Source organism: Streptomyces sp. NPDC001443 (assembly GCF_053597355.1).
Genome location: NZ_JBSFIA010000014.1, coordinates 1 through 177,849, shown reverse-complemented (window position 1 = coordinate 177,849; position 177,849 = coordinate 1). Strand labels below are relative to the sequence as shown.

Genomic DNA, 177,849 nt, shown 5'->3' with positions numbered 1-177,849 from the left:
ACGATCGCCACCGCCGACTGGGTCATCGACCTCGGACCGGGCGGCGGCGACGCGGGCGGGCGGGTGGTCGCGACGGGCCCGCCGGCCAAGGTGGCGAGGGCCCGCCGCAGTGCCACCGCGCCCTATCTCACGGCCCGGCTCGCGCGCTCCTGACGACAGCGCGAGGGCCTGACACCGGTCAGCCGCGTTCGGGGCGCGGGTCCGTCTCGCCGCGTCCGCGGGAGTGGCGGATATCGCTCGCGAGGCGCCCCGTCTGAGCCCCTTCCGCCGGGTCAGCCGGGCACGGGGTGGTGCGCCCGGGCGAACTGTTCCACGACGGCGGCGCAGAATGCGGGCAGGTCGGCCGGGCTGCGGCTGGTGACCAGCTGCCCGTCGACGACCACCTCCTGGTCGACGACCTCCGCTCCGGCGTTTCTCAGGTCGGTGCGGATGCTGGGCCAGGACGTCAGGCGGCGGCCGCGCACGGTGTCGGCTTCCGCCAGGGTCCACGGGCCGTGGCAGATCGATGCGACCGGTTTCCCGCTGGCCATGAAGTCCCTGACGAACTGCACCGCGTCGCGGTCCATGCGCAGCTGGTCGGGATTCATGGTGCCGCCGGGCAGGAGCAAAGCGTGGTAGTCGTCGACGGAAGCGTCGGCGACCAGGCGGTCCACGGGGAAGGTTCCGGCCGCGTCGAGGTCGAACTGGCGGGCCTGGATCTCGCCCGAGTGGAGCGAGACGATCTCGGTCTTCGCCCCTGCGCCCTGCAGCGCACCGCGCGGCTGGTCGAGTTCCACGCGCTCGACGCCGTCGGTGGCCAGAATTCCCACCCGCATCCCCTGGAGTTCCCGTGTCATGTTACCGCTCCGTTCACGAGTTGTTGGTTGCAGGAGGCGAGCGGTCGGGACACCCCGCAGGGCCTGTCCGCATCCCTTTTTTCGGACCGGCGACTGCAAGGCCCGGCCGAAGGCGTCTCGAGCGCATGTCTGCGCGCGGTCGGTGAAAGCTGCCTTCCGAGTGATGACGACCTGCGTCCAGCCGTCGTCGCGGGCGTCGAAGGGCTGGCAGCTTTCATGACGTGCACTTCGGGTCAGAGCATCGCGGGACGAGACGGATCCTCGCAAACGGCCTTCCGGGTCAGGGGCCGTCACGTGGAGGCAAGGGGTGTGAATTTCCTGGCCAGGCGACCAGCCGCGCTGAAACCGCGATACGCGAATCCCGGAGCACCTACGGCGCGCCCCGAGCCCTGGTGAAGGTTTCCGGTCTCCACCTTCCGCCCCGTCAGGCGTGTCGGTTCAGTCCGCCGACATGCACCGGGGCGCGACTGCTACAGCAGCTGGTCGAACACCGCGGTCACGCCCTCCCAATGACTGGTCTGCGGGTTCTTGAGATCCGGATACATGATTTTGAACGTCTCGGCAAGGGCGACGCTGAGACCGCCGATAATCTCGGGGTAGCGCTCTTCGGCCTCCTGGGTGGGCGTCCTGTCGAGGGCAGGGTGCGCGGCGAGCTGTTCCAGGATCGGCTTCAGCTCGACCTCCTCGTCGAGCCGCCGGAACCGGTGGATGCTCTCCTGGAGGCCCTTGGTGATCGGTAGGTCCCACGGTTCGACGGTATCCCTGCCGTTGGCCTTGGCCGACGCCTGGCCGACGACCAGGAGGTCGTAGAGCTTGGCGTCGACGAACTCGCCGTACCGCTTCAGGTCGTTCTTGTCCACGTCGAGGCTTGCGGCGGCGCGAAAGAACCTCTCAAACTTCGACACACCCATCACGGTCATGCCTCTCGCCTCCTCACCGGGAACGGACGGCGTCGTTCCCTCCCGCCCGCGCCTCCATCGGCTGTTACCCGGTCGAGATTCGCAGAGCCGCCTGCTGAGCGCCTCCGCATCCCAGGCCGAAAAAGGCCACCCCCTCTTCCCCTGGCAGAGCAGCATGAAGTGCGCGGGCACCCCTTGGCCAGCCGTACGGCCGTGCGGCCGTCCGTCCACAGGAGGCTGCACGGCGTTGCAACGCCTCGAACGAGAATTGCTGACAGGACGACACGACCAGCTCGGGGAAGCGGGACTGTATCGGGGCACCCCGCCGAGATGGGGACAGGGCCCGGGTCCGGTGCGGGGGTCGGGCTGAGCAGGGCGCGCCATCCCGTCAACGCCCTCAGAGCATCTCCAGGGGCGTGGGCCCGTTGGGCGGCGGGAACGCCTCGTCGAGAGCGTCGAGCGCACCGGCAGGAAGGCGGAGGTCCACCGCGCCGCGGTTCTCCCGAACGTGGTCGGGTGATCCGGAACGCGGGATCGCGGCCACCCCCTGTTCCAGCACCCAGGCGAGTGCCACCTGGGCCGGCGTGGCTCCGAGGGTCCGAGCCACGGCACCCAAAGCGTCGCCCTTCAGTAGCCGCCCCTGCTCGATCGGGGAGTAGGCCATGACCGTCATCCCGGCTTCGCGGCACCAGGGGAGCAGATCCCACTCGATGCCGCGCCGGGAGAGGTTGTACAGCACCTGGTCGACGGCCGCGGCGTCGCCATGGGGGAGGGTGGTCAGTTCGGCCATGTCGGCGACGTCCAGATTGCTCACGCCCCAGTAACGGATCTTCTCCGCCCCCATCAGTTCGGTGAATCCCGCAAGGGTCTCCTCCAGTGGCCACCGTCCCCGCCAGTGCAGCAGGTAGAGGTCCAGCCGTTCCGTACGGAGCCGCCGCAGGCTGCCCTCGCAGGCGGCGACGGTGCCTTTCCGGTCGGCGTGGCCGGGCAGCACCTTACTGACGAGGAAGACCTCCTCCCGGCGTCCCCGGAGGGCCTCCCCCACGAGCTCCTCGGCTGCGCCGTCGCCGTACATCTCCGCCGTGTCGACGACGGTCATGCCCAGGTCCACGCCCAACCGCAGCGCGGCGATCTCCCTTTCACGCCGGGCCGGGTCCTCGCCCAGGTACCAGGTGCCCTGCCCGAGCGCGGCGATCTCCTCACCGGAGGGGAGCGCAATCGTTCTGGGCGATTCCGCAGACATCTCGGGCCTCCCGTCCGCCGCGGACCCGTGTCACGCACACCCGCACCGAGTGCCCAGGTCCGCGCCTCCCAGACAATCGGTGCCTGATACGTCGCAGGGAGGTCAGGAGGGGCGAGCGGATTGCGCCGAGAGCTCGCCGGGACCGGGTGCGTGATCCCGCAACGCGACGACCACCGACACAACGGCGCCGCAGGAGAGGACCGCCGCGAAGCCGATCATCGCGCTCTGCACGGCGAAGTGCCGCAGGGCGATGCTGAACAGGACGGAGGGCAGGCCCATTCCCAGGTACGCGACGACGAAGAACACGGCGAGGACCCCCGCGCGTGAGGCGGGCTCGGCCACTGAACCGGCACGTTCGACGCCTCCCTTGAACAGCAGCCCGGAGCCGGCTCCGGACAGGGACACGGCGACCAGGTAGAGCCAGAGCGCCGGGTGGTAGAGGGCGACGGCGCACAGGACCAGGCCGACCGGAAAGACCACTGCCCCCACGGTCAGGAGCCGGGGCAGTGGGAGGCGGCCCAGCACCAGTTGGGCGGCCGCCGCGGAACCGAACATGAGGAAGGCCGCCAGGCCGACCACGAGGTGCGAGTCGGCGTGCAGGGTGCCGTGGAGCACGCTCGCCCCGAGGGAGGAGATCAGGCCGAGGATCGCGAAGGCGAAGGCGCCCAGCGCGCCGGCCGCGCCGAACGCCCGCCGGCCGCCGGGGCGCAGCACGAACCTGCTCGGTGGTTGAGCCGCCGGCAATTCCAGGTCCACGGTCTCCGGGGTGCACAGCACCAGCGCCAGGCACACTGCCATCGCGAGCGTGAAGATCGCCTGGGCGGTGATCAGGGGCATGGGAAGCCACTCGGCGGCGGCTCCGGCGACCAGGGGCCCTGAGGCCAGGCCTCCGAGGTTCGCGGCGGTGGCCACGATGCCGGGCAGCACCGAACCCGTCCGGTCCGCACGGACCTCGTGGTGAAGGTCGTGCAGGTACGTCGTCGCGGTCGAGGCCATCAGCCCCAGTCCGACACCGTTCAGGATCCTGCCCGCGATCAGCCCCGGCAGGTCCTGCCACACGATCAGTACGACCGACGCGACGATGCCGACCAGCAGCGCCGGGACGATGATGCGCCGCCGGCCGAGCCGGTCCGACAGGTGTCCCAGCCCCAGGAAGGCGGCCGCGGCGCCCACGACCATCGAGGCGTACGCCACCGTGACCGTGGTCGCGCCGAAGTGGTCCCGGGCCTCGTACAGCGGCCACAGCGGGGTCGGCGCGGTGCCGAAGGCCATCAGTATGGTGAAGGCCACCGCCACGAACCAGAAGCCGGTCGTGTGCGAGGCACGGCGCCGGGCGGGGGCGCGGGGCGGCAGGTCGGCGGGAGCGGGTGCTGGGATCCGGTGGGTCGGGTCGTCGGGAGCGTCGGCTGTGGGACGGTTCAGCGGCGTCGGAACGGCAGGCAGGGGTACCCCTCCTCGGGCGAAAGCGGATGGCGGTCTCCATCCTCCTCACCAGCCAGAATCAGTGCCAACGAATGTTTTTGCTGGGCTCCAGCAATGCGAGTGATACTTCCCGTGTGGAGCTGCGTCAGCTGGAGCACTTCATCGCGGTCGCCGAGGAGCTGAGTTTCACGCGTGCCGCCCGTCGGCTGCACGTGGTGCAGTCAGGGGTGTCCGCCGCGATCCGCTCACTCGAGCGCGAGCTCGGCTGCGCGCTGTTCGAGCGCACGTCGCAGCAGGTCCGGCTCACCGGGGCGGGCGCCGCGCTGCTGCCGGAGGCCCGGGCCACCCTGAACGCCGCCCAGGCCGCCCAGGACGCCGTGCGCACCGCACAGGACACGCTGCGCGGCACGGTGGACGTGGGCGCCATGGCCTCGGTCGAGGTGGTGGACCTGCCGGCGCTCCTCGGGCAGCTGCACGCGCGGCATCCGGCGATCGACGTCCGGCTGCGGCTGGCGACGGCCGGCTCGGCGGGACTGGCACACGCGCTGCTCAGCGGGGACCTTGACGTGGCCTTCCTCTCGCTGCCCGAACGCAGGCCCGCCGGGATCGACGCACGGGAGCTGGCCACCGTGCCGCTCGTCCTGGTGGTGAGCGCCGCCCATCCACTCGCGCAGCGGAGCAAGGTGGTGCTTGCGGACCTCGCGGGGGATCCCTTCGTGGACTTCCCGCCGGGCTACGGCAACCGCGAGGTGGTCGACCGGGCGTTCGCGGCGGCGGGCGTCGCACGCCGGGTGGCACTGGAAGTGCCCGACATCGACATGGGGGCGGCACTGGTCCGGCACGGTCTGGGCATCGCCTTCCTGCCCGCGTTCGCCGTTGCCCGCACCCCCGGCCTGCACGTCCTGGACGTCCACGACACCACGCTCCGCTGGAGCATGTATCTCGGCACGTCGTCGACCCGGCGGCCCAGCTCGGCTCTGCGGGCGCTGCTCGACCTGGTCGACCTCCACGTCATCGCCCTGTGACGTCCGGCCCCCTGCGTTCGCCTCGCTCCGGCCGCGACATCTGCTGCAGCGTCCGCTGACGCTGACGCTGCCGTGGTCCGCAGGCGGTGTCGGACACCTTCTCGACCCCTTCGAGGCCGGTGCCGAAGGTCCTGCCGATCATGGCGACGGCGGTGATGAACGCAGCGCTGTAGCAGTGCAGCCCGCCCAACTGCTACTGACACCGCTCGCGCAGAAGTTCCAGTGAGGCATCAGCCGGGTCCGCCCAGCACGATCTTCCACACTCGGGTCGCCACCTGGAGGTTCAGCCGGTCCTCGACGTTCGCGAGGTCGTGGCCGCTGATGTCGCGGATGCGCTGGAGGCGATAGCGCAGCGTGCTGCGGTGGATCGCGAGGAAGTCGGCGGTCTCGTTGTAGTTGCCGCCGCAGTCGAAGTACCGGGCCAGGGTCTCCACCATGGCCGCGTGGTGCCGGGAGTCGTAGTCGATGAGCTGTCCGAGCCACTCGTGGACGAACGTCTCCAGTTCCCGGTAATCGTTGCCGGGTCCCAGGATGCGGTAGAGGCCGAGCTCGTCGAAGAACGTCGCGCCGTAGCGCTCGCGGGAGTGGCGGCGCACGTCCAGGGCGCGCTGCGCCTCCTGGTAGTGGTGGGGGATGTCGTCCACGGAGTCGCAAGGGGCGCTCACCCCGATCGTCCCGGACCGTGTTCCGGTCTCCCGGGCGAGCGCCTCGTACAACGCGCGGGCGTGCGGCCTGTCGCCAGTGATGAGGACGACGTGGTCAAAGCGGCGGGTCAGCAGCGAGCGCATGCCCACCGCGACGGCCGCCCGACTCACGGTCTGCGCGAAGGAATCGTCTGCGGTCCGGTTCGACCACTGCACCACGACGATGTAGTGGCTGCCGTGCAGGTCGTGTCCGGCTGCCTCGGACCGGGCGTAGGCGCTCGGTCCGTCCGTCCCTGCCAGGAGGTCGTCGGCCAGCTCGCGGTGCAGCCTCAGCTCCACTTCGGCCAGATTGCGCAGGTGCGTCAGCTCCAGGGCGAGCGACGCGGCAGCGTGTTCCAGCGCGAGTACGGTGTGCTCGTCGGCCTCGTCCCGGGTATCGACCAGGGCCAGCACGCCCAGGATCTCGCCGTGCGTGCGGATCAGGGTGATCAGCCGGTCCCTTATCCGCACCGGCCCGGCCTCTTTGGCGACGGCGTGCAGCATTTCGTCCTGGCGCACCGGGTCGGGTTCGGGATAGGGGACGGGGCGGCTGGGGCCGGTCCAGGACCTCAGCCGACCGAAGCGGTCCTCGACCAGCGCGGGAAGTCCGGTGAGCCCGTGCAGTGCGCGTGTGACAGCTTCCTCGCCGCCGCCCGAGGCAGCGACGCTGGTGGTGAGAGCGTGAAGGGCTCGCTCGTAGTCCAGCTCAGCCACCACAGAGATCAGCTGCCGCTGGAGGGCTGTGCGTTCCTCCCTCAGTCGGCGCAGCTCCAGAGCGTCCTCGCGTTGGCGGCGGTGTGCGAAGGCGACTGACAGTGCAGCAGCGGTGTGCCGGACGAGCATGGCGAGCAGGGATCGCTCGGCCTCGGTGGGCTGGGAGCGGGAGGTCACCACGAGGTAGCCGTGGAGTCCCCCAGGTCCGCGTAGCCCCAGGGCTCGGCCCCAGGGCCTGCCGGCTACGGTCACGTTGCCGTCCTGCCCGGCCAGCTCCCGCACCTTCCGGCCCACGGCCGAGGCATGCGTCTGCCCGTTCCTCGGGCTGGGGACCAGGTCGCCGCCCACCTTGAGGTATCCGGCCTCGGCGCTGTATGGCCCCGCGGCGGCTATGTGGTCCATGGCCAGGCGCAGGATCTCGTCTTCGTCCGGAGTGTCGAACAGGGCGCGGGAGAGCGCGACCAGTTCGTGGAGGGCAAGGCCGGCTGGGGTGCGAGCGGGCAGGCAGGGCCCTGCGCGCGCGGCCGTGGGGTGCCGCCCGGCGCTGCCCCGCGGAAGGCTGCCCTTCCGGTCGGAGCAGCGGTGGTGCACGCTGCATGCCCGACTGCCGACCATGGGATCACTCCGTCCTTCGGAGGCGATCGGCTTTCGCGTACCCGCTCCCGGGCCGGCTTACCCGAGAAGTGTGGGTTCTTTCTCTCGTACACGTGGGGCGACCGGACCCGTGCATTCCTGACTCGCCAGGCGCAGGCGTGGAGCCACCCGGTTCGACACCCTGGGTGCTCGAGACCCTCCGTGCGCGACGGGGGGGAAACCGGCGGAGGTCCCACCTCTGCCTGAACGAACGTGATCCGGAGAGTCGGCGCAGGCGCCGGACCGGGAGGAGTTCCTCATGGCGAAGGCAGTGGGCATCGACCTGGGCACCACCAACTCGGTGATCGCCGTGTGGGAGGGCGGCGAGCCGTCCGTCGTGCCCAACAGCGAGGGCAACCGCACGACACCGTCCGTGGTGGCCTTCACCGACACCGGGGAACGCCTGGTGGGCCAGCTGGCCCGGCGCCAGGCGATCCTCAACCCCAAGGGCACCATCTACTCGGCCAAGCGGTTCATCGGCCGACACTTCGACGAGATCTCCGACGAGGCCAGGGCGGTGGCGTACGACGTCGTCGAGGGCGACGGCGGGGCGGCCCGCTTCAAGGTGCGCGACAAGCTGTACGCGCCCGAGGAGATCAGCGCACAGGTGCTGCGCAAACTCGCCGACGACGCGTCCAAGCAGCTGGGAGAGCGGGTCACGGAGGCGGTCATCACGGTGCCCGCCTACTTCAACGACGCTCAGCGCACCGCCACCAAGGACGCCGGACGGATCGCCGGACTGGAGGTACTGCGGATCATCAACGAGCCGACGGCGGCCGCCCTCGCGTACGGCATGGACAAGAAGGAGCACGAGACCGTCCTCGTCTTCGACCTGGGCGGCGGCACCTTCGACGTGAGCATCCTCGACGTCGGCGACGGCGTGGTGGAGGTGCGCTCCACCGCCGGTGACAGCCACCTGGGCGGCGACGACTTCGACCGGCGTCTGGTGGACTACCTCGCGGACGACTTCCAGAAGGAGAACGGCATCGACCTGCGCAAGGACCCGCAGGCGCTGCAACGACTGTTCGAGGCGGCGGAGAAGGCCAAGACCGAGCTCAGTTCGGTGACGCAGACGCAGGTCAGCCTGCCGTTCATCACCGCCGACGCCTCGGGCCCCAAGCACCTCACCGACTCGATCATGCGGTCCACCTTCGAGCAGATCACCGGCGACCTGGTGGAGCGTTGCCTGGGACCGGTGCAGCAGGCGATGGCCGACGCGAAGGTCGGCGAGAACGACATCGACGAGGTCATCCTCGTCGGCGGTTCCACCCGCATCCCCGCTGTCCAGACCCTGGTCCGCCGGCTGACCGGCGGCAAGGAACCCAACATGAGCGTCAACCCCGACGAGGTCGTCGCCCTGGGCGCCGCGATCCAGGCCGGGGTGCTCAAGGGCGAGGTCAAGGACGTCCTGCTGCTCGACGTCACACCCTTGTCGCTGGGCGTGGAGACGCGCGGCGGAGTGATGACGAAGATCATCGAGCGGAACACCACCATCCCGGTGCGCCGCAGCGAGACCTTCTCCACCGCCGAGGACAACCAGCCGGCCGTCGACATCGTCGTCCTCCAGGGCGAGCGCGAGCTGGCCGCCGACAACCGGGTGCTGGGCCGGTTCCAGCTCACCGACATCCGGCCGGCGCCGCGGGGCGAACCACAGATCGAGGTCACCTTCGACATCGACGCCAACGGCATCCTCAACGTCAAGGCCCGTGACCGGGACACCGGCAAGGAACAGGGCATCACCATCAGCGAGAGCTCCAACCTGGACCGCAGCGAGGTCGAACGCATGGTCCAGGAGGCCGAGCACAACCGGGGCCAGGACCAGGCACTCCGTGAGGCCGTCGACGCCCGCAACGAACTCGACGCCGTCGCGTACCAGGTCGAGAAGCACCTCGCCGAACTGGGCGACGCGGCGCCCGCGCACGAGAAGGCACGCGCCGAAATGCTCGTGTCCGACGCCCGGGCGGCGGTCAAGGAAGAGGCGGGCGTGGAGCGCGTGCGGCCTCTGACCTCCGAACTCCAGCAGGTGCTCGCCGGGCTGGCGGCCCATCAGGGCGCCTCCGCCACGGGCGGCGGTCCTGGCCAGGACGCCGCCACCGGCGGTCCCACGAGTGGCGGTGGCGGTGACGATGATGTCATCGACGCCGAGTTCGACAAGGGCTGAGGCGCGCCATGCCCACTCACCCCCAGGAACCCGACCGGGCCGCGTCGGATCCGGACGTACGAGTCCCGGAAGGCGCCGGATCTCCCCCTCGCGGGGATCTGCCCCAACCGGGCCCGCCCCGGCCCGAAGCGGCGAACGGCGAACCGGGACCCGATGCCGCCGGCCCCGCGCCCGCCGAGGACGAGTACACGACCGCGATCCAGGAGCTGGAGGACCGCTGGCGGCGTGCACTCGCCGACCTCGACAACCTTCGCAAGCGTCACGCCAGGGAACTGGAGCGCGAACGGGCGGTCGAGCGGTCCCGCACGGCGGCCGCCTTCCTGCCCGTCCTGGACAACCTCGAACTCGCCCTGACTCACGCCGGCGCCGATCCGGGCGCGATCGTGGAGGGCATCCGGGCCGTACGCGACCAGGCGGTGAACGTCCTCGAACTGCTCGGCTACCCGCGGCATGCGGAGACCGGCGTCGCCTTCGACCCGGCCCGGCACGAGGTCGTCAGTGTCGTCCAGGACCCCGACGCCGCACCGGGCACCGTCGTCGAGGTGCTGCGCCCCGGCTACGGAGACGGCGAACGGCAGCTCAGGCCCGCCGCCGTGACGGTCGCGAAGCGGGAGTGACCGGTCATGGCACGGGACTTCTACGAGGTGCTGGGCGTGTCGCGGAGCGCGAGCCAGGACGAGATCCAGCAGGCATATCGCAAACTCGCCCGCAAGTACCACCCCGACGTCAACAAGGACCCCGGGGCGGAGGAACACTTCAAGGACCTCAACGAGGCGTACAGCGTCCTGTCCGATCCCAAGACCCGAGCCCGCTACGACCGCTTCGGCGAGGACTTCCGCAAGATCCCGGAGGACTTCGACGAACGGGTCGCGGCCGGAGCGGGCGGCGGCTTCCGCGGTCGGACCGCAGGCGGTGGCGGTCCTCGCGTCCGGTACGCCACCGGCTTCGGCGACGGCTTCGGCGCGGAGGGCATCGACATCGAGGACCTGCTCGGCTCCATGTTCGGTGCCGGCGCCGCCCGAGGCGGCGTCCCCGGAGCGGACCAGGAGGCCGAACTGCCGCTCACCGTCGAGGAGGCGTACCGAGGCGGCCGTCGCACCGTCACACTCGCCGGCCCCACGGGGCAGCCGCGGCGGTACGAGGTCGACGTGCCGCCGGGTGTCACCGACGGGCAGCGCATCCGTCTGGCGGGTGAGGGCGGTCAGGGCAGTGGTGACGCCGCCGCGGGCGACCTGTACCTGCGGGTACGTATCCAGCCCCACCCCCGGTTCCGGCTGGACGGCCGTGACGTGCACGTCCAGGTCCCGGTCGCCCCGTGGGAGGCGGCCCTGGGTGCGACGGTGCCGGTGCCCACGCCCGGCGGCGGCACGGCCAAGGTCACGGTGCCCGCGGGCTCGTCCAGCGGCCGACGGCTGCGGCTGCGCGGCGAGGGCATGCCGAACCCGCGGGGCGCGAACGGCGACCTGTACGCCGAACTTCGCGTCATGGTGCCTCCCGCCCTCGGCGACCGGGAGCGCGAACTATTCGAGGAGCTCGCCGCCACTTCCTCGTTCGACCCCAGGAGGACGTGATGAACGACCGACCCGCGGGAGCGGGAGGCACCGGCCGGGCCGGCGTGGGCGCCCGTCCGGTACGAACGGGCGCCGACCTCACCGCCTCGACGGCTGTGCGGTACGCGCTCGTGCCCGTCCCCAGGCTCTCCCTGGCCGCCGTGGCCCTTCGCTCGGGACTCCACCCCGATCTGATCCGCCGGTTCGTCGCCCTCGGCCTGGTCGACGCCGAACGCGACTCCGCGGGGCGACTGGTGTTCGACCCCGCGGCCCCGGCGGTTCTCGCCCGTATCCAGCGGCTGCGCACCGGACTCTGCCTCAACTACGCATCCATCGGCCTGGTGCTCGACCTGCTCGACCGCATCAGCCTGCTCGAAGCCGCCCTGCGCGGCCGCGGCACGAGGAGTGAAACACCCCCATGGACATGAACCGTCTCACCCAGAAGTCCCAGGAAGCCCTCCAGGAGGCCCAGAGCGCGGCCGTCGGCATGGGGCAGACCGAGGTCGACGGGGAACACCTGCTGCTCGCGCTTCTCGATCAGGAGGACGGTCTGATCCCACGGTTGCTGCAACAGGCCGGCACCGATGCGAAGGAGCTGCGCGCGGCCGTACGCGAGGAACTCTCCCGCCGCCCGAAGGTCACCGGTCCCGGCGCGGCACCCGGCCAGGTCTTCGTCACCCAGCGCCTGTCCCGCCTGCTCGATGCCGCCGAGCGGGAGGCCAAACGCCTCAAGGACGAGTACGTGTCCGTGGAGCACCTCCTGCTCGCCCTGACCGAGGAGGGCTCGTCCACCGCCGCCGGACGCCTGCTCAAGGAGCACGGCGTGACCCGGGATTCGTTCCTGAGCGCACTCACCCAGGTCCGCGGCAACCAGCGCGTCACCTCCGCCAACCCCGAAGTGGCCTATGAGGCTCTGGAGAAGTACGGCCGCGACCTGGTCCTCGAGGCTCGGTCCGGGAGGCTGGACCCGGTCATCGGCCGTGATGCGGAGATCCGCCGCGTCACCCAGATCCTCAGCCGCAAGACCAAGAACAACCCCGTCCTCATCGGCGATCCCGGCGTCGGCAAGACCGCCATCGTCGAGGGCCTGGCCCAGCGCATCGTTCGCGGCGACGTCCCCGAGGGCCTGCGCGACAAGACGGTGTTCGCTCTCGACATGGGCTCCCTGGTCGCCGGCGCCAAGTACCGCGGCGAGTTCGAGGAACGCCTCAAGGCCGTGCTGTCCGAGGTGAAGGCCGCCCAGGGGCGCATCCTGCTCTTCGTCGACGAACTCCACACCGTCGTAGGCGCGGGCGCCGCCGAAGGGGCCATGGACGCGGGCAACATGCTCAAGCCGATGCTCGCCCGCGGCGAACTCCACATGATCGGCGCCACCACCCTCGACGAGTACCGCAAGCACATCGAGAAGGACGCCGCCCTCGAACGCCGCTTCCAGCAGGTGCTGGTCGACGAGCCGAGCGTGGAGGACACCATCTCCATCCTGCGCGGACTGCGCGAACGCCTGGAGGTCTTCCACGGCGTGAAGATCCAGGACACCGCGCTGGTCTCCGCGGCCACCCTCAGTCACCGCTACATCACCGATCGGTTCCTGCCCGACAAGGCCATCGACCTCGTCGACGAGGCGTGCGCCCGGCTGCGTACCGAGATCGACTCGATGCCCGCCGAACTCGACGAGATCACCCGCCGCGTCACCCGCCTGGAGATCGAGGAGGCGGCCCTGTCCAAGGAGACCGACGCCGCCAGCAAGAATCGCCTGGAGGAACTGCGCAAGGAACTGGCCGACCTGCGCGGCGAGGCCGACGCCAAACGCGCCCAGTGGGAGGCCGAACGGCAGGCCATCCGCCGCGTGCAGGAGCTGCGCCAGGAACTGGAGCAGGTCCGCCACGAGGCGGAGGAGGCCGAACGCGCCTACGACCTCAACCGCGCCGCCGAACTCCGCTACGGCCGCCTCCAGGACCTGGAGCGCCGGCTGCAGGCCGAGGAGGAGCAACTGGCCACCAAACAAGGGGAGAACCGGCTGCTGCGCGAGGTCGTCACCGAGGAGGAGATCGCCGAGATCGTCGCAGCCTGGACCGGCGTCCCCGTCGCCCGTCTCCAGGAGGGCGAACGTGAGAAGCTGCTGCGCCTCGACGAGATCCTGCGCGAACGCGTCATCGGCCAGGACGAGGCCGTCAAACTCGTCGCCGACGCCATCATCCGCGCCCGCTCCGGCATCCGCGACCCGCGCCGCCCCATCGGCTCGTTCATCTTCCTCGGCCCCACCGGCGTCGGGAAGACCGAGCTGGCCAAGACCCTCGCGGCGGCCCTGTTCGACTCCGAGGAGAACATGGTCCGCCTCGACATGAGCGAGTACCAGGAGCGGCACACCGTCAGCCGGCTCATGGGCGCGCCACCCGGATACGTCGGCTACGAGGAAGGCGGCCAGCTCACCGAGGCCGTACGCCGCAAGCCGTACTCGGTCGTGCTGTTCGACGAGATCGAGAAGGCGCACACCGATGTCTTCAACACCCTGCTGCAGGTCCTCGACGACGGCCGCATCACCGACTCCCAGGGCCGAACCGTCGACTTCCGCAACACCGTGATCATCATGACGTCCAACATCGGCTCCGAGCACCTCCTCGACGGCGCCACCGCCGAGGGGGAGATCAAGCCGGACGCCCGCGCCCTGGTGATGGGCGAGCTGCGCGGGCACTTCCGCCCGGAGTTCCTCAACCGCGTCGACGACATCGTGCTGTTCAAACCGCTCGGCGAGCGGCAGATCGAGCGGATCGTGGAGCTGCAGTTCGACGAACTGCGCCGCCGGCTCGCCGAACGCCGCATCGCTGTCGAACTCACCGAAGCTGCACGCGAGTTGATCGCCCACCAGGGCTACGACCCGGTGTACGGGGCCCGGCCGCTGAGGCGTTACATCTCCCACGAGGTCGAGACGATGGTCGGGCGCGCCCTGCTGCGCGGTGACGTCCAGGACGGCGCGACGGTCCGCGTCGACGCCGAGGCGGGGGAACTGGTGGTCACCTACGACCGGCCCGAGGACGTGAAGGGAGCGCGGGCGGCATGAGCACGATGCAGGCGACGACCGTCAGTTGTCCCAACTGCGGGCGCACCAACCGGGTGCCCGTGGCCGCGGAGGGCCACCCCAAGTGCGGCCACTGCAAGCAGCCCCTACCGTGGATGGTCGACGCGGGCGACGACGACTTCACCGAGGTCGCCGAGCGGGCCGACGTCCCCGTCGTGGTCGACCTGTGGGCCACCTGGTGCGGCCCCTGCCGCATGGTCACCCCCGCACTGGAGAAGGTCGCCACCGATCTCGCCGGCCGCATCAAACTCGTCAAGGTCGACGTCGACAAGAACCCGCGACTGTCGCAGCGTTTCGGGGTCCAGGCCGTACCGACACTGCTGATCCTCGACCGGGGCGAGACGGTCGCCCGGCAGACGGGGGCGGCGCCCGCCCCCGCTCTGCGCCAGTGGGTGGAACAGTCGATCACTGCCCGGAAAGGGTGATCCGGATGACCCTGCACGCAGACCCCCACCTCGCGCTTGTCCGGCCGGTCCAGCCGCTGACCCCGGAAGGGTGTCAGGAGTGTCTGATGCTCGGCTCCCCGTGGGTCCACCTGAGGCTCTGCCTGACCTGCGGGCACGTCGGCTGCTGCGACTCCTCGCCGAACAAGCACGCGCGCAGGCACGCGGCTGCCGACGCTCATCCGATCGTGCAGTCGTACCAGCCCGGCGAGGAATGGCGCTGGTGCTACGTTCACGAGGCGTACGTCTGATGTCCGGCGACCAGTCGCTGCCGCGCGAGGAACCGGTGTCGGAGGAAGCGGACGGGGCCGCCGCCTGGGAGACCCCGGACATCTACGGCGCGTACCCGCGCCTCACGGAGGACCAGATCGCACGTCTGGCGGAGCACGGGCAACGCCGGAACATGGCTGCGAACGACGTGCTGATCCGGGAGGGGGAGCGCTGCGAGACGTTCTTCGTCGTCCTCAGCGGTACCGTCGCCGTCGTCGAGGACTACGGCACTCCCGAGGAGCACGTGCTGCGCGTGCACGGCCCCGGTCGCTTCATCGGCGAACTCGGCCTGCTGTACGAACAAGTGGCCTTCTACACCGCTGTCGCCAGGGAGCCGGGCGAGGTCCTCGTCGTCTCCTTGGACCAGTTGCGCCACCTGGTGTCCCAGGACTCCACCATCGGGGACATCGTGCTGCGCGCCTGTCTGGGCCGTCGCGCGCTGCTCGTCGGACAGGGCGCCGGCTTCCGCATCATCGGCTCGCGCTACTCCCCCGACACCAGACGGCTGCGCGAGTTCGCCGTCCGCAACCGGCTGCCGCACCGCTGGATCGACCTGGAGACCGACGAGGAGGCCGAGGAGCTGCTGCGCCGCTTCGGCGTCGGCCCGGCGGAGACCCCACTCGTCATCTGGCGGGACACCACCCTGCTGCGCAACCCCAGCAACGCGGAACTGGCCCGGCTCATCGGCCTGCCGTCACTACCCGCCGGAAACCGTCACGGCGACGTCCTCATCGTCGGCTCCGGACCCGCCGGCCTCGCTGCCGCGGTGTACGCCGCCTCCGAGGGCCTGAGCACCACGGTGGTGGAGGCGATGGCCACCGGCGGCCAGGCCGGCACGTCGTCCCGCATCGAGAATCTGCTCGGCTTCCCATCCGGCATCTCCGGCGCCGAACTCACCGAACGCGCCGTGCTCCAGGCCGACAAGTTCGGCGCCAGGATCAGCCTTCCGGTGGAGGCGACCGGTCTCCATCCCAAGGACGAGGACCACTACGTGGTGGCCTTCGCCGACGGCAGCGAGATCGCCGCCCGCGCCGTCGTCCTGGCCACGGGTGCCCGCTACCGCCGGCTCCAGGTGCCCGGCATCGAACGCCTGGAGGGAACGAGCGTCCACTACTCGGCGACCCTCTACGAGGCACAGCAGTGCCGCACCGACCCGGTGGCCGTCGTCGGCGGAGGCAACTCGGCGGGCCAGGCGGTGCTGTTCCTCGCCGGGCACGCGCCGAAGGTGCACCTGCTGATCCGAGGACCCAGCCTCGAGGCCAACATGTCCCGCTACCTGGTCGACCAGGTCGAGCGCCATCCGCGGGTGGAGGTCATGCTGCACACCGAGGTCACCGAAGTCATCGGCCAGGAAGTGCTGGAGGAACTCGACGTGGTCGACAACCGCACGGGCGGGCACCGCCGGCTCGCGGTACGGAGCCTGTTCGTCTTCACCGGCGCCGACCCTCACACCGAGTGGCTCGCCGGCCTGATCGCCCTCGACTCCCGCGGCTTCGTCCTCACCGGGCCGGAGGCCCGGGAAGCCTGTGCCTACCCCGAGGTGTGGCACGGCCGCGGGCGCTCGTGCATGACCCTGGAGGCCAGCCTGCCCGGGGTCTTCGCGGTAGGGGACGTCCGCAGCGGCTCGGTGAAGCGGGTGGCCTCCGCGGCCGGTGAGGGCGCGATGGCCATCCACTTCGTGCACCGGCACCTGGGGCACTCGGCCGTACCCGGCACCACGGGCACGTCAGCTGTCGCGGGCCACTCGGACGTCTCCCCACGCCTACGTCACAAGGAGTCCGCATGGCTCGCGTGACGAATGGCGCCCGTCCGGCACCACCGCGGTGGCGGCCTACTGGACTACTCCGTACGGGCGCGAGGGGCCGCCGGAGACCGGCCCCAAGTGGCTGCAAGGCGAGCGCTTGTGATCGGTGACATCACCCGTCTGCAGCCGATCGCGCACCCACATCGCGGCCGTGCCCCGTGGATTGCTCGCCCGCGCCATCCGCACCGTCAACGGCGGAACCACCCGCCCCGAAACCGAACCCATTGCCACCGCGGCCACCCCTCCGACCGCCGAAACCGCCCCGCTCCCACCAGCGCAGCACCAAGAGGACATGAACACAGCCACGGTCAGCAGACTTCACCCCACCGAGTGAAGATCACCAACAGCATCCGGAACTGCGGCCAGAGTCGGCTACTGAGTGTGACTGCGGTTTGGGGAAACGAGTTGGCCGTACGTGGGGAATTTCTACTCGCCGCCGTCAGCTTGATGCCGAGGAAACATTGGTTGATCGCTGGGGGATCTGGGTGCAGAGGTCGAGTAGGGCCGCGCATTGGCCCGACTCGGGTCCAGGGCGGGGAGGCCGACGACGTGGTCTCGTGACACCGGACGAGGCCCACCACGGACGGTGAACCGCCGGCCGTCACTGGTCGTTCTGCACCACGCCCCGGGTGGAGAACGTGACGGCTTCGCCCGGCATGAAGTCCCCCGGCGGGATACCGGGATGACGGCCGTCGGGTGGCGTGGGCCGGTCGGCACGCGGACCGAGCGCCAGCCGGGACACGATGCGGTACCGGTCGCCCCGGTAGATCGAGTGCGCGTACTCCACCGGCCGGTTCCGGGTGTCCGAGGTGAGACGTTCGAAGAGGAGAGCCGGCGACAGTTCCGGCACGTCCGGCAGGTCCGCCTCGCCGCGCGTCACCACGGTGGGCTCGATCGTCTGCACCGCCTCACTGACCTGCACACCGTGGCGTTCCTTCAGGTGCTGGTAGAAATCGCCGTTCTCCAACTCCTCCTGGGTGAGGTCCGGCGCCAGGTCCGCCGGGACGTGGAGTTACTCGACGGCCATGGGAGAACCGTCGACGAGCCGCAGCCGCGCCACGTACCGGATCTCCGCCGCGGGTGAGATGCGCAGCTTGCGCCCCACCCGCGCGCCGGCCCGCTGGGTACTGAATTCGAGGAGCCGGCTGGTCCAGTTGCCCGCGGCCTGCGGAAGGCTGAAGGTCCGCCGGTCCAGGACCAGTTCCTGAGTGATCTTCGCGCCCGCCACGAACATGCCGCGACCGTGCTCGCGCACCAGGAGCCCGGCCACGACGAGTTGATTTACTGCGGCTCGCAACGTGGGCCGGGACACGCCGAATTCGGCGCTCAGGACGCGTCGCACGGTTCCACAGCACCGCTCAGCGGGTCCCCGAGCCGGGTTCCGGGGTGGCTTCGGACAGTTCGGGCTCCAGTCCGTCGCTCACCGGGGTGCGGTCCCACCCGGTCTCGACGCGCCATGCCTCGAAGGCCCAGACGGTGAGGGCGACCACGGCCAGACCCAGGATCCAGCCACCCAGGACATCGCTGAACCAGTGCACGCCGAGCGCGATTCTGGTGAGGCCGACGCCGAGTACGCAGAAGGCGGCGACACACCAGCAGGGAGTCCGGCAGGACCGCGGCACGAGGGGCGCCAGAACCAGCATGAAGACGGCGAAGCACGTGGTCGCCGTCATCGCGTGGCCGGACGGGAAGGAGTAGCCCGGCGCGTGCGCCACCGGGTCGTGCAGGGCGGGTCTGGCCCGCTCCACCACGGACTTGGCCAGCAGCCCGACCAGTCCTCCGGTCACCGTGGTCACCACCGCCCAGGCCGCCAGGCGCCACGCCCGGCGGTACAGGAGCCAGGCGGTCAGCACCGCGACGGCCGTGCGCAGCGTGACGGGATCCCAGACCCGGTCGGACAGCAGACGCAGTCCGGCCGTCCACTCCCGATGGCGCAGCGCGTACTCGTGCAGACGGTGCGCGGCGGCGGTGTCCAGGTGCCACAAGGGCCGCCACTGGCCCTCGACCAGGGTCAGGAGCAGCCCGAAAGCGACCGCGGACACGGCGGCGAGGGCCGCGGAGCCCAGCAACCGCGCGCCGTACCTGCGGTCGGCCTGTCGGCGACGGTCACCGAGACGGCGCAGGGCGGTACGGGTGAGCATTCAGACTCCGGGGTCGGCTTGGACCGGGCCGGGCCGACGGCCGCGCACCGCTTCCAGCTGCGCGGCGAAGGCAAGCCCGAGAAGGAGGGCGATGGAGGTGAGGTAGGCCCACAACAGCAGGGACATGAAGGCGCTCAGGGGACCGTAGACGGTGTCGAAGGAACCGCTGAGGTCCAGGTAGAGGCTCAACAGCCAGGTGAGCGTCATCCACAGCACCAGGTAGACGGCCGCGCCGAAGGCCAGCCAGGTGTAGCCGGGCTGTCTGCGGCGCGGTGAGCGGCGGAAGACCACGCTCGCGGAGATGAGCGCGAGCAGCAGGCCGAAGGGCCAGCGCATGATGTCCCAGGCCGTTCGGGCGTTGCCGTCGAGGTGGTAGACGGTCACCGCGGCCGCAGCGAGGTCGTCACCCGCGACCACGACCACGAATCCGAGGCCGAGCGGGAGCCCCGCACTCACGGCCATCACCAGGCCGCGCAGGTACTTCGGAAGGAACGGGCGGTCGCGTTCGTTGCCGTAGATCCGGTTGGCGCCCCGCTCGATCTGACACATCGCGGTGGTGACGTTGACGAGGGAGAAGACGGCGCCGAACCAGAGGGCGAGGGCGGCACCGTCCCCCGCCGTGCGCCGACTGCGGTCGAGGGCGTCGTCGACGACGTCGACGCTGGGTCCCCGGACGATACGGTGGATCGTCAGTTCGGCCATCCTGCCCACGTCCTCGGTGTGCAGGGTGGTCGACAGGCCGACGACGGCGATGACCAGGGGCACGACAGCCAGTACTGTCTGCAGGGCGAGGGCCCGGGAGTGGCTGAAGCCGTCGGCGTACCGGAAGCGGACGAAGGCGTCCCGCAGCAGGGACCAGCCGCCGTAGCGGCGCAGTGCCGCCCATGCTTCGTCGCCGGTCAGTTCCTCTCCTGCCATGTCCCTCGTCTCCGGGACCTTCGTGGCGGTACCCATTCACTTCTCCCGCTTCGGCAGCAGCATGGTCAGGGCGCCCGGCCTGACCTCGGCGGTCAGGCGCCGGCCGGCGGCCACCGAATCGCCGTCCAGTTCCCGGGGCTGCGGAGCGTCGAAGGCGAACTCCGCTCGCCGGAAGGTGAAGTACTCCACCGGTACGCCGTCCCGTGCGCGCGAACCGGGCACCGCGGTCGACGGTGACCCGCTCGTTCCGCGACGCAGCAGCGCCCGTACGGCGGCAGCCCAACCGCCGAGGCCGCGGGGGTCCAGGATCAGCAGGTTCAGCCGTCCGTCGTCCGGCCGGGCGCCCGGAAGCAGCGGCACACCGCCCTGTACGGTGGCGATGTTGCCGACCAGCACCATGCGGGCCGTACGGCGCAGGGCGGGCGCGCCGTCGAGACGGACGCTCAGCCCCGTACGCGGGGTGCGGAGCACCCGGAGGGCGGCGAGCACATAGGCGGGCCAGCCGAGAAGGGACTTGATCCTGCTGTTCGCGTTGGCCCGCTGCACCATCGCGGCGTCGAGACCGGCGCCGGACATCGCGGTGAAGTGCGTGGAGGCCAGACCGTCGCCCTCGACCCGGCCGAGGTCGATGTGGTGGGGTGTGCCGCGCAGCGCCGCGTCGAGGGCGTCGGCGGGTGTCGGCGGCAGGCCGAGGTTGCGGGCCAGGAGGTTGCCGGTCCCGCAGGGCACCAGGGCGAGCGGTACGCCACTGCCTGCCAGGACGTCGGCGGCAGCCCGGAGGGTGCCGTCGCCGCCGCACACCACCACGAGTGTCGCGCCTTCGCGGACCGCGTCGGCTGTCTGGCCACCTCCCGGGTCATCGGCGGTCGTCTCGACGAACGCCGGTGCGAGGTGGCCGTGGCGCTCCAGCACCTGGCGCAGGGCTTCGCGGTCGGCCTGGTCGGTGACCGTGGGGTTGAAGACCACCACGGTACGGCCGGGGACCGGCTGCCGCCGGCCGGCCACGGGGGCGAGGGCGGGAGGAACGGTCACGAACCCGTCCATGAGCAGTGCGTACCCTGCGACCAGCAGTGACAGACCCCCGTTGACGACACCACCCACGACGTCGGTGGGATGGTGCATGCCTCGGTAGAGACGTGCGACACCCACCAGCAGGGGGAGGACGCAGAGCAGGCAGGCCACGGTCGTCCGCCACGGCCCGCGCAGTCGGGTCAGCGTCAGCACCGCCAGACCGCCGTAGAGGGCGGTGGCCGCGCCGGTGTGACCGGACGTGTAGCTGGACGTGGGCAGAGAGCCGTCGAGGCGGTGCACGTCCGGGCGATGACGGTCCACCGCCACCGTGACGACCAGGAAGACCAGCGACTGGAGGGACACGGCGAGGGCGAGGAACACCGTCTGCCGCCACATCGGCAGACGGGGTATCAGTAGCATCCCCAGGCAGCACATCAGGGTGACGACGATCACTGTCAGGGTGTTGCCCGCCTCCGACGCGACCGACGACAGGCCCGTCAGGGCCGGTGTGCGCATACCTTCGAGAGCCCGGTTCACCCTGTCCTCGGCCGTCAGGGGCCACAGGCGGTGGGCCGGACCGGTGATCAGCAGTCCGATGCCGACCATGAAGGCGGCCTGGCAGGCGGTCAGCGCGGTGATCCAGCAGACGGACCAGCCGATGCCGCGTGGGACGGCACGGCGTCGCGCGCCGGTGGCTCCGGCGCCCCCGCCGTCTCCTCCACCAGGCAGCTCGGCGGGTCTTTCCGGCACAGCGGTCGACATGCGTCCCCCTTTGATCCGTTGCTCGGCGACGGCGTTCACCGGCGTCAGTCCTCGTCCGACTCACCCTCGTATGCCCGCTCGGTTCGGGAGCAGGCAGAGAACGCGTGCTCGGGGATCGGCAGGGGGACGGAGGCACGATCGGCCCGGAGGGATGCCGGGCGTGAGGCGATGAGTGCCGGGCATCCGCTCTCTGGGCGCGTCCGGCGGCCCACAACGACCTGTTCCATCGGATCGTCAGGAGATTCCGCGTGATTCTCGAAGGCCCGTCCGCGCCCGCTGCTCGTGGTACCGACCCTGATGTGGAGGCCCGCAAGCAGCGCCTGCGTCGACGCCTCGAGCGGCTGCTCGGCGTGGCCGCCACCGAAGGCAACGAGCTGGTGCCCTTGCGCAACGGCGACGAGATCTTCCCCGCGATGCTCGGTGCGATCCGCTCGGCCCGGTACACGATCGACTTGATGACGTTCGTCTACTGGCGCGGTGAGATCGCCCGTGACTTCGCCACAGCTCTCGCCCAGCGTGCCCGTGCCGGGGTGCGGGTACGGTTGCTGCTCGACGGATTCGGCGCCAAGCGGATCGAACGGCACCTGCTGGACCTCATGGACGTCGCCGGTGTGCAGGTGGCCTGGTTCCGCAAACCCGTGTGGTTGTCACCGCTCAAACAGAACCATCGCTGCCACCGCAAGGCCCTCGTCGTGGACGAGCACACCGCGTTCACCGGCGGTGTCGGCATCGCGGAGGAATGGTGCGGCGACGCCCGCAACCCCGGAGAGTGGCGGGACACCCATGTCCAGGTACGCGGTCCGGCTGTGGACGGAGTCGCCGCCGCGTTCGCGCAGAACTGGGCCGAGTGCCACGACGAACTCTTCGACGAGCGCGACCGCTTCACCGCGCACCGTCAAGTCGGCTCGTCCGTCGTCCAGGTCGTGCGCGGCTCCGCCAGCATCGGCTGGCAGGACATGCAGACCCTCATCCGGGTCATGCTCACCTCCGCCGAGAAACGTTTCCGTCTCGCCACCGCCTACTTCGCCCCTGACACCTACTTCATCGACCTGCTGTGCCGGACGGCCCGCCGTGGCGTGGACGTGGAAATCCTGCTGCCCGGTCCCCACACCGACCAACGCGCCTGCCAGCTCGCCGGACAGCACCACTACACACGGCTCCTGGAGGCGGGCGTACGTATCCGGCAGTACCAGCCGACCATGATGCACGCCAAGATCATCACCGTGGACTCCGTCGCCGCCCTCATCGGATCCACCAACTTCAACCGCCGTTCCATGGACCACGACGAGGAAGTCATGCTCGCAGTCCTCGACGAGACGTTCACCGCCGCACTCGACCACGACTACGAGGCGGACCTGGAGCGCAGCGTCGACATCGACCTCACCCGCTGGAGACGGCGCGCGGTGCTCCAACGCGCCAAGGAAGCAGCGGTCGCCCCGGTCCGGCGCTTCCTGTGAGCGGACCTGGTCCGGGGGCATGGCCGCCTTCAAGAAGGGCGGCGGTCACCGGTCGTCGGCGCGTGGGGAGCAACGGCAGGGGACGTAGCCGGGCAGGACCCCAGCGGCCGGAACGCCACCGAACCGGTGCGCGTCGCGGTGTGGGCGCAGCACTGGGCCCAGCCGGACGCGGCGCCCCGCACCACGACGACCGTACGGGTCGCGTCCCGGTCCAGGGACCAGGGATCGTGCTGCTTCAGTGCGTCGGTCGTCTCCTGATCGATGAGGATGCCGTCGGCGTCGGCCTCCGCGAACCGTTTGCCGAGCCGCTCGGCCGCCGCGGCGCGGGCCTCGCGGTCCTGGTCGCGGCCGATGTCGTGCATGGACCGGAAGAACCAGATCAGCAGAGCCACCGCCGACAGTACCCGGTCAGGACGAGCACGCCGTGACAGCCGGCCGTCCGCTGTCACGGCGTGGCGCAGGTGCTGCGGGGAATCTCATGCGGGACCTGGTCGCCGAGGCGCCGACCGGCTCCGGGCACGCCCGGTGGGCTGGTCGGCACCTGTCCGGGCGTCGCCGCTGTGCTGTGCACGGCTGTGGTCCGCGACCGGACCGCCGTGCTCCTGCCCGCGACCAGGCTGCCGGTCCCCCTCGTCGGGGCCGTCAGTCGGGGCCGTCACGGGCCCGTTCGCGGGGGCTGTAGCCGGCGCTGCCGGCCGCCCGGGTCGAGCCTCTGGAGGCACTGCGCCCGTGAGATCCGAAGAGGTCCGAGGAGCACCAGCCCCGCAGAACAGGCACCTTTGCATCACCGGGGGTGCGGCCGAGTCGAACCTGTCGGGCCCGGGCGCGTACGGCGACACGGTCCGGGCCGATCGCGAGCCCCGGCCCGACCGGTCTTTGTGAAGTGGGCCGGCACCCCAGGAGCCCCGAACCCGTGAGGTGCGCCCCGACCATGACGACCGACACGTTGGCCCGTCAGCTGCTCCAGTTGATGATGGTCGGGCTCGGCTGCCGGGGGCACCCGTCTCGGTGACATGCGCGGCGGACCCCTTCCGGCTGATGATGTGCCCGTGACGGACGTAGCGCGCCGTGGTGTCGTAAGGGGAGACGACTGCCGAGGAGGGTGGCAGACCGCCGTCGTCGGTGGTGCGCCGACGCAGGCGGCCTGCCGCGTCGCGGTAGCAGTTCTGCACGACGATCTGCCGCAGCGTCTCGGCCTGCGGGCCACGCCGGTTATGCGGTCCGTGCCGGAGGAGGTGTTCCAGCAGGCGGCATGCGTGGACTGCTCGTCGCGCAGTCACTACATGCGGCGCGGACACCCGTTGGTGGGACGATCTGTCCAAGACCGCCCTACGCATGCCCCACCCCCGCTACACTCCCCACCGCCAGGCCGTTGACCAGCAGAAATACAGAATTCCGGCTGGAGTACCAGCCCGTCCAAACGGCTCGCCTCGACGATTCGGCAGTCCCCCACATGCACGTAAAGGGACTTCCTGAGGAGCTGCCTACAACCCACTGCCCTGGCGGACATCTCGGGACCGCTCCACGCCTTGCTGGAAGCGGTCGAAGACCGCTCTGCAGGACTGCGGCAGCGGGCCGCCCGGGTCAGGATGAAATCGGCAGGTTCGCGAGCATGATGGTGTAGAGCGGAGAGTCCGGGAAGGGCTGACGCTCGCCCACCTTACGGAAGCCCCAGTCCTCGTACAGCGCTTGGACGCGGGGATGTTTGCCGTCGACCAGGAGGACGGCGAGGTCCTCGGGCCTCTCCTGCAGGAGGGCTCGGGAGACTGCGTCTGCCACACCTTTCTCGCGTTTCTTGGGATGGACGGCCAGGCGCCGACGGGCAGGCGGTGGCCTCGGACGCCTCGTTCGTGGCGGGCTTGGTCGTATGGTTCCACCGGGAGCTGCCCGCCGAGGTACGCGTGCCGTTCTCGCTGGTGGTCGAGCGGGTGACGGGAGCAGTCCTGTCGCGGGCGTCGCTCTGGCGTCTGCTGACCAGTCGGCTGGGATGGAGCCTGCAGCAGCCGGAACGCCGGGCAGTGGAGCGGGACGAGTCCGAGATCGCCCGCTGGATCGCCCAGCAGGCCCACGGCGAGGACGGCCCGGTGCTGGAGATCCGTGTCGAGGTCGGCCTGTGTCCCGGGCGGGGCACGGCCGGATGAGTAGGGGGCTGCGGCCGCCGGACGCCGCAGTGCGTGGTACCCGTCGGCGGGTCCCCGCGCAGTGGCCGGACACGGCCGTCGGCGGGCGACGGCCGCCAGTGCACGAAGAAACAGCCACGGTCGGCTCCGAATACGCAGGAACCGCCGGCACTGTTCCGCCGTATACGCCTGGCGGACCGCACGGCGCCCGGCCGCGCTCCGTCACCGGGTGTCGCGCGGGCGAGGGGCCTACCGTGGGAAATGGTCCCGGCGTCGGCCCCCGCCGACCCGCCGGCGCCAGTCGTTCACGGGCGGGGGCGGAAGGAGGCACGAGATGTCCGATGCCATACGGGACACCACGGCCCGGCGCGTACGACATTTCGTCGACGCCGGATATCCCGGCGCCGGGCCCGTCGAGGCAGCGGTGGAGGGAGCCGTCTACCGTCTCGGGGACGGAACAGTGGCTCGCGGGCTCGGCGAGGTCAGAGGGTGAGGAGGACCTTGGTGGCGCGGCGCTCGTCCATCGCCCTGCAGCCTTCCGGCGCGCGGTCCAGGGGAGGGTGAGGTGGAAGACCTTGCCGGGGTCGGTCTTGCGGTCCCAGATGAGCTGGATGAGGTCGGGCAGGAAGCGGCGCACCGGGGCAGAACCGCCGAGGGTGTGGATGCCGGCGAGGAACAGCTCGATCCCGGGGACGGTCACGTCGTGGTTCACGCCCATGCAGCCCAGGTGCCCGCCGCCGCGGGTGGCGCCGACGGCCTGCATGAACGACTCCTGGGTGCCGACCGCCTCGATCACCGAGTGAGCGCCGAGCCCGCCGGTGAGTTCCTTGATCCTCGCCACGCCCTCGTCGCCGCCTTCTTCGACGATGTCGGTGGCGCCGTGGCAGCGGGCCAGCCTCTGGCGCTCGGGGTAGCGGGACATGGCCATGATGCGTTGTGCGCCCAGCTGTTTGGCGGCGAGTACGGCCATGAGTCCGACCGCGCCGTTGCCGACGACCGCGACGGTCTTGCCGGGGCCGGCCTCGGCGGCGACGAGCGTGCCGTCGGCGTGGGGGATGCCCCGACGAGGACCGGCTCAAGCTCCGCGCCGGCTGGGCGGCCAGCTCCGATCAGCCCGGCCGACACCGGCACGACGGCACTCGCCGGCCCCGCTGAACGGCGGCGCACTTGCCCGCCGCCTGCATCCCCTGCGCGGGTTAAGGGTGAAGCAAGGGGCGAGACGAAACGAACGAGGGACGGCGGCGGAGAGATCGTGGACAGCACTGCACCGGCCGGTGATCACCGATGACGAAGTGGGCGCCCCGGCACGACGGCGGACGGCCCTCGGGGAGGCCCTGTTCCCACACCTGGACGGCCGAACCGGCGCCGCTGAGTAAGACATGCACGACGTGCGCGGCACGCGAACGTGCGCCGGCCGACCTGCTGCTCTGCCTGACCTGCGGCCATGTGGGCTGCAGCGACAGCTCTCCCGGCGCTCACGCGACGAGGCACTTCGACTCCAGCGGCCACCCGGTGGCCCGCGCCCTGACCCGCGGCCAGGAGTGGGCCTGGTGCTACGAGGACGAGGTGTATCTGGATCCGCTATGGGAACAACCCGTGCCGCATTCCCCCCCCCACGGCCGCCCGAGTCCGTCTGGGACTACCCCCGCCCGCCCGCCGTACGGGAGGACGACCGCGTCGTGCGGGTCGAGTGCGCGGGCCAGGTGGTGGCGGAGACCCGGAAGTCCGTCCGGGTACTGGAGACCAGTCATCCGCCGGTGTTCTACATCCCTGCGGCGGACGTCCGTACGGAGCTGCTGATCCCGGCGCTCTCGGGCCGGACCTGGTGCGAGTGGAAGGGCTCGGCCCGGTACTGGGACGTCGTCGTGGCAGACGACGTACGCGCCGACGCCGCCTGGAGCTATCCCCGTCCCGAACCCGGCTTCACGGCCCTCAAGGACCACTTCGCCTTCTACCCAAGCCGCATGGACCGCTGCACGGTCGCCGGAGAGGACGTCACGGCGCAGGAGGGCGACTTCTACGGCGGCTGGATCACCTCAGAGGTGCGCGGGCCGTTCAAGGGCGGCCCGGGCACCCTGCTGTGGTGAGGCCGAGCCGCCGCTCGGCCTGACCCCTCTCGTCGCGGGCCCTGCGCACACTGGTCAGCCGGTGTGCGGGGCGGTGTACTCGGCGGCCAGTTCGTCCGCCATGCGAGTCACGGAGAACCGCTCGGCGACCAGCTTCCTGCCCGCAGCCGCATAACGGCGCCGGTCGTCGGCGGAAGATGCCTTGGCCGAGGGGTTCGCATGCCGCGTGTCGTTGTCGTAAGTCCCCGTTCATGTCCCAGGCACGACCGCTGTCGGTCCTGGCCGGGGCTCTGCGCCGGCACGGTGCGGACGTGTACTTCGCCTGCGCTCCGGCGTTCGAGCACCTGGCGCGGGAGGCCGGGGTGGGCTTCGAGCCGCTGTCCGTGACACGGAATGCCAACACCGGGGTGGCCGAGGCGACCGAGCAGGATACCCGGGAGGCGGCCCGGCTGGCGGAGCTCCTGGACGCCACCAGGGAGGGTGCCGTGTCGGCGCTGCTGGCCCAGGCCCGCCATCGGCGGGCTGACATGCCGGCCGACCCGGACGGGGTGCTCGACGCGCTGCGCTCGGCCGACCGGCGGCTGCGCCCCGACCGGTACGTCGTGGACCAGCTCAGCTACCCGGTCACCCTGGCCCTGCACTGCCTGGGCGTGCCCTACGCGACCTTCTGCCCCGGACATCCCAGCCATGTGCTCTCCAGTCCCGACGCCTACTTCGGCGTCCCTACGCCTGGCCCGACGCACTGCGGCCCGATCCGGAGCGGCTGCGGGAACTGAGGGCCGCGGCGCGGCAGAACGACGAGGCCTTCACCGCCCTGTTCGCGGCCTTCGCCCGGCGGCACGCGCCCTCCCGGCCGGCTCCGGGCCGGGCCTTCGCCCTCAGCTCGCCGCACGCAGTCGTCTACGCCTACCCGGCGTTCCGCTGGCTGCCGACGCCTCCGCCGGGCCCGGTGCGCCTGTTCGCCGGGCACATGGCCGCAGTCGCGGGCCCCTTCGACGCGGAGTGGGACGCGCGCCTGAAAACGCTGCGTTCGAGCGGCGGGAGGGTCGTCCTCGTCGCGCTCGGTACGTTCCTGTCCGCGCGCGACGACGTCCTGCGCACCGTCGTCACGGGGGCTGCTCGACGGCATGCCGGACGTGTCGGTCGTCGTCGCGGCCGGAGAACGGGGCGCCGCGCTGGCCGATCTCGCGGGCGAACGGGCCGTGGTGGTGCCGTCGGTGCCCCAGCACGCGCTGCTGGAGCAGGTGGACGCGATGATGCACCACGGTGGCGGCAACTCCTTCACCGAATGCCTGCGGGCGGGCGTGCCCGCGGTGGTGCTGCCGTTCTCCAGCGACCAGTTCTCCGTGGCCCGGGACGCGGAGCGCGCCGGTGCCGGTGTGGTGCTCGACCCGAACACGCTGTCGCCGGCCGACGTCCCTGCGGCGTTCAGGACGCTGTGGCGGACCGTGAGCCCGCGTATCCGCGGCGGTACGGCGGCGGGGGCCCGGGTGGGCGGCCGGAGAGCTGCTGGCCGCCATGGGCCGGCGGAAGTCGACGGACTGATCCCGGCGCGGTCGTGCCGGGGTAGGTCAGCCGGGCCGCGTGCCGGGTGCGGGCAGGGGCACCGGCGGGCCGAAGACCACCGGGAGGCCGGGAGCGTACAGAACGCTCACGGGCTCGCCCTGCGGCCTCGACAGCCCGGCCGCCGCGACCAGGTCGTCCTCCCAGCCCAGCAGGGTGCACCTGCGGAAGGACCAGGCGGGGTGTGCGTTGGGCAGGTAGTAGGTACGCCCGAGGAACCGCTCGTGCAGCCCCCAGCGCTGGATGAGGAACTCCTCCAGCGGCGTGGCCGCCACCGGCTCGTCCGCCACGTCCAGCCACACCCGTGCCCCGGCTCGCGCACCCTGGCGCCGACCCGTGCGGTACAGCAGCCGGCTGTCGAACCACTGGCTGTGGATGCGGGACCACCGGTAGGGCAGGCCGAACGCGCCGCACCGTACGCGGAGCCAGCGGGGTCAACGCCTCCGCGGGCCGGGCGCTGCGGGACGAAGGGCCGTACGCGAGACGTCTCCTCGGCATGTCCGCCCTACCGCACCACTTCGAGCGCCGCACCGCTGCCGGGACGCACAAGTCTCGCCCCCTCGGAGAGCGCCCGCACGATCACGTCCACTGCCTCCGGAACGGGCAGTCCCCGCGGCAGCGGCGGCGCTTGGCCCACGACGGCACGCCCGGCGAAGCCCGTGTCCATGTGGGGCAGGTTGATCTCCAGCACGGTCACGCCCTGGCGTCGCTGCTCGCGGCGGACCGCCGTCAGCCAGGTGGCCAGCGCGGCCTTGGCGGCGGCGTAGTCCGCCATCCGGGCCGGTGCCGCCTCGGCGACGATCCCGGTGACGGCCGCGAGGACGCCGCCCTCGGGCAACCGGTCCCCGGCGGCCCGCAGGAACGCCATGGGGGCCAGCGCGTTCACCGCCATCAGGTGTTCGGACACCGCGTCCTCCACCTCCCCGACCGGCCCGAAGGCCGCGACTCCGACGCATACGACGACGCCGTCCAGGCCGCCCAGTTCCGCCGCCGCCCAGTCGACGGTCTTCGCACAGGAGTCGGTGTCCCAGGCGTCGAAGGTGCGGGCGGGAGCGTGCTCGCACGCCGCCGAGACACGGGTGAGGGCCTCGCGGTCACGTCCGGCCAGTGCCGTGCGGGCACCGAGGGCGTGCAGCCGTACGGCGAGCGCCGCCCCGATCTCCCCGGTGGCACCCGGCACCAGAATCCGTGCACCTCGTAGGTCCATGCCCCGCCTCCCGTTCCGTGCCGACGACCTGGCACTACGTGTATTGGTTCGCTGGTCGGCCGTCGGCCGGATGCAGACGCGGGCACACTAGGAACGGCACGTCCGCCCGTCGGCGGCTTACCAGGGTCGACGGCGTCCCCGGTCCGGGTCGGTCTGCCGGTGCGTGACCGTGCCGCGCGGCGGCCGGCGCGTCCGCGAGCTCCCGCAGGTCCTGCGCGCTGCGGCTGGGCGGGGTCGTCGTCCGCGGGTACCCGGGGGTTCCGCGCCGCAGCCACGCTCCGTGCAGTCCCGCTCGCCGTGCACCGTCGATGTCCCACGGATGCACGGCGACCAGCATGGCCTGTTCGGGCGTACGCCGGCCCGCTCGACGGCGTAGCGGTAGGCGGCCGGTGCCGGTTTCCAGCAGCGGGGGCCGCCGACGTCCGACAGGGTCTCGAAGCAGTGCAGCACTGCGGCCCTGTCCAGCAGTTGCTCGGTCTGGGCGGCGCTGCCGTCGGTCATCGCGGTCAGCCGATACCCCGCATCGCTCAACTTCCCCATGTCGTCGGGTGCATCGGGATGGGCGTCCAGCCGGGAGAAGCCGTCCGGAATGTGCCTGGCCGCGGCTTCTTCATCCGCCGGCGGGTTCTCCAGCCGGGACAGCAGTGTTCGCAGTCCGTCGTGGGCCAGGAAGGCGAAGTCGGCGTGGGCGCCGGCGGCCGTCAGGGCGAAACCCTCCCGCAGTACCCCGGTGAACCACGTCGGCAGCAGATGCCCCGGGGCGCCGACGTCCTCGAAGCGACCGCGCAGCGGCGCGAGATCGCTGAGGGTCTCGTTGACGTCGAAGACGAGGACCTGCGGGGCAGGTCGCCGTCGCGGATGCCCAGAGCCCGCAGCAAGGCCTCCAGCGCCTGAGCGCCGCTCATGCATCCGGCAGGGTGGTAGCCGCGCAGGTGCACGAAGAGGGTGCCGCCGCACCAGCCGCGCGTGCGGGCCTGGTGGGCGGCGTGCAGGGCCAGCGCGGTCTTGCCGACCCCCGCCGGCCCCGTCACCACCACCCCCGGCCTCGCGCCATCGGGGTCGAGCACATCAAGCAGCTCGTTGGCACGCGCCTCGCGCCCGACGAGATCCGCCGCCGCCGGCAGCCCGGCCACAGCCTCCGGCGCGGGACCGGCCCCCGCCCATACCGTCGTGTGGGTGGTGCTGTTGTCGATGTACTGGTCCCGCCCGGCCTGTCCGCATGGTCGGGCCGGAAGATACAGGTGCTGAGATCGTGCGCTGCACGACCCTTTGCAAGATCATCCGTTGGTGTAGTGTCTGCGCTTCGAATCGAACAAGCAAGCGGTGCACGGGGAGTGTGTCGTGAGACCGGAGAGGCTTTCATGCGCAGAATCGTGGCTGCACTGGCTGCGTTGTTAAGTTTGGCCATCTGGATCCAGTGGCAGTGGCCCGTACCTGCGAGCGCCAGTACGTTGTCCGATCAGCTGGCCAAGTCCGCGGGCCAGAAGTGGGCTCTGCTGAGCGTGGGGAACAGCAAATACGTCTCCGCCCCCGACACCGGCTCTGGTGGCGACTACGCCAAGCTCTACGCCAATGCCACGTCGACCACCGCCTCCGAGCGGTTCACGTTGCACACCGACGACAAGGGCACGCACATCAGCCTGCGCGCCGAGAGCAACGGCCTGTTCGTTAGCGCGGATGCCAACAACAGCCAGAAGCTCCGCGCCCAGGGCGACCACATCGGCTCCTGGGAAGGCATCACGCTCCAGTACCAGGGAACCGACACGAGCGGCGCCTATTACGCCCTGTACTCGGCGAACGCCGACGCGTACATCGCTGCCGAGCTGGGCACCTACCCCGACCACGAGGTGCTGCGGGCCCGGACTCCGGTCACGACCAAGCTCGGCTCCTGGGAGTACTTTCGGCTGGTGCCCGTCACCGACTCCAGCAGCCACGTGGGCGCGGTGAGCGACGACTACACGCGCTGGGGGACTCCGCCAGCCCCGTCGGCCCCGACCACCACCTCGGCCAAGGTCATGACCTGGAACCTGTGCGGGGACCAGAACTCCAGCTGCGGCAACGACCATTCCACGCCGGACCACATGGCCGACCAGCTCATCGGCCAGCTCAACGACGCCGGCTCCACCTACACCCCGGACGCGTTCCTGTTCGAGGAGTCCTGCGAGAAGTTCGCCAAGCCGATCGAGACGGCGCTGGAGAACCGCACCGGCACCGGCTGGGACGTCGGGTTCGCACCGATCTACTACAACGTCGGTACAGGCGGCGGTGCAACCGTCCTCGCGCAAAAGGAGTGCGCCGACGCCACCGGCTACGGCGACCGGGGCGCCTACGGCGTCGGTGTCGCGGTGCCGGACGAGAACACCTGGTACCGGGCCCACATCCTGAAATCCCCGGCCACGGCCACGGATTCCCAGGACAAGACGTACCCCGTCGAGCAGCGGGCCGCCCTGTGCACGGCCATCACCTCCAAGGCCGTGATGTACTGCACCGCGCACTTCAGCACCGGCGGCGCGAACTACGACGACCCCACGTGGGAGTACCACGGGTACCAGCGGGACGAGCTGACGGCGGACGAGCAGAAGGCCAAGGACAACGGCTACCGCGTGGTGTTCGGCGGCGATCTGAACGTCAACCCGCCGGCCCGGGGCCGGGACGGCTACCAGGTCCTGAACCCCATCTACGACACCCACCGCGAGTGCGCCCAGCTCCAGGACGCAAGCAGCGCCCGTGACGGCCAGAACACCGCCAACAACAACTCGAAGATCGACTACATCTTCGGCGTCGGCCACACGTCCTGCGCGGTCTCCGCCAACACTTGGGGCTCCGACCACCACGCCCTGCGCTCGACCACGCTGCTTCCCTGACCGCCGGACCCCGACAGATTTCTTTCCGCAGGCCGGCGCCCGTCACATGACGGGCGCCGGTTCTGCTGCGATCACTGGCGAGTTGTCCCGTCGCAAATGATCTGGTCCATGGCCAGGTGGCTTTATCGGTGCACTTGGGGTCTGACCCAAGTTGTGTGGGCTGACTACTCGTTGTATCTGTTGATCTTTGCGGCGGTGGTTCGGAAGTCGCCTTGATCTCGTTCCTCGTATGGCTGATGTGCTCGACATTCGGTCGCCGTGAACGAAGATTCGTCTCCGGTGCAAGAGCTGTTGTTCCCGTCGAACACGAACGTCGTGATCACGTCCGCCGAGACGGACGGTGAGGCGATCCGCATCGAAGCGCGGTGCACCGCGAGCAACGCCTGTTGCCCGGCCTGCGGGGATTGGTCTGCTCAGGTCCACGGTTCCTACCTGCGCTTTCCCGCGGACCTGGCCTGTGCCGGACGGCCGTGCGTACTGGCACTGCGGGTCCGCCGGTTCGTCTGCGCGACCCCGGAATGCCCGCGGCGCACGTTCGTCGAGCAGGTGCCGGGACTCACCAGGCGCCACGGCCGGACCACCGAGCGTCCGCGGTCGACGATGAGCAAGGTCGGGCCAGCACTGGCCGGGAGGGCCGGCGCCCGCCTCGCCGCGCACCTGGGCATCACGACCAGCCGCAACACGCTGCTGCGGCGGGTGATGGACCTGCCCGACCCGGCAGCGACGCAGCCCCGCGCCGTCGGCGTGGACCACTTCGCGCTCCGGCGCGGCCACGTCTACGGAACGGTCGTGATCGACGCCGAGACCCACCAGGTCCTCGACCTGCTGCCCGAGCGCGACGCCGCCACCCTCGTCCTATGGCTCGCGGCCCATCCCGGAATCGAGGTCATCTGCCGCGACCGCACCACGCGCACACGCGGTGAACCGGTCGAGATGGCGCCGCCGTCACCAAGCACGCGCCCGGCACTGTCACTGCATGCGGCGGGGGCACACGTTCGCGGGACGGTCCGCCAAGACCGTCCCGCACCCATCACCAGCCCGCTACACTCCCCACACTCAAGCCGTTGACCAGCAGTAATGGAGAAGTCCGGCTGGAGTACTAGGTGTGCGCGGTGCGCGAGCCCGTCACGGCTGGATGGACTTGACCACCGTGAACTCGGTTCATGAGGTCCTCTTGGACCTAACGGTGGTCGGCATCGTGAGTTCCCTGATCGTCGGCATTCTCCGCGTCGCCCGACACCCTCCCTGTGCCGCCGTCCAGCGCGCCGAGCAGCCGCGCCACGGCCTCTCGGCTGGCCGCACCGGCGCCGCCGGCGCTGATGTGGCCGTCCGGTCGGACCAACAGAAAACCGCGCTGGTGGCGGCCACGCCCGGCCGCCATGTGGTGTGCCACCAGCCGCGGCCACCGCGCCGCCAGAGATCGCGCCCAGTCCGCGGCCGCGCCACCGGTGACCAGTACCAGTCGGCCGTCGACAGAATGCGCCATGGCCCAGTGCGGGGCCCGGGCGCCTGCCTGCCGGCCGGGTCCGGGCAGCGCGTATCGCACCCGTCTGCCGGCGAGCAGCGGAACGAACCACCGCCGCAGCACGCCGGCCGATTCCAGCCCCTGCCAGACCAGGTCACGCACCTTCGCCGCCAACGGGGGAAGCGTGAAGACGCGCATCATGGTGTGGGTGGCCCGGACGGTCTGCTCAGCCGCCTGACGGCGTTCCTGCTCGTACGTGTCCAGCACGTCCGGATGGAGCGCGCCGCTCACCACGCCTGCCAACTTCCAGGCCAGGTTACGTACGTCCTGGAGCCCCAAATTCAGGCCTTGACCACCGAGCGGTGCGTGGGTGTGGGCGGCATCTCCGGCCAGGAAACACCGGCCTACCCGCAGCTTCGATGCGATCCGCTCGGCGCTGGTGAACTCGCGCGCCACGTCCAACCGCGCCAAACGCATGCCGCTCGGCCCGCGCTCGTCCAGAAGTCGCTGCACGGTCTCTTCGGTCAACGGTGTGCCCGCCGGGATGGCCGTGTAGATCCGCACCGTCCCGTCCCGCATCGGCGCGAACACCAGGGACCCTTTGGCGGACATGGAATAGTGCACGGCGCCGTGCTCGATGTCCTCGGTCAGCGTGCCTTCGGCGAGCAGGAGCGCCATCGGCACCTGCTCACCGAGGAACTCGACGTCCAGCGCGGCGCGCACGGTGCTGCGCACGCCGTCGGCGGCTATCAGCCAATCCGCCTCGATCACGCCCAAGCCGTCCGGCCCGTCGGCGTGAGCCCGCACGCCGTTCGCGTCCTGCTCGACCCCGGTCACCCGGATGCCACGTTCCACCCTGCCGCCCAGCCCGCGCAGCGCGCGTTCCAGTAGTTCCTCTGTCTGGTGTTGCGGCAGCAGCAAGGGCTGGTCGGCAGTGCCGAGGGAGAGGTCGAACCGACGCCGACCGGCCAGATTGAATCGCATCGCGCGTATCGGCTGGCCGAGTCGGCCGGCCTCGCGCAGCAGGTCCAGATCGTCCAGCACGGCAAGCCCGCTCGGCCACAGTTGCATGGCGCGGGGCCCGGTTGCCGGAGCGGTGGCAGCATCCACCACCCGTACGGAAACGCCGAACCGGCGGAGTTCGGCCGCTGCCGCGAGCCCGACCGGTCCGGCACCGACCACGAGCACAGCGGTCCGGGCGGTCATGCGGACCACCCCAGGTCGCGCGCACCGGTCAGGTCGTCCAGCCAGTCTGACAGCACGGCCGCGGTGTCCGCGGCATGCTTCTCAATCAGGGTGAAGTGGTCGCCGGGCACCTCCCTGACCGCCTGCCCGCCGGGCCAGGGCACTTGCCACGGTGGCACTCGCCATGGCGTATTCCCAGGCAGCGCCGAGGCGGCCCGCACCAGCAGGGTCGGAGCGACGGGGTCGCTGGGCTGCCACTGGCCGATAAGCGGAAGGTAGCCACCCATCGCGGCCACTCGGCGGTCGTCGGCTTCCAGCAGTTCCAGTCCGCGCGCCACACCCGACAGCAGCGCCGGCGGCAACCCGTCCAGGGTGAGCGGGCCCGGCGGGTAGGTGTCCAACAGCACGAGCGCCTCGGCCGGGGTGCCGAGCGCAGCCAGCTTGGCTGCCACCGCGTGCGCGAGCAGGCCGCCCGAGGAGTAGCCAGCCAGTGCGATCGCTCGCCCGTCCGCCCTCGCCGATACCGCCGTGGCCGCTGCGTCGACCAGCGACGCCCACGAGGCGGGCAACCGCCCGGCGCCGGTGAAGCCCGGCAGTTCGAAGGCGCACACCTCACGCTGACCGGTCATCTCCGTGGCCAGCCGCACGAACTGGTGGGCACCTGAGGTTGCCAGCACGGTGGGGAAGCACATGAGCATCGGCTCGGCCGGGCCGACGGCGAGGTCGTACGGCATCGGTATGTCCCGCGCGTCAGCAGCGTCGAAGCGCGGCAGGCGCGCGGCCGCCGCGTCCACCTGCGCACCGAACAGGGCCGCCCGGTTCGGATCGTCGGCCGCGGCCGCGGCCGCGCGACGCAGTTCGCCGGGGCCTGCAGGTCTGCCGTCGTCCGCGCGGTCGGTAGCGAACAGTGCGCTGCGCAGATGTCGGGCGAGTGCGTCCGGGGTGCGCAGGTCGAAGAGTTGGCGCAGGGCCAGCCGTCGGCCGGTGGCCGAGTCCAGTCGATTGCGCAGCGCCACCGCGACGACGGAGTCCATGCCCAGTTCCAGGAATGCGCGGTCCGGGTCGACCGCGTCCGGGTTGTCGTGTCCGAGCAGCGCGGCGACTTCTGCCCGCACCAGGTCCAGCAGCTGCCTGTACTGATCGGCCGGTGCCAGATCGGCGAGGAACCCTACGCCGGTCCGCTCCGTGAGCGTCGACACCGGCGCCGACGCCGACGCCGACGGCTGATGCTCGCGGACCCGGCCGGAGGCGGTGTCCTCGATCCAGAACCGGCGGGACTGGAACGCGTAGGTCGGCAGGTCAACCGGCTCGGACGTGTTCGGCAGTGACGACGACCAGTCCACGCCGATGCCGTGCACGTACGCCTCGGCAGCCGCCGTCGCCATCCGTTCCGGTCCGCCCTCGCCGCGCCGCAGCGTGCCGATGACCACTGCGTCCATCTCAGCAACGTGCGCCAGGTCCTCGATGCCGACAGCCAGCACCGGTTGCCCGCTCACCTCGACGAAGGCCCGGTGCCCACCGTCCAGCGCGGTGCGGACGGCGCGGTCGAACCGCACCGGCTCACGCAGGTTCCGATACCAGTAGTCGGCGTCCAGGTCGGTGCCGAGTCTGCCGCCGGTAACGGTGGAGTAGAACGGTACCGTCGGCGCTTTGGGCGCCAGCCCGGCCAATTCCGCAAGAATGATGTCGCGCACTGGTTCGACTTGTGCCGAGTGACCGGCACCGGGCGCATTCAGGAGGCGGACGCGGACGCCCCTGGCCTTGTACCGGGCCAGCAGTTCCTGGCAGGCGTCGGCAGCACCGGACACCACGGTGGCCTCTGGTCCGTTCACCGCAGCCACGGACAACCGGCCGCCGAATTGCGCTAGTTCCGCCTCGATCTGGCCCACCGGCAGTGCCACGGCGAGCATCGTGCCGGTGGCCTGGAGTCCGGCCAGGGCCCTGCTGCGCACCGCAACCACGCGCGCGCCTTCAGGAAGCGACAGTGCCTCCGCGACGCAGGCCGCGGCCACCTCGCCCTGGGAGTGGCCGATCACCGCAGCAGGGTTGACCCCATAGGATCGCCACATCCGGGCGAGCGACACCATGACCGCCCACAGCACGGGCTGGAGCACCTCGAGCCGCTCCATCGCCTCCTCGTCGCAGAGCGCTTTCGCCAGTTCGGTCTCGACGGGCCAGTCCACATACGGGGCAAGCGCCGCTGCGCACTCCCGCATCGATTCGGCGAACACCGGTGCGCGGGCCAGCAGTTCGGATGCGATGCCGGGCCACTGTGCGCCGTGCCCGGCGAACACGAACACCGGTGCCCCGCGCTCCCTGGCCGCTCCACGCACCAGGTTGGCCGCCGGTCGGCCCTCGGCCAGCGCGGCCATGCCGGCCAGTACGTCCGCGGGGTCGTCACCGAAGACCACCGCGCGGCGGGGCAACGCGGGGCGGGCGGCCAGGGCCGCTCTCACCGCGCCGAGGGACAGGTCCGGCCGCTCGGCGAGGAAGGACGCGAGCCGGCCGGCCTGCGCGGCGAGCGCCGCGTCACCGCGCGCGGAGATGATCAGCGGGACCGGGGCCGTGTGCATGCCACCGGTGGCCGCGACGTCGGTCGCCACCGGCGGGGCCTGTTCGAGAATCACATGCGCGTTGGTCCCGCTCATGCCGAAAGCGGACACTCCGGCGCGGCGCGAACGTCCGGTGTCCGGCCATGGCGTTTCCTGCGTGACCAGCCGGATCGCGCCTGAGGACCAGTCCACGAACGGTGTCGGCTGGTCCACGTGCAGAGTCCTGGGCACGGTCCCGGCACCCATCGCGAGCACCATCTTGATCACCCCTGCCATCCCTGCCGCCGCCAGGGTGTGGCCGATGTTCGACTTGACCGAGCCGAGCAGCAGCGGTTCGGCTCGGTCTCGGCCGTAGGTCGCCAGCAACGCCTGCGCCTCGATCGGGTCGCCGAGACGGGTCCCGGTGCCGTGGGCCTCCACCACATCGACGTCCTTGGGAGACAGCCCGGCGGTGCGCAGGGCGTCGAGTACCACCCGTTGCTGGGACTCTCCGCTGGGCGCGGTGAGGCCGTTGCTGCCACCGTCCTGGTTCACCGCGGTGCTGCGGACCAGGGCGAGCACCTGGTGGCCGTTGGCGCGGGCGTCGGACAACCGCTCCAACAGCACCAGCCCGACGCCTTCGGAGAAACCGGTTCCGTCCGCCGACGCGGCGAAGGCCTTGCACCGTCCGTCCGGCGCACAAGCGCGCAGCTGGCTGAAATCCACGAAGCCTGTCGGGGTGGACAGCACAGTGACGCCTCCGGCGACTGCGAGGGAGCAGGTGCCACCACGCAACGCCGATGCGGCCAGGTCGAGTGCGACGAGCGAGGACGAACATGCCGAGTCGACTGTGATGGCCGGCCCCTCGAAGCCGAAGGTGTAAGCCACCCGGCCTGACACCACACTGGCTGCCGAGCCGGTCAGCCGATACGCCTCGATCTCTCCCGGAGCTTCGGTGAGCAGCACCTGGTAGTCGCTGGTGACGCAGCCGGCGTACACCCCGGTGCGGCTTCCACGCAGCGTGGCCGGGTCGATACCGGCCCGTTCGAACAGCTCCCAGGTCGTCTCCAGGAACAACCGCTGCTGCGGATCCATGGCAAGGGCCTCACGTGGAGAGATGCCGAAGAAGTCCGCGTCGAAGTCGAGCGCGCCGTCCAGAAAGCCGCCTGAGCGGGTGTAGGTGTGTCCCGGGTGGTCCGGTTCCGCGTCGTAGAGGCCGTCCACGTCCCAGCCGCGGTCGGCCGGGAAGTCACCGACTGCGTCGATCCCGGACGAGACGAGTTGCCAGAGCTGTTCCGGCGAACGGACGCCGCCCGGGAAGCGGCAGGCCATGCCGACGATCGCGATCGGTTCGGTGTTCCGCTCCCGTAACTCGTCCAACCGGGACCGGGTCTCATGCAGTTCGGCGGCTACCCGCTTGAGGTAGTCCCGCAACTTCTGTTCGTCAGACATAGCGATCCTCGTTGCCGATACCCAGTTCGTTGTCTATGAAGGCGAAAATGTCCTCGTCGTCCGCGTCCGCCAGTTCGGCGGCCACGGAGGACCGACCGGACAGTTCGGCGGTGAGCTGCCGCAGTAGGTCGGCGATCCGCACCCGTTCGTCGTCGTCGACCGTGAGCGCAGCCGCCCGGATCCGGCCGAGGTCGGTGTCGACCGGTGGCGCCGAGGGCGACGCGAGTTGGTCCGAGAGAAACTCGGCAATGGCCGAGGGATTCGGGTGTTCGAACGCAAGCGTCGCGGGCACGGACAGACCGGTCGTGGCCGCCAGCGAGTTGCGCAAGGTGACGGCAGCGAGCGAGTCCAACCCGAGGTCCCGCAGCGTGGCATCCGGCGCCACCGCGTCCGGCACCGAATGACCGAGGACCAGCGCGACCTCGCTGCGCACCAGATCGAGCAGCAACCGCGCCCGGTCGGCTGCGCCGAGCCCGGCCAACCGATCCACCCACGCTCCCGCCCGGTGCTCGCGGTGATCACCGTCGCTGGTCGGTCCTACCGGTTCGACCAGTTCGGCAAGCAGCCGTGTCGGGCGGGTCGATGTGAGCGCGGGGCCGAACCGAGGCCAGTCCACGTCGGCGACCACGCAGGCCGGCGAACCTGGCTCGACCGCTTCCGCCAGCGCCGCCGACACCACCTCCAGGTCGAGCGCGCGCAGGCCGAGCCGGCCCCGCGGGTCGAGTTCGGTGCCGGTGTGATCCGATGTGTCATCGGCCAACGCCCCGAGCGCCACCACACCGGCCTGCTGGCCGCCATGGCGCCGGCGGTCGGCGAGTGCTTCTGCCCGAGCCCAGCCCATGCTGTGCGCGGCTTGTCCGGCGACACCCCACACCGTGTCCATGGGGATGACGGTGACGAACGCTTCCAGGTCCGTGTCGGCCAGCAGTTCGTGCAACCACACTCCGAGCGCGGCATCGGCAAAGCCGTCGGCGAGTTCGGCCAAACCGGTCTCGGCCAGGCTCGCCACCCGCGGCTGACCGGCGACGCACACCACCGCCCGCACCGGATGACGAGCCAGCAACGCCGAAACCGCTTCCCGTCCGTCCGGTACGGGCACCGCAGTGACGGTGGCACCCAGCTCGGCCAGTGCCGCAACCTGATCGGCGTCGGGTTCGCCGACGAGTATGAGCTGGTCGACACCGGACCGCGCCAGCCAGCGCGCGGCCCTGACACCGGCGGCGGTCGCCGCGCCGGTCACCAGAACCGGCCCGGTCGCCGACCACTCCTGGGTGGCTCGGCCGGGTCCGGCGGCGCGGACCAGTCGCCGGACGAGCCCGCCGGCCGGTCGGACGGCGAGTTCGGTCTCTCCGCCGGCCAGAGCAGCGCCGATCAGTGGACCGAGCCGGCCCAGCTCGTGCCGGCTCGGGTCGGCGGGCAGATCGACCTGGCCCACGATGTCGTGCGGGTGCTCCACCGCGGCCGCCCGGCCCAGTGCCCATAGTTGCGCACCGACCGGGCTCGCCAGGGATTCCGGTCCGGTGGTGACCGCGCCGGCGCTGATCAGCCACACCGGGACACCCCGGCCCATCGACGCCTGCACCAGCGCGAGGGTCGCGGCGACACCGACAGGCAGGAGCGGTTGTCCGGGATGAGGCATGTCGGCCAGACCCAGCAGGGACAGTACCCCGGCGCTCTGCGCCAGTCGCGACCGCAGTTCGTCGGCGTCGACCGTGGCCGGATCGATCTCGACAGTGACCGGCTCGGCGCCGACGGCCGCGAGTCCCGATTCGAGGGCAGCGATCAGCGCGCGGTCCAGCCCCGTCGGCACGATCACCTGCCAGGTCCCGGACAGCCGCCCCGGGTGCGTGGTGACCGGCTGCCACGACACCTGGTAACGGGCCGCATCGAGTCCCACCCGGCCACGGCTGGTCCGGCGCCATGCGGACAATGCGGACGCCACCGGCCGCACTGTCTGCTCCGGCAGACCGAGTCCATCCGCGAGCGACGCCAGGTCGCCGGCGTCGACCGCCGCCCAGAACCGTGCGTCCGCACCGTCCGCACCTGTCCCGGTGGTGCCGGCGGGGTCCTTCACCGGCGCCTCGAGCCAGTACCGCTGGTGCTGAAACGGGTAGCTGGGCAGGTCGGTTCGGCAAGCGCCGGTGCCGCCGAACACCGCGTCCCACGCCACTGGCGCACCCGCGGTCCACAAGGTGCCGAGCGCGTTGAGGCCGGTGCGGATCTCGTCCTTGTCCCGGTGCTGGAACGGCACGGCCGGCACATCGGTGGCAGCGTCGTCCGCCAGCGTTTCACGCACCAGCGCGGTGAGTACCGCGTCCGGGCCGATTTCCAGGAACGCGTTGGCCCCGGCCGCGCGCAGCGCGCACACGCCCTCGTGGAAGCGCACTGCCTCGCGCACCTGCCGTACCCAGTAGCCGGGGTCGCACAGTTCGTCCGCGGTCGCGATGCGTCCGGTCATGTTCGACACCACGGGCAGCACCGGCGGGTGGAACGGCAGCCGTTCGGCGACCGAGCGGAAATCGTCGAGCATCGGCTCCATCAACGGCGAATGGAAAGCGTGACTCACCCGCAATCGCCGTGTCCTGTGGCCGGCCGCGGCCAGTTCTTCGACGACCCGTCGCACGTCGTCACTCGCGCCGGACACCACGACGGAGCGAGGGCCGTTCACCGCGGCCACCTCGACGGTGCCGCCAACGGCCGCGAGCACCTCGTGAACCGTCGCCTCGTCCGCTGCCACGGACACCATCGCGCCGCCGGCGGGCAGCGCCTGCATCAACCGGCCGCGCGCGGCGACCAGGGCCGCTGCGGACGGGAGGTCCAGGACACCCGCGACATGGGCCGCAGCGAGTTCGCCGATGGAGTGGCCGGCGACGAATTCCGGCCGGATACCCCAGGACTCGACCAGCCGGCACGCTGCCACCTCGAACGCGAACAGCGCCGCCTGGGCATAGCCGGTCTGTTCGAGGTCGTCCGCGTCGGTGCCGTACAGGACGGTCCGCAGCGGCCGTTCGAGGTGGGTGTCCAGCAGGTCGATCGCGGCGTCGTACGCCTCGGCGAAAACCGGGAAACGGCCGGCGAGGCGCCGGCCCATGCCGAGCCGCTGGCTGCCTTGGCCGGTGAACAGCACGGCGATACGTGAGTCTCCGCCCCGCCCTTGCGCGACGCCGGGAGCAGGTCGGCCCGTGGCGATCGCGTCGAGGGCAGCGTGCAGTTCGGCCTTGTCGGCGACCACGGCTACGGCCCGCTCAGCGAGCGCCGCGCGCGCCACACCCGAGGTGAACCCGATGTCGGCCACGGATGCCCGTACGGAAGCCATGTCTGCGGCTCGCCCGCGTAACGCGGCCACGGTCGCTGCCGACAGCGGAATCGGAACCACCCCCGCCTCAGGTGCGGAGTGACGGGGCATCTCCTCCGGGGGCTGTTCGAGGATCACGTGTGCGTTCGTCCCGCTGATTCCGAAGGACGACACACCTGCCCGCCGCGGCCGACCGGTCCGCGGCCAGGCCACCGACCCCGACGACACGACCTCCACCCCGCCCGCCGCCCAGTCCACATGCGACGACCACTGCTCGGCGTGCAGCGACCCCGGCACCACCCCGGCACCCAGCGCCGACACCATCTTCATGACCCCCGCCACACCGGCCGCCGCCTGGGTGTGACCGATGTTCGACTTCACCGAGCCCAGCAACAGCGGACTGCCGGCCCGGTCCCGGCCGTAGGTCTCCAGCAGCGCCTGCACCTCGATCGGGTCACCCAACGCCGTGCCCGTACCGTGGCCTTCCACCACATCGACGTCCGACGTGGACAGACCCGCGTCGGCGAGAGCGGCCCGGATCACCCGCTGCTGAGACGGACCGTTCGGCGCGGTCAGACCGTTGCTGGCGCCGTCCTGGTTCACCGCGGTCCCACGCACCACCGCCAGCACCCGGTGACCACGCAGGCGCGCCGTGGACAGCCGCTCCACCACGACCACGCCGACGCCCTCGGCCCAGCCCGTGCCATCCGCGCCCTCGCCATACGCCCGGCACCGACCGTCGGCCGACAGACCACCCTGCCGGCTGAATTCCACGAACGTGAAGGGCGAGGACATCACGGTGACGCCGCCGGCCAGGGCGACCTCGCACTCCCCGCTGCTCACCGAACGCACGGCGAGGTGCAGGGCCACCAACGACGAGGAACACGCGGTGTCCACGGTGATCGCCGGGCCTTCCAGCCCCAGCGTGTACGCAACGCGGCCGGAGGCGACGCTGCCGGTCGTCCCGGTACTGAGGTAGCCCTCGACCTCGGCCGGCACGGACGGCAACCGGCTCCCGTAGTCGTGGTACATCAGACCGGCAAAGACACCGGCCCGCGCACCCCTCAATTCGTTGGCGTCGATGCCGGCATGCTCCAGCGCCTCCCACGAGACCTCCAACAGCAACCGCTGCTGCGGATCCATCGCCACTGCCTCCCGCGGCGACACTCCGAAGAACCCGGCGTCAAAACCAGCCGCATCGTTCAAGAAGCCACCGAAACGGGTCGCCGAGGTGCCCTGCCGACCCTTGTCCGGATCAAACAGCGTCGCCAGGTCCCATCCGCGGTCGGTGGGGAACGGCGAGATCGCGTCCACCCCGTCCTCCGCCAGCCGCCACAGGTCCTCCGCCGAGCGCACCCCACCGGGATAGCGCCCGGCCATGCCGACGATCACCACCGGATCGTCTTCGGCCGGGCCACGAGTCGGCGTCGCGTCGAGCGGTGCGGTACTGCCGGCGGGCTGAAGTTCGGACATCAGCCGGACGGCCAGTTCGTCCGGACTCGGATGGTCGAAGAGAAGGGTGGCCGGCAGCCGCAGGCCGATCGCGGCGGACAATCGGTTGCGCAGTTCCAACGCGGTGAGCGAGTCGAAGCCGATGTCGCTGAAGCTGCGCCGCCCCGACATGGCGGTGGCATCCGGCAGGCCCAGGGTGGCGGCCGCCTCGGTGCAGATCAGGTCGACCAGGAGCGGCAGCCTCTGTGCCTCGGTGGCCAGGGCCAGCCGCCGTACCAGCCCCGAAGCCGAGGGAGCGGTGGGGCGGGTGGCCGGTGCGAGGCCGCGCAGGATGGCCGGGAGGTCCACGGCGGAGCGCAGCGCGCGGCGGTCGAGGCTCACCGGCACCACCTCCGTCCTCGGGCGGCCCAGGGCCGCGTCGAACAGCGCGAGGCCCAGCTCCGGGGTGAGCGGCACCATGCCGGAGCGGGCCAGCCGGGCGCGGTCGGCGGTGCCGAGCGAGGCGGCCATGCCGTCCTTCCACGGCCCCCAGGCCAGCGAGAGCGCGACGCGGCCCTCGGCGCTTCGCCGCCGGGCCAGCGCGTCCAGGAACGCGTTGCCGGCCGCGTAGGCCGCCTGGCCGGCGGTGCCGAGCGTTCCGGCGATCGAGGAGAACAGCACGAAAGCGGCGAGGTCCAGGCCCTCGGTGGCCTCGTGCAGGTTCCAGGCGCCGTCCACCTTGGGTCGCAGCGCGGCCTCGAGCCGTCGCCCGGTGAGCCCGCCCACGACCGCGTCGTCGAGCACGCCCGCGGCGTGCACCACCGCGGTGAGCGGATACTCGGACGGGGTCTCGGCGACCAGTGCCCGCACCTGCGCTGCGTCGGCCACGTCGCAGGCCACCACCCGAACCGTCGCCCCGGCCGCCCGAAGCTCGGCGGCCAGCTCGGCGATTCCCGGGGCTGCGGTGCCCCGCCGTCCGGCGAGCAGCAGAGACCGGATGCCGTGCCGGTGGACGAGGTGACGGGCCAGCAGCGCGCCCAGCGCACCGGTGGCGCCAGTGATCAGCACCGTCCCTTGGGGATCGAGCGTGGTGGGCGACGCGCTGCCGACGGCGCTGAGCCGGGGTACCAGCACGTGTCCCGCGCGCACCGCCAGTTGTGGCTCCTCGGTGCGGAACACCTCGTCGGGCATGGCGACAGGCTCGTCGAGGTCGACCAGTGTGATCCGGCCGGGCTGCTCGGCCTGCGCGGACCGCACCAGTCCCCACACCGCCGCGTGCGCCAGATCGGTGATCCGCGGGTCGCCGCCGGCGGCAACCGCACCCGTGGTGACCAGCACCAGGCGCGCGGCCGCGAACCGTTCGTCGGCCAACCAGCCGGCCACCACCTCGAGCACGGCGGCCGTGACGGCCCTGACACGCTCAGGCTCCGGGCCGCCGCCCTTGCTCGGCGCGCGCAGCACCACGACGTCGCCGGCGACGACCGGTTCGGTGAGGTCGGCGAGCGTGTTCACGTGCCGGATCGACGGTGTGGCCGGCGCGGAACCGGCAGGCAGCGGCACCCAGTCCACAGCGAACAGCGCGTCAGCGGCCGGGTCACGGCCGGCGAAGGCGGCGAACTGCTTCTCCGTGACACCGCGCACGGACAGCGCGCCGATCGACAGGATCGGGCGGTCGTCGTCGTCCACGAGGTCCACCGCGACGGTGTCCGCGCCGACCGGTTCGATCCGCGCCCGCGCCACCACGGCACCGGTCGTGTGGAGTCGCACGTCACGGAACGTGAACGGCAGCTTCACCGCTGAGTCGGCCGGCGTGACAAGGCCGAGCGCGTGCAGCACGCTGTCCAGCACCACGGGATGCAGTCCGTAGCCGGTCGGGTCCAGCCCCTCGGGCCGGACCGAGGCGTACACCGCGCCGCCTCGCCGCCAGGCCGTGCGCAGCCCTCGGAAGGCCGGGCCGTAGCCGAGGCCGCGGTCGGCCAGTTCGTCGTACCAGCCGGCCACGTCAACGGGTTCCCCGTCACCCTGCGGCCACCTCGTCACGTCCACGGTGGGCTCGCCGTCGCTCCAGCGGCTGACCGTGCCGGTGGCGTGTCGGGTCCATGGCTCGGGCTCGTCGCGTTCCGGTCGCGAATGGATCGACAGCGGGCGCCGTCCTGCCTCGTCCGGTGCTCCGACGACCACCTGCACCTGCCTCGCGGCAGCCAGCGGCATGGGCGCCTCGATGGCCAACTCGTCCAGCAGCGGGTGACCGCAGTGGTCGCCGGCGCGCACGGCGAGATCGACCAGTGCCGCGCCGGGCACCAACGCGGTCCCGAACACCGCGTGGTCAGCGAGCCAGGGATGGGTGTCCAAGCCGACTCGCCCGGTCAGCACGAACTCGTCAGCGTCCGCTCGCGCGATCACGCTGGTCAGCAGCGGATGCCCGGTGCCTCCCTGCCCATGCCCGCTCGGATCGGTGGCCGGCCGCACCGCGTCCAGCCAGTAGCGGGTGCGCTGGAAGGCGGAGGTGGGCAGGTCGACCGGGCGTGCTCCGGTACCGTCGAACAGCGCGTCCATCCGGACCTGTACACCGCGCACCCAGAGCCGGGCCAACGCGTGCGCCAGCCCCAGCGGCTCGGCACGGTCCCGACGCACCAGGGGCACGAAGTCCACCTCGACGTCGATCTCGGCATCTTCCATCGCCTCCCGTCCGAGCGTGCTGAGAACGCCGTCCGGACCCAGTTCGAGACACGTGCGCACACCGTCGTCGACCAGGCAGCGCACCGCGTCACCGAACCGGACCGTGGCCCGCACCTGATCCACCCAATAGTCCGGTGTGCACAGTTCGGCGCCGCTCACCGGCCGGCCGGTCACCGTGGACACGATCGGAATGAGGGGTGGGTGGTAGTCCAGGCGCGCGGCGACGGTCCGGAACTCCGCCAGCATCGGCTCCATCAGCGGGGAGTGGAAGGCGTGGCTGACCCGCAGCGGCCGGGTCCTGCGGCCGGCGTCCGCGCATTGCCGGGTCACCGCGAGCACCTCGTCCTCGACACCGGACAGCACCACCCAGCCGGGCCCGTTCACTGCGGCCATGGCGATGCCGGACCGCTCGGCCAGCAACTCGGCGGCCTCCTGCTCGCCGATCTGCACCGCGACCATTGCCCCGCCCTCGGGCAGCGCCGCCATCAGCCGACCTCGGCTGGTCACCAGTTCGGCCGCGTCCCGCAGTGACAGCACCCCTGCGACGTGCGCGGCGGCAACCTCGCCGATCGAGTGGCCGGCCAGGTAGTCGGGCCGCAACCCGAGCGAGGCGACGAGCTGGTACGAACTGACCTCGATGGCGAACAGCGCGGCCTGCGCGTAGTCCGTGCGGTCCAGCAGTGCGGCGTCCGGACTGTCGTGCTCGGCGAACAGCACCGTACGCAGCGGCGGATCCAGGTGCCGGTCGAGTTCGGCGCAGACCTCATCCATCGCGGCAGCGAACACCGGCTGCCGGGCACACAGTTCCCGGCCCATGCCCAGGCGCTGGCTTCCCTGTCCGGTGAACAGGAACGCGAGGCTGCCGTCGGTGACCTGCCCGGTGACCACGGAGGCGGTGGCACGGCCCTCGGCGAGCGCGGTCAAGCCCTCGGTCAGCTCTGCGCTGTCGGCGGCGAGCACTACGGCGCGCAGGTCGGCCGCGGCGCGAGCAGTGAACGTGGACAGCCCGATGTCGGTGGGCTCGGCGGATGCCAGACCGGTCAGCAGCTTCGCGTTCGCGGCGAGGACCGCGTCGTTCCGGCCGGAGACCGCGACCGGCGCCACCTGCGGGACCTTGCGCACCGCTGTGTCGTTGGACTCGGCGGGCGCCGCCTCCACGATGAGGTGCGCGTTGGTGCCGCCGATACCGAACGAGGAGACGGCTGCCCGGCGTGGACGATGCGACTTCGGCCACGGTGTCGCCTCCGTCACCAGTTCCACCGCACCGGCCGTCCAGTCCACGTGCGGCGACGGCTGATCCACGTGCAGAGTGCGCGGCACCGTACCGGCCCTCATGGCCAGGACCATCTTGATCACGGCGCCCACGCCGGACGCGGCCTGGGTGTGTCCGATGTTCGACTTCGCCGATCCGAGCAGCACCGGAGCCGCGTCGCCACGGTGCCGGCCGTAGGTGGCGAGCACCGCCTGTGCCTCGATGGGATCGCCCAGCGGTGTGCCTGTGCCGTGCGCTTCCACAACGTCCACATCGGAGGGACGCAGCCCGGCGGCGGCAAGCGCAGCGTGGATGACTCGCTGCTGGGACGGGCCGTTCGGCGCGGTCAGGCCGTTGCTGGCACCGTCCTGGTTGACCGCGCTGCCGCGCAACACGGCCAGCACAGGATGGCCGTTGCGGCGGGCGGCGGACAGCCGCTCCAGCACCAGCATGCCCGCGCCCTCACCCCAGCAGGTGCCGTCGGCGGCGGCGGCGAACGATTTGCAGCGGCCGTCGACGGCCAGCGCCCGCTGGCGGCTGAACTCCACGAACGGGAACGGGGTGGACAGCACGGTCGCGCCGCCCGCCAGCGCCATCTCGCACTCACCCTGACGTAGCGCCTGCATGGCCAGGTGCAGAGCGACCAACGACGAAGAGCATGCGGTATCCACCGATACGGCGGGGCCCTCCAGTCCGAGCACGTAGGACAGCCGGCCGGAGGCGACGCTGCCGTAGCTGCCGGTCCCGAGGTAGCCCTCCAGCTCCGGAGGTGCGGTAGGCAGACGGGTCGCGTAGTCGTAGTACATGACGCCGGCGAACACGCCGGTGCGGCTGCCGCGCAGCGTGGTCGGGTCGATCCCGGCTCTCTCGACCGCCTCCCACGAGGTCTCCAGGAGCAGCCGTTGCTGCGGGTCCATGGCCAGCGCCTCGCGCGGCGAGATGCCGAAGAACTCCGCGTCGAACCCGAGCGGATCGGTCAGGAACCCACCGTGTCGGGTGTACGAGGTTCCGGGGCGATCCGGGTCCGGGTCGTAGATCGCATCCAGGTCCCAGCCGCGGTCGGCCGGGAACTCCGAAATCGCGTCGACCTCGTGCACGAACAGGTCCCAGAACCGCTCCGGGGTGTCGGCACCTCCCGGGTAGCGGCAGCCCATGCCGATGACGGCGATCGGTTCCCGTGCGGCCTCAGTGAGCCGATTGTTCTCCTTGCGCAGCCGGCCGACCTCCCGCAGGGACTCGCGCAGCGCCTCGACGACCGCGCCCGGTGAGGGGGACTGGCTGCTCATATCGTCGCCTCCTGACTGTTCGTTCCCGGGTCGCGCTCAGACCTGGCCAGCCGCACCAACTCGGCTGCGTCCAGGCTGTCGAGGTCGAGTTCCTCGTCACCCCACACATCGTCGGGCGGGCCGCTCGCAGGCTCGTCGTCCGGTACCGGGGCAGGCGCGTCGCCAGCGAGTGCCCCGCTGATGTGCGCGGCCAGCAAGGCGGGGCTCGGGTAGTCGAAGACAACGGTGGTGGAGAGTGCCAGCCCGGTTTCGGCGATGAGCCGGTTGCGCAGTTCCACCGCGATGAGCGAGTCGAACCCCAGATCGCGGAAGCCGCGCCGCATGTCGACAGCGCCGCCGCCCAGCGCCGTGGCGACTTCGGCACGGAGCAGTGCGGCTACCGCCTGCTCACGCTCCGGCACGGACAGACCTGACAGGCGGTCTACGAAGGTCGCCCGGGCGGTGGCATCGGGAGCAGCCGGGGATACGGCGCTCACGTGAACCAAGCCGCGTAGCAGCGCGGACAGTTCGGTGGGTCGGTCGGCAAGCGCGGCCCTGTCGACCCGCAGCGGCACGACCGCGGCGTCCGGTGCGGACAGTGCGGCGTCGAACAGGGCGAGGCCCTGTTCGTTCGAGATGGCCGCCATGCCGAGGCGAGCGAGCCGCGCCAGGTCGCCGGCGCCGACCGAGCCGGCCATGCCCGCTTCACGCCACGGCGCCCATGCCATCGCCGTGGCCGGCAGCCCGGCCGCGACGCGCTGTTCGGCCAGCGTGTCCAGGAACGCGTTCGCCGCCGCGTAGTTCGCCTGCCCGGCCGCGCCGAACACCGCCGAGGCGGAGGAGAACAGCACGAAATGGTCGAGGTCGAGGTCCGCGGTGAGCGTGTGCAGGTGCCAGGCCGCGTCCACTTTCGGCCGGAGAACCCCGGCGAGCCGCTCCGGTGTGAGTGCCTCGAGTACTCCGTCGTCCAGTACACCCGCCGCGTGTACGACGCCGGTGAGCGGCCGGTTCGCCGGGATGCCGGCCAGCAGGTCCGCGACAGCGTCCCGGTCGGCGACATCGCACGCGGCGAACGCCACTTCGGCCCCGGATGCGGTGAGCGCGGCTCTGAGTGCGTTCGCGTTCGAGGCGGCCGCGCCTCGCCGGCTGGCCAGCAGCAGCCGGCGCACGCCGTGCATGGTGGCCAGGTGCCGCGCGATCAGGTCGCCGAGCGCACCGCTGGCCCCGGTGATCAGTACGGTGCCGTCCGGCCGCCAGGTCGGAGCCGTGCCTTCGCCGGCGGGCCCGAGCCGGGGCACCGCGATCCGTCCGTTCCGGATGGACGACTGCGGTTCGTCTAGTGTGAGCACAGCTGGCAGAGAGGCGAGCGAGACAGGTGTGCCATCCGTTTCGACGAGCAGTATCCGGCCCGGGTTCTCGCGCTGCGCCGATCGAATCAGCCCGCGCACGGCGGAAAGGTCCAATTCCGGCCCGTCCTCGGTCAGCACCACGAGCCGCGCCGTTCCGCGGTCGCGGCTCAACCAGGCCTGGAGTGCCACGAGTGCCCGCCGGGCCGCGACATGGACCCGCGCGGGCATGTCGTCCTCGCCGCCTGTACGCCACGGCAGAACGACCATGTCCGGGAGGTGGTCCGCCGTGTCGAGCGCGGCCAGGTCAGGAAGCCGGGTGACGGCGCGCCCGTGGTGGGACAACGCCTCGGCCAGGCCGGTGAAAGGCTCGCCCACGATCGCGGCCGAGCCGGTGGCACCGGTTCTCGCGTCGATCGGAATCCAGTCGATGCGCAGCGGGCGCCCAGCCGTGCCGGCCAAGCGGTCGGCGGGCACCGTACGCACGGTCATCTCGTCCACGGTCACGACCGGCTTCCCGGCCGGGTCAGTCAGCTCGACCCGGATGGTGTCCTCCCGCAACCGGGTGATCCGGACCGTCGCAACTGTCGCGCCGGGTTCGTGCACCCGAACCCCGGACCAGGAGAACGGCAGGCGGGGTCCTGCCTCGGCGGTGAAGAAACCGAACACGCCGGCGCCATGCAGGGCCGCGTCGAGCAGTACCGGGTGGACGAGGTGACCGGCGGCGTCCTCGGCGATCCCGACGTCGGCCAGAACGGTTTCGCGGGCAGCCGACACCGCGGTCACACGTCGGAAGGCCGGGCCGTAGCTCAGGCCTGTGGCCGCAAGTCCGCTGTACAGCTCGTCCACCGACAGCTCCGCAGCGGCCTCGACCGGGACAGCTGCAACGGGCGGGGGCGGTGTGCAGGCGGGTACGAGGGCGCCGGAGGCATGCCGGGTCCAGGCCGTCGAACCGTCTTCTCGCGAGTGCACCGTGACGGCGCGGCGTCCCGCGGCGTCCTCGGCTCCGACCTCGATCTGGACGAGCATCGGGTCCTGATCGGTGAGGGTCAAGGGAGCGGCCAGCACCAGCTCCGCCAACTCGCCGGCCCCGACCTCGGCGCCTGCCGCGAGCACGAGTTCTACCAGCGCCGCGCCGGGAACCACGACCGCGCCGGCAACGACGTGGTCGGCCAACCACGGAGCGGCGGCCACCGACAGGGCCGTGGTGAACACTTCGGTGTGTCCGGACAGGGAGATCCTCGCGCCCAGCAGCGGATGTGCCGCGACCCGCAAGCCGAGCGAAGCGGGCGCGGTGCCGGGACGGTGGTCGAGCCAGAACCGGCGGTGCTGGAAGGGATACGTCGGCAAGGGCACTCGCCGCCCCTTCGTCAGCACGGCCGTCCAGTCCACCTCGATCCCGGTGACGTGCAGCCCGGCCAGTCCTGTCATCAGTCCGGCCACCTCCGATCGGTTGTGATGCTGGGCAGGCACGCACCCGATCGGCTCGTTCGCGCACGCCTGCTCGACCAGCGCGGTCAGAACCGGTGCGGGCCCCACCTCGAACGTCGCGGTGACCCCATCGGCCACCAGGGCGCGCACGCCGTCGTGGAAACGCACGGGCGCGCTTGCGTGCTGAATCCAGTAGTCAGGCGAGAGCACCAGATCGTCCTCGGCGAACCGCCCGGTCACGTTGGAAACAAGCGCGATCGTGGGCGGCCGGAAGGTGAGGGTTTCCAACACCGCGCGGAACTCGGCGAGCATCGGCTCCATCAGCGGCGAATGGAAGGCATGGCTGACGTTGAGCCAGGTGGTCCTACGTCCGGCGGAACCGAGCGCGTCGGCGGCCGCAGCGACCGCCGCCTGCGTCCCGGAGAGCACCACGGCGTTCGGCGCGTTCACGGCCGCGAGCGCGACGTCGACAGACCCGGCCGGGAGCAATGCGGCGGCGTGCCGCTCATCGGCTTCCACCGCGACCATCGCACCGCCCGAGGGCAGCGCCTGCATCAGCCGGCCGCGGGCGGCGACCAGCGCGCACGCGTCCGCCAAGCTCAGCACCCCGGCGACGTGCGCTGCGGTTACCTCGCCGATGGAGTGGCCGGCCACCACATCCGGTCGAACGCCCCAACTCTCCACCAGCCGATACATACTGACCTCGAACGCGAACAACGCGGCCTGTGTATAGCCGGTCCGGTCGAGCAGGCGCGCGTCGGTGGACTCCTCGGGAGCGAACATCACCTCCCTGACGGGTCGGTAACCGTGCGGCGCGAGCGAACGGTCCAGTTCCCCGCAGATCTCGTCGAGTGTCTTCGCGAACACCGGGTACCGGGCCGCCAGTTCACGGCCCATCCCGGCCCGCTGGCTGCCCTGCCCGGTGAACAGCACGGCGAGTCGCCCGCCCGACCGGAACTGTCCGCGCACCACACCGGGCGCGGACCGTCCCTCGGCTACGGCAGCCAACCCGGCCCGCAGCGTTCCCTCGTCCGCGCCGACCACGACGGCCCGTTCGGTGAACGCCTCCAACCGGGCGAGGGAGTGCGCGACATCAGCTGGGCCGACAGCCGCGAGCGGGGACTGGAACTGCTCGGCTCGCGCGCGCAACGCCTCGGGGTCATGGGCGCTGAGCACCAGCGCCACCGGGCCCTCACCGTCCCCCGGCGGGGATGGCAACTCGGTTGTCGAGTCGGCCTGTTCGAGGATCACGTGTGCGTTCGTCCCGCTGATTCCGAACGACGACACACCGGCCCGCCTCGGCCGACCGCTCTCCGGCCACGCCACCGACCCCGACGACACGACCTCCACTCCGCCCGCCGCCCAGTCCACATGCGACGACCGCTGCTCGGCGTGCAGAGATCCGGGCACCACGCCGGCGTCCAGGGCGAGCACCATCTTCACCAGACCGGCCACGCCAGCCGCGGCCTGGGTGTGACCGATGTTCGACTTCACCGACCCGAGCAGCAGCGGCGCGGCGACCCGGTCGCGGCCGTACGTCTCCGACAGCGCCCGCACCTCGATCGGGTCACCCAACGCGGTACCGGTACCGTGGCCCTCCACCACATCGACATCCGAGGTCGAAAGGCCGGCGTCGGCGAGAGCGGCCCGGATCACCCGCTGCTGCGCCAGACCGTTCGGTGCGGTCAGGCCGTTGCTGGCGCCGTCCTGGTTCACCGCGGTCCCACGCACCACCGCCAGCACCCGGTGCCCCGACTCCCGCGCCCTTGACAACCGCTCCACCACGACCACACCGACGCCCTCGGCCCATCCCGTGCCATCCGCGCCGTCGCCATAGGACCGGCAGCGACCGTCTGCCGACAGACCACCCTGGCGGCTGAACTCCACGAACGTGAAAGGCGAGGACAGCACAGTGGCGCCGCCGGCCAAGGCGACGTCGCACTCCCCGCCGCACACCGAGCGCACGGCAAGATGGAGGGCCACCAAGGACGAAGAACACGCTGTGTCGATGGTGATCGCAGGTCCCTCGAAGCCGAACCGGTAGGCGACTCGGCCGGACGCGACGCTGCCCGCGCCGCCGGTCATCCGATGGCCGCGCACATGCGGCGGCACACCATCGTAGGCAGCCGCGTAGTCGTGATACATCAGGCCGGTGAAGACCCCCGTCCGGCTTCCTCTCATCCCGCCGACATCGAAGCCGGCCCGCTCCAACGCCTCCCACGACACCTCCAGCAGCAACCGCTGCTGCGGATCCATCGCCACCGCCTCCCGCGGCGACACCCCGAAGAACCCGGCGTCGAAACCTGCGACGTCAGCCAGGAAGCCGCCACATTGAGTCCGCGAACCACCGGGGCCATCCGCATCGGACAACGCGGCAAGGTCCCAGCCCCGATCAGCGGGGAACGGCGAGATCACGTCCACCCCGTCCGACACCAGCCGCCACAGGTCCTCCGGCGAGGCAACGCCCCCGGGCAGACGGCAGGCCATCCCCACGATGACCACCGGATCATCACCGGCAGAGTCGTCCGACACCATCGGGGCATTCTCGGGAGCGGGCCCCCCGTCGGTGAGTGCGCGCATGTGGTTGATGACCGCAGCCGGGGTCGGGTGGTCGAACACGAGGCCGGCCGGGACAGACCGGCCGGTGCGACGTACGAGTCGGTTCCGCAATTCGACTGCACCCGCCGAGTCCAGCCCCAGGTCCTGGAACGTGGCACCGACGTCCAAGCCGGTCGCAGACGGCTGGCCGAGCACTCCGGCCACCTCGGCCAGCACCAGGTCCTTGACCGCCGGGCCCGTGAGCGCGGGCAACGCCGTAGCAGTGGACCGCGCGACAACCGGCTCGTCGCCGAGCCAGAACCGGGAGCGCTGGAACGGGTACGCGGGCAGCACTGTCCGTTCACGAGCCCGCACGCCCAGGTCCGCGAAGACCGTCGGCCAGTCGATCGAAACCCCTCGGGTGTGGAGCGCCGTGAGCGCGGCGAGCAGGGTGGCAACCTCCGGACGGCGCGCTCGGCCCGCGCACGCGAAAAGCGACGCATCGTCGCTGACGCATTCCCTGCCCGCGCCGGTCAGCACCGCATCCGGGCCGACCTCCAGGAAGCGGGTGACACCGTGGGCCCGCGCCGTGCGGACCGCGTCGAGGAAGCGCACGGTGCCTCGCACCTGCCGGACCCAGTAATCAGGTTGGCAGATCTCCTCGGCCGCGATCACCTCGCCGGTCACATCCGACACGATCGGCAGCCGTGGCTGCCGATAGGTGAGGGTTTCCGCCACGGCTTGAAACTCGGCGAGCATCGGGTCCAGGTGTGCCGAGTGGAAAGCATGGCTGACCCGCAACCGCTGGACCCGCCGCCCGGCCGACTCCCACCTGCGTGCCAGCGCCAGCACGGCGTCGCGGTCGCCGGACAGCACGACGGCGGTCGGGCCGTTGACCGCGGCGATGGCCACGCCGTCGGGGAGTTGGCCGAGTTCGGCCTCAGCCACCTCCATGGCCACCATCGCGCCGATCGACGGCAGCGCCTGCATCAGCCGACCACGCGCAGCCACCAGCGTCGCGGCGTCCTCCAGCGACAGCACGCCGGCTGTCCGCGCGGCGGCCAACTCACCGATCGAGTGTCCCATCAGGACGTCTGGCCGCACGCCCCACCGGTCCAGCGTCGCAGCGAGCGCCACCTCGTACGCGAAGAGCGCGGGCTGCGCATACTCGGTTCGGTCGAGCACGTCGGCGTCCGTACCGTCGATTACCTCGCGCAGCGGTCGCGGCAGCAGCGGGTCCAGTCGCGCGGCGACAGCGTCGAACGCGTCCGCAAATGCGGGTACCGCGCGGCGCAGTTCAACGCCCATGCCGAGCCGCTGACTGCCCTGACCGGTGAACAGGAGCGCACATTTCCCGTCATCCACCACATCTGCACGGCCCCCACCGGCGGCCAGGTCGTCAAGCCCTGCGCGCAATGCGGTGAGGTCGCCGGCAACGAATCCGGCACGGTGCGCGAAATGGGTGCGGGTGGATGCCAGCGAGTGCGCGACCGCGGCCGGCGACAGACTCGGGTGAGCGTCCACGTGGGTGAGCAATCGGGATGCCTGATCTCGGACGGCCTGCTCGGTACGGCCGGAGAGCAGCACCGGAAACGGCCCGGACTCGGACTCGGACTTCGAAGCGGACTCGCAGTCGGACTCGGGGTCGGGGTCGGTCGTCGACGGGGTCGGCCATTCGGCCAGTACCAGGTGGCAGTTGGTACCTCCCATGCCGAAGGAACTGACGCCGGCCACCAGCGGACGGCCGGTCGACGTCAGGGGCCGAAGTTCCGTGTTCACCGTCAAGCGGGTGGCAGTCAGGTCGATCTTCGGGTTGGGGGTGCGATAGTTCAGGCTCGGGGTGAGCATCCGATGGTGCAGGCACAGCACGACCTTCAGCAGACCGGCGATGCCGGCCGCGCCTTCCAGGTGACCGAGCACCGTCTTGACCGAGCCGACCGGCAACGGCGCAGTCGCAGGCCGCACCGTTCCCAGCACCGCACCGAGCGAGGCGGCTTCAACCGGATCTCCCGTGGGGGTGCCCGTTCCGTGCAGTTCCACGAAACCGACCTCGGCCGCGTCGACACCGGAGTTGGCGTAGGCAGATCGCAGCAACTCAATCTGGGCATCGGCACTGGGTGAGGTGAGCGAGGGACCGCCGCCGTCGTTGTTCACCGCACCGCCGCGGATCACTCCGAGCACTCTGTCGCCGTCCGCCAGGGCCCGCTCCAGCGGTTTGAGCACCACCATGCCGCCGCCTTCGCCGCGCACGTACCCGGCGGCGCGGGCGTCGAAGGTGTAGGCGCGCCCGTCCGGCGACAACGCCCCGAAGCGGTCCGCGATCACGAACCCGTCGTCGGTGATGTTCAGCTGCACGCCGCCGGCCAGTGCGGTGGTCGCGGCACCCGACCACAAGCTCTCACAGGCCAGCAGCACCGACACAAGCGACGACGACTGTCCTGAGTCGACCGTCATGCTCGGTCCGCGGAGACCGAGCACGTAGGAGATCCGGTTGGCGAGGATGCTCCGGTTGAGGCCCGTGAGGGTGGTGGCACCGGCCTCGGCCGCGCCGCGCTGCCGGCACAGCTCCGCGTAGTCGTCTGTCATCGCACCGAGGAACACGCCCGTACGGCTGTGTCGCAAGGTACTCGGCACGATGCCCGCGTGTTCCAGCGCCTCCCAGGCAAGTTCGAGCGCCAGCCGCTGCTGCGGGTCCATGCTCACTGCCTCGCGCGGCGGGATACCGAAGAATTCGGGGTCGAACCGATCCACCTCGGCCAGGAAGCCACCCATGCGGTCGGCGGGCAGACCCCGGCCGGCCGGGGCGGCGCCGATGGCGCTTCGACCGGACCGCAGCAGGTCCCACAGCCCCTCGACCGTAGAAGCACCTGGCAGCCGACAGGCCAGACCGATCACGGCGATCGGTTCAGGCGCCCTGGGGTCGCTTGCCATTGCCATCGTGATCCTTTCTGAGCCCCTCGGGCAACAACGCGGTTCGAGGCACTGGCATCCCGGCACATCAGGTGTGCGGGCACGCCGGCTCGATCGGTGGTAAGGAGTGCGTCGTGCGTGATCACGATGCCGAAACAGCCCAAGGTGAACGCGGCCGGATCAAAGGAAGTGGTCCGGTTGTGATCCTGTCCTGTGCCTCAGCGACGTCATCGCGTCGCGGACGCTGTCCACCGGATCGTCGAACTCATCCCCGCAGGGTCTGTTCGGCGGCTCCGGCACGCCCGACCGGCCATCCCCCGGACTTGACCGCGGTGCTCATCGCCCCGCCCTCCCCCGGCAGCAGCGGGGTCAACGCGTTGCCACCGAGGCGCTCTCGCAACGCGGGATCCGACACACCCAATCCCGCCGACGGAGCCATGCACAGTATCCCGATCTTGCCGACATGCTCGTTCAACTGCAGTCGGCGGCACGCTTCGGCGGCGTCACCGAGCTGGTAGATCTCCGACAGCACTGGTTTGATGCTCCCGTCTGCGATCAGCCGGGTACACTCGACGGCTTCTTGCAGGTTGGCGCCGTGGCTGCCCATCACGGTCTTCAGCTTCATCCACAGGTACCTGTTGTCATAGCTGTGCTGGTAGCCGGAGCTGGAGCCACAGGTGATCACCACACCTCCGCGGCGAACAACGAACACCGACACGCCGAAGGTGGCTCGACCGGTGTGCTCGAACACGATGTCCGGGTCCCGCCCTACCAGTTCGCGGATCTTCGAGCCCAGCCGCTTACCCAGCCTGATCACTGCATCCGGCTCGGCGGCAGAGTCGCCATCAAGGCCTATCTCGGTACGATCTATGACGAAATCGCATCCCAGCTTGCGTACCGCTTCGGCCTTGCGCGCGGAGCTCACCACGCCGATCGGGATTCCGCCGCCGTTCTTCACCATCTGCACCGCGAAGGCTCCCAAGCCGCCCGCGGCACCCCAGATCAGGACGACGTCGCCCTGCTTGAGTCGCGCGCCATGCTTGCCGACCAGCATTCGATACACCGTGGTGGCGCACAGTGTGTTCGAGGCGGACTCCTCCCAAGTGAGGTGCTTCGGCTTGGGTATCAACTGGCTTGCTCGTACAACCGTGTATTCGGCCATGGAACCGAAGTTGGTTTCGAAACCCCAGGCCCGCTGGTTTTCGCCCATCATCCCGTCGTCATGGGTACCGTGCTCCTGGTCGTCCACCTGTGAGGGGTGGATCACGACCTCGTCACCGATCTTCCACCGGCGCACACCGGAACCGACGCGCACAATGACACCGGCACCGTCGGACCCGATGACATGGTGTGGCTGGTCGTGACGGGTGGCCCAACCGCCCTGTCGCCCGAGCTGTTTCAGGAAATTGAATGTCGGCACGGGCGAGAACATCGCCGACCACACGGAGTTGTAGTTGACCGCGCTCGCCATCACAGCGACAAGCACCTCGTCGGGCGCGATCTCGGGCATGGGCACCTGGCCCACCACCAAGGACTTCCGCACATCCTTGTCAGCGGCATCGCCGAACATGGCGACGTCCTGGGCCCTGAGATAAGCCGCCTTGTACGTGGCAGGCAGGACGGCCCGCTCCAACTCTTCGGGGTCGGCGCCACCATGCAGAGCTTCGCTCAGTTCCATTCCATTACGCTTTCTCCTCTTTCCGATCTCCCGGATCCTGCTTGACGACGGAGGCCGCCGCCGGCGAGGAGGACGGCGGGGTACCGGGCCACCGCGCGCAGCCGCAGCTCGCGGGCGGCCGGCCGGGTGGCACGTCCGAGCCCACGCCACTGGTGGCGCCGAGCCCGGCCACCGGGGGCCGACCGGTCGGTTCCGTTGCCATCCGGTGCCTCCCAGGGCGGGCAGTTGGATGCGGTTCGTCGGGACACGGCGGTACCTGTGGCGCATCGGGCCCCAGTGCGTGCCCGCGTCCGGCTCGCCCGATCATGCTGCCGTCCGATCGGGTGCGGGCGGAGAAGCGGTGGAGGCGACCGGGGCCCGGGCGGCGTGGACCTCAGGCTCGATCCGCTGCACCGTCCTCACTCCACGTGATGAGTCATCGAAAAAGAGGTCGTCCCGGACGAGTCACGAAGAACATCAGCTCAGGGACCGTTTTCCGGCTCATTGCTCCGCGTGCGTGCGCCGAGAGCGTCGAACGAGCGTTTCGGTGCATGCCGGAATCCGGTTGGGATACTCGACGTGATTCGGGCTTGAACAGAGGAGGAACACGGACGGCGTCGCCGCTCCCGGCAGGGAAAGTGTTCCCCTGTCCGGGCATCATGCGCGTTCTGGCGCCCTGCTCGACGGAACGCTGGAAAACCTGCGGGCGTCCGCCATCGTGGTCGATGACGATGGCCTCATCGTCGCGGTCAACGGCGCGGCCCAAAGCCTGCTGGGCAGGGAAGCCTCAGAACTCGTCGGTCAGGACTTCCACGACCTGCTGCACCGGGACAGATACGGGCACTCGGTGCCGCGCACGCGCTGCCGGATGAGGAAGGCCATCCTCACGGGGGACACCAGACATGGCGACGCCGAGTGGTTCGCCTGCGGGGACGGCACTCTCGTCCAGTTGTCCTGGCTGTCACGCCCTACTCACCCGGTCCGGGCGGGACAGGTGCGCCGGCGATGCTGTACGAGCCGAAGCCAGGGGACGTGCGCCACACCGACGGCGGGTACTCCGCGCCGCTGACGGAACTGGACCGCCTGTCCCTGCTGGCGGAGACGACCACGCAGCTCACATCCACCCTGGACGCGGACGAGGCGCTGCACCGGCTGGCGGCCCTGACCGTGCCCCGGCTCGCGGACTGGGTCGTGTTCGACCTGCTCACCGAACGTGACGAAGTACGACGCGTTCTCGTGATGGAGCACAAGGACGGCATTCTCATCGAGCGGGACGACCTGCAGGGCCCGATGCCTCCCGTGCCGGCAGAGTCACCGATGCCCCTGTCACGGGCCCTGCGCGGCGCCGCCTCCTCCCTCGCCGGCCCTGCCACCTACCAAGGTCCGCCCGACTCCGGCACAGCGGTCGAGCAGCAGCGCCTGTCCACCGCGACAGGTATGCACTCCGCCGGCATCGCACCCATTCGCGGGCTGCGGGACGTACTCGGCGCCCTGACCCTGGGCCGCGCCCAGCGTCATGACGCCTTCCCCCCTGCCGACCTGCCGCTGTTGGAGGACCTCACCCGCCGGGCGGGCCTGGCGCTGGACAACGCGCGCCTGTACCAGCGCCAGCGCAAAGTCGCCGAGACCATGCAACGCCACCTGCTGCCCCAGCTGCCCGTCCTGCCCGGGCTGGAGATGACCGCGCGCTACGTACCCGCTCCGGACGCCTCGTCCATGGGCGGTGACTGGTACGACGCCTTCGCTCTGGCCGCCCACGCACTGGCCATCGGCGACGTCGTCGGACACGATCTCGACGCCGCAGCCGGCATGGCGCAGGTCCGCAATATGCTGCGCGCCTTCGCCTGGTCCCACCTCGAGGCCGCACCCAGCGCCGTCGTCACACGGCTCGACGATGCCGTGACGCACATAGCCGAGGTACCCATGGCCACCATGATCCTCGCCAGGCTCACCCTCGGGAATGACACACTGTGGCGCCTACGCTGGACGAACGCCGGCCACCCGCCGCCCCTGCTCATCACCCACGACGGTCAGACCCGCTACCTCGACGAGGCTCACGGCATACTCCTCGGAACCGGGGTCACCAGACCTCGCCCCGACGCCGTCACCGTCCTGCCACCCCAGGCCACGCTCCTGCTCTACACCGACGGACTGGTCGAATCCCCGCACCACTCCATCGATCACGGGCTTGACCGGCTGCGCCGACACGCGGCCTCCCTCGCCCACCGCCCCCTCGACTCCTTCTGCGACTTGCTGCTGGACCAGGTCCGCCCCAGCGACAACGATGACGACGTCGCCATGATCGCGCTGCGCACGCTCCCTCCCGCAGGACCCGCCTGACCCGCGCATGAGGCAAATCGAGTGGGCGGAACGGGAGACTGCCGAAGTTCCTGAGCCGGTGGGCTGAGGCTTCGAACGCCTCTCTCCGCCGCGCGAGAACTGCGCGCTGTGCGGGCCCCGCACTGCCCCGCCGGTGAGCGCAGAACGCGGTGTCCGCGTGCCGGTTCACCGCCGCGGAGGACGGGCACCGTGGGCATGTAGGTCGGAGGCGGCCGGGAGGAGCTGTTTGGTGAAGGCGTACGGCAGATGTCTCGAATGCCTGCACCTGGTCCAGGCGGCTTCTCCAATGGCCCGCATGCGTGGCGGGACAGTGATCGCTCGATCGGATGGTTGAGGCGTGTCACAGGGGTGGAGCGGAACGAGTTGCGGACCGTCCCACTCCTCCTTGCCGAAGGAGCACATCATGCGTGTACGCCGATCCATGGCCGTGACCGCCGGTATGGCTGCGGCCTCCCCGAGCCGCCGGCGGTGGCACCGTGCGGCTGTCGCAGCGGCCGCTGTGTGTGCGCCACGCCGAGTGGCATCCTGGGCACCGCGACGTCCGCAGCGGCTGAGGCGCCCGGCGGCACGGGAGAGATCCGCAACGCCGGCTCCGGTCGGCACATCGGCACCTACGCTCAGGTGCTTGCCGCGTTCACCGATGCGGACTGGCCGGCCTCGTCCGACCGGAGCTGGACCTTCACTCCGCGCGAGCACGGCAGGTACTACAGCATCCGGAGCCCCACCAAGGGAACCTGCTGGACCCGCAGCCGGAAACCGGTAGCCGGCGGCGACTGGGACCGGTACGGCCCATGGGTTGTCACCCCGGCGCCGTGCAGCCCGACCGCGACGAACCAGCAGTCCCAACTGTGCTCGGAGCCTTACCCGGCGCCGCACGGGGCGGTCTCCATCCGCCCCCGGGACGACCTCTCCACCGACCTGAGGCAGACCAGCACCCCCTAGGGCCTGTGTCAGGTCGTGATCATTCTCGGGTTCTGGTCCCGTGCGGGGGCGGCGCCTGGTAGGACGCTGAGTGTGACACGTACGCAACTCACCGACGAGCAGTGGGAGTTCATCGAGCCGTACCTGCCGATAGGCGAGTACGGTCCGTACCCCAAGCGGCTGCGGGAGCAGTTCGAGGGAGTGATCTGGCGGTTCCGGTCCAGCGCCCAGTGGCGCGAGATGCCCTCCGAGTTCGGACCGTGGCCGACGGTCTACGGGCGCTTTCGTGTCTGGCGGGACGCCGGGGTCTTCCCCGCTCTTCTGGAAGGCATGATCGCCGAGGCCGCTCGCCGGGGACAGACGGACTTATCCCTGGTCAGCGTGGACTCCACTACTGCCCGCGCCCACCACGACGCAGCCGGGATGCACCTCGGCAAGGACGTCATGGACGCCCTTGAGGAAGCCGCCGCCGAACAGGAGCGGGCCCGGCAAAAAGGGGCGGCCCGCCGGGACAGAACGGGCAGGACGGCGGGGACGGCCCCGAGCAGGGAGAGCGACGGCGTATCAGACGACGGCGCAAATTCCGGCTGAACCAAGCCCTGCTCGGCAGATCCCGTGGCGGACTGACGAGCAAGATTCATCTCGCCGCGGACCGCAGGTGCCGTCCGCTGTCCCTTGTGCTGACCGCAGGACAGGCCGGTGACAGCCCGCAGTTCGTCCCCGTGTTGCAGAAGATTCGGGTCAGTCTGCCCGTGGGCCGGCCTCGGACCCGGCCCGGTGCTGTCGCCGCGGACAAAGCCTACTCGTCCCGCGCCAACCGCTCTTACCTGCGGAAACGCGGCATCAAGGCAGTCATTCCGGAGAAGAAGGACCAGGCCGCCAACCGGAAGAAGAAGGGCCGCCGAGGCGGCCGCCCACGTGCCACGACAGTGATCTTTACAAGGAGCGGAACACGGTCGAGCGGCTCATCAACAAGCTGAAGGCCTGGCGGGGCATCGCCACTCGATACGACAAGTCGCCCGAGAGCTACCTCGCCGGCCTCCACCTCCGTGCCTCAATGATCTGGATCAACGACCTGCTGAAGGCAACTGGATGATCACAACGTCACACAGGCCCTAGTAGGGCTTGGTCATCTTCTATTCGTGAGTGGCATGTCTGTTGGCCTGCGGGCGTCGTTGGGGTGGTGTGACACCTGAGGAGATGGCGGTGGTCCGGGAGGACCTGGAGGCCTTCACGGCGGAGTTGTTCGACGGGTTCTTCCGTTCTGATCAGCGGCGGTGGGGGCAGGTGTATGTGCGTGGCCTGCTGCTGGAGGGGCGGCGCAAGTCGGTGGAGCCGATGGCGGCCCGTCTCGGTGAGGACGGCAACCGGGTGCGCGAAGCAATGCGCTCACTGACGCCCCACCAACAGCAACCGTGCGTGCGCGACCTCGACGACCGTCAGCGCGCCGAGTCGTGGAAGTCGCAGATGCACTCCGGCAGCTCAAGGAGACTGTCCACCCTGAAGGTCGGCAGTTGCCGGGCCTCTTGTGTCCGCCACTGGATCGTTGCCCACGGCCTCCCGGTGAACGAGCGCCGTAGGCATGCCGGTGGCGACGGCCGGCCGCAGATCGTTGTCGACGCGGTCACCCACGCAGAGGATCTCCTGCGAGGCGAAGGGAGTCACCTCGGCGACGCAACGGAAGAACTTGGCATCCGGCTTGCTGACGTCCCAGTCGTCAGAGGTACCGATGAAGTCGACATCGTCCGAGGAGATCCGGAGCAAGATCGTGCCCGCCCGCACCTTCTGGTTCCCGGCAATGCCCAACCACAGTTCTTCGGCGCGCAGTTGGGCCAGAGCAGGCGCACGCTGGCGTAGAGATCCTCTTCGCCGAATATCTCTGGCTGCCCCGCAGCCACGCGCTTCTCGTGCTCCTCGTACAGGTCGAACCCGGGACAAAACTCCTGGAACACCTCGCGGTGGTCGCAGCCTTGGGCGATGACGGCACCGAACATCGCGTGAAAGGTGTGCCGGGGCACGTCCAGCCAGTCGGCCCAGGTGCCGTACTTGCGGGTCTCGTCCACCAGGCACTCACCGACATCGAACACCACCGCGCACATCACGACGGCGGCGTATCCGGCCATCAGCACAGCCTCATCCGGAGCCAGCAGGTCGACGGCTGCGTCGTCGTCCCGGTCGAGGCCTTGTTCGGGAAACCTTCGCTTGCGCGGAGTCGACACTGTGCCGGCCACAGAGGACGCCGGCATCGCAGGGACAGCACCGACGCGGCGTTCATCATGAGTGCCGTCGGGGACGCCGGGACACCTCCGTCCGCGTGGAGCCGACGACTGGGCCGACGAGGCCGACAGCATGGGCGGCGGGACACCTCCGCTCGGGCGGAGGTGTCCCGCGTGCCGCGCAGCCGCTCGAAGTCGCTGCGGTTTTCCTCTCCGCGCAGGCGGAGGTTTCCGTCGAGCGCGTCGTCGACTACGCGCGCCGCCGCGTTCCCCGGGAGATCTGGCGGCAGATCTGGCCGAACGACCCGCAGAAGCGGCTGGACAAGGAGATTCGGCCTCGCACCGACGTGGTCGGCTTTCCCGTCGGCTGCACCGCCGTGATCCGCCTCGTCAAAGCGGTCCTGGCCGAGCCGATCGACGAGTGACCGTGACCCGCCGCCGCGTGGGGCCTCGTCTGGTCGCGAAGGGCGTCTTCCACCCGGTCGAGTCAGAGTCCGTCGACACCACCCTGCCCAGCGAACTGTCCGTACAGCCTCGGAACGAGATCACCGAGTAGCCGTCGGTACACCCCGGCTTCCCTCTTGATCAGGGCTGAGCGGCGACGGCTCGGCGGTGAGGGATGGCGCCCAGCGTCGCGAGTGACTCGGCGGGGGACGACGTGTGGCCGACCAGGTGCGAAAGCAGCAAAAAAGCCCATATCCCATGACGTCGGTCACAGGGCTACGCGAAACAACTGGCGCGCTTAGTAGACGCGACATGGTACACATCTAGGCATTTGCCCGAATTCTCCCAAATGTGGATGGCGCTGAGCATCCCGGAGTTCCGCCCTGCCGCCCGCGCGCCCATCGCCCCGTGGTGTAAGGCTTCTGACGCGGCGACAGCTCTTCCTCCTGCCGCCATGAGCGGGCCGGAGGTCCGCGCACCGCCCCGGCGAGGCCGTGGAGCCTACGAAGCGTCGTAGTGGTGGGACCCGTTGCGCGTCCTGTGGAGCCGTTCTAAGAATGTCGACCCAGAGGACGTCGCTGCAGTTCGGAACCGGTATTCACGCCGAGTCGACCGCGCGCTGTGGTGCTCGGCGTCACCGAGTCAGTAGGAGCCCCCCACATGAATTCGTTCCGCATGTCCCCGCGACTCCTCGCCCTCGCTCTCGGCCTGGGTCTCGCCTCCAGCGCGCTGGGGGCCGCGGTGCCCGCGAGCGCCCAGCCGGCCGCCCTTGCGTCCGCTTCCGCCGATACCTTCGCGGCGGGGTACGACGGCTCGGCACAGGAGGCCGCGGACAACACGGCGTTCTTCGAGGCCGTGCTCAAGTCGGCCGCCCAGAAGGGCGCCACCCAGACCGCCGGGCAGGCGGTGACCCTTCACTACGACGCCTCCCAGGCGCCGAGCTTCCGATCACAGATAGCGAGCGCGGCCGCGATCTGGAACAGCTCCGAGTCCAACGTCAAGCTCGAAGAGGCTTCGAGCGGGGCCGACTTCTCCTACTACGAGGGCAACGACCCGCGCGGGTCCCACGCCTCTACCGACGGGCATGGAAGAGGCCAGATCTTCCTCGACTACACCCAGACCCAGCAGAACGACTCGATCCGCGTCGTCACCCACGAGACCGGGCACGTGTTGGGCCTGCCAGACGACTACAGCGGGCCGTGCAGCGAGCTGATGTCGGGTGGCGGCCCCGGCCCGTCCTGCACCAACCGCTACCCCAATGCCACTGAGCGCGCGCGCGTCGACGAGCTGTGGGCCGGCGCAGGCGCGCAGGCCCCCGGCACGGTGCTTCAGCCCGTCGGCGGCCCGAGCGCTGCACCGTCGGCAGGGACCGCGACGCCGGGCCACGGTCCGTGGCGTCCGCACCGCCACACGCCCTGGAACTGACCGCGCTCCCGTGGGAAACGGCTCGTTGTCGAGGGTGGTTTCCCGCACATGCCCAGGCCGGTCCTCTGAGCATTCCCGCGGGTCGGCCTCAGGCCCGTTGAAGCTGATCGGAAAATCGACGTGCGGGAGGGCAGGCGGCAGCATCCGGTCCGCTGGCGGACCGGATGGCGGTGAGATGGGCCGGTCAGGCTGATGCCGAGCTGAGCGCGACTTGGTGGCCGAGGGACTGGAGCTGGCGGACGAGATCGCGGGTTTTGCGGGCGGGGTCGAGGTGACGGCGGTGCCGGTCGGCACCGAGCTCCCGGACTCGCCGCACTTCACAGCGGTTCTGGAAGCTGTACGCGTGCCTTGCGACGGGCGCAGCTGTCGGCTACTCGCCAGTGACGCCATCGATGGCCTCGCGGAGGAGATCCGCATGGCCGACGTGGCGGGCGTACTCCTCGATCACGTGCTCGAGGATGAACCGCACATCGGTGTCACCGAATTCCGGGTTCGGCACGATGCGCGCGAGGTCAACGGTCACCTTCGCGAATACCTGCCGCGATTCCTCGCATGCCTTGAGGTAGTCCTCGTAGACGTCCCTGGCCGACGTAGCGTCCGACTCGTCGTACCACTCGCCACCGTCAGCGGTGACGTAGGTGCGATAGGGAAAGAAGCAAGGCGTCGCGCCGGCCAACGTCCGCTGGAACCAGGCACGCTCAACTCCCTGCAGATGGCGCATGAGCCCCAGCAGGGTCAACACCGACGACCGCACAGGACGTAGCCGCAGTTGTTCATCCGAGAGCCCCTCGCACTTCCACAGGAAAGTCGCCCGGTGGTAATCGAGATTCGAGGCGATCACCTCCAGCCACGGGCCCGATACTGCGCGCTCAGGCCGGACGATCTTCTGGACCACGATGTCGCTCACGCAGGAGCCTCCTCACCCGTCATCAAGCTCGGTCGAGTTCGTACGTGCCCACGATCCGAGGACTGGGCGGCGCCTCCACCGACACCTCACCAGCACGTCCGCCCGAGAAGACCTCTCTTCGCAGCGGAACTCATCGCTCGATGCGGCCTCGGGATTGCCCCTCCGAGGCTGCGAGTGGCCAGGTATCGCTGCTTCGCGCTGTGCCGGCCGCCCCATGGCGGCCGGGCGCTCCATCCTCACAGACCCCCGTGCGGGGTCTGGCCAGCGGTTCTGCTCAGTGAGCGGCCTGGCCGCCCTCCGGCGGGGGGCCGAGGGTCGGCATGCCGAGGTCGGCCCGGGACGGGGCGGTGTGGCAGGACGTCGTACGGCGTCGGTTCCGTACGACGAGGAAGCCGAGTCCGGCGGTCACGGCCAGGACCGCGAGCGCGGGCATCCAGAGCGCGCCGATCGCGGAGGTGACGCCGACGGAGGCGAGGGCGGCCAGGATCGGGCCCGCGCAGCACACTGCGCAGGCGGCGAGGGCGGCCGCGCCGGCGCCGAGCGTGCCCCAGGGCCGGGACGGACGGGGAGAGGGCGAGGCGGTCATGCGGGTGCTCCGAAGAGGCCGGCCAGCACCCCGGCGGCGGCCTGCGGGGCCCGCACCTCCAGCTGGAGATCGGTCGGGGTCAGGTGGAGGGTGAAGTCGAAGAACGCGCAGCAGCCCTGTTCCGCCGCGGCGAGCGCCGCGAGCTCGCCGGCGAGCTCGGCGCCGGCCGGGAAGGACAGCCGCAGGCCGTCGGGGATCTCCTCGCGGCGGTCGGCCTTGCCGACCAGGGCCCGCCACTGCTCGGTGCGCTCGCCCAGCTCGGCGCCGCCGAGCGTGCAGGCGACCGGGACGTCCCGCCACGGCTCGGCGGCCGGGGTGAGGCGGGTCGGCGACAGCTCCATCGGCACCGGCCCGGCCGCCGGGGTGCTGCCGGTGGTGCAGCCGCAATCCGGGCCGCACGCCCCTGCCGGGGCCGGGCCCGAGAGCGCAGCGTGGACGTGGGCCAGGTGGGCGGAGAACGCGCGCAGCCCGGCGATGCGGCCGTCCGTCTCGGTGATCCGGTCCGCGACCAGGGGCAGCATCCGCGCCCGCACCGACGCGCATACCCCCTCCTTACGGACGTCGAGGAGGTCGCGGATCTCCTCCAAGGCCAGGCCCAGCAGCTTGGCCGAGGCGATGAAGGCCAGGCGCTCCACCGCGTCCTCGCCGTACATCCGGTACCCGGACGAGGTCCGGCCGGCGGGCAGCAGCCCGGCGTCCTCGTAGAAGCGCAGCGTCGTGGCCGGAACACCGGAGCGCTCGGCGAGCTGCGAGATGCGGTAGGTCGTCACACCGCCGACGGTAAACCTTCCACCCGACTCGAAGGTCAAGGGCTGATTCTCAGGGCCGACCCCGCCGGGTGAGGTCTGGGAGTCCCGCGCGGTCGGCCGGCTGCCCCTCCAGGGGCCGGGTCTTCTCCTCGAGCCGGCGGCTACCACGGTCACGCCAGAAGGTGTTGATCATGCGGCTCCCGTCTGGTCCGCCGGCATGAGGGGCCAACGTACAAGCCGCAAGTGGCATCCTTCGGCAACGGGGCCGGGCTTGCTACTGGCCGAGGACGCAGCATTCCGACAAAGACGGTAGCGATTGTCAGGCTTGAAGACGACTCGGCATGTTTTGTTCGCAAGGGCATCGGCTACAAAGACGTTCCTCACCGTTGAGCCTGGTGTGCCGACGACGATGTCGGTGAGCAGTGCCGGAAGGAGATCTTCCTCGTAGGCCGGTACGGAGTGCTTTCGCATCGTGGGGACGAGGTGCTCGTCCCAGGGGGCGTCCTCGTCCTGCAGGTGCAGGGTGTCGGTGTCTTCTGGGGCGGTGGCGAGGTAGTCGGTGGTGCTCATCCGCCACGGGACGGCTGCCGGTGCGGCGTTGAGGAGGGCGCGTACGTGGGCCAGGCCGGCCTGGTCGAAGTCGGCGCGGACGGCGACGTTCCAGCCGGCCTGCGACAGGGCTGCGATCGCGTCGCATGCAGGTGAGCGACGTGGAGAACAGTGCTGCCGGCCGCCGTTCCGGCAGCGCTCACGTCATCAGCGGCGCAATGGGCTTGTCGGGGCCGGTCGTACGCGACCCGGCCGCAGGAATGACCTCCGAGCGGGCCATTCCTGCGATCAGGAGCGTCTGTCAGGGCTGGCCGTCGGCAGTGGGGAGGCCTACTCCGCCCAGGACGGTGAGGTCTGTGCGGTGCGGTGGGGACGACAGCAGCGCGAGGACTTCTGCGGGACTGGGGCCGTCGGCGCGCGACGGAGCGGCGAGGGCGGCCTGCGCACTGGCCTCGTCCTGCCAGACCTCGGTGACGTGCACCGTGTCCGGGTCTGCTGTGTCCTGGCTGATCAGGTAGATCTCGCAGCCGGGGAAGCTGTGCAGCCTGTCCGCGACCCTCAGCAGGACGGCGGCGAGTGCGCCGCCCTTGCCTGGGTGCGCGGTCATGGTCATCAGTCTGCCGATCATGTTCAGACCAAGGTGGTGATGCAGAACGGGTGGCCGGCGGGGTCCAGCAGGACCCTCCATCGGTCGGGCTGGGGCTGGGTCGGGGGCTCGACAGCACCCAGAGCCAGCAGGTGAGCCTGCGCGGACTCCAGGTCGTCGACGCCCAGTTCGATGTGGGCCTGCTTCTCCTGGGAAGGGTCCGGCCAGGTGGGGCGCCTGTAGTCGGCCAGCCGGTTGAACCCCAGTCCGGCCGAGCCCTCCTTGCCGAGCAGGATGAAGTCGTCGCTGGAGTAGGCGACGGGCAGGCCGAGGGCCTCGCCGTAGAAGCGGGCCATTTCGGCGGGGTCCGGGCAGTCGAAGGTGACGGCCGCGTAGCGGATCGCGGGTGCGGACGTGTTTCCGGTACTCATGGGGAAGACGCTATGACGGGACCAGGACAGATTCGGTCCTGGTCATGCGGGACACTTCACGATGTGATCAGCACATCCGCCCGCCTGCTGAGACTGGTCTCACTGCTGTCCGCACGCCCGTCGTGGACCTGCGGCGAACTGGCCGACCACATGGCGGTGACCGAGCGCACGGTGCGGCGGGACGTCGCCCGGCTTCGGGAACTCGGCTACGGAGTCGAGTCCGATCCCGGGCCATGGGGCGGTTACCGCCTCCGCGCCGGATCCCGGGTGCCGCCGCTGGTCCTCGATGACGAAGAGGCGCTCGCCGTGGCCGTCGGGCTGCGCGAGGCCGCGCTCAGCGGCGTTCTCGGCGGCGACCAGGCCGCGCTGTCCGCTCTGCTGAAACTGCGACAGGTTCTGCCAAGCCGGATCGCGGACCGGCTGGGCGAGATGGACGCCGCCTTTGTTCACACCACAAGGCCCGACGCGCCGCAGATCGCGCCCGGCATGCTGCTGGAACTGGCCGGCGCGTGCCGCCGGGCGGAGCGTTGCCGCCTGTCGTACCGAGACCGCGTGGGGAAGGCCACGGTCCGGGATGTCGACCCGTACCGCCTGGTGCACACGGGACGCCGTTGGTACTTCGTCGCACGGGACGTGACACGGGACGAGTGGCGTACCTTCCGCGCCGACAGGGTGGGCCAGATACAGCCGACCGGACGCCCGGTGGAGCTCGTCGACCCACCTGACCCGGCTCTGCTTGTCTCCCGCTCCATCGCGACCGGTGCCTACCCGCTCTACGTGACGATCCGCCTCCCGCTGCCCATGGACCAGGCGCTGCGGCTGATCCCGCAGACGGTCGGTACCCACCGCCCGGAAGGGCCCGACGCCACCGTCGTCGACATCGGCGGCCCCGACGCGGACGGGCTCGCCAGGTACCTCCTCAGCCTGGCCACACCACTGCGGGTCCTGTCACCGGACGACGTACGGCAGGCTCTGCTGCGCCGCACCCGGGAACTGTTCGAGGACAACGTGAACGGTCAGCCCCGGTAGAAGAGACACTGCACCGGGAACGAACACCGTCTGGCCGCCGAGGCAGTCACGGAGCGTCAAGGCGTATCCAGGGCCCCGCGTCGGGTCAGCAGCTCGGCAAGCTGAGCTTCGAGTTCGGCGACACGCTTGTCGAGGAAGCGGTTGTTCTCGCGTGCCCCCTTCAACCGGTCTTCCAGGCTTCGGCGCTCACCGGTGAGTTGCTGGATCTGGCGCTTGAGGGTGGTGTTCTCCGTCATCACGCGCTGGACGGCGTCCTTGGGGAGATCCTGTTCCAAGTCACGGATTCTGCCCAGGAGTTCGCCGATGCGATCACGCTGTGTGCGGACCTCTCCCAGTGCCGTCCTCAGCCCGTCCTCGGCGTTGAGTGCCCGTTCGCGCCATGAGGCCGTGAGGCGGGCGTCGGCGTCCTCGCGGTCTTGCTCACGGCAGGCGACACTTCGAGTGGACGCTTGGGCGATGAGGTCCTTGGCCTGGGAGTTCTGGTAGAGGAACGTGCGGGAAACGCCAGCTTGACGGGCAACGGACGACCTCGCTGTCGATTCCCTACTCAGCGATCATTCGCGATTCCTAATTGGCAGCCGAGTCGTCGTGGGGTGCCGGGCGGCCAATCAGTGGAAGCCACAAGCGGCAGAGCCTTTTGAACCACACCCGGCACCCCTGGGTGGGTGAACCATACGAAGGGTTCGTCACATCCCGCAGAACAACGCAGGGAGACCTTTCCAACCTGATCAGCGAGCCTGCCCCGTACTGCTCGCATCGAGTGGCAGGCCACCTTCAAAAAAAGCGACTGAACAGGCGCCTGACCCACCATCGAGCCAACGCAGCGGCTGCCAGGCAGCGGCTTGCATCGGCTTTCGGAGGTGGTCGATCTCATTCGGTGGGTGCGCCTATCCCCCAAGCCAGGCCATGAAGCGCGTGCGCTCTTCACCGCACCGGCCGCTGCCGGAGATATGGGAGCTGTTCGGGGTGAAGGTGGAGCCATACGGCTCGGAGGTAAGCGTGCAAGCTTCCCGTACGGGCTGCAGAGCGTAGTAGCCGAATGCGGCCAGTCCCACGACCAGCAGGGCAATGAGCAAGGGGCGTCGGGCTATCGGGGAGGGCATGCTGGGATTCCATGATCGTCACATGCACAGGGCGCACTGAGGTCTTGCCAACCTGCCAGGTGAGGCCGGTAATTGGGCTGACAGACAGGTGAATCCCCTGGTAGATGGGTTTTCGACCAAGAAATCCATCTGCACCAGAGGCTTCCTATGCTTCTCTACCCGTCCGGCGTGGACGTGTCCAGTTCTGCCCTGCGTTTCTTGTCCGCCAAGCTCCGCCGGCGCCGCCGGGAGCTCGGTACCCGCTGGCGGCGCCTGAGTGCCGGCCGGCAGGTCCTGCTCACGCTCGCCCATCTCCGCAACGGCCACCCGTATGCCCAGCTCGCGGCCGGGTTCGGCATTGGGATCACGACCGCGTACCGGTACATCACCGAGGCCGTTGAGGTCCTGGCCGCTCTCGCGCCGACCCTTGAAGAGACGGTCCGGACAGCATCCTCGAAGGCGTTCGTGCTGCCGACGGGACCCTACTGCCGATCGACCGAATCGCCGCGGACCGGCCCTACTGCTTGGGGAAGCACAAGAGGCACGGAATGAACGTGCAGGTTCTCGCCGATCCCTTCGGCCGGCTGCTGTGGGCGTCACCAGCGTTGCCCGGCGCCGTCCACGACGTCCGCGCAGCTCGCGAACACGGCATCGTCGACGCCCTCGCCGGGGACGGCATCACGTGCTGGGCCGATAAGGGCTACCGGGGTGCCGGCGGCACGGTCCGTACCCCGTGCTGGGGGCGGTGGGAGACCCTTTCCACTGGTCAGCAGGCGGTGAACCGGTCTCACGCGAAGATCCGTGCCCTCGTCGAGCAAGCCATGGCCACCCTCAAGTCTTGGCGGCTCCTTCGCAAGCTCCGGTGCTCGACCACCCGGATCACCTGCTTCGTCCAGGCCGTCCTTATCCTGCGTTTGGCCAGGTCAGACCGATGATGGAAAAGCCTCACCGAGCCCGCTCCGGCCGTCTCTGCGGTCCCGGGGCGGGTCGTGGCGTACTGCCGTGTCTCGTCAGCCGACCAGAAGGCCGGCTTGGATCGGCAGGTGTCACGGGTGGTGGACGGGGCGAACGGGCTGGGCCTGGCCGTCGCCGAGGTCGTCACCGAGGTCGGCTCGGGGCTGGACGGGCGGCGCCGCAAGCTGCACCGCCTGCTGTCCGACCCGCAGGCGGCTGTGATCGTGGTCGAGCATCGGGACCGGCCGGCCCGGTTCGGCGTCGAGCATCTGGAGGCCGTCCTGTCTGCGTCCGGGCGGCGCCTGGTCGTCCTGGACCCCACGGAGACTGTCGATGATCTGGTGCGCGACGTCACCGAGGTGCTGACCTCGATGTGCGCCCGCCTGTACGGGCGTCGCTCGGCGAAGAGCCGGGCCGCTCGCGCGGTGGCCGTGGCGACCGCCGAGGACGCCGGGTGAAGAAGTTCCGGCCGCAGCCCGGGTTCGTGGTGCAGGCGTTCCGGTTCGCGCTGGACCCCAATGCCGTCCAGGAGCGGTCGCCGCGTTCGCACTGCGGCGCGGCCCGCGCGGCGTACAACTGGGCTGTCGGCTGGGTTGAAGCGTCGTGGTGGCAGCGCCGCGCGGAGGAGTCCTACGGCATCGGTGAGGCCGGGCTGACGCAGTGGCGGCCGTGGTCGCTGCCCTCCCTGCGCAAGGCGTTCAACGCCGCCAAGCGCACCGACCCTCGGTTCGCCGCCTGGTGGGAGGCCAACTCCAAGGAGGCGTACTCCACCGGCCTGGCGAACGCCGCCGCAGCGTTCGACAACTACGCGAAGTCCAAGCGCGGACAGCGCAGAGGCAAGCGAGTCGGTATGCCGCGTTTCAAGTGGAAGCGGAAGGCACGCCTGTCCTGCCGGTTCACCACCGGCACCATCCGCGTCGACACCGACGGCCGGCACGTCACCCTGCCCCGGCTCGGCGCGATCCGCACCCACGAGCCCACCGGCAGCCTCCTGGCCCGGGTGCAGGCCGGGACGGCACGCATCCTGTCCGCGACCGTCCGGCACGAACGCGGACGCTGATTCGTTGTCCTTCCAGACCGAAATGAAGCGCGACCTCGAACGCGCGGCGCGCCCGGACACGGCGGTCGGGATCGATCTCGGGGTGAAGAGCCTCGCGGTGATGGCCGACAGCACGGGCGAGATCCGCACCGTGCCCAACCCGGCCCACTACGACCGGGCGCTCAAGCAGCTGCGCCGCGCCTGCCGCATCGTGTCCCGCCGCCAGGGCCCTGACCGGCGCACCGGCCGGCAGCCGTCGAAGCGCTGGGAGAAGGCCGACGCCGCCCGCAACCGGATCCACCACCGGGTGGCGAACCTGCGCGTCGATGCCCTGCACAAGCTGACCACCGCCGTGGCAGCCGAGTACGGCACGGTCGTGGTCGAGGACCTCAACGTCGCCGGGATGCTCCGCAACCGGCGCCTGGCCCGCCGGATCGCCGATGCCGGATTCGGCGAGATCCGCCGACAGCTCGCCTACAAGACCCGTCAGCGGCATGCGACGCGCCTTCTCGTCGCGGACCGCTGGTATCCCTCCCCCAAGACCTGCTCCGGGTGCGGCGCGGTGAAAGCCAAGCTGCCGCTGCATGTCCGGACCTACGCATGCGAGGCCTGCGGCCTGGTCCTGGACCGGGACGCGGGCGCCGCACGCAACCTCGCCGCGCTCGCGGCAGCCTGCACGACTGGTACCGGAGTGGCCGGAGACCAGGACACCGCCCGGCGGTGTCGAAGCCTCGTGGAGCCGACCGTAAGACCCGCGCCGCCCGCCCCCGCCGCAAGGCCGGGACGGGGCGGGCAGGTAGCGCAACCCTGCCGCCACAGCGGCAGACGGAAACGAGAGACCGTCCTCAAACCGAGCCCCTGACGCTCAGGTGAGGTGACGGACCATCCGGACCGAAATACCCGGAATGCCGAGACCTGACTACGGTCTCGGCAACGGTCCTCACGACTTGTCGGGCGGGGCGGTGCTCTGTCGCTCCACCAGATGCGTGGCCAGCTCGATGCGCTGGGCACCCTTACCGGATCCATCCTGGTTGAACAGCATGCGCGACGCCTCCTCGGCCATCTGGCGAAGTGGCTGGTGCACCGTGGTCAGCGGCGGGCTTGACCACTGCGCGAGCGGCACGTCGTCGTAGCCGACCACCGACAGGTCTTGCGGTACGCGCAGTCCTTTGAGCCGGGCGGCCTCGAGCACGCCGAGCGCCTGGAGATCGCTGCCCGCGAAGATCGCCGTCGGCCGGTCCGGTTCGTCCAGCAGGCTCATCGCGTGCTCGAAGCCGTCCTGCACATGGAAGTCGCCGAACCGTATCAGCCGCGGGTCCACGTCCAAGGCCGCCATCGCCAGGGCGGAGCGATAGCCGTCGAGGCGGGCGCGTGAGCACAGCATGTCCTTGGGTCCGGTGATGATCGCGACCCGCTCGTGGTTCAGTGCCGTGAGATGCCGGGTGGCCGCAAGACCGCCGGCCCAGTTCGCCGAGCCCACCGATGGCACATCGGGGTCGGGGTCGCCTGCGGGGTCGACGACCACGAAGGGAATGGCCGCTGACCTGAGCTGCCGTTTGACGTCCTGCGGAAGCGTGGAGAAGACCAGGACGACGCCCAGCGGCCTTCTTTGCAGCACTCCTTCGAGCCATTCCGGCCCAGGCGTATGCCGCGTGCCGCTCACGGTGAGCACCACCGTCGCACGGTTCTCCCTCGCGACCTGCTCCACCCCCTTGATCAGCTCCATCGCCCAGATGCTGTCCAGCTCGTGGAACACGAGTTCAACAAGCCCGGGCCGAGGTGCCATCCGGGGGCGGCGGCGGTAGCCGTGGACCTCCAGCAGCCGTTCGACCTTGGCCCGGGTCGCACGGGACACGTCGGCACGGCTGTTGAGGACCTTCGAAACTGTCGGAAGCGAGACGCCCGCAAGTTTCGCGACCTCAGCCAGGGTCACCCGGCCGTTCGTCTCCTCGTCATTGCCCATGTGTGCAGGGTATAGGCACCGTCGCCGGTAACGGTTCAGACGCGTGCATGCATGACTGTTGACCGAGTTCTCGGGGCTGACCTAATGTCCCCACCGCAGAGACTTTCGGTAATGAGGCCGAAACTTTCGAAAGGCGAACGATGAAGACACGCGCACGCTTGCCCAGACTGGTCGCCTGCGGTGCGACGCTTGCCCTGGCGTTGCCCCTGTCCGCCTGCGGCGCCGGCAACGGCCAGGCGTCGTCGGACGACGGCAAGATCCATGTTCTGGTCTACGGGGACGCCAGCAACAAGGTTGAGAAGCAGATAGTCAGCACGTTCAACAAGACGTCCAAGGTCAAGGCTGTCCTCGACACCATCCCCGGTGCCGACTACCAGCAGAAGCTCCAGACGATCATCAACACCCCGCAGGCGCCGGACATCTTCTTCAACTGGGGCGGCGGCAGCATCCAGCCGTTCGTCAAGGCCGACCTGCTGCTGCCGCTGGACGACTTCATCAAGAAGAACCCGGATCTGGACAACAAGTTCCTCCCGTCGGTCTTCAACAGCGCCGTGGTCGACGGCAAGCCCTACGGCGTGCCGATGCGCGGCACCCAGCCCGTCCTGCTGTTCAACAACAAGAAGGTCCTCGACCAGGCGGGAATCAAGCCGCCCCAGACCTGGGACGAGCTGCTCGTCGCGGTCAAGAAGCTCAAGGCCGAAGGCGTCACGCCCATCGCCCTGGGCGGCGGTGACAGATGGCCGACCCTCATGTGGTTCGAGTACCTCTACGACCGCGTCGCCGGACCGGGCCTGTTCCAGAAGGCCATCAAGGGCGACAAGTCGGTGTGGGAGAGCGCCGACAGCAAGAAGGCACTGAGCATGCTCAGGGACCTCGTCGACGCCGGCGCCTTCGGGAAGAACTACGACTCGGTGAAGTACACCAACGGCGCCTCACCGGCACTGCTGGCGTCCGGCAAGGCCGGCTTCGAGCTCATGGGCTCGTGGTACTACGCCCAGCAGCAGACGGACGCCAAGGACTTCGCGGCGAAGGACCTCGGCTACACCACGTTCCCGGCCATTTCCGGCGGCAAGGGCGACGCTGCGAACGTCGTCGGGAACACCAACAACTTCTACTCGGTGCTGAAGAAGACCAAGCACCCCGAAGCCGTCGCCGAGTTCCTGAAGCTCATGTACTCGGACGAGTTCGTGAAGGCGCAGCTGGCCATCGGCAACCTGCCGACGACCACGAACACCTCGTCCTTCCTGGACTCCTCGGCCAATCCCGACTACTCGCGCTTCCAGTACGACCTGGTCGCAAAGGCCCCCGCGTTCCAGCTGTCCTGGGACCAGGCGTACCCGCCGTCGGCCGGCACCCCGATCCAGCAGGCCGTGCAGCAGTTCTTCAACGGTCAGATCGACGCGGACGGCTTCATCAAGGCCATGCAAGCACTCCCGAACGAATGATCGGCTCATGACGACACAGATCACGAGCACCCAGCCCGCCGCCAGGTCCCGCAAGGAGGCCCGGCGGCGGCCGGCCGGCTCGTCCGCAGCAAACGTGGGAAGACCCGGCTTCACCTGGGCCCTGCCCGCCACCTTGTTCTTCGCTGTCTTCGCAATCGTTCCCCTGGTCATGGTTGCGGTGCTGTCCTTCATGAGCTGGAACGGGCTCGGATCGCCTCAGTTCGTCGGCACGGACAACTGGTCGCGGCTTCTGGACGACCCTGTGATGCTCAAGAGCATCTGGGTGACCCTGCTCCTGACGGCACTCGGCATCCTCATACAGACGCCGCTCAGCATCGTCCTGGGGGTCTGGGCCGCCGGCTACCAGCGCAATCGGGCCGTGCTGTCCGCCATCTACTTCGTCCCGCTGCTGCTGTCGGCCACCGCCGTGTCCGTCCTGTGGCGAGCGCTGCTCGACCCCAACTTCGGCATCCCCGCCGACGCCACCTGGCTCTTCGGCGACGGCAACCTGTTCGGCGAGCAGACCACGGCCATCGGGGTGCTGGCGTTCGTGAGCACCTGGCAGTTCACTCCCTTCCACACCCTGATCTACCAAGGTGCTGCCCGAGCCGTGCCACAGGTGCTCTACCAGGCCGCAGAGATCGACGGAGCAGGCCGCTACCGGCAGTTCTTCCACATCACGCTGCCGCAACTGCGCAACGCGATGATCACCTCGATGATCCTCATGACGGTCGGCGGTCTGACCACGTTCGAGACGGTCCTCATCCTCACCCAGGGAGGCCCCGGCACCGACACCACCATCAGCGCCTACTACATGTACGAAAAGGCCTTCAAGAGCTTCGATTTCGGTACCGGGTCCGCCATCGCCCTCACCCTGGTCCTCGCGTCGACCGTCATCTCGCTCATCGTCGTCCGCGTATCGGGCTACGACAAGATGCGCAGCTCCATGGAGGGTGTGTCATGAGGCGCCGTCCCAACTACCTGGCCGGCGTCGGCTCCGTCGTCTGGCTGTTCCTGGTCGGCCTGCCCCTGTACGTGATGCTCGCGGCGACCCTGCGCACCCGCGGCGACTACGCGCAGAACGGCCCGGTGTCGGTGCCTGACACCTTCACCTTCGACAACTACCTCAACGCCTTCGACTCAGGCTTCGGCCGATACTTCGTCAACACCATTGTCGTCACGGCAGCCGTGGTGGGCCTGGTGCTGGTACTGGTGCCGCCGCTGTCGTACGCCATCGTCCGCAGCCGCAGCAAAGTGACCTCTCTGGTCTTCCGCCTGTTCCTGCTGGGCCTTGCCATTCCGGCCCAGGCCGTCATCGTCCCGATGTTCTACCTCATCAGCCAAGCAGGGCTGTACGACAACCTGCTCGGCGTCATCCTGCCGACAGCCGCGTTCTGCCTGCCGATGTCGGCGCTGATCCTCAGCGGCGCCATGCGGGACATCTCGCCCGAACTGTTCGAGGCCATGGCCGTGGACGGTGCGACTCCGCGACGCATGTTCTTCCAGTTGGTCGTACCACTGTCCCGTGGGGGCCTGTCCACGATCACCGTGTTCTCCGCGCTCCAGGCATGGAACGGCTTCCTCTTCCCGCTCGTGCTGACCCAGTCCGACTCCACCAAGGTGATCACGCTGGGTCTGTACAACTTCCAGACCGAACACGGCATCGACATCCCCGGCCTCCTCGGAGCCGTGATGCTGTCCATGCTGCCCGTCCTGCTCGTCTACCTGTTCGCCCGTCGCGCCCTGGTCCAGGGCCTGATGGGCGTCGGAGGAAAGTGACCGCCCCGTGGCCGTAGAGACCTCCCCCCAAACCCCGCCCTGGAACGATGCGGCCCGCCCCCTCGCCGCCAGAGTCGCGTCCCTGATCGACGCGATGACTCTGGAGGAGAAGACGGCCCAGCTCTATGGCGTCTGGGTCGGCGCCTCCGCCCACGGTGGCGAAGTGGCTCCCCACCAGCACGACATGGAGGACCCTGTCGACCTCGACGCGCTGATGCCCACCGGACTGGGACAACTGACCCGGCCCTTCGGCACCGTGCCCGTCGACCCCGCGCTCGGGGCCCTTTCCCTTCAGCGCACCCAGGCCCGCATCGTCTCGGCCAACCGCTTCGGCATCCCCGCTCTCGCACACGAGGAATGCCTGGCCGGCTTCGCCGCCTGGGGAGCCACCCCTTACCCCGTCCCGCTGTCCTGGGGTGCCACATTCGATCCTCAGATCGTGCGGCGCATGGCCGAGACCATCGGCCGTGACATGCGCTCGGTCGGCATCCATCAGGGACTCGCGCCAGTCCTCGACGTGGTGCGCGACGCCCGCTGGGGCCGCGTGGAGGAGACGATCGGCGAGGACCCGTACCTCGTGGCCACCATCGGCACAGCGTACGTGCAAGGACTGGAGGCGGCAGGAATCGTCGCCACCCTCAAGCATTTCGTCGGCTACTCCGCCTCCCGCGCAGGACGCAACCTCGCTCCCTCGGCGATCGGACCCCGGGAACGGGCCGACATCCTGCTGCCCCCGTTCGAAATGGCCATACGCGAGGGCGGCGCCCGCTCCGTCATGCACGCCTACAACGACAACGACGGCGTACCCGCCGCCGCTGACAGGCGGCTGCTGACCGAACTGCTCCGGGACACCTGGGGCTTCGACGGCACCGTCGTGGCGGACTACTTCGGCATCGCGTTCCTCAAAACCCTGCACGGTGTCGCAGCAGACTGGGCCGGCGCCGCAAGCACGGCCCTCACAGCGGGCGTCGACGTCGAACTGCCCACCGTCAAGACGTTCGGTGAACCACTCGTCGAGGCGGTCAAGGACGGCCGCATCCCAGAGTCGCTCATCGACGGCGCCCTGAGCCGGGTCCTGCGCCAAAAGGCCCAGCTCGGCATGCTCGACCCGGACTGGAGTCCAGTGCCCGCCGCACTGAGCGGTGCCGACCTCGACGACCCCGACGCACTGCGCGGCAAGGTCGACCTGGATCCTGCCTCGAACCGCGAACTGGCCCGCGAAATAGCCGAGAAGGCGGTGGTCCTCCTCAGCAACGACGGCGTGCTGCCGCTGGCAGCGCCACGCCGCATCGCTCTGATCGGCCCCAACGCGGCAGAGGCCACAGCCGTCCTCGGCTGCTACTCCTTCCCGATGCACGTCGGCGTCCAGCACCCGGACATCCCCCTCGGGATCGACCTGCCCACCCTCCACGACACCCTTGCGGCCGAGTTCCCCGACACGGACATCACCCTCACCCGTGGCACCGGCATCGACGACGGAGACCTCTCCGGGATCGACGAGGCAGTAAACGCTGCCCGGAACGCAGACATCGTCATCGCGGTCCTCGGCGACCGCGCCGGCCTGTTCGGCCGTGGCACCAGCGGCGAAGGATGCGACGCGGAGTCACTCACCCTCCCCGGAGCCCAGCAGCACCTCCTCGACGCACTCCTCGACTCAGGCCGCCCGGTCGTCACCGTGCTGCTCGCAGGGCGGCCGTACGCCCTCGGCCGTGCCGTGGACGAGTCCGCGGCGATCGTGCAGTCCTTCTTCCCGGGAGCCGAAGGCACCCGCGCGATCGCCGGCATACTCAGCGGCCGCACCGATCCCTCGGGACGCCTGCCCGTCAGCGTGCCCCGGAGTCCCGGCGCCCAGCCGACCACCTACCTCGGCGCCCGCCTGGCCCAGGCCAGCGATGTCTCCAATATCGATCCGACCCCCGCGTTCGGCTTCGGCCACGGCCTCAGCTATACGACATTCGCCTGGAGCGATCTCACGGTTCAGACACAGCAGGCCTCAACAGAAGACGAGTTCACCCTCGACTTCACCATCCGCAACACAGGCGAACGGCCCGGCACCGAAGTCGTCCAGCTCTACCTCCACGACCCGGTCGCCTCCGTCGTCCAGCCGGTACAGCGCCTCATCGGCTACAGCCGAGTCCCCCTCGCACCGGGCGAAACCCGTCGCCTTCACATCACCGTTCCCGCCGACATCGCTTCCTTCACCGGCCATGACGGCTACCGCATCGTCGAACCAGGCGACCTGGAGCTCCGCCTGGCGTCATCGAGTACAGCCCCTCGCCTGACGGCGACCGTCACCCTGACCGGCCCAAGCCGCATCGTGGATGAGACACGCCGATTCCACGCCACCTTCGTCCAGAAATCCACCCACGAAGAATGACCTGGACTCGAACCGGATTCCCGCGACACCGTGGTTCCCACGACGCAGGCGGCCCGGATGAGTGAACAGGCTTTGAAGTTCCGCTTTCACCCTGCCAGTAGGACTCCGTCAGGTCTTCCTGTCGGTGCTGACCAAAAGCATGCGGGGACGCGCACGAAGTGAATCGTGTCCGGGTGACGTTGGTGTCATTCGGCGCCGATGTGTTCGCGTCGGTGCGGCGGAAGGAACAGCGGGCCCGGGACTACTGCCGTCTGCGGGCACTGATGCAGGACGACCGCCGCAAGTCGGTCCAGCCGATGGACTTGCGGCTGCCGGACGGCAACGAGCAGAACCTGTAGCAGTTCATGAACCAGCTGGCCTGAGATCCGGTGGACGGGAGAACACCGGCCGGGATGGTTCCCCAGTGCTGTGGAGCCATCCCGCGTGCCACCCTCGCCGGAAAGCACCGTCCTGTCCGGCAGGCACAGAAACGGAGTGGGACGACTGAATCGGTTGCCGGTTGCGTCCTTGGAAGTGGTGTACCGGTTCCCTGAGGCTGATCCACGGGAGTGGACACCGGGTTTCATGCGACGAGCAACAGCGTATGTGATGTGGTCAGTTGCTGTTCGAACTCGGCTGGTGTGAGGTAGCCGAGCGCGGAATGCCGACGGCGCTGGTTGTAGTAGGACAGCCGGCGGAACAGTTCCAGCCGAGTCTGTGCCTTCGAGGTCCAGCGCCTTCCGTGGAGCAATTCGCGTTTGAGACCTTGGAAGAACGACTCGGCGAGGGCGTTGTCATGGCTTGAGCCGACCCGGCCCGTGCTGCGGCGGATGCCGTGCCGGCGGCAGACCTCGGCGAAGGCGGCCGCGCTGTATTGGGCGCCCCTGTCCGTGTGGAAAACGACGCCGCGAACCCGGCCGCTGCGGGCGGCCACGGCCATCTCGATCGCGTCGGTGACCAGCGAGGTGCGCATGTGGTCGGCGATCGACCAGCCCACCACCTTCCTGGAGCAGATGTCGATCACCGTGGCGAGACAGAGCCACGTCGATCCGACGGCTATGTAAGTGATGTCGCCGCGCCACCTGGTATTCGGCGTGTCCGCGGTGAAGTCGCGCATCACCAGGTCCGGCGCGAGCGGCGCGGTCCTGTCCGCGATCGTCGTCCGCTTCTTCTTGCGTAGGTGGCGGCCGACGATGTGGTTGATCCGCATCAGCCGGGTGACGCGCTTGCGGTTGATGATCCTCCGTCCCCTCGCACGCAGTTCAGCATGCACGCGCGGAGTTCCGTACGCTCCCTGGTGTTCGGCATGGATGGCGCGGATCTCGCTCACGGTCCGCTTCTCCTCGGCCCGACGCTCGGCGCGGGCCTGCTCAGCGGCCAGATGCCGGTAGTAGCCGGCGCGGGTCGTCCCGAGCACCCGGCAGATCCGCTGCACGCCGAAGTCGGCGCGGTTGTCGGAGATGAAGTCCCAGCGGCGGGGGCTCACTTCACCTCCCGGGCGAAATAGGCCGCTGCCCGGCGCAGGATCTCGCGTTCCAGCTGCCACTCCTGCTCGGCCTTGAGCAGCCGGGCGTTCTCCGCCCTCAGCCGGGCCAGTTCCTCCCCTGTGTCTCCCCTGCCAGCGCGGTCCTCGGGCGCGGCCTGGGCCTCGTCCTTGCGCACCCAGGTCCGAAGCGACTTCGCGGTGATGCCGAGATCCGCGGCTACCGCCGCGTACGTCCGCTTTCCGGCAGCGGCGCGGTACAACGCGACGGCGTCCCTCCTGAACTCCTCCGGATACGGAGACTTGCGTCCCACCTGGACATCCCTCCCTGGACCATCAAGATCCATTGTCAGGGTGTCCACTCCAAAGGATCAGCCTCAGTCGCCGCCTGCACCGAGACGGTGGTCGCGGCCCCGGCCTGCGTCATGGCCGCCGGAGAGGCGATCGGAGCGGTCGGCGGTCTGGCCGGCGGCGCCGACTGCATGGCGATGGGCTGCGGCGGAGGCGAACCGATAGCCGGGGAGGACGCCGACTCCCCACCCTCGGCGGGCGGTTCGGGCGGCTCCGGCGACGCTCCGAAGGGTTCGGCCGACGCCGCACCACACGCGGCGGGCAGCGGCTCGGGCGACGCGGCGGCCGCCTCCGGCGCGGGCAAGGAATCCAGCACCGACTCCGCAGGCAGCAACGCCGCGGCGCCCAAGAAGGCCGACGCACAGGGCGAGGCGACCGCCTCGAGCAAGTCGGCGGCCGCACCGGACGAGCCCAGCACCGGTAGCTCGGGCACCACGAACAAGGGCTCCGGCGGCGGTTCACGCTGCAGCTTCTCGCCCAGCACACCTGTCCTGATGGCCGGCGGCAAGACCAAGGCCATCGGCAAGATCAAGACCGGCGACCAGGTCGAATCGGCCGACCCGAAGGCGGGCAAGCACAAGGGTGCCCGCACGGTCCAGCGCATCTGGATCAACCACGACAAGGACCTCCTCGACGTCACGGTCCGCGCCGAGGGCGGCCACACGGCCACCCTGCACACCACGGCCAACCACCCGTTCTGGGACGTCACCAGCCACAGCTGGAAGCCGGCGGGCGAACCCCGCCGCGGGGATGCGCTGAACACGGCCGACGACGCTCACGTGTATGTGGTCAGGACGAGGGTCACGCCGGGGACGGCGGACCGCTGGAACCTCACCGTCCGGGACTTGCACACGTACTATGTCGTGGCGGGAAAGACGCCAGTTCTCGTACACAACACGAATTGCGGCGATGGGGCGACCAAGCCCACCTACGTGTGGCGGCCTGGCCGGCATCCCGAAATCGACGACGGTGACCAGGGGCCTCTCGGTGAGGATCAGATCGTACGGTCCGGGGAGGGCATCGAGCCTGGAACCTATATCTTCGTACAGAAGCTGGACGGTTCGGTGCGGGCGATGAACGAGTCGCTGTACGAGGAGGGGGCTTTTGCCCCCGAGAGTGACTGGCCGGGACACACGACACTCGCCGACCACGAACCGGTGCTTTTCGCCGGCGGATTCACCGTGGGGCGGAGGGAAGGGTGTTGGAGATGGCCAACGGTTCAGGCCACTACCAACCCGGCAGTTACGCTCCTACGTACAACGAAGGGGATTACACGCCGCTCCGAGACGTTGCCGCGCTGGCGTTGCAGAGCTTCGGGCTGACCGTCGATGAAGGCACCGTCTGGAGTCCTTGGCCGGTGCGAAACTAGGGTGCGACGATCCGAAAGGCGGCCCCTGGGCGTGGTCGAAGTTCATGGCCAACTCCCAGGAGCCGCCCTCTTCCTGCAGCTGAGTCGACATAAGAACGTAAGGTGACACCGTGGCGAACTATCCCGATTTCGGCGCGCTGCTGACTCGCCTGCTGGAACACCGCGGGGTGGATTTCGCGTGGCTGGCCGACGCATCCGGCATTCCGGAGACCGAACTCCGTTCGGTGGTATCGGGCACGCCGCCGCCGGCTGCGCAGCTGGACGATCTCGCCTCCGCGCTCGGGTTCCATGCGATCGACCTCCATGTGATCGCGGCCATCCCCAGGCCGGAATCCTTCGCCCCCCGGGACCCGGCCGTCGGATCTGCGATCGCAGACCTGATTCACATCACGATGGCGCTGCCGGCAGACCAGAGGACCCGCATCCAGCGGATTGTCGACCAGCTGCCGCAGGAAAGGGAAGAACGCCCATCCGGCTCGCCGTACATGTATGACCAGCAGGAGGCGGGTTTCGGTGCAATGCTCGCCAACCTGCTGTGCGGTAACCGGAACCTCCGCTCCCTGACCGGTGCGGCCAAGACGGTGGCCCTGTTGACCGAAGGACGCGTATACCTGGCCGCCTCCACGATCAGCGGGATCGGACGGGGCCGCGTTCCGCTCACCCCGGACCTGGTGGCGGGCTTCGAGTCCGTTCTCGGTATCCCACCTGGTGACCTCGCCGCCATCGTCGGCGTCGCACTGCCCGAACCATCGCGGCCTGACGATCCACGAGCGGCTGAAATGGCACGACTGCTGTGGAGTTGCCGGAGCCTGAACGCGTCTCAGGTGCAATGCATGCGCGACGAAGCGGAATCGATGCTCATAGTAGTGCCCGACGATGCTTCTGATGAGGACTGGATCAGCGTCCATCACCATCACGAGAAGTGGTGGGGCGCGCCGAGGCGGTGATTGCCGCTCGCTCCGTTGGGCGAATTCCGTTCGGTGTGTTTCATTGTTTTGTGCGACTTCTTGCCAACGTCCCGTCGCGCAGCAGAATCGTTCTCGTGAGCAAGGATGGAAAAGTCTTGCCTCCGACAAAAGTACGATCCATGAGTGCATTCCGCATGTATCTCAGAGGTCGTTTTCTCCCCTTGTCTCATCCCGAAATCTGCTGATTGGCCTGTGGTGCCGGGTCGCGCCAGGAGATGGTGTTCTCGCTAAGAGCTCTTGACGCGATCTTGTTGAGGTGTCCTGGCCGGGCGTGACTGATACGACGATTTGGCCGTTCGGGAGGGTGTGAGCACTCGGCCGTGGATGGTGGATGACAACTTGTGGACCTCACACCGGCCGAAATCCGTCGTCTGCTGGCAACTCAACCCCGCCACCGTCCTGCACGCCGCGACCACGTGCTGAACTGGTCACGATGGCGCCGTCGCCACCAGGCACGTGCCCGACGCAGTCACTACATGCGGCGCGGACACCCGTTGGTGGGACGACCTGTCCAAAGCCGCCCCATGCATGCCCCACTCCCGCTACACTCCCCATCTCCAGGCCGTTGACCAGCAGAAATACAGAAGTCCGGCTGGAGTACTAGAGGGTGTCCCATATGGGGCCTGAGCTATTGGGTGAGGGCCATGTTGTGGAGTCGGGCGATGCCGAGCCACCAGCCTGGCGAACTGTACCTCGGTCAGGCCCGAGAACGGTTCGACCCACTTCGGATCATCTGCTGAGATCACCCCACCCATGCCCAGCCAACGCACCAACCGACCCACGGGTTACGGGACAACTTCTAGCCATGCGCCGAAGAACCGAAGGCGCGGGTTCGGGGCGGACAGCGTGCGAAGGCGTCGAGTCCACCCCGAACGTGCGGCTCGCCGTCTATGCGGCGGGGGTGAGTTCGGCTTGGCCGAACAGCAGCGCGTAGCCGGTGGGGAGCTGGTGGAGGATACGGATGATCAGGTCGGGGCCGGTGTGGGCTGTGACGGCGGCGAAGACGGAGCCGGTGTCCCAGCGGGTGGTGGCCAGGGAGGCGCCGGCGCGGGCGGCGAGGTCCTTGACGAAGGCCCAGCCGGTCAGTGGCTGGGTGTCGGGAATCTGTGCGGTCAGCACGCGTGCGGCCTCCAGGGGCAGGCAGGCGGCCAGGTCTACGCGTTCGTCGCCGGTCAGCTGACGCCCGAGCCCCGCAAGAACCAGGCGGACGGCTTCGTCGGCCCGCTCGCGGGTGGGGTAGGCGCCCTCGTAGCGGACCTTCTCCAGCATCTGCTCGTACGCCGTCGAGTACGGCTGCTGGTGCCCAAGCGGTACGCGCACGTCGGAGATCACTGCGGTGCATGCCTTTCATGGAGTCATGGGGGGTGCCGGGGCGGCACCCGGGTCTTGGTCAGGTGGGCTGGGGGCGGCCGAAGAGGAGGTCGTAGCCGGTGGGGAGCTGGAGCAGGATCTGCCCCGTCAGGTCCTCGCCCGCCGTGTCGGCGACGGTGGACAGCACGGCGCTGACGTCCCAGGTCGCGGTCTGCTCGGTGGCGCCCTCGATCCACGCGGCGGTCGCGCGGACGAATCGCTGCGGGGACAGCGGCTCGGCGCTCTGCAGCGGGTTGAGCAGGATCAGGGCGAAGCCTTCCGGCAGGCGTGCCGCGAGCTGGGCGCGGACCTCCCCGACCAGGTGCGCGCCGAGCAGGGCGAGCACCACGCGGGACGCGCGATCGGCTTCCTTCTCGGTGTCGTACCCGCCGCGCTCGGTCACGCGGTCGAGGAACGCTTCGTGACGCAGAGACATCTCGGCCCACCCATTCCTCTTGGGACGGTCGGGGTGCGGAGGGCGGGGAAGGGGAGACCGGGAGTCCGACCTCCGCACCGGTCCGGCCTGTGTCAGCCGGAGATCTCCTTGTGGGCGGAGCCCACGCCGATGGAGATCTTGCGGGGCTTGGCGCGCTCGGCGATCGGAATGCGCAGGGTGAGCACGCCGGCTTCGTAGTCGGCCTGGATGCGCTCGGTGTCCAGGGTGTCGGCGAGCACGATCTGGCGGGAGAAGACGCCCAGGGGCCGCTCGGACAGCTCCACCTTCACGCCGTCGGCCGTGGCCACCGGCCGCCGCTCGGCCTTGACGGTCAGCATGTTCCGCTCGACGTCGATGTCGATCGCGTCCGCCGTCACGCCGGGGACGTCGAAGGCCACCACGTACTCGTCGCCCTCGCGGTAGGCGTCCATCGGCATCACCGACGGCTTCGACCAGGTGCCCGGGCCCATCATCTGCTGCGCCATCCGGTCCAGCTCACGGAAGGGATCAGTGCGCATCAACATCGTGAAACACCTCCAGCAGGTTCGAGCAGTTGCTGCCAATGCGCTGCACTGACACCGTTGTAACATGTCATCCATTGGATGACAAACAAGATGTCGTCGACCCGATGACCACCTCAGGGAGGTGCCCGTGACCGCAGCCGACCAGCCGCCCACGACCAGTACCGACGCCCACAGCCCGGCGTCCTTCCTCGCCGCCGCGGCAGCCCTCGCCGCCATAGACGGCGCGCTGCGCGATGCCCAGCACGAAACCCCCGACGCCGCCGAACCCGCGCCCGAGCAGGCGCTGGCCTCCCTGATGCTGCTGCGGCAGGTCCGCGAACAGCTCGCCGGCTGGGAGACCGGCCTGATCGAAACCGCCCGCGACGCGGGCGCCAGCTGGGCCGACCTCGCCGGCCCCCTCGGTGTCGCCAGCCGCCAGGCCGCCGAACGCCGATACCTACGCGGTCGCCCCGGCGCCGTCGGCACCACCGGCGAACAGCGCGTGACGGCCACCCGTCAGGCCAGGGCCGCCGAACGCTCCTCCGTCACCTGGGCCCGCGCCAACGCCGCGGACCTGCGCAGCCTCGCCGGACAGATCACCGCGCTCGACCAGCTCGAGCCCGAAGCACGCTCAGCCCAGGCCGCCCTGCATGCCGCCCTCGGCACAGCCGACGCCGCCGCGCTCATCGCCCCCCTGACCGGCATGCGCCCCTACCTCGATGCCCGCCACACCGGCCTCGTCGAATCCCTGGACGCCCTGGAGGACCGGCGCACGGCGACAGCCGCCGACGACGCCTGACTCCCCCGAGCCGCGAGTTGTCGGCCAGGAGCCCGGGCCTCCGTCGGGAAGCCCGACCCGCCACGCGCAGGCCGGGCTCGTCCACGGCATGAACGCCTGCTCCGTCAAGACCAGACCCGGCGGCCCTGAAGATCAGCCGGCCCCGTCGCCAGAGGCTGCTTGCAGCGCCCGCGCTGGTGTGCTCCTACGGACTGATGTCGTCGGTGCCCGGATGACATTCGCCCAGGACGATGGTGGCATCGTCCCGCAGCTGGCCATGGTGGTGGTCGAGGACGGCGTGGATGAGACGGCGCAGGGCTTCGGGGGCCGGTTCGCCCGCGGCTGGCGCCCGGGCCGCCCACTACCTCCCGCCCCACGAACCGAACCTCGTGGCGGGCCCTTCGCAGGCGGCCGGCGTGGCACAAGGCCGCCGTGCGGGACCCGGTCTCGATTTCCTGGCCGGCCTTCGTGGGGCACGCCCGCCCGTGGGTACTCGAAGGCGGAGAAAAGAGCGTTCACGATGACGACTCCCGAGACCCGGCCCAGGCGCACGACCCGCCTCGAACCAGGCGGCGGGATGCCATCAGGCCAGACGCCGCTCGCCGAAGCAGACGCCTTCGGTGTCTCCCACCCCGAGCCACCGAACTGCACAAGGGCTGGGGCCGTCGCTGACCTTCCTGATCATGGTCGTGCCAGCGCTGGTCACGGTAGGGCTGATCAACATGATGGCGGTCCTGGTCGCGTAACGCCCTCACGCCTGAAGCAAGAGTCCGTTCCTTGCGACGGTCGCAACGGACACCGCCCCGATGAACAGGCAGGCAGACCCATGACGAAGAAGCCACGCGGCACCGGAGAGCACGGCTGGGCCTCCGACGTGGACGAGACCCGGCAGCAGGACAACCCCAGCGCCCACCGCTCCTTCCATACCACCGAATACGGCGGCAGCAGGGGACCGGGCCGGACGAGGTCCGAGGAAGAGACCCGGCCCGTGCCCGGCGACACGGTGAAGAGCGACAGCACCCGCGGCGAGGAGCACGCCCGCGGAGCCCAGAAGGGCCACCGCTCCACGGGCAGCAGAGGGCGCTCCCAGCGTCCCAGCGGCACCAAGGACGCCTCTGCGGAGACCGGAATCGATCCCCAGGAATCACGGTCCGGACACCGCCAGGGCTAGTACTGCAACGGTCTCTATCGTGACTGCTGGCCAGACCGCTCGTTGATGTGGTTACGGGTGGGGACCTTGCAGATGTGCGTGTGTGGGCGAGTGAACTGGAAGCGGTGCACGAGCGGTTCGTGCACCGGTTCAACAGGTCGGAGCCGCGGGAGTCGGCGCTGGCCTATATGCGGGGGCTGATTGCTCCGCTGCAGCGCAAGAACGGCTGGACCCTGGCCGAGGAAGCCAGCCATGACGGCCCGGACCGCATCCAGCGGATGCTGAACCGGATCGAGTGGACGCTGACAAGGTCCTCGACGATGTGCGCCGGTATGTGGTCGACCATCTCGGCGACCGGGACGCGGTGCTCATCGTCGACGACACCGGCTTCCTGAAGAAGGGCACCCGCTCGGCTGGGTGACGGCGGACGCCGCATACGGGTTCAGCAAGGGCTGGCGGTTCGAACTGGAACAGGCGAACGACTTCCACGTCATGGCCACAACGAGGCACGACACCGTCGTCACCCGCTGGGCACTCGACCACCCCGTCCACGACCTGTTCCCCGGCCTGCCCCGGCAGAAATGGAAACGCCGCTCCTGCGGCGAGGGAGCCCATGGCCGGCGGGTCTACGACTGGGCACGGGTCGAGGTGCGGCCCTGGCACCGCGAGGACCGCCGGCACCGGGTTCTCGCCCGCCGCAGCGTCAGCCGGCCCGAGGAGATCTCCTACTGCATCGTCTACTGCCCGGCCGACACCACGCTGGACGAGCTGATCCGCATCGCGGGCAGCCGATGGGCGGTCGAGGAGTGCTTCCAGAGCGCGAAGCAGGAATGCGGCCTGGACGACTACCAGGTCCGCCGCTGTCCCGGCCGGCACCGCCACATGACCCTCGCCATGGCCGCCCACGCCTGCCTGACCGTCCCGCGAGCCCGCGCACTCGACACCGACAAAGCTGACCTCGGGCCGACCGCGCCAGGTCCTCCACTCTGTCTGTCCCCGCAGCCCGCACGAACAGGCTGAACTGCTCCTGAACGGGATGGTCCACGACGACTCCAGGACGGGGCTCGCACTGTAGGCCGTCGGCGACGGCCGGGTCCCGTCAGCCGACGGGCTCCTCCGACACCGTGGTGTACCGGTGCCGTGCCCACAGCGGCAGCGCGACCCAGCACGCGAGGTACCAGGCCACTACCGTGCCCACCAGCCAGGGTACGAAGCCGTCGTGCGTGGCCACCCGGAGGATCAGGAACAGGGCGGAGGTGAGCGTGGCGACCAGCAGCGCCAGGCCGAGGAAGATGAGCCGCGCCGCCCAGCGCACCGCCTGCGCCTTGATGCTGCGGCCGGAGATCAGCCGGTGGAAGGGGACGGGCGCGATGAGGGCGCCGGTCGCCGTCGCGCCGAGGACGACCGTCGTGATGTAGATGAACCGGTCCGTGTGCGACAGGTGCCCGAAGGCCGGGGTGAATGCCACGCTCAGCAGGAAACCGAAGAGGATCTGGACGCCGGTCTGCGTGACCCGGATCTCCTGCATCAGTTCGTTCCACCGCCGGTCGGCCCGCTCGGCCTCGGACTCCTCCCGCTGCGCCTCCTTGGCGCCCTCCGCCTGCCTCGCTTCCGCGACCCCGCTGTCCGCCACGACCCCTCCCGGTGTGCTCGTCCGTATGGGCGAGCGGATACCCCGGTTCGCCACCGCCGTGCACCCCGAATTGACTTTTCCTTGACCTCGCGTTGATCAGCGCCATGCATGGGACTGCGTGTTCGCGGCGTGCACCCGATGCCGGAAGGGCGGCGAATCCGTCCGTCCCCGTCCACTTCGACCGCAGGAGCACCGACATGGCGAAGAAGAACTCGCGCAAAGGCGACACGGCGTCCTGGAGCAGTCACGGCCAGAACGTCACAGGCACCGCGAAGAAGAAGATCACCAAGGACGCGGAGGTTGCCGGACGCAAGGCGAGGGCCTCGCCTGAGGAGCCTCAGCACGAGGTGGAAAGGGAGAAGAACGGACGCGACGCGGTCCACAACCCGGGGGAAGGAACGACCTTCCGGCGCCGCACCTCGCAGGTGACAACAAGACTGCCTATGTAACAACTACCATGCTCCGGCTCAGGTAATGTGCCGAAGCGCGATCGTTGTCACCTTCGGGACGGGTGGTCTGACTGTTTGGTTCTTGTGAGGCGATTTGGTTGTCCCCGACGAGGCATAGCGCTTGTCACCAACGGCCGTTCAGCAGCCTTTCTGTCACCCGTTCCGAAGAGGAACTTCGTCATCAGCCTGGAGCGACTGCTGCAAGAACCTCAGAACCACTTCCACGAACACCGTTGGCTGGGCGTGGTGGATCAAATGCCCGGCCGGAATGGTGACGACTCGCCCGTGAGGAACGCGGCGGGCCAACTCGGCGATGCCCTCCTGGGAAACATGGCTTCCCGGACCGCCGGCTACGGCAAGGGTCTCCGCAGCGATGTTGCCGAGGCTCTCCAGCCACTTCGGATCAGGTGCATCGATCTGCCGCCTGACGGCCAACACCATCTCCCAGTCGAACGTCAGCTTCCCGTCCGGCCTGATCGGCCTGGACTGCTCGCGGGGGCGTGGCACCGGGACATCCTCCAGGACGAGCCGGTCCACACGCTGCGGATACTCCCCGGCGAACAGGTAGGCAACGATCCCGCCCATCGAGTGCCCCATCAGATCAATGCGGTCAAGAGCCAGCGCATCCAGAAAGCCGAGCACGTCGTCCCGCATCAGCTGCAGCGAGTAGTCCCCCGGCCAGTCGCTTCGGCCATGACCGCGGAGATCGAGAGCATAGACACGCCAGCTGCGGGCGAAGACCGATGCCACGACGTCCCAGTCCGCAGCACCCTCGCCCAGTGCATGCAGCAGGACGAGCGGCGGAGCTTCCGGCGGGCCCGAGACCTGATAGGCCAGTCGGATTCCACCAACGTCAGCCGAGCGGTGATCAACCATGTCCGAAACCTAACGAGGGACCGCCGTCGCGGACACGGCGTTCGCCAGCGGCCGAACCGACCACCATCAGCATGGTGACAACCAGCCTGCCTTCGTGACAGCTATCGCGCCTCGGCTCGGTAATTGATGCTCGCCGTTCTCGTTTCTGACCCTTTCAGTAATCGACGTCGATGTAGTCGATATCCGTAAATTCGACTTCCAGGCGGTCGGCACGATGGCCGTTGTCCTTGAAGCAGACCTCCTGGAGGCCTTCGGCGATCACCTCGTTCGGTGACTCGGTGCTGCGGCCCTGCTGGGCGTCGAACAGCCGCTTGGCGTAGGAGGCGGGCGGTCGGGCGGTGATGCGGCGGAAGCGGCCGTCGTCGGTGGTGCCGCCGGGAGCGTCGTAGCCGAACCGCGCCCGGGTCTCCACCGTGATCCCGCCCGTGGCCGCGGACCGCTCCTGCCGCTGGGACCGCACCCGCGACTGCCGGCGGGCGCGGACTGCTGCGTCGATCCGGTCGGCCATCGCCCTCGGGGGTGCTTGCGTGCCGACGGTCACGTAATTCCCCACGATCTGCATGATCAGCGTCACGTAATTCCCCAGCCCCGCGATCACGACTTCCCACGGTGGCTGCAGGAACGTGAAGCGACTCCACTGCAGTCCGCTTTGGTCCCACCTTGTGGGCCTCGGACTCGCTGAGGAATACGGCTGGGACCGGGAGCCGTCCCCGTGCTTGCATGAGGTCCATGGTGTCTGCCGACCGTTTGCTCGCCTTCGCGGCGATGTCGTTCCTGTTGATCATGATCCCGGGCCCCAGCGTGTCGTTCGTGATCGGGCGGGCGTTGGCGCAAGGACGTCGCGCCGCGCTGACCACGGTTGCAGGGAACACCGTCGGCGCCTATGTGCTCATCGTGGCCGTGGCGTTCGGGATCGGAGCGGTCGTGGAACGCTCGATTCTCGTCTTCACCGTGTTGAAGCTAGCGGGGGCGGCTTATCTGGTGTTTCTCGGCGTCAAGGCGTGGCGGGAGCGTGGTTCGCTGCAGGCCGCGGTGACGGGAGTCGGGGCTGCCCAGAGCGGCCTGCGGACTTTTGGGGAGGGGTTCGCGGTCGGCGCGACCAACCCGAAGACCATCGTCTTCTTCGCCGCCGTACTGCCGCAGTTCGTCGACCGCGGGCAGGGGCATGTCGCGGGTCAGATGCTGGTGCTCGGCCTGGTCTTCAACATCATCGCCGTTGCCTCCGACACCGCGTGGGGGCTGGTGGCGTCCACTGCGCGGGACTGGTTCGCCCGCTCACCGCAGCGGCTGTCCCTGGTCGGGGGTGCCGGCGGACTGACCATGATCGGTCTCGGTGTCACCGTCGCCGTGACCGGGCGCAAGGACTGAACCCGAGAGGGGCTCGCTCTCCGATCCGGCATTGATGGCATTTGCCCATCTTGGGCTGTTTTTGCATCAGGTGATCCTCTGTGGCGGTTCTTCCTTGTTGGCCATGGGTAGCGCGGAGTCCGGGACTGAGGGACCTGGTCGTCGCGGAGCTGTCTGGGTTCCTCGCCCCGTGGTTCGGCAGGCTGAGCTTGTTCTTTTTCTTCCGGCCCTTGAACGTAGCCTCGTACTGGGTCGCCCACCTGGGGGTTCGACGGACGTGGGGGCGGCCTTCGTCTGATCATGTGCTCCGACCGAGGATGCACGTGACCACGACGAAGGCCGTGAGGGTGAGTCTGCTGCCTGATGCTGTCCGGCGGGACGCGTTCGTGGAAGCGACACGCTTCCGGGGTCGGTTCTACGAGTGTCTGACTGCCCGGCGCGACGAGTTGTTCGAGCTGGTGGACGCGGTGCTGTGCGCGGACGGCGCGGTGAGGTCCCCGGTGGACCTGACGCTGCTGCCCGAACATCGACGTGGGCACGGCGCGATGTACGGCGGCCTGACCCACGGCCGTATCGACATCAATCAACTGCGGACCGTGCCGGCAGGCCTGTCGCTGTCGCGTTTCGAGGGCGGGCGCCTGGTCCTGGCCGTCGATGCGTCGCCGTGGCTCCGCTCGGACGCGCCGTGCTCGGCGGACCGTCTGTTCTGCCATGTCTACGGCCGTGCGAAGACGGCGTCGCAATTCATTCCGGGCTGGCCGTATTCCTTCGTGGCCGTGCTGGAGCCGGGCGCCACTTCCTGGACCGCGAGCCTCGACGTGATTCGGCTCGGCCCCGCGGACGACGCGACCGCGATCACCGCTGCTCAGCTGCGAGGAGTTGTCGAGCGACTCATCGTCGCGGGCCAGTGGCAGGCCGGGGACCCGGACATCGTGATCGTCAGCGATGCCGGCTACGACGTCACCCGCCTGACCTGGGTCCTGCGCGACCTGCCCGTCGAGCTGGTCGGCCGCGTCCGCTCCGACCGCGTCATGCGCCTGCCCAAGCCGCTTCGCGTCCACGACCCGAAGGGCGGGCGGCCGCCCAAGCACGGCCCGGAATTCCGCTTCGCCAAGCCGGAGACCTGGCCCGAGCCCGCGATCACGGACACCAGCAACTACGGCAAGGCTGAAACTCGAGCATGGGACCGGGTCCACCCAAAGCTCACCCACCGCTCCTCATGGCTCGACCACGAGGGCGAACTACCCCTGGTCGAGGGCACGTTGATCCGGCTGAAGGTCGAGCATCTGTCGAAGGACCGGGACGCCCCGCCGGTGTGGTTGTGGTCCTCCGAGACCGGCGCTACCCCGAATGACGTGGACCGCTTCTGGCAGGCGTTCCTCCGCCGCTTCGATCTCGAGCACACCTTCCGCTTCGCGAAGCGGACCCTGGGCTGGACCCCCCCGAAACTCCACACTCCCGAGGCAGCGGACCGCTGGACCTGGATCCTGATCGTTGCCCACACCCAGCTTCGGCCGGCCCGGCCACTCGCCACGGACCTCCGTAGGCCGTGGGAGAAACCCGCCGCCGACCGGCTCACTCCGGCACGGGTCCGCCGGGGGTTCAGGGACATCCCTGCTCACCTCGCCTGCCCGGCCCGTGTTCCCAAACCCCGAGGAGCCGGCGCCGGAAGACCTCCCGGCGCCAAGAACAAGCACCGGGCACCCCGCTACGACGTCGGCAAGACCGCCAAACGCCCCGAGACTCTCAAGGCCGTCGGTAAACCTGGAAGAACTTGGTAGATAAAGAACAAGCTCAGCGCCTGTTCCTGATCCGCCATGACATCACGCGGGCTTCGCTGCCGTTCGCCAGCTCCGTCTAGCAGTCCGATGAGACCCCGGATTTGGGGTCGTGTGGCGTCTGCCGGGTGTGATCAAGATGGTGAAGGAGCAGGGCGAGTGACTGTTGCGGGTCCTGTCCGGCGTGTCGACGACGATGTGCTCGCGGTTCCACGGTTCGTAGTCGCGGTTGAGGACCTGCTGCCAGTCGGGCAGCGGCAGGTCGGGGATGTCTGTCGATCGCGTGGTCACCCGGTGTCGGTGCTCGTCCGGGTCCGAGCAGACGACTTCCACTTCGACAACGGGGACAGCCGCCTGGGTCCCCACGCTTTGCCAGCTGTCGCGGGTGACCGCCAGAGGGTTCACAGATTCCGCGATCACGGTGAGCCCGTGCCGGAGATGTTCACCGGCCAGGGCGTATCCGATGACGTAGCCGGCCGCTCCGACGGGATGTCGTGCCAGGCCGGAGCGGACGATGGCCTGTTCGATGGTGTCGATGCGTAGGTGGACCGCGCCGATGCGCGCGGCCAGCAGCCGCGCCAGGGTGGTCTTGCCTGTGCCGGGCAGTCCGCCGATCACGATGAGCATGTGCTCATCCTGCCGGAGCCGGGCGGGGACGAGACGGGCGGTGCTGTGGGAGAGTTGGTGCCGGTCCGGGATGTGGGCCGGTCCGGGTGGAGTCGCTGACCGTGAACTTGAGAACGATCAGTCCCGGTTGGCCTCGCGGGAGTCGGGCTGTCCGCTCCTGCGGGAGGATCTGCGGGTGATGCGTCTGGTCATCAGCGTGATCGCGGCCCAGACGATCAGAGATTCCGAGTGCTGGATGAGTCGTTCGTGGTCCCGGGCGTGACGGCGGGCGTGCATGATCCACGCGAGCGAGCGTTCGACGACCCAGCGGCGGGGCAGGATGACGAACCCGACGACGTCCCTCGGACGGCCGATGGTCCTCAGCGTCAGGTCCAGGTGCTTCTTCGCCCAGGTCACGAGCTGTCCGGCATAGCCGGAGTCGGCCCAGACAATGGTGATCTCGGGGTGCATCGGCCGCAGCCGGAACAGGAGTTCCTTCACCGCTTCGCGATCGGTCATGTCGGCCGGGGTGACCATCACGAAAAGCGGCAGGCCCTTGGTGTCGACGACCAAGTGCCGCTTGCGCCCGAGGCTGCCATATCGCGTCAAGCGGCTTGGAGAAGTTCCTCAGGGAGCCCTTCGACTCTGCGTTCGGCGTGTTCGAGAGCTTTGAAGAGCCGGCGACAGAGGGCCCGCTCGAGGCAACGCTGTGCGTCGCGCGGACTTTTCCCCTCGGCAATCCTGCGTGCGACGTACTCCTTGGTGCCGGTGTCGCAACGCGTACGCACCAGCGCGATCGGGTGGATGGCCCGGTTGAGCTGCCGATCGCCGCTGCGGTTGAGCCGGTGTCGGTCGGTGAGTCCGGAGGACGCGGGGATCGGCGAGACACCGGCGAAGGAGGCGAAGGCTGCCTCGGAACGGAAGCGACCTGGGTGGGACCAGCTGACAAGCACCTGGACTGCGGTGATCGGCCCGATGCCGACCAGGCCCAGAAGTCCGGGAGCGAGCTGACGCATGAGGCCGAGGTTCTCCGCTTCAAGTTCCTTGGCCTCGGCTTGAAGTACCTGAATGCGTTGGGCTGTCGACCGAAGTGCACGGGTGGTCATGCGATGCTCGACATCGTGGGCTGGGCGGTCTCGAAGTTGAGCACAGCGGACGATCTGAGCGGGGCGCTTGAGCCTGCGCAGCCCGGCGCGGAGGTCGTCCGGCGCGGACACGATCATGGCCTTGAGCTGGTTGATCGCTGCGGTCGAGGCGAGGGCCGCGCCGTTGCGGGCAGCTGGCAGGACCCGCAAGGCCTCTCGCTCGCCCCGCAGCCTGGGCTGGACGAGGTTCTCGGTGGCGAGGGCTTCCTCGGCCGCGCGAATGGCATCGAGCATGTCGGTCTTGCGCCCGCCGTGGATCGCGGGCCGCTTGGGGCGGCAAACCTCGACTACGCGTTCACCCGCCTGGTCGAGGAAAGCGGCCAGGCCGGCGCCGTAGCTGCCGATGCCTTGTTGGCCGTGCTCGCGGCCGTGCACGGACGGCAGGCGTTCACCGAGATCACCTGGCGCCAGGGCTCCCGCGGGCCGATGCGCTCACACTTCCTGGCCGTGCGGGTGCGGCCCGCCGGCGTCAGGGGCCGCCGTCTGGCCCGGGCCGCCGCCCTCGCGAAGGAAGGCCGCTGGGACGGTGTCCTGCCCGAGGTGACCCTGCTGGTCGAATGGCCCGTCGGAGCCGAGGCCCCACCGACTACTGGCTGTCCGGCCTGCCCGCCGGCACCCCGATCGCCGAGCTGGTCCGCCCGGCCAAGATCCGCCGGCGCATCGAACACGACTACCGCGAACTCAAGCACGGCCTCGGCCCGGACCACTTCGAAGGACGCTCCTGGACGGGCTGGCACCACCACGTCACCCTGGTCACCGCCGCCCACGCCTTCCTCACCGAACAGCGACCGGCCCCAAAAGCCGACACGGCGGACTCACCCTCTGCCAGACCCTCGACGCCATCAGTACCTGCTGAACCGCTGGACCGGCACCTGCACCACCTGCCACCAACCCATCCCCGCCAGAGCACGTCCGACACCAAGAGCCAGACACACCCAACGGAGTCCTACCAGGTGGGCTTGCCTCAGCCTTCCCTGGCATCGCCCGACAGCTCGGTGCGTCCCGGGTGGTCGGCACGGTCCGTTCCGAGAAGATGGACGTGACGGCCGCCAGCAGGCTTCCCTACGACACCGTCGTCGACTCCGCTCAACTGCCCGACGTGCTCGACGTGCTCGACGTGCTCGACGACGAGAAGTTCGATGTCATCGTCGCCCCCGTCGGCGGAGTCGTCCGGACCCAGAGCCTGGACCTGCTCGCCCTCTTTCGACGTCGGCGACAGCCCGTTGGGCGCCGATGACACCGCCGACCCTTACCGGCGCGGCATGCTCATCATCGCTCGAGCCACCAGTCGGACGGAAAGGCCCTGGCTACGGGACGCGTTGGCTGGACACCGGCCGCCAGGAACCCTGCCCCTCCTGAACCCGGACGCCCTCTCCTCCGGAGAGACTGGGCCGGCGGCAGAGCCGGTACGGGTACGCGAGATCGGCAGGCAGATCAGCTGCCTTCCTGGCCCAGCACGTAAAGGTGTGGAAGGTTCACCACGATCGCTTCCTGGGTGCTGCGGGCGATGACGACCACGGCCTCCTCGGTGGGATCGGGGTTCTCCTCGCGGTGCGGTACGAAGGGCGGGACGAAGATGTAGTCGCCGGGCGCGGTGCGCAGCCGTACTTCTTCCGGCTCCGGGCCGGAGGCGTCGAGGAAGACGAACTCGGGGTGTCCGCTGACGACGTAGATGGCGGTCTCGGACTCCCCGTGGTGGTGGTCGGATGAGGAGGTGGAGGGTGCTACGTGGGTTTGTCCCATCCACAGCTTCTCCGACCCGACCGTCTTCCCACTGACGGCGGCGAATCGACGCATGCCTCCGGTCTGGGCGGTGTCACCGTCGAGCGCGTCGGCGCGGATGTGGTGAAGCCGCGTGTGCAACGGGGCTGTCCGCTCCCCTGCCACATGCGCGAGATGGGGGTGGAAACCTTCACCTGGAGTTGTCAACGGCTCGCTCATGGACCGGACGCTAGAGCTGTCCGAAAAAGGATGTCAAGAGGTGTCCATTGCGGTTCACCTGCGGCAATGTTCCTGCAATGAAGCAGTGAGAGCGCAGGAACCACTGCCGGCGTCGCACTTGTCGGGCATCATGTGCGCATGCATATTTCCGCGAAGGCGGATTACGCCACACGGGCTCTGCTGGAGCTCGCCTGCGAACCTTCCCGCCCTCTGACCTGCGAGGCGATCGCCTCCTCGCAGCAGATCCCGTTCCGCTTCCTCAAGTCGGTGGTCGGCGAGTTGCGCAAGGCCGGCCTGGTACGCAGCCAACGCGGCTGCGAGGGCGGGTACTGGCTCGGTCGTCCCGCCGACGACATCACCATCCTGGACATCGTGCGCGCCGTGGACGGCGAGTTGATCACCCTGCGGGGCGAATCGCTGACCGCGCTCGACTACCCGTCCCCCGCCGCGGGGCTGCCCGGCGTGTGGCGTCGGATCGAGGCAGACGCCGCCGCCCTGCTGGGCGCCACGACGCTCACCGCGTTGCTCCCCGAAGGCTCGAATGCGCGGGTGGTCCGGAAGGGAGCCGCGTGACAGCTCCGGCATGCCGCAAGCCACTTGAGGTGGTGGAGTACACCGACCCGCTGTGCCCTTGGGCCTGGGGCTCGGAGCCCGTCTTCCGCCGGCTGCGCGCGGCGCTCGAGGGCCGGGTCCACTGGCGTCGCGTCTACTGCATCCTGTTCAACCACGACGACGATCCGGCCCCCGATCCGGACGCGGAGACCCGCTGGTACTCCCGCTACATCGAGGACATCAGCCATCACACGCGCGCGCCGCGGGCGTTCCGGCTCAGCCGGGTGGCGGCGAGCAGCTGGCCGGCTTCCCTCGTCGCCAAGGCGGCCGAAGCGCAGGGGCCGCAGGTGTCCGACCGTGTGCTGCGCCGGTTGCGGGAGACCGTCTTCGTCCTCGGCGAGCCCGCGGACACCCCCTCCCTGGCGCTGTCGGCGGTACGCGGCGTGCCGGGTCTGGACCTGGAGCGCCTGGCGGCCGACGCGGCGTCCGCAGCCGTTCTCCGGTCGGTCCGTTCCGACCATGCCGAGGCCCGTCGCCCCATTGGCCAAGTGCTGTCCGTACGCGGCAAGGACCCTCATCCCGGGGCCGCCAAGGAGACCCCGGACGGCGGACATCGCTATGCCCTGCCCACGGTGCTTCTGCGTTCTGCCGCCGGTGTGCGTGCCGTGCCCGGATGGCGGTCGTACGAGGAGTACGCGGCTGGGATCGAGGAGTTGGCGCCGGGGCTGCTGACGGACCCCGCGGCCCTGGCTCCCGCGGTGGCCCTCGCCCGGTACCGGAGCCTGACCGATCCGGAGCGCAGACTGCTGACGAAGGGCGCGTGGCCCTGTCCCGAGGCGGTACGCGTCGATGCCGCGGGGGGAGCGCTGTGGCTGCATCCCGAGGAGGCGGCGACCCACCCGGCCACCCGGCGGAGCACACCAGCCGCACCCCGATGAGGCCATGACCTGTGGTCAGGGGTTCGTCCCGCCGAATGAGACACCTTTTGGTGTCCATTGACAGCGGCCGACGGCTGACTCCAGGATGAGCACCATGCTTACGACGCACCCCGGAGTGGTGTGCCGCTACGTGGATCTGCGGCGCACCTGCAGCGCCCTCTGTCGCTGACCTACCGCCGTCCACGGTTCACAGGCGCCTGACCCTTCTCTTCGGCACCAGCGCGGCTTGCCGCCGCCGTGCCTTCCGGCGCCTGTCGTCTGACCCGTGTTCCCGGCGTTCTCGCCGTCCTTTTCCTTCACCCTGCCCGGCTCTCGGCTGCGCCCCTCGACGCCGTATGCCCTGAGCGCGGCATGCCCCTGCGGGCGACGGCCTGCCCAGCCCCCTGCTGTGCCCACAGCGCTGCTGTGGCACATCACCTTCGCTTCCGAGCCCGTGGCCCTGGCACGGGCTCGTGCCCTCGTAGAAAGAATCTGAGATGTCCGGACCGCTCACGCCCCGCCGTCCTGGAGTGCGCCCCATCCGACAAGTCCGGCTGCGCGCCGCGGCGTTGGGGGCCGTCCTCTCCGCCGTTCTCGTCCCCTCGCTGAGTGCGTGCGGCGGTAGTTCCGCGGCCGCGGACGGGAGCGCCACGCTGAAGTGGGCCTCCTCCTACTTCCCCACCCACTGGGATCCGGTGGTCGGTGGCAGCGGTGCCCAGTTCCGTGAACTGGCGCTTGTGTACGCCTCGTTGACTCGCACCGACGAGAAGGGCAATGCCGTGCCCGACCTGGCCAAGAGCTGGGAGTACAACGCCGAGGGGGATCAGATCACCTTCCATCTGCGCCCGGGCCTGAAGTTCAGCGACGGTGAACCGGTCGACGGCACCGCGGTGAAGGCCGCGATCGAACGCGCCAAGAAGCAGAAGAACTCGGCGCTCTTCGGCGATCTGACGTCGATCAAGTCGGTGGACGCCAAGGGTCTCGACGCTGTCATCAGCCTCAGCCAGGTCGACTACCAGATACCCCAGTTGCTGGGTGAGCGCGTGCTTCAGATCGCCAGCCCCAGGGCTGCGAAGTCGCCGGCGAAGCTGGACCAGAACCCGGTCGGCGCGGGCCCGTTCACCGTCACGCAGATCGTCCCGGGTACCAAGGCCGTCCTGAAGAAGAACCCCGACTACTGGGACGCGAAGAACATCCACATCGACAACGTCGAGCTGACCTCCGCACCCGACGCCTCCACCGTGGTCTCCGGACTGCAGACCGGCGTCTACAACTTCGCCGACATCAAGCCCAGTCAGGCCGAGGCGGCCAAGAAGGCGGGTCTCGACGTCTTCGTCCAGCCCGGCTTCAACGCCTCCAACATCAGCCTGAACGTCAACAAGGCACCGTTCGACAACGACAAGGTCGTCGACGCGGTCCGCCACGCGATCAACCGCCGGGAGTTCGTCGACAAGCTGACCTTCGGCTACGGCGAGGTGACCGACCAGCCCTTCCCGAAGGGATACGTCGCCTACGATCCCGCGTCGGCCAACACCTACCCCTACGACCCGGCCAAGTCGAAGGAGCTGCTCGCCGACGCCGGCTACAAGCCCGGTGACATCAAGCTGAACCTGGTCGTCCCCGCCGAGGACCCGCAGGCGGAGATCGTCCAGTCGCAGCTGGCGAAGGTCGGCATCAAGGTCACCATCAAGATCGACAAGAACTGGGCGACGCCGTTCTTCGCCAAGGACCTGACGTTCTCGCTGTACGGCACGACGGGCCGCGACTCGGCGCTGCAGACGCTCACCGCGCACTTCGGCCCCAACGGCCCGCTCAACCTCAGCTCCCCCTACGAACCGTCCGGCTTCGAGGCAGCCGCCGCCAAGGTCCGCCGGACACCGCTCGAATCGCCCGACTACGCCAAGGTCCTGCAAGCGGCGACCCGCGCCGGTCTCGAGAGCAAGGCGCTGGTCTTCACCTACTCCCAGCCCAACCTCATCGCCAAGAGCAAGGCCGTCTCCGACCTCCCGAAGAACCCGGCCCACATCGACTGGACCGGCGTGACCATCGCCGGCAACTGACGCCCGACCCATCCATTCAGAGCCCATCATCGGAAGGGGGCATCCCATGACGACGACGCACGTGCAGGCCCCGGCCGCTCCCGTCGAACGTCGCAGGGCCGCCGCGACCAGGGCACAGCACGTCCTGGGCCGGGTCCTGGTCACCGTCGCCCGGTCGGTCGCGATCTTCGTGCCTGTCTTCCTGGTCGCAACGTTCGTGACGTTCGCGCTGCGCTCGCTCAGCGGGCTCAGTCCGGCGCGGATCCAGCTGGGCGAGGAGGCCACGCCCGAGGCGATCGCCAGGGTCGAGGCCCAGTGGGGTCTCGACCGGCCGTTCCTGGTCCAGTACGGCGACTGGATCAACGGCGTGCTGCACGGGCAGCTCGGGGTGAGCTGGACCAACGGCGCCGACATCTCCACGCTCATCGGACTGGGCCTCGGCGTGAGTCTGTCGGTGGCCACCCTCGCCCTGGTCATCGGCGTCGTCACCGGCTTCGCCCTGGGCACCCTCGCGGCGCTGCGCCGCACCACCTGGATCGACCGGGCCGTCACCGGCTTCGTCACGCTGATCTCCGTGATGCCCGCCTTCGTCGTCGGGATCGTTCTGGTGACGGTCTTCGCGGTCGGGCTGGGGCTGTTCCCGTCCGCCGGTTACGTCGAGCCGGACCAGGGAGTCGGGCCGTGGCTCGCCCACGTCACGCTGCCGGCCGTCGCCCTGAGCTTCGACGTCATCGCCGACGTGGCCCGCCAGCTGCGCACCAGCCTCATCGCCGCCTACCGCGAGAACTACGTGACCGGGGCGGTGGTGAGGGGGCTGAGCCCGCGTCGGATCTTCTTCACCCACGTCCTGCGCAACGGCCTGGGCCCGGCCCTGGCGACCCTCGGGCTGAAGTTCCCCGCTCTTGTCGGCGCCTCCGTGGTCACGGAGTGGATCTTCGGGTTGCAGGGGTTCGGCCGGTTCGCCAACGACTCCGCCCAAGCCGGTGACGTCCCGGCGGTCCAGGGCGTGCTGGTCGTGTCGATCGTCCTGGTCGTCCTGTTCAATCTCGTCGTCAACCTGGTACTGGCGCGCGTGACGCCCGCGTCGCAGAGGGGGGTGTGACCCGTGGTGCGCCGTGTCCTTTCCCTGCCGTCCGGCCGTATCGCGCTCACCGTGCTCGCGGTGATCGTCCTCCTCGCGGTGTTCGGTCCGCTGCTCGCCCCGCAGGACCCCCTGGCCACCAGCGACAACATCCTCGGCGCCACCTCGGGCGCCCACTGGCTGGGCACCGACTACCTGGGGCGGGACGTGATGAGCCGGCTCCTCGCCGGCTCCCGCATCAGCGTCCTCGGTTCGCTGGAGGTCGCCCTGACGGCTCTGGTGGCGGGGGTGGTCCCCGGCATCCTGTCGGTGTATCTCGGCCGGACCTTCGAGTGGATCACCCTGCGGCTTGCCGACACCCTCGTCGCCCTGCCCTTCCTGCTGTTCGCCGTCGCCGTCGTCGCCCTGCTCGGCAATGGCATCACCCAGGCGATGCTCGTCACCGGGGCGCTGGTGTCCCCGCTGTTCTACCGGGTCTCACGCGCCGCCACGCTGGCGGTGGCCCGCTCCCAGTACGTCGAGGCCGCACTGATCTCCGGCGCCGGCATCGGCTGGGTCGTACGCCGCCATGTCTGGACCAAGGTGCTGCCGCCCATCGCCGTCGCACTCGCACAGACCATCGGCGTCGGCTTCGTCATCGTCTCGAGCCTGACGTTCCTCGGGATCGGCGTACAGCCACCCGCCCCCACATGGGGCGGTCTGCTCGCCTCCGACCTCGGCTACCTCAGCCAGAGGCCGTGGGCGCCGCTCGCACCCGCTCTTCTGATCGTGATCACTGTGTGGGCCTGCAACGTCCTCGCCGATGCCATCCGCGACGTCTCCGGCGAGGCCGGCCGGGCGCTGCTCAACAGCCGCCGCGCCCGGGCCGACCGGCTCGACCCCGCTCCCGCCGGAGGTGCACGATGAACGCCCTGTCCCAGAAACTGCCCACCGAAAGCCACCGGACCGGACGCCCCGGGCCCGCGGCCCCGGCAACCGCCGCGCCGCATGCCCTGTCCGTGCGCGACGTGCGCATCAGCGACCGGGCCGGCGGACGCGAGATCGTCCACGGCGTGAGCTTCACCCTCGCCCCCGGGAAAGCGGTCGGCATCGTCGGAGAGTCCGGCAGCGGAAAGACCCTCACCTGCCGTGCCGCGCTGGGCATCCTGCCCGCCCACTTCGAGGTCACCGGCGGCTCGATCGAGATCGAGGGCCGCGACATCGGCGACCTCACGCCCGCCCGGTGGACGGATCTGCGCGGCGCCACGATAAGCGCCGTCTTCCAGGACCCGGCCTCCTACCTCAACCCCTCGATCCCCGTCGGCAAGCAGGTCGCCGAGGTCATCCGGATCAAGAAGGGCCTGGGGCGGCGCGCGGCGCGCCGGCAGGCGGTCGAGCTGCTGCGCGCGATGCACCTCAGGGATCCGGAACTGGTCTACTCCCAGTACCCGTTCGAACTCTCCGGCGGAATGCTCCAGCGGGTGCTCATCGCGGCGGCCATCGCCGCCGGCCCGCGCATCCTGATCGCCGACGAGGCCACGACCGCACTCGACGTCACCGTCCAGGCCGAGATCCTCGACCTGCTGGCCGACCTGCGCGAGCGCACCGGCCTCGCCCTCGTCGTGGTCTCCCACGACCTGGCCGTCGTGGCCCAGTTGTGCGACGAGGTCCTCGTCATGCGCCAGGGCGAGGTGGTCGAGCACGGTCCCACCCACGAGGTGCTGCACCACCCGCGGCACGACTACACCCGCCTGCTCATCGCCGAGCACCAGCAGTACGGCCTGGAGAAGTTCCTCGCCCCCCAGGAGGACGCATGAGCAGCGACACCACCACGCCGTCCGCCGGTCCGGTCCTCGAGATCGAGAACCTTCAGGTGCACTACGGGCCGCGCCGCCGACGCCGCCGCGCCCTGCACGACGTCTCACTGAGCGTCGCACCGGGCGAGACCGTGGGCGTCATCGGTGAAACAGGCTCGGGCAAGTCCACCCTCGCGCGGGCCGCGCTCGGCCTGGTGCGGGCCTCCGGCGGATCGATCCGCGTCGACGGCGAGGACGTCACCGCCCACGGCGCACGCCAGTGGCGCGCGCTGCGCCGCGGGGGCGTGATCCAGTACGTCTTCCAGGACCCCCTGCGCAGCCTCGACCCGGACCTCACCATCGAGGCCTCCCTGGCCGAGCCGCTCCTCGTCGCCGGCGCCACCCGCGCGGAGGCGGCCGTGCGCGTGCGGGCGTTCCTGCCCCGCGTCCGGCTCACCGAAGCCCTCCTCGACCGGCTGCCCGGCGAACTCTCCGGCGGACAGCGCCAACGCGTCGCGGTGGCCCGCGCCCTGATCACCGGGCCACGCCTGATCATCCTCGACGAACCGGTCAGCGCCCTGGACTCCGCCAACCGCGTGCAGGTCCTCGAGATCCTCAAGGACCTGCGCGCCGACGGCGTGGCCCTGCTCTTCATCTCCCATGACCTGGGCTCCGTCGCCGGCGTCGCCGACCGCATCGCCGTGCTCTACCGAGGTGAACTCGTCGAAGCCGGCGTGACCCGCGATGTCATCAACGAACCGGGGCACCCCTACACGCGCCTGCTCCTCAGCTCCGCCCCCACCCTGCACACCGCACCGGCCGATCGAGCCGAACGCGCGGCCCTGAGAGCCCTCCTGCACGTCTGAACGCCCGCCCTGACACCCACCTGAACCCACGAAAGACAGGAACAGCCATGTCCCGAACCATCCATCTCGCGCTCCATCCCTACGGCGTCGGCGGCCCGGGCCAGCACGGCCTGTGGAAGGACCCCCGCGTCGCGAAGAACGCCAGCATCGACATCAACTACTACATCCGGCAGGCCCAGGCGGCCGAACACGCCCTGTTCGACGCCCTGTTCATCGTCGACAGCCAGTTCATCAACGCCACCTACCCCGCGCACTACCTCAACCGCCTCGAACCGCTGACGCTGCTGTCCGCGGTCGCCACCCACACCCGGCACATCGGCCTGGTGGGCACCGCGAGCTCGACGTACAACTCGCCCTTCAACCTCGCGCGCCGGTTCGCTTCCCTCGACCACATCAGCGGCGGACGCGCCGGCTGGAACGTCGTCACCAGCTTCGACACCGGCACCTCCCGCAACTTCGGGCTGGACGAGCACCTCGACTACGCCACCCGGTACGGCCGTGCCCTGGAGTTCGTCCAGGTCGCCCGCGGACTGTGGGACTCCTACGAGGACGGCGCCTTCCCCGCCGACGTCGAACGGGGCGTCTTCCTGGACCCCACCAAGTTGCACGAACTCGACCACGTGGGCGAGCACTTCACGGTGGCCGGCCCGCTGAACCTCTCCCGCTCCCCGCAGGGCCAGCCGGTGATCTTCCAGGCCGGGGTGTCCGAGGAGGGCCGCGACCTGGCCGCACAGGTCGCCGAGGGCATCTACGCGCCCGGCGGCACCCTCGAACAGGCGCAGGCGTACTACGCCGACATCAAGAAGCGCACCGCCGCCTACGGCCGCGACCCCGACCACATCAAGATCTTCATTCACGGCGGTCCGGTCGTCGCCGCCACCGACGAGGCCGCCCGTCGCCGGGAGCGGGAGATCTTCGAGGAGGACAACGACTTCGAGCGCAACCTGGCGCTGCTCGGCCGCTCCTTCGGCGCCTACGACTTCAGCGTGCACGACCTGGACGCGCCCTTCCCGGACGTCGCGCACCTGGCCGAGAAGGGCGGCCGAACCGGAGCGGCGACGATCATCGATCGGGCCCGCGCCGAGAACCTGACCCTCCGGCAAGTCGCGGACTCCGTGAACCAGTTCCGCCAGTCGCCGTTCGTCGGGGACCCGCATACCGTCGCCGACACCATCGTGCGGTGGTTCGACGCCGGCACCTTCGACGGCATCAACCTCGCCTTCCGCACCGAGGAGGAACTGAACCTCTTCGTGGACGGCGTCGTCCCCATCCTGCAAAAGCGCGGACTGTTCCGCACCGAGTACACCGCCGACACCCTGCGCGGCAACCTCGGTCTGCCGATCCCCGCCAACCGTCACAGCCGCGACCACGCTCCCGCGACCGGCTGACGGCGCCAATGCACCGCCCCGGAGGCAGCCGCAAGACGGCCTGATGACACGAAAGGCATCCCCGTGACCAGCGACAGACCTCGCCTGAGGCTGGGTTTCCTCACCCATGTCCAGGGCCGGGACGACGACTTCGCCCGTACCTACCGCAAGGCCCAGGACCTGTTCACGGTCGCCGACGAGTTGGGCTTCGACACCGGATGGGTGGCACAGCACCATGTCCCGCTCGCGGGCGGCGGCCTGTCCTCGCCCTGGACCTTCCTCGCCCATGCGGCAGCCCGCACCACACGTATCCGGCTCGGCACCGCGATCAACGTCCTCCCGCTCGAGGACCCGATCCGTCTCGCCGAGGACGTCGCCACCGTCGACACCCTCAGCGGCGGCCGGGTCGAGATCGGCGTGGGCAGCGGCTCCAGCGCCGTGGAGTACGCCGCGTTCGGCCGGGACGCCGCCCGCAAGCGCGAGTTGACCAGCCAATACCTCGACATATTGCGCCAGGCTCTGGCCAACCGCGAGGTGGGTACACCCGGCTTCCGTATCCAGCCCCGGGCCGGCGACTTCAGCGAGCGGATCTGGCAGGGCGTCTTCAGTGCCCAAGGGGCGCAGCACGCGGCCGCGGGCGGCTCCCATCTGCTGCTGAACCGGGCGGCCTACGGCTTCGACGCCCCCACCGATGAGGTGCAACGGCCCTGGGCCGACGCCTACCTCGCGGCCTGGAACCGGCCGAGGCATCCTCGGATCGGCCTGTCACGGTTCGTCTTCCCGGCCAAGGACCGCCGCACGGCACTGCGCCACATCGGCGAGGACGTCCACCGCGCCGCGAGGCGCATGGCCAAGACCGGCGCGTTCCCTGAAGGCCTGGACACCCACGAGGCGCTACGGCACTTCCACGCGTTCTACGGTCACCCCGAGGAGATCGTCGCGGCACTGCGGCAGGAAAAGGTCCTGCCTGTCGCGACAGACCTGATCACCCAGTTCAACCCCGCCGTCCTCGACCACGACACCGCGGTACGCGCCCTCGAACTCATCGCGACCGAAGTGGCGCCCGCCCTCGGCTGGACGCCCGTTCCCACCACCCGACCAGCATCCGCAGGAGTATGACATGACCCACTACAGCGACTACTTCACACCAGAGGGCCTGCGTGTGCGCGGAACGGTCGTCGTGGTCCCCGGCCGCGGAGAGACCCCCGCGACTTACGCCCGCTTCGGCAAGCGGCTCGCCGCGGACGCCTACCACGTGCGGGTGATCGAAGCCCCGGACCTGTCCGGCGCCGACCACGCCGCTCCGCTTGCGGAACTGGCGGCCCGACTGGAGGAAGCCGTCGAGGACACGGCCACGGGCAGCGGTGCCGTACGGCCTGTCGTGGTCGTCGCAGCCGACTCGGGAGCCGCCGCCGTGGCCGCGCTCCTCGGCAGCGCGAGAACACCGGCCACCCGCCGGCCCGACGCCCTGATCCTCGCCGGGCTGCCCGGCCGGGGCGCACGGTCCGAGGGAGGCTGGGAAGACGAACTCGACATCCGCACCTCCTGCCCCACCCACCGGGGCACGCTCGCCGACGACCCGCAGGTGCGGCGCGGCTCCCTCACGCAGGCTCTGCCCGACGCCCTGACGGCCGCCGTGCGGAGCGTGGACACCGACCTGCCGGTCCTGCTCCTGGTGGGTGACGCCGACCCACTCGCCGACCACGAAGCCCTGCAGCACGCCGCGAAGATCCTGCCCCGCGCCCGCCTGTCGGTCGTGCACGGCGCGCACCACGATGTCCTCAACGACCTTCAGCACCGGTCCGTGGCAGCCGAGGTCGTCTCCTTCCTGGAGACCCTCCGCAACGACCTGCAGCCACTGATCACCGTTCATTCCAGTGCCTGGTGACACGTCGTTCGCCGCCCTGCACCACCTCGCCCCTCCAACCGCGCTCTCCGAAAGGTTCGTCCATGGCTGCCGTCCTGTCCGTCTCCGGAAGCCCCTCCCCCACCTCCCGTACGACCCGGCTGCTGCGCCACGTGGATGAGCGGCTGCGGCAGCAGGGACACGAGGTGACCCCACTGGAGGTGCGCACCCTGCCCGCCGACGCGCTGCTCGGAGCGGACGTCCACCACCCGGCCATCACCGCCGTGGCGGACCTGTTCGCGCAGGCGGACGGGGTCGTGATCGGCACACCCGTGTACAAGGCCGCCTACTCGGGCCTGCTGAAGTCGCTTCTGGACCTGCTCCCGCAGTACGCCCTCACCGGCAAGACCGTGCTCCCCCTGGCCACGGGCGGCAGCCAGGCCCATGTCCTTGCCATCGACTACGCCCTGCGGCCGGTCCTCGTCTCCATGGGCGCCTCCCACATCGTGTCGGGCTGGTTCACTCTCGACCGGGACATCGCCCGCGAGGACGGCGTACCGGTACTCGCTCCTGCACCGGCCCAGGCACTGGAGCAGGTGACAGACCACTTCTCCGCCGCCCTCAGCAGGCAGGTCGGCACCCTGGCAACCACCGGCTGACCCGTGACCCCGACCGGTAGTACGACCGCCCGAGACCCTGACAGCACGAGGACGCCGACCGCACGAGGCGCGAACGCGCCATGGAGATGCCGCCGTGCTCGCCACCTGGCTCACGACGCAAGAAGCCGGCGCATCGGCACAACCACCGTGAACAGACGAACGAATACTCCATCCGCCGCCACCTCTCGGCCTCTTCCCAGCCGGACGACGACCGGCTCGGCCCACAACATCCCGACATCGGCCAAGCGCTCCCGGCTGCGAGTCGGTCGGGCGCGTACTGCAGGACGTTCAACGCCACAGCCTTGTCGACGCATTGATCGGCCAGCGAGAGGGCGGAGAGGGCGGCCACGGCGAAGGCCGCGTCGACCGGGAGCGGCATGGCCCGGTGCCGGGCCTGAGCGATGGTGACCGGGGAGAAGCCGATGCCGATCAGGGTCGCGTGTCTGTGGCGGGCGAGCTACAGGCCGGGACCAGCGCGGCTGCCATACGGGCCGAAGCCGAAGCCGGTCTGCCTCGCGAGGCAGGCGATGCCGGGCGCGTGGGTGCGGGGAGCAGTCGAGGGGCGCGCCAAAGAGACTGATGGCCGTGGGACCGTCCCCGCGGGCGCGGGTGGTCCTCCTTCCCACGAACGCCATCTTGACCGTCGAAAGGTGGTGCCCACACCTGTAAAGGGCTACGCGGTAGCACGGATCATCACGGTCAGGGCCGGCGAGGCCGGCGACGGCTGGCTCTGGCCGATGTCTCCGTAGCCCCACGACCTGTAGAGGTCGTGGACCTTGCCGTCGCCGGCGGCCGGGTTGACCATGAGCGTGACGTACGGCTCGTCTCGCACGGCAAGCAGAGCGTCGTGGATGCGACGGGCCGTGCCGGTCTTGCGCCAGGCCGGGCCGACGCCGATCTCTTTGAGGGCCACTGCCGGCCGCTCGGTACACCTCTGCGCCGGCGCGCGGTGATCGAGCAGGCCCAGATCCTCACCACGCACAACCTTGCCCTCATCGCCGGGCCGGTCGGGGTGAGCCCGCAGTCCGGCTGGGCGGCACCGGCCCGCAGCGCATTCGCCACCGCCTGCCGTCTTGCCGCGCGGATCCACGGCAACCCGCACCCGCTGAGGACCATCAAGGACATGGCCTATGCCTGGCGCCAGGCGCTGTTCTGCCTCTCGATGGCCACCCCCGACGAGCAGGGCACGACCCTGGCGCAGTTCGACGACGACGCGGCGCGGTATCCCGACCACGCTCGCACGCGCCTCGCGCCCGTCCTGGCGGGTCTGCGCCTCGTCCACGCGTGCGGCGACCTCTCCCCCGACGGCGGCCCCACAAACAGCAGCGCACGCCGGCTCCTGGGCTGGGCACCCGCCGGCCGCCACTGGCTCCAGGCCGAGCGCGCCTCTCAGTAGGGTCGGGGACTGGCGCGGTGGCTTCTGCTCCGTTTCCAGCCCCCGCCGCTTCAAACCGTGCGTGCGGTTCTCCCGCACACGACTTTCCGACATCGTTCACCGGCTGGTGTGCGCCGACGCCTGGTGCACGTTTCCGATGAGGCGACAGACCCCGAGCCGAGTGATCCATCCGTAAGTGAATCGGGTGGTCCGGTTCCGGCCTCGGAGTCTGTGTTTCCGGCTGGCGAAGACGGCCAGCCGTTCGTGGACGTGGCCGTCGACCGCGTCGGACTTCCGCCCGGAGTTCCCGTTGCGGAAGTACTCCCAGCCTTGAAGTACGGGGTTGAGGTCGGCGACCGCCGCGGACACCGGCCGTTCGCTCTTCGAGCGTGAGATGACCGCGCGGATCTTGTCCCGCAGCACCCGCATCGCTCGGGCCGAGGGCCGGCGTTGCAGGTAGAACCTGCCTCGCCATTTCCACGATTCCATCTTCCGGTGGTGGAAGCCGAGGAAGTCGAAGCCCTGCCCGCCTCGGGTGAGGCAGGTGATGCCGGACTTCTCGGGGTGCAGTCGTATCCCGAGCCGTTCCAGTATCGTCGCCGCCAACTGCTGGGCCTGCTCGGCACGTCGTCTGGTCGGAGACAGGACCACGAAGTCGTCGCAGTACCTCACCAGCACCCCCGGCCGACGGCACTCGTCCTGCCATGCCTCATCGAGGACGTGCAGGGCGATGCTGGCCGGCAGCGGGGAGATCGGTGAGCCCTGCGGAGTTCCCGCCCCGATCGGGGAGGTCATCCCGCCCTCCGGGACTCCCATCCGCAGCCAAGTCCGGATCGGCTTCAGCATCGGCCGGTCCACCACGCGCCGGGCCACCTGGGCCATGAGCGCGTCGTGGTCGATCGTGCCGAAGCAGTCCCACCGACAGTGGTGCGTTCGCGTGCGTCACGGTGCTTCCTGGTCCGCTGTTGCGAAGGCATGCTTTCGCGTGAGTGCGATCACGGTCAGGCTGAGGACTCCGAGTGCTGCCGCGGCGACGGCGTCGGCGGTGGTGTCGACGCGCTGCAGGAGTATGCCGCCGATGATGCCGCCGAGTGCCATGGCCACGTTCCACAAGGTCACAAGGATGGCTTGCGCGGTGTCGGCGATGGCTGGGCTGTGTCGCATCCCGGCATGACCGGCTGCTGTCTGAAGGAGCGTGGGTATACCGCCCCATCCCAGGCCCCACGCGACGGCTGCGACCCAGACGACGGCCTGTGCCGTGGTGGTGGCGAAGGCTGCCGTAGCGGCAGTGAACAGCATCGCGGCGGTCAGAGCGAGCCCACGAAGGTGTCTGTCGATGTGACGGCCGGTGTACCAGATGCTGACCAGGCATGCGGTGCCGAAGGCAAGCAGGATCGCGTCCACTGCGGCGGTGAGGCCGGCGTGCCGCAGGTACGGCGCGATGTACGCGTAGATGATCGTGTGGCCGAGGACGAAGGTCACGACGACGACCATGACGGCAGTGACCCCAGGGACCCGGAGCGTTTGCCGGGTGGTCGGCTTCGGCTCTTCGGCTGTTGTCGTTGGCCGGCTGACGGCGGGAACGCTGAACGTGATCCAGGTGAGGACGACGAGGGTGATCGCCGAGACGGCAGCGAAGGACGTTCGCCACCCGATCTGTTGCCCGAGCAGCGTCCCGGCGGGAACACCCAGCGACAGCGCCAGGGGGATCCCGGTCATCGCGATCGCGATGGCACGTCCTTCCTGACCGGGAGGTGCGATACGCCGTGCGTATCCGGCAAGGATGGCCCACGCGAGTCCGGCGGCGACGCCGGCGAGGAACCGTGAGACGAGCAGGATCGCGTAGCCGGGCGCGGCAGCGGTGAGCGTGTTCGCGACCAGGAAGACGGTCATGGCGCACAGCAGCAACGGCTTGCGCCGAATTCCCGTCGTGGCAGCGGCCAGCGGTATGGCGGTCAGGGCTGTACCGGCGGCGTACACGGTGACGGTCTGGCCCGCCGCACCGGAGCTGACGCCGAGAGAGGAGGACATCTGCGGGAGGACGCCCGCCGGGAGGGTCTCGGTCAGGCTGGTGATGAAGACCGCGGTGCCCAGTGCCAGGAGCGCGGGCCAGGGCAGGACGTCACGTCTTGTCGGAGAGGCTGTTGTGGTCGTCATGCACTGATCGTGGAACCCTCACATAGATGTGATGGTCAAGCTCGGTCCGCGCGACTACTCTCGAGCATGTGCGGATCGGTGAATTATCCCGTCTGACGGGCGTGCCCCGGCGCCTGCTGCGGTATTACGAGGAGCAGGGCCTGATCGTGCCGGATCGGTCGGCGAACGGATACCGTGACTACGATGAGCGATATGCGGACCGCGTGAAGCAGATACGCGGTCTGCTGGCGGCGGGGTTGCCGACCCGGATCATCAAGCAGATCCTGCCCTGCCTGGACAAGCCCAGGTCCATTCACTTCCCGGACGCGACCCCGCAGATGCTGGCGTTGCTGACCTCGGAGCGGGACAAGCTCACCGATCGGATCGAAGTGCTCACCCGTAACCGGGACGCGATGACCGAGTACTTGGCCGAGGTGGAGCTCCATCGCGCCCCGGTTGCGCCCGGTCAACTGGGCAGTGCCTGATCGACCGCGCAGCATCTGAAGCAAGTTCTTCACCCTGCGATCTCCTGGACGATCCTGTCGGCGTCGTCCGGAAGCACCGCGGGGCGCAGCCGAACCCCGCTCAGGCCAAACTGTTCATGCCAGCGCGCGAGTTCCTGGGTGAGGCGGTCCGCGGTTCCGGCGAACACGTGCGTGTCCGGTGCCCAGACGAAGCCGGCTGCTTCGTTCAGGCGGGCCAGCCTGGCCTGCGCGTGCTCGTCCGTGTCGCCCAGGACAACCGCCACGTCCGCGTACACCTCGGTCCTGGTGGCGTCCGGCGTCAGCTTCTCGATTTGCCGAAACGCCGTCAGGAGGGCGGGAATCGGATGCTCCTGCGACGGAGTGACGAAGACCCGGTCCGCGACGGCTGCAGCGAGTCGATACGGCTCCAGGGCGTGGTGCGCGAGCACCGCGACCTTCGGGGTGCTCGGCACCGGTACGGTCAGCGGGCCGGCCGCCGGGTACCTTTCCCTCCCGGTGAGCCGCAACGGCGCGACCATGTCCCGGTGCAGGAACGTGTCCCCGGAGCTCAAGCTCTCGGCGGGAAACGTCCTCCACAGCTCGCGCACTGTTCGCACGTAGTCCTCGGCGTCACGAAAGAGATCCCGGAGCCGGCGCGCGATGCGAGTCGGGATGTACAGGTCCTCGGGCCGTAGCTGAGGCGTCGCCTGTCCACCGACCACCGTGGCATCGCGCGCCTCGGCGGAAACCTGCGGCCGCCACGCCACCCGGCCCGGCCCGATTGCAGCCAAGGACGCCATCTGGGCGGCGACATGGAACGGGTTGGTGTGCGTCACGTTGCGCGAGACCACCACCTCGCTGATGTCTGTCGTTGCCAGCAGGACCGCTGCGGTGACAACAGGGTCGAGCCTGCCGCGCACCCGGTCATGGGCATGGTCGGCGGTACCCAACCGGTCGGTCTGCAGGCTCAGGCCGTCCTCGAGCGTGACGAAGTCGATGCCACCTGACGCGGCCGCGCGCCCCCAGTTCGTCCAGTAGCCGCTCTGGAAAACCTCTTCAGCATCCGTCACCGACGACAACAACCATGAGGCAGGGTGCCAACCCGTGCCCTCCAACGCCAGGCCGAGCCGAAACGAGCCGGGGTTCATCGAGTCTCTTTCCATGACTCGATTGCACAACCATCACACCGATGTGAAGGTCAACCCGTCAACAACCTCCTGACCCGCAACACCTAGTGCTGTGACCGGATAGGTTCACCGGGCTGAGAGCGGACAAGCGGTTTGAACGGGCTGGGCAGCCTGCGCCTTGGGCGTGGGACGATCGCGCCGTGACTATCACCCTCCATGACTTTGATGGTGAGCACTCGCTGACGCTCGCCGCCGGTGACCTGGCCGCCGATGCTGCAGTGGTTGCCGCCGGACACGAACCGAACGGGTACTTCTGGGAAGGTCTTGTGCAGTTCGCCTGGCCGGATCTTGCTGAGCGCCTCGACTTCGACAGCGAGGGCGGCATGTTCTGCGCGATCGGGAGCTTGAGTGACCTCGCGCAGCTCAAGACCGCTCTGGAGCCCGTGATCTCGAGCCCCGGCGCAGTTCACGATCTCGTTGCCCGTGCAGAGACGGCAGGCTTCGAGTTCGACGACTAGTGCTGTGACCAGCAGGTCTGCCGGGTCAGGCTGCAAGCTGGAAAGGTCTGCCGCCCCAGCGGATGTGTTTCTCGCTGCGGATGCGAGCGCGTTCACGTCGTTGAGCGGCGAGGACGTCGGGGTGGCGGGCGTTCTTGTTGCGCCACCGCAGGTAGGCGTGCAGGGCCCGGGTCTGGACGGTGTGGTTGGGGTGGTTCGAGTTGGCGAGGGTGAACTGCCGCAAGGGTCCGAAGTGGGCCTCGATGGGGTTGGCCCAGGACGCGTAGGTCGGGGTGAAGCACAGCTCGACCTTGTTCCGGTCGGCCCAGCGGCGGATCCGCCGGTTCAGATGTGCGGACAGGTTGTCGAGGATCACGTAGATCGGGGCGCCGTCCGGGCGGGCCGCGCGGATCGACCGCAGGGCCGCCCAGGTGTGGTCGATGCCCTTGCGGCGGCGGACGACGCCCCAGAGTTGGTCGTCGCCGACCGAGTAACAGCCGCGGTCAGCTCCTGTGCCTCGTCGACAACGACGTGCCCGAACGTCCGCTCCGGCGGCCCGCCCACCAGGCTTGCCGCCTCGTCCAACAGCGCCACATCGGCATCGGCCCACGGGGCACCAGCAGGGCGCAGCAGTCGGCCGCGTTCGTCATCGGTGAGTGACGGCAGATGCGTGGCCAGGGCGCGGGCGTCCCCCAGCAGGGCCGTTACGACGGTCTCGGGCGTCAGTCGTGGCCAGAGGAGCTCCACCGCACCCTCGGCGTGGGCGTCGCTCATGAGGTTCGTACGCAGAGCCTCCGCATCGAACATCTCGGCCGGATCGGCGGCTGCCGCACCGTCGAAGCCGAGCGTGCGCAGGTCGGCCCGGGCCGCGGCATCGAGGTCGAGGCCGGTGCTGTCGGCGGTCTCGGCGTCGATGTGTGCGAGGGCCTCGGCAGTGCCACGCTCCAGGGTGCTCGTGACCATGCCGATCAGGTGCTCCTTGAACACCTGGCGCGCCCGGTTGTGCGCCAGGGCGCTCGCCTCCGCTGCCTGTCGTGCCGCCGCGACATCCACGCTCGTCAGACGGACCCACTCCTGCCCCACACGTACCGCGAACCGGGCGTCCGCAGGAGCCCGTCGGGAACGCACCAGGCCCTCCAGCGCCTCGGCCATGGCGGAGCTGCCCTTGAGCTGTGCGACATCGGACGGCTCGACATCGGCGGTCACCACTTCGGCCAGCTCCCCGCACGTCGCAGAGCCTTCCACTGTTGTGGGCAGGCGCCGGCAACACCACCGCGACCGGGCCCCGTGCTGCCATGTCACCCAGGACGCGCAGGGGCTCCGATCGCTCCAGCCGGGTGTGCAGGGCGAGGCCCGGGGCCGAGGCGGACGACCGGGGCAGCACAGCAGTGCAGACGGCCTCTTCGGCCGGGCCCGATCCCCGTTCCTGCAGCACCTGTTCCCACTCGGCGCAACCCTGTCCAGGCTGCCCACCGCGCCGCGTTCGGACCCGGATCGCCTGCCGTCACCAGCGCCCGCCGTCCGGCGGAGCGCGGCCACCCTCCTGCCGAGCTTGCCTACGGTATGGGTGAGAATATTCCGTCTGTCCCGGAGGTCTCGTGCTCCGCAAGCATGCGAAGAAGAAAACGCGTCCGGTCGAGGCCATCGAACCACCGAGCACGGCCGAAGCGGTGATCGTCGTCGCCTCGGTGACACTGGTGGTGGCGATCCTGGACGTCGTGTCGCAATCCCCGGTGTGGCTTCTCGGCCTTCTCGTGTTCCTTCCGGGGTCCGCATCGGCGCTGTGCACCGTCCGCCAGACCAAGTTCGTGTTCGCCTGGACCGAACTCGTGGTCATCGTGACCCTGCTGGTCCGGCACAGTGAGGGGCGGCCATTGCTCGACAGGATCCTCATGATCCTGCTCACCCTCGCCCTGGGCGCCGCCTCCGTCTACGCCTGCCACCGCCGCATCAACCGCGAGCAGGAAATGCTGCGGCTGCGCTCCACCGCAGCCGCGATGCAGCGCCACATCCTGCGCCCTTTGCCCATGCTCACCGAAGACGTCCTGGTGAACGGTCTGTACGAGCCCGTACAGGAGGACCGGCTGGTCGGCGGCGACATCTACGACGTCGTCGAATCACCCTGGGGGACCAGGGTGCTCATCGGTGACGTCCAGGGCAAAGGACTCCCCGCGGTCGGCGCCGCGTTCGCCGTCATCGGTACCTTTCGCGCCACGGCCCACCACGAGCCCACCCTCACCGCCCTCGTCGACGCCCTGGACGCCTCCGTCGTGCGGCACAACTCCTACGCGGCGAAGACCGGCGACGACGAACGGTTCGTCACCGCGCTCATCCTCAACATCGATGCGGGCGCGGAGGCACAGGCCGTCAACTGCGGCCACGTCCTGCCGCAGGTGCTGCAGGAGGCCAGCGTGACGACACCGGTCCTCACGTCCGGCGTCCCCCTCGGACTCGCCGACCTCGCCACCGAACCCGCAACCGTCGACTGGTTCGTCTTCCAGCCCGGCGCGACGCTGCTGCTGACCACGGACGGACTCACCGAGACCCGCGCCGACGACGGCGCCTTCTACCCCCTCACCGAGCGCCTGACGGAACGCCTCGCCCAGCACGCGCTGCCCTCCCCCACCGACCTGCCACGCGCTCTCTACGACGACGCACGTGCGTTCGCGGGAGACGACGAGCAGCACGACGACGTGGCGGTACTGACCCTGCGACGGTCACCGAACCGCTGAAAAATCCGGCGGTCGTGGACAGTCTTGCTTCCCACCTGGCACTACTTCATCAGGCGGACCAAATGAAGATGCCTGAGGCGACCGAGCCGAACAAGCTCACGCCCGCCCGGGTCCGCGGGGTGTTCAGGAACCTGCACGCGAAGACCGGTTCCCCGGCCGGCGCACCGAAACCGTCCCGCCCGGCCCAGGCAGGCCGCCAGGCTCGGAGAACCAGCTACCGGCCACCTGTCACGACCTCGGGTGGGTCCTCGCCACCGGCGAGGCATTCAGCCGTTCCGCCCACCATAAAGTCGGCACCAGGCCCCACCGCGGGACCTGAAGCTCCGCCCGCCTGAACCGTCAGAAAGCCGACGAGGTTGCATGGCTCCATGGTGAGACGAAAACGGGAAAAGGAGAGGCGACCCCCCTTCGGCATGCCGGAGAGCATCGTCCTGCTCGCGACGCCGGAAGGCCGGCGCCACAGTGTCCTCACCGTGGAAGGCGGGATGGTCTGCGGACGCCTCGCCGACGTCCCGGTCAACGCTGGCCCAGCCGAGGCACAGGCCGCCGCGGCGGCCATGGTGGTGGGACTCGCACACGACTTCCACGAAGTACGCGTCGACGTGACCTGGGATCGACCCCGGGAACCCGGGTCCTGGACCGCCCAGGTCACCGTTGCCTCGCCCCCGCCGAACGCCTCCGGTTGATCGACAAGCCGACTGGTCATGCTCTATCCGCTCACGCGGTCGGACAGCTTCGAACGAGAACCTGGTTCGGATGACTTGCCCGGGCGGGTGCATGGAGGAAGGGTCGCCGGCGCTGCCAGCAGGAACTGCGCCGCATCCGGAAGTCGTTGCCCACCGCGCCCGCGCTCTTCCGCCCGGGGGCAAAACCACTTGAGGCAGGGGTCGTTCCGGTGGGCGAGACCGTAAGGAGACCGGTCCGTTGTCCCAACCCCTGTGTCGACCCGCGACCATGCAGACATGGATCATCCGACGGGGGGACGCGGCCGGGCGGGAGCACTGGCACGCGGATGCATGGCCGCGGTGCTGGTCGCGGTCGGCGTGGCTTGCGCGCTGGTGGTCTGCGTGCTGTGGCAGTTTCACCGCGCCTTGGACCGCACGCCGCCCGATGTCGGCGCCTTCGCACACTCCGCCGCCACCCGGACCGCCGGCGCGGCCGCGGCACGGACGAGTTCCGCGCGCCTGACGGACCTGACGTCGGCGCTGCCCTGGGCCGTTGCGCTCGGCACATCGGTGGCCGACTCCTGTCAGACGGAGGACCAGAACCCGTTCCTCGGGCCGACGACCTGGGCACCGATCAACTGCGCCCGCAGCAACGTCCTTTACCTCGCGTTCGACGGGGACATCCGCACGCGCCTGCACCAACTCGACACGGTGCTGGCCCAGCAGGAGTGGGTGGGCTCGGGTTCGTCCCCGAAGACGCTGGCCGGGACGGCGACCTGGATGAGCCAGGCCGGCGGTGACCCGTCCTCGGCCGCGTCGCAGCGGGGAAGCACCGAACCCCCGGGTTCGTGGCCGATCTGCCTGTCCACGACGTACGGCCCGGCCACGCAGAAGCACGACGTTCCGCACGGCCGGCTCGGCGTCCGGCTGCGAGTGGCGGTGGCTGAGCTTCCGTGCACGCCCAGCGCGGAGACCGGCGACCTCCAGACAGACGGCAGACCGGAGAAATCCCCGGTCGAGGGAACCGTCTACCTCGCCTGGCACCCCCTGTCGACCGACGCGGTGAGCCGCTCCGCCTACACCGCGCACCGCTACGTGACCGCCCTCTCCCTCGTCGACGACTACGCCGTCCAGTCCACCCCGACGACCTCTCCGCCCTCGCCGCTGACCAGGTAGGACCGCCAGGGCCCGGACGGCGGCGAGCCGCAGAGGCTGCCGTCCCGGACGCAGTTTTCGCGCAGCGGCTGCACGGAGCCCCGGAGCGACGTCCTCGGCCGCACCGGCCCGCAGCAGGACGGTCACCGCGGCTGCGTCGGCGCATGCGAGTACAGCATCCACCAGTCCCATGAAGTCCCCGTTGAGCAAATGCTGTTCGGATCTGCCTGTCAGCCGGCGAGGTACTCGATGTCGACACGCTGACGGGCCCGCATGATGGTGGAGTCCACCGAGATGTCCCGGTCGATCTCGCCCGCGACATCGGCAGTGGCCTGAACCTGTTGCGGCAGACGCTCCCACGTGCCGTCGGCCGACCACAGCCGGTGGCGTTCGCAGGCGGTCTTCCACGGCCCGAAACGCTCGGGAAGATCCCGCCTGTGCACCCCGGTCCGCACCCGGTGCAGAATCCTGTCGCTCACCTGCCCGTGATCCCGCCACCGGCCACAACGCCCATCGCTCACCGGTACGAACAGCCGCAGCCTGCTGAGTGACCGACGGGACGCACGCGTTGTCGGGTCCGGCCCGCGCTCAGGCCGAATCTCGGATGACCAGTCGCGTGGGGGTGACCACGGACGGCAGGGACGGGGGGCCATCTCCCCGGACCGGCGGGTGCGATGTCCGGTGGCACAGAATCCGCGCCATCAGCCGTCCCATCTCCTCGATGTCCTGGTGCACCGTCGTGAGCGGTGGCTCCGTCACCTCGGCGATGGGCATGAGGTCGTCGAAGCCGACGACGGCCACATCCTCCGGCACGGTACGCCCCCGCTCGCGCAGGGTCCGCAGCGCGCCGGAAGCCATCAGGTCCGAGGCGACGAACACCGCGTCCAGATCCGGTGCCTGGTCGAGAAGCAGGGCCATGGCGTCGGCGCCGCCCCGCAACGTGAAGTCGCCCTGGGCAAGCAGTCGGGGCGGGGTGTCCGGCAGGACGTCGCGATAGCCGTCGAGGCGGTCGATCGCGGCCGCCTGGTCGAGCGGCCCGGTGATCGTCGCGATGCGCCGGCGTCCCAGCGACACGAGGTACCGAACGGCTTCCCGGGCACCACCGCGGTTGTCGGCATCGACGTATGTGTAGACGTCGCTGCGGTGTCCGGAACCGAGAAGGGGACGTCCGCCGAAGACAGCCGGCAGCCCCATCTGTTCGACCATGTCCGGCAACGGGTCGTCGGCGAGCAGCGAGAACAGCAGGGCACCGTCGACGTGACCGCCTCCCAGGAAGTCACAGACACGCGGATAGTCGTCCTGCTCCTCGATGAAGAGGAGTACGGGCTGGGCTCCGTGCCGGACGAGTTCCTGTCGTATGCCACGGAGATGGCAGTCGAAGTACGGGTCGACGAAAAGGCGGTTCTGCGGCTCGGTGACCACCACGGCGACGGCGTTGTTGTGGCGGGTGACCAGCTTTCTGGCGGCCTGGTTCGGTACGTAGCCGAGCTCCGCCACCGCGCCCCGTATACGTTCGGCGACCGCCGCCCGTACCTTCGGCTCGCCGTTGATCACCCGGGACACCGTCGACTTCGACACCCCTGCCCTGCGCGCCACGTCCTCGAGTGTGGGGCGTTGCCCGTGCAGCCGTTCAGCCAACTCGGTCTCCGATGCAGCGCAGTTCACCGTCGTCACCGGCCACGTTAGTGGCTGTTGCCGTACCGATCTTGGGATTTGCCGATCGAACGAGGGCAGCGGCAGCCGTTCGGCCCCGGGTCCGGCTCGATCATTGCTCCTGGGCCGGTTCAGGCTGCTTCCGGTCGCCCATGGAAATCGGCAGGTGGACCGGGCCCGGTCGGCGGCTGCAACGTCTCGGCGCGGGTCGCTGGGGGCGACGGGCCCGCACACCCGCCGAGGGGATCCGCGTCCCTCGGCGGGCAGGCGTCGCCTTCGGTGCCGTCAGTCGTCCATGGCCTGGTAGAGCGTGGTCCAGAAGTCGTGCATGAGCCGCACCGGGTCCGGGACGGACGCCCCGACCTGGGTGAGCAGGATGCCGGTGAGCCCGTTGACGGGGTCGGCGTAGGTAGACGTACCGCTTCCGCCGTCCCAGCCGAACTGGCCGACCGGCGCGTAGTCGCCGCGATGGGTGCGCACCGCCATCCCGAAGCCCCAGCCGCCGTGCTGACCCTGGCCGTGGGAGATGTGGACGTTGCTGGTGGCCAACTCGTGGCGTGCGGCCTGCTGTTCGGGGGTGAGGCGGTTGGTGGTCATCAGCTCGACGGCCGCCCTGGACAGGATCCGCTCACCGCCGTGCGAGCCGCCGTTCAAGAGCATCCGGAAGTACGCGTGGTAGTCGTCGGCGGTGGAGTTGAGCCCGCCACCGCCGCCCTGGAACGCCGGAGGCGCGCTGTGGCGTCCGCCTTCGGCCTCGTCCCACACGAGGAACTCGCCGGTCTGCGGGTCGGGAGCGTACAGCGGCGGCAGCCGGTCCATCCGGTCGGCGGGCACATGGAAGCCCGTGTCCTTCATGCCGAGCGGACCGAAGACGCGCTCCTGGAGGAACTTCTCGTACGACTGGCCCGTCACCCGGGCGACGAGGACGCCGAGCAGGTCGCTGGCGATGTGGTACTGCCAGCGCTCACCGGGCTGGTGCATCAGCGGAAGCTCGCCCAGGCGGCGGATCCACTCGTCCGGCGCGGGCATCGGCTCCGGCAGGTTGGGGGTGAGTCCGCGCGCGAAGACCGTGTTCATGATCGGGGTGCCCAGGGACGTCATATCCATGCCGAGCCCGAAGGTCGAGGTCAGCACGTCCCGGACGGTGATCGGCCGCCGCGCCGGCACGGTCTCGTCCAGGGGGCCGTCGAACCGCTTGAGCACCTGGCGGTCGGCGAGTTCCGGCAGCCACTCCTGCACCGGGTCGTCGAGGCGCAGCCTGCACTCGTCGAGCAGGACCATCGCCGCCGAGACCGAGACCGGTTTGGACGTCGAGGCCATCCGGAAGATCGTGTCCCGGCGCATCGGCGCGCCACCGTCGTGGCGCATCGTCCCGAGCTCTTCGACATGTGTCTCCTCGCCCCGGCCGAACAGCGCGACGGCTCCGGGTATGCGCCCGGAATCGACATGCCGGGCCAGCATGTCGCGCACTCTCTGCAGCCCTGTCTTGGAGAAGCCACGGTGCTGGTCGGCGAAGCCCATGGACATGGTGGTGTGCTCCTTTTTGTTGAACGATGGACCGAACGGGTGGACAGCCGTCGGGGCAATACGGTTCTGATGGCGCCCCGCCCTGCGGCGAGAGGGCGGTGTGGTTCGCGCCCCGCCCTGACGTGACGAGCGGTTCGTCAGCAGCCGAGCCGGTCGGCGATGACGGCCAGCACCTTGTTCAGATCGCGTGCCATGCGGGTGTGCAGGCCGAGCTCGGCTATCCCGTCCGCGAACCCGGGATGGTCGGGGAGAATCCGCTGGACGGCATGGGTCACCCGAGTGCCTTCGGGGCAGGCGGTGACGGTGTGCACCCCGGCGTACCAGCTCTGCACCGCCAGGCGGGAACGGGCGCGGTCGACCTGGATCTCCACCGGCTCCACCGGCCCGGCGTACTCGGCACGGTAGGTGTCCGCGCGGGCCCCGGCCACGACCGTCATCGCCCCCTGCCGGGCGGCCGAAGCCCTGGCCAGCACCAGCAGGTTGTCGTCGCCGACCCGCCCCTCGGCGACGGCGAGCAGGAGTGCGCCGACCGCGGTGGCCGGCGCGGCGAGCGTGCCGTGCGCCTCCCATCGGGCGGGCAGCGCGTCCAGTTCGGCAAGCAGAGAAGGCGTGGTGTGCATGGTGAGAAGGCTCACCGCGCCATCCGCTCGGGGACAGCCCGTGGCGCGCCGGCGGGACGGGGGACGCCTCGGCGCCCCCAGGCCGACCTGCGCCGTCACACCGGCTGAGGTCCCGCGATGCGGGTGTCCCGGGACGGGACGGGACACCCGAGCCGGACAGGCCCCCGGGGCCGGGCGGGGACGGTCTCAGGACACCCGTGCCAGGGCGCCTCAGGGCACCCGTGCCAGAGCGGAACGCGCCGTCGCCACCAGATAGGAGACGCCCTGAGCGGTGGCGATCTCCAGCGCCTGCCCGAAGTGCCGTGCCGCGGATTCCCGGTCTCCTGTGGCCAGACATGCCTCCGCGTACGGCAGGAGGCTGTGCACCATCCGATGCGACTCACCGGCCTCTTCGAGCAACGCCAGGGCCCCCGCGTGCACGGCCGTCGCCGCCTCGACGTCACCGAGGTGGCGCAGGGCCACGGCCGCGTCCGTCCGGCTGACGGCCTCCAGGACCGGATGACGGGTCTCCCGGCTGATCGCGACGGCCTGCTCCGCCAGGCCGAGAGCGGTCCGCGCGTCGCCCAGCCCCAGCGCCGACCGGCCCAGCACGTCCAGACACATCCGCACCTTCTGCCGGTCCAGCCCGCGCGCGGTCTCCAGCAGGTCCAGGACCAGCTCGCGGGCCTCCCCGTGCTCCCCGCGCAGCACCAGGGCACGCCCGAGGCGTACGCCGATGTACACACGCACGGCGCTCGCACCGGATGGCACCAGGCCGGTCGCCTCGCGCAAGAGCTCCATGGCGCCTGCGGCGTCGGCGGTGTACAGGCGGACCTGCGCCAGTTGTTCGAGGGCCAGTGCCTCGCCGACGCTGTCGCCCTCGGCGACCATCAGCGCGCGGGCCGCCTCCAGTTCCGGCACCGCCTCGTCCAGCCGGCCCACCCGCAGCAGCGCGGCGCCCAGCAGGTACCGGTGGGAGGCGAGAATCCGGCGCGCGCCGAGCGCTTCGGCGGCGGACCTGCTGACCTCCAGCCCGCGGCACAGCTGCGGCATGCCCCCGCGCCGGCCGAGGGAAATCACGAAGGCGCACTGGGCAAGTCCGACGGCGGGCGCGTCCACGCGCAGTTCCACGGCGAGCGAGAGCGCCGCGGTGATGTTGGCCCACTCGGTGTCCAGCCAGTCGAGGGCTTCGTCGTGGGAGAGGCCGGGAAGAGCCGCGGGCCGCTGCGACACGACGATCGGCACGGGGACGACGACCAGCTCGATCACTTTCGTCGCGGCCAGCATGCCGCTCAGGTAGTAGTCGGCCAGCCGGGCGATCACCGGCCCGGGGTCCGCCGCGGCCTCCTCGGCGCGGGCGGCCTGCCGCAACAGGTCATGCATCCGGTAACGGCCCGCCGTCGGTTCCTGCAGCAGATGGACGTCGACCAGGTCCTCCAGCAGGGAACGGGCGTTGGCCGGCGGGATCCCGGCCAAGGCCGCCGCGCCGTAGGCGTCGATGTCCTCACCCGGCACGAGCCCCAGCAGAGCGAACATCCGCCGCTGAGCGGAGTCGAGCTGCCGCAGGGACATCCCGAACACGTCCGAGACCGCCAGCTCGCCCTCGCGCAGCCGCTCCACCAGAGTGTCGAGGGTCCATGCGGGCCGGTGCCGCAGCCGTGCGGCGGCCACCCTGATGGCCAGCGGCAGGTTCCCGCAGCGGCGCACCACCTCGCCGACATCACCGGGACGCATCCCTCCCGCGGACTCGACGAACAGCTCCGCGGCCTCCCGCGACGGCAGGACGTCCAGCGATATCGGCTCGACGCCGTCCAGCCCCACCATCCGCCGCCGACTGGTGATCAGTACGAAACTCCGGCCCGCACCGGGCAGCAGGTCACGCACGTGAGCGGCGTCGGCAGCGTTGTCCAGCAGCACGAGCACGCGCCGCGCCGCCAGCTCCGACCGCCACAGCGCGGACCGCTCGCCGACCCCGTCGGGAATCCTGCCGGCCGACACCCCGAGCGCGGCCAGCAGCACCCGCAACGCCTCCGCGGGCTCGACCGGCTCCCGGCCCGGAGTGAACCCGTGCAGATCCAGATAGAGCCGGCCCCCGGGAAAGTCGGCGGCCAGGCGATGCGCACCGTGCACGGCCAGCGCGGTCTTGCCCACTCCGCCCATGCCGTCGATCGCGACCATCGTCGAACTCCGCGCGGCGCCCAGGAGCGCGGCCAGCTCCCGCCCGCGGCCGGTGAACGCGGTGATGTCGTGCGGCAGATCGTTGCGCACCGGCGCAGAAGGCGCGCTCTCCGCCGGCGCACGAAACTCGTCCCTGGCCCGCTCCCACACCTCACGCAGCGGTCTCGGGTCCCGCCCGGCCACCTGGCACAGCGCCACCACCGTCGGCCACGGCGGAACGGCCTGCCCGGAGAAGTACCGCGACAGCGAGGAACTGCTCCCCCGGACATCACGGGCCAGTTCTCGCAGACTCCGTCCCGTCAGATCACGCAACTGCCGTAAATGTCCTGCCAATTCATCTCGCACGCCTGCCAGCCCCCTCCAGCCTCACGCGAGTTCCAGCGGTGATCCTAATCGTTGCCCGGTCGGGGTCTTTTCGCTGGTGGCACGTCACTGGACCGGGTGGATCGTTGACCGGGCACGGTCGGTGGGGAGTCGAGGGCACTCCGGTGTGACCCTCCCCGTCACCGCCCGCGCTCGCCGTCGTACGACCCGCCGAGGCGCCATCACCTCGAACACCTCGGCCACACCCTCGCCCGCGAGTTCGGCGTCGAATGGATCCGGGGCGCCCAGGCCATGCTCGACGTCCCGGCGGTGGACGAGAGCCTCCAGACACCGACGCCGCTGCCAGAAGCCGACCGCATGCGGTGGGGGAACGTCCAGGCAGGTGCGTTCGGATCCGTATCCAGCGCCTTCGGCAGCGTCTCGGACGCCTCGCCGAACCACCGCACCAGCGCGCCCCGCTCCCGTGGTGCGGCCGGCGGCCGGAAGCCCCCGTGCCCCTCGGTGACGGCGACGGCCGCCCAGAGATTCGAGCCGCCCCGGCGGTCCGCCGGGATACCGTGATTCCTCAGTCGCCGGCGCCGAGACCGCCTGCGACGATCAGTTCGCGACCGGTGAACTCGCCGGTGAGCATGGGCATGGCGGCAGCGATCGCTTCCTTGGCCTCGGGCAACCGCAGGGATGCGTCGTGGTGCTCCTTCGACTCCCAGACCTCCGTCACCACGATCGTGTCCGGGTCGTCGGCGGCCAGACACACCACGTAACTTCGACAACCGAGCTCCCGGAGACTCGCGGCTCCAGAGAGCAGGATCGCGACCACGTCATCACGTTTGCCGGGCTGGGTCTTCATCGAGCCGATGTAGCCATAGGCCATGTCATGCCGCCTTCGTCGGAGGTGCTGCTGCTGATTGGCCAGGCCCGCGCCCCCCTGGCAGCCGTCCCCCACGGCGGACAGGGCGCCCGTCCCCGGCCCGAAGCCGCGGCCGAGCCGGTGCGAACGAGCTGGGCCCGGCCGTCGCCGAGGTCGACTGGCAGCGGCGCAACACTATCGCGGCACTGCGCTCACTGTTCCGCGTCGCACGGCTGCGCTCAGGCCCTCGACCACCTCGGCAAGGCTACGGCGCGGACGCCCTGCATGGTCGCGGAAGAGTCTGCGGACCGACAGGTCGACGGCCACGGACCGCCCGGCGAGGGCGGTATCCGCTCACCCCGGCGCATTCGGCCTCTCTGCCGAAGGTGTCGAAGACCCGCCGCAGGTACCCCTGTTCGCCGGTGGTGTCGGCGTAGGGTGTCTCGCCGGTGATCGCAGCGCGCACCACCGGCTCGCCCCACAGCGTGAACGGGCCGACGCAGTCGACCACCGCGTCGCAGTCGGCGAACGCCGCGGCACCCCCATAGGGTCTGCCAGGTCCGCGACCCGGACCTCGGCGTCCGCCGCGCCGACCCGCACCGCGGTGGCGCGCAGGCGCTCCCGATCGCAGCCGCCCCGTACCGGTGTGATCTCGCGGCGGCGCAGCTCGGCGACGGCGAGCCCGCCGGTGAACCCGCTCGCGTCGCGTGCGAGCCGGCGCGGACCCGGTCACCGCCTTCTCGGCGTCCGGACGGCGCACCGTACGTACTCGTCGCCCCCTCGGCGCTTCCGGTTCGCAAACGGCGTACGTTTGAAGTACCGAGGGCTTCACGCATTCCGACGCCACGCCGGGTCGTCCTCGGCGACAGACGAATCCGGGCCGCCCCAGCACTCGGCTCGAGACGGGTCGGCATCATGTGCGCCGCGGTCGAAGCACCTCCGCGCAAGCTCCGTGTCTCTGCGCCGGCAGCACGTACCCGTAGCCGCGCGCGCCCCTGTCGAGGGGAGGGGTGATGGCTCTTTCCCGGCTGGACATCCACCGGCGCAACCGCGGGGAGCGGACGCTCGTCACGCTTGCGGGTGACATCGGACCGGCCACGACACCTCTGTTGCGGGCCGCGTTGGAGCGGTGCCTGCTCGACGGCGTCACCGTCATCGACATCGACCTGAGCACGGTCGGCTCCTGCGACGCCAGAGGCCTGGACGTCTTCGTGTCGGCGTCACGGCGCGCCGGCCGAGTACACGCCTCCCTGCTGCTGCACCACCCATGCGCTCAGATCAGCCGACTCCTCGCTGTCACCGGATCTGCTCCGCTGCTTCTCGCGACCCCCGCGAGTCCCGTGCCGCCAGCCCCGTCCGGCGGCCTCACGGCTACCGGGACACGGGTGCCCGAGGACCCCGCTCGCCCGTCGGACCAGCCGGTCCTCAAGGACGGGATCCGTCTTCGCCGACTGACCCGTTGGCAGGCCGAGGACATGCGCGAGGACATCGCGGACCTGGCCGCGGAATCGGTCGCGGGCACCCCGGGCAAGGCGTACCACCGCCGTGGAGACTTCCTGGGCCGCCTGGCGGCCGGTGCCCATCACCGTGGCTTCGCGCTGCTGGTCGCCGAGACGACGGTGCTGGTCGGCTGCGCCTTCGGTTTTCCGGTGGGCCCTGGCAGTTCCGGGTGCCGCGGGTTCGGCGGAACGCTCCAGGAGAGCATCCAACGGCTCACCTCCTGCGCGCGGTTCGTGGTCCTCACCCAGGTCGTGGCCCATCCGCACGCCCAGCACCACGACATCGCCCACCGCTTGCAACGGCGCCTGCTCTCAGACCTGCACTCCTCGCTCGGAGTCGTCCTTCTCCATCCTGCCGACCGCGCGGGACAAGCCGCCTTCTCGTCCTGGGGCTGGCAGAACATGGGAGTGGTCGTCGGGCTGCCCGGTCCTGTCACCCCCTGTGTGTTGATCCTGCGTACGGAGCCGCTGTCCCCGGCAGGCCGGTGATCGGGGAGATGGCCGGGAAGCCGGTACCCGTCCCGGCCGGTGCGCTCGCTCCGTCCGTCGACCGCCGTACGGGGCCAGCCGCGGCCCGTGGCTGTGCTGCGCGCCGTCCCCCGCAGCCGGAAGCAGCCCGGCACGTACCGAGAGCCCTTCGGACGCACGACGACGGCGGCGCCGTTCCCGGCGAGTGGCAGACTTGGGCAGCCTGAAGCAGCCCGGGGCGGATCGCGCGATGAACACCCTGGCCATGCCCGCCTCAGGTACGCCCCCGGTGACGCCCACACCTGCCTGATGCCCCCTTGCCCCCGCCAGGCCTCGGCCGGCGGGTGGGCGAGGAACTAACCGACCCGGGCGACCGTAAGCTCATCCGGATCTTCGGGGCCGTCGCACGCGCAGGACGCGCCTGATCGTCCGGGACGCGGTCGAGAAGTTCACCCGGGCTCCTGAGCCTGTCGCGTCGGTACCGCTGGTATGGGTGGAGCCGCTGCTGTGCCTCGGACAAGTGGGGCGGTCTCCGGCTGGTGGATCCGCTGCCGCCCGAACCTTGGCTCCGACGCCGGCCCGGCCTCTCGGCGCCCGACCCGCACCGCGCTGCGGCCGGCAGCCACCGCCGTCCACCCGGGTGCGGAACACTCCGCGTGAACGTCGCCCCGAGGTGGCACGTCGGGTACGCCGGGCGTTGAGTGGAGATGTACGCGGGGTGCTCCGCACGGCAGGACATCCCCGGCAGGGCAGGAATCCGATCACCGCCAGGAGGCATCGTGCCTGCAGGACGGGACGACAAAAGCGAACGTCAGTACGAGCAAATCAGGGAGAACGCCAAGGAACACGGCGTCTCCGACCAGCTCGCCGAAGAGGTCGCGGCGCGCGCGTCCCACCGCGGCGAGCACTCCCGCAGCAGATCGCAGGGACCCACGAAGGACCAGCTCTACCAGGAGGCCAGGAAGAGGCACATCGACGGCCGCTCCACCATGAACAAGGACGAGCTGCGCGAGGCCCTCGGCCGCTGACCGCCCTTGCACACGTGGCGGCACCCGTGAAGAACGCCTCCTCGGCCGCTGCACCGCCACAGTGCCCCTCCACGCACAAGACCTCGGCCCGCTCGACCTCTGCTCCCGCAAGCCGGGCGCGTTCACCGACGCCAGCGAGTCGACGGGCCGGCTACCGGCGTCGCACGCCGCGGTCGCCTTCTCCGGCGCACGCACCCACGTCCGGATGGAGCAGGCCGTCGCCACTCGGCACATCACCGGTGAAGCGATGGGCATCCTCGTGGGCAGCCGTCACCTCACCGAGGAGGCGTTCGACACGCTGCGCCGCCACTCCCGGCGAAGCAACACCGAGCTGCGTGAGGTCGCCCGCCTGATCCGCGAACACGGCGCTCTTCCCCAACCCGCTGTCAGGGCAGGGGCGGCCGTCCTCAGCACATGGGCAGCACATGGGCCGAGCCGCACCCCGCACCCTTGTCACGTCTTGCCACGAACCGATGACCCTCCGCCCGACCGGCGCACCGACGGCTACGTCACGGCGGTCCGTCGAGAGCACGACCCGGTATTGCACCCCCTCTGTTCTACGATGCGGTTGAGAAGGGCCTCGGCGAGGGGACCGGAGGGCAGATGGCTGATCAGATCCGGAGACCCGAAACGGAGACGGCTCCGGGCGACGCGCGGCCAAGCGTGTTGCGGCTGACCGCGCTGTCGGCTGCCTCCGATACGGACATGGACCGGTTCGCCCGACTGGTGGCACGCCTGCTCGACGTCCCTGCCGCCTTCGTGTCGCTCGCCGAGCAGGACAGGTTGATCCTGCCCGGCGTGACGGGACTGCCCGATCCCTGGCCGGGCAGGCGCGCGTTGCCGCTGTCACCCTCGACGCGCCAGGAGTTGGCGGTCCCCGAGCAACCGCTGGTCGTGACCGATGCCCGCGCCGACGACCGTACGCGCACCGACCCGGCGATCACGGCCCTCGGTGTGATCGCATACGCCGCGATGCCGCTGACCGACGGCGACGGGCTCGTCCTGGGTTCTCTGTGCGCCATCGACCACAAACCCCGCGCCTGGACCGCCCAGGAGCTGGCCGACCTCGAGGATCTTGCAGCGGCCTGCTCGGCCGAACTGCGCCAGCGCATCCTGTCGGCGCAACGCCGATCCGAACAGAAGGTACTGGAGACCGCGTGGGCCGCCGCCGAGCAGGCCCGGCGCGACGCCGAGCGCCTGGAACAGCAGGCCCAGGCCGGCCTCGACCACGCCGAACTGCTGCTGAGGGCGTCCGAGGATCTGGCCCAGACCTCCGGCCTGGAGGACGTACGACGTCGGCTGCGGAACCTGTTCGGCGGCGTCGGCAAGCCCTCCTATGTCGGCCTGCTGGTCGTCGACGAGGACGAACTACGCCGGGTTCCCGACCCGGACCTCGTTCACGCGGTGGAACACGAGCTCGACGTCCAGCCCTTGAACGCGGCGTTCCCCAGCACCCGGGCCATGAGGGAACGACGGACGGTTGTCGTACCCGACCGCGAGGCACTCGTGGCCGACTACGGCCCCGAAGCGGTCAGATACTTCGACCGCATGGGCTTGACCACAGTGTTGTGCGTGCCCCTCTGGGGCAGCCGCATACTTCTGGGCGTGCTCACGATCTGCTGGGCCGAGCGGCACGAGGTGGGCGTCACCGAGCGCGCCACGCTCACCGCCGCGTCCGGCTACATCGCCCAGGCAGTGGAACGCGCCCTGTACCTGGACGAGCGGATCTCCCTGGCCCGGCAGCTCCAGGCCGCCATGCTCACCGATCTCCCCAGCACCGGTCCTGTGGAGATCAGCGCCCTCTACCAGGCGGCCGCCGACGGCCAGATGATCGGCGGAGACTGGTACGACGCCTATTACCTTCCGCCCGCCTCGTCCGGTGAGCCCGAACCACTCATGGTCACGGTGGGTGACATCACGGGTCACGACATGCATGCCGCCACCGTCATGGGGCAGGTACGCAGCATGCTGAGGCAGGCCACGGTCGACCATGTCCCCTACAGTCCTGCCACCTCGCTGACCGCCCTCGACGCGGCCTGCTCCGCGCTGCCCATCGAGGCCGGCGGCACATTGGTCCACGGCCGCCTCGACCTCACCGACGGCGGCCCGGACTGGACTCTGACCTGGTCCAACGCCGGCCATCCGCCGCCGCTGCTGCGCACTCCCGACGGCCAGGTGATCGTCCTGGAGGAGCACGACATCTTTCTCCACCCAGCCCTCGAACCGTCCCACCGCACCGAGCACCGGCGCGCCCTGCCCTCGGGCTCGACGCTGCTGCTGTACACCGACGGGCTCATCGAGCGCCGCGGTCAAGACATCGACGCCGCCATCGGACAACTCGTTGCACTCCTCGCCCGCCACGGTGACCGTCCACCGGCCGAAGTGCTCCACCGAATCGGCAGGACCATGGCGGACCCCGTTCCCGAGGACGACGTCGTGGTGCTGGCCCTGCGCGTTCCCTGACCGGGCTCCGCAGCCATGGGATGCATCTGCCGTGTCCGTCGGCCGACTCGCTGCCCCCTCCTGCCGTGAGCATGGGCAGTCCGGCGACTGCCTCCGATGCCCGCCCCGCCGCTACGGGCCGGGCGCGGAGAGCAACGAAGCGGTGCGACAGGCCGCGCCTGTGGAGTCGTCGCTCCTTCTCCGGTATCGGTGCGGCGGACCCGAGTAGTGCGCGTGCAGTAGGACGGACTGTCAGCACCTGCACGACGACGCGACAGCGCTGGTCCTGGAGTCTTGTGGAAGATTCCCGAGACCAGATGTGGAGATCCTCTGTCATGGCGACCTTTCTCTACCGGTTGGGCCGGACGGCCTTCCGGAAGCGCCGCTGGGTCCTGTTGCTGTGGGTGGCTGTCCTGGCCGTCGTCGGCTTCAAGGGCCTCACCGCCGCTGCCGGCCCCGACGACTCGTCGTCGATGCCGGGAATCGAATCCCAGAAGGCTTTCGACCTGATCGACCAGCGCTTCCCCGGAACCGCGGCCGACGGGGCGAGCGAGCGCATCGTCTTCGTCGCGCCGGACGGACAGAAGGTCACGGCCGCCGGCAACCGCAAGGCCATCGAGAGGACGGTCGCCGAGGCCGCCGACGGCAGCCAGGTCGCCAGCGCGGTGAATCCGTTCCGGGCGAACTCGGTCAGCAAGGACGGCAGCACCGCCTACGCGGCCGTCACCTACAAGGTGACGGCCAAGGACATCTCCGACGGCAGCAAGAACGAGCTCCACAAGGCCCTGGACGAGGCGAAGCAGGCCGGACTCACCGTCGAGACCGGCGGCAACGCCATGGCCGCCCAGACCGAGGCCGGCGGTGTGGGCGAGGCGGCCGGTGTGCTGGTGGCCGCGCTCGTCCTGCTGGTGACCTTCGGATCCATGGCCGCGGCCGGGCTGCCCCTGCTGACCGCCGTCATCGGCGTGGCCACCAGCATGTTCGCCATCCTGGCCCTGAGCAGCGCCTTCGGCCTGTCGTCCTCGACGGGAACCCTGGCCACCATGCTGGGCCTCGCGGTCGGGATCGACTACGCGATGTTCATCGTCTCCCGGTACCGGGAGGAGCGGGGCAAGGGACATGCTCCGCAGGAAGCAGCCGGCCGGGCCACCGGTACGGCCGGCTCCGCCGTCGTCTTCGCCGGGCTCACCGTCGTCGTCGCACTCGCGGGACTCTCGGTCGTCGGCGTCCCGATGCTGACCAAGATGGGGCTCGCGGCCGCCGGAGCGGTCCTGCTGTCCGTGGTCATCGCGCTGACACTGGTTCCCGCGCTGCTCGGGTTCTGGCCGAACGCGGTCCTGCCCCGGCGTCTGCGCCGCCGCAACCGCAAGGGCAGCCACACCGGCGAGAACCACCTTGAGACCGCCTCCGCCGCGGCAGGCGCCACGAAGGAGTCGAGGTGGGCCCGCTTCGTGCTGTGCCGCCCGCTGCCGGTCCTCCTGCTGTCCGTCATCGGTCTCGGAGTGCTCGCCCTGCCGGCGGCCGATCTTCAGCTGGGCATGTCCGGCGACGAGGCCAAGCCCACCTCCACCACCGAACGACGTGCCTACGACGCCCTCGCGACCGGTTTCGGTCCCGGTTTCAACGGCCCGCTGACCATCGTGGTCGATGCTCAGGGCGCCCACGACGCGGCCGAAGCGGTGGACACCATCGCGAAGAAGATCGCTTCGACGGACGGGGTCGTCTCCGTGTCCGAGCCGCACTTCAACGAAGCCGGGGACACCGCGATCATCTCCGCCACGCCGTCCACCTCGCCCACCAGCGAGGAGACGAAGAATCTCGTCCACACCATCCGCAGCGAGCGCGCGGGGCTGGAATCGGCGACGGACGCGACGTTCCAGGTCACCGGGACGACGGCGGCCAACATCGATGTCGCGCAGAAGATGCAGAGCGCGCTGATCCCCTACCTGGCCGTCGTGGTCGGGCTGGCCTTCCTGCTCCTGCTCGTCGTCTTCCGCTCCGTCCTGGTGCCCGTCAAGGCAACCGTCGGGTTCCTCCTGTCCGTCCTGGCCTCACTGGGCGCGGTCGTCGCGGTGTTCCAGTGGGGCTGGGCCGCAGACCTCCTCGGCGTCGAACAGACCGGCCCGATCATGAGCATGATGCCGATCTTCCTCGTCGGCATCGTCTTCGGCCTGGCCATGGACTACCAGGTCTTCCTCGTGTCCCGCATGCGGGAGGCCTACGTCCACGGCCAGACCCCGGGCCGCGCCATGGTCACCGGGTTCGGCCACAGCGCGCGCGTCGTCGTCGCAGCAGCATTGATCATGATGAGCGTGTTCTCCGGCTTCATCACCGCCGGGGAATCGATGATCAAGATGATCGGCTTCGGGCTCGCCATCGCCGTCCTCTTCGACGCCTTCGTCGTCCGCATGGCCTTCGTACCCGCCGTCCTGGCGCTCCTCGGCCACCGGGCCTGGTGGCTGCCCCGATGGCTCGACCGCATGCTCCCGCGTGTCGACATCGAGGGCGAGGCACTCGCCCAAGGCGACACGCCCGCGGCACAGTCCTACGAGAAGCCACGGGAAACCGCCGGAATCTGAGCACACCCAGGTGAGGGCCGCGCGACGACGTCGAGCGGCCCTCATGGAGCTTCACCGGCCTTCACCCGTGGATGCTCCACCATGGATCCGACCGCCACCGCAACCGGAGACCGCGATGCCCAGCGCCGCCCGCCGCTTTGCTCTCAACCACCCGCACGTCGTGGACGCGGCGCTGCTGACCTTCGTGCTCGCCTGCGTGGTCTCCGCGAGCTTCTTCGGCACGTGGGACGCGCGGGAACCCGTCGCCCTGTGGCCGGGGCTGGTCTTGGGCGTCATCGCCACCACCGCCTTGCTGTGGCGGCGGACCCACCCTCGCCCGGTCGTCGTCGTCACGGGCGTCTGCGCCATCGCCGCGGTGGGCGTCGGCTACCTCACCACCATGCTGCTGCTCGCCCCCGTCATGGTGGCGCTGTTCTGGCTCGCGCTCCTCGACGAGCGCCGGACCGCCCACCTCTTCGGCCTCGGCCTGGTCGTGGTCATGGTCCCCATCGCGGTCCTGCAGGCCCCCCGCTACGGCGGCAGCTTCATCATCGTGACCCTGAACCCGGCCCTGGCGCTGCTCCTCCCCGTCGCCTGGGGCTCCGCCCTACGGCTGCGCCGTGCGTTCACCGACTCGCTGCGGGCCCGTGCCGAGCACGCGGAACGCACCCGCGAGGAGGAAGCGCTGCGCCGGGTGGCGGAGGAACGTGTACGTATCGCCCGCGAACTCCACGATGTCGTGGCCCACCACCTCACCCTCGCCAACGCCCAGGCGATCACCGCCGCGCACCTCATCCGCAACGACCCCGAACAGGCGGAGCAACTGCTCACCGGCCTGAGCGGCACGACCGCCACCGCCCTGCGCGAACTGAAGGCGACGGTAGGGCTGCTGCGCCGCCCCGAAGACTCCGACTCGCCACTCCAGCCGGCCCCGAAACTCGAGCAGCTGCCCGCCATGGTGGCGGCCCTCGCGACCACCGGACTCGATGTCACCGTCACGACCGAGGGAGAGCCCAGGCAGCTCTCCCCCGCCGTGGACCTGACCTCCTTCCGGATCATCCAAGAGGCACTCACCAACGTTTCCAAGCACGCGGGCGCCCCTGAAGCACAGGTGACGCTGACCTACACGGACGACATACTGAAGATCGAAATCAGCAACAAGCTGGGACACCCGGTCACGACAGCCTCCACGGCCGCGAATTCCGGGTTCGGACTCATCGGCATGCGTGAACGCGCCCTCTCCACCGGAGGCCGGTTCACCGCGGGCCCCCGCCCCGACGGTGGCTACACCGTCATCGCCGAACTGCCCCTCCACTTCTGATCCGGGAACCCCATGACCATCCGCGTGCTTCTCGCCGACGATCAGGCCCTTCTCAGGGACACCTTCCGCATCCTGATCAACTCCGCCGACGATCTGGAAGTCGTCGGTGAGGCGTCCGACGGCGCGGAAGCCGTCGCTCTTGCCGGAACGCTCCGGCCGGACGTCGTGATCATGGACATCCGCATGCCCGGCACCGACGGCCTGGCCGCCACGACCGCCATTTGTGCCGACCCCGGGCTCTCGGACGTCCGCATCCTCATCCTCACCACATTCGAGACCGACGAGTACGTCGCCCGCGCGCTGCGCGCCGGAGCGAGCGGGTTCCTCGGCAAGGACGTCACCGCCGACGCCCTGCTCGACGCGATCCGTACCGTCGCGGACGGCGACGCACTCCTGTCCCCGGCCGCCACCAAGATGCTCGTGACCCGCTTTCTGGTCACACCCGAGCCGGCCATCGACACGGCGCTGCCGGAGCAGCTCAGCTCCCTCACCGCACGCGAACGAGAAGTGATGATCCTGGCGGCCCACGGCATGTCCAACACGGACATCGCCGACGCCCTCTGCCTCAGCCCACTGACCATCCGTACCCACATCCAACGCGCCATGACCAAACTCCACGCCCGTGACCGAGCCCAACTCGTCGTCACTGCCTACCAGTCGGGGCTCGTGCAGTCCGGGCCTCCCGCCACCCCATGACCCCGTCCCGGGTGCGAACCACTGCTTCGTCGGAGCCGACCTGACGTGCCTGGTCGACCAGGCACGCGTTCCTCTCGGAACACCTGGAAGGCAACGCGCAGAAGGCCACGCCGGTGGGATCCAGGGGCACTCCCCCGGGCACCGGCTCGCGGGGGCGAAGCATCCGCCCGGCCCTGCTGATGATCCGCAGTCCCCGCGGACGCTGCGGATCCCCCGGCAGTTCCGTGTCACGCCCTCCTCTCCAGGGCAACCACGGTCCGGGGCCTCAGACTCATCCCAGTGCGCTCACCCCGTGCAGGGCGATCGTCCCGCCGAGCGCGGTGACGAACACGGCGGAGCACAGGGGCAGAGCCTTGAGGAGAAGTCCGGGCGGGGCATGCCGGAATCGGGTGAGCGTGGTTCCGGCGGTGACCAGCAGCAGCCCCAGTGCGACAAGGACTCCGGCCAGCCCAGCACTGAACGCGACGATCATGGTGAGGCCCAGGGCGGTGCGATTGAGCCCGATGGCCAGCAACAGCACGCTGAGTGCCTCCGGGCAGGGCATGATCCCGCCGGCCACACCGAGTGCTGCGATGCCTTTGAAGGAGGACGGCCACATGGGTTCCGGGTGCGGATGCTGGTGGTCCGAGGCATGCGGATGCGGATGTGGGTGCTGTTGGTTGTGCTGGTGCCCGTGATCGTGTGGGTGCCCGTGATCGTGTGGGTGGTCGTGGCCGTGGGAACCGCGGTATCGCCAGCGACGCAACAGCAGTCGGACTCCGAGGGCGACCACGACCGTCCCGGACATCGCTTCGAGGCAGGGGACGAGCGTCCCGGGCATGACGTACCGGCCCGCCACCAGGACGAACGTGCCGAGCACGATGACGGAGAAGGTGTGGGTGACGGTGATGACGGCCCCGAGTGCGACCGCCTGCCGGGGGTGCTGCGGGAGCCGACCAGGTAGGAGGCGAGCAGCGCTTTGCCGTGCCCCGGCGTGAGCGCATGGAACGCGCCGAGCAGCGCACACGTCGCGATCAGGACGAGCAGTGCCAGGGGCGACGACAGGGGTTTGCGCAGCGCGGCGAGGAGTCTTCCGCCGCCTGGGCCGGTTGCCGACGTTGTCGGTCGTGGCGAGGTCCGGGCCTGGGATTGGGGAGCCTGTGCCGTGGCCGGTGTCCCTGCGCCGTCGCCGGCCGTGAACCCGATGGTGCGGCCGCCGTCCGTCCGCTGCGGGGCGCCGGTGCGCACCGCGTCCTTGGGCGCGACCATGATGCTCGCCTGCACGGTCGTCCGCCCGCCGGGGTCGTAGGCGTCGGTGAAGGTGATGTGCTGTTGCCGCCCGCCGTGGGGCAGTTCGGCCCTCAGACGGACGGTCACAGTGCCGACGGCTGCGGCGAGCAGGTCGTAGGCGGGGTAGGAGTGGTCCGTGACCGTCAGCGGACGGGTGCGCTGTCGACGCGCAGCCGCAGGGTGGAAACGACGCGGTGGATGTGGGCAGCCGTCTCGCGGTCGCTGATCCGATGGTCGTGGTCGCTGTCGACGGTGCGGGCGAATGTCGGGGCCAGCAGAACCCCTGGCGTGAGATCGAGTTCGACGTCCAGGCGGGAGTGGGTGGACGTCAGGTAGATCTGCTGGATGATCTCGTCGCTGGGGTGTGCCTGCGCGGGCGCGGCAGCCAGGCCGGTCCCGGCGACGGCCAGCATCGCTGCCGCCGTCCACCGGGCCGGGCTGTGTCGGAGGAAGGGCACGGACTCAGTCCTGTGCGCCGTAGTCGTTGCCGTTCTCACGGTAGATGGAATGAATGTGCGTGACTCCGCCCGCTTGGCGCCGGAGCCCTGCTGGTGGGCGAACTCGATGGTGAACTTAGGACTCTGGACCCGGTAGTAGATGGGCTGACCGGACACGGTGGAGCCGGACCACGCGAACCAGGTCTGATCGAGGTTCGCCTGCGCGGCCGTGAGCTTCGGAGCGGCCTGTTCGGCGTTGAGCGGGGTGATCCACTTCCACGAGTACGCCAACAGCTCCAGCAACTTCCCTGCCGCCCTCGCTTCAGGGGGCGATCGCGTCCTGGACCGTCGGCCGGATGTCCAGGACTTCGTCCGCACCGATGAGCTCCGGCACCCGCTGAAACCGGTGCACGGGCCTGGCCACACGCAGGCGGGGGCAATTGATGGCGCTATTTGAAAACGGCCATCCCCCACTCGGGGGTGACCCCACACCTGCTCAGTGGGATCTCCCCACCCATCTGACGCCCGACCTGCGGGATCAGCCGACTTCCTACACCTCGCTACGGTGCACCAGGCCGTTCAAAATGAGGGCGAGGCCTGCTTCGAATGCCGACTCGTGATCGATCACCGGCATGTCAATCGGTAGATCCGTGCCGTCGTCGAGGCCGGTGTCCGCCTGCTCTTCCAGGACGCTGCCGACCGTGAAGCGGCTGGCTGCCAGCATGGCCATCTGCGCTTCCCGCTCGGGCACGCCGGAGGTGACGAGGAAGTCCATCTTGCGGCGGATCCGGTCGAGGTCGCCGGTGGGGGTGCTGCCGGCATGGAGCCGTGCGCCGTCCCGGTGCATCAGCAGGGTGCGCCTGAAGCTGCGCGTGTTGTCCGTGAACCAGTCGCGCCAGTCGTCGCCGGGGGCCGGCAGGGGTGCGGTGGCGTGGGGTTCCATCGCCGCCTCCGCCATGGCGGCGAGGAGGTCCTTCTTGGTGCGGAAGTACCAGTAGAGCGACGGCTGCTCCACGTTCAGCCGCTTCGCCAGCTGTCTTGTGCTGACGGCATCCAGCCCGACTTCGTCGAGCAGGCCGAGCGCCTCAGTGATGACGGCTTCGCGGTTCATCTTGGTCACGTTGACAATCTATCGCTGATAGATGACTCTGGAAAGGAATCTTTCACTGATAGATTTTTGGAGAGGCGGGCATGATGGAGGGATCGGGCAAGCAGCCCCTGCGGGTCCTCATCGCCGGTGGTGGGATCGCGGGGCAGGCCCTGGCCTTCTGGCTCAGCCGGGGCGGCCACCGGGTGACCGTTGTCGAGCGCTTTCCGGCCCTGCGGGCCGCCGGGGCCCAGGTCGATCTGCGAGGGCAGGGCATTGAGGCCGTCAAGAGAATGGGGCTTCTCGACGCCGTCCGCGGCAGGCTCGTGGACGAGGCGGGCGTCGCCTTCATCGACGCCCGAGGCAAGGCCAAGGCGACGATCATGGCCAACACCTCGGGGAAGGGCCGACAGACCCTCACGTCCGAGTACGAGATCATGCGCGGCGACCTGGTGCGCATCCTGCACGATGCGACGAGAGATGACACCGCGTACGTCTTCGGCAAGAGCATGGACGGCTTCGAACAGGACGCCCACAAGGTCGTCGCACACTTCTCCGACGGGTCGTCCGGCGAATTCGACCTCCTGGTCGGCGCGGACGGCCAGGGATCGCGCATCCGGCGAGCGCTTCTTCCGGAAGGTCTCGACCCGTACTGGCGGGTGGGCATCCACATGGCCTACTGGTTCGTTCCGCGCATCGCATCCGACAGCACTATCCGCGACACCTACATGATCCCGGGCGGCCGTCAGATCATGCGCCGCAGCCACAACCCGACCGAGACCCAGGCGTACTTCGTCCTACGGGAAGAATCAGAGGAAGCCTCGGCGGTCCACCGGGCGCCCGTCGAGCGCCAGCAGGAGTTCTGGGCGAGCAGATTCCGCGACGCCGGATGGCAGACCGAACGCTTCATCGAGGGCATGAGGACCAGCCCGTTCTTCTACTCCCAGGAGATCGTCCAGGTCCGCACCGACACCTGGTCCGAGGGCCGCGTGGTCCTGGCCGGCGACGCCGCCCACTGCGCCTCCCCCTACAGCGGCATGGGCATCTCCGGCGGCCTCGTCGGCGCCCACGTCCTGGCCGGCGAGATCAACCGCCACCCCGACGACCTGCCGACCGCGCTGGCGAACTACGACCGCATGCTACGGCCCTTCATCGAAGAGATCCAAGGTGAGGTCAACCCGCGCCTGCTGCACCTGGGCATGCCGATGACCCAGCGCGCGATCGATGCCTTCCAGGCCACCACCGCGCTGGCCTGCTTCCTGCACATCCCCGACCTCGTCGCGCGCCTTTCGAAAGAAGACCGCGGAGGCAACTGGCAGCTCCCCGAGAACCCGGCACCGACCAGCATCGTCTGAACGCGACCACGCAGTTCGCACCGAGGGCCGCCACGACCACGCCGACCGGCCGTGCGAACTGCGACAGGACGAACACCCTTGCCTACAAAGCGAGGACGGCGACAGTGGCCGCCGTTGCGAGCAGGCGTCGGGTCAGATGCATACGCGATCAACCCCACTGCCCACCCACCCGGTCACGCTCCCCCGCGCAAGATCACCCGCCAGGGGGTGGCCGGGCTGCTTATCGGCCCGGCCCGCGCGCGGTCCCGCCGACGCGCGAGCAGGACACCGGACCGCCCGATCCCCCGCAGCGCACCCCGGCCTCCGCCCCTGCCCGGCTTCTTCCTTTTTTCGGCTGTGACGGTTGCGGGATGCTCTGTGGGGGATGCCAGACCCTCGACCACACCCGGAAACACGTGATGGCCTGCACAGATCCGGGAAGATCGTCCGGGCTCACGCAAGAGACAGTGCAAGAGACGGCTCAGGATTGCCGCAAGGGTCGGGGCGGCTACCGGGTCAGGCGGCAGGTGCGCCAGCCGAGGCCGTCGCGGGTCAGGGCGCCACGCCGCTCCAGGCTTTGCAGGTGGCAGACCACCCTCGACGCACTGCTCAGCCCCAGCACCGCACCCAGCTCCCCGCACCGACAACGCCTCCCGCGGTCGACGATGGCCCGGCGGATGCGAAGAAGCCCAGCAACTGAGCCTTGGCCCCTGATCAGGACCGGCTTGGAGACGCACGACCTCCAAGACCAAACGCTCGCAGCTACGTTCCGCGAGAAGACGCGCCACAGGATCAAGATCGCAAGTAGTCATCTCCACTTCCTAGCAGCCCAGTTGAGGCCCTCACGACTCCTTTTCACCTAGCCAGATTCAAACAGTTGGTCGATGTCCTTCGGCAGTCAGGGCGATCGCCGGCCACTTCATCGGGCGTGGGGGCGGAGTCCTTGCAGCAGCACCGTGAGGTAGGCGTCGATGAGTTGCCGGGAGGGAGGCTGGGCGCGGGCGATCGCGAGAGCGGTTCGGCCGATCAGGCCGGTCGTGACAGCGGGATCGATGTCGGTGCGGACCGCGCCGTCACGCTGGGCTCCTTCGACCATCTCTTCCATCACGCGGGCGAGGTCGCCGCGCAGGGCGGTGGTCGCGGGCATGTTCAGGCCCCCCAACTGGTCGCTGACGGAGTGGTGTGCGGCCTGGAAGGCGATCAGCTCGGGGAGGAAGAGGTCCAGGGCTTGTCCGGGCGTCGTCTCGGCGAGCAGGTCGCGGGCCCGCTGGACGACCGGGGCGAGCAGGCCGGAAACCGCCGCGTCGAGGAGGGCATCCTTGCCGCCGAACGTGCGTACGACGGTGGCCGCCCCCAGCCCCGCCCTCCTGGCGATGGTCTCCACGGTGAGAGGTGTGCCGGGTTCGGCCAGCAGTGCGGTGGCCGCGTCGAGTGCGAGCCGGCGGTTGCGCAGGGCGTCGGCCCGGCGCGGGGTTCCGGAGGACATTGACAAGTGAAACGCGCCTTCCACATAATTTACTGGAACGCCTATTTCACTTAGTCTAGCGGGAAAGCGGCCGCCCATGAGCGAGCACATCCTGATCTGCGGAGCAGGCATCGCCGGTCTGACCCTGGCCCACTGGCTGGCCAGGCACGGCTTCCAGGCCACGGTGGTCGAGCGGGCTCCGGCCTTACGCACCGGCGGCAACGGGGTGGACGTACGCGGCCAGGCCGTCGAAGTCGCCGAGCGGACGGGGATCATGGCACGGGTCCGCGAGCTGGCCACCGATGTCCGGGGGATGAAGTTCGTCGACTCCTCGGACCGGACCGTCGCCCGCGTCGGCACACACGACCCGGCCTGCGTGGAGATCATGCGAGGCGACCTGGTCCGGCTGCTGGATGAAGCGACCGTCACCGAATACCTGTTCAACGACTCCGTCCAGTGCCTGGAGCAGGACGACGACGGCGTGCTCGTCACCTTCGAACGGGCACCCGCCCGCCGCTTCCACCTGATCGTCGGCGCCGACGGAATGCACTCCACCGTCCGACAGCTCGCCTTCGGGCCGGAGGAACGGTTCGTCCACTTCAAAGATCACTACTTCGCCTTCGCGGACGCCGACGCCTCCCTGGGTGAGGACCGCTGGGTGACGATGTTCAACACTCCGGGCCGCATGACCGGGATCTACCGCTCCGGGAACCACACCCAGGCCAAGGCCTATTTCATGTACCGCTCCGCCCCGCTGAAGTACGACCGTCGAGACGTCACCGAGCACAAGCGCCTGATCAGCGAACGGTTCGCCGGTGACAGGTCATGGCGGACCCGGGAACTTCTCGACTCGGCTCTCGCCGACCCGGAGTTCTACTTCGACGCCCTGGGCCAGGTCAGGATGACATCCTGGTCCAACGGCCGCGTCGCGCTGGTCGGGGACGCCGCCTGGTGCGCCTCCCCCGCCTCGGGCGCCGGCGCGGAACTGGCCCTCGTCGGCGCCTACCGCCTGGCCGGCGAGCTGGCCGCCGCGGACGGCGACCACCGCATCGCCCTCGCCCGCTACCACGCCGTCCACCGCCCGCTGGTCGACCGCAAGCAGCAGATCGGGCCCAACGTCCGCATGATGATCCCCAGGACCGCCGGCGGCCGACTCGTCCGCGACACCTTCGCCCGCCTCCCGCTCATGAACACGCTCGCGGAACTGGACCGCCGCTCGCAGGCGAGGAACACCACCTCGCTGCCGGACTACTCCCGGCCCCTGCAGCCGTAGCCCGCCACCGGCACACATCCTCGGCCCGATGCCGTTTCCTGAACTCGTGCAGCCCAAGGAGGGCCCATGCGAGCACTGCTCAGCACACCGGACACCCCCGCGGGGGTACGACTCGGCCAGGCACCGGACCCGGTGGCACAAAACGGCGACGTACTGGTGGAAGTGGAGCGGTTCACACTGCTTGCCCGCGGCCTCGATCACGCGGCCACACTGCCGCCGGGAAGCATCCCCGGATACGACGCGGTCGGCGTGGTCCGGCGGGCCGCCTCGGATGGCACGGGCCCCGCGTCCGGCACCCGAGTGGCCACACTGGCCACCGGTGACGCCTGGGCACAGATACGGGCCGTCTCCACCCACGAGGTGGCGACCGTACCGGAAGAGGTCGACTCCGGTCAGGCCACCACCCTGCTGGTTCCTGGGGTGAGCGCACTGCGGGCGGTGCGACGCCTCGGTTCCCTGACCGGCCGCCGTCTGCTGGTCACCGGAGCGGCCGGCGCGGTCGGACACTTCGCCGTCCAGCTGGGTCGGCACGCCGGTGCCCACGTGACCGCCGCTGTGCGCGATCCCCGCAGCCTGGACAGACTGCTGGCGCTCGGAGCCGACGAAGTCGTCACCGAACTGGGCATGGTGTCCGCTCCCGTGCACGGTGTGATCGACCCGGTCGGCGGACCCGGACTGTCCCAAGCCGTCGACCTCCTGGCCGAAGACGGCGTCGTCCAGCAGATGGGCGCCAGTTCGGGGCAGCCGACCACGCTCCACCCCTACCAGTTGGCCGGACGACGCCGCGCCATCGAGGGATTTCGGGCGGGCGACCGCTTCGGCCCGGACATGGCCTACCTCCTCGGCCTTCTTGCGAACGGCAAGCTGGTTCCACTCGACGCGGAACACGCCGAGTGGGACGACATCGACGCACTCGCCCGCCGACTCCGCGCCGTCGACGCGCCCCGCCGGATCGCGGCAGCGATCTCATGAACCCGCAACCACGAAGGACGGTCCCGTCCTGCCCGAGGCACCCGCAAGGCCGACCGACAGCCGCATGGCGGCCACGATTGACCCTCTGAGACTGAGCTTGACTCTGTCGGGGATCTTGGAGTTCTCCGGTGCGGCAGCATGGTCGACGGGCATGCTCGGGTGGTTCCGCCGACCGATGCAGCCGTCGAGGTGCCCGTTGTCCCTGCGCCCCCGTTCCATTGAGCACGTTCCGCCTCTGACCGCGCGGGTCGCGCGGGTGAGCAACCCAGCTGGCACGACGGCGATATGGGTGCGGGACCGGCTGGACGGACTGTGGGGCGACGAGGACTTCGCGGACTGGTACCCCAGGGACGGACGTCCGGGGCTCTCGCCCGCTCAGCTGGCCACCGTCTGTGTGCTGCAGTTCCTGCTCGGCCTGTCGGACAGGCAGGCTGCCGAGGCGGTCCGCTGCCGCATCGACTTCAAATACGCGATGGCCATGGAGCTGGACGATCCCGGATTCCACCACAGCACGCTGGCCGACTTCCGCGATCGTCTCGCTGAAGACGGCCGTGCCGACCGCCTCCTCGACCTGGCACTGGCCCGCCTCAAGGAGGCCGGCCTGGTGCGCGAGCGCACCACGCAGCGCACCGACTCCACCCACGTCCTGGCCGCGGTGCGTGACCTGACCCGCCTGGAGCTGATCACCGAGGCGGTTCGCGCCGCACTCGAAGAGGTCGCAGGCATCTCCCCTCATCTGCTCGACGAGCTGGCCGACGAGGCCGGGGGCTGCGCTACGGTCGGCCGGTCCGCCTGGGGAAGAACCCCACCAAGCCCATGACCAGGATCCTTGCCACCGGAAACGACGCCGTCCGGCTCCTGGAACACCTCTACCGGTACGGAGCGGACCGCATGTCCGGTCCTCGTGTTCAGGCTCTGCGGCAGATCATGATGCAGAACTATCACCGTGATGCTGCTGGGCACCTTCACCGGCGCACCGCCGAGAAGGAAGGCGGGGCGGGTCTGCCGCCGTCGTCGAGGGCGATCGTCTCCCCCTACGACACCTCGGCCCGCTATGCACGGCACGGGCACATCATCAGCTGGAAGGGGTTCGCCGCTCATCTGACCGAGACCTGTGCTGCCGACAGCCCCAACGTGATCACGGATGTCGCCACCACCGCGGCCACCACCCACGACAGTCAGGTCCTGTCCGGCATCCACACCCGCCTGGCTCGTCGCGGGCTGCTACCCGCCGAGCACCTGGTCGACGCCGGCTACACCTCCCTGCCCCACCTGGAACAAGCTGCCCGTGAACACCAGGTCACCGTCTCCGGACCGCTGAAAAGCAACCCCACGCACCAGCACCGCCGAGGCGAGGGCTTCGCCCGGGACGACTTCCATATCGACTTCGACCGCCGGCAGGTCATCTGTCCCCAGGGGCAGGTCAGCGCGGGCTGGCACGGCCCCTACCCGACCTCCTCGCCCACCGCGGCCCCGCTGATCGTGGCACGGTTCACCAAGAGCCAGTGCCGTCCCTGCCCGACACGCACGCAGTGCACCAGCACCGCCGACAGCGCCCGCACCGTGGGCTTTCCCCCGCGCGAGCTCCGTGACCTGCAACTCCGCGTCCGCGCCGAACAGCAGACACCCGGGTGTGTCAATTTAACGGCTGATCCTGGTTGTTGAGGTCAGTTGCTGCTCGGGGTCAGGCGGCCCTCGAAGGCGATCTGGAATGCGTTGAGGGGTGCTTTCCAGCGCATGGTCCATCGCCTGCGGCCCTTGCCGGTCGGATCCAGGCTCATCAGGGCCATGTAGATGCACTTGAGGGCGGCGGCCTCGTTGGGGAAGTGGCCGCGGGCGCGAACAGCCCTGCGGATGCGTGCGTTGACGCTCTCGATCGCGTTGGTGCTGCAGATGACCTTGCGGATCTCGACGTCGAAGGAGAGGAAGGGCACGAACTCGGCCCAGGCGTCCGACCACAGCTTCACGATTGCCGGATACTTCCGGCCCCAGGACTCCTGGAACTCCAGGAACCGCTCGGTCGCCGCGTCCTCGCCGGGTGCGGTGTAGACGGGCTTGAGGGCTTTGGCGATCTTGTCCCAGTCCTGCCGGGCGGCGTAACGGAACGAGTTCCGCAGCAGATGCACCACACATGTCTGGACGATCGTGCGGGGCCAGACGGTCTCCACGGCATCCGGAAGCCCCTTGAGCCCGTCGCAGACCAGCATCAGCACGTCGTCCAGGCCGCGGTTCTTCAGCTCGGTGAACACGTGCAGCCAGTACTTCGCGCCCTCACCGCCGTCGCCGGCCCAGATGCCGAGGATGTCGCGGGTGCCGTCCACGGTCACCGCCATCACCACGTAGACGGGACGGTTCGCGACCTGCCCGTCCCTGATCTTGACGTTGATCGCATCGACGAACAAAACGGGGTAAATGCGGTCCAGGGGACGGCTCTGCCATTCCGCCATGCCCTCCATCACCTTGTCGGTGATGGAGGAGATGGTCTGCTTGGACACCTCGGCCCCGTAGACCTCGGCCAGGTGGGCAGCGATCTCGCCGTGCGTGAGGCCCTTCGCGGACAGCGACAGAACCATCTCGTCGACCCCGGTCAGCCGGCGCTGCCGCTTCTTGATGATCTGCGGCTCGAACGTGCCCGAGGTGTCACGCGGGATCTTGACCTCGACCGGCCCGACGTCGGTCAGCACGGTCTTGGCCCGGCCCCCGTTGCGGGAGTTGCCACTGCCCCGCCCGGCCGCGTCATGCTTCTCGTAGCCGAGGTGATCGGTGATCTCACCTTCCAGCGCAGACTCCAGGACCCGCTTGGTCAGCTGCTGCAGCAGCCCGCCCTGCCCGGTCAGCTGCAGCCCCTCCGACCGGGCCCGTTCGACCAGCATCGCGACCAGTTGCTCGTCGGACACGGACGCAGGCAGCCCGGGCTGGGCACTCTCGACAGGGTCCATGGTCTCCAACTTCACGGCGGCATGAGTCACTTGACGTCTCTCCCATGATCGTCGGATCCGCCGTTAGATTTACACTCCCGCCGTTTCCGCCCAGGCGCTGCCGTAGCGACCGGCAGCGCCTGCACGTTGTGGTGATCAGAAGTGGGTGGCACCTGCGGTGCCCGCGTGAGCGTGGCGAAGGCTGATGCTGGCGGGGTTGGGGACTGCCACGGACGTGCCGGTGTCGGTGAGCAGGCCCGAGTGCGGCTCGACGCCGAAGAGGTTGAGGGTGCTGCTCGCCTCGTTCGCGACGAACAGCCAGCGGCCGCCCGGGTGCAGGGTCATGGTCCAGGGGGTGATGCCTGCGCAGGGGACCCGCTGGATCTCGGTGAGCAGGCCGGTGCCGTGGGCGGCCGAGAAGACGACGAGAGCGTTGTCGCCGCGGTTGGAGACGTAGACGTACCGACCGTCGCGGCTGAGGGCGAGTTCTGCGGCGCTCGTGGAGCCGGTGTGAGCCGGTGCGTTCGTGGTCAATAGTTGACGCTCCGTCAAGGTGCCCTGATGCAACTCCCAGTCGAGGACGCGGAGGTCGGCGGTCAGTTCGCTGAGGAGGTAGACCGTCCGGCCGTCAGGGTGGAAGACCAGGCGCCTGGGGCCCGACCCCGGTGTCGTGGCGAAGGAGGCGGGGCCGTCCGGGCCGGCCGACAGTTGGTGTGTCGCCGCGTCGTAGTCGTAGACGAACACCCGGTCCGCGCCGAAGTCCGCGACCAGGGCGAATCTGCGGCTCGGGTCGATGACCACGTGGTGCGGGTGGGGTCCTGTCTGTCGCGGATTGGGGCCGGAGCCGGTGTCCTGCACGCTGGAGGTCACTTCGCCGAGTTCACCGTCCGCGGTGAGCGAGACGGTCACCGCTGTGCCCGCCGCGAAGTCGGCGACCAGCAGGGCGTCGCCGTCCGTGGTGGGCGCGAGGTACGACAGTCCGCCGCTGCCGGTCGGGACGGGCTCCGTCTCTGTCTCCCCGGTCTGCCGCAGTGCTCCGGTGCTGTCGTCGATGGCGAAGGAGCGGATGAATCCGCCCTGCTCGGCGCCGCCGACGTAGAGGACCGGCCGGTGCGGATGCACGGTGACCCAGCTGGAGCTGATCGTCGCGACCGCTCCGAGCGGTGTCATGGTGCCGTCGGCGGCGTCGAACCGCACCGCGTGCACCTGGTTCTGGTTCCAGGTGCCGATGTACAGCAGGTCGCCGTCCGGGCAGGTGGCTGCGGCGGCCGTGCCTGCGGACAGCAGTGGCGCGGCCGTCGCGGTGGACAGGGCGAGAACGGCGCCGAGGACGGTTCTTCGGGAGGGCCCGTGCTCTGCGCGCGGTGGTGGGGCCGGTGATGCGTTCATCGGCGTTGCTTCCTTCTGTTCAGGAGGTCCCGGGTGTCAGCTCTTGGGCTGCGGGCGGCGGCGGGCCGCCAGGCCGAGGCTCTTGAGCGCGTAGGAGTCGAGGGCGGTCAGAACTCCGTTGAGGGCGAGGGTGATGGCGACCAGGACGATCAGGCCGGCGAACTCGGCGGCCGCGTCGAGGTTCTGGGCGGCGGTGAACAGTTCGTGCCCGACCCCTTCGGAGGAAGCGATGAACTCGCCGCCGATGACGCCGAGGATGGCCAGTGGCCCGCCCGTCTTGAGCGCGGCGAAGAACGGTGCGGCCAGGGTGGGGAGGGTGACGTAGCCGAGGACGTGGTGCTTGCGGCCGCCCATCACCTGGACGACCTCGACGAGTTCGCGCTCCCGGAGCCTGAGGCCGAGGTAGATGTTGTAGAAGACGACGAAGGCGACGCCGGTCATGGCGATGGTGATCTTCGACCACTGGCCGATGCCGAAGAACAGCAGGAACAGCGGGGCGAGCGCGATCTTGGGTATGCCGTTGACGGCGGCGACGAGCGGTTCGAGCACCTTGCCCAGGACGGGGAAGGAGCCGAGCACCAGGCCCATCACGGTGCCCGCGAGGACGCCGAGGCCGAACCCGGCCAGCACCTCGACGGTGGTGACCTTGATGTCGGTCCAGCCGCTCGTGGAGCCGAGCATGTCGGTGAGCGCGCGGTAGACGTCGGTGGGCTTGCTGACCGCGTATTCGGGTACGACGGGCCCGCTCATCACCTGCCACAGGACCAGGGCGATGAGGATCACCAGGACGCGCAGCGCGATGATGGAGCCGGTGCTCTCCAGACGGATGCGTGCCGTCCTGCGGGCAGTAGCCGCGGTGTCGGGATCGGGCCGGGTCACGGCCTTGTCGGTGACGGTTGCCATGGTCTGCTCCCTTCCACGGGGGTGACGCCGTGTCACGGCAGGTAGGTGTTGGTCCAGTTGTCGGCGGAGATGGACGCGTCGGGCACCGCGCCGATCCCGTCCTTGACGAAGGCGAGGGTCTTCTTCCACCCCTCGTCGTCCTGCTTGGCGCTGGCGGGCCACTTCACCTGGCTCACGGCGGCGCTCAGCACGTCGTCGGGCGTACCGGGCAGGGTCGTACGCGCGGCGGCGAGGACCTTCGCGTCACCGGAGTCGTGCGAGCTGAGGTATTCCGTTGCCTGCTGCACCGCGGTGGCGAATCCCTTCGTCACCTTCTCATTGGACTTCGCGTAGTTCTGCTTCGCCACCACGACCTGCCCGTATCCGGCCTGTTCGTAGGCCCATTCGGGGACCTTGGTCGGGTCGGCCACCACGACGCCGTCGCCCTGGTGCTGGACCTGGAGCGGGATCGGCTCGGAGGTGATGAACCAGTCGACCTCGCCCTTGGTGAGGGCGGCCTTGTCGGCGGCCGGGCTCGGCAGGGTCACCCACTTCACCTTGCCCGGGTCGACGTCGTGGGCCTTGAGGAAGATGCCGGCCTCGGCCTTGGTGTTGGCGGAGCTGACCCCCGCCGTCGAGCCTGCCAGGGCCTTGGCGACCTGGTCTGCCGGGGTGTCGGCGGTCAGGTTGTGCTCCTTGGCGAACTCGTCGCTGACGACCACGCCGAGCGGGTTGCCGCCACCGTTGGTGGCTACCGAGATCTCGGGGAGCTTCTTGGAGAGGGCGGCGAGGAATCCGGTCGGGCTGGAGTTGAGGAACTGCACCGAGCCGGACTCCAAGGCCGAGGTGCCCGTGGCCGCGGTCAGCGTCACGTACTTGATCTTTATCTTCTGCTCGGTGAAGTAGCCGTTCGCGTCGGCCAGTCGGATGGAGAGGTCGAAGACGTTGCCGCTGATGCCCACCGAGACGGTGGTGGTGCCGTCCGAACTCGTGGTGGCGGAGCCATCGTTGCCGCACGCGGTGAGCAGTGCGGCGCCGAGGATCGCGGCGGTGACCGGGGCGAGGCTGCGGGTGGTGTTACGGCGTCTCATGGGAACTCCTTTGTTCACCTGTTCACCAGGCCTGTTGGGTGCTGAAGAAGCGGATCCAGAAGTCGGTGCGCACGGGGTCGGCGACACGGATGGGCCCGAACCGGGCGCCGAGCTCCATGACGGAGCCGGCGTCGGGGTCGAACACCGGCCAGTGGGGCAGGCCCCTGCCGTTGGGGTCGCCGCTGGCGGCGAAGTTGACCCAGTAGGAGGTGAGGGTCCGGGCGATGTGGTGGTCCGTCTCGGTCCACGACACGGTGCCGCCGGCCGGGTTGCCGAAGACGTAGTCGATCTCGGTGCCGTGCGAGGCCTGGCGCGGTCCGCCGCCCGGCACCTGGGTGCGGTGGGTCCAGAAGTAGGTGTGCAGCCGGCCGGTGGTGTGGCGGGTCCAGTCCGTGCCCCACAGGTAGGTGGACAGGCGGGAGTTGTCACGGGCGGCCCGGCCGGCGGCTGCGGCGGCCTCGTCGTCCGTCGCGGCCGGGTACAGCCGCAGGAACTCCTCGGCCAGCGGCCCGAACTTGCGGCGGGCCGCGGCGGCATGCTGCTCCAGCGTCACGTGGACCGGCGGTGATCCGGGGCGGACGGTGCGTCGCCCGGTGCGTAGCGAGGCGACCAGCGTCTCGGGGACGGCGCCGCTCTCGTCGAGGTTGTTCCCGGTGAGGTAGTCGACGTCGTTCTGGGCGCCCTTGGCGTACGTCTCGTCGTAGCCGGCGGGGATCGCCCAGCCGTCGACGACGGGACGGAAGAGGGGCGGGCCGGCGGGGCCGCCGGTCTCGACGGCGGTGTCGAGGGGATGGTGCCCGTCGACCAGCTTCCTCCAGTGCAGGCTGCGCAGTTCGCGCACGCTTTGGGCGCCGTGCGCCCGGGTGTAGCGCTCTCCTGCCGCCTCGGCAGCCGGGGGCAGGCGGTAGGAGGTGGAGAGGTAGCGCAGTTCGGGATCCCGCGCATAGCGTGCGTGGCTCTGTGCGATCGCCCGGTGGAAAAGCCCCTCGGCGAGCGGGGAGATGGCCAGGAAGTTGACCATGCCCGCCCCGGCGGACTGACCGGCCACGGTGACTTTCGCGGGGTCCCCGCCGAAGCGCGCGATGTTGTCGCGCACCCAGCGCAGGGCGGCGACGCAGTCGAGCAGCCCGTAGTTGCCGGAGGATCCGTGTCCGGACTCCTCGCTCAGTTCCGCGGTGGCGAGGAACCCGAAGGCACCCAGACGGTAGTTGAACGTGACGACGACCAGTCCTTGGCGTGCCAGGTTCTCGCCGTCGTAGCGGGGATGCGCACCCGTGCCCTCGCGGAAGCCGCCGCCGTAGACCCACACCAGGACCGGGCGGAGTTCCGTGGTGGAGGTAGCGCCCGTCCAGATGTTCAGGCTCAGGCAGTCCTCGCTCATGGGGACGTCGACCCCGGTCGCCGCCGCGTCGGCCGGTGCCTGCGGGCACATCGGCCCGAACCGGTCGGCCCGCCGCACGCCCTCCCAGCGCGGCGGGGGCTGCGGTGCCCGCCAGCGCTGGTCACCGACGGGCGGGGCGGCGTAGGGGATGCCGCGGAAGACGGTGACGGAGCGGTCCCGGCACAGTACGCCCTCGATGGGGCCCGCCTCGGTCTGTACGGCCTGGGGCATGAGGTCCTTTCCGCCCCGGCCGTTCGTCAGGCGACGGGCGGCTCCGGGGACTTGTCCAGCAGCAGCGCCCTGCGGGCGGAGCCGACGTGGTGGCGCATCGCCGCGACGGCGGCGTCGGGGTTGCGGGTGAGGATGGCGAGGAAGATGGCCTGGTGCTCCTCCAGCGACCCGGTTCTCGGGTGCTGCGCGGTGAGGTTGCGGTACTGCCGCATCACCATCGGGTAGAGCAGGGTGTCGTAGGCGCGGGCCAGGGTCGTCTGGTGTGCCGCGTGCTTCACCTGCTGGTGGAAGCTCCGGTTGCCCTGCGAGTAGGCCGCCTGGTCCCCACGTGCCTTCGCCTCCTCCATCTCCTGGAGGGTGCGGCGCATGTCCTCGATCTCCTCGGCGGTGGCCCGTTCGGCCGCCTTGCCGGCCAGTGCCGATTCCAGCGTCTCGCGGGCCTCCAGGATGTCCGCGGCCTCCTCCACGGAGAAGCTGCGCGTACGCACCCCGCGGTTGACCTCGCTGGTGACGTAGCCCTCCTGGGTCAGGCGGCCCAGCGCGGAGCGCATGGTGGAGCGCGACACGTCGAACATCCGGGTCAGGTCCGCCTCGGTCAGCCGGGTGCCGGGCGCAATGCTCCCCGACACCAGCAGCGAGCGAAGCCCCTCGTAGGCGTGGCTCTCCCTGGTGCCTGGCGCTCTCGCCTCGGCGGGGGCACTGTCGCTGTCGTGGTCCACCGTGACCGCCTTGTCTGTCTGTGGGGTTGGAGTCCGAGGCGGGAACCTTAACCGACTGCATGGCAGGTCAGCTCCTAGCCGGCCAGGGAGGGGTAGAGGCGCTGCGCGGTCCCGGCGAGGATTTCCTCCTTGACCGGGTCGGGCAGGGGGGCCAGCACCGTGCGCGCCAGGTCGACGAGGCCGGTCAGGGACTGCTCGGCTGCCGGGAGGTTCGAGCCCCAGGCGATGCGGCCGGCGCCGAACGCGTCGATGACCGGGGTGAGGAACTCGATCGCCTCCTCCCCCGCGGCATGCAGGGGTTCGAGGTTGCGGTGGGTGAGCTTCAGGTACAGGTTGGGGTGGGCGGCCAGCTGGGCCACCTCCTTGCCGGCCCGGGCGGGCGAGGAGGCGATGTCGGGGTAGCCGATGTGGTCCAGGAACACCCGTACGCCGGGGAAGCGTTCCAGCACCTCGGCGAGTTGTCGGCTGGCCGGGCCCAGGCGCATCTGGAGGCATACCGTGACGTCGAGTTCGCCCGCCGCCTCCCAGAAGTCGTACGACTCCGGGGCGGCGAACCACTCGCCCTGGGTGGGGACCGTGCTGCCGCTGGTGAACAGGCGCACGCCCGCGAGACCCTGACCGGTGACGGCGGTGGCCAGCCGGGCCGGAGCGTCGGGGGCGAGCGGGTCGAAGGTGCCGACCGCGATGAACCGGTCCGGACGCGCGGCACGGCTGTCGAGGACGTAGGAGTTGTTGTAGCCGTAGGCGGTGGTGGCCTGGACGAGGACGGACCGCTGGATGCCCGCCTGGTCCATCCGCTCGGCCATGTCCTCGGCGGTGACCGGACGGGAGGTGGCCCAGGCGGACGCCTTCCCGCCGATGGGCGACCAGGGGTAGCGGTCCTGGTCGGCGGCGATGACGTGGCAGTGGGTGTCGATGATGTCCACGGTGGATGCTCCTGTCAGGCGTCGGGGTAGTCGCCGGCGGCGAACAGCGCGTGCGAGTCGTCGGGGATGTCTCCGTCCATCAGGCCCTGGTCGTGCGCGTAGCGGACGAGGGCGGCGAGGCTGGGTTCGTTGGCCGCGATGCCGTAGGGGACGGGGTCCTGGCCGGTCTGGGCGGCCTGGCGGGCGAACCTGGGCAGGTCGGCCCAGGCCGGGTCGGCGGTCGTCTGCTGCCGCTTGGCCTCGGCGAACGCGGCGTACAGCGCGGTGGGCAGGCCCGGATCGCGGGCGACGAGGTCGCCGCGCAGCGCGATCAGGGAGTGCAGCGGGTAGACGCCCGAGCGCAGGTAGTGGTCGGACGCGAGCACGTCGGCCTCGGGGAACAGCGGGTAGGGCGTGTCCGCGTCGTCCGCCTGCGGCTCGGCCGTCGCGGTCCAGCCGCTGCGCGGGGCGCCCGCCCGGCCGGTGCCGGCGTTGCCGGTGAACGCGGCGTCGATCTCTCCCGCGCGCAGCAGGTCGCCGAGGGATCGGCCGTCGGTGACGCGTTCCACGTTGGCGGGCACCCAGCCCTCGACGTGGTCGTCGTCGTCGACCACCCAGGTGATCTTGTCGATGTCGACGCCGTACTCCTCGGTGAGGACGCCGCGCGCCCACACGCCGGTGCTGACCGAGTAGGCGCGCACGCCGACCCGGCGGCCCTCCAGGTCGCGCGGGACCCGGATGCCGGAGCGGGCTCCGCACTGGATGTCGCCGTGGTGGAAACGGCGGTTGAGGAAGACCGGGATCGCGGTGAGGGGGACACCGGCCTGGCGGGCCATCAGGTAGGACACCGGCGCCAGTTCGCACACGTCGAACTCGAGGTCGCGGATCATCCGCCGGTAGGCGCCGATCACCGGCCTGACCTTCACCTCCTCGACCCGGTGGCCGGTCACGGCGGCACTGTTGTCGAGCAGCGCCCGCACATGCGGGTAGTCGCCGAGGACGGTGGAGAGCTTCTCCATTTCCTGATTTCCTGCCTTTCGTCTCTCATCGGGGGGCCGCCCCGGCGTGTCAGGCCGCCGGGGCGGGGTCCGTCGTGCGGCTCGGGCGCGGCGGTCAGCCGCCGAGGCGGGACGCCGGGACACCCAGGGCCGCGCAGGTGCGGTCGACGAGCTCGTCGAACTCCACGGCCCGCGGGACGACTTCCTGCTCCAGGGCGTAGGCGGCGGCCCGGGTGAAGGGGGCGCGCAGGCCGTCGAAGCCGGCCGGGTCGATCGCGGCGGTGGGCGCGGCGGCTGCCGCGGCGCGCAGGGCGTCGAAGGCGGCGAGGATCGCAGGCGCGTGCTGGCGGGCCGCGGTGCCGGTGATGCCGAGGACGTGGTTGACGGGGGTGAATCCGGTGCTCGCCGCCCACGTGGCGGCCGCCTCGCGGGCGTCGGCGATCGCGGTGCGGATGCGGTCGTCGGCGGGCAGTTCGTTGCCCATGATCCCGAAGTCGAGGCGTCCGTCGAGGAAGTCGGCCGGGAGTTTGGCGCCCTCGGGTGCGCGGGTGACCCAGGCAGGGTCCTCGTAGCCGTCGACGTGGGCGCCCTCGTAGGTGCGCCAGTCGATCTTGCGCAGGTCGACGCCGTAACTCTCGGTGAGAAAGCCTCGTACCCACACGCCGGTGGTCTGGCTCCAGGCGCGGACGCCGACGCTGCGGCCCTCGATGTCCTGCACCGTCAGCCGTCCGAGGGTGACCAGGGTGTGGTGCTGGTCGCGGCCGAGGGCGGTGACCGGCAGCAGGAGCACGTCGCGGCCCTGGGCGATCGCCTGCAGCAGGGTCACGACGGCGAGTTCGCACAGGTCGGCGCCGGTGCCGTCGACGAAGGCGCGGGAGGCCTTGTGGACCGGTTTGACGCTCAGCCGTTCGAACGGCGTCCCGGTCTCCTCGATCGCCGTCCCGGCCGCCGTGGCCAGGTCGTCGCGGCCCAGTACCACCCTCATCATTTCCTCCTCGGTCCGTTGTGGGGGTGCCGTGCGTGGTGCTGGCGCAGCAGGTCGGTGCCGTAGTCGCCCCCGTTGGGGGTGCGCACGATGGTGTGGATGTGCCGGCGGGTGGGGTGGTCGTTGGCGTACATCACCCCGGCCATGTGCTCGAACTCGACGAGGATGACCGGGCTGTGCAGGCGGTAGTAGAAGACGCCGTCCGGGTCGCCGATCCAGCCGAACCAGGTGTCGCCCTCGTGGGCCAGGACCTCGTCCGTGCGGACCTTGGCGTGAGCGGGGTTGGCGCGGTCGGTGTACAGGGCGATCAGTTCGAGGGCCGTGTGCCGCTGGTCGCCGGTCAGCTCGCTCAGCGCGAGGCCCGCGAAGTCCAGCTCCCAGTTGTCCCGGAAGGCGCCCGCGAACAGCTCGCCGGGCAACTCGTCGGCGATCGTGGCCCGTTGCCGCTGGGGCGCGGACAGTCCCCTGAACAGCTCCTGCCCGGCGGCCTCTTCGGCGCGGAACGCGGTCGTACCGGCGTACTTGCCGCCGTGGGCGATCACCGGCTCGGCACCGAGGAAGGTCGGGGTGAGGACCATGTGGTCCTCGACGAAGGCGCAGTTGACGTTCACGTGGTGGCCGTCGAGCTGCCAGCCGAACGGGCCGTCGCCGAGCGGGTCGCCGTAGACGCTGAACCAGTACAGCCACTCGTTGAGCATGTCGGTCTCGTCGCGGATCTCCCCGATGGTCAGGTTGAGCCGCATCAGGTCGATCACCTGCCGGTAGCCGGCCTCACTGAGGCTGACCCGCAGCACATCGAGGGCCAACTGCCTTTTCTTGGGTTCGAGTTGCTCCAGGAGCAGACCGTGGCGCAGGAAGTAGCGTGCGCCGTTGTTCCAGTGGCGCCAGGTGACGTCCCGCATCGGGAAGCGCGCGTCGTGCAGTTCGTTCGGGGTGAGTGCGCGCAGGTAGGCGGCGGTCGCCTCGCGGATGCGGGTGGTGTCGACACCGGTACCGGTCAGCGGGTAGAGGCCGGGGATCGGTCCGTCGGACGTGACCACCCCGCGCAGCGGTTCGTCGGCCGCCTCACGGCGCCAGTCGACCTTGGCGAGCAGTTCCGGCGTCCAGAGTTCCGGTTCGCGGGTGGGGGCCGAGGGCCGTACCCGCAGCTCGGCGTCGTCCATGCTTTCCATCGCTTCTCCCTCCTTTCTCGTGGTGGTGACTCGCCGGGCCGCTCAAGCGTCGAGGAACGCCGCGTCCTTGTGGAGGCGGGCCAGGTCGACGGGGGTGCGGACGAGTTGCTGTTCCAGGGCGTAGCGGGCGGCGGTCTCCAGGCAGCGGGCGAGCGAGTCGCTCCAGCCGGCGGTGACCGCCCGGCCCTGCGGGGTGGTGAGGTCGCGCTCGCCGGCGGTTTCGTCGATGCCTTGGGCGAGCGCCCGGAACACGGCGGTGACCGCGTCGGGCCGGGTGCGCAGGACGTCGTCGCGGACGACCAGCAGATGGTTCGCGGGCACGGTCCCGTGCCGCTCGACCCACGCCGCGGCCGCTTCCTCCGCGTCCTCGACGACCGGGACCAGAGGCACGTCCTGGACACCGATGGCGCGTGGCCCGAGGACCGCCGCGTCCACGTCCCCGGCGCGCAGCAGGGCGGCGACGCCGCCGCTCGAGGACCGCTCGACGTTGGGCGGGTTCACGTAACTGTCGACGTGGGCGTCCTCGGTGGTGACCCAGGTGACGTCGCAGGCGTCGACGCCGTAGTCCTCGCGCAGGATTCCCCGCACCCACAGGCCGGTGGTCTGGCCGTACGAGCGCACCCCGATGCGGTGGCCTGCGAGACGGCGTACGTCCAGCGGGGGTCCGTCGGGCAGCCGGGTCAGCGAGCGGTGGTGGGTGGCGCCGATCAGCACGGCGGGGAGCAGGGTGATGGGCACGCCCGCGTCGCGGGCCAGCAGGTAGGTGGCGACGGGCATCTCGCAGATGTCGAACTCGAGGGCGCGGACCATTCGCGGGAACGCGGAGTGCAGCGGGGAGGCCGACAGGAAGCGGCACTCGGCGCCCTCGACGGGGATGGTGCCGTCCCTGAGCACGCGGGTGTGCGGGTAGTCGCCGAGCAGGATGTCCAGCGTCCCGCCGTCCGCGGAAGAGGTTTTCACAGAAGGGGTGTTCACGGTCGCGGTCTCCTCGCCCTCGGCCCCGGTCACACGTCCTCGCCGTACCACAGGCGCCGGTAGGGCGGGCTGAGCACCTTGCGCGAGATGCGGACGTCGATGACGGTCGGGCGGGGTTCGCGGACGTACTCGGCGAGAGCTGCGCGCAGTTCGTCGGTGGTGCGGACGGTCGCGCCCGATCCGCCCAGCGCCACGGCGACGGGGCCGAGTTCCGGTGTGGGGATGACGGCGAGTTCGGGGTCGAGGTTCTTCGCCGCCGACTTGTGGTACTCGGCGCCGAGGCCCTCGTCGTTCATGACGACGGCCAGCAGCGGCAGGTCGTAGCGGCAGGCGGTCTCGAACTCCGGCAGGTGCATGAGGAAGCTGGCGTCGCCCTCGACCACGAAGGAGGGCCGGCCGCCGTCCGCGACGATCTTCCCGATGGTCAGCATCGGTGCCTGGCCGATGGCGCCGAACATGCCGTAGTTGGAGACGATCTCGCGGGAGCGCTGGAACAGCATGGTCCCGAAGTCCGTCTGGTGGCCGCTGCCGAGGACCAGGTCGATCTCGCCGGGAAGCTGCTCGTCCAGCACCGTGATCGCCTCGCGAGGGTCGATCAGGCCCGGCTCCCGGACGAAGTCGGCGGGGTCGACCAGCGGAGCGGACAGCCGGCTGCGGACCGCCGCGGTGTGGAAGCCCTCGATGCGCACGGACCGGTTCGCGAGCTCCTCTTCGAGGGCGGCCAGCGCGGTCACGGCGTCGGAGCGGACGTAGACGTCGGCGGCGGCGCCGTTGCCCATGATCAGGTGTTCGGCGGAGTCGATCTGGACGTACTTCGCCTCGGGGAAGAGGTACCCGGCCTCGGTGGTGTAGTGGTTGAGGCTGGCCCCGACCGCGATCACGCAGTCGGCCTCCTGGAGCAGTTCCATGGCCACCCGGTTGCCGAACAGGCCGGAGATGCCGACGTGGTGCTCGGTCCGTTCGCGCAGCCAGTTCTTCGCCTGGAGGGTGGTGGCGATCAGCGCGCCGGTGCGCTCCTGCAGCCGTAGCACGCCCTGGCCGGCGTCCGCCTGACGGGCCCCGCGGCCCACGATGATGACGACCCGCTTGCTCGCCTGCACCACGTCGGCCGCGCGGGTGATCCGCTCGGGGTCGGGCAGTGGCCGCTGCCGGTCGATCAGTCGGGTCGAGGGCACGTACGGCGTGTCGAGCAGGTCGCCGAACTCGTGCGTCTGGATGTCCATCGGGGCGCTGATCATGACCGGGCGGGACTCGGTCCGGGCCAGGTGGAAGGCGCTCTGCACGACCTCCTGCGCCTGGTCGGCGCGGTCGAGGTGGAGGTAGGCGCACTCGATCGCGGCGGCGAAGCGGGCCTGGTCGAGGTATTGGGCTGCGGCCTTGTCGCCCCAGGCGGTCTCGCCGCAGAAGGCGACCAGCGGGGTCCGCGCCCGGGCCGCGACGATCATCGAGGTGGCGAGCTGGGAGACGCCTGGTCCGCTGGTGGTGGTGATGACGCCGGGCTGTCCGGCCGCCCGCGCCCAGCCGTCGGCCATGCCGAGGCCGGAGCCTTCGTGGCGCACCTCGAACAGCCGCACGCCGCGCTCGGCGAGGGCGTTCATCCAGTGCATGTTGGCGTCGCCCATCATGCCGAAGACGTCGCGGGTGCCCTCCTCGAGGAACGCCTCGGCCATGGCCTCGTAGACCTTCATCGGGTCGTCGCCTCCGGGTTCTCGAGGTTGGTGTGGTCGCCGAGGCGGGGGAAGACCCGCAGCGCGTTGCCGGACTCGATGAGCCGGCGGTCCTCGTCGGACAGGCCGGTGACGGAGTCGAGGATGCTCTTGGTGTCGTCGAAGGCGTGTCCGGTCTCGGGGTCGATGCCGCGGACGGCGCCGATCATCTCGGAGGCGAACAGGATGTTCGCCGCGGGGATGACGTCCGTCAGCAGCTGCATTCCGCGCGGGTGGTACACGCAGGTGTCGAAGTAGACGTTGTCCAGGACCAGTTCATCCAGCGGAGGACGGCCCTGGTCCTGCATGACGCCGCGGTAGCGGCCCCAGTGGTAGGGGACGGCGCCGCCGCCGTGCGGGATGATCACCTTCAGGTCGGGGAAGTCCCGGAACAGGTCCGACTGGCACAGCTGCATGAACACGGCGGTGTCGCCGGCCAGGTAGTGGGCGCAGGTGCCCTGGAGGGCGGGGTTGCGTGACATCGCGACGTGCAGCATGGCCGGGACGCCCAGCTCGACCATCTTCTCGTACAGCGGGTAGTACACCTTGTCGGTGACCGGCGGTGCCTGCCAATGGCCGTCGGAGGGGTCCGGGTTGAGCAGCGCGCCGACGAATCCCAGCCGGGTCACGCAGCGTTCCAGTTCGGCGGCGCTGTTGCGGACGGACGCCTCCAGCGCTTCGCCGGGCGACTGGGGCAGCTGGCAGACGCCGACGAAGCGGCCGGGGAACAGGCCGCACACCCGGGCGATCAGGTCGTTGGTGACGTGGGACCAGTCGAGGCTGGTGCGTGCGTCGCCGTAGTGGTGGGCCATCTTGCCGGCGCCGGGCGAGAAGAGGGTGACGTCGGTGCCGCGTTCGTTCTGGAGCTTGAGCTGCCCCTGTTCGATGGCGGCCCGGATGTCGTCGTCGCCGATGTCGAGTTCGTCGGGTGAGATCCGGGCACCGGTGTCTTCGAAGGCGCGGATCTGTTTGTCCCGCCATCGGCCGAGTGCGGGTGGGGCGGTGGTGAAGTGACCGTGACAGTCGATGAGCATGGGGGCTCCTTGCTGGGATGGCGGCAGACAGGGGCGCCGGTCGTGGCGGCGGGCCCAGGCGGTGGGTGCGCGGCCGCGCCGGGCTGGAAGGCCGGCCGGCCCGGGGATCCCGGCGTCGGGCGGCTGCCCGACGTGCCTGGGGAGCGGCGCCCGGGAGACGTTGCGGGCCGGCCGGCGGTCGAAGCGACCGGGGCGGGGCCGGGGGTCAGGCGCGGCCGGTGAGGGAACGGGCCAGGTCCAGGCCGGGGTAGGTGCGCACGGGGGCGGTCATCAGGAAGCGGTAGCCGTCGTCGAGGACCTGCTTGACGTTGTCGGCGGTGACGTGCGGGTGGCCCACCGGGACTCCCCGCGCGTTGCAGGTGTCGAGGACGCGCCGCTTGCAGGTGAGCATGCGGGGGTGGTCGTACTGGCGTGGGATGCCGAGCTCCTGGCTCATGTCGCCCTCGCCGACGATGACGAGCCCGATCCCCGGTACCTCGTCGAGGATGCGCGGCAGGTTCTCGATGCCCTGCTGGTCCTCGATCATGAGGGCCACGAGGACCTCTCCGTCCGGGTCCAGCGGCCAGACGTCGCTGCGCTTGTAGTACTCCTGGTTGGAGATGCCCCAGAAGCGGGCGGCTGCGCTCGGGCTGTCGCCGCGCAGTCCGGCCGGCTCGTGGCGGGGCTCTCCCGGCAGGGACGGGTACCGGCAGGCGGCGACTGCGTTGCGGGCCTCCTCCACGGTGGAGATGTGCGGCCACACGATGCCGAACGCGCCGAGGTCGAGGGCCTGCTTGGCGTGCCACTGACCCTTTTCGGTCCCGTTGACGGGGATCCGCACGATCGGGGTGATCGCGGGACCTGGTTCGTCGCGGGTGCGGATCTGACGCCGGTCGAGGAGGTACTGGAAGCTGTCGCGCAGTGCGACGGCGTCCCACGGTTTGTGTTCCGTCTCGAAGACGAGCGCGTCGTAGGAGGTGGTGGCGAAGTCGAGCGCCGCGGCGGGCTCGGCGGGAGAGAAGGAGGCGAAGACGTGCCGGCCCTCGGCGAGATAGGCGATGACCTGGTTGAGTCGGGCTGTCACGGACGGACTCCTCGGGAGGGGTCGGATGCGGGCTTGCCTGCGGATCCGGTGCCGGCCGGCGGGCGGGAGCGGCCGCGGCCGAAAAGGCGGGCGAGCCGGTCGCGGATGCGCCGCCACGGTCCGGGGCGCTCCGTGTGGGCGGCGGTAACGGTGTGGGAGGCGTCTTCGGCGGGCCCGGGTGCGGCGCTGTCGGGGAGCGCGCAGCGTTCGACGAGGGCTGCCGAGAACTCGCGGGTCATCTTGGAGACCACGACGCCTGCGCCCGACTCGATGAGCGGGGCGAGTTTGCCGGAGAGGTTCATCTCGCCGGTCATCGCCACCTGGGTGCCGCCGGTGGAGGGGTCTTCGGTCACCTGGAAGACGGCGCCCCCGTTGAACCGGGTGGCGCCCTGGCCGTCCCTGCCGCGTGCGGTCAGGCGGCCTTCGCGCTCGTCCTGGTCCAGTTCCAGCATGATGCGGGCGGCGAACTTGACCCGGATGCCGCCGAATCGGACGACGAGGACACCGTCGAAGGAACCGTCGTCGTGGGACTCGCCCAGCTCCGCGCCGCCGATGCAGGACACGACGGCCGAGGGGTCGGAGATGATCTCCCAGACCCGTGCCGGCGGGCTCGGCACGTCGATCTTCTCAGCGATGGATATCAAGGGTGCGGACCTCTCTGCACGCTAGGCGGCGTCGGTCGCCTTCGCGTCTGACGTGAACAGGCTCCACAGGTCGTTGTAGAGCTCCGAGAACTCGGGCGACTCGATGAGGGAGCCGATGGTGCGGGGCCGTCCGAAGGGGACGGGAAGGATGCGTCGGACGGTGCCTGGCCCCTCCGACATCACGACGACCTCGTCAGCGAGGTAGAGGGCCTCGTTGAGGTCATGGGTGACGAAGACGAGGGTGCCCTTCTGCTCCTGCCACAGGTTGAGCAGTTCCTGCTGGAGCTTGAGCCGGGTGATGGCGTCGAGGGGGCCGAAGGGCTCGTCCATCAGCACGATGGAGGGGTCGTAGATCAGTGCCCGGGCGATCGCGCAGCGCTTGCGCATGCCGCCGGACAGCTCGCGGGGGTAGTGGTTCTCGAATCCGCCCAGCCCCACGACGTCGATCCAGTGCGCGATGCGCTCCTCGCGCTCTGCCCTGGGAACCTTGCGGAACTTCAGGGCCAGGCCGATGTTGGCCTTCACGCTCAGCCAGGGCAGCAGGTCGGTCTGCTGTGTCACATACGCCGCCTCGGAGTTGACGGCCCTGACCTCCTCGCCTGCGAAGTGGACCCGGCCCTTGGTCGGGGAGAGCAGGCCGGCGGCCAGATTGAGAAGGGTGCTCTTCCCGCAGCCGCTGGGACCGATCACGGCGACGCACTTGCCGCGTTCGATCTGGAACGACACGTCCGTGATGGCGGGTCGGTGACTGCCCGGGAACTCCAGGGTCACGTTCTCGAAGCGGAGTGCTTCGGGGTGCGGGGCGCGCTGTTTGGTCGACATCTTCGTCTCCTCGGCCCGTCCCCTTCGAAAGGGGGCGGCCTGGCCCGTCGGTCGTGCGGTGGATGGATGGCCGGCGCGGTCGGCCCCGGCGGCTCTTCGGCAGGGAGCCTGCGTGCGCGGTCGGCTGAAACCGGCTGTCGGCAGGCTCAGTTGAGCACGTCCTGCATATGGATTGTCCGACAAGAACTGCAGGGAACGTAACGCGCTGGATCCACTCCGGCAAGGTGTCTGCAAGAAAAACCTGGATCGCAGACTCAGGTCAACCACCGCTGAACTTTGGACTGTTGGACAATCCGACGCGCGGTCGGATGGTCAACTCTGCAGATGAGGGCCAGGATCACGGATACGGAAGGGCGGCTTCGGCGCCCTGGTACCGCTGCCGGTTACGGAGCAGCGGGAAGACCACGCGCTCGCCACCGTCTCGGCCCGGCCGCCGTGACGCGGACCATCTGCAGCGACACCGTCCGCAGGGCTTCGACTCTTCGGACTCCGCAGGATCGTCAACGCGGCAAGGAGTCCGACCACAGCCCGTTGCCGATCCGGGGTGAGCCCTCCATGCGGTCCGCACGTCGGCCGCCTCCACCGACCGGGCGAGCACCTGCGCCCGCTGTCAGTGCCCCGTGCGAGCCTCAGCCTCGGCCAAACGCTCGCGCAGCCGGCGCGCCTGCTGGATGGGAAACGACACCGGTCGAGGGCTTCGCGGATCGTCACGAAATTTGAAGGCACCTGCTGTTCAGTCGAGTCGGGTCGGCGGGCAGCGACAGGGCTGTCACAAGGTTCCAAGATCGCTTGACCTTGCCCCAGAGGGATGGTCAACAGTGTCTTCGTAGATCACATGAGCGGGCGGTTTGTACTCGTCAACCAGGCAGAACGAAGAGGGGAGTTCGTGTGACCGCGACCTGCGTCATTCTCGACATCGGCGGCGTGCTGGAGATCACGCCGAAGACGGGATGGGGGCAACGATGGGAAGAGCAGCTGGAGCTGCCGGTGGGCACTGTGAATCAGCGGATGCGCGACGTGTGGCGGGCTGGAAGCGTCGGGAGCATCAGCGAACGAGACGTGCACGAACAGGTGGCAACCCGCCTGGATCTCGACGCGCCCCAGGTCGAAGCCTTCATGGCTGATCTCTGGACGGAATACCTGGGGACGCCGAACGAGGAACTCATCGCCTATGTACGAGGGCTGCGGGGGAGCTGCAGGCTGGGCATCCTGAGTAACAGCTTCGTCGGTGCCCGGGAACGGGAGACGGCGCTGTATCACTTCGACGAACTGGTCGAGCAGATCGTCTACTCGCACGAGATTGGCATCGGCAAGCCCGACCTGCGAGCCTACGAGGCCGCATGCGCCAGCTTGGACGTGCGTCCAGGGAACTGTCTCTTCATCGACGATGTCGCAGTCAACATTGAAGCCGCCCAAGCGGCGGGCATGCAGGGGCATCTGTTTGAGGACAACGCCCGGACCATCACGCGCATCGCAGCTCATCTGGACGCCGGGCTCCTGGTTCCAGAGCGTGTCCCGCTCGGATGACGTTGGCCTGACCGGCACTCAGCCGTTGTCGACCAGGCATTGGAGCGGTTGATCAGCCCGCTTCTGTGTGTTCGGCCCGGGCTCGGGTGCTGGCCAGGCGGTGGGAGTCGGTGCCGGACTCGATGATCGTGCCGTTGAAAGCGAGCTGGTCAACGATGGCGCGGCATGGCCAGGGCCTTTCATCTGAAACACCTCAATGCTCCCGTGGCAAGCACCCCAGCGCCGTCAACTCGGGTTCTGGCTCACTTTCCGTGGATCACCACGGAAAGTGACGTTCGTCGGGCGGGCGGGTTCTTGGGAAGCTGCCTGAAAATGATCCGTCGCCAATGCTGCGTGGCTGACAGTTCGGCCCGTGGAAGAAGTAGTGCTCCGGTTGGAGGAGTTACTGTTCCCGTCGATCGCGGACGTGGCTGTGCTGTCGGTCGACGTGAACGACGAGGCGGTACGCATCGAGGCCCAGAGCACGGTGGCCGGGTCCGATTGCCCTGACTGTGGAGGCTGGTCGCGGCGGATTCACAGCTCCTACCTGCGGTTTCCCGCTGATGTGCCCAGCGGTGGCAGACGGGTCGTCCTCTGCCTGCGTGTCCGCAGGTTCCTCTGCCCGGTCATCTCATGCGGGCGCCAGACCTTCGCCGAGCAGATGCCGGGGCTGACTCGTCGATACGGCCGGCGGACCGAGCGCCTTCGGTCGACACTGGCCGCTGTCGGCCTCGCGCTCGCCGGTCGGCCCGGGGCCCGCATGGCGAGAGTCTTTGGTTTGTCCGTCAGCCGCAGCACCATGCTGCGGCTGGTCGAATCCTTGCCCGACCCGGAAGTTCCCGCCCCACGCGTCGTCGGCGTCGATGAGTACGCGACTCGCAAAGGCCGCCACTACGGGACCGTCCTGGTCGACGTCGAAAGCCGACGCCCGGTGGACCTGTTGCCCGACCGGGACGCCTCCAGCCTGGCCGCTTGGCTTGCGAAGCGGCCAGGGGTAGAAGTGGTCTGCCGTGATCGGGCACCGTTCTTCGCAGAAGGCGCTACCGCCGGGGCGCCCCAGGCGGTGCAGGTGGCGGATAGGTGGCATCTCTGGCACAACCTGAGCGAAGCCGCCGAGCGTTGTGTCGCAAACCACCGCGGATGCCTGCGGGTGCTTGCGCCAGGTCCAGCCCAGCCTGCCCCCGAGCTGGAGAAGTTCGAAGACCCGTCCGGCTCGCCCTGGCCAAGGGGACACCGCTTCGCCGACCGAACCCGAGCCAACCACGCGACTGTCCACGAATTGCTGACCGCCGGACTCAGTCGGAGGGCGATTGTCCGGCAACTCCGCATGACCTCGCGTACCGTCAAACTCTTCGCCGACGCAGCCACCCCGGAGGACCTCTTCCGCGGGCAGTGGCAAGGCCGGCCGTCCAAGCTGGACGCGTTCAAGCCCTACCTGGATGACCGCTGGAACCAAGGCTGCACGAACGCCTGGACCGTGTGGGAGGAGATCGTGCCGCTCGGCTATCAGGGCAGCTACCAGCGGGTTCGCGCCTACTTCCGGGAAAAGCGGACCTCTCCCAACCCAATCACAGCTCGGCCACCATCACCCCGCGTCGTCGTCGGCTGGATCCTCCGGCGCCCCGAGACCCTCTCAGAGATCGACCACCTTCGGCTCAAGGCCGTCCTGGTCCACTGCCCCGAACTCGACGCCCTCACCACTCACGTCCGGTCCTTCGCCCAGATGCTCACCGAGCGCCAAGGTGAAAGGCTGGCGGAGTGGCTCGACGCCGTCCGGCGCGACGACCTCCCCAGCCTCCACACCCTCGCCGCAGGCATCGAACGTGACCGTGATGCCGTCATCGCCGGGCTCACCCTGCCCTGGAACTCAGGCGTCGTCGAAGGACACGTCAACCGGATCAAGATGCTCAAACGCCAGATGTTCGGCCGCGCCGGCTTCGCTCTCCTGAGGAAGAGGGTTCTTCTGGCCAGCTGACCACAGCCACCCATAAGGTGACGGGGACGAGAGAAGATGCACCATGGATCCCCGCATACCCCGCCTGCGTCGCAAGCTGGCCGCGATCCCGTTCCAACCCCTGCGCAGCCACTCCTTCGGAGAAGAGCAACACAAGTTCCGCCTCGGTCCGAAGCTGGCAGAAGCACGCGTCGCTGCGTTCGAGGCCGAGCACGACATCGTCCTGCCCGACGCCTACCGGCAGTTCCTCACGCACATCGGCGGCTCAGGCGCGGCGCCGTTCTATGGCCTCATGCCGCTGGAGCGGTGTTCTTTGCTGGTCATGAACCCGCGCGGGGAACCAGGGGCTCCCCGCGGCTTCAGCGGCACAGGATCTGAGACCCACGAACGCGACCGCTTCCTTCACGTCATCGAAATGGGCTGCACCGACGTATGCGTCATCGCGGTGACCGGTCCCCTCACCGGCCGCGTCCTCATAGGCAACGGCGACGGGTTCTGGGGCCCCAACGTCTCCTCCGCCACCGACTTCCTCGACTGGTACGAACGCTGGCTCAACCACATGAGTGCTGGACGCGACAACCGGGCCCTGGAACTCACCTCACCTCGACTTCGTGCCCATCCAGACAGTCATCGCATGGCCCCGAAGATCTGACTCTCCGTAATCACTCCACGGAATGTGAGCCAGAACCAAAACTCGCAAACATCACCCGACCGTTGATCCGGGTACCTCCCAAACCCATGGCCAACTGACGACGCAACTCGCGAACAAAGCCAGTGCGCCCGATGCAACGGAGCGGGCGTCCGCCCCGAACCGACCGTGTACTACGTGGTGACCGATGGGGTCATGGTGAAGCCCGGAATCTCCTCGGGTGACGGGCGAGGGCGGCTTGATACCCACCGCAGCCAGCACGGGCTGGGTCAAGTCCGCAGGCTCATAACCGACTTGCCCGTCGGTGCAGCTCGCGATGTCGAGCGGCATGTCCTGGACTGCTTGGCCGGCCAGGGCGTCCGACCGGTGATGGGCTCCGAGTATTTCGATGCCGCGCATGTTGACCGGGTGCTGGAGCTGGCGGACGGGTGGTTCGCAGCGAACCTGCCGAACTTTCCGCGGGCGGTGACCGCCTAGCGTTCCCTCCCTGATGCCGGCCCGGCGACCCGCAGGTGTGCGCCGATGGCCGCTGCCGGCATACGCAGTCGGCTGCCGCGGGCCTCATCGCATCAGTTCACTGGGACAGCATGCTCTGCGGCAGGTAGAGCGGCATCGAGTCCTCCCACTGGCTGTCGGTCAGCAGCTGCTTGCCGGAGCCGTCGGCATTCATGGCCATGATCTGGCCGTAGGGCTGGAAGGTGTTGTCGTACAGGGCGGCTTCTTCCCGGAAGCCGTACATGCCGCTGTTGTAGAGGATCCGCCCGTCGTAGTTCCACACGGCGTGGCCGTCGTTGGCGCCGCTGCTGGTCAGGATCTGGAGGTTGCTGCCGTCGGGCTGGATGGTGCACACGTCGAAGTTCGTGGCGCTGGTCTTGCGGGTGAACAGGATGAGCGTGCCGTCCGCGGACCAGTCCGGCAGGTTGTCCGACCCGGTGGTGAGCACGGTGGTCGTCTTGGTGGTGAGGTCGAGGATCCGCAGGCCGTTCTCCTGCCCCCACACCCGGTAGACGATCCTGGTTCCGTCGGCCGAGTAGCTCGGGAAGCCCGCGTTGGTGGAGTTGTCCGTGAGGGCTTCCGCGCCGGAGCCGTTGCTGCGTACGCGCCAGACGGCGGCTGTCATGGTGGCGCGCTCCTGGAACCAGCCGCCCAGGCCGAAGGCGAGCCATGTCCCGTCGGGCGACCAGGCGGGCCGGAAGGCGCCTGCCAGTCCTTCGGCGAGCAAGGCGGGATCCAGGCCGCTGGTCGCGGTGCTGAAGACGACCTTGAGGTCGGAGCCGTCCGGTTTCAGGGTGACGATGGAGGAGTTGGCGGGTCCCGTCTGCTTCTCCGTGATCGCGAGGCGGCCCTGCCGCGACAGGACGGGGAAGACGTCGCAGAAGCGGTAGTCCCAGTTCGCGTCCCAGCTGTAGAGCGTGTCGTCGAGCGTGCGGTTGGTGAAGTCCTGCTTCTCGTAGATCACCGACTTCCCGTCAGGCGACCACACCGGGGACCGCAGCGGCCCCTTGACCGGGGTCCTGCCGGATGTGTACGCAAGGCCCTCGTCGGCTCCACCCTTGACGAGGTAGCCGATCTCAGTGCTGGTCACGTACTGGGGCGAGACCTTCAGGTTCGGCCCAGAGGTGTGCTCGATGCGGTCGGTGCCGGTCGCGACGTCGACGGAGACGATCTGCGACTCGACGATCCCGATGTCCTCGGGACGGTGGGCGCCCCAGGTTCCTTCGGTGGTGATCTCGTAGTAGACGATCCGCCGGCCGTCCGGTGACCACTTCGGTGAGCCCAGGCAGTATCCGGGTTTGGTCGCCAGCTGGCGGAAGCCGCTGCCGTCCGGCCGGATGAGGTAGATGCTCAGTTCCTGGGTGTGCTCCCAGCCCCTGCCGTCGTTGTGACCGCGCCAGGCGGTGTTGCGGTCGCTGGAGAAGGCGATCCACTGCCCGTCGGGCGACCAGACCGGCCGGAAGTGGCCGTCGGGGCTCGCGGGGTCTCCGGCGAGAGCGGCGGCGCCTGTGAGGCTGGTCAGGGCGCCGGTCTTCATGTTCCGCAGCCAGATGCGGGACAAATGGTCCGCCGAGCGTGTCGAGGAGAAGGCCAGCGTGTTCTTGTCCGGCGAGAGCGAGGCGCTGTCGTTCACCGAGGAACCGCTCACCAGGGACTGGACGCCGACCAGCTGTACCGACCCGTTCAGGCTGCCCCAGTAGATGTTGGAGTTTCCGTCACCCGTCCGCTCCGACGTGAAGTACACCGTCTTGCCGTCCGGGGCATAGCTGGCGTGGCGGTCGTAGGCCGCGCTGGCACTGTCCAGCAGGGGGCGCTCACCGGATCCGTCGATGTTCGCGATGTACAGGGTCGATGCCGAGGGCCCGATGCGGTTCATCAGCATCACGCCCTTCTTGCCGGTGGTCGCGGCGGTCACGGCGAAGGAGGTGGGCAGAGCCGCTGTCGCTGCGGCGGCTCCGACTGCTAAGCCGGTGGCCAGGAATGCTCTGCGATTGAGCTGAGGTGACATCGGTGTCGAGTCCCTTCGCTGGTGGCGGACACGCAACCGCAGAAAGGCAGCCGTCGGCCGGAGGCGGCCGTGGCCCGGGCGGTCGATGCCAGCCGGCCCTGTCCGGCGGGATGTCGGCTCATCCGCCAGTCGGCTCGGTCGGCTGGGTGTGTCGGTCCGTCAGCGAGTCCCGCTCAGTCGGCTGATCGACTGCGGCTCGGCTTCGCTGACGTCCGGGTGGGGGTGCGCGCTGGTGCGGTCACACGCGTCCGTCGTGTGGATTGTCGTACAACTAGCGAGCGACCGTAACAGCGGCACGGGCCACCGACAAGGCAGTTGCGCGAGAAATAGCCTCGACAGGCCCGGCACGGCGGCAATTACCCTTTGGATTGTTGGACAAAACACAGCGTGAAGCTGCTTCAGTCGACAGCTGGGCGATGCGGCCGCAGGCCGACCGGACACCTCGTGTCGGCATCGCCGGGCACGTTCGCCCCGGCACGGGACCACCGAGTGCGAGCGCGGGGTCCCGGCCGGAAAGAAGCAGGTCATCGGTGAAGCCGGCGGTGCTGCGCCCCGGTCGGCGAGCTGGGGAGGGGACGAGAACGGCGGCCTCGAAGAAACACTCGGCCCAGCCACGGCAAACGGGCGGGTTCATCGCCAGCGCACCGGCAGGCGTCGGCCGCCGCCGATTCCGGGCCGCCGCGACCGCCCCCTGCACCCCTCCGGCCGGCGGCACCCTGACTGCGCACCGGATCCGGCCTCCGCCGGAGCGCGTCCTGCCATCGAACCGTGCGGCCCGGGGCAGCAGGCCCGGGACGACTGCGACCACGACAGGCACCCGCCGCCGCGGTCGCGAGACATCAGTTGCGGGTTCGCGAGAGGAGGCGGCCTAGCTCCGGCACGGCCAGCCGGGATCCGGTGCATATATGCGGACAGGCACAGCCTCTCATTGTCAGACAATCCAAATGACATCCGCGATGTACGCGATCAAATGAAGTACTTGTGTCCTTATTCTTGCCGCCCAGTGGCGGCCCTGCTACGTTCCAGCCGCAAAGCTTGTCTGACAATCAGCGGCCCGTGAAGGTGCGCACCCTTGTGTGCCCGCAGGTCGCCGGGAGATGCCGCTGCGCGCACCAGAAGCTCTCGCCGGGCCACCGAAGCCACGTACGTGATCAGCGACAAGGAGAAGAGAACGACATGGGCGTCCTCCCCCTCAGACCGTCCCCGGCAGCCGTCGGCCACGCTGCCCGAAGGACGACGGCCGGCGTCACCGCCTTGATGCTGGGCTCGACGTTGCTGACGGCGTGCGGACAGGCAGGCACCGCGGGTTCGGACAGTCCCCGTGAGGTGTCGATCGGGGTGGCCGGCAACGTGTTCGATGTTCCCCTGCGCGTTGCGGACGCGCGTGGCTACTTCGCCCAGCACGGTCTGAGGGTGAAGTTCGTGACCGTCACCTCCGCAACAGGCACGCCCTCTTTGGAATCAGGCTCTCTGCAGTTCCTCAACTCGAGTCCCACCAGCTTTCTGGGCGCCATAGCCAAGGGCATGCCGGAGGTCGCCGTCGGGGCCGATGGGCTCGGCAACCCGCTCGGTCTGGTCGTAAGCAAGTCCTTCGCCCAGCAACACGGATTGACCAGCCGATCGTCGCCTGACGAGGCGGCGAAGGCACTGGCAGGTTCCACCGGAGGGTCGAGCTCGGCCAACACCAGGGCCGAGGCGGAGATGTTCCTCAAGAACGGCAAGGTCGACCTGCACAGCATCAAGTGGGTGTCGCTGCCGAGCCCCAGCGCGGACAAAGACGCGCTGGTCAACGACCGGATCGACTGGTTCGTCACCTCGGAACCGCTGCCGCTGCCGCTGCAGATCCAGCATGACGGTGACGGCACGGTGGTGGCCAATTCCCTGATCGTGCCCGAATGGGGCGGCTTCTACGCCGGATACGAGCAGGTGGTGGTCACCCGCAGGAACTACGCCGACAAGAACTCCGACACCGTTTCGAAGTTCATGGCAGCGGTACGGGAGGGGATCGCCTATCTGGAGAAGCACGCGGACGACCCCCAGACCATACGGGTGGCCGAGGAAGTCTTACCGGGTGTCCCCGTCTCCGTGGTGGCGGCCAGCGTCAAAGAAGTCCAATGGCCCCTCTTCGCCCACATGCAGGCCGAGACCTGGAGGAGAACATTCAAGTTCGTCAGCGAACTGGACGCGCTGCCCCCAGGCGCCAAAATCACCCTGTCCGACTGGACCAACGACTATCTCGGATGATGCGTTGCGGCACACGAGACCGGACCGGCAGCACGCTCCGTCTTCCCGGCTCTCATCCGCTGGGGGTGCGGCCGGCGGATCAACGCCGCTACTACGCGGCCCATACCCTGGAAGCCGCCCGCGTGGAGCAGCTGGAGACGCTCGGGATGGTGTGGTCGGTGCAGGCGTCCGCGTGGGAGGCCGGCCTCGCCGTCGCCCGCGCCTGCACCGACGCACACGGGCACCTGCTCCCGCCCACCACGGCCGTCTTCGACGACTTCCCCATCTGCACGTTCATGAAGAACGCCCGCGCCGCCGCCCGCAAGGCGGCCGAGAACGCTCAGCGGCGGGGGAACGGGGAGAGCACCGTCTCCTCCGTGGGGGAACTGCCCGAGTCGCGGGCCGAGGCGCTCGCCGACCTCGACCCAGGGTGGTGCCCGGCATTGGACATCGGCTGGCAGCGCTCGTACCGGCTGGCCCTCGCCCACAGGAAAGCGGGCGGCTCGCTCCCGACCCGGCCGGGGCAATTGATCATGCAGGGCGAGGGCCTGGGCGTCTGGATCGCCGGACAGCAGACCGGGTGGTACAAGCTCATGCCCGCCCGGCAGTGGCTCCTGGAATCCGTCGGCATCGAACCCTCCGCGGAAGGCGAGCCGGTACCTGGCGTTCCGCGGTCGCAGGATGCCCGCTGGGCCGCGAACCTCACCGCCGCCCGGCAGTTCCACGCCCGCGAAGGCCATCTCCTGGTGCCCCGCAAGCACCTTGAAACGATCATGGGCGACGCGGGTGACGGCGGCCGGGAAGAAGTCGTGAAGCTCGGCGCCTGGGTGGACAACACCCGCCGCGGGGCAGGAGAGCTGAGCCAGCAGCGCCGGGCCGATCTGGACGCACTCAACATGCGTTGGCAGCCGCCCGAACGTGCCACGGCCGCCACGGATGTCCGGGGCGGCCGTGGCACGTTCGGGCCAGAGCACAGGTGCGGCGTTCAGGCGTCCAGAACGGTCGCAGGAGGGCCCCGCGATCAGGCGGCGTTCCACTGGTGGGGGCGGGCGCCGCGCCATTCGGTCCAGTGGTCGTCGTCCATCACAGGATCAGGGTCGTCGATGCCTGCATTCTGGAGGAGGACGACGAGGTCGCGGTCGCTGTAGGCGGTGCCGAGGATCTCGTCCCGGCCGTGGGAGTGCACCGTCACCCTCCGGCCGCCCGAACGGGAAAGAGGATGCACGACGATCGGCGCTCGGCTGGTGGCCATGGCGTCCGACGTGTACCCCACCGGCCCGTCCAGGGAAACGGGTCGGAGTCGTAGGGGCTTCTTCCGCGCATCGGCCTGGGCGGCGCCGTCCGTGGATTTCGCGTCATGTCCGTTCTCTCTTGGGAAAGACGTACTCGTCGAGGACCAGGCCGACGGCAGCGGCCGCCGGGATGGCGACAAGGGCGCCGATGATGCCCAGGAGCGCGCCGCCGACCAGCACGGCGAGGATGGTGACCAGGGGGTGGACGTCGACGGCGAACTTCATGGCCTTCGGCACGATGAGATAGTCCTCGGCGAGGCGGAAGACGATGTAGAAGACGGCTGTCGCGATCGCTATCGGAAGGGACACCGACAGCGCGACGAGGCTGACGACGATGCCGGCGAGGGTGGAGCCGACGATCGGAATCAGGTCCATCAGGGCGGTGAAGATGCCCAGGGCAGCGGGATACGGGACACCGAGGGCCGCGCACCAGCCGTAGGTCGCCACTCCGGCGATCCCCGAGGTGACGAGGTTGCCGAGCATGAACTTGCCTATCCGGCTCATGATCTCTTCGGTCACGCCCTCGACCCGCTCGCGGCGGCTGGCCGCCACGAAGCGGAAGCAGAACTGTTTGACGGCCGGCAGCGCCGCCATGCAGTAGAGGGTCACCATGATCACGATCGCCCCGGCGGTGAGAGCGCTCAGGACCATGTGGCCTGCGCCCAGGACTCCATCGGCCAGGCCGGTCGCTCCGCCGTCCGAGGCGATCTCCCGCTTGGCCTTCTCGACCAGGTGATAGCGGTCCTCCAGGCGCCCGATCGCCGAGTGGTGGTTGTGGAGCTGTTGCAACCAGCCCGGCACGGCATCGACCAGTGCAGAGATCTCCCTGGTCACCGGCGGGATGACCAGAGCCAGGAAACCGCCGAGCACCAGCAGGAATCCCGTCAGCACGATCACAACGGCCCAGCCGCGCCGCAGACCCCGGCGCGTGAACCACACGACGAGCGGTTCCAGGCTGATCGCGATGAACACGGCCAGCAGCAGCAAGGTCAGCACCGAACTGACCCGCAGAACCGTCTGGACCGCCAGCCACGCCAAGCTCGCACCCAGGCCCAGGGCGAACCCCACGCCCACCCACGACCGCCGACGCCGTCCATGCGAATCCCGACGCGAGGGCTGAGGGAAATCGGACCAGAACGCCGGTACGCCCGCCGCGGGGTCTGTCTCAGGGGCGTGCCCGCCCGTCCCCTCCACGGCGCCGTGCTCCTCACCAGCGGCCCCGGACCCAGACTGCGCAGACATCGTCATGCCTCTCCTCGGCCGGCTCGGACGAGCGTCGATATCACCGGGGCATCGTCCGGGACGGGGTGGTGGCAGTGCTCGCCGAGTACCCAGACACTCCGCCGGAACCGCGCTCGGCAGCCGAGTGCCCACAACGAGGAGGTGCGCCACCGGCATGTCTGTGCGACTTGACGCCGGCAACCTGTCCAAGCGGCAACCCGTCCGGATCGTGCCCCGCAAGGACCCGGGCAGGCCCCGGACGCGGCCCTTCGCCGTTCTGGCCGACCGCGCCCATTCCTCACGTGCCATCCGCGGCCACCTGCGGCGTCGGGGGCATCCGTGCAGTCGCAGGCATCCTCGTCCGGACCCGAAGCCGACCAGACAGCAGAACCTATCGGTGGACAACAGGGTCTGGCGGAAAGGATGGCCCCCAGCCCGGCGGCAGCAGAGCCCACGAACCGTGATCCAACCACTCCTCGAATCGGATGGGCCGGGCGCCACCGGCGTGGTCCAAGGACAGCGGGACGATCAAGTCACAGGTAGCCCGTCCGTCCCACCAAACCGTGCCGGCCAGCGGACCGGTCAGGGCCAACAGGGTGGAGAAGCCGCAACCGTGCTCCTGGAGGACGACCGCACCGGCCGTCTTCAGATCCTCGAATTCTTCGGTCTCGTCAGCCCAGGCACGCCGAGCCGTCCGATACGCGGCATCGTCCTCGAACGCCTCAGCCTGTGGCTCACGCGCCATCAGTTCGTCGTCGGCCCCGGCATAGGAGTCAGGATGCGGAAAGGGAACGGCCAACAGCTCGCGTCGCCACGCATCGTTCCCGGCCCACCACCAACCGCGCCCGGTCCGCTCAAGGCTGAAAAGCGCCCCGCCTGCGCTCACCTCGCGCAGGTACGCCCGGTATGCCTCCGGAAAAGACACACCGAGTTCCTGTTCGGCCTCGACGATCTCGACTTCGGTGAGAGGCGACTCTGTCATGGGACGACCCTAAGAGCTCCGAACAAAAGTGGGGTCCGATCAGCGGGCGGTGTCCGGTGCGTGCGATCGCAAGGCGCCGGAAGGTCCTTGTAGCGGAGCTACCAG

136 protein-coding genes and 25 pseudogenes are annotated in these 177,849 nt (G+C 69.8%); 82 read left to right on the top strand and 79 right to left on the bottom strand.

The window, feature by feature from the left end; all coding sequences use genetic code 11:
- Positions 1–272: 272 nt before the first annotated feature.
- The 4 genes from ACWC24_RS17590 to ACWC24_RS17575 form a co-directional block, all read right to left on the bottom strand.
- Positions 273–836, bottom strand: coding sequence for a type 1 glutamine amidotransferase domain-containing protein (locus ACWC24_RS17590; protein WP_450663703.1), 564 nt, complete (start codon positions 834–836; stop codon positions 273–275).
- A 470-nt stretch (positions 837–1,306) separates the two neighbouring features.
- A complete protein-coding gene (locus ACWC24_RS17585) occupies positions 1,307–1,756 on the bottom strand; it encodes a DUF1931 family protein (protein WP_450663702.1) in 450 nt (149 codons plus the stop codon).
- 376 nt (positions 1,757–2,132) lie between these two features.
- Complete coding sequence (locus ACWC24_RS17580; protein WP_450663701.1) at positions 2,133–2,978, bottom strand: aldo/keto reductase; 846 nt, start codon at positions 2,976–2,978, stop codon at positions 2,133–2,135.
- 102 nt (positions 2,979–3,080) lie between these two features.
- A complete protein-coding gene (locus ACWC24_RS17575) occupies positions 3,081–4,268 on the bottom strand; it encodes an MFS transporter (protein ID WP_450663700.1) in 1,188 nt (395 codons plus the stop codon).
- 266 nt (positions 4,269–4,534) lie between these two features.
- On the opposite strand from ACWC24_RS17575, the gene ACWC24_RS17570 reads away from it, so the two are divergent.
- Positions 4,535–5,425: a LysR family transcriptional regulator gene (locus tag ACWC24_RS17570; protein ID WP_450663699.1), complete on the top strand. Its 891-nt coding sequence runs from the start codon at positions 4,535–4,537 to the stop codon at positions 5,423–5,425.
- Positions 5,426–5,655: 230 nt separating this feature from the next.
- Here the strand turns inward: ACWC24_RS17570 and ACWC24_RS17565 are convergent, their stop codons facing one another.
- Positions 5,656–7,437 carry a PucR family transcriptional regulator gene (locus ACWC24_RS17565; protein WP_450663698.1) on the bottom strand — a complete coding sequence of 594 codons (1,782 nt, stop codon included), beginning with the start codon at positions 7,435–7,437 and terminating at the stop codon, positions 5,656–5,658.
- Positions 7,438–7,714: 277 nt separating this feature from the next.
- On the opposite strand from ACWC24_RS17565, the gene dnaK reads away from it, so the two are divergent.
- The 8 genes from dnaK to ACWC24_RS17525 are packed head-to-tail and all read left to right on the top strand — an operon-like array spanning position 7,715 to position 16,750.
- Positions 7,715–9,616, top strand: coding sequence for a molecular chaperone DnaK (dnaK, locus tag ACWC24_RS17560; RefSeq protein ID WP_450663697.1), 1,902 nt, complete (start codon positions 7,715–7,717; stop codon positions 9,614–9,616).
- A gap of 8 nt (positions 9,617–9,624) precedes the next feature.
- A complete protein-coding gene (locus ACWC24_RS17555) occupies positions 9,625–10,233 on the top strand; it encodes a nucleotide exchange factor GrpE (RefSeq protein ID WP_450663696.1) in 609 nt (202 codons plus the stop codon).
- Between the two features lie 6 nt (positions 10,234–10,239).
- Positions 10,240–11,187: a DnaJ C-terminal domain-containing protein gene (locus ACWC24_RS17550; RefSeq protein ID WP_450663695.1), complete on the top strand. Its 948-nt coding sequence runs from the start codon at positions 10,240–10,242 to the stop codon at positions 11,185–11,187.
- Positions 11,187–11,594 carry a chaperone modulator CbpM gene (locus tag ACWC24_RS17545; protein WP_450663694.1) on the top strand — a complete coding sequence of 136 codons (408 nt, stop codon included), beginning with the start codon at positions 11,187–11,189 and terminating at the stop codon, positions 11,592–11,594. The genes ACWC24_RS17550 and ACWC24_RS17545 overlap by 1 nt, the downstream gene beginning before the upstream one ends.
- Complete coding sequence (gene clpB / locus ACWC24_RS17540; RefSeq protein WP_450663693.1) at positions 11,585–14,224, top strand: ATP-dependent chaperone ClpB; 2,640 nt, start codon at positions 11,585–11,587, stop codon at positions 14,222–14,224. The genes ACWC24_RS17545 and clpB overlap by 10 nt, the downstream gene beginning before the upstream one ends.
- Entirely contained in the window at positions 14,221–14,667 is a 447-nt protein-coding gene (gene trxA / locus ACWC24_RS17535; RefSeq protein ID WP_450663692.1) for a thioredoxin, read from the top strand. Before clpB ends, trxA begins: the two co-directional genes overlap by 4 nt.
- A gap of 5 nt (positions 14,668–14,672) precedes the next feature.
- Positions 14,673–14,936, top strand: coding sequence for a UBP-type zinc finger domain-containing protein (locus ACWC24_RS17530; RefSeq protein WP_450663691.1), 264 nt, complete (start codon positions 14,673–14,675; stop codon positions 14,934–14,936).
- A complete protein-coding gene (locus ACWC24_RS17525) occupies positions 14,936–16,750 on the top strand; it encodes an FAD-dependent oxidoreductase (protein ID WP_450663690.1) in 1,815 nt (604 codons plus the stop codon). The genes ACWC24_RS17530 and ACWC24_RS17525 overlap by 1 nt, the downstream gene beginning before the upstream one ends.
- A 610-nt stretch (positions 16,751–17,360) precedes the next feature.
- Here the strand turns inward: ACWC24_RS17525 and ACWC24_RS17520 are convergent.
- The 4 genes and pseudogenes from ACWC24_RS17520 to ACWC24_RS17505 all read right to left on the bottom strand — a co-directional run.
- Positions 17,361–18,095 (bottom strand): annotated as a pseudogene (locus ACWC24_RS17520) (GntR family transcriptional regulator); the annotation flags it as partial.
- Between the two features lie 22 nt (positions 18,096–18,117).
- Positions 18,118–18,900 carry a phosphatase PAP2 family protein gene (locus tag ACWC24_RS17515; RefSeq protein ID WP_450663689.1) on the bottom strand — a complete coding sequence of 261 codons (783 nt, stop codon included), beginning with the start codon at positions 18,898–18,900 and terminating at the stop codon, positions 18,118–18,120.
- Positions 18,901–19,854, bottom strand: a complete 954-nt coding sequence (locus ACWC24_RS17510; protein WP_450663688.1) for a YihY/virulence factor BrkB family protein — start codon at positions 19,852–19,854, stop codon at positions 18,901–18,903.
- Positions 19,855–21,591 (bottom strand): diacylglycerol kinase family protein, encoded by a 1,737-nt coding sequence (locus tag ACWC24_RS17505; protein WP_450663687.1) that lies wholly within the window; start codon positions 21,589–21,591, stop codon positions 19,855–19,857.
- Between the two features lie 248 nt (positions 21,592–21,839).
- Here ACWC24_RS17505 and ACWC24_RS17500 point away from each other — a divergent pair, with 248 nt between their 5' ends.
- Complete coding sequence (locus ACWC24_RS17500; RefSeq protein ID WP_450663686.1) at positions 21,840–23,048, top strand: phospholipase D-like domain-containing protein; 1,209 nt, start codon at positions 21,840–21,842, stop codon at positions 23,046–23,048.
- Between the two features lie 29 nt (positions 23,049–23,077).
- Here ACWC24_RS17500 and ACWC24_RS17495 read toward each other — a convergent pair whose 3' ends face one another.
- Positions 23,078–23,440 (bottom strand): hypothetical protein, encoded by a 363-nt coding sequence (locus tag ACWC24_RS17495; RefSeq protein ID WP_450663685.1) that lies wholly within the window; start codon positions 23,438–23,440, stop codon positions 23,078–23,080.
- Positions 23,441–24,632: 1,192 nt separating this feature from the next.
- Positions 24,633–24,827: a hypothetical protein gene (locus ACWC24_RS17490; protein WP_450663684.1), complete on the bottom strand. Its 195-nt coding sequence runs from the start codon at positions 24,825–24,827 to the stop codon at positions 24,633–24,635.
- A gap of 71 nt (positions 24,828–24,898) precedes the next feature.
- On the opposite strand from ACWC24_RS17490, the gene ACWC24_RS17485 reads away from it, so the two are divergent.
- Positions 24,899–25,189, top strand: coding sequence for a winged helix-turn-helix domain-containing protein (locus tag ACWC24_RS17485; protein ID WP_450663683.1), 291 nt, complete (start codon positions 24,899–24,901; stop codon positions 25,187–25,189).
- Positions 25,190–25,502: 313 nt separating this feature from the next.
- Entirely contained in the window at positions 25,503–25,661 is a 159-nt protein-coding gene (locus tag ACWC24_RS17480) for a hypothetical protein (protein WP_450663682.1), read from the top strand.
- Here ACWC24_RS17480 and ACWC24_RS17475 read toward each other — a convergent pair.
- Positions 25,651–26,201 (bottom strand): annotated as a pseudogene (locus tag ACWC24_RS17475) (zinc-binding dehydrogenase); the annotation flags it as partial. The gene ACWC24_RS17480 and the pseudogene ACWC24_RS17475 sit on opposite strands and share 11 nt — an antisense overlap.
- A 251-nt stretch (positions 26,202–26,452) precedes the next feature.
- Here ACWC24_RS17475 and ACWC24_RS17470 point away from each other — a divergent pair.
- The 3 genes and pseudogenes from ACWC24_RS17470 to ACWC24_RS17460 all read left to right on the top strand — a co-directional run.
- Positions 26,453–26,734: pseudogene (locus ACWC24_RS17470) on the top strand (UBP-type zinc finger domain-containing protein); the annotation flags it as partial.
- Between the two features lie 17 nt (positions 26,735–26,751).
- Positions 26,752–27,255, top strand: a complete 504-nt coding sequence (locus ACWC24_RS17465) for a DUF427 domain-containing protein (RefSeq protein ID WP_450663681.1) — start codon at positions 26,752–26,754, stop codon at positions 27,253–27,255.
- Positions 27,256–27,485: 230 nt separating this feature from the next.
- The gene (locus ACWC24_RS17460; protein WP_450663680.1) at positions 27,486–28,010 is read left to right on the top strand and encodes a hypothetical protein; all 525 of its coding nucleotides are present in this window, start codon (positions 27,486–27,488) and stop codon (positions 28,008–28,010) included.
- Between the two features lie 330 nt (positions 28,011–28,340).
- On the opposite strand, the gene ACWC24_RS17455 is transcribed toward ACWC24_RS17460, so the two are convergent.
- On the bottom strand, positions 28,341–28,499 hold the full coding sequence (locus ACWC24_RS17455; RefSeq protein WP_450663679.1) for a hypothetical protein: 159 nt from the start codon (positions 28,497–28,499) through the stop codon (positions 28,341–28,343).
- On the opposite strand from ACWC24_RS17455, the pseudogene ACWC24_RS17450 reads away from it, so the two are divergent.
- A pseudogene (locus ACWC24_RS17450) lies at positions 28,437–28,613 on the top strand (glycosyltransferase); the annotation flags it as partial. The gene ACWC24_RS17455 and the pseudogene ACWC24_RS17450 overlap by 63 nt on opposite strands.
- 192 nt (positions 28,614–28,805) lie before the next feature.
- Here ACWC24_RS17450 and ACWC24_RS17445 read toward each other — a convergent pair.
- From ACWC24_RS17445 to ACWC24_RS17435, 3 genes are all read right to left on the bottom strand, one after another.
- Positions 28,806–29,195 carry a DUF2071 domain-containing protein gene (locus tag ACWC24_RS17445; protein ID WP_450663712.1) on the bottom strand — a complete coding sequence of 130 codons (390 nt, stop codon included), beginning with the start codon at positions 29,193–29,195 and terminating at the stop codon, positions 28,806–28,808.
- 107 nt (positions 29,196–29,302) lie between these two features.
- Positions 29,303–30,004 (bottom strand): SDR family NAD(P)-dependent oxidoreductase, encoded by a 702-nt coding sequence (locus ACWC24_RS17440; protein WP_450663678.1) that lies wholly within the window; start codon positions 30,002–30,004, stop codon positions 29,303–29,305.
- Positions 30,005–30,705: 701 nt separating this feature from the next.
- Positions 30,706–31,071 (bottom strand): hypothetical protein, encoded by a 366-nt coding sequence (locus tag ACWC24_RS17435; protein WP_450663711.1) that lies wholly within the window; start codon positions 31,069–31,071, stop codon positions 30,706–30,708.
- 384 nt (positions 31,072–31,455) lie between these two features.
- Here ACWC24_RS17435 and ACWC24_RS17430 point away from each other — a divergent pair, with 384 nt between their 5' ends.
- The gene (locus ACWC24_RS17430; protein ID WP_450663677.1) at positions 31,456–32,868 is read left to right on the top strand and encodes an endonuclease/exonuclease/phosphatase family protein; all 1,413 of its coding nucleotides are present in this window, start codon (positions 31,456–31,458) and stop codon (positions 32,866–32,868) included.
- A 279-nt stretch (positions 32,869–33,147) separates the two neighbouring features.
- Positions 33,148–33,936, top strand: coding sequence for a transposase family protein (locus tag ACWC24_RS17425; protein WP_450663676.1), 789 nt, complete (start codon positions 33,148–33,150; stop codon positions 33,934–33,936).
- Positions 33,937–34,048: 112 nt separating this feature from the next.
- Here the strand turns inward: ACWC24_RS17425 and ACWC24_RS17420 are convergent, their stop codons facing one another.
- The 5 genes from ACWC24_RS17420 to ccrA all read right to left on the bottom strand — a co-directional run bounded on the left by ACWC24_RS17420 (position 34,049) and on the right by ccrA (position 59,326).
- On the bottom strand, positions 34,049–35,539 hold the full coding sequence (locus tag ACWC24_RS17420; RefSeq protein WP_450663675.1) for an FAD-dependent monooxygenase: 1,491 nt from the start codon (positions 35,537–35,539) through the stop codon (positions 34,049–34,051).
- Complete coding sequence (locus ACWC24_RS17415; RefSeq protein ID WP_450663674.1) at positions 35,536–39,501, bottom strand: type I polyketide synthase; 3,966 nt, start codon at positions 39,499–39,501, stop codon at positions 35,536–35,538. The genes ACWC24_RS17420 and ACWC24_RS17415 overlap by 4 nt, the downstream gene beginning before the upstream one ends.
- A complete protein-coding gene (locus tag ACWC24_RS17410; protein WP_450663710.1) occupies positions 39,494–49,372 on the bottom strand; it encodes a type I polyketide synthase in 9,879 nt (3,292 codons plus the stop codon). Before ACWC24_RS17410 ends, ACWC24_RS17415 begins: the two co-directional genes overlap by 8 nt.
- A 68-nt stretch (positions 49,373–49,440) precedes the next feature.
- On the bottom strand, positions 49,441–57,669 hold the full coding sequence (locus ACWC24_RS17405; RefSeq protein WP_450663673.1) for a type I polyketide synthase: 8,229 nt from the start codon (positions 57,667–57,669) through the stop codon (positions 49,441–49,443).
- 244 nt (positions 57,670–57,913) lie between these two features.
- Positions 57,914–59,326, bottom strand: a complete 1,413-nt coding sequence (gene ccrA / locus ACWC24_RS17400; protein ID WP_450663672.1) for a crotonyl-CoA carboxylase/reductase — start codon at positions 59,324–59,326, stop codon at positions 57,914–57,916.
- 625 nt (positions 59,327–59,951) lie between these two features.
- Here ccrA and ACWC24_RS17395 point away from each other — a divergent pair.
- From ACWC24_RS17395 to ACWC24_RS17385, 3 pseudogenes are all read left to right on the top strand, one after another.
- Positions 59,952–61,645, top strand: a pseudogene (locus tag ACWC24_RS17395) (SpoIIE family protein phosphatase).
- A gap of 1,014 nt (positions 61,646–62,659) precedes the next feature.
- A pseudogene (locus ACWC24_RS17390) lies at positions 62,660–63,662 on the top strand (IS5 family transposase).
- Positions 63,663–63,766: 104 nt separating this feature from the next.
- Positions 63,767–63,934 (top strand): annotated as a pseudogene (locus tag ACWC24_RS17385) (transposase); the annotation flags it as partial.
- Positions 63,935–64,005: 71 nt separating this feature from the next.
- Here ACWC24_RS17385 and ACWC24_RS17380 read toward each other — a convergent pair.
- A pseudogene (locus ACWC24_RS17380) lies at positions 64,006–64,668 on the bottom strand (HAD family hydrolase).
- 383 nt (positions 64,669–65,051) lie between these two features.
- On the opposite strand from ACWC24_RS17380, the pseudogene ACWC24_RS17375 reads away from it, so the two are divergent.
- The 3 genes and pseudogenes from ACWC24_RS17375 to snpA form a co-directional block, all read left to right on the top strand.
- Positions 65,052–65,204: pseudogene (locus tag ACWC24_RS17375) on the top strand (transposase); the annotation flags it as partial.
- 5 nt (positions 65,205–65,209) lie between these two features.
- Entirely contained in the window at positions 65,210–65,338 is a 129-nt protein-coding gene (locus ACWC24_RS17370; protein WP_450663671.1) for a hypothetical protein, read from the top strand.
- A gap of 548 nt (positions 65,339–65,886) precedes the next feature.
- Positions 65,887–66,651 (top strand): snapalysin, encoded by a 765-nt coding sequence (gene snpA, locus ACWC24_RS17365; protein ID WP_450663670.1) that lies wholly within the window; start codon positions 65,887–65,889, stop codon positions 66,649–66,651.
- Positions 66,652–67,021: 370 nt separating this feature from the next.
- Here snpA and ACWC24_RS17360 read toward each other — a convergent pair whose 3' ends face one another.
- The 6 genes from ACWC24_RS17360 to ACWC24_RS17335 form a co-directional block, all read right to left on the bottom strand.
- Positions 67,022–67,558, bottom strand: a complete 537-nt coding sequence (locus ACWC24_RS17360; protein WP_450663669.1) for a DinB family protein — start codon at positions 67,556–67,558, stop codon at positions 67,022–67,024.
- A gap of 274 nt (positions 67,559–67,832) precedes the next feature.
- The gene (locus tag ACWC24_RS17355) at positions 67,833–68,144 is read right to left on the bottom strand and encodes a hypothetical protein (RefSeq protein ID WP_450663668.1); all 312 of its coding nucleotides are present in this window, start codon (positions 68,142–68,144) and stop codon (positions 67,833–67,835) included.
- Positions 68,141–68,914: a heavy metal-responsive transcriptional regulator gene (locus ACWC24_RS17350; RefSeq protein WP_450663667.1), complete on the bottom strand. Its 774-nt coding sequence runs from the start codon at positions 68,912–68,914 to the stop codon at positions 68,141–68,143. Before ACWC24_RS17350 ends, ACWC24_RS17355 begins: the two co-directional genes overlap by 4 nt.
- A gap of 168 nt (positions 68,915–69,082) precedes the next feature.
- Entirely contained in the window at positions 69,083–69,580 is a 498-nt protein-coding gene (locus ACWC24_RS17345) for a DUF2399 domain-containing protein (RefSeq protein ID WP_450663709.1), read from the bottom strand.
- A 163-nt stretch (positions 69,581–69,743) separates the two neighbouring features.
- Entirely contained in the window at positions 69,744–70,070 is a 327-nt protein-coding gene (locus tag ACWC24_RS17340; protein WP_274390247.1) for a putative quinol monooxygenase, read from the bottom strand.
- 2 nt (positions 70,071–70,072) lie between these two features.
- A complete protein-coding gene (locus ACWC24_RS17335; protein ID WP_450663666.1) occupies positions 70,073–70,459 on the bottom strand; it encodes a VOC family protein in 387 nt (128 codons plus the stop codon).
- Positions 70,460–70,522: 63 nt separating this feature from the next.
- Between ACWC24_RS17335 and ACWC24_RS17330 the strand changes: the two genes are divergently transcribed.
- Positions 70,523–71,488 (top strand): helix-turn-helix transcriptional regulator, encoded by a 966-nt coding sequence (locus tag ACWC24_RS17330; protein ID WP_450663665.1) that lies wholly within the window; start codon positions 70,523–70,525, stop codon positions 71,486–71,488.
- Positions 71,489–71,544: 56 nt separating this feature from the next.
- On the opposite strand, the gene ACWC24_RS17325 is transcribed toward ACWC24_RS17330, so the two are convergent.
- Positions 71,545–71,763 carry a hypothetical protein gene (locus ACWC24_RS17325; RefSeq protein WP_450663664.1) on the bottom strand — a complete coding sequence of 73 codons (219 nt, stop codon included), beginning with the start codon at positions 71,761–71,763 and terminating at the stop codon, positions 71,545–71,547.
- Positions 71,764–72,738: 975 nt separating this feature from the next.
- Here ACWC24_RS17325 and ACWC24_RS17320 point away from each other — a divergent pair.
- The 4 genes and pseudogenes from ACWC24_RS17320 to ACWC24_RS17305 all read left to right on the top strand — a co-directional run bounded on the left by ACWC24_RS17320 (position 72,739) and on the right by ACWC24_RS17305 (position 75,425).
- Positions 72,739–73,505: pseudogene (locus ACWC24_RS17320) on the top strand (transposase family protein).
- Between the two features lie 9 nt (positions 73,506–73,514).
- A pseudogene (locus ACWC24_RS17315) lies at positions 73,515–73,982 on the top strand (IS607 family transposase); the annotation flags it as partial.
- Complete coding sequence (locus tag ACWC24_RS17310) at positions 73,979–74,584, top strand: helix-turn-helix domain-containing protein (RefSeq protein WP_450663663.1); 606 nt, start codon at positions 73,979–73,981, stop codon at positions 74,582–74,584. The pseudogene ACWC24_RS17315 and the gene ACWC24_RS17310, both read left to right, overlap by 4 nt.
- Before the next feature lie 4 nt (positions 74,585–74,588).
- The gene (locus ACWC24_RS17305; protein WP_450663662.1) at positions 74,589–75,425 is read left to right on the top strand and encodes an RNA-guided endonuclease TnpB family protein; all 837 of its coding nucleotides are present in this window, start codon (positions 74,589–74,591) and stop codon (positions 75,423–75,425) included.
- Between the two features lie 78 nt (positions 75,426–75,503).
- Here the strand turns inward: ACWC24_RS17305 and ACWC24_RS17300 are convergent, their stop codons facing one another.
- A complete protein-coding gene (locus ACWC24_RS17300; RefSeq protein WP_450663661.1) occupies positions 75,504–76,526 on the bottom strand; it encodes a LacI family DNA-binding transcriptional regulator in 1,023 nt (340 codons plus the stop codon).
- Positions 76,527–76,666: 140 nt separating this feature from the next.
- On the opposite strand from ACWC24_RS17300, the gene ACWC24_RS17295 reads away from it, so the two are divergent.
- From ACWC24_RS17295 to ACWC24_RS17275, 5 genes and pseudogenes are all read left to right on the top strand, one after another.
- The gene (locus ACWC24_RS17295; RefSeq protein WP_450663660.1) at positions 76,667–77,971 is read left to right on the top strand and encodes an ABC transporter substrate-binding protein; all 1,305 of its coding nucleotides are present in this window, start codon (positions 76,667–76,669) and stop codon (positions 77,969–77,971) included.
- 7 nt (positions 77,972–77,978) lie between these two features.
- Entirely contained in the window at positions 77,979–78,935 is a 957-nt protein-coding gene (locus tag ACWC24_RS17290; protein WP_450663659.1) for a carbohydrate ABC transporter permease, read from the top strand.
- Entirely contained in the window at positions 78,932–79,750 is an 819-nt protein-coding gene (locus tag ACWC24_RS17285; RefSeq protein WP_152895637.1) for a carbohydrate ABC transporter permease, read from the top strand. Before ACWC24_RS17290 ends, ACWC24_RS17285 begins: the two co-directional genes overlap by 4 nt.
- A 7-nt stretch (positions 79,751–79,757) precedes the next feature.
- The gene (locus ACWC24_RS17280; RefSeq protein WP_450663658.1) at positions 79,758–82,127 is read left to right on the top strand and encodes a beta-xylosidase/alpha-l-arabinosidase; all 2,370 of its coding nucleotides are present in this window, start codon (positions 79,758–79,760) and stop codon (positions 82,125–82,127) included.
- 158 nt (positions 82,128–82,285) lie between these two features.
- Positions 82,286–82,462, top strand: a pseudogene (locus tag ACWC24_RS17275) (IS701 family transposase); the annotation flags it as partial.
- A 227-nt stretch (positions 82,463–82,689) separates the two neighbouring features.
- Here ACWC24_RS17275 and ACWC24_RS17270 read toward each other — a convergent pair.
- Positions 82,690–83,903, bottom strand: a protein-coding gene (locus ACWC24_RS17270) for an IS3 family transposase (RefSeq protein ID WP_450663657.1) whose coding sequence is annotated in 2 segments (ribosomal slippage) — positions 82,690–83,657 and positions 83,657–83,903 — 1,215 coding nt in all. Because the reading frame shifts where the segments join, the coding sequence is not laid out codon by codon here.
- Between the two features lie 111 nt (positions 83,904–84,014).
- Here ACWC24_RS17270 and ACWC24_RS17265 point away from each other — a divergent pair.
- Entirely contained in the window at positions 84,015–85,262 is a 1,248-nt protein-coding gene (locus ACWC24_RS17265; RefSeq protein WP_450663656.1) for a polymorphic toxin-type HINT domain-containing protein, read from the top strand.
- A gap of 157 nt (positions 85,263–85,419) precedes the next feature.
- Entirely contained in the window at positions 85,420–86,256 is an 837-nt protein-coding gene (locus ACWC24_RS17260) for a hypothetical protein (RefSeq protein ID WP_450663655.1), read from the top strand.
- 689 nt (positions 86,257–86,945) lie between these two features.
- Here ACWC24_RS17260 and ACWC24_RS17255 read toward each other — a convergent pair.
- The 4 genes and pseudogenes from ACWC24_RS17255 to ACWC24_RS17240 all read right to left on the bottom strand — a co-directional run.
- Positions 86,946–87,032 (bottom strand): annotated as a pseudogene (locus ACWC24_RS17255) (IS5/IS1182 family transposase); the annotation flags it as partial.
- A 133-nt stretch (positions 87,033–87,165) separates the two neighbouring features.
- Positions 87,166–87,609 carry a DUF2267 domain-containing protein gene (locus tag ACWC24_RS17250; RefSeq protein ID WP_450663654.1) on the bottom strand — a complete coding sequence of 148 codons (444 nt, stop codon included), beginning with the start codon at positions 87,607–87,609 and terminating at the stop codon, positions 87,166–87,168.
- A gap of 58 nt (positions 87,610–87,667) precedes the next feature.
- Entirely contained in the window at positions 87,668–88,063 is a 396-nt protein-coding gene (locus tag ACWC24_RS17245) for a DUF2267 domain-containing protein (protein ID WP_450663653.1), read from the bottom strand.
- Between the two features lie 92 nt (positions 88,064–88,155).
- Positions 88,156–88,587, bottom strand: a complete 432-nt coding sequence (locus ACWC24_RS17240; protein WP_450663652.1) for an Hsp20/alpha crystallin family protein — start codon at positions 88,585–88,587, stop codon at positions 88,156–88,158.
- 127 nt (positions 88,588–88,714) lie between these two features.
- Between ACWC24_RS17240 and ACWC24_RS17235 the strand changes: the two genes are divergently transcribed.
- From ACWC24_RS17235 to ACWC24_RS17220, 4 genes and pseudogenes are all read left to right on the top strand, one after another.
- Positions 88,715–89,365: a type III effector protein gene (locus tag ACWC24_RS17235; RefSeq protein ID WP_450663651.1), complete on the top strand. Its 651-nt coding sequence runs from the start codon at positions 88,715–88,717 to the stop codon at positions 89,363–89,365.
- Positions 89,286–89,996, top strand: a pseudogene (locus ACWC24_RS17230) (DUF6480 family protein); the annotation flags it as partial. The gene ACWC24_RS17235 and the pseudogene ACWC24_RS17230, both read left to right, overlap by 80 nt.
- A gap of 174 nt (positions 89,997–90,170) precedes the next feature.
- Entirely contained in the window at positions 90,171–90,515 is a 345-nt protein-coding gene (locus tag ACWC24_RS17225; protein ID WP_450663708.1) for a hypothetical protein, read from the top strand.
- 74 nt (positions 90,516–90,589) lie between these two features.
- Positions 90,590–91,514: pseudogene (locus tag ACWC24_RS17220) on the top strand (IS701 family transposase).
- Between the two features lie 79 nt (positions 91,515–91,593).
- Here ACWC24_RS17220 and ACWC24_RS17215 read toward each other — a convergent pair.
- Positions 91,594–92,127, bottom strand: a complete 534-nt coding sequence (locus ACWC24_RS17215; protein WP_450663650.1) for a DUF6328 family protein — start codon at positions 92,125–92,127, stop codon at positions 91,594–91,596.
- Positions 92,128–92,324: 197 nt separating this feature from the next.
- Between ACWC24_RS17215 and ACWC24_RS17210 the strand changes: the two genes are divergently transcribed.
- Complete coding sequence (locus tag ACWC24_RS17210) at positions 92,325–92,576, top strand: DUF2945 domain-containing protein (RefSeq protein WP_450663649.1); 252 nt, start codon at positions 92,325–92,327, stop codon at positions 92,574–92,576.
- A gap of 153 nt (positions 92,577–92,729) precedes the next feature.
- Here ACWC24_RS17210 and ACWC24_RS17205 read toward each other — a convergent pair whose 3' ends face one another.
- Positions 92,730–93,452 carry an alpha/beta fold hydrolase gene (locus tag ACWC24_RS17205; protein ID WP_450663648.1) on the bottom strand — a complete coding sequence of 241 codons (723 nt, stop codon included), beginning with the start codon at positions 93,450–93,452 and terminating at the stop codon, positions 92,730–92,732.
- 154 nt (positions 93,453–93,606) lie between these two features.
- Entirely contained in the window at positions 93,607–94,005 is a 399-nt protein-coding gene (gene tpg / locus ACWC24_RS17200; protein ID WP_450663647.1) for a telomere-protecting terminal protein Tpg, read from the bottom strand.
- A gap of 176 nt (positions 94,006–94,181) precedes the next feature.
- On the opposite strand from tpg, the gene ACWC24_RS17195 reads away from it, so the two are divergent.
- Positions 94,182–94,820, top strand: a complete 639-nt coding sequence (locus ACWC24_RS17195) for a LysE family translocator (protein WP_450663646.1) — start codon at positions 94,182–94,184, stop codon at positions 94,818–94,820.
- Positions 94,821–95,146: 326 nt separating this feature from the next.
- The gene (locus ACWC24_RS17190) at positions 95,147–96,580 is read left to right on the top strand and encodes an NF041680 family putative transposase (protein WP_450663707.1); all 1,434 of its coding nucleotides are present in this window, start codon (positions 95,147–95,149) and stop codon (positions 96,578–96,580) included.
- Positions 96,581–96,656: 76 nt separating this feature from the next.
- Here the strand turns inward: ACWC24_RS17190 and ACWC24_RS17185 are convergent.
- The 3 genes and pseudogenes from ACWC24_RS17185 to ACWC24_RS17175 all read right to left on the bottom strand — a co-directional run bounded on the left by ACWC24_RS17185 (position 96,657) and on the right by ACWC24_RS17175 (position 98,703).
- Positions 96,657–97,204, bottom strand: a pseudogene (locus ACWC24_RS17185) (AAA family ATPase).
- Between the two features lie 171 nt (positions 97,205–97,375).
- Positions 97,376–97,771: pseudogene (locus ACWC24_RS17180) on the bottom strand (transposase); the annotation flags it as partial.
- A 17-nt stretch (positions 97,772–97,788) separates the two neighbouring features.
- Positions 97,789–98,703: a transposase gene (locus ACWC24_RS17175; RefSeq protein WP_450663645.1), complete on the bottom strand. Its 915-nt coding sequence runs from the start codon at positions 98,701–98,703 to the stop codon at positions 97,789–97,791.
- Between ACWC24_RS17175 and ACWC24_RS17170 the strand changes: the two are divergent.
- Both ACWC24_RS17170 and ACWC24_RS17165 read left to right on the top strand, forming a co-directional pair.
- Positions 98,680–99,173 (top strand): annotated as a pseudogene (locus tag ACWC24_RS17170) (IS701 family transposase); the annotation flags it as partial. The gene ACWC24_RS17175 and the pseudogene ACWC24_RS17170 overlap by 24 nt on opposite strands.
- A 194-nt stretch (positions 99,174–99,367) precedes the next feature.
- Positions 99,368–99,565, top strand: a complete 198-nt coding sequence (locus tag ACWC24_RS17165) for a hypothetical protein (RefSeq protein ID WP_450663644.1) — start codon at positions 99,368–99,370, stop codon at positions 99,563–99,565.
- 197 nt (positions 99,566–99,762) lie between these two features.
- Here the strand turns inward: ACWC24_RS17165 and ACWC24_RS17160 are convergent, their stop codons facing one another.
- Positions 99,763–100,269, bottom strand: coding sequence for a cupin domain-containing protein (locus tag ACWC24_RS17160; RefSeq protein ID WP_450663643.1), 507 nt, complete (start codon positions 100,267–100,269; stop codon positions 99,763–99,765).
- A gap of 138 nt (positions 100,270–100,407) precedes the next feature.
- Between ACWC24_RS17160 and ACWC24_RS17155 the strand changes: the two genes are divergently transcribed.
- From ACWC24_RS17155 to ssuE, 11 genes are all read left to right on the top strand, one after another.
- Entirely contained in the window at positions 100,408–100,842 is a 435-nt protein-coding gene (locus ACWC24_RS17155; RefSeq protein ID WP_450663642.1) for an RrF2 family transcriptional regulator, read from the top strand.
- Positions 100,839–101,759, top strand: a complete 921-nt coding sequence (locus ACWC24_RS17150) for a DsbA family oxidoreductase (RefSeq protein WP_450663641.1) — start codon at positions 100,839–100,841, stop codon at positions 101,757–101,759. Before ACWC24_RS17155 ends, ACWC24_RS17150 begins: the two co-directional genes overlap by 4 nt.
- A 476-nt stretch (positions 101,760–102,235) precedes the next feature.
- Positions 102,236–103,798 (top strand): ABC transporter substrate-binding protein, encoded by a 1,563-nt coding sequence (locus ACWC24_RS17145; RefSeq protein WP_450663640.1) that lies wholly within the window; start codon positions 102,236–102,238, stop codon positions 103,796–103,798.
- Positions 103,799–103,844: 46 nt separating this feature from the next.
- Positions 103,845–104,879, top strand: a complete 1,035-nt coding sequence (locus ACWC24_RS17140; protein ID WP_450663639.1) for an ABC transporter permease — start codon at positions 103,845–103,847, stop codon at positions 104,877–104,879.
- A 3-nt stretch (positions 104,880–104,882) separates the two neighbouring features.
- A complete protein-coding gene (locus ACWC24_RS17135; protein ID WP_450663638.1) occupies positions 104,883–105,764 on the top strand; it encodes an ABC transporter permease in 882 nt (293 codons plus the stop codon).
- A complete protein-coding gene (locus tag ACWC24_RS17130; protein WP_450663637.1) occupies positions 105,761–106,654 on the top strand; it encodes an ABC transporter ATP-binding protein in 894 nt (297 codons plus the stop codon). The genes ACWC24_RS17135 and ACWC24_RS17130 overlap by 4 nt, the downstream gene beginning before the upstream one ends.
- Positions 106,651–107,499, top strand: a complete 849-nt coding sequence (locus ACWC24_RS17125) for an ABC transporter ATP-binding protein (RefSeq protein WP_450663636.1) — start codon at positions 106,651–106,653, stop codon at positions 107,497–107,499. Before ACWC24_RS17130 ends, ACWC24_RS17125 begins: the two co-directional genes overlap by 4 nt.
- Before the next feature lie 47 nt (positions 107,500–107,546).
- Positions 107,547–108,887, top strand: coding sequence for an NtaA/DmoA family FMN-dependent monooxygenase (locus tag ACWC24_RS17120; protein WP_450663635.1), 1,341 nt, complete (start codon positions 107,547–107,549; stop codon positions 108,885–108,887).
- A 63-nt stretch (positions 108,888–108,950) separates the two neighbouring features.
- Positions 108,951–109,985: an LLM class flavin-dependent oxidoreductase gene (locus tag ACWC24_RS17115; RefSeq protein ID WP_450663634.1), complete on the top strand. Its 1,035-nt coding sequence runs from the start codon at positions 108,951–108,953 to the stop codon at positions 109,983–109,985.
- Between the two features lies 1 nt (position 109,986).
- Positions 109,987–110,754, top strand: a complete 768-nt coding sequence (locus ACWC24_RS17110) for an alpha/beta hydrolase (RefSeq protein WP_450663633.1) — start codon at positions 109,987–109,989, stop codon at positions 110,752–110,754.
- A gap of 62 nt (positions 110,755–110,816) precedes the next feature.
- Entirely contained in the window at positions 110,817–111,371 is a 555-nt protein-coding gene (gene ssuE / locus ACWC24_RS17105; protein ID WP_450663632.1) for an NADPH-dependent FMN reductase, read from the top strand.
- Here the strand turns inward: ssuE and ACWC24_RS17100 are convergent.
- Positions 111,334–111,807: pseudogene (locus ACWC24_RS17100) on the bottom strand (hypothetical protein); the annotation flags it as partial. The gene ssuE and the pseudogene ACWC24_RS17100 sit on opposite strands and share 38 nt — an antisense overlap.
- A 237-nt stretch (positions 111,808–112,044) precedes the next feature.
- Positions 112,045–112,314: pseudogene (locus tag ACWC24_RS17095) on the bottom strand (GNAT family N-acetyltransferase); the annotation flags it as partial.
- Positions 112,315–112,320: 6 nt separating this feature from the next.
- Here ACWC24_RS17095 and ACWC24_RS17090 point away from each other — a divergent pair.
- A complete protein-coding gene (locus ACWC24_RS17090) occupies positions 112,321–112,767 on the top strand; it encodes a hypothetical protein (RefSeq protein ID WP_450663631.1) in 447 nt (148 codons plus the stop codon).
- 96 nt (positions 112,768–112,863) lie between these two features.
- Here the strand turns inward: ACWC24_RS17090 and ACWC24_RS17085 are convergent, their stop codons facing one another.
- The 3 genes and pseudogenes from ACWC24_RS17085 to ACWC24_RS17075 all read right to left on the bottom strand — a co-directional run bounded on the left by ACWC24_RS17085 (position 112,864) and on the right by ACWC24_RS17075 (position 114,903).
- Positions 112,864–113,175, bottom strand: coding sequence for a group II intron maturase-specific domain-containing protein (locus ACWC24_RS17085; RefSeq protein ID WP_450663706.1), 312 nt, complete (start codon positions 113,173–113,175; stop codon positions 112,864–112,866).
- An 81-nt stretch (positions 113,176–113,256) separates the two neighbouring features.
- Positions 113,257–113,649 (bottom strand): annotated as a pseudogene (locus ACWC24_RS17080) (reverse transcriptase domain-containing protein); the annotation flags it as partial.
- Between the two features lie 39 nt (positions 113,650–113,688).
- Positions 113,689–114,903, bottom strand: a complete 1,215-nt coding sequence (locus tag ACWC24_RS17075) for an MFS transporter (protein ID WP_450663630.1) — start codon at positions 114,901–114,903, stop codon at positions 113,689–113,691.
- Between the two features lie 68 nt (positions 114,904–114,971).
- Here ACWC24_RS17075 and ACWC24_RS17070 point away from each other — a divergent pair, with 68 nt between their 5' ends.
- Positions 114,972–115,367: a MerR family transcriptional regulator gene (locus tag ACWC24_RS17070; RefSeq protein ID WP_450663629.1), complete on the top strand. Its 396-nt coding sequence runs from the start codon at positions 114,972–114,974 to the stop codon at positions 115,365–115,367.
- Positions 115,368–115,396: 29 nt separating this feature from the next.
- On the opposite strand, the gene ACWC24_RS17065 is transcribed toward ACWC24_RS17070, so the two are convergent.
- The gene (locus ACWC24_RS17065) at positions 115,397–116,509 is read right to left on the bottom strand and encodes an LLM class flavin-dependent oxidoreductase (protein ID WP_450663628.1); all 1,113 of its coding nucleotides are present in this window, start codon (positions 116,507–116,509) and stop codon (positions 115,397–115,399) included.
- Between the two features lie 164 nt (positions 116,510–116,673).
- On the opposite strand from ACWC24_RS17065, the gene ACWC24_RS17060 reads away from it, so the two are divergent.
- Positions 116,674–116,991 carry an Imm51 family immunity protein gene (locus ACWC24_RS17060; RefSeq protein WP_450663627.1) on the top strand — a complete coding sequence of 106 codons (318 nt, stop codon included), beginning with the start codon at positions 116,674–116,676 and terminating at the stop codon, positions 116,989–116,991.
- Positions 116,992–117,016: 25 nt separating this feature from the next.
- Here the strand turns inward: ACWC24_RS17060 and ACWC24_RS17055 are convergent.
- A pseudogene (locus tag ACWC24_RS17055) lies at positions 117,017–117,472 on the bottom strand (transposase); the annotation flags it as partial.
- A gap of 1,096 nt (positions 117,473–118,568) precedes the next feature.
- Between ACWC24_RS17055 and ACWC24_RS17050 the strand changes: the two are divergent.
- The 3 genes from ACWC24_RS17050 to ACWC24_RS17040 all read left to right on the top strand — a co-directional run bounded on the left by ACWC24_RS17050 (position 118,569) and on the right by ACWC24_RS17040 (position 121,543).
- Positions 118,569–119,702 carry a PP2C family protein-serine/threonine phosphatase gene (locus ACWC24_RS17050; RefSeq protein ID WP_450663626.1) on the top strand — a complete coding sequence of 378 codons (1,134 nt, stop codon included), beginning with the start codon at positions 118,569–118,571 and terminating at the stop codon, positions 119,700–119,702.
- 413 nt (positions 119,703–120,115) lie between these two features.
- Positions 120,116–120,388, top strand: coding sequence for a hypothetical protein (locus tag ACWC24_RS17045; RefSeq protein ID WP_450663625.1), 273 nt, complete (start codon positions 120,116–120,118; stop codon positions 120,386–120,388).
- A gap of 276 nt (positions 120,389–120,664) precedes the next feature.
- Positions 120,665–121,543 carry a hypothetical protein gene (locus ACWC24_RS17040; protein WP_450663624.1) on the top strand — a complete coding sequence of 293 codons (879 nt, stop codon included), beginning with the start codon at positions 120,665–120,667 and terminating at the stop codon, positions 121,541–121,543.
- 239 nt (positions 121,544–121,782) lie between these two features.
- Here ACWC24_RS17040 and ACWC24_RS17035 read toward each other — a convergent pair.
- From ACWC24_RS17035 to ACWC24_RS17010, 6 genes and pseudogenes are all read right to left on the bottom strand, one after another.
- Positions 121,783–122,061 (bottom strand): annotated as a pseudogene (locus ACWC24_RS17035) (transposase); the annotation flags it as partial.
- 49 nt (positions 122,062–122,110) lie between these two features.
- A complete protein-coding gene (locus ACWC24_RS17030) occupies positions 122,111–123,160 on the bottom strand; it encodes a LacI family DNA-binding transcriptional regulator (RefSeq protein ID WP_450663623.1) in 1,050 nt (349 codons plus the stop codon).
- A 300-nt stretch (positions 123,161–123,460) separates the two neighbouring features.
- Positions 123,461–124,702: a serine hydrolase domain-containing protein gene (locus ACWC24_RS17025; protein ID WP_450663622.1), complete on the bottom strand. Its 1,242-nt coding sequence runs from the start codon at positions 124,700–124,702 to the stop codon at positions 123,461–123,463.
- A gap of 137 nt (positions 124,703–124,839) precedes the next feature.
- Positions 124,840–125,337 (bottom strand): hypothetical protein, encoded by a 498-nt coding sequence (locus ACWC24_RS17020; RefSeq protein WP_450663621.1) that lies wholly within the window; start codon positions 125,335–125,337, stop codon positions 124,840–124,842.
- Positions 125,338–125,532: 195 nt separating this feature from the next.
- Positions 125,533–127,824, bottom strand: coding sequence for an ATP-binding protein (locus ACWC24_RS17015; RefSeq protein ID WP_450663620.1), 2,292 nt, complete (start codon positions 127,822–127,824; stop codon positions 125,533–125,535).
- A gap of 544 nt (positions 127,825–128,368) precedes the next feature.
- Positions 128,369–128,674, bottom strand: a complete 306-nt coding sequence (locus ACWC24_RS17010) for a putative quinol monooxygenase (protein ID WP_450663619.1) — start codon at positions 128,672–128,674, stop codon at positions 128,369–128,371.
- Positions 128,675–129,663: 989 nt separating this feature from the next.
- On the opposite strand from ACWC24_RS17010, the gene ACWC24_RS17005 reads away from it, so the two are divergent.
- The 7 genes from ACWC24_RS17005 to ACWC24_RS16975 all read left to right on the top strand — a co-directional run bounded on the left by ACWC24_RS17005 (position 129,664) and on the right by ACWC24_RS16975 (position 138,662).
- Positions 129,664–130,638, top strand: coding sequence for an STAS domain-containing protein (locus ACWC24_RS17005; RefSeq protein ID WP_450663618.1), 975 nt, complete (start codon positions 129,664–129,666; stop codon positions 130,636–130,638).
- Between the two features lie 758 nt (positions 130,639–131,396).
- Positions 131,397–131,645 (top strand): plasmid stabilization protein, encoded by a 249-nt coding sequence (locus tag ACWC24_RS17000; protein WP_450663617.1) that lies wholly within the window; start codon positions 131,397–131,399, stop codon positions 131,643–131,645.
- Between the two features lie 205 nt (positions 131,646–131,850).
- Positions 131,851–132,321 (top strand): ANTAR domain-containing protein, encoded by a 471-nt coding sequence (locus ACWC24_RS16995; RefSeq protein WP_450663705.1) that lies wholly within the window; start codon positions 131,851–131,853, stop codon positions 132,319–132,321.
- Between the two features lie 29 nt (positions 132,322–132,350).
- A complete protein-coding gene (locus ACWC24_RS16990; protein ID WP_450663616.1) occupies positions 132,351–134,108 on the top strand; it encodes a SpoIIE family protein phosphatase in 1,758 nt (585 codons plus the stop codon).
- Positions 134,109–134,422: 314 nt separating this feature from the next.
- A complete protein-coding gene (locus tag ACWC24_RS16985) occupies positions 134,423–136,666 on the top strand; it encodes an MMPL family transporter (protein ID WP_450663615.1) in 2,244 nt (747 codons plus the stop codon).
- A 115-nt stretch (positions 136,667–136,781) separates the two neighbouring features.
- A complete protein-coding gene (locus ACWC24_RS16980; protein ID WP_450663614.1) occupies positions 136,782–137,966 on the top strand; it encodes a sensor histidine kinase in 1,185 nt (394 codons plus the stop codon).
- A gap of 12 nt (positions 137,967–137,978) precedes the next feature.
- Positions 137,979–138,662, top strand: a complete 684-nt coding sequence (locus tag ACWC24_RS16975) for a response regulator transcription factor (RefSeq protein ID WP_450663613.1) — start codon at positions 137,979–137,981, stop codon at positions 138,660–138,662.
- Between the two features lie 271 nt (positions 138,663–138,933).
- Here the strand turns inward: ACWC24_RS16975 and ACWC24_RS16970 are convergent, their stop codons facing one another.
- Positions 138,934–139,260, bottom strand: a complete 327-nt coding sequence (locus ACWC24_RS16970; RefSeq protein WP_450663612.1) for a hypothetical protein — start codon at positions 139,258–139,260, stop codon at positions 138,934–138,936.
- A 15-nt stretch (positions 139,261–139,275) separates the two neighbouring features.
- Between ACWC24_RS16970 and ACWC24_RS16965 the strand changes: the two genes are divergently transcribed.
- Entirely contained in the window at positions 139,276–139,605 is a 330-nt protein-coding gene (locus ACWC24_RS16965; RefSeq protein WP_450663611.1) for a hypothetical protein, read from the top strand.
- A 469-nt stretch (positions 139,606–140,074) separates the two neighbouring features.
- Here the strand turns inward: ACWC24_RS16965 and ACWC24_RS16960 are convergent, their stop codons facing one another.
- A complete protein-coding gene (locus ACWC24_RS16960) occupies positions 140,075–140,671 on the bottom strand; it encodes a DUF3500 domain-containing protein (RefSeq protein ID WP_450663610.1) in 597 nt (198 codons plus the stop codon).
- A gap of 247 nt (positions 140,672–140,918) precedes the next feature.
- The gene (locus ACWC24_RS16955; protein ID WP_450663704.1) at positions 140,919–141,479 is read right to left on the bottom strand and encodes a TetR/AcrR family transcriptional regulator C-terminal domain-containing protein; all 561 of its coding nucleotides are present in this window, start codon (positions 141,477–141,479) and stop codon (positions 140,919–140,921) included.
- Positions 141,480–141,559: 80 nt separating this feature from the next.
- Between ACWC24_RS16955 and ACWC24_RS16950 the strand changes: the two genes are divergently transcribed.
- Positions 141,560–142,810 carry an FAD-dependent monooxygenase gene (locus ACWC24_RS16950; protein ID WP_450663609.1) on the top strand — a complete coding sequence of 417 codons (1,251 nt, stop codon included), beginning with the start codon at positions 141,560–141,562 and terminating at the stop codon, positions 142,808–142,810.
- A gap of 898 nt (positions 142,811–143,708) precedes the next feature.
- Here the strand turns inward: ACWC24_RS16950 and ACWC24_RS16945 are convergent.
- Entirely contained in the window at positions 143,709–144,275 is a 567-nt protein-coding gene (locus ACWC24_RS16945; protein WP_450663608.1) for a TetR/AcrR family transcriptional regulator, read from the bottom strand.
- A 76-nt stretch (positions 144,276–144,351) separates the two neighbouring features.
- On the opposite strand from ACWC24_RS16945, the gene ACWC24_RS16940 reads away from it, so the two are divergent.
- From ACWC24_RS16940 to ACWC24_RS16925, 4 genes are all read left to right on the top strand, one after another.
- The gene (locus ACWC24_RS16940) at positions 144,352–145,527 is read left to right on the top strand and encodes an FAD-dependent monooxygenase (protein WP_450663607.1); all 1,176 of its coding nucleotides are present in this window, start codon (positions 144,352–144,354) and stop codon (positions 145,525–145,527) included.
- Between the two features lie 66 nt (positions 145,528–145,593).
- Entirely contained in the window at positions 145,594–146,499 is a 906-nt protein-coding gene (locus ACWC24_RS16935; protein ID WP_450663606.1) for a zinc-binding dehydrogenase, read from the top strand.
- A gap of 256 nt (positions 146,500–146,755) precedes the next feature.
- Positions 146,756–147,319: a transposase gene (locus ACWC24_RS16930; protein WP_450663605.1), complete on the top strand. Its 564-nt coding sequence runs from the start codon at positions 146,756–146,758 to the stop codon at positions 147,317–147,319.
- Complete coding sequence (locus tag ACWC24_RS16925) at positions 147,316–148,164, top strand: transposase (RefSeq protein WP_450663604.1); 849 nt, start codon at positions 147,316–147,318, stop codon at positions 148,162–148,164. The genes ACWC24_RS16930 and ACWC24_RS16925 overlap by 4 nt, the downstream gene beginning before the upstream one ends.
- A 2-nt stretch (positions 148,165–148,166) precedes the next feature.
- Here the strand turns inward: ACWC24_RS16925 and ACWC24_RS16920 are convergent, their stop codons facing one another.
- The 16 genes from ACWC24_RS16920 to ACWC24_RS16845 all read right to left on the bottom strand — a co-directional run bounded on the left by ACWC24_RS16920 (position 148,167) and on the right by ACWC24_RS16845 (position 165,414).
- A complete protein-coding gene (locus ACWC24_RS16920; protein ID WP_450663603.1) occupies positions 148,167–149,438 on the bottom strand; it encodes an IS256 family transposase in 1,272 nt (423 codons plus the stop codon).
- 135 nt (positions 149,439–149,573) lie between these two features.
- Positions 149,574–150,806, bottom strand: coding sequence for a lactonase family protein (locus ACWC24_RS16915; RefSeq protein WP_450663602.1), 1,233 nt, complete (start codon positions 150,804–150,806; stop codon positions 149,574–149,576).
- Between the two features lie 36 nt (positions 150,807–150,842).
- Positions 150,843–151,709 carry an ABC transporter permease gene (locus tag ACWC24_RS16910; RefSeq protein ID WP_450663601.1) on the bottom strand — a complete coding sequence of 289 codons (867 nt, stop codon included), beginning with the start codon at positions 151,707–151,709 and terminating at the stop codon, positions 150,843–150,845.
- 32 nt (positions 151,710–151,741) lie between these two features.
- A complete protein-coding gene (locus tag ACWC24_RS16905) occupies positions 151,742–152,779 on the bottom strand; it encodes an ABC transporter substrate-binding protein (RefSeq protein ID WP_450663600.1) in 1,038 nt (345 codons plus the stop codon).
- A 22-nt stretch (positions 152,780–152,801) separates the two neighbouring features.
- Entirely contained in the window at positions 152,802–154,391 is a 1,590-nt protein-coding gene (locus ACWC24_RS16900) for a carboxylesterase/lipase family protein (RefSeq protein WP_450663599.1), read from the bottom strand.
- A gap of 26 nt (positions 154,392–154,417) precedes the next feature.
- Entirely contained in the window at positions 154,418–155,110 is a 693-nt protein-coding gene (locus ACWC24_RS16895; protein ID WP_450663598.1) for a GntR family transcriptional regulator, read from the bottom strand.
- 74 nt (positions 155,111–155,184) lie between these two features.
- Positions 155,185–156,036, bottom strand: a complete 852-nt coding sequence (locus ACWC24_RS16890) for an amidohydrolase family protein (protein ID WP_450663597.1) — start codon at positions 156,034–156,036, stop codon at positions 155,185–155,187.
- A 14-nt stretch (positions 156,037–156,050) separates the two neighbouring features.
- A complete protein-coding gene (locus ACWC24_RS16885; protein ID WP_450663596.1) occupies positions 156,051–157,034 on the bottom strand; it encodes an ABC transporter substrate-binding protein in 984 nt (327 codons plus the stop codon).
- A gap of 94 nt (positions 157,035–157,128) precedes the next feature.
- Positions 157,129–157,998 carry a hypothetical protein gene (locus tag ACWC24_RS16880; RefSeq protein WP_450663595.1) on the bottom strand — a complete coding sequence of 290 codons (870 nt, stop codon included), beginning with the start codon at positions 157,996–157,998 and terminating at the stop codon, positions 157,129–157,131.
- Positions 157,998–159,170, bottom strand: coding sequence for a DUF3500 domain-containing protein (locus tag ACWC24_RS16875; RefSeq protein ID WP_450663594.1), 1,173 nt, complete (start codon positions 159,168–159,170; stop codon positions 157,998–158,000). Before ACWC24_RS16875 ends, ACWC24_RS16880 begins: the two co-directional genes overlap by 1 nt.
- A gap of 42 nt (positions 159,171–159,212) precedes the next feature.
- Entirely contained in the window at positions 159,213–160,145 is a 933-nt protein-coding gene (locus ACWC24_RS16870; protein WP_450663593.1) for a hypothetical protein, read from the bottom strand.
- A 29-nt stretch (positions 160,146–160,174) separates the two neighbouring features.
- Complete coding sequence (locus tag ACWC24_RS16865; RefSeq protein ID WP_450663592.1) at positions 160,175–161,833, bottom strand: thiamine pyrophosphate-binding protein; 1,659 nt, start codon at positions 161,831–161,833, stop codon at positions 160,175–160,177.
- Entirely contained in the window at positions 161,830–162,885 is a 1,056-nt protein-coding gene (locus tag ACWC24_RS16860) for an amidohydrolase family protein (protein ID WP_450663591.1), read from the bottom strand. The genes ACWC24_RS16865 and ACWC24_RS16860 overlap by 4 nt, the downstream gene beginning before the upstream one ends.
- Before the next feature lie 205 nt (positions 162,886–163,090).
- Positions 163,091–163,948, bottom strand: a complete 858-nt coding sequence (locus tag ACWC24_RS16855) for an HpcH/HpaI aldolase family protein (RefSeq protein WP_450663590.1) — start codon at positions 163,946–163,948, stop codon at positions 163,091–163,093.
- The gene (locus ACWC24_RS16850; protein ID WP_450663589.1) at positions 163,945–164,592 is read right to left on the bottom strand and encodes an SRPBCC domain-containing protein; all 648 of its coding nucleotides are present in this window, start codon (positions 164,590–164,592) and stop codon (positions 163,945–163,947) included. The genes ACWC24_RS16855 and ACWC24_RS16850 overlap by 4 nt, the downstream gene beginning before the upstream one ends.
- Positions 164,593–164,613: 21 nt before the next feature.
- On the bottom strand, positions 164,614–165,414 hold the full coding sequence (locus tag ACWC24_RS16845; RefSeq protein ID WP_450663588.1) for an ABC transporter ATP-binding protein: 801 nt from the start codon (positions 165,412–165,414) through the stop codon (positions 164,614–164,616).
- Between the two features lie 888 nt (positions 165,415–166,302).
- Here ACWC24_RS16845 and ACWC24_RS16840 point away from each other — a divergent pair.
- A complete protein-coding gene (locus tag ACWC24_RS16840; RefSeq protein WP_450663587.1) occupies positions 166,303–166,941 on the top strand; it encodes an HAD family hydrolase in 639 nt (212 codons plus the stop codon).
- Between the two features lie 52 nt (positions 166,942–166,993).
- Here ACWC24_RS16840 and ACWC24_RS16835 read toward each other — a convergent pair.
- Positions 166,994–167,116: pseudogene (locus ACWC24_RS16835) on the bottom strand (IS21-like element helper ATPase IstB); the annotation flags it as partial.
- Positions 167,117–167,293: 177 nt separating this feature from the next.
- On the opposite strand from ACWC24_RS16835, the gene ACWC24_RS16830 reads away from it, so the two are divergent.
- The 3 genes from ACWC24_RS16830 to ACWC24_RS16820 all read left to right on the top strand — a co-directional run bounded on the left by ACWC24_RS16830 (position 167,294) and on the right by ACWC24_RS16820 (position 170,000).
- Positions 167,294–168,895: an ISL3 family transposase gene (locus tag ACWC24_RS16830; protein WP_450663586.1), complete on the top strand. Its 1,602-nt coding sequence runs from the start codon at positions 167,294–167,296 to the stop codon at positions 168,893–168,895.
- A 43-nt stretch (positions 168,896–168,938) separates the two neighbouring features.
- Complete coding sequence (locus ACWC24_RS16825; protein WP_450663585.1) at positions 168,939–169,526, top strand: SMI1/KNR4 family protein; 588 nt, start codon at positions 168,939–168,941, stop codon at positions 169,524–169,526.
- 165 nt (positions 169,527–169,691) lie between these two features.
- Positions 169,692–170,000, top strand: coding sequence for a hypothetical protein (locus tag ACWC24_RS16820; protein ID WP_450663584.1), 309 nt, complete (start codon positions 169,692–169,694; stop codon positions 169,998–170,000).
- Between the two features lie 97 nt (positions 170,001–170,097).
- Here ACWC24_RS16820 and ACWC24_RS16815 read toward each other — a convergent pair whose 3' ends face one another.
- Positions 170,098–171,933: a TolB family protein gene (locus tag ACWC24_RS16815; protein ID WP_450663583.1), complete on the bottom strand. Its 1,836-nt coding sequence runs from the start codon at positions 171,931–171,933 to the stop codon at positions 170,098–170,100.
- Between the two features lie 1,269 nt (positions 171,934–173,202).
- Here ACWC24_RS16815 and ACWC24_RS16810 point away from each other — a divergent pair.
- Together ACWC24_RS16810 and ACWC24_RS16805 are read left to right on the top strand one after the other, a co-directional pair.
- A complete protein-coding gene (locus tag ACWC24_RS16810) occupies positions 173,203–174,270 on the top strand; it encodes an ABC transporter substrate-binding protein (protein WP_450663582.1) in 1,068 nt (355 codons plus the stop codon).
- A gap of 122 nt (positions 174,271–174,392) precedes the next feature.
- Positions 174,393–175,397, top strand: a complete 1,005-nt coding sequence (locus ACWC24_RS16805; protein WP_450663581.1) for a helicase associated domain-containing protein — start codon at positions 174,393–174,395, stop codon at positions 175,395–175,397.
- 207 nt (positions 175,398–175,604) lie between these two features.
- Here the strand turns inward: ACWC24_RS16805 and ACWC24_RS16800 are convergent, their stop codons facing one another.
- On the bottom strand, positions 175,605–176,609 hold the full coding sequence (locus ACWC24_RS16800; RefSeq protein ID WP_450663580.1) for an AI-2E family transporter: 1,005 nt from the start codon (positions 176,607–176,609) through the stop codon (positions 175,605–175,607).
- 382 nt (positions 176,610–176,991) lie between these two features.
- On the opposite strand from ACWC24_RS16800, the pseudogene ACWC24_RS16795 reads away from it, so the two are divergent.
- Positions 176,992–177,096: pseudogene (locus ACWC24_RS16795) on the top strand (IS5/IS1182 family transposase); the annotation flags it as partial.
- A 57-nt stretch (positions 177,097–177,153) separates the two neighbouring features.
- Here ACWC24_RS16795 and ACWC24_RS16790 read toward each other — a convergent pair.
- Positions 177,154–177,744 (bottom strand): SMI1/KNR4 family protein, encoded by a 591-nt coding sequence (locus tag ACWC24_RS16790; RefSeq protein WP_450663579.1) that lies wholly within the window; start codon positions 177,742–177,744, stop codon positions 177,154–177,156.
- Between the last annotated feature and the right edge of the window lie 105 nt (positions 177,745–177,849).

What these genes read in the sequence shown, in the direction of transcription:
- ACWC24_RS17565 (WP_450663698.1), bottom strand. Translation starts at nt 7,437, where the DNA reads ATGGTCGGCAGTCGGGCATGCAGCGTGCACCACCGCTGCTCCGACCGG.
- ACWC24_RS17195 (WP_450663646.1), top strand. Translation starts at nt 94,182, where the DNA reads ATGGTGTCTGCCGACCGTTTGCTCGCCTTCGCGGCGATGTCGTTCCTG.
- ACWC24_RS17225 (WP_450663708.1), top strand. Translation starts at nt 90,171, where the DNA reads ATGACGAAGAAGCCACGCGGCACCGGAGAGCACGGCTGGGCCTCCGAC.
- ssuE (WP_450663632.1), top strand. Translation starts at nt 110,817, where the DNA reads ATGGCTGCCGTCCTGTCCGTCTCCGGAAGCCCCTCCCCCACCTCCCGT.
- ACWC24_RS17045 (WP_450663625.1), top strand. Translation starts at nt 120,116, where the DNA reads ATGCCGGAGAGCATCGTCCTGCTCGCGACGCCGGAAGGCCGGCGCCAC.
- ACWC24_RS17555 (WP_450663696.1), top strand. Translation starts at nt 9,625, where the DNA reads ATGCCCACTCACCCCCAGGAACCCGACCGGGCCGCGTCGGATCCGGAC.
- ACWC24_RS17460 (WP_450663680.1), top strand. Translation starts at nt 27,486, where the DNA reads ATGTCCCAGGCACGACCGCTGTCGGTCCTGGCCGGGGCTCTGCGCCGG.
- ACWC24_RS17155 (WP_450663642.1), top strand. Translation starts at nt 100,408, where the DNA reads ATGCATATTTCCGCGAAGGCGGATTACGCCACACGGGCTCTGCTGGAG.
- ACWC24_RS16910 (WP_450663601.1), bottom strand. Translation starts at nt 151,709, where the DNA reads ATGGCAACCGTCACCGACAAGGCCGTGACCCGGCCCGATCCCGACACC.
- ACWC24_RS17025 (WP_450663622.1), bottom strand. Translation starts at nt 124,702, where the DNA reads ATGTCCATGGGCTTCGCCGACCAGCACCGTGGCTTCTCCAAGACAGGG.
- ACWC24_RS17160 (WP_450663643.1), bottom strand. Translation starts at nt 100,269, where the DNA reads ATGAGCGAGCCGTTGACAACTCCAGGTGAAGGTTTCCACCCCCATCTC.
- ACWC24_RS17140 (WP_450663639.1), top strand. Translation starts at nt 103,845, where the DNA reads ATGACGACGACGCACGTGCAGGCCCCGGCCGCTCCCGTCGAACGTCGC.
- ACWC24_RS16810 (WP_450663582.1), top strand. Translation starts at nt 173,203, where the DNA reads ATGGGCGTCCTCCCCCTCAGACCGTCCCCGGCAGCCGTCGGCCACGCT.
- ACWC24_RS17545 (WP_450663694.1), top strand. Translation starts at nt 11,187, where the DNA reads ATGAACGACCGACCCGCGGGAGCGGGAGGCACCGGCCGGGCCGGCGTG.
- ACWC24_RS17440 (WP_450663678.1), bottom strand. Translation starts at nt 30,004, where the DNA reads ATGGACCTACGAGGTGCACGGATTCTGGTGCCGGGTGCCACCGGGGAG.
- ACWC24_RS17145 (WP_450663640.1), top strand. Translation starts at nt 102,236, where the DNA reads ATGTCCGGACCGCTCACGCCCCGCCGTCCTGGAGTGCGCCCCATCCGA.
- ACWC24_RS16885 (WP_450663596.1), bottom strand. Translation starts at nt 157,034, where the DNA reads ATGGAGAAGCTCTCCACCGTCCTCGGCGACTACCCGCATGTGCGGGCG.
- ACWC24_RS17040 (WP_450663624.1), top strand. Translation starts at nt 120,665, where the DNA reads ATGGATCATCCGACGGGGGGACGCGGCCGGGCGGGAGCACTGGCACGC.
- ACWC24_RS17010 (WP_450663619.1), bottom strand. Translation starts at nt 128,674, where the DNA reads ATGGCCTATGGCTACATCGGCTCGATGAAGACCCAGCCCGGCAAACGT.
- ACWC24_RS17065 (WP_450663628.1), bottom strand. Translation starts at nt 116,509, where the DNA reads ATGGAAAGAGACTCGATGAACCCCGGCTCGTTTCGGCTCGGCCTGGCG.
- ACWC24_RS17285 (WP_152895637.1), top strand. Translation starts at nt 78,932, where the DNA reads ATGAGGCGCCGTCCCAACTACCTGGCCGGCGTCGGCTCCGTCGTCTGG.
- ACWC24_RS17480 (WP_450663682.1), top strand. Translation starts at nt 25,503, where the DNA reads ATGTCCGATGCCATACGGGACACCACGGCCCGGCGCGTACGACATTTC.
- ACWC24_RS17085 (WP_450663706.1), bottom strand. Translation starts at nt 113,175, where the DNA reads ATGCGGGTGCTGCGGGACAAGATCCGCGCGGTCATCTCACGCTCGAAG.
- ACWC24_RS16880 (WP_450663595.1), bottom strand. Translation starts at nt 157,998, where the DNA reads ATGAGGGTGGTACTGGGCCGCGACGACCTGGCCACGGCGGCCGGGACG.
- ACWC24_RS17420 (WP_450663675.1), bottom strand. Translation starts at nt 35,539, where the DNA reads ATGACCGCCCGGACCGCTGTGCTCGTGGTCGGTGCCGGACCGGTCGGG.
- ACWC24_RS17580 (WP_450663701.1), bottom strand. Translation starts at nt 2,978, where the DNA reads ATGTCTGCGGAATCGCCCAGAACGATTGCGCTCCCCTCCGGTGAGGAG.
- ACWC24_RS17585 (WP_450663702.1), bottom strand. Translation starts at nt 1,756, where the DNA reads ATGACCGTGATGGGTGTGTCGAAGTTTGAGAGGTTCTTTCGCGCCGCC.
- ACWC24_RS17210 (WP_450663649.1), top strand. Translation starts at nt 92,325, where the DNA reads ATGGCGAAGAAGAACTCGCGCAAAGGCGACACGGCGTCCTGGAGCAGT.
- ACWC24_RS17245 (WP_450663653.1), bottom strand. Translation starts at nt 88,063, where the DNA reads ATGTCTCTGCGTCACGAAGCGTTCCTCGACCGCGTGACCGAGCGCGGC.
- ACWC24_RS16935 (WP_450663606.1), top strand. Translation starts at nt 145,594, where the DNA reads ATGCGAGCACTGCTCAGCACACCGGACACCCCCGCGGGGGTACGACTC.
- ACWC24_RS17505 (WP_450663687.1), bottom strand. Translation starts at nt 21,591, where the DNA reads ATGTCGACCGCTGTGCCGGAAAGACCCGCCGAGCTGCCTGGTGGAGGA.
- ACWC24_RS17465 (WP_450663681.1), top strand. Translation starts at nt 26,752, where the DNA reads ATGGGAACAACCCGTGCCGCATTCCCCCCCCCACGGCCGCCCGAGTCC.
- ACWC24_RS16875 (WP_450663594.1), bottom strand. Translation starts at nt 159,170, where the DNA reads ATGGAAAGCATGGACGACGCCGAGCTGCGGGTACGGCCCTCGGCCCCC.
- ACWC24_RS17335 (WP_450663666.1), bottom strand. Translation starts at nt 70,459, where the DNA reads ATGAGTACCGGAAACACGTCCGCACCCGCGATCCGCTACGCGGCCGTC.
- ACWC24_RS16915 (WP_450663602.1), bottom strand. Translation starts at nt 150,806, where the DNA reads ATGAACGCATCACCGGCCCCACCACCGCGCGCAGAGCACGGGCCCTCC.
- ACWC24_RS16790 (WP_450663579.1), bottom strand. Translation starts at nt 177,744, where the DNA reads ATGACAGAGTCGCCTCTCACCGAAGTCGAGATCGTCGAGGCCGAACAG.
- ACWC24_RS17110 (WP_450663633.1), top strand. Translation starts at nt 109,987, where the DNA reads ATGACCCACTACAGCGACTACTTCACACCAGAGGGCCTGCGTGTGCGC.
- trxA (WP_450663692.1), top strand. Translation starts at nt 14,221, where the DNA reads ATGAGCACGATGCAGGCGACGACCGTCAGTTGTCCCAACTGCGGGCGC.
- ACWC24_RS16995 (WP_450663705.1), top strand. Translation starts at nt 131,851, where the DNA reads ATGGAGCAGGCCGTCGCCACTCGGCACATCACCGGTGAAGCGATGGGC.
- dnaK (WP_450663697.1), top strand. Translation starts at nt 7,715, where the DNA reads ATGGCGAAGGCAGTGGGCATCGACCTGGGCACCACCAACTCGGTGATC.
- ACWC24_RS16865 (WP_450663592.1), bottom strand. Translation starts at nt 161,833, where the DNA reads ATGAAGGTCTACGAGGCCATGGCCGAGGCGTTCCTCGAGGAGGGCACC.
- ACWC24_RS17295 (WP_450663660.1), top strand. Translation starts at nt 76,667, where the DNA reads ATGAAGACACGCGCACGCTTGCCCAGACTGGTCGCCTGCGGTGCGACG.
- ACWC24_RS16950 (WP_450663609.1), top strand. Translation starts at nt 141,560, where the DNA reads ATGATGGAGGGATCGGGCAAGCAGCCCCTGCGGGTCCTCATCGCCGGT.
- ACWC24_RS17005 (WP_450663618.1), top strand. Translation starts at nt 129,664, where the DNA reads ATGGCTCTTTCCCGGCTGGACATCCACCGGCGCAACCGCGGGGAGCGG.
- ACWC24_RS16990 (WP_450663616.1), top strand. Translation starts at nt 132,351, where the DNA reads ATGGACCGGTTCGCCCGACTGGTGGCACGCCTGCTCGACGTCCCTGCC.
- ACWC24_RS16975 (WP_450663613.1), top strand. Translation starts at nt 137,979, where the DNA reads ATGACCATCCGCGTGCTTCTCGCCGACGATCAGGCCCTTCTCAGGGAC.
- ACWC24_RS16955 (WP_450663704.1), bottom strand. Translation starts at nt 141,479, where the DNA reads ATGAACCGCGAAGCCGTCATCACTGAGGCGCTCGGCCTGCTCGACGAA.
- ACWC24_RS17120 (WP_450663635.1), top strand. Translation starts at nt 107,547, where the DNA reads ATGTCCCGAACCATCCATCTCGCGCTCCATCCCTACGGCGTCGGCGGC.
- ACWC24_RS16970 (WP_450663612.1), bottom strand. Translation starts at nt 139,260, where the DNA reads ATGTGGCCGTCCTCCTTCAAAGGCATCGCAGCACTCGGTGTGGCCGGC.
- ACWC24_RS17515 (WP_450663689.1), bottom strand. Translation starts at nt 18,900, where the DNA reads ATGCTCACCCGTACCGCCCTGCGCCGTCTCGGTGACCGTCGCCGACAG.
- ACWC24_RS17290 (WP_450663659.1), top strand. Translation starts at nt 77,979, where the DNA reads ATGACGACACAGATCACGAGCACCCAGCCCGCCGCCAGGTCCCGCAAG.
- ACWC24_RS17530 (WP_450663691.1), top strand. Translation starts at nt 14,673, where the DNA reads ATGACCCTGCACGCAGACCCCCACCTCGCGCTTGTCCGGCCGGTCCAG.
- ACWC24_RS17075 (WP_450663630.1), bottom strand. Translation starts at nt 114,903, where the DNA reads ATGACGACCACAACAGCCTCTCCGACAAGACGTGACGTCCTGCCCTGG.
- ACWC24_RS17510 (WP_450663688.1), bottom strand. Translation starts at nt 19,854, where the DNA reads ATGGGTACCGCCACGAAGGTCCCGGAGACGAGGGACATGGCAGGAGAG.
- ACWC24_RS16940 (WP_450663607.1), top strand. Translation starts at nt 144,352, where the DNA reads ATGAGCGAGCACATCCTGATCTGCGGAGCAGGCATCGCCGGTCTGACC.
- ACWC24_RS17205 (WP_450663648.1), bottom strand. Translation starts at nt 93,452, where the DNA reads ATGGTTGATCACCGCTCGGCTGACGTTGGTGGAATCCGACTGGCCTAT.
- ACWC24_RS17130 (WP_450663637.1), top strand. Translation starts at nt 105,761, where the DNA reads ATGAACGCCCTGTCCCAGAAACTGCCCACCGAAAGCCACCGGACCGGA.
- ACWC24_RS17415 (WP_450663674.1), bottom strand. Translation starts at nt 39,501, where the DNA reads ATGTCTGACGAACAGAAGTTGCGGGACTACCTCAAGCGGGTAGCCGCC.
- ACWC24_RS16845 (WP_450663588.1), bottom strand. Translation starts at nt 165,414, where the DNA reads ATGTCGACCAAACAGCGCGCCCCGCACCCCGAAGCACTCCGCTTCGAG.
- ACWC24_RS16925 (WP_450663604.1), top strand. Translation starts at nt 147,316, where the DNA reads ATGACCAGGATCCTTGCCACCGGAAACGACGCCGTCCGGCTCCTGGAA.
- ACWC24_RS16945 (WP_450663608.1), bottom strand. Translation starts at nt 144,275, where the DNA reads ATGTCCTCCGGAACCCCGCGCCGGGCCGACGCCCTGCGCAACCGCCGG.
- ACWC24_RS17525 (WP_450663690.1), top strand. Translation starts at nt 14,936, where the DNA reads ATGTCCGGCGACCAGTCGCTGCCGCGCGAGGAACCGGTGTCGGAGGAA.
- ACWC24_RS16825 (WP_450663585.1), top strand. Translation starts at nt 168,939, where the DNA reads ATGGATCCCCGCATACCCCGCCTGCGTCGCAAGCTGGCCGCGATCCCG.
- ACWC24_RS17590 (WP_450663703.1), bottom strand. Translation starts at nt 836, where the DNA reads ATGACACGGGAACTCCAGGGGATGCGGGTGGGAATTCTGGCCACCGAC.
- ACWC24_RS17550 (WP_450663695.1), top strand. Translation starts at nt 10,240, where the DNA reads ATGGCACGGGACTTCTACGAGGTGCTGGGCGTGTCGCGGAGCGCGAGC.
- ACWC24_RS17125 (WP_450663636.1), top strand. Translation starts at nt 106,651, where the DNA reads ATGAGCAGCGACACCACCACGCCGTCCGCCGGTCCGGTCCTCGAGATC.
- snpA (WP_450663670.1), top strand. Translation starts at nt 65,887, where the DNA reads ATGAATTCGTTCCGCATGTCCCCGCGACTCCTCGCCCTCGCTCTCGGC.
- ACWC24_RS17405 (WP_450663673.1), bottom strand. Translation starts at nt 57,669, where the DNA reads ATGGCAAGCGACCCCAGGGCGCCTGAACCGATCGCCGTGATCGGTCTG.
- ACWC24_RS16860 (WP_450663591.1), bottom strand. Translation starts at nt 162,885, where the DNA reads ATGCTCATCGACTGTCACGGTCACTTCACCACCGCCCCACCCGCACTC.
- ACWC24_RS17265 (WP_450663656.1), top strand. Translation starts at nt 84,015, where the DNA reads ATGGCCGCCGGAGAGGCGATCGGAGCGGTCGGCGGTCTGGCCGGCGGC.
- ACWC24_RS17240 (WP_450663652.1), bottom strand. Translation starts at nt 88,587, where the DNA reads ATGTTGATGCGCACTGATCCCTTCCGTGAGCTGGACCGGATGGCGCAG.
- ACWC24_RS16920 (WP_450663603.1), bottom strand. Translation starts at nt 149,438, where the DNA reads ATGGACCCTGTCGAGAGTGCCCAGCCCGGGCTGCCTGCGTCCGTGTCC.
- clpB (WP_450663693.1), top strand. Translation starts at nt 11,585, where the DNA reads ATGGACATGAACCGTCTCACCCAGAAGTCCCAGGAAGCCCTCCAGGAG.
- ACWC24_RS17300 (WP_450663661.1), bottom strand. Translation starts at nt 76,526, where the DNA reads ATGGGCAATGACGAGGAGACGAACGGCCGGGTGACCCTGGCTGAGGTC.
- ACWC24_RS16980 (WP_450663614.1), top strand. Translation starts at nt 136,782, where the DNA reads ATGCCCAGCGCCGCCCGCCGCTTTGCTCTCAACCACCCGCACGTCGTG.
- ACWC24_RS16905 (WP_450663600.1), bottom strand. Translation starts at nt 152,779, where the DNA reads ATGAGACGCCGTAACACCACCCGCAGCCTCGCCCCGGTCACCGCCGCG.
- ACWC24_RS16985 (WP_450663615.1), top strand. Translation starts at nt 134,423, where the DNA reads ATGGCGACCTTTCTCTACCGGTTGGGCCGGACGGCCTTCCGGAAGCGC.
- ACWC24_RS17355 (WP_450663668.1), bottom strand. Translation starts at nt 68,144, where the DNA reads ATGACCGCCTCGCCCTCTCCCCGTCCGTCCCGGCCCTGGGGCACGCTC.
- ACWC24_RS16900 (WP_450663599.1), bottom strand. Translation starts at nt 154,391, where the DNA reads ATGCCCCAGGCCGTACAGACCGAGGCGGGCCCCATCGAGGGCGTACTG.
- ACWC24_RS17340 (WP_274390247.1), bottom strand. Translation starts at nt 70,070, where the DNA reads ATGATCGGCAGACTGATGACCATGACCGCGCACCCAGGCAAGGGCGGC.
- ACWC24_RS16965 (WP_450663611.1), top strand. Translation starts at nt 139,276, where the DNA reads ATGCTGGTGGTCCGAGGCATGCGGATGCGGATGTGGGTGCTGTTGGTT.
- ccrA (WP_450663672.1), bottom strand. Translation starts at nt 59,326, where the DNA reads ATGGAACTGAGCGAAGCTCTGCATGGTGGCGCCGACCCCGAAGAGTTG.